This is a genomic window from Paenibacillus sp. Dod16 (genome assembly GCF_049893405.1).
Classification (GTDB): Bacteria; Bacillota; Bacilli; order Paenibacillales; family Paenibacillaceae; genus Paenibacillus_AQ.
The window spans coordinates 115,343-303,868 of record NZ_JBNDYG010000015.1 but is presented as its reverse complement, the minus strand read 5'-3'; the positions used below and the strand labels follow the sequence as shown (position 1 = coordinate 303,868).

The window sequence follows — 188,526 nt, the reverse complement described above, 5'->3', positions numbered from 1 at the left end:
CCGAAGGGATATTGAATGCTAATGATTTTGCTTTTTTAGTCTGTCTACTTGACAGGGAGCACTTCAATGAATCGGGTGGTCTATTCACTGTTATTTGAAGTTCTGTTTATTCATTAGGGGGCTTTTTGTTATTGCTTGACATGGCTGAGCCAAACGTAATGCCAATGGCGGCACCGATTGCTATGCCGATAGCGATATTATCCATGGCAACACCAATGGCTACCCCGACGCCGACCCCCATGCTTATCCCAAGGGCCATGTTGTTCTTTTTCTTTTCCATACGACCGTCACCTCAATCTGTATCTGTTGATCCCAACAAGCGTCCTTCCTACTCAAGCTGCTATTGTTTTTATTATAGAGGATATTGGACGTGGATGCCGGATATCCGTTGCTTCATGTTTTCTTCGCTTGCAAGTCCCAGTGTTGCAACCCATAATAGATATATCGATTTGAAATACATATGAATTCAACATCTTCGAGTGCGAGGAGGGGGTTGTCATGCAGTGGATCGCCATGCTGACGATGCTGATCGATCATGTAGGGCTTGTGTTTTTTCCGCATCAGGAGATTTGGAGAATCATCGGCCGCATTGCTTTCCCAATCTACGTCTATGCTCTCGTTCAGGGGCACCGCTACACTTCTTCGAGACCCAAGTATATCATTCGGCTGGCCGTTATTGCGGTGATCTCCCAAATTCCCTATCAGCTTGCGCTGGATCCTGAAGGGTTGAATGTGGTCATTACCCTGGTTGCTGGTGCTATCGTTTTATATGTGCTGGAACGTTCGGATTCCCAGCTGTTATCGTGGATGGTTGTTGTTGCCGCCTGTGCCCTAATGAGTGAATTTCCGTTTGATTACGGAGCTTACGGACTGCTGTTGATTTTGATTTTCCGATATGCTCAGGCCAGCTGGCTTGTTCCGCTTCATATGGTGCTGAACCTGTTATTCTGGTTCCTTAATAACTGGGAGCTGCAGATGTGGAGCGTCATCCCGACGGCTGTGATAGCTTATGGCCCGCATGTATGGAGGAAACTGGAGTCTATCCGGGTGAGTCGCTGGGTATGGCGTTCATTTTATCCTCTGCATTTACTGATTATTGCGTTATTACGGGTGATTGTATAGAGATGCACTCTTTAGGTTACCGCTAGATGGATTGATTATATACAAGGAGAGACATACATGTTGAATATCGCAATGGCTGCCTGCATCCTATTGTTCGCAGCGGCGGGTTACATCGCATTCATGAATTCCAAATTAATTGCGGATAAAAAAAAGGAAGCATACATTCCTTCGCCTGCTTCGGAATATACCGTTTATATGACGCCTCAGTTCACGGAGGAGGACAAAAGATCGATGAGTCCGATCGGCGTCATGGAATTTCGCGACCCGCAAGGGATGATGAAGGTATATCTTTGCCGGGTCAGGAATGCATCCGAGGATCTGAAGCTGGAGCAAGCCGGCAATGTGTTTCTTCATCATTTGACGAAGGCCAGGGACACTGGCACGCTGATGTTCTACCGCACGGTGGAGGAGGCGCTGCAAGGACCGGAAGAGAAGAGTTTGACCGACCGACTGTCTGCAGCTGCCAAAAAAAAAGCCGAGAACAGAATAGGCAAACAGGGTCAATCCACCCACTAGCGGGGTAATAAAGAAATAAAAGACCGAAAGGAGATTTTCCGAAATGAAAACATTTAAAATCGGAAGGACATCGGTCTCCGTCTTTATAGGCGATATTACGACATGGACGGGCGACATTATCGTCAATGCTGCAAATTCGGGACTGCTGGGTGGAAAAGGCGTGGACGGCGCAATTCATAGCGCCGGCGGGCCGGAGATCATGGAGCAGTGCATGGAAATTCGCAAGCAGCAAGGCGGCTGCCCGCCAGGCAATGCCGTGATTACCGGTGCAGGCTGGCTGCCTGCCCAGCATATCATTCATACGGTCGGCCCGATCTGGGAGGGCGGCGGACGGCGTGAGGAGCATACGCTGGCGGAATGCTACCGCAACAGTCTCCTGCTTGCAATCGAGGTGGGTGCCAGAAGCATCGCCTTTCCTAATATAAGCACGGGTATCTATGAGTATCCTAAGGCTCCGGCATGTGACGTTGCGTTAAAGGCGGTTACGGAGCTGCTTGAGGAGGATCTGCCGGATAACCGCCTGGATCGGATTGACTTCGTTTGTTTTTCTCCTGATAATGAAGAGCTTTATATCCATTGGCTTGAGCAGTACACACAGGAGAAGGAGGCGCAAGTATAAGAAAAACCTTATCGACGCACATTCTCAGAAGATAGACCGCGTTTATGGGAAGTTTTTCTTGCGATATCAGGAATGCCATGCTTCGAAGTTTAAACTTTCTGATATCTAAAGAAAAACCTTATCGACGCACATTCTCAGAAGATAGACCGCGTTTATGGGAAGTTTTTCTTGCGATATCAGGAATGCCATGCTTCGAAGTTTTAACTTTCTGATATCTAAAGAAAAACCTTATCGACGTACATTCTCAGAAGACAGACCGCGTTTATAGGAAGTTTTTCTTGCGATATCAGGAAGGCTCGTGCTACGAAGTTTTAACTTTCTGATATCTAAAGAAAAACCTTATCGACGCACATTCTCAGAAGACAGACCGCGATTCATTAATAAAAATCAGGGGCGCAGTTAGCGCCCCTGCCGTTTGTCAGCCGACTTTACATATGATAGGAACCGCTTGGCTCAAACAGTACCCATTCCAGCATCGTGATCATATCGTCGAGGCGGGTTTCCTGATTGAGAAGGGAGGCTCGCTCCGGACTGTTCTCCTCAAGAGCAGTCAAGCGAGTGTGCAGCTTTTTCTTCTGCATCGTAAGTTCATTGATCTTGGATTTGATTTGGTTCTCGGTTCGCATGAGTATAATCCTTTCGTTTGTATGAAATCCATCTGTTTACCCCATATTATAGCATTTGATTCAGCTTAAGACGAAGGAGCGGATTCACATGGAAAGTGAATATAATATGAAGAAAATGGCGGCGGAGCATGCCGCCAAGTATGTCCAGGATGGGATGAAGATTGGGCTGGGCACAGGCTCAACCGCTTATTACGCGATTCTCAAAATCGGCGAGATGGTCCGATCCGGACTCTCGATTCAGGCCGTGGCTACCTCTGAAGCTTCGGAGAAGCTGGCGATGGAACAAGGGATATCCTTGACGCCTATCCATCAGATCGATCGCTTGGATCTGACGATTGACGGGGCGGATGAGCTGGATGACCAGCTCCGTTTAATCAAGGGAGGGGGCGGAGCGCTTCTCCGCGAGAAGATCACGGCTTTTCACAGTGAACGACTCGTGATTGTAGCGGATGAAGCGAAAGCCGTAGCTCAACTCGGCGCTTTTCCACTGCCGGTTGAGATTGTCCCTTTTGCTTTTGAGTGGACGGTTCAGTCATTATCCCAGCTTGGTTGTTCTGTGGAGATCCGCCGTAAGCAAGATGAGGGGTTTTATGTTACGGATAACGGGAATTATATTGCTGATTGCCGGTTTCAGCATATTGCCCGTCCTGAGGAATTGAGCTCTCGGCTAGGTGCCATTCCTGGCGTGGTTGAACATGGGCTGTTTATCGGTATGGCCGACCAAGCGATCATCGGCTGCCAGGATGGAACGGTACGGATATTACATTCCGGGAGCATAGAAACAAAGAATACATTTGACAGTTGATCCGGCGTTCATTAACCTTAATTACATGATATCTTTCGGAGGGTGAAATATGTCGGATATTCAAGAACACGAGGATACCCCGTTACATTTGCTGGTTGTCCTTGCCAGAGCTTATAACGCAGTGATGACACATTCGCATCGCAGCATCAATAGTCACGGATTAAACTCCACCGAATTCGGTGTATTGGATGTGCTCTATCACAAAGGACCGCAGCCGCTGCAAAAAATTGGCGAAAAGGTGCTCATTTCCAGCGGTAACATTACATACGTGGTGGACAAGCTTCAAAAGAAAAACCTGCTGGTTCGCCGGGCTTCCGCTGAGGATCGCCGCGTCATTTATGCTGAGCTTACCGTAGAGGGAAAGGAATTCTTCGAAGCCATCTTTCCTCAGCATCAGGAATTGATGGTTAAGGTGCTTAGCGGCTTGTCGGAAGACGAGAGAGCCCAGGCGGCGATGCTGCTGCGTAAGCTTGGGATCAGTGCGGAGAAGATGTTATAGACCTATACAAGTTTTAGATTGGAGATATGTATGCTTAAAGATATAACGATGCAAGCGATGCAACCCGAAGTAAAGGAACTGATCAGCTACTCGGTATTTCCGGATCCGGAAGCCGTGGATCAGGCGGCTGCTGCTTATGAGACGGGCCCAAGCCGGTTGTTTGGATTTGAAGAGGACGGTCTTCTCTTAGGAGTCATCGGTTTCGATGTCGATCAGGACGAGCTTACCATTCGGCATCTTGCCGTTCTTCCGGAGAATCGGGGAAAGGGATATGGACGCGGATTGATTTTGGAGCTGCTCCTTGAGGTCCAGCCTAAGCCGGCCCGAGTTATTGCGGAAACGGACGAAGAAGCCGTAAACTTCTACCGCAGTATCGGCTTTGAGGTATACAGCCTGGGAGAAAAGTATCCGGGTGTTGAAAGATTCCGCTGCATTTACGAGGTGGAGGAATCCGAAGAATAGGCAATTCTTATCCAAAGCATGTTTGCCGTCTTCGAGTGGAATTAAAATTGCCATTCAAGACAATAGACCCGTTTCGCAATGGGGGCACTCCTCATATAATGTCGTAACGAGCGGGGCAGGGGGTGAACATGTTGGTGTACCATTATACCGCTGTCGGCGATTCCTTGACCTTCGGGTTAGGGGCGATGCCTGGCAGCGGTTTTGTTCCGTTATACCGTCGGATGGTGGAGGAGAAGCTTCGCCAGTTCGTGGCCCATGAGAATCTCGGGGTCAATGGATTAACCTCGGATGAGTTATACGATCGGGTCGTTCAGCTTCCTACGTATCGCTTTCACCTGCAGCAGGCTCAGATCATCACGATATCGATCGGAGGCAATGACTTGATACGTGCGGTAAAGTCCACGGGAGGCCGACCGAATCGGGAGGTGCTGGATGCTGCCTTGTATCGATGTCAGAATCATGTGGCTAATACCATTAGACATATCCGTAAAATAAAGACTCCGGTCAGCAAACCTTATTTTATTCGAGCTATCGGTCTGTATAATCCATACCCGGCCTGGACGGAGGCAACGGAATACGTGATTCGGTTCAATCGGCACTTGATGGGGCTAAGTGACGGCTATTTTCGAGTAGCTGATATTTACGCATCATTTTCAGGCCGAGAGAAAGAACTGATGTCGGTGGACGGTTTACACCCGAATGGCCGAGGGTACCGGGTGATCGCGGAACAATTAAACCGGCTTGGGTACAAGCCACTTGCATAACCAATCGAATGATTAAGAAAAAAAGGGTGTCCCCTGGTCTCTCGACCATGGGACGCCCTTTGGTTTATGTAATCCTTTTTAATTATAATAATTTCCTGAAAAAGCTTCGTACGGCCCATTTGCGTTCTTGCCGTTTTTTGTATTTCGGCAGTGACCGGTATACATCCATAGATTCCTGATAAGACTTCTTGGCATCCTCGGTCCTTCCCAGCGATTGATACATATATCCCAGCAAATAAAAGGCTTCGCTTGAAGAAGAGTGAATGGAATGGAACTGCTCCAAATAATGGAGCGCCTTCTCCCGATCCGAATCCCGAAATGCATCGGCAAGCCTAAGATAAGGCCGGCCGTATTTGACCCTCGGGTTGATCTCCAGGGCCCGGATAATATCCGACTCCCCTTGCGGGATGCTGCCGGTATGCAGGCGTGCGTTTCCGATATCGTCCCAGAACTCGGCGGAGTCCTCCAGGCTGGATTCAATGGATTCCAGGAGCTTCAAGGCTTCCCCATACTTACGTCGCTCCAGAAGCAATCTGGCAAGCTCGTGCCTTGATGAAACGTCGCTGGGGCTAACTGCAATCTGTCTGCGCAGTTTGGAAATATTACGTGCGCGCTTAATTGGCTTTGTCACGCTGGGAAATACCCCGACAAAGCGGCGGTCCAGCACATACACGATGAGAAGCAGCACCAGGATCGCCGTAATCGGATTACCGAAGATGTAGAACAGAAATCCAAAAATGATGAGTTTAAACAAAAGAGATCCCTCAATTTCTATGTGAAGTTATAACACAAATTATACCATAACATGGATTTATTTAGGTTGAAATACTATCGGTTCCATAGACCTTGAATACATGCGCATGTCGGAATAGGCCATAGGTATTGAAAGAAGGTCGATGATAGCCGATAAAGGTAGTAAAGAGGTGATAATCATGGCGAAAAAGGGACAAATATTCCATCATTACAGTTTCGAAACGAAGAAAAAGGCAGTCGCCATGCGGCTGGAGGGCATGACTAAGAAAGAAGTGGCATCGGCCTTACAAATATCTGATATCGGACGGCTGAAAGTGTGGATGCGCAAATACCGTGAGTTGGGCGAAGAAGGTTTGGTCGATCGCCGCAGGAGAATTGTATATTCAGATCCTGACACCGAGCGGGATGAAAAAGAACAACTTTCGCAGGTATAGACAATAAGTGATCGCATGGGGTGTGGTAAACGACCGTTACACCATGCCTCTTTCATATGGGAATCAAGGGTGATGCTCTATAGTCGTATCCGGGATTTTCGAATACATGGGCCAATTCATTAATCTTATCCCGAACAGGCGGCAGCCCAGTTCATTTGAGCGGAACCGACATAACATGTGGTATGTTCAAAAAAGGAGGGATTCATGTGAGCGGAGTAGGAGAAGGTTATGGCGGCTATGGATATGGCTCTTCTGTAGGTGCTATTTTGGTATTATTCATCTTGTTGGTGATCATTACTCGCGCATTTATCTAATCCATCTTTTGAGCGAACAAACCAATTGAATCAATAAGTAAATACCGATCACCTTGAGCAGTCACAACGACAGACCGTCCAAAAGAGGCATGGCCTTTTCTTAGGGCGGTCTTGTTCTTGATGAAGCGAGAGTCGGCGTGAATGATTTGTCATGAATCATCGTTTAACAGCATATGAGATAATCTCAAAAAAAACAGACCGCTCGAGAAGGAGTGGTCTGTTTTTGGGAGAACGAATATGGACCCGGGTCCATACTCTGTCCCGTGTGTTACTCATGCTACATCATAATCAATATAACCTTACCGTTTACGAAAGATACGATATCAAAATTCGAGTACCCCCAGGTTTCAATGGTTTTCCCGCCGCCGGTGGTAATGTCCTTGGCCGCCGGATTTCCCCATGACAGCTGCACCTGTTCTTTGGTCATCCCGAGGGAAACCTGGCCTGCTTTAATCTGTTTCCAGACCGATGCGGACCATTTGTATTTTTGGTAAGGGTCGTAATTTAATAGGGAAGATCGGTCCGCAAACAGCTGCATTACTTCCGAAGACCGCATAGGATAGCTTTTCACTGTTTTTCCAGAAGCCGTTTTGAAAATCACATTGAATTCGCCTTTGTCATCCGGCAAAATGTCGGTTACCGTCAATTTCGTGAAGCGTTCCAAGTCTTCGAAATCATTCACCCAATACGTTCGACCAATAAATTTAACCAAGCTGCCCTGCATCGCTTTTTTGATCAAGCCAGCCGTCTCATTGGAAACAACGGTCATGACTGCATCGCTCCCGAAGGAGATATTCGCTTGTTTCCACTTGGCTTCCCAGCCGATTTTCGCGCCCAGAACATCGGATAACACGGAAGCTGGAATTAGCAGTTCGCCTTTGTCGGTCATCGGAGCTGCCTTTAAGCGCAGCGGGCTGCCATTCAGCGTGGCCTGGTTGCTGCCTGCCGTGAGCAAGAGCACGGTCTCTCCAAACTTGGCCTCCACGGATCCGTTTTTGGCCGAATAGGTGCCGCCCAGTGCCTGGATGACGGATTTGGCCGGCACCATAATATTCCCGTTAACTTGTTTCGCATATTTCAAATTGTTGCGCAGGCTGGACGATACCGTTATCGATTTGGACAAACCGCCCGAGGTTACCGTAATCTGTGTCTTGCCAACGCCCGCAGACTTCAGTATTCCGTTCTTCTGTATGTTCATCAGATAAGGCTTCTCTATATCGATCAAGGCATCTTTAACCGGCACTTTGATCTTGGCCCCGTTCGTGTAAGTCTCCTGGATACTGACTTCAAGGGTATCCCCTACATAAGGCTTGGCATCGGATATCGAAACTGATAAGGCCTTAACGACAGGCACATCAACCGATTTGTTCTGCCCGTTCGTGTGATGTATCCAGCTTCCGTCAGAACGCTGAGCATAGAACCCCTCCGACAGATCCTCGGCATTTCCGTAAATTGAGGTTCTTACGATCCCGCTCAGTCCGGAGACCTGCTCCTTGAGCTTCCAGCGGTCTTTATACACTCCGGTTGTCCATACGGTTCCGTCTTGGAGCGTCACAATCAGAAGATCCGTCGGCTCATTGGATGCATAAACGATATGAGCTGCGTTCTGGGCGACGGTAACCGGGATGATGCGCCCGTTATCATCAAAGTTGGACGTTTCGTATACCACCACGTCACCGTTGTCACGCAATAGGGCAACACGCCCGCTGTGAACCGTCATGGATTTGACCCCGACCGGGTTTTCCACGATACCGAGCTTCTTGAATTGTCCCTTTTTGTAGTTATCCTCTAATAGCAGCTCCCCGTTTGAGGACAAGGCGGCAAATTCTTGATCCGCATTGGCGATAAGCAAAATGCCGCTGAGGTTTTTTGCTTTTTCCGAGCCGCCCCATACGGTGCCGTCCGACTTCAGCCAGTAGGAACCCGCTATCTGCTTCACTCCGCTTGTTCCCGGAACGACCTCGGGTCCCTTGCCGATATCCCATTCCACTAATCGCCCATCCTGCGTCATACCGATGCCTCCGTATTCATAACCGCTGATGGCTGCAACTTTACCCGGCGTCCGTATGGCATGTCGTCCGTCGATCAGGGACCACATGGAACCATCGCTCATCAGGTAGGTGTTCCTTCCCGCAATGTCGCTGATCTGGAGCCTGGACTCTTCGGCAGAAGCGATCCCGTGCGTCGCGCCTGCAAAACCAAGTCCCGCCAGCATGGTAAATAATACGAGAACATACAACGTTCTTCTCACTTACATGACCTCTCTTTACTATACAATTAGGAATATTTTTCAAACAGCTTAATTGATTCGACAAAATTTACGCTATTCCTGCAATTGTCGCGTGGTGCTATGGATAAAAAAGGGGACAAAAAAACGCCCTCCGATAGATATCTGGGGACGTTTTGTCGGTTAAGCTCGTGATTGTTTGTTGAATTGCCTTGACCTTAACGGTGTTTTAGTTGAGAGATTACGGTGGGGATCATTGGTGGCAGAAACTTGATTATGTAATATCAGTTCCTCTCAACAGCAATAAAGCCGCGTATAAATCATTCTTCACTGTTTCGATTATGGCGAATTTCCTGAACGTAAGAAAAGAGATTAAAGCGATCCAGGCATATTTCATTCTCGTTCGTTCTATTTCTGTATCTTCATGGCTAATGAAACGATTCATGAATCAGTTCCTCCCCTTGAAATGGGTGTCTTTGTCCCACTATTCGTGCGCCGGGTCGCGAGCAAATGTTCACAGTGTCAACCCTAGCGGAACAAATACACAATGCCGGCGACCGCAAGAAATACGAAACCGGCTAGTAAGAACCAGATGGATACTTTCTCCCTGGATGCGCGGTCTTCCTTGGAATCAGCATAGAAGTTGCCTCTTTGTTGGTATCCCGTAGTAAACATTCCGGATAGAAGCCCTGTGACCAAGAGGCAAGCCAATCCTGCATATAAAAACAAGTTCATCACTTGTTCCCCCCATCATGCCCTTTATTGTTAGAACGTTTGCTGAGAGGGAATGGTTATGCATTTTTACACAGGTAAGTGCATCGTCTGACTAGAAGCAGCAATTGATATGACAAAAAGCCGCTCATCTCGTTTAGCGGCTCAACATAAAAAAAAGAACTAAATCCCTGTAATAAACGTTGCCGTTACAGGGATTTAGTTCGGGAACCTCCGAAGAGATTCCCTCATGGGAGAGGAGAAACCGGACGAAGAGCTTATGGGGAAACGTAAGTCTTCTCCGCGGTTGTCTACGACATTCATTGATGTCGATATTTCAAGGATGCCCGGCTGTGGTAGAAATATACATGGCTTTGAAAAAAAATGGCGAGTCATTATGTTTCGTTTTTCATATATGGGATGATTGTGTTACGATAATCACTGTCAATGGCGTTGTCTTGGCAATTAATTTATAGATAATGAAACGGGTGAATGAAGCAGTGAGAGTAGTATCCGGAAGTGCAAAGGGCCGGCCGCTCAAAAGTGTGCCTGGTACAAGCACCCGTCCGACGACGGATAAAGTGAAAGAATCCATATTCAGTATGATCGGCCCTTACTTTGAGGGGGGCGCCCTGCTAGACCTGTTCGCAGGCACGGGAGGCCTTGGCATTGAGGCTTTAAGCCGGGGGATGGATCGTGCTGTTTTTATTGATGTTGAACCGAAGAGCATCAGTACGATCAGGGATAATTTGAAGGCGGCCAGACTTGAAGATAGCGCTGAGGTGTACCGCAACGATGCGGGACGAGCGCTTAAAGCGCTTGAAAAGCGCGGCTACAAGTTCGATCTGGTCTTTTTGGACCCGCCATACAGGTTTAAGAATGGTGACGAGCTGATGCTGGATATGGCAGAGCGAGGTTTGCTGCAGGATTCAGCTGTGGTGGTATTGGAATACGAATCAAGTTACAATTATCCTGAGAAGTTTGGTGATTTTTGTTGTTTCCGGACGGCGAAATACGGAGAAACCGCCATATCGATATATCGTTACGACACAGCGCAAGATCAAGCGTCAGAGCTTGATGAGGAGGAATTACAAGATGACAAATGAGAATACTAGTACATACCGAGTTGCCGTATATCCGGGAAGCTTTGATCCGGTCACCATGGGACATATGGATATCATTACACGCGCTTCCAAGCAGTTTGATCTGCTGATTGTGGCTGTGTTGAATAACTTAAGCAAGAACCCGCTGTTCACGATTGAAGAGCGCAAGGATCTCTTAAAACAGGAAACCGCACATCTTCCGAATGTGGAAATCGACAGCTTTCGTGATCTTTTGGCGAATTATATCCGTCAGAAAAATGCCCAGGTCATCGTACGGGGGATCCGCACGGTGACCGACTTTGAATATGAACTTCAGCTGGCATCCACCAATCACAAGCTGAATCCGGATGCCGAGACGATCTTCATGATGACGCACCCGAAATATTCGTTCCTTAGCTCAAGTCTTGTTAAGGAAATCGCTCATTTTAATGGAGACACCACGGATCTGGTTAGTCCCGAGGTCCATGCCGCGATGCGCCGTAAATTTAGCGGCGATAACGGTCAATAAGACGGGAACACAGCCAGAACGCCGCTATCAAAAGTAAGCAGATCGCGCCTTGAACCTGCAAGAATGAAGGCAATCCGCTCCAAAAGTTGAAGTGCTGATCCGTATTGGCGTGATCCAGCGGTTCCGTTCGGAAAGCCGGTACGATGCCTGCTGAAAGGGCGCTGACCGGCTTCCACATTGCCAGTGTAATCGCAAAGGCGAGCATGGAATGCAGGGCTCGCTTCATCATAAAGTAACGCCAAGAGAGACCGGTTTCCCGCATGAGCGACAGGCTTTGCAGCTGAGCGCTGATTCCGCTCCATGCAAGTGCGGCGGACAGTACAGCCAGCTGTAAAATTCCAGCTTGGAATGCCGAGGAGCTGATGGACTGGGCTGCCAGATGGGCCTCCAATATTCCGGATACAAGATAGGGTGGAAGCTGCGGCAGCAGGTGACCGGTCAATACTCTGGTCAGGACGGCGAAGAACAAGATAAAGCCGCCTGTCATCATTAAAGTTTGAACTGAACGGGTAACGGAATCGCCCAGTAATTTGCCAAAGCTCCGCCCATCCCGTTGATGGGCCTCCAGCGCCGCAGTCGCTGCCCTTTTAAGAAGGGGACGTTGGGCGTTTTCCCTTGCCCGTACTGTGTGTAGAGTTGAATTAAACCGTCGTGTGTCTTCTGAAGAAGTCGGTTTATGGAAGAGTCCGAATATCCAAGCGGCTAGCAGTCCAGAAATCCAATGAACGATCAGCAGCAGATACCCAGCCTCCGGTTTATGAAGGAGGCCGGTTCCGATGACAACGAGAATGGTCATTGGATTACAGAAATGGGATATAGCGGCGAGCCTTCCGGCATCCATGGCGCGAAGCTCGCCTTGTGTATACATTCGGGAGGCGGCCTGCGCTCCTGCCGGGAACCCGGCAGTCATTCCTGTTATAAGAACCCAGCCGCCAGCACCGGGAAGTTTGAATATTTTTTTCATCAAAGGGTCCAGCAGTACGCCAACTCCATGGGCCCAGCCATAGGCGATGAGTATTTCCACCAGTACGAGAAAAGGCAGCAAAGCGGGAAATACGATATTCCACCATAGCTTAAGTGCTTGCAGGGTGGCTTGGAAGGCAGGTTCGGGCGCGCTGACGACAGCCAGTACAAGCAGGAAAGCGGCGGCACCCAGCAGGATGGTGTTCCACAGCCCGTTTGATGACTTGACGGCGTTGTCTTTATTCATAAGGAATCTCCTTTCAGCGTAAACATGGCTAGTACAACTTTATGCAAAGGAGACAACCGTCAGACCAAACTTGGTGGAAGGCTGGATATATAAGGCGGAGGGAAGGGAACCACATGAAGAAGTCTGTAAAACCGAATGGCTTAAAAATTGCGCTGTATTTGTTAATGGTCGGGGTCATGCTGTACGTTGTCGTTTATATGCCGACCCCTTATCTCGTATACCAGCCGGGGAGTGCCGAGGAGGTTCGCCCCATGATCAATGTCGAGAAGGGCGATCCGGCGGAAGAGGGCACTTTTATGATGACAACCGTGTCGGCAAGCTACGCCAATATGGCGTTGTTGATGATGTCTGCGTTTAACCCGAATGCGGAGGTTGTGAAAAAAGCTGAGAAAATGGGCGATCAGAGCAAGGATGAGTATGCAGCCACACAAGTGTATTACATGAATTCTTCCCAGTCGTCTGCAATGGAAGCCGCCTATCAGGAAGCAGGAATTGACTACAGCATCGAGCCTGCTTATGTATTCGTGATGTCGATCTCCGAGAATTCTGTTAATGCCGAGCATTTCCGGCCTGGTGATAAATTGATCAAGATCGATGGGCAGCCGGCAGAAGATAATGAGAAAATTGCCAGCCTGTTAGGCGGGAAAAGCATTGGGGAAGTGGTATCCGTGGAGCTTGAACGCAAAGGGAAAACCGTAAAGGAACAGGTTCAGCTTGTGAGCATTAAGGATGAGAAGACAGGAGCGGAGCGTCCGGGATTAGGCGTCATGATTGCCACGATGCAAAGCGTGGAGCCGGCCGATCCCGATCACACCATTCATTTTGCGGATACCAATATCGGTGGGCCGTCAGCCGGACTGATCTTTACTCTTGAAATATATAACCAGCTCACCGATGGTGATTTAAGCAAAGGTTACCGGGTCGCCGGAACGGGTACCATTGATAAATCAGGCGCCGTTGGCCCCATTGGCGGCGTGAAGCACAAGATCGTGGCTGCTGATCGGAAGGAAGCCGATATCTTTTTTGTGCCGCAAAAAAATTATGATGAAGCCAAGAAGCGCGCGGACCGGATCAAAACGGACATGAAGCTGATCCCGGTCGAGGACCTGCAAGACGCAGTGGAGTATCTGGAGGAGCTGCCGCCTAAGGGGTGAGCGGCGGCAGCAGGTAATCGCCGTAGTAGTGGCGCATATCAGGCCTAGGTTGCCCGTTGGCATAAACGGCGGCTGCCATCAGGTCCCTCTCCAGCTGAGGATGCTCCAGCTTGGCCGGCTTGTGAATGACGGGGAGTGAGGCGCTGTGTTTCATTCGTTTCAGCAGAGAACGCCCAGTCTCGCTGAAGCCGAGGACCCGGATATATCCCGGACCTTTCGCCAGCTCTTCGCGATTCATCGATGCCTTGTCATGATTCAGCATGATGTGCAGCAGCATGCGCTGAAGCTTGGTTCGCGTATAGCGCTTGGTCTTCAACGCTTCCAGGAGGGCGTCAACCGTCGGCTGCTCCAGCTGAAATAGCGAGCGCTGAACACGGTGCTCCAAGCCTTCGGTCACTTCGAGAAGGCCTTCAAGCTGCGCGGGCGTATGCGTGAGCAGGGTTTGAAACAGCGGCTGGCGAAACTGCTCCCAATGGACGGGAGCTCGTCCGCTCTTGATTTCCCGCTCCATGATGCTGTGCGTGAATTCCGGCATATAGGGTCTGGCGGCTTCCAGTCCCTGTGAAAGTATGATGTTGCGGATGGCGGTTGCGCTGGCAATGGACGACGCTCCCGGCAAGGGATCATGGTACTGTGCGTTTTCCCTTGGTATGGTGTAGGGTGTAATGCGGCTTCCCAGGCGCTCTAGAGCGATTAGGTAGTGCAGGCCCAAGGAATTGTTCGGCTGCGTGAGCAGCTCTTGCAAATGGGCAATCGCCGGTTCGGACTCACCGAATAGGGCAGCAGCGGCAGCGCCGTAAGCGGATGGGAAGTTCATACCTTCCCGGAGGCGCTTTTCGATTTCGGATCGAAGCTCGCCGGATTCGTTGGCGAGCGAACGGGACAACGGCAGAATCTGCTCCAGCGTACCGCTTTCGGATCCGAAGGAAAGGCAATCCACTACGCCCGTAGCCTCCAGAATGGCAACCGCACCGTACGCGAACCATTCCGCAGGCTGCACGGCATAGGTTACCGGCAGCTCGAGACACAGGTCAACTCCCATGGCAAGGGCCATTTCCGCCCGTGCACGCTTGCTTGCGATGGCAGGCTCGCCGCGCTGGAGAAACGGACCGCTCATCACTGCAACGACGGCATCTGCCCCCGTGACTTCTTTGGATTTGCGATAATGCAATACATGACCGTTATGTAAGGGATTATATTCAACGACAATGCCAACCGTCTTCATTCGTTTCAACTCCTTGATTAGAATATAACATAATTACATGACGATCCTGCAACAATAAGCGCATCCCCCGGGAGAGTTGTAATTCTGGTAGTATGAAGAGAAATATCGGGTAACAATAAAGAGGTTGTTAGGGTTATCCTGTTGACAAAACTCTTTGGGAATCGGTATAATAATCTTTGTTTGTTTGGAGTGATGGATATGCTAATTCAATTTCGTAAATTGACAACCAGCGATCAACCGTTACAGTTCCATCAAACCGTGGATGTAAGCAATGCCGTTAAGGACCGCAAGGATATCATTGCTGTTCAGCCATTAGACGTGGATTTGACAGCAATCCCATCGGTTTCTGGTACGGTGGATGTTCGTGGACGATTGCAAGGCGAGCTGGAGATGAATTGCTCCCGCTGCCTGAAGCCGATCAGCGAACATGTGCTCATCCCTTTTCATGAAGTATTCCAGCCGGTGGAAGATCCTGAATCCATTCAGGATGAGAATGATGACACTACATACGTGCAAGGTGAGAGTGTGGATCTCACTCCCTATGTAGAAGAAGCATTTTTGCTCCACCTGCCGCTAGCTCCGGTATGTAAAGCCGACTGCAAGGGACTCTGCCCGAATTGCGGCAAGGACCTGAATGAAGGCACGTGCGACTGCGATACGGAAGTGATCGATCCTAGGCTAGCCGGTCTGAAGGACTTCTTTAAATGATGATGGATATGGCACCCGTTCAGCGGGTTGAACTGATAAGGAGGTGGGAACATGGCAGTACCTCAACGTAGAACGTCCAAAACACGTCGTGACAAGCGTCGTACTCATTTTAAGCTGGCTGTGCCAGGCATGGTGAAATGCGAGCAATGTGGAGAATTGAAGCTTGCTCATCGCGTATGTAAAGTATGCGGAACGTATAAGGCAAGAGAGATCATCAAACAATAGTTTTTAAATAAGTAGTACTTCATCTTTGGTGAGGTGCTATTTTTTTTGTCTGAAGCCCCCCTTTCTTTTTGACGTGACATGATTTATACTTAACATTAGTACCAGGTTCTAATATTTGCGACTAATTTACATATATATGTTTGAAGAATGGCGGCTTTCATAGCGGCAGAAGGAGTTGTTTCGTCATCGATCGTTTATCCAAGAAAGACCGTCACCAGCGGCTGATTCAGCTGATCGACGAGAATCCCTTTGTTACAGACCGCGAGTTGACTCGCCAGCTTAAAGTGAGCATTCAGACGATACGCCTTGACCGTATGGAACTTGGCATCCCGGAGCTTCGTGAGCGAATGAAGCAGATGGCGGAGCATTCCTATGACCAGGTTCGTTCCTTGTCGCTCGAAGAGGTAATCGGGGATGTCGTTGACTTGCAGTTGGACAAGAGCGGGATATCGATATTTGAAATCCGTGAGGAACATGTATTCAGCAAAACGCGGATTGCCCGTGGGCATTATGTGTTCGCTCAAGCCAATTCACTTGCCATCGCCGTAATCAATGAAGAAATCGCATTGACGTCTTCAGCGGATATACGGTTTTTGAGACAGGTTCGTCTCGGCGAGAAATGCATTGCCAAAGCCTACGTTAGGTCCATTGCCGGCCAGAAGGGGAAGGCCAAGGTGGAAGTGTTTACTTATGTCGCTGATGAAATGGTGTTTCAGGGGAATTTCGTAATCTACCGATCTGCAGGAGAATGACATAAGTAAAGGAGGAAGTTTGGCATGAGAATTGCGATTGATGCAATGGGCGGCGACAATGCCCCCCAGAGTAACGTCGAGGGCGCTCTCATTGCGGCACGGGAATGGAGCGATACCGAGATCATTCTCGTTGGGGATGAAGCGCAGATTGGAGCGCTGCTGAAGGACAAGCCGTCCAATCTGAAGGTGGTTCATGCAAGTGAAGTCATTGAAGCGGAGGATGAGCCGGTTAAGGCGGTCCGCCGGAAGAAGGATGCTTCGATGGTTGTGGCGGGACGGATGATTCGCGAAGGTGAAGCCGATGCCATGATCTCGGCTGGCAATACAGGAGCCCTCATGACGACCGGGTTGCTGGTCGTTGGCAGGATGAAGGGGATTGAGCGTCCTGCGCTTGCGCCTATGATTCCTACGCTCGACGGCAAGGGGATGCTCGCCCTGGATCTCGGAGCGAACATGGATTCGAAGCCTGAGCATCTGCAGCAGTACGCACTAATGGGCAGCCTGTATCGCGAGAAGGTGCACGGAATCACCAAACCGCGGGTCGGGCTGTTAAATGTCGGTACCGAGCCGGGCAAGGGAAATGAATTGACGAAGCATGCTTATCCGTTACTGGAGCAGCTGCCTATCCATTTTGTTGGCAACGTCGAGTCCCGCGATGTCATGAACGGGGTTTGTGATGTGCTCGTATGTGACGGGTTCTCGGGCAATATTTTGTTGAAATCGATTGAAGGAACGGCTGGTGCGCTCTTTTCGCTGTTGAAGGAGCAGTTCAGCAAGTCGCTTAAGACCAAGATGGCCGCCGCCTTGATGATGCCGGAGCTTCGCAGCCTGAAATCAACACTTGATTATAAGGAGCATGGCGGAGCACCTTTGCTTGGTCTGAGCGGTCTGGTCGTTAAGAGCCATGGTTCGTCGGATGCGAACGCCATCAAGAATGGGGTTCGCCAAGCGCGGACGGCGCTGCAGAACCGATTGGTAGAAAGTATTTCGAATGAAATCAGCGGGAAGTGAGTGAGGAAATGAACAATTTGCGTCCGGTCGGTATTATTGGCACAGGGAAATACGTACCTGAGAAAATATTGTCAAATCATGATTTAGAGAAAATGGTAGATACAAGCGATGAATGGATTGTCTCGATGACGGGAATCCGGGAACGACATATTGCCGCTCCGAATGAAGCGACGTCGGATTTAGCTTATCATGCTGCTGTGAACGCGTTGAAATCCGCCGGAATGAACGCCGAGGATCTGGAATTGATTATTGTGGCGACTATTACGCCGGATATGTTCTTTCCCTCCACCGCATGTTTGCTCCAGGATCGGCTTGGTGCCAAAAAAGCGGCGGCATTTGACCTGTCGGCTGCTTGCTCGGGATTTGTATACGGCCTGGCAACAGCTACAAATTTCGTGAAGACGGGCATGTACAACAACGCATTGGTGATCGGGGTAGACTGCCTGTCCCGCATTACGGACTACACCGACCGCAATACCTGCGTCCTGTTCGGTGACGGTGCCGGCGCGGCGATTGTCGGTGAAGTGCCGGAAGGCCGCGGGTTCCAGGCCTTTGATCTGGGTGCTGAAGGTGCGGGCGGAGCACATCTGTACGTTGAGGCAGGCGGTTCGAGATTGCCGGCTTCCGCCGAAACGATTAATACGAATAAACACTTTATTTATATGAACGGCCGCGAAGTGTTCAAATTTGCGGTACGGGTGATGGGATCTGCCACGGAAGCCGTATTGTCCAAAGCAGGCATCGACAAAAAGGATATCGACTTATTCATTCCTCATCAAGCCAACATCCGGATCATTAAGTCTGCCATGGAACGCTTGGAGCTTCCGGAAGAGAAGGTCGTAATCAATGTTGATAAATACGCCAACACCTCAGCCGCTTCCGTGCCGCTGGCTCTTGTCGAAGCACAGGAATCCGGTCGCCTGAAAGAAGGAGACAAGGTGTTGATGGTTGGTTTTGGCGGAGGATTAACATGGGGATCCTCCGTGCTCATCTGGTAACAGAATAGTATTTAGACCTAGTGAAATAAAAGAAGGGAGCTAACGATTTTGGGTAAAACAGCATTTATATTTCCAGGTCAGGGCGCTCAGTCCGTCGGAATGGGAAAGGATGCCTACGATGCGGTTCCTGCCGCAAGGGATCTGTTTCTTACCGCGGATGAACAGCTTGGATTTCCGCTCAGCTCCATTATTTTTAATGGTCCTGATGAAGATTTGAAACAAACGGTAAATACGCAGCCAGCTCTCCTCGCAACCAGCATGGCTTATCTGGAAGCCATTCGCGGCAAGGGGATCGAACCGGATTACGTTGCGGGACATTCCCTTGGCGAATACAGCGCACTTGTATGTGCAGGTGTGCTTACGTTCGAAGAAGCTGTATCGATCGTTAGAGCCCGCGGAGAATACATGGAGGCAGCCGTACCGGGAGGTCAAGGCGCCATGGCAGCCGTGCTTGGTGCAGACCGTGAGGCTTTGTCCGAGCTGTGCAAGAGCATTACGGCAGAGGGACATGTTGTAGAACTTGCGAACATGAACTGTCCGGGACAAATCGTCATCTCGGGTTCCGCACAGGGCGTCGCAGCTGCTGCAGAAAGAGTCAAGGAAGCAGGCGGCAAGCGGGCTATCCCTCTGGAGGTAAGCGGACCCTTCCATTCGACCTTGATGAAGGAGGCGGCTAACCGACTGGCTGATAAACTGGAGCAGGCTGCGTTTAATACCCTATCCGTTCCGGTAGTTGCCAATGTGACGGCGCGTCCGGTGGAAGATGCCGCTGCCATCCGCGGTTTGTTGGTGGAACAGGTTTACTCCCCCGTGCTATGGCATGACAGCGTGGAATGGATGATCGCTCAAGGAGTGGACACTTTCGTCGAGATTGGTCCGGGCAGTGTTCTTAGCGGTTTGATCAAGAAGATTGACAAATCCGTCAAAGTCATTAATGTAAATAGTCTGGACAGCGTCAGCAGTTTGGAGACGGTCGTATAAATAACGATGGATAAAAACCAGATCACTTTCGGAAAGGAGGAATAGGTATGAGTGAAGCTCTAAAAGGACAGACTGCGCTTGTTACGGGTGCTTCCCGCGGCATTGGCCGGAGCATTGCTCTCGGACTTGCTGATCTGGGCGCTAACGTTGCTGTCAATTATGCAGGCAGCGAAGCGGCTGCAGCCGAGGTTGTGGAAGCGATTCGCGCAAAAGGCGTATCGGCCATCGCGGTTAAATCCAACGTTGGACGGACCGAAGAAGCCGATGCCATGGTAAAGCAGGTGTTGGAGACTTTTGGTCGAATTGATATCCTGGTGAATAATGCAGGGATCACTAGAGACAATCTAATCATGCGGATGAAGGAAGAGGAGTTCGATCAGGTAATCGAAACGAATCTGAAAGGGGTATTCAATTGCCTTAAGGCGGTGACGCGTCCTATGATGAAACAACGTTATGGGCGCATTATCAATATATCCTCCGTTGTCGGAGCGCTTGGCAATCCGGGGCAGGCCAACTATGTTGCGGCCAAAGCCGGAGTCATCGGTCTGACCAAATCAGCCGCTCGGGAGCTCGCTTCCCGTGGAATTACGGTGAACGCCGTGGCACCTGGTTTTATCGATACCGATATGACCCGGGAACTTCCTGAGGACATGCGGGAAGGCCTGCTTGGCGGAATTCCGCTCGCCCGTCTGGGGCAGCCGGAGGAGATTGCCGGCGTGGTTGCTTTTCTAGCATCTTCCAGTGCATCCTATATGACTGGACAAGTGCTGCATGTGGATGGCGGTATGTATATGTAGGTGCCGCCAATGTTCCGGCGCTGGCCGCTGGGCATTAAATCGTTTTCAAATGCCTTCTATGGCAATTTGAAGTCATATCTCGTATAATTACCAAGAGGAGGTGAGCCGGATGTCCGATGTATTGGAACGCGTGAAACGCATCGTTATCGACCGCCTGGGTGTTGACGAAGCCGACGTAACATTAGAAGCATCTTTCAAAGACGACCTTGGAGCTGATTCTCTCGATGTAGTTGAATTGGTGATGGAGTTGGAAGATGAGTTTGATATGGAGATCTCTGATGAAGATGCGGAGAAAATTACGACCGTAGGTGAAGTTGTAAACTACATACAATCTCATACCTAAGTCATTACAGTTAAGTCCCGTTCTTTAGCAAGACGGGACTTCTCCACATTCAATCGAAGCTTTTTTAGCACAAACAAGTGATAGATTATTACTGCCTTCGTTCTCATGAGTCTGCATATACGGCTTCATAGATGGACGGGCAGTCCATATAGAGGTGAAACTGTTTGAAACATAGAGTCGTTGTAACAGGAATGGGTGTCATGACCTCGATTGGTCAAGACCTGGATACATTCTGGAACAGTTTGATGGAAGGCAAGTCTGGCGTATCCCGCATCGAAGCGTTTGATGTGAGTGATTACACAACACAGATCGCAGCATCCATGAAGGATTTTAATCCGGAGGATTACATGGATCGCAAAGAAGCCCGCAGGATGGACCGTTTTGTACAGCTTGCGGTTGCAGCCGGTTCGAAGGCGCTGGAGGACAGTGGCCTTGAAATTGGCGTGAATGCCGATGCCGAAAAAGGCCCGAAACGTGTAAGCCCCTTCTTTATTCCAATGATGATCGCTAACATGGCTTCAGGCCAGATGTCGATCAATCTGGGAGCCAAGGGTCCGAACACCACACAGGTTACGGCTTGTGCTACCGGAACGCATTCGATCGGCGATTCATACCGTCTGATACAGCGCGGTGATGCCGATGTCATGATCTGCGGCGGGGCGGAGGCAACCATTCGTCCAACAGGGATGGCTGGTTTCTGCGCTATGCGTGCAATGTCAACCCGCAATGACGAACCGGAAAAAGCCAGTCGGCCATTCGATACCGGCCGCGACGGTTTTGTTATGGGTGAAGGCGCGGGCGTGCTCGTGATCGAATCCCTGGAGCATGCGTTGAAACGTGGTGCCAAAATTTATGCCGAGGTGGTTGGCTATGGCCTTAGTGCCGATGCCCATCATATTACCGAGCCGGATCCGGATGGAGCAGCTCGCTGCATGAAGATGGCGATCCGTGACGCAGGCATTGCGCCGGAGGATGTGGATTACATTAATGCTCACGGGACTTCAACGCCAGTGGGAGACCGCTCGGAAACCAAGGCCGTTAAGATGGCTCTCGGTGACCATGCCTATAAAGTAGCCGTTAGTTCAACCAAGTCGATGACGGGGCATTTGCTTGGGGCTGCCGGCGGCGTTGAAGCGGTTATCTGCGGACTGAGCTTGAAGAACCAAACCATTGCACCAACGATTAACCTGGAGGATCAAGATCCGGAATGCGATCTTGACTACGTACCGAATCACCCGCGTAAAGCCGATTTGGATATCGTCATGTCCAATTCGTTCGGATTTGGCGGGCATAATGCCACGATTATCCTGAAAAAATACGCCGAGTAAGGGGACAGTGTGTTGAGTGGAGATCTGAAGCAGTTACAGCATAAACTTCAAATCCAGTTTCGCAATGCAATGCTGCTGAAGCAGGCCTTTACCCACGCATCTTATGTAAACGAACATCGCTTCAGTCAGAGCCAGGACAACGAGCGTCTTGAATTTCTAGGGGATGCTGTTCTGGAGCTGACGGTGAGCGAATTCTTATACAACCTTTTTCCGGACCGTCCGGAAGGCGAGTTAACCAAGCTGCGGGCCGCTATCGTATGTGAGCCCTCCCTGGTGCAATTCGCTGTAGGTCTGGACTTTGGTCGTTACGTTCTGCTAGGCAAAGGAGAGGAAATGACGGGCGGTCGAACCCGCCCGGCTCTTCTGGCAGACGTATTTGAGTCATTTGTGGGGGCGCTTTATCTGGATCAGGGATTGGAAGCGGTTCGCCGGTTTTTAAGCGACCATGTCTTTCCCACGGTGACCGTCAACGGTCGTCCGCAGATGAGCGATTATAAGACTGAGCTTCAGGAACTGACCCAGCATCACGGCATGGGCGCACTGGAATATCGTATCGTAGAAGAGCGAGGACCGGCACATGAGCGGGAGTTTGTCTCGGAGGTATACATGGGAAGCGAATGTCTTGGACGCGGAAGCGGCAGATCCAAGAAAGAAGCCGAGCAGCAGGCAGCGGCAGTAGCCTTAAAGCAGCTGAAACGTGCGGATGCCTAAAGCTTCGCTGATGTGATGACAAACAAAGAGCAAAGAGCAGTCAAGCGGATAACCGGACCCGGATAGGATGACTGTTTTTTGCTCTTTTCGTTGTCTGTCTTTTGATCAAGGGACAGCTGCTTATAACGTTGATGGACCTCGTCCAAAGACGGCGGTGAAGCCGATTCTACTTATGGTACAATAGCAGGAGAGGTGATAGTTCGAATATGTTTTTGAAACGGATCGAGTTAGCAGGATTTAAATCGTTTGCCGACAAGACGGAGATGGAATTTGTCCGGGGAATTACAGCCGTTGTAGGTCCGAATGGCAGCGGCAAGAGCAACATTTCCGATGGGATCCGCTGGGTGCTTGGCGAGCAGAGCGCCAAATCGCTTCGCGGCGGCAAGATGGAGGACATTATCTTTGCCGGAAGCGATGCGCGTAAAGCGGTTAATTATGGAGAGGTCTCCCTTACTCTGGATAATGAGGATCATGTACTACCGCTGGATTTTAATGAGGTAACCGTAACTAGGAGGGTGCACCGCAGCGGGGACAGCGAGTATTTCATTAATAGACAATCATGCCGACTCAAGGATATTACGGAGCTGTTCATGGACACCGGAATTGGTAAAGAAGCCTATTCCATCATTGGACAAGGTCGTATCGAGGAAATATTGAGCACACGTTCAGAAGATCGCCGGGGGATTTTTGAGGAAGCATCCGGGATCGTTAAATATAAATCCCGTAAAAAAGAGTCTGTGCGCAAGCTGGATGAAACAGAACAAAACCTGCTTCGTATCCACGACTTGGTCACGGAGCTTGAGGATCAGATCGGACCACTCAAAGAGCAGTCCGAGAAGGCCATTCGCTACAAGGAGCTTCGGGAGAAGCTGAAGCACAAGGAAATCTCGCTGTATGTGTATCAGATCGAACAGATACATACCTCATGGAGCGAGGCCAATGCCAAGCTTGAACAGCTGAAGGAAGAGCAGCTCGCGCTGTCCACCGTTGTATCCGCGCATGATGCCAAGCTGGAGAGTGACAGATCAGCGCTGCGCCAGCTGGAGCAGGAAGTTGAGGATCTGCAGAGCCAGCTGCTTCAATTCAGTGAACTGTTCGAGAAGAGCGAAGGCTATGGCGAGGTGCTCAAGGAACGCCGCCGCAACTTGGAACGTACGCGCGAGCAACTGGAAGAAAGTTTGCAGTCAGGCGATCAACGTCTAGGAGCGCGCGTAGGCGAGCTTGCGAGCATGAAGAGCAAGCTGCAGGAGCTACAGCAGGAATTAACCCAAGTGCGGGACCAGCTGTCAGCGGAAGAAGCGAAGCTGGTGGGCGTAACCGGCGGAATCAGCCAACAGCAGGAAGAGAGCTTGAAGGGGAATTTGCTGGAGCTTATGAACCAAATGGCTCAAGCCCGGAATGAAATCCGTTACGCCGACCAGCAGCAGGAAGCGCTGGATCGGCGGATGAATCGGGCGCAAGAGGAGTCGGGTAAATGGGAAGCCCTGAAAGAGGATCTGCTCCGCCGCAAAGATAGCATCGATCGAAGTATTGAACGCTTCGGTAAAGAGATTGCAGACCTCCGAAGCGGTTATATCAGCGAGAGTGAGCGATATCAATCCCTGCAGAAATTGCAGGAAGAGACGCAGGGAGCGCTTCGGAAATGGGAGCAGAAGCGGGAGGCGCAAATTTCCCGCCGTGATACCATGAAAGAGCTTCAGGACGATTTTGACGGATTTATGCTGGGGGTTAAGGAAGTACTGAAGGCTTCCCGCAAATCCGTGCTCCACGGGGTCCATGGTGCGGTGGCCGAGCTGATTCGTGTACCGGAAAAGCTGGAGCTTGCGATGGAGACAGCCCTTGGCGCATCGGTTCAGCATATCGTCATGGAGAACGAATCCGTATCCAGGCAGGCGATTGCCTTCCTGAAGCAGCGCCAGTTAGGACGGGCAACCTTCCTGCCTTTGGACGTCATTCGTCCACGGAATGTATCCGCTTCGGATCGGCACTTGGCAGAAGGGGAAGCCGGGTTTGTAGGCTTTGGCTCCGAGCTGGTGAAGTATGATTCAAGATACAGCAACATCGTCGGCAGCCTTCTGGGCAATGTCGTGATTGCCGAGACCTTGGAGCAAGCAAACAAGATTGCTGCAAGATTCTCCTATCGCTTCCGTGTCGTCACACTCGAGGGCGACGTGGTCAATGCAGGCGGATCCATGACAGGCGGCAGTCAGCACAAGAAAACGAACAGCCTGCTGGGACGCAAGCGTCAGCTGGAGCAGCTGGATCAGGAAATCACGGAGACCGAGAAGCAGCTGGAGAAGCTGCAGCAGGGCATTGAAGGCGTCCGGAATCAAATGATCGAATCTCAGGATAAGCTGGACGAGCTTCGTAAAGCCGGAGACGACAAGCGAATCGAGGAACAGCAGGCTGCAGGGGACCGCAAGCAGCTTGAGCATGAGCTGCGCCACGTCCTCGAACAAGCCGAGCTGGCAGGCGAGGAGAAGAGCAGTCAAGAGAAGGAAGCCAAAGAGATTCAGGCAAGCCGTGAACGCGCGCAGAAGCTGTTGTCCGAGCTGGAGGAGGAAGAGAAATCAACCCACCTGGCGATCCAAGCTGCAGAATTTGCCCGTAAAGCTAATGAGTCGGCGAAGGAAGAGCTTCAGAGTCAGCTGACAAACCTCAAGGTTCGCGAAGGAAAGCTGGATCAGGAAACCTTCTCGCTGGAGGAGCAGCTCAAGCGCCTTCAGTCGGATGTCGACAACCACGAGAAGGAGCAGAAACAAAACCGCACGATGCTGGCCTCCGTTCAAGCCGACCTGAATCAGAACGAAAGCGAAAGCGTAAAGCAGATCGAGGATCTGAACCAGTACAAGCTGAAGAAGGAAGAGGCTACGCAGCAGCTGGAATTCAAGCGGGCTGCACGCACTGCGCTTAGCCGGAAGCTGGAGCTGGAAGAGAGCGAAACCAAGGAACAGCGCACGCAGCTGCGGGCCGTGGATGATCAGCTTCGCCAGACCGAGATTGGGGTAAACCGGCTCGATGTTGAGCTTGAGAATATATTGAAGAAATTAAGCGAGGACTACGAGCTGAGTTATGAGCTTGCCAAGCAGCGGTATCCGATTCCGGAAGACATCACTGCCGCTCAGAACGAAGTGCGTGACTTGAAGAGGTCGATAACTTCCCTGGGAGATGTCAATCTTGGGGCCATCGAAGAGTATCAGCGCGTTAATGAGAGATACCTGTTCTTAAGTGAGCAAAAGGCGGATCTGGTTGAAGCGAAGACAACCCTGTACCAGGTCATTAAGGAAATGGACGATGAAATGTCCAAGCGTTTCAAGCTGACGTTTGATGCGATCCGGCGCGAGTTCGGCACGGTATTTACGAAGTTGTTCGGAGGTGGACGTGCCGACCTGGTCCTGATCGATCCGGACCGATTGCTTGAGACGGGGATCGATATCGTTGCGCAGCCTCCTGGCAAGAAGCTGCAAAATCTGCAGCTTCTCTCCGGTGGTGAGCGTGCATTAACCGCTATGGCGCTGTTGTTTGCCATTTTGCAGGTGAAGCCGGTTCCGTTCTGCGTACTGGATGAGGTCGAAGCTGCGCTTGATGAAGCGAATGTGGTGCGGTTTGCCCAGTATCTGCGGGAGTTCTCTGAGCAAACGCAGTTTATCGTGGTCACCCACCGCAAAGGAACGATGGAAGAGGCTGACGTGCTGTACGGCGTCACGATGGAAGAAGGCGGCGTGTCGAAGCTGGTGTCCGTCAAGCTTGAGAATGAGGAAGCGGAGATTGCCTAATTTAACATAACGACATGGAGGGTACGTATGAGCTTTTTTAAGAAGTTAAAAGAGAGCATTTCCAGCAAAACGGAAAACGTAACAAAACAGTTCCGGGACGGACTCGAGAAAACTCGGAAGGGATTTATCGAGAAAGTGTCGGACCTGGTCATTCGCCGGAAAAAGATCGATGAAGAATTTTACGAGGAGTTGGAAGAGATTCTGATTGGCGCTGACGTCGGCGTCAATACGGTGATGGATCTGATGGACGATCTTCGTGCCGAAGTGAAGAAACGGCGGATCGAGGACGCTGCCGATCTGCAGCCGGTCTTGTCCGAGAAGCTGATGGGACTCCTTCGTGATGACAGCAGCAATGAGCTGAGGGAGAATCCGGATGGAATTACGGTCATTCTGTTTGTAGGCGTTAACGGAGTCGGCAAAACCACCACGATTGGTAAGCTGGCACATCGTTACAAGCAGGAGGGCAAGAAGGTTTTGCTCGCCGCTGGCGACACATTCCGTGCAGGTGCGATTGAACAGCTGGAGGTATGGGGAGAACGGGTTGGCGTTGAAGTCATTAAACAGCAGCCCGGCTCAGACCCGGCAGCTGTTATGTTCGATGCGGTTCAAGCAGCCAAGCAGCGGCAAGCGGATGTTCTGCTCTGCGACACGGCGGGACGTCTTCAGAACAAAACGAATCTGATGGAAGAGTTGAATAAAATCTTCCGCGTTATTCAACGCGAAATCCCGAGCGCTCCGCATGAGGTGCTGATGGTCCTTGATGCGACGACAGGACAGAATGCGCTAAGCCAGGCGAAGCTGTTCGGAGAGAAGAGTGGTGTGACCGGCCTCGTATTAACCAAGCTGGATGGTACGGCTAAGGGTGGCATCGTTATCGCGATTCGGCAGGAGTTGAATCTTCCGGTGAAGCTGGTAGGCTTGGGAGAGAAAATGGGCGATCTCCAGACCTTTGACTCGGAGCAGTTCGTTCATGCCCTCTTTGCGGGTTTGATTAAAGAAGAAGAGAATGCCGCAGAACAACAAGGCTAGGCACTTGTCTAGTCGCTATGTATACAAAAGGACCGAAAGTATAACTTTCGGTCCTTTTCCATGTTCGGTTCAATCTACGGGCACATGCATTTTTATGAAGAGACGATTCGAACGAACTCAATCGAACGAAGCGGGATGATGGCAGTATCTGTAGGAGGACCATAGATGATGGGTGGTACTTTTAAGGTGATGGTTCCCTCGCCCACTTCGGTCAGCGTGCCGATGATCACATCTCCCGACACCGTTACTTCGGTTTCCGAGCCGATAAATCCTTGCAGCCAATCCACGTAGCGCATATCGGTTAACCTCCTTGCCGTAATGAAAGTTTGAAGCTGACATTCCGTATCATCTGAAGGTATTACTGAACGGAAGTAATATTGGCAAATGGAATCAGCACAAGGTCACCCGATGCTTCACGGAGCTGAACACCATCTTCAGCAGTAGCCAGAACGACTCCTTCCAGCGTAACAAACGTTGTGCTGACCCGTACTTGTTGGCCGGTACGGACTTCGAAAAATTGAATCAGCTCCGGATTAATCGTTAAACCCGTGAGAACCTGACTCTCCAGTGACTCTACCCGTTCGGTTAGTTGACTGGTTTCCTGGCTTAGAAGTTCGACCTGCCGTGTTAACATTTTGACTCTGCCGGCAAGTCTTCTGCAGAACAGGAAGCAACACATAGTCATTCTCCTTTCTGTATTACCAACGGTTGTGCTCCTCGATATGGTTCTTTAAATCCAGAAGTGAAGCGGTGCTTTCTTCCTCCGCTGCGCGGATCATGGGCATAACTCGCTGCACATGACCAGGGCCGTATTTAAGGAAGGTTTCGGTTTTATCGACCAGCACATCAAGCGGCTGACGATAATCCGTAAAGTACTGACCGAGACGAAAAGAGCTCAGCAGGCTATGCACTTTGCTCATGGTGCTAAGCGCCAGCACAGGCTTGCCGCCGCGTAAAGCGGCTAGCGTCGGGTGAAGCTTGAATGATATCAGATAGTCCACGGATTGTATGAAGCTGTAGGTGAGCTCGATATCCATGAGAAACGGCAGTGTTTCAATGGAAGCGCCGGGGGTTAGCTCCCTTACCTTCTGCTGCAATTGCAGACATGTGTTGTAATCGGAGTACGCGTTGCCCGGATGATGAATAACAGGAATAAGGACGGTATGATAACCTTTGGCGATAAGATGCCCCAGCAGTTTGGTCATGTTCTCCATCGGGAACGATTCATAGGAAAACACAACAACGCCAACGGTGGGGCGCTTAGAGAATCGTTTCACCGGGATATCGGGTTGACGGTAGCCGAATACCATATCAGGGGCGGTTTCAACATTTCGGTGGAAGCCTGCCCGCCTGGCGATGGCCGACGATCGCTCATCCCGGAACACTGCGCGGTTTGCCTTGGAGATCATCTCCCGGTAGGCGGATACCTGCTCCTCAGGCCAGGTGTGTTCCGGGTAGGCGTCCACGATGCCGACACCGTAGACCCAGGTAGGCTGTCCTTTGAGCTGCGGAGGGAAGTAATACGAATTGAATGAGTAGGGTGTAATTAAATCGCCACCACCGATGATGAAGGCATCCGTCTGGCGGGGATCCAATCGGGAATTCCATGGATAGACGTGATGATCGTGGAATACCTGGCGAAGGGTGTGAAGAAATAAATCATCACCGAAGTTTCCCATTCCATAGTACCCGGAAGCGGCAATATGCATTTACGTATCACCTCCTTTTCAAGCGTTGTCTAGCTCTTGCCTGTTTGCTGACACCAGGCTTCGAAGAGACTGCGGTTACGTTGGCTGGTGCTGCTGCCATAAAGGACGCGATGATACAAGACGGCATCGACCTGAACCGGTGAGCTGTGCTTAAGAAGCCTGGCGGTGACATCGATATCTTCGAAGATACGCCCGAGACGATCCTCCCGATTCCACCAGCCCCCAATGGCGATTAGGGATGACTTGCGATACATTCGAGGGACAAGCGGGTGCCCATGTTGAGTCGTTCGATTTACGGAAGCAGACCAAGACGAATAAAGATGGCCCGAATCAACATTTTTTCTCCATAGAGGACCGAACTGCCGGGTTCGTTCCCAGCATCCATACCGCCCCGTGGCCATTCTGCCGTCCGGATTCTGGTCAAGCGCGTCGGACAGGAGTTCGATCGCATCCGGTGCCAGCCAGTCATCCCCATCCAATTCCAGAATATATCGCCCCTTTGCTTCAAAGAGCAGCCGATTCATCATGATCGCCTTTCCGCGGTTACGCGATTGGGACAGGACCCGAATTCTGCTGTCAAGATAAGCACAGGCTTCCTCGAGACTGTCGTCCTCCGAGCCGTCATCGCCTATTAGCAGCTCCCAATTATCGCTTGATTGAGCCAATACGGAACGGATGCTCCAGCCTAAAGAGTCCTTCATATTATGAATGCTCATCAGAATGGAGACGACAGGTTGCGAAGGAATTTCAGGGGATAAAGCCCCTTTCGAGCCGGCGGTATTCTCTCGTATCCTTGTTGCCGACAGAATAGGGAGAATATACTCCAGATCCTTTTGATACGGAGGATTTTGCGTCGGGTCCAGATGCATCGTAAGGCTTGGATCGGCGGGCAGCAGATCGTAAGGCAGAAATTTAGCAGCCGGAAGCCTGTTATCCCAGCGGGTGAGAGCAGCAAGCAGCCAGGTTTTTCTCCAATATAGAGGGGCACCGTTCATGCATATACAGACAACACGATCTGGAATATGGGGTGGTATCGGAATGGAATGCTGTGCACTTTTATGGGAAAAAGACAAGGTACCGCTCCATAGAATCCACTCATGATCTATTTGTGAGACTTCCTGAATGATTTGTTCACGATAGGCTGTCGTATCGATGGCCCTGTAGCCGAATGGCTGGGTACGGATTCTGGCATAAGGTTTCAATGGGGGTTCATGCCTTTGTCCAGGATGGCCTGGCGGATCACTTGATCGGCTTTCAATCCGCGTTCAACCCAGCGATTCTCTCTGGCGTAGGCAATGCGGCCCAGTTTATGCTCTTCCGTGTCCGGGTGATGGAGCATGGAGGACAGCTTGCCCAAGAAATCATCATGGGTGGTCGCTGTAGTAACATGCGGCTCCATGGCGATGCATTCCGGCAGAGCCGTCGACAATACCCTGACACCGGATGCCAGATACTCGTATGCTTTGACTGGATTGGTTGCCAGCGTAATCGGATGATATTGGAAGGGGATCAATGCAACGTCTATATGAGTCAGATAACGCTTGAGCTCCTGGTGCGGCTTTTCACCGAGTATATGCACATTGGGGAGCTTCGAATAATCGCCGGAGCTGCCGTAAGGAGCTCCAATGGAAACGAATTGGACGCTTGGAAAACGGAGGGCCGCCTTAGCGAACAGCTCATGATCTACCCAATAAGCCCAGGCGCCGATATAAGCGACAACAGGACCCGGAGGGAGATCGGTGGGTCTTTCACTGAATGGAATATGGAAAAATGAAGAGTCTGCGCCATTCGGGATCAGGGTAAGTGGTTTATCCGGATATGCCAGGGACAACCGGGTGTGAATCACCTCTGCGGTACATACGACATGGTCCGCTTCATCAATCATTTTGGGTTCATATTTTGCCCAATGCGGAAATTCATCACAGCAGTCGTAGATGGTGACGTCGGGTTTGAAGAGTGTGGAAATGCGCGTACGGAGCTTAGACCAGGTCGTCCAGACGACAATCGGATGTTCTTTGCGAAGGGCAGGCAGCTTTTTGTGCAAAAAGGTTTTGGTATCTGTGAACAGGAACACATTCGGTTCAATTTCTTTGAATTCCTTATCCAGCGGTGCCAGGTTTTCGAAGAAAACCTGATGACCAAGCGCGCCCAATTGAGCCATAAGCTGCTGCGGTCTCTGTTTCATATACGACCAGTTCATCGTTCTCGGATAAATGATAACAGCCAAGAGGTTTCCTCCTTTCTTTGTACTCGGGATAATATATGCGTTGCTAGCTTCATAGAATTGGACGAATAAGCCGAATCGCAGAAAAATGGTTGATTTCTACAAGCTTGCTCATGACCGGAACGAATCTATCAACGTTCCATATAATGCTTAAGATATGAGGTTTAAGATCTATCTTTTCATATAAAACGAGGGGGAGTGAAGGTTCGTGAAACATAAAAATGTTCTGGTTATATTCGGAACGCGTCCGGAAGCGATTAAAATGGCACCTTTGGTCAAGGAATTGGAGTCAGCCCCGGGATTAACTCCAATCGTATGCGTAACCGCCCAGCACCGGGAGATGCTGGACCAGGTGCTTCGTTTTTTTGAAATCCAGACGCAAACGGATCTGAATATCATGAAGGAAGGGCAATCCTTATACAATTTGAGCGCTGACCTGCTAAAAGGGATGGAGAAGGTATTCCAAGCTAGAAAATATGATCTAGTGCTGGTCCATGGAGATACCACAACGGCATTCATTGGTGCTTTGGCAGCTTATTACGCGAAGGTTCCGGTGGGACATGTGGAAGCAGGGCTGCGGACGTATGACAAATACGCGCCGTTTCCAGAGGAGATGAATCGCGAGTGGATCGGCAGGGTGGCGGATATGCATTTTGCTCCGACGGCGCTGTCGGCAGCAAATCTCAAAGCCGAGAATCGATCGGCTCACGTGTATGTAACGGGAAACACGGGAATCGATGCAATGAAGTGGACGCTAAAGGCTCCCTTTAAACATCCGATACAGCACAAATTACGGCAAGATAGCCGCTTAATACTGATGACCATGCATCGGCGGGAGAATTGGGGAGAACCGATGAAAGGGGTATTTGAGGCTGTGAAGCGGGTGATCCAGAAGCACCCTGACATTGAAGTGATATATCCGGTCCATCCGAACCCCGTACTGCAGGAGGCGGTCGCGCAAGAGCTTGAGGGGCACGAGCGAATCCACTTGACCGAACCGCTCGATGTCGTTGATCTCCATCATATCATGCAGCGTTCCTATCTGGTCTTGACGGACTCCGGCGGCATACAGGAGGAAGCGCCGTCACTGGGGAAGCCGGTTCTGGTGCTGAGGGATAAAACCGAACGCCCCGAAGGGGTTACAGCAGGCACTCTAAAATGCGTTGGTACGGAGTGTGAAGCGGTTCAGGCAGAAATAGAGCGACTGCTGACGGATAAGGAAGCGTACCACAGCATGGCCAGAGCCCATAATCCGTTTGGCGACGGCACCGCGTCCCGCCAAATCGTCAGCGCCATCCAGCGATTCTTCCAATCGCAGAGGGGTTGATACAGGGGACGGCTTTGATTTTGCATGCCCGAAGGGCGTATAATGAAGTATAAGTCGGGTTCAAAAAGTCAGTTTTTTGAATAACCTCTATAAGATTTCAAGCGAAAGGATACCTGTTATGGCCAATACTTACACTTATCCACGCAGAGAAGAGATAGCGAATGCAATAACACATGGCATAGGAGCGGCACTGAGCGTTGCTGCGCTGGTGCTGCTGATCGTATTTTCAAGTTTGAAAGGCAATGCCTGGCATGTGGTGAGCTTCACAATCTACGGATCAACGATGCTCCTGCTGTATTTGAGCTCCACGCTCGTACACGGTTTGAGAGACGGGAAAGCCAAGGATTTCTTTGAGTTTATGGATCACTCTTCCATTTACTTGTTCATCGCAGGGACGTATACGCCATTCCTGCTGGTTGCCATCCGGGGATCGCTGGGCTGGAGTCTCTTTGGGATCGTATGGGGCATTGCGCTGTTCGGTGTCGTGTTCAAAGCATTTTTCGTCAAGAAGTTTCTGTTCCTCTCCACGATATTCTATATTGCGATGGGCTGGCTGATTGTCATTGCCTGGAATCCGTTAACGGCGGTTGTAGCGTCGCAAGGCATGAATTTGCTTGCCCTTGGGGGCGTACTGTACACGCTGGGTACCATATTCTATGTATGGCGGGGGTTTCCTTACCATCATGCCATCTGGCATTTGTTTGTTCTGGCGGGTTCGATTCTTCACTTTTTTGCGATACTGATATACCTTCTTCCTATCGGCTGAACGGGTAGGAAGAAGGCTTTCTGCACATGAAGAAGGATGACAAGGGAAATGGCTTGACATCCTTCTTTGTTTTTTGTATGATAAGGTTCGTTAAGCGAACTGTAAAGTGTTTTTCCTTGACGAGGGGGTGCCCTTAAATGAGTCAGGAGAATCGGCTCGAGAAGACGAACCGGATCAATTTGCTGTTCGATTTCTATGAGCAGCTGCTGACAGAGAAACAGCAGACCTTTTTGAAATATTATTTCCATGATGATTTTTCCCTTGGAGAAATCGCTGGTGAATTTGAGATTAGTCGTCAGGCCGTCTATGAGCATATTAAGCGCGCAGAACAGGTGCTCGAGTCCTATGAAGAGAAGTTGGGCCTCTTGAGCAAGCATGAAACGCGCATCCGGGAGCTGGATAAGTTTCGGGTAATGGTGGAGCGTAGCGACCTGGGTGAACATGATAAGAATGTAATGACCGATATGGTCGAACGATTAAAAGTATGGGATTAAGTATGAACGGAGGTGGCGGATATGGCGTTTGAAGGATTGACCAGCAGACTACAGAATGTGTTTAGCAAGCTTCGTGGTAAAGGCAAGGTGTCCGAGGAAGATGTAACAGCCGCCATGCGTGAAGTCAGACTCGCGCTTCTCGAAGCCGACGTTAACTTCAAAGTGGTTAAGGATTTCGTATCCAAAGTAAAAGAGAAGGCCATCGGCAAGGAAGTGATGGACAGCTTTACGCCCGGCATGGTGATCATTGACATCGTTAATAAAGAACTGACGGAGTTGATGGGAGGAAGCCAAGCCAAACTGGCGAAGAGCAACAAGCCGCCAACAGTTATTATGATGGCCGGTTTGCAAGGTGCCGGTAAGACAACGACTTCGGGTAAGCTGGCCAAGCTGCTTCAGAAGCAGAACAGCCGACCGCTGCTCGTTGCCGGCGATATTTATCGTCCAGCGGCGATCAAACAGCTCGAAGTACTCGGCAGTCAGATCAACGTACCGGTGTTCTCGCTAGGAGACAAGACAAGCCCGGTTGAAATCGCAAAACAGGGCCTCCAGCATGCCAAAGATAACGGTCACGATTATGTCATTATCGATACCGCCGGCCGTCTTCATGTCGATGAAGAGCTGATGGAAGAGTTGAAGCAGATTCACAGCGTAGTGAATCCTGATGAAGTCCTGCTTGTCGTTGACGCGATGACGGGTCAGGATGCGGTGAATGTCGCGGAAAGCTTCAATCAGCAATTGACGCTCACGGGCGTCGTACTGACGAAGCTGGACGGCGATACCCGAGGCGGTGCCGCCCTCTCGGTTAAGGCCGTTACCGGATGTCCGATCAAATTCGCCGCACTTGGCGAGAAGATTGATGCGCTCGAACCGTTCCATCCGGAACGGATGGCATCGCGGATCCTCGGCATGGGCGATATGCTGTCTCTTATCGAGAAAGCACAATCGAACATTGATGCAGACAAGGCCAAGGAAATGGAACGTAAAATGCGCAATGCCGAATTTACGTTCGAGGATTTCCTGGAGCAGATGGATCAGGTCAAGAAGCTCGGTCCTCTGGATCAGCTGATGGATATGATTCCCGGCATGGGCAAGATGAAGCAAGCCAAGGATCTCAAGGTGGACGAGAAGCAGATGGGACGCATTGAGGCTATTGTTCACTCCATGACGACAGCGGAGAAGCAGCAGCCTGACATTATCAATCATAACCGTCGTAAACGGATTGCGGCGGGAAGTGGAACCTCGCTGGCTGAAGTGAACCGGCTTATCAAGCAGTTTGACGAAATGCGCCGCGTGATGAAACAGTTCTCGGATATGATGGGTCCTAAAGGCGGCAAGAACAAGGCCATGAAACAACTGAAAGGCTTGACTGGCGGAAAAGGCATGAAATTCCCGTTCCGTTAAGTTACGGTGATATCGAATGGACATTTTTTGAAGGAGGTGAATTTTCAAATGGCAGTACGTATTCGTCTGAAACGCATGGGTGCTCACAAGGCTCCTTTCTACCGCGTGGTGGTTTCTGATTCCCGTTCCCCGCGTGATGGCCGTTTTATCGAGGAAATCGGTTATTACAATCCGGTTGCTCAACCGGCTGAAGTTAAGATCGATGAAGAGAAAGCACTGAACTGGCTTCAAAATGGTGCGCAAGCATCTGACACGGTTCGCAACTTGCTTAGCAAAGCGGGCGTAATGAAGAAGTTTCATGAGCTGAAGCATCAGAAATAAGACTGATCGCGAGGGTTATCTATGGAAGAATTAGTTCGCGTTATTGCTAAGGCTTTAGTGGATCATCCAGAAGATGTGACTGTGAAGACCGTTGAGAAGGAGCACTTGATTGTATATGAGCTGTACGTGCATCCTGACGATGTCGGGAAGGTCATAGGCAAACAAGGGCGTATCGCCAAATCATTGCGTACAGTCGTAACATCGGCGGCGGTTAAAATGGATAAACGGGTGACCGTTGATATCATTTCTTAAAATATACGAAAGGGGGTTAGGATGCATGTCCTAGCCCTTTTTCGTACATGCTGAAGAAATCAGCCGGTCATACTAGCGTGAACGTTCATTAAGTGATGCAGGAGGAAGACCATGTCTGAAAAGTTGTTTACTGTAGGGAAAATCGTGAATACGCACGGCATCCGTGGGGAAGTTAAAGTCATGCCGCATACGGATTTTGCCGACCAGCGATTTGCTCCAAAGAGCCAGCTGTACATTGTCCCCGAGAAGGGGAGCAAGATTGAAGCAACGGTGGATACATCCCGTTTTCATAAAAACATGTACATCCTTAAATTCAAGGAGCTGCATGGCATCAATGATGCCGAGAAATATAAAGGCTCGCTGCTGAAGATATCAGCGGATCTTCAAGAGGAACTTCCGGAGAACGAGTACTACTTCCATGAGATTATTGGCTGCAAGGTGATGACCGATGAAGACCCTGCTGAGGAGCTCGGCACGATCTCCGAAATTCTGACGCCGGGCGCTAACGATGTGTGGGTTGTCAAAACGCCTCAGGGAAAAGAAATTCTTCTTCCGGCCATACCGGATGTCGTACTTGATGTAGACAAGGAAGCGAAGCTTGTCCGCGTGCATCTCATGGAAGGGTTGTTATAGTCCATGCGGATTGATGTGCTGACGCTGTTCCCCGAGATGTTCGATGGCGTATTTCAATCGAGTATTTTGGGTAAAGCGGCCGAGAAACAAATTGTGAGCTTGAATGCAATCAACTTCCGCCAGTATGCCGGGAACAAGCATGGTCAGGTCGATGACACTCCATATGGCGGAGGCGGAGGGATGGTGTTAAAGCCGGACCCGATTTTTGCTGCGGTGGAGGATATTCTTGCTTCCAATGGGAATGAGATTGCAAACCATGGCGGCGATGGGGCTAATCCTGCCGAGGAGATTCCAGCGGAAGTCTCCGGAACAGTCAAGCCTCCGCGAGTCATTCTGATGTGTCCGCAAGGAGAGACTTTTACGCAGAAGAAGGCGGAAGAATTATCACAGGAAGACCATCTGGTGTTTATATGCGGGCATTACGAAGGTTACGATGAACGAATTCGTGAGTTTCTTGTTACCGATGAGTTGTCCATCGGAGATTATGTGCTCACCGGTGGAGAGCTGCCGGCGATGGTTGCCATCGATTCTGTAGTCCGATTACTTCCGGGTGTACTTGGCAATGAAAACTCAGCGGTGACGGATTCATTCAGTACAGGGCTGCTCGAATATCCGCACTATACACGTCCTGCTGAGTTTCGCGGCTGGAAAGTGCCGGATATCCTGCTAAGCGGTCATCATGCGAATATCGACGTGTGGCGTCGGGAACAAGCGCTTAAGCGGACATGGGAGCGTCGCCCGGAATTGTTAGACAAGCTGGAATTGTCGAAACAGGATCGAGCGTATATAGACAAGCTACAGCGAGAAGCGGGATCCTCATAAGCTTTTTTGCTCAATCGAAGAACAGATCTGTGAGCACAGGTCTGTTCTTTTTTTTATTCCTTAAACGAACCGGTTTCAAGCTGGCACCCCAGAACAAAATTCGTATGAAATGAATAGTGTGATAAATAGGCGTTTGCGGATGTATGAGATCGTAAGGGGTGAAATCGATTGAGGCAAGAAAGAAGGAAGCGTAGGGACAGCAAGGCTGTCATTCAAGGACTTACATCTGGACGAATCCGTGTAGGAAGGAACCAAGCCACTCGATTCGTTACATTGATCTGTCAATTAACGTCACTGTTACGCGCATTTGTGGAACAGCCGGTTAACGAGAATTTCACGCTTATCAAAATACAATTGCAGAGCCTTAACGACCTGGTCTCGGGAATGAGGTTTTCGCTGCGAGAACGGCGGGGGCTTAGCCAGGCCGTGCAGCAAATTGCAAGGATTTCCAATGCGGACAATCTGGAAGGGATCCTAACAAGATTGAACGAAGTCATGACGTTGTTTCAATCATATGGAGAACGACTCGGAGTCGGGGGCGAGATCGGAACGGATATCGAGGCTTCACAACAAGGTATTCAATCTAGGCTGGAGTATGCGTTTCCGAGTGCGGATGCTGTGCCGTTGGTCAATTTAATGAACAATCTGCCTTTATATATTATGAATGCAACGACGAATCCAGGGGCATCGTCGCGCCATCAGCTTGCAGAAGTACTCCAAGGAATTAACCGGCAGGCTGCGAGATTAGGGAGTTCCGGACCACAGTTAAGTAGGCTGCAAGCAGCAGCGGATGGAATTCAAGTTTCGCTTTTGAATGGAGCTTCGCCTGAATTTTTGAATGAACAGTTGACTAATTATACGAATGCTCTTTCAGGAGCGGTAGCGACGTTAAACATTCCAGTGACTGTCCAACAAGCTGCCGTTCAATCTCTGGCAGTTGTAGCAAGGACGAGCGCTGTGAGCGTTCAGGGTCTAACAATCCAGGAAACCCTAGGAAGCGTACCGAGTAACGCTCGGCCGGGCGTGACTGGAGCAACGGGGGCAACAGGAGCAGCAGGAGCAACAGGAGCAGCAGGAGTGACAGGGGCAACCGGGGTCACAGGAGGAACAGGAGCAACGGGGGCAATAGGCCCGGCAAGCGCCACGCGAGCTACCGGAGAAACTGGCGCTACGGGAGCAACTGGGGTAGCCGGAGCAACAGGGTCAGTAGGGGCTACAGGAGCTGCAGGCGTGACGGGAGCCACGGGGACAGCAGGTCTCGCTGGTGCAACCGGTGTGACAGGACCGACGGGAGCTACCGGAGCTACCGGAGATGCGGGTGTTACAGGGCTAACGGGAGCAACTGGTGCAACGGTGGCAACTGGTGCAGTAGGGGCTACAGGAGAGACTGGAGCTACAGGGGCAACTGGGGTGACGGGAGCAACTGGTGAAACTGGTGTCACGGGAGCGACTGGAGAAACTGGAGCAAGTGGAGCAACAGGGTCAACGGGTGCAACAGGGTCAACGGGAGCAGCAGGAGCAACTGGAGCAACCGGAGTCACGGTGGCGACAGGCCTGACAGGAGCAACTGGTAAAACTGGTGTCACGGGAGCGATAGGAGTAACAGAAATACCCGGAGCAACTGGAGAGACCGGAGCAGCAGGAGTTACGGGAGCGACAGGAGCAACTGGGGCAACAGGAGCAGCAGGGACCACGGGTGCAATCGGAGCAACTGGGGTAACTGGAGCAACGGGTGCAATCGGAGTAACGGGATCGACGGGTGTAACGGGAGCAACAGGCGCAACCGGAACAGCAGGAATCACGGGTGCAACTGGGGTAACAGGAGCCACGGGAGTGACCGGTGCAACAGGCCCGGTAGGCCCGACCGGTCCAAATGGCTCCGCTACCCTTGTGGGAGGTAGTGTCATCTATGCCAGCAACGGTGCCACTCAAAATGTGGCTACCAATTCACCTGTTACTTTCTCTACAAGCACACTTCAAGGTGTAACTTTTAATGGTACAACAACGCTGACCATCGTGACAGCTGGTTTCTATTACTTTGACTGGCAGATTTCGCTCCAAACTGGTTCGACGGCGCCCAACACGTTTGGGATCGTTGTGAATGGAAATACCACGAGTACGGCGAACATGAACTCCATTTCGACCAACGCCGAAGTCTCAGGATCTGCCGTCATCAATTTAAGCGCAGGTAACACTGTAGGGCTCTATAATTTATCGCCAGTGGCCAAGTCGATTACAGCTCCTCAAACCGGTGCCAGAATTACTATCTTTAGAATTGGCTCATAACCCAGCATTGTATACTTCAGGGGCATTTTTTTAATAATGACTGATACAGCCCCTTCATTGGTGGGTAATATGTATCTGGAGAAACACTTGAGAGACGGGGAGGCATCTAGTCATGACAGAACATCGACAACAACAGGAAGCGAAAATAGAAGATACAAACAATACAGAAGTCCAATTTCAAACGGTAGACGACATTCTTGAATACTATGGCAAGCGCCACAAAGGACTGCACGACTCGAAAGAAAGCGTAAATTAAGTTCAGCCTAACCGCTTCCTCGCATGATTTTTCATGCTGGAAGTGGTTTTTTTATGAACGAAAGCTCGGTGAAAAACTGGCCTAACCATGAGGGTGTAAAGATAAAACACTTGATTCGGACTGCGAAATATGTTATTATTTCTTTTGTTGTGAATACGGTGGTCCGCTGCGGATAATGAAGGAAATACATAGAGTTTCCGGAAGATGCAAGAACACCTGTGTGAGAGGAGGGAGTCATAGATGAATATCGTTCAAGCGATTACTCAAGAACAACTTCGTAAAGATATTCCGAGCTTTCGTCCTGGTGATACTTTAAAAGTACACGTTAAGGTTATCGAGGGAACTCGTGAGCGTATCCAGTTGTTTGAAGGTGTAGTAATTAAACGTCGCGGTGGCGGAATCAGTGAGACTTTTACCGTTCGTAAAATTTCTTACGGTGTTGGTGTGGAAAGAACTTTCCCAATCAACTCGCCTAAAATCGATAAAATCGAAGTGGCTCGCCGTGGTAAAGTGCGTCGTGCGAAGCTTTATTATCTTCGTGAACTGCGCGGTAAAGCAGCGAGAATTAAAGAAATTCGTCGTTAATTACAAGGCGGTAGAAAGGGGCTTGTGCGTATATACAAGCCCCTTTTGTATATCCAAAAATCGTTATCATGCGAAAGCGATCTATAGGGAAGGACGGTGGGTTATGGAGAAAGATCAACACCAGGAGGCCATTGAAACCAACGTGGGGAAACCGGCCAAAAAGGCTAAGAACGAGCTTGTAGAATGGCTGAAGGCTCTTCTCATTGCTCTGGTTCTCGTCGTTCTCATTCGCTGGCTTCTCTTTAAACCGTTTATTGTGCAGGGTCCATCCATGGAACCTAACTTTGTATCCAATCAGAAGCTGATCGTCAATGAGATTTTATATGATATCCGCAAACCCGAGCGTGGAGAAGTTATCGTGTTCCATGTTCCTGATGAGGGCAGGGATTTCATTAAACGCGTAATTGCAGTTGCTGGTGATACGGTTAAAGTTGAAGGCGATAAAGTGCTTGTCAACGGGGAGCCTGTGAATGAAACCTACATACAGGAAGCAATTGATCAAGCTCATGCTGAAAACAGATTATACAATAACACGGACTTTCCGAACTCGTTCGTTCAGGACGGCGTTGTGCCAGAAGGCCATGTGTTTGTGATGGGGGATAACCGCTCCAACAGCACGGACAGCCGTATGATAGGATATGTTCCTTTGGGGGATATTATCGGGCGAGCAGACTTGATCTTCTGGCCGATTAAAGACATAGGGCTCATCAACCATTAGCCATGGCGCTATAGAAACGATGAAAGTTTGCAGAGCAAAGTAGAGGTGACGACGTTGACAATACAATGGTTTCCCGGACATATGACCAAAGCGCGCCGCCAAATTCAGGAGAAGCTGAAGCTGATCGATGCTGTAATTGAACTGATCGATGCGAGGCTTCCGCTCTCAAGCCGAAATCCCATGATTGACGAGATTTTGCAGGGCAAGCCGAGGCTCATTATTATGAACAAAGCCGATTTGGCAGATCCTGAGGTAACAAGGCAATGGCAAGCCTATTTCAAAGAAAACGGCTTAACCGCCTTCCCTGTAGATGCATCCACGGGGACAGGTGTTAAGGATATTCCGAATCAGATCAAGCTGCTGCTGAAAGAGAAGATTGACAAACAAATCGCCAAGGGCATGAACCCGCGAGCTATGCGGGTGTTGATCGTGGGGATTCCGAATGTAGGCAAATCCACGCTGATTAACCGGCTTGCCGGCCGGAACATCGCCGAGACGGGAGACCGTCCGGGTGTCACCAAAGGGCAGCAGTGGATTAAGGTTGCCGGCGGTGAGATGGAATTACTGGATACACCCGGTATCCTGTGGCCAAAGTTCGAGGATCAGAATGTAGGGTACCGCCTGGCGGTCACCGGCGCCATTAAAGAGGAAATATTGAATGTAGAGGATATTGCCTTTTTTGCGATCAAATATTTCTCCAACTATTATTGGGAATCGATGAGCGAGCGCTTTGATCTTAAGGAGCGCCCCACGGATCTGGATAACCCGGATGAAATTGTCGCTGTCATGGAAGCGATCGGAAAAAAACGCGGCTGTATCGTAAGCGGCGGAAGAGTCGATCTGGAAAAAGCCTCAAGCATTTTCCTGCGTGAGCTTCGCGCAGGTAAACTAGGGCGATATTCCATGGAATCGCCTTATTGAATCGTTAACGGAGAATGGGAGGATGAACTGCCTCTCACTCCAGCTCAACCCGAAAGAACCGTTCTGCCCGAATACCGGGAGAACGGTTCTTTTTTTTTTTTTTCAATAAAGGGATAAACATCAGAGGCATGCCCACACACACTATCGTAAGAAAAACTTTCTTTCCTCGTGTTCCGACCTTCTGTCCAAGTATGTCGATCAGCGTCTTTCTTGTGGATCAACTGGAGGTCCATGGTGGAGTCTCAGCTCCTTCTGCAATCCCCTAGTCTATTTTTTCAGTCGATGCCCTGAAGAGCGGTTTTGTTTGGATATGCGTGACTTGATAGGGTAACGCCGGTTCTTTCACCCGGGACAACAGCATGTTGGCCGCTGCAATTCCCATTTCATCGCTATAGATATGTACCGTTGATAAATGGGGTTCAACGATGCGCGATTCAGGCGCATTATCGAAGCCGCATACGGCAATGTCGCCCGGGATGGCGATATGGTTATTCTTCAAGGCTTTCATCACATTGACCGCAATAAAATCATTGGCGCATACAAAAGCGGACGGCATCTGTTTCATCTGTTTCAGCCGCTTCTCCATCCAGTCGGACTCGGAGAAAAACTCACGGTCCGGGTTTAGAACACATTGTTCCAGATCCAGCCGGATCCCCATTTCGGTCAAGGCCCGATTAAATCCCACCCAGCGTTCATTAAAGCTCTTGCAATGATGGATGTCCCCAATAAATCCCAAAGACATGTTGCCCTGCTCTATGAGCCGCCTGGTCATGTGGAAGGTGCTGTGTTCATTCTCCATCAGTAGTAAATCCGCTTGCAAGTCCGGGTAGAACATGTCAGCGGCACAATCGATAAATACGGTAGGAAGGCCGAGGCTTGTGAGCTCCTTGCTGTATTCCATATCAAATAACTCAATACAGATGATTCCATCCACTTTGGAGGATTCAAAATTGTTAGGCAGCGTCCGAGAATTTCGATCGATGTCCCGGACGATATGAATGGACAGGTTATAGCCTTCCGCGCTGATTCGTTTCTCAAGCCCGCTGATTAAGCGCGAGCCAAAATGGGAGGTGCTCGGAAGATTCGCCGTGAGAAGAGCGATGTTTCCCGGGGTTTTGGTCAGCAGGTTGTCCGTCTCCATGAAGGCAAATTGTTTGTATTTCAATTCGATTGCTTTTTTGATGACCCTGCTGCGCGTCTCGTCCGGAATACTTTCGCTGCCGTTCAAAGCTTTGGATGCCGTATTTCTGGAGATCCCCAGTGCATCCGCAATATCTTGAATTGTGACTTTTTCTTTCGTCATGTATCTGATTTCACCTCAAATGATCAACTTTATACCAGTCTCGTTGTTTCTCCCAGGCGCTATTGACCTGAATATCTTAAATCAAATGTATAATAGATTAGCTAAAATAGCAACCTCAACTTTACAAATGCACAGTCAATTTAACATTTAAACAACAGGGATTTAGTTGGAATTGACTTCGTTATTCCATTACATTTGTTAAAACATCATCTAACAAGGATGGAAAGGGTGGAAATCCGTAATTCTACGTAATAAACGACATGAATTACCCGTGTTTATGACAAATGGATGAAGTAAACGAACGATGTATATTGTCAATTGCACAAATAAATTTTTACAAAAACGATTGACTGAAGTTACATCATTTGATAAATTGTAAAAGCGACATTCAACAAAAGTGAAAAATGAAAGCCTTTTCTGTAAGCAATATGTAAACTTCTCTAGAAAGAACGGGGGAACAGGTTTGGAAAATTCAATGGAACCAGCCAACCAGGGGGCAGGGATAATCAGAGAACGGAGTTCTGCGGGGTGAATGCTCGCTTTCATCAAGAAAAACTATTTTCTGTACATACTGCTAGCTCCGGCGCTTATATTGACCCTTATTTTCAAATACGTCCCGATGTACGGTGCCGTAATCGCATTTAAGGATTTCAGTCCCATTAAAGGGATTCTGGGCAGCGAGTGGGTTGGGCTCAAGCATTTTGAAAAGTTTATCGCCTCGCCGAATTTTGACGTCATTTTTATGAATACGCTTAAATTGAGTTTTTTTGGTCTGATCTTTAGCTTTCCGGTGCCGATCCTGCTTGCGCTCATGTTAAACCAGGTTCGCAGAGCGGCAGTCAAGAAGAATATTCAGTTGTTCCTGTACGCACCCAATTTCATCTCGGTGGTCGTCATTGTCGGAATGCTGTTTATCTTCTTGTCGCCAACGGGGCCGATTAATCAATTGGTCATTTGGATGACGGGTAATCCGCTTATGTTTATGTCGCAGCCGGAATATTTCAGGTGGATTTATATCCTATCGGATATATGGCAGAGTGCCGGATGGGCCTCCATCATCTATGTGGCTGCTCTTGCGAATGTGGACCCGGAGCTGCATAACGCGGCCAGCCTGGACGGAGCTAACCTGCTCCAGCGCATTCGAAATATCGATCTGCCCACGATTAGGCCGATTATGGCGATCGTCTTCATACTTGCGGCAGGGGGCATTATGTCTATTGGCTTTGAAAAGGCTTATCTGATGCAGACCTCCATGAATCTTCCCACTTCTGAAATTATCGCTACCTATGTATACAAGGTCGGCTTACAGTCAGGCGATTACGCGTACTCGGCAGCGGTTGGTTTATTCAATTCCGTCATCAATGTCATTTTGCTCGTGACGGTGAACTTTATTGTCCGAAAACTCAATGAAGGCGAAGGCCTCTACTAGGAAAGGAGACATATTCATGGCCGTTAAACATTCACGCTTCGACCGCTTTCTGTTGTCATTAAATGCAATCTTTTTAACGCTTGCCGTACTGGTCGTGGTCGTTCCATTGGTTTACATTGTCGTTGCTTCGTTCATGGATCCCACCGTGCTGCTGAATCAAGGACTATCTTTTAAAATTTCCGATTGGAGCCTGGAAGGATATCAGATGATCCTGTCCAATCCTGCGATGCTTCGCGGATTTGGCAATGCGGTGTTCTATTCAACAGCATTTGCGCTTCTCACGGTAACGGTTTCGGTCTGTGCGGGATACGCCCTTTCGGAGAACCGGCTGGCCGGACGACACTTTTTCATGACGCTGTTCATTATCACCATATTTTTCGGAGGCGGACTGATTCCTACGTACTTGCTCGTGAGGGAGCTTGGCATGCTCAATACGGTATGGGCCGTGATCATCCCGGGTGCGGTCAATGTGTGGAATATCATTTTGTCCAGAACCTTCTTCAAAGGGGTACCGAATGAATTGAAGGAGGCTGCTAATGTGGACGGGGCTTCCGATATGAAAATCTTTGTCCGGATCGTCCTGCCGCTATCCAAGCCCATTATCTTTGTGCTCGCGCTGTATGCTTTCGTGGGCCAGTGGAACGCATTCTTCGATGCCATGATCTATCTGGACGATCCCAAGCTGCACCCGCTGCAGCTCGTTCTTAGATCGATTCTGATACAAAACCAAGCTGCGCCGGGCATGATCAGCGACCAGCTTGCGATGGCGGAGTTGAAACGGCTCTCGGAAATGATTAAATATTCGGCGATCGTGATATCCAGCCTTCCGCTGCTGATTATGTATCCGTTCTTCCAAAAGTACTTTGAAAAAGGTGTTATGGTAGGCTCGCTCAAATAGTGGCCCGCCCTCAACATAGTAATCCAAATATATGATTCGGGAGGTCATTGATATGAATAAGAAGGGATTCAAGAAACATAACCGTAAAAAAACGGTAACGCTGACAGCTCTGGCAGCCGTGCTGCTCTTGGCCGGATGCGGCAGTGGCGGTGAGGCACAAAGCGAGTCGCCGGACGGTAAGGTCACCCTGAACGTCCTGACGCAAAGCTCTCCGCTGGCTCCTGCCGACCCTAACGAGAAGCTGATCAACAAGCGGTTGGAGGAGAAAACCGGCATTCACATCAAGTGGAAGAACTACACCAGCGATGTATTTGCGGAAAAACGCAATCTGGCCGTGGCGAGCGGCGATTTGCCGGATGCCATTTTCGATGCCGGATACGGAGACTATGATCTACTGAAATTGGCGAAGGACGGGGTTATCATTCCCGTGGAGGATTTGATCGAACAGCATATGCCCAATCTCAAAAAGGTACTTGAGGAAGCACCGGAATACGTCAACATGATTACGGCGCCGGATGGGCATATTTATTCCTTCCCATGGATCGAGGAGTTGGGTTCAGGGAAAGAGCGGATTCAATCGGTGGATAACTTCCCCTGGATTAACGTGGAGTGGCTCGACGCCTTGGGGCTTGAGATGCCAACCACCACGGAAGAGCTAAAAACGGTATTGAAAGCGTTCAAAACCCAAGATCCGAACGGCAACGGACAGGCGGACGAAATACCGCTTTCCTTCATTAATAAGCCGGGCGGCGAGGATCTGACATTCCTGTTTGCTTCATTCGGCTTGGGCGAGAACTGGGATCATACCGTTGTTACGGATGATGGCAAGGTGGTGTTCACCGCAGCAGAGGAGGGGTATAAGGAAGCCATAGCATTCATTCACGAATTATATGAAGAGGGATTAATCGACATTGAAGCCTTCCAGCAGGATTGGAATACCTACCTGGCTAAGGGAAAGGACCACCGGTACGGCATGTATTTTACGTGGGATAAAGCCAACATCACGGGCATGAATGATACGTATGACCTGATGCCGCCGCTTGCAGGACCGTCCGGTGAGATCAATGTGACGAGAACGAACGGGATCGGTCTTGACCGGGGAAGATTGGTCATTACCAGCAGCAACAAGAAGCTGGAAGAAACGGCCAAATGGATCGATGCGATGTATGAACCGCTCCAATCGGTTCAGAACAACTGGGGAACCTACGGTGATGATACCCAGCAGAATATTTTTGAGCTGGACGAAGCCAAAGGGATGCTGAAGCATCTTCCGCTTGAAGGCACGGCTCCGGTAGAGCTAAGACAAAAAACAAGCATCGCGGGGCCGCTTGCGATCCTGGACGAGTATTATGGCAAATACACCACGATGCCGGATGATGCTGCGTGGAGGCTCAAACTCATGAAAGACGTCATGGTACCGCATATGAAAGCGGAGAATACGTATCCGAAAGTGTTCTTCTCCATCGACGAGTTGGATCGCTTATCCACGATTGAAGCGGACTTGTTCCCTTACCTGGAAAGAATGCGCACCGAATGGTACCAGAATGGAAAAGTAGATCAGGAATGGGACGCTTATCTGAAGGAATTGGATCGACTTGGACTTCAGGAGTGGATGACGATTAAACAAACGGGATACGACAGGAACATGAAGTAACCGTGTGGAATGCGGCCGCCGTTGATGCATATGGTTGAAGTACTGTCGTAAACCCATGATAACGATAATGAAGGAGATCACCGAATGTCTAAGACAAAACAACAAAACTATCGAAATGCCTATCATTTTTCACCACAGAAGAACTGGATGAATGATCCCAATGGCATGGTTTATTTTAAAGGGGAATACCATTTGTTTTATCAGCATCATCCCTTTGGCACCACATGGGGACCCATGCACTGGGGGCATGCGGTCAGCAAGGATCTGGTTTCCTGGGAAGAGCTTCCCATTGCATTAGCGCCGGATGAACGTGGCACGATTTTTTCGGGCAGTGCCGTTGTAGATTGGAACAATTCCAGCGGATTTTTCGACGAAGCGCCCGGGCTTGTGGCGATTTTCACTCACCATCATGATGCGCCGAGCGCGCAGCAAGTGATTCAGTATCAAAGTCTGGCGTACAGTAAGGACGAAGGAAGAACCTGGAGAAAGTATGAAGGAAATCCGGTCCTTCGCCATGACAGCTATGTTGATTTTCGGGATCCCAAAGTGTTCTGGCATGAGCCGTCATCGCAGTGGGTGATGATTGTGGCGTGCGGACAGACGGTATGTCTTTATCGATCTTCCAATTTAAAGGAATGGGTATTTGCCAGCGAGTTTGGAGAGGGCATCGGATCTCATGACGGAGTATGGGAATGCCCCGATCTGTTCCCACTTACTACGGAGAACAATGGAATACGATGGGTCATGCTTGTCAGCATTGGCGATGATCCGGCCTATGTCGAGGGCTCCAGAACGCAATATTTTATTGGAGATTTTGACGGAACAGCGTTTATTCCGGATGAGCGCTCCAAGTGTGATGTGCGGTGGCTGGATTACGGCAGGGACAATTATGCCGGAGTCAGCTGGTCCGACATTCCTGCACCGGATGGCAGAAGGCTGTTCATTGGCTGGATGAGCAATTGGAAATACGCAAACCTGACACCGACGGATGGTTGGAGGGGGGCCATGACCTTGGTGCGGGAACTCAAGCTGGAGACGCTGCAAGGTGAAGTCATGGTAACGCAGCAGCCGATTCGTGAAATCGAAGCGTATCGTCATGAGGTGCTTTCCTTGCGTGATATAGCCGTGGATGAAGCTGCTGTCCGATTAGCGGCTGTACGGCTGGAGAACTTCGAGATCCTTGTCCGCTTTGATCCAGCATCTTCGCTTGGTTTGAAGGTAAGGGCAGGATTAGGACAAGAAACGTTGGTCGGTTGGGATGCAAGGTTAGCCGAAGTATACGTGGATCGCAGCCGTTCAGGGCAGGCGGATTTCCACAAAGATTTCCCCGGCAAGCATGCGGCACCGTTACAGACACCGGCCTCTATGCTGGAACTGCGGATCTTCGTGGACCATTCGTCCGTGGAGCTGTTCGCGGATCGCGGGCAGGCGGTGATCACGGATTTGATTTATCCTGATCCCGCATCAACGGGAATAACCGTATTTGCTGATGATAACCGGAAGATCATAGAATCCCTCCATATCTATGAGGTTTCTTCATCTGGTGGCCAGTTAAAGTAATATGAATCGATAAGACATAAGGAGATCCGGCAGTATGCATATTGGAGCAATGGAAGCGGGCGGCACCAAATTTGTCTGCGGTATTGGAAGTGAAGACGGAATCGTCAAGGACAGCATCAGCTTTCCGACAGGACAGCCGGAAGGGACATTATCCAGAGCCATTTCCTATTTCAAGGATCATGAGGTAGAAGCCATTGGCATCGGGTCATTTGGCCCCATCGATCTGAAACAGGAGAGCCCGACATACGGATATGTAACGTCAACACCGAAACCTGGATGGTCTCATACAGATGTCCTTGGTAAGATGAAGTCGCATATGAACATTCCCTATGGCTGGGATACGGATGTCAATGCAGCTGCTTATGGAGAAGCGACTTGGGGAGCAGCGAGAGGGCTGAGCAGCTGCGCTTATTATACGGTGGGTACAGGTCTTAGGATCGGCCTTTATGCCGAAGGACGACTGGTTCATGGATTGGTTCATCCGGAAGGAGGCCATGTTCCCGTTAAACGCCATCCGGAAGATGGCTTTGGAGGAACCTGTCCTTACCATGGCGATTGCTTGGAAGGATTGGCAGCAGGGCCGGCGCTTGAAGCCCGATGGGGGTTGAAAGGACATCTGCTGCCGGCCGACCATCCCGCTTGGGAAATCGAAGCCTATTATATAGCGCAATCCATAACCGGACTGATCCTGACGAATTCCCCGGAGAAGATCATACTGGGCGGCGGGGTTATGCAGCAAGCTCAGCTGTATTCCCTCATTCGTGCAGAGGTGAAGCGCAATTTGAACGGATATGTGCTTGCCGACGAAATTGTACACGATATCGAGAATTATATAGTTCCTCCGGTATTAGGCACCCAGTCCGGTTTATGCGGCGCATTGGCTCTGGGAATCCGGGCATGGCAAGATTCGCAATGATAAACAATTGGGAGATCAGCCCGAGTGTTCGGGCTGTTCCTTCCTATATTAACGTGTGGTAAAGAATCGAAACGAGGTGGTTATATGAAATTACCGCAGGATGTACATACCATGTTGCTGCGCACGATGTCTGCCATCACGATGACCTTATTGCTGGCGACAAGCGTCATTCCGGATTCGGCATGGGCTGCGTCAGCGATCCAAGAAGCGAATGCAGCTTTGGAAGGGAAAGGAGAAAACGACATTTTTGAAAGCGTATCCAATGTAAAGACCAACCTCGAAGGGTGGCAGTTGAAGGGCAGTGGCAATATGGAACAAACGGCAGAAGGTTTACGGCTTAGTTCCGATTCAAGTGAGAATGCAGCGGCGATCTCAGCAACCAGAGCGGATGATTTTGTCTATGAAGCCGATGTGATGATTACGGATATGCAAGCAGATGCTTCGCTGGTCTTTCGTTCAAGCGTTGACGGCTGGTCATCGTATATGCTGCAAATCGTACCCAGTGCAGGCTTGGTTCGCCTCAAGGATGCCCGCGAAGGGAACGGAAGATTGAAGGTTGAAAAAGCGCTCTCGTTGAGTCAAGGGGAAATCGTTCACCTTAAGGTCAAGGTGGTAGACAGCAATATCAAGGTGTTTTGGGGAAACCAATATGAACCGATAATGGAAGTCGATGATACGGCTTATTCCACAGGACAGCTGGGTCTACATGTGTGGGATGGTTCCGCCCTGTTTCAAAATATCAAGGTGAGCGAGTGGAAAGGCAACTTGTTCGGACCGGTAAATACGAGCGGGGACTGGCAGCCTGACATCAAAGGGCTTAAGGGATCGGCATCGGAAGGGCTCGAAGCCTACAGAATCTATAAGGATGCGGCTGCGGATTATGTGCTGGAAGGAAATATCACCTTAGGAGGACAGGCTGAAGCCGGGTTCTATTGGAGAGGGAACGATCAAGGAACGGAGGGATACGAAGCCATATTCAGGAGAGAGGATGATCAGGTTCGGGTAACGCTGGAAACCTCGGATGGAAAGGTGATTGGCGCATCGAGCCGTACATACCCAAGCCTGCCCACAAGTGTGCATCATGTAGAGATCCACGTCTCCGGAGACAGAACTCAAGTCACTGTAGATGGTTACGAACCCGCTGCGATCCGCATTTCCGACGGAAGTTACGCGGACGGATCGATCGGGATGAAGGTAAAGTCCGGAACGGCTTACTTTCAGGACGTGTACGTAACTCCGATGGAAGATTATTATACGGAGGAATACCGCCCGCAGTATCACTATAGCCCAATCCGAGGCTCGGTAAGCGATCCGAACGGATTGGTCTATTTCGAAGGGGAGTATCATCTTTTCCATCAGGACGCAGGCCAGTGGGCGCATGCGGTCAGCCGGGATCTGCTGCATTGGAACCGGCTGCCGATCGCACTGCCTTGGAACGATCTCGGACATGTCTGGTCGGGTTCCGCCGTAGCCGATACAACGAACGCTTCAGGTCTGTTCGGGGATTCTGGAGGCAAAGGACTCATTGCCTACTATACATCCTTTAATCCTGATCGGCCGGGCGGGAATCAGAAGATCGGACTTGCTTACAGCACCGATCACGGACGACCTGGACGTATTCGAAAGAACGGCCGATCCTCATCGAGAACCCGGGCAAACAGGGCGAGGATCCCGGAGGATGGGATTTTCGCGATCCCAAAGTGGTTCGGGATGAAGCCAACAACCGCTGGATCATGGTGGTATCAGGGGGAGATCATATCCGCTTCTATACCTCCGACAATCTGGTCGATTGGTCCTTAACGGACCGTTTCGGGTATGGGGAATATATCCGTGGAGGCGTGTGGGAATGTCCGGATCTGTTTCAGCTTGCCGTGGACGGCTCGGGTCAGCGCAAATGGGTGTTGATGATCAGCAGCGGCGCTAATCCGAACACCCAAGGCTCCGATGCGGAATATTTTATCGGCGATGTGACGCCAGACGGCAAATTTATGAATGATCATACGGCGGGGACCGTGCTGAGAACGGATTGGGGCAAGGAATTCTATGCCTCCATGTCCTTCTCCGACCTGCCGGACAATCGTAGGATCATGCTGGCATGGATGACGAACTGGGATTATCCCTTCAGTTTTCCGACTTCGGGCTGGAAGGGCCAGCTGACCATACCTAGAGAGCTGTCGCTCAGAACGACGAGTGAGGGGATACGTCTGCACCAGTCTCCAATCTCTGAGCTTGAGACCCTCCGGAATACGGTCATCCATGTGAACAACAGGGAAGTGACGGAGACCTCGCAGAATGTGTTAAAGGGAATTCAGGCCGGCGCGTTTGAAATCGAGGCGGAAGTCGAGATTCCGACAGACAGCAGCGAGCTGGAATTCGGCTTCCGGCTGCGGGAAGGCGGCGGACAACAGACGGTGGTCGGTTATAATAATGCCGCGCATCACATGTTCATTGACCGTTCGGCATCGGGAACCACGGATTTCTCCAGCCTGTTCTCGACCGAACACAAAGCTTTGCTGCACCCCATAGATGGAGTGGTCAAGCTGCGTATTTATGTCGATGAATCTTCCGTCGAGGTGTTCGGCAATGACGGAAACGTTGTGTTCTCGGACGTTATTTTTCCGGATCGGGCCAGACGGGGGATGAGCTTTTACACCCAAGGCGGCCAAGTAAAGCTGAAATCCCTTCAGGTGCATGAGCTGGATTCCGTGTGGAGGCATCTTGATCTATCAGAACCTGCTTCCCGAATCCTGTTGGATTCATACGAGCTGGACCTGTCCCAGGGAGAGACCGAATCGTTGTACGCAGCCGTGGATCGTGTCCAGGGCAACGGGAAGAAACCTTTGGTATGGACATCCAGTCATCCCGATACGGTCCGGATTGTTTCATCCGATGAGACCCATGCCGTATTGAAAGCTTTGAATGCGGGAGAAGCCGTGATTATGGCCTCAACGCCAAACGGAAAAATATCGGCGAGCACCCGCGTGTTGGTCACGAGCGGAACGTTCAAAACAAATCTGACGGGATGGAAACCGGACCTCAAGGCCTCGAAATGGGTTCTTACCGAGCATGGAATCCGGGGCAGCCATTCAAGCGATGCCAATTATATGGCGCAAGAGAAGGCAGGAGACTTCACGTTCGAAGGAGACATGCGGCTTGGGGAAGCAGGCGGTGCCGGGTCCATGCTGTTTCGGGCAAGCGGGGACGGACGCAGTGGATATTATCTGAATCTGGATCCTGGTATGAAGGCGATTCGGCTCTTCTACATGGTCGAAGGTCGATTCGAGGAACGTCAGGTCCTGGCCAGAGTCCCCGGTTTTATCCAAGGGGGAAGAACCTATCACCTGAGGATTGAAGCGAAAGGTCCGCATATTCAAGTCGACGTGGACGGGAAGACGGTAATCGATGTGATGGACGGGACATTTGCCGAAGGGCATTTTGGCGTCAATGTGTTCGGCGGGCAGGCTTCCTATCAAAATGTCTACGTCCGTCATTCGTCTGAAGCTCGTCTGAGGAAAACCAGCTTCATGAACGAAGCCATGAACCAGGTGATCTATACCGAGAAATCCGTAAACGGCGAACCCGTTATCGTGAAGGAATCAACGGGTACGGGGAACCCGTTATGGGTATTGGTACCAACAGGAGAGGACGATACGTATTCCATTCGTACACCGGAAGGCAAGGCTTTGGATGTGGATACCGGGCAGAACCGGATTCAGTTATACACATATCTCGGTTATAACAATCAGCGATGGCGAGTGGAACGTCAGGAAGATGATACGGTAACCATCCGATCCGTGCACGATGGCCGGGCGATTGCCGTAAGGGCTGACGGTTCGGGGCTTGAAATGAATGAGCCGGATGCCGGTTCGGATCGTCAGCGATGGCGGCTTGGCCCTGAAGCCAAGGGAGCGATAATCGAATAAGGGGAGAGCTGCCGTTGCCGGCGGCTCTTTTTTTTCGGGGTTTATAACCGATGGTTCGGCGATGGACGAACCAATTCCTGCCGGGATGCGGGGACGGATAAAAGGGTGACGCTCCGTGGCGAGTATGATACTCTAGAAGAGTTACTAGATTGATAGAACAGATGGGAAACACCGTGTGCACGTATAGGTAACAAACGGTAATTCGGAACCAAAGGGGTTAAACCTATGACAGATTTATTAATGTATGAGCGAGAGTATTGGAGCCGTTATATACATATTGCAGGCATCGACGAGGTCGGCCGAGGCTGTTTGTTCGGCGATGTGGTCGCAGCAGCAGTCATTTTGCCGGAGGGGTTAGTGTTTGAGGGGATCAACGATTCGAAGAAACTCAGTGCCAAGAAGCGGGAGACCCTCTATGACCTCATTATGGAACAGGCACTGGCGGTCGGCGTTGGTTTGGTGGACGCGGAAACGATTGACCGCATTAACATCAAACAAGCCGCAAGACTTGCCATGAAGATGGCGATCGAGCAATTGGCTGTTACTCCCCAGTTTCTGCTTGTTGATGCCGAGAAGGTGGAATGCGATATTCCCCAGCGTGCCATCATCAAAGGCGATGCTAACAGTCAGTCCATTGCCGCGGCCTCCATTATTGCCAAGGTGACTCGCGACAGATTGTGCGAAGGGGAATGGGAGACGCGTTATCCGGAATATGGAATTGCCGTACATAAAGGCTACGCTACCAAGTTTCACCGTGAACAGCTGCAGCTGCACGGACCTACCGCGATGCATAGAAGAAGTTTTCTGAAAAATATGGAGATTGAGCAATTGTCGCTATTCTAGATTTCGATGCAGCCCGCCCTCGTCAAAAGGCGGGCTGCTGCCGATATATAAGGTATACAGAAGGTGTGGGAGGAACTATCGTGAACATCGGATCGTTGATTCGCGGACTCCTGGGAGAGCAAAAGCCGGGAGACGCCAAGACGTTGGAATTAAAGCCGGGTCAGGTCGTTCGCGGTGTCGTTATGAACGTATCCGAGGACGGGCAGGAAGCTGTGGTGCAGATCCAGGGCGTTCAAGTGAAGGCGAAGCTGGAAACGCCGCTTCGAGCCGGGGAAACCGCTCTTCTGGAGGTTCAGCCGCCGGGAGAGGGAGGGACGGCCGTACTCAAGCCGCTTAGTCAAACGCCAGGACAGCCGCTGTCCCCGTCTTCGATGGCTGAGGTGCTGGATCTTGCCGGTCTTCCGGATACGAAGGAAAACCGTGAAATGATCAAGGGTATGCAGAATGCAGGAGTCCCGCTGACGAAGGATAATATCGCCATGTTCCGTGAGGCATTGGCCGTGAAGCCTCCGCAGATTCCCGCGGCGGAATGGGCGGAGTCGGCTGCAATCGCGTTTCACCGCGGCCTGCCGATTACCCCCGAAAGTGTAAAGGGACTGCATCAGGCTGTGTTTGGACCCCAGCTTCATCAACTGCTGCAATCGTTGGAGCAGCAGCTAGCGTCTGCTTTAAGCAACGGTAACGGAGGCGCTGCGGCTGCCGGAAAAAATGCAGCGTCCGCTGTGCCTTCGACAGCAGCTGGCGCAGAGGGGATCGCTGCCGCGCAGCAGCAAGCAGCAGCGGCGAACAATGCTGCTGGAGGTGCCGCACAGGCCGGCTCAGGTCAGCAGGCACTGCTGACCAAGCTGCAGGGCCTGCTGCAGCAGCTGCGCGGCGAGCTGGCGCAGCCATGGGCCAGCGGCGGCACGGCAGCGCCTGCCGCCGGCCAACCCGCCGCCGTGCCCACGGGGCCGGCGGCAGCTCTTGGCGAAGGGGCCGGAGGCCCTTCGCCAAAGCCGCCCACCCCTGGCGCGGAGCCGTGGGTGGGGCGGCTCTTGAAGCTGCTCGGTGCGGAGCACGAGCAGCAGGCCCTGCGCGGGGCCGGGACGGGCCCCGCGGGCGAAGCGGCGCGCAGTGGCGGCGCCGCAGCACCAGCCGGGCAGCCTGCGGCAGCCCAAGCATCCCTGCCCGCCACTCTTGCCCCTGGGGGCAGTGGCACAGCAGCGAGTATGCCAGGGACCCTCGCTACGCCGGGGAATGCGGCGAATACGGCGAATGCGAATCAGCAAGCTGTTCCGAATGCTCAGGCCGGTGCCGTGAATCAGCAGGGCTTGACGCAGCCGGTTGTGCCATCCGGCCAGCAGAATTCTGTCCAAGGCGTACAACAGGCTGTCATGGCTTCAACGCAAACGGGTGAATCGGCGCTTGCCCTGCAAGACACACTGAAGGGAGTATTGCTTCAGGTGTTATCCAGCCAAGAAACGCCGCCTGCGCTAAAGGAAGCGGCACAGCAACTCGTTCAGCATTTAACAGGCCAGCAGCTCTTGCTAAACACGGATCGCACGGCACCGTTTGCGCAGGTCACGATGTTCATCCCTCTGCATGGGGTCGATGGGGAACAGACGGCATCCGTACATATTCAATCCCGCAGAGGCCGCAAAGGCGAGCTGGATGCGACCAACTGCAGGCTTTTGTTTGACTTGGACATGAAATTTCTGGGCCCGACCTTGATCGATGTGCAGGTTGTTGACCGGATCGTCAGCCTCAGCTTTCGGAATGATCAAAGTTACGCCGCGGAGCTGTTTGAGGGAAAAAAAGAAGAGTTGGCTCAAGCTGTTTCGTCTATCGGCTACCAATTGCTCAGCGTAAAAACAGAACTGCTGCCCCTAGTTGCCCCGCCTAATTCAGACATGTCCGTACAGGGAACGGCAGCAGAATACACCCCGCAAACCTATAAAGGGGTGGACATGCGCATATGACCAAGCAAGAGAAAGAGCAAGGGCAAATAACAGCCATGAAAAAGGCAGTTGCCCTGAAATATACGCCTGGCGAGAGCGAAGCGCCGGTTGTGGTTGCCAAAGGGCAAGGGAAATTGGCGGAGTCTATATTAGACAAAGCTAAAGAGCATGGCGTCCCTGTCCAGGAAGATGCAGCTTTGGTGGAGATTCTCTCCAAGCTGGATCTGGATCAGCAGATTCCCGAGGAGCTGTACCAGCTTGTAGCGGAAGTGCTGACATATGTTTATCGTGTGGATCGTCAAGCGAAAGATGGAGGGATGATGCCATAATGAACTCGCCTTCCGGCAAAAAGGACAGCCGCAAGCAAAAAGGAGCCGCTGCCGAAGAGCTGGCGGCCGCTGCCCTAATTGAAAAAGGATACCGGGTTTTGGAACGGAATTGGCGCTGCCGCTTTGGAGAACTGGACATCGTTGCCGAAACAGGGGAGACCCTTGTGGTGATTGAGGTCAGAAGCCGAAGCGGAACAGTCAGCTTCGGCACGCCTTCCGAGTCCGTGAACGCCCGCAAAATGATGCAGGTCCGAAACACAGCCCAGCAGTACGTTCATCAAAAGCGTTATTATGAACGGCCGGTCCGGTTTGATGTTATCTCCATTATTCTTCGCCCAGATCTGACGCCCGTCTCGATGGATCATATCGAGAATGCATTTTAGATGGATACGATCCAAAGCATCTATAAGGATACCAAAAAGAAGGTGATAGGAGCCGAGCTCCATCACCTTCTTTGCGCAGTACAGATTATTTATTCAATAGGAGCGAACTTCCATACCGTTGTTATCCAAATCATATCACTCTCCAGCTCCATTTCACAAATGAGTGGTTTCATCGGCGGTGATATATTKGCGATCCAGCTGACGGTATTGAATCGCTTCTGCGACATGCCGGCTCTGTATCCTATCGGATGCTTCCAAATCGGCGATGGTTCTGGCCAGCTTCAGGATTCGGTCATAAGCGCGCATGCTCAGGCCCAGCGTATCGATTGTCGCTTGCAGAAGCTCAGCCGAGTCCTTGTCCAGCACCGCATGTTTCCTCAGGAAGCTGCCGAACAGTTCGCTGTTCCAGCTGAACGGTAACTTGCTGTAACGTTCCAATTGAATCCTTTGTGCCGCATAAACTTGATCCCGCATTTGCTTGGAGGATATAGGTGTTGCGCCTCCAGGCCATTCCTTCGGCCGAGGCACGTCCACCTGAAGGTCGATCCGATCCATCAAGGGCCCCGATATTCTAGCGCGATATTGAGCAATTCGTGTAACGCTGCACGTGCAGCGTTGATGAGGGTGATCACTGCCGTAATAACCGCACGGACAGGGATTCATCGAACAAGCGAGCATGAAATGCGCAGGGAAGGTAAATACCGCTCGTGCCCGGCTGATGGTTACTTCGCGATCCTCCAAGGGCTGTCGCAGCACCTCCAGCACATGCCTTGAGAACTCAGGGAGCTCATCCAGGAAGAGAATGCCTTTATGGGCCAGACTGACTTCTCCCGGCTTTGGAATGGTACCGCCTCCGATGAGCCCGCCGGCCGATATGGTATGGTGAGGGGACCGAAAAGGACGTCTGGTCATTAACCCATCGGATGGCTTTAGCTTTCCGGCAGCACTGAAGATTTTCGTTGTGGTCAACGCTTCTTGGTCCGCCAGCGGCGGCAGTATGGTGGGGAGGCGCTTCATGAGCATCGTTTTACCCGTACCCGGGGGCCCAATGAGCAGAATATTGTGCATGCCTGCGGCAGCAATGGTCAGAGCGCGTTTGATATGCTGCTGGCCAATTACATCTCTATAGTCTTCCAGCTGCTTGTCCTGGAGGCCGTCCGCTTGTATTCTGCTTGGATGCGTGGCCCGATCATATCTGAGCTTTGCCAGCGAAACGGAAGCGATGGTTGCTCCTCCAGTTTCACGGTTATCGATAACTCCATCTGATCCATCCTGGACGAGCTCATTCAAGTGCCTGAGCCCATAAACTTCGATCCCCCCGATCAATGCAGCTTCCGGGGCATTTTCGCTCGGAAGAAGTACTCCGGCATATCCTTCCTTTTTCGCTTGCTCCACCATCGGTAACACCCCGGTGATGGGTCTTAGCGTACCATCCAGTGCAAGTTCGCCAAGGATCAATATTTGCCCGGCATTCGAAAAGGTCCATTGCTCGCTTGTTAGCAATATGCCAACGGCGATTGCCAGATCGAAGGAAGAGCCTTCTTTGCGCAGATCTGCCGGTGCGAGATTGACGGTTACCCGTTTTAAGGGATAGATAAAACCGCAGTTTTTAATCGCTGCCCGAACCCGCTCAATGGATTCGCGAATGGAGGAATCGGGCAGACCGATGATGGAGGTTTGGGGCAGTCCGTTCGCCAGGTCTACCTCGACCTGGATGACAACGCCGTCAATGCCGTGCAAGCAAGCGCTATGAAGTTTTCCGTACATAAATGAAAGCACCTCATTTCTGATATCAGTGGATTGAATCGCAAAAGAACATCCAAGATTCGAAATGGGTGCTTCCTCATTTTCGCTGGGTGACTCTAGTCCGTATTGTAAAAGTTTACCTCTTGGCTGTCAATTCGCACTCCTCTTCAAGATACTCCATCCAAGAGACAAGGACCCAACCGCGGTGCGGGATCTGAGTCGTGAATGTACCATAATTCAGAAAGTTGTCACTTCTTCAGAATCGTAGCTACAGTCAATAACGGGAAGGAATGTGAATAGTCAATCCATGGTTCCGGCAAGTAGAATCAAAATCATAAACGACATGCTGCTGTAAACAGTAGCTGGCGTTACATCATCATACATAAGGGAGAGGGTTGCGTGAACATTTGGAACCGAAAGCTCGGGTTGGTGGCATTGGCCGCCGTTATAACCGGCACATTATTGAGCGGATGCACAAAAGAAAACGTGGCAAAAGAGGAGAATCCTGAAAACGCCGCCTTAGGCAAAGAAGTCACACTAGAAATGATGACCTTCTCTCATACGAATTGGCCCTATAAGGAAAACTGGCCGATTTACCAGTACTTAAAAGAAGAAACCGGCATCTCCTTCAAGGTACAACCCGTGATGAGCGATTACACCACAACGATGAACCTGGCGATATCCTCGGGCGAAATACCGGATCTTATGATGGTCAACAGCTTGAACGCCGCCAATACGCACGGGGAGAGCGGAGCGTTTGTCGACTATTTCGAGCATTTGGAACAGATGCCGAACTATAAGAAGTTTCTCGAGGACCATCCCGAAGTGAAGGCAGCTATTTTGTCTCCAGAGGGAAGGAACTATTTTATGCCGTTGTATGGACTTGAGCAGCAGTCCAGGCGGTCATGGCTATACAGAGACGATATATTCAAAAAACACAATCTGACGCCGCCGACGACATACGACGAACTGTACACCGTCGCGAAAAAATTAAAGGAATTGTACCCTGACAGCTTCCCGATTGCCGTTTTCAACGGTTTGAGTCCGCTGGTCAATATGGCACCTGCGTTTAATACAAACAGCAGCTACTATTACGATTTCGAGAAGAATGAATGGCGCTATGGTCCGACAGAGGCCAACTACAAGAAAATGGTTGAGTATATGAATAAATTTTACACGGAAGGCTTGGTTGCGCCTGACTTCATGGCTCATAAACGCAAGCAATTTAACGATCTGCTGCTTCAGAACAAATCGTTTATCGCCAGCGATTATATCGGCATCATGGATGAACTTCCGTTAATGCTTGGGGATAAAGCAGCCGAGTTTAGTCTCGATTATATGGTTCCTCCTGTTGGAACGCCGGATGGCAAGTCCCACAATGTATTTGCCGGATTGCAGTCCGACGGGTTTGCGGTAGCGGCAAATTCCAAGGAGCGGGATCGGCTGCTGAAGTACCTTGATTTCTTGTTCTCCCCCGAAGGTATTGAGCTGGCAACCTGGGGTAGGGAAGGCGAGACGTTCACAACCGAGAACGGGGCTCGCAAATTCAACCCGGATTACAAAGAGTTCGGCGACTTGAGAACCAAGACGGGCATCGCAACAATCGGAGCGCATACGGTATTGGATATGACGGCATACGAGTCCATGTATTCCCCAAAAATGCGGGAAGCGATGAAAATCGCGCCAGACCATGAAACGAGACCCCAGCCAAGGCTTGCGTATACGAATGAAGAAAATGAAGTGCTCAGCATGGTCGGCGAAACGGTGAAAAAATTCCATGAGGAGCAGATCGCCAAGTTCATTCTAGGACAGAAACCGATGGATGATTGGGATGCTTACGTGAATGAAGTGAACAAGCTTGGCGTGCAGCAGGTGCTGGATGTGCATAAAAGTGCTTATGAGCGGACGCAAAAGTTCTTAAACGAAGCCAAGTAATGGATATCTGCGCGGCATACGGCAAGATGAGCGCACTGCTTTCTTTTCCCGGACCGGCTCTCGGCTAAGTAATGGCTGGTCCCGGTCCTTATGGGGGAAGCGGCCTGATGGATGAGTTTTGAACTAACGGGTAAAGGAGGATGCGTTTTTTTGCAACCACAGAAGAATCCGGGTTTCTTGACGAAAGTGAAGCGGGACAAATACCTGCTGCTGCTGCTTCTGCCCTGTGCTCTGTATTACATCATCTTTAAGTACGTTCCCATATTCGGCATTTCGATCGCCTTTATGGACTACAACCTATTTAAGGGGATCACGGAGAGTGACTGGGTGGGTTTCAAATATTTCAGCATGTTTTTTAATACGCCTGATTTCTGGCCTGTTCTCAGAAATACATTCCTGCTGGGGTTATACAAGCTGATCTTCGGCTTTCCGGCACCTATCATCCTTGCTTTACTCATTAATGAAGTGAGCAAGTCGTTTTTGAAACGGTTTGTCCAAACGGTCAGTTATCTCCCGCACTTCATATCCAATGTCGTTGTAGCGGGGATCGCGGTTATGTTCCTGTCCCCGACAGGCGGGGTAGTCAACCAGCTGCTGAGTGCCGTCGGACTCGAACGAATCAACTTTTTGGTTGAGGCCTCCTGGTTCAGGTCGATCTATGTAACGACCGACGTATGGCAGCATATCGGATGGGGGACCATCATCTATTTGGCTGCTTTGACGGCAATCGATCCGCAGTTATATGAAGCGGCACGGATGGATGGGGCTAACCGGTGGAAGCAGGCGCTGAACATTACGCTTCCCGGCATCGCGCCTGCAATCGTGATTATCCTGATACTTGATATCGGAAAAATACTGGAAATTGGCTTTGAGAAAGTATACCTGCTCGCAACTCCCGCCACTTATGAGACAGCTGATATTATATCCACCTACGTGTACAGGGTCGGCTTAACGCAAGGCAACTACAGTTATGCCACGGCGATTGATCTGTTTACCGGCATCATCAGCTTCATCTTCATTATCGCGGCGAATTCGTTCAGCCGGCGGGTTAGCGGAAGCAGCATCTGGTAAAGGAGGAACGTGATGAAACCGAAATTGAATTGGTTTGACGCGCTCAATGCCTTGATCCTTTCCGGGATCGTGCTCGCGTGTCTATATCCGTTTGTTTATATGCTGGCCGTGTCCCTGAGCGATTCCGCATCGATCGCCTCAGGGGAAGTGTGGCTATGGCCGAAGGGCTTCAATCTGGATATGTATCAGTATGTGTTCGAGGACGGTCGGGTGCTGAAAGGATATAAGAACACGCTGATTTACGTGATTTCAGGGACCGCCATTTCTTTGATTGTAACGGCACTAGGGGCTTATGCACTGTCCAAGACCAAGATGGTCATGGGCAAACCGATCCTGATGCTGATCGTCTTTACGATGTTTTTTAACGGCGGGATGATTCCGACGTTTCTGGTCGTGAAGGAGCTGGGCTTGTCAACACGATATGGGGCATGGTACTGCCCGGAGCGGTAGGTACCTGGAATCTGCTCATCATGCGGACTTTCTTCATGGGCATGCCTCAAGAGCTCGAGGAATCCGGAAAAATAGATGGACTGTCCGAAATCGGGATTTTCTTCCGGATTGTGCTCCCGCTATCCAAGCCGGTGCTGGCCACCATCGGCTTGTATTATGCCGTCGGGATGTGGAATAACTTTATGGGGCCGCTGCTGTATCTGCGGGATGCCGATATGCAGCCCCTCCAGGTCATTTTAAGAAACATCGTGCTGTCGGGGCAATTGACGGGGACGGATGGTCCGGTTGTGGGCGATATCGTGGTGGTGGAGGATGGCTTGAAATTCGCTACCATTATGGTGTCTACCTTGCCGATCCTGCTTGTCTATCCGTTTATACAGAAGTATTTTGTAAAAGGGGCTTTGATAGGCTCGGTTAAGGGTTAGCGTTAAAGGTAAAGCGGTCGGCCGCTCACCTGTGTGTTATCGGATCCAGTTGGTTTTCCGGTAATCACCCGGTGTTTGGCCGGTTATTTTTTTGAACATGCGGATAAAGGAAGTGACATTACGGTAGCCGATCCGGTTGCCAACTTCCTGAATCGGCATATTTGTCGTCTGCAGTAGTTCTTTCGCTTTTGTTATTCGAATCGCATTCAATTGGTCGCTAAAGTTGCTCCCCGTCTTCTCTTTAATATACCCGGATAGATAAGTTGGCGACATGTTGAGTTTAAAGGCAAGCTGCTCGAGTGATATATCTTCAGCGTAATGGGACTCCAAATAATGAATGACATATTGAATGATATCGTAATGTTCCTCACGTTTCAGACGGATCGCATGGGCTGCATGGGCAAGCTCGTCGAGCAGGATTTCCCGGTATTGCTCGGGGGTTACGCTATAAGCAAGCTTTTGTGCGTAATCCGGAAGGGCGTCGATATTGATTTTCAGCAGTTCTACTGTCCTTCTCATGCGGACCGAGACCGATTTGGCAAAGTGGCTTAGTTGATCGGCCGTGGCCTCTTGCCGCTGCAATCGATCCAGGGCGCGCTCAATGAGCGATTGGCAGCTGCTCTCGTTGCCAGCCTGTAAGTTCACGTAAAATTCGTGTTCCTGCTCGGCAGTGAATCCTGTTACATCTTCTCGGCGTTCCTTCTCCCAGATGATCTGGGTTTCCTCAATCGGCATGGCTTGTTGCAGGAGCGACATGGCTTCTGCATAAGCCCGGTCAAAATCAGAGGTTTGCTGGAACACGGACGAAACCGCAATATTCACGAGATAGGTGCTTTGATCTTGATCAAAAATCTGTTTGAGCTGATTGAGACACTGCTGCAGCATGTCGGATTTTTCTTGTGTATACACAATGGTTAAAATCTGCTTGCCCTCCATCTGAAGGGTATGGGATATGGGAAACGATTCTTGGATCTGCAGCGTGATCATGTCTTTGATCTTGCCGGTTGCCCTTGTCATTAAGGCATCAAGCTGACGCGAAGGGACGTGCCGGTATCTCAACTGATAAAGGATAACCATAAATTCACCCTCGCCGACCCAAAGTTCGTTGGAAGCGTTGGTATCAAGGGCAATGTTTTTGAACTGGGCCAAATAATGGTAGCTTGTCAGCAGCGGTTTGGTATGGTCCATCCATTCCTTGATGATCTTACGTTCATGCTGCAAACCCTTCAGATGGTTGGAAATGGCGCTGAATTCGGAGATACTCCCTTGATATAGCTCCATCTCCGCTTGGCCCAGGCCCGTAACCATTCTCTTGAGCGGCAGGTTGATTTTTCGGGAGAAAACCCATGATGCCAGAATACCAATAAGCAGGGTAGCTGCAAATAAGAGTACAGCCATCCAGTTCATGCGGCTGATGCTTTGATTGAGTTCCTTATGGGGAATAATAGAAACGTAGGTAAGACCGGAGCGGGCGCCTTTTTCGAAAAAGTAATAGGTTCCCTTCTCCATCATCCATTCCGATTGGCCGTCCCATTCCGGCAGTGGCAGGGATTTAGCATCCGGGGCGGATTCATACAGGGTTGTTCCCTCCGAGTCCACCAGCAGAAAACGGGAATCGGCCATTCCATTATATGATTCATACCAGCTTTTCATATTTACGAAAGCGATGATCTTCCAGGGGCTGCCTTGTACGTTCGTAATTAAAGGCATCAGCTGCAATTCACTCTTCTCGGTTCCGATGGTGAACGTGCGGCTGGGAAGCATGTGCAGAAAACCGTTTGCGTGATCTCTACGCTTCCAGAATTCGTATGAATAGGAGTCGCTTTTGTAGTAATGCTTAAACATGCGGTCATCATCGACGATGCCATCCCGCTCAAGCAGGAAGGAATGATTTTGGTAGTAAATCATGACATTATTTAAGTGGTAGTAGGGCTGGCTTACCAGGGTCCGAATCTGATCCATGACCGTATCCACCTGCAGATAATTGATGCCTTTCTTTCCCCCGGAATCGGCCTGCCTGCTGATATTGCCGACAAATTCATCGTGCTGAAGGTTGAGGAGGAGATTTTTCCATGTGGAGTACTGCTTCTCAAAATGATCGACGGTGTTTCGAATCAGGGTCAGATTATATTTGACAATTTCATTGTTAACATTGCGGGAGTAGAATGTCATCGACCATAGATTATAGGAGGAGAGCAGGAAAATCACGACGAGAAAATACACGAGCATTTTGACAAATAATGAATGCAGCGGAAAAAATGACTTCAACCAACTCATGCTGAATCTCCTTATAATTGCGTTCACTAATCTTTCAATCATTCTACCGGATAGCAGAAAAAGGATAAAGAGTTTTATTTTGCGTCACAGTTTAACGCGAACAAAAAGGGATTTAATGGTATAATAGTAATCAATACACTAATTATTACGGGGAGGTGAGAGGGATTCGGTATGACAATTTTATGGGAAAATATCATCCTTACACTAGTTGCAGGATTGTTAGGCATTGCCGTTGTCGTATTGGGGATTGTCGGATTGATAAGCTTTGCACGAAAAAATAAATGAATTTTACATATTTCTCCAATTTATATCTGGAAGGAATCATACCCATGCCAAATCGAGTGGATAAACTGTGAACTTTTTAAGGTAAGCGTTTTAAAAACATGTTACAATAGCTTGGGTTTAATATATAAAGGTTGACAGGGTAATCTTTCATAGATTAGTTCCGTGTTAGCCAGCCTTGTTCCAGTCATGTTGATAGGAGGATTCGAGAATGAATATCCATGAATATCAAGGAAAACAAGTACTGAAGCAATATGGAGTAGCTGTTCCGAACGGCAAGGTAGCGTTTACGGTAGAAGAGGCAGTTGAAGCTGCACAATCTTTGGGAAGTCCCGTAACCGTTGTCAAAGCACAGATCCACGCAGGCGGTCGGGGTAAAGCCGGCGGCGTTAAAGTGGCGAAGAACCTGGACGAGGTTCGTGCTTATGCTGAAAAAATTCTGGGCAAGGTGTTGGTGACTCACCAAACGGGTCCGGAAGGCAAGGAAGTCAAGCGTCTCCTCATTGAAGAGGGCTGCGATATTCGCAAAGAGTATTATATCGGTGTGGTCGTTGACCGTGCTACCGGCCGTGTCGTTTTGATGGCGTCCGAAGAAGGCGGTACCGAGATCGAAGAGGTTGCCGCAGCAACTCCCGAGAAGATTTTCAAAGAGGTCGTAGATCCAGCGATCGGACTTCAAACATTCCAAGCACGGAAATTAGCGTATTCCATTAATATTCCGAATGAACTGGTAGGAAAAGCCGTTCAGTTCATGCTGGCCTTGTATAAGGCATTTGTAGAGAAGGATTGCTCTATCGCTGAAATCAATCCGCTTGTCGTAACCGGGGACGGAAACGTCATGGCTCTAGATGCCAAACTCAACTTTGACTCCAATGCGTTGTTCCGTCATAAAGACATCCTTGAGCTGCGCGACCTGGACGAAGAAGACGAGAAGGAAATTGAAGCATCCAAATACGACTTGAGTTACATAGCTCTGGATGGCAACATCGGCTGTATGGTTAATGGCGCCGGTCTTGCCATGGCTACGATGGACATCATTAAGTACTATGGCGGGGACCCTGCAAACTTCCTTGATGTTGGGGGCGGTGCAACAACGGAGAAGGTAACGGAAGCCTTCAAGATCATTTTATCCGATCCTCAAGTAAAAGGAATCTTTGTCAACATTTTCGGTGGTATTATGCGCTGCGACGTTATCGCTACCGGTGTTGTCGAAGCTGCTAAACAGCTGGGCTTAACTCGTCCGCTGGTTGTACGCTTGGAAGGAACGAACGTAGACCTCGGCAAGCAAATTTTGGCTGAGTCCGGTCTTAACATCGTACCTGCTGATTCCATGGCCGACGGAGCACAGAAGATCGTCTCCCTCGTTCAGTAATATTTCATTCCTGAAGGGGCATGGCACGATGGGCTTCGAAAGCCCTGCCGTGCGGTTGCTTTCATTTTCAAATAACAATAGGGGATGTGAATCAATCGTGAGTATTTTGATCGATAAAAATACAAAAGTTATCACGCAAGGGATTACAGGTAAAACAGCCCTTTTCCATGCAAAAGGCGCCCTGGATTACGGTACACAGATGGTCGGGGGAACTTCACCCGGCAAAGGTGGAACCGAAGTCGAAATTACGCTTGAGAACGGTGAAACCGTCAAATTGCCGGTTTACAACACCGTTGAGGAAGCCAAAGCCAAAACAGGCGCAACCGCTAGCGTAATTTATGTGCCCCCGGCTTTTGCAGCCGATTCCATTCTGGAAGCTGTTGATGCCGAGATGGATCTGGTTATCTGTATTACAGAAGGCATTCCGGTGCTGGATATGGTCAAAGTATCCCGCTATATGGAAGGCAAGAAGACTCGTTTGATCGGACCTAACTGTCCGGGTGTTATTACGCCGGGTGAATGCAAAATCGGCATCATGCCTGGTTACATCCACACGCCAGGACATGTCGGAGTTGTATCGCGCAGCGGTACCCTGACATATGAAGCCGTTCATCAGCTGACTGCTCGCGGCATCGGACAATCCTCCGCCGTAGGGATTGGCGGCGACCCGGTTAAAGGGACGGAGTTTATCGATGTATTGAGACTCTTTAATGAAGATCCTAACACCAAAGCGGTTATTATGATCGGTGAGATCGGCGGTACAGCGGAGGAAGAAGCGGCTGAATGGATCAAAGCGAACATGACTAAACCAGTGGTAGGCTTCATTGGCGGCGCAACGGCGCCTCCAGGAAAACGCATGGGCCACGCAGGCGCGATTATTTCTGGCGGTAAAGGGACAGCCAAGGAGAAAATCTCTGTACTTGAAGCGTGCGGTATCAAGGTAGCTCCTACACCTGCTGAAATGGGCTCAACCCTGGTTAGCGTGCTTGAGGAGAAGGGTCTCCTGGAGTCTTGCACGACTCACTAGATCTAGATTTTTATGCAATTCTAGCTAAGGCGTAACTTAAGGTAAGCAACCTTTTATTTCCTAAACAGGAAATGAAGGGTTGCTTTTTTGTTTTTGATTTTATATTTTAAGGAGGTCCCATTATGAAGGTAGACAGCTTACTGCTGATCGCATTGCATGAAAGCGAAGGTGTCGGATGGAAGACCATTAACCGAATCATATCGAACGGTGAGCTGCATGAGGGGTTGCTGTCTTATGATGCGAATGATTGGAGGGCCTGTGGTTTGTCTGTCGAAAAAGCGAATAAACTGGCCAAGGACTTCCCTTCCGCTGTCGAAAGAAAGCAGATCGATCTGTCGAATGCGAATGATGCCGGGTATCGGCAACATGAAGCCGGGGTATGGAATTTGACAAACCGTTCAAAAATACGTATTATAACAGCCCTCGATGATATCTATCCGGACACGTTACGATCTTCGCCACAGGCTCCTTGGGTGTTGTATTGCATCGGCGATCTACATCTGCTGTCGAGGCCTGGGATTGCGATGGTAGGTACAAGAATGCCTACGGCATATGGGCGCAAAATTGCAACGATGCTATCCGAGGAGTTGGTACGATCAAGGTTCATGGTTGTCAGCGGCATGGCCAGAGGCATTGATAGCGTAGTCCACGATGCGGCTTTGCGAAGCGGGGGACCGACAGTGGCGGTTCTCGGAGCCGGCGTTGACGTTATATATCCACCGGAGAACCGATCGCTGTATGAAGAGATTGCGGCTAAGGGGCTTATCATTTCCGAATACCCGCCAGGCACCAAGGCGCTACCGGGGTTCTTCCCTCAGCGTAACCGGATTATCGCGGGACTCACGTTAGGTACCGTGGTGGTGGAGGCGGATGCCCGCAGCGGATCGTTGATTACGGCGGATTTAGCCCTGGAGGCGGGAAGGGACGTGTTCTCCGTTCCGGGACCTGTTACTTCACCCAAGAGCAGAGGGACTTTGGATTTGATCAAGCAAGGAGCCAAGATGGTCACGGAAGCAAGGGATATAATAGAAGAATATGATTCCTTGTTGCCAAAAGTGGCCTCCGGTACATACAATAAGGAGCGGCGGGCCCCTCGTCAGGAGCAGCCCGATGAACTAGCCGGGTTGACAAATGACGAACGACAAATATACCATATGCTCGAACAGGGTCCCGGGTCGCTGGATGAAATGATCGAGTTAACCCGGTGGGATTTTGGACATTTGCATTCAGTTCTGTTATCTTTAATCATAAAAAAGCAGATTACCCAATTACCCGGTGCTATATATAAGATCATTTAATGGGAAAGTTTGAATGTTGGAGAGGAGGATGAACCTGTGGCGGATTCACTCGTCATCGTAGAGTCGCCTGCTAAGGCGAAAACGATTGGCAAATATCTCGGCAGCAAGTATATCGTGAAGGCTTCGATGGGTCATGTTCGCGATTTGCCGAAGAGCCAGATCGGGGTTGAAGTAGAAAACGACTTCAATCCGAAATACATTACGATCCGCGGAAAAGGTTCTGTCTTAAAGGAACTTAAGGATGCTAGCAAAAAGGTGAAAAAAGTGTACCTCGCAGCTGACCCCGATCGCGAAGGGGAGGCCATTGCATGGCATCTTGCGCATGCATTGGAGCTGGATGATACTCAAAGCCTGCGGGTTGTATTTAATGAAATAACAAAAACAGCCGTGAAGGATGCTTTCAAGACGCCGCGCAAAATTAACATGGATCTGGTCAACGCGCAGCAGGCAAGACGTATCCTGGATCGATTGGTTGGTTATAAGATCAGCCCTATTCTATGGAAGAAAGTGAAAAAGGGACTCTCTGCCGGCCGTGTTCAATCGGTAGCTGTCAAAATCATTCTCGACCGCGAGAATGAGATAAGCGCTTTCGTGCCGGAAGAATATTGGACCATTACGGCCAAACTGGCCATTAAAGGTTCTGCATTCGAAGCCAAATTCACGCAGCTTAATGGCGCAAAGAAAGAGCTCACCAATGAACAGGAAGTAAATGAAATTCTTCAAGCGATTCGGGATGCTTCCTTCCAAGTCAGCGAAGTAAAAGAGCGAGAGCGTCAGCGCCATCCGTCTCCACCGTTTACAACGAGTTCCTTGCAGCAGGAAGCTGCACGTAAACTTGGTTTCCGGGCGGCTAAGACCATGTCCGTTGCCCAGCAGCTGTACGAGGGCGTCGAGCTTGGCAAGGAAGGCACCGTCGGTTTGATTACCTACATGCGTACGGACTCCACGCGCATCTCAGGGACGGCTCAAGAAGAAGCAAAAGAATACATCACCGAGAAGTATGGTGATCCGTTCGTTCCGGAGAGCCCGAGACAATACTCGAAAAAAGCAGCCAACGCTCAGGATGCGCATGAAGCGATTCGTCCTACATCGGTGCTGCGGGATCCTGAATCCATGAAGCCGTTTATGAGCCGTGATCAGCTCCGCTTGTACAAACTGGTCTGGGAGCGTTTTGTGGCAAGTCAGATGTCTTCTGCAGTGCTGGATACGCTTTCTGTTGATATTGCCGCGGGCAAGGCCGTCTTCCGCGCAACAGGTTCGAAGGTTCGTTTCCCTGGATTCATGAAGGTTTACGTCGAAGGCAACGACGACGGGACGACAGAAGAAGATAAATACCTGCCGGAGCTTCATAGTGGCGACATTCTGGAGAAGCAGGACATTGAGCCGAAGCAGCACTTCACGCAGCCACCTCCGCGTTATACGGAAGCACGTCTTGTCCGGACGCTGGAAGAGCTCGGCATAGGGCGACCTAGTACGTATGCACCGACACTGGAGACGATCCAGAAGAGAGGCTACGTTGCCATCGAAGAGAAGAAATTCATGCCAACCGAGCTCGGTGAACTTGTCATCGAGCAGATGGAGCAGTTCTTCCCGGAAATTCTCAATGTGGAGTTTACGGCTAACATGGAAGAGGACCTCGACCATGTGGAGGAGGGCTCCGAAGATTGGGTCAAAGTATTGGCAGAGTTCTATGAATCCTTCGAAAAGCGCCTTGAAGTAGCAGAGGAAGAAATGAAGGAAATCGAAATCGAAGATGAGGTTTCCGACGAGATCTGCGAAAAGTGCGGAAAGCCGTTGGTCTATAAGCTGGGCAGGTTTGGCAAGTTTCTTGCATGCTCAGGCTTCCCGGATTGCCGGAATACCAAGCCGATCGTGAAAGATATCGGCGTGGCGTGCCCGAAATGCAAGGAAGGCCATGTCGTGGAACGACGAAGCAAGAAGGGGCGCGTCTTCTTTGGATGTGATCGTTATCCCGAATGTGATTTCGTATCATGGGATAAACCGTCAACGAAGCGGTGTACGAATTGCAGCAGCTTAATGGTAGAGAAGAAAAGCAAGCAAGGCATCAAGCTTCAATGTACTTCTTGTGATTATTCCGAAATGGTCGAGGAACAAGACGACGCAGCAGATTTGTAAGGCATACAGGGGGGAATGACGTTGACAGATTCACAGAGGGTTACGGTTATCGGTGCAGGGCTTGCCGGCAGTGAAGCTGCCTGGCAGATCGCTAGCCGGGGCATACCCGTTACATTATATGAGATGCGGCCGGTCGTTAAGACGCCGGCTCATCATACGGACAAGTTCGCTGAGCTTGTATGCAGTAATTCGCTTCGGGCGAACGGTTTAACCAACGCAGTAGGGGTATTGAAGGAAGAAATGCGGATGCTGAACTCGCTTGTCATCGGTTCGGCAGACCGCAATTCCGTCCCGGCTGGCGGCGCATTGGCCGTTGACCGTGACGGTTTTTCGGGAGAAATTACGGAAACTCTGCATCAGCATCCTTTAATTGAGGTTGTAAATGAAGAAATTCAGCATATACCTGAAGAAGGCATCGTTGTTATTGCAACTGGGCCGCTGACCTCGCCCGTGTTGTCATCACAGATTCGTGAGCTGATGGGTGAGGACTATTTCTATTTTTACGATGCGGCTGCTCCGATCGTGGAAAAAGATTCAATTGATATGAGCAAGGTTTATCTGGCATCCCGTTATGATAAAGGCGAAGCGGCTTATCTGAATTGTCCCATGACAGAAGAAGAGTTCGACGCTTTCTATGACGCTCTTATCAATGCCGAAGTCGCTCAATTGAAAGAGTTTGAGAAGGAGATTTATTTCGAGGGCTGCATGCCGATCGAGGTCATGATGAAGCGTGGTAAACAAACCGCCTTGTTTGGCCCGATGAAGCCTGTTGGATTGGTGAACCCGCATACAGGCAAGCTGCCGCACGCTGTGGTGCAGCTCCGTCAGGATAATGCCGCAGGTACCCTCTACAATCTTGTCGGTTTCCAGACTCATCTGAAGTGGGGTGAACAGAAGCGGATCATTTCCATGATTCCGGGACTTGAGAACGCCGAAATTGTGCGTTACGGTGTCATGCACCGCAATACGTTTGTCAATTCGCCTAGACTGCTGGAACAAACCTATCAGGTGAAAACACGGCCAAATCTGTATCTGGCGGGACAAATGACGGGCGTAGAAGGATATGTTGAATCGGCGGCATCCGGATTGATTGCCGGGATCAATGCAGCAAGAGCCGCTCAGGGGCAGGAGGGGATCGTATTCCCTCAGGAATCAACTATCGGGAGCATGGCCTATTACATAACCCATGCAGATCCAGATAACTTCCAGCCGATGAATGCGAACTTCGGCCTTCTTCCGAGTCTCGAGAAGCGCATTCGCAACAAAAAGGAAAAAAACGAAGCGCTTGCAAGCAGAGCTCTTGACGGAGTACGCGTATTTATTAATGCTAACGAACTAAATACAATCTAATCTTATTTTCTTAGGGAGGTCTTGCCATCATGGAAATGACTTTTCACGCCACTACAATTTGTGCAGTACGGCATAATGGCACAGCAGCTATTGCCGGCGATGGCCAAGTTACATTTGGTGAAAGTGTAGTCATGAAGCAGACCGCCAAGAAAGTGCGCCGTCTTTACCGGGGACAAGTTGTCGCCGGTTTTGCCGGTTCTGTGGCGGATGCTATCACGTTATTTGAGAAATTCGAAGGCAAGCTGGAAGAGCACCATGGAAATCTGCAGCGCGCCGCTGTTGAACTCGCGAAGGATTGGCGTCAAGACCGTGTGCTTCGCAAGCTTGAAGCTTTGATGATTGTTATGGATAAAACCGGGATGCTGCTGATTTCAGGTGGCGGCGAAATCATCGAGCCTGATGATGATGTGCTGGCCATTGGGTCAGGCGGCAATTTTGCCTTGTCGGCAGGACGGGCGCTTAAGCGTCATGCCGGACATATGGAAGCGAAGGATATAGCCAGAGAAGCGCTTCAGATCGCTTCTGAGGTGTGTGTCTATACCAACAGCAATATTATTGTCGAAGAGCTGTAAGGATGCCATACAGCAACATATAGCCATATCAGGGGTGGAGGTATTCGCGATGAGTAAAGAATCGATGACGCCAAGACAGATTGTATCCGAGCTGGATAAATACATTGTAGGCCAAAAGGAAGCTAAAAAATCGGTCGCTGTAGCACTTCGGAACCGCTATCGCCGGAGCTTGCTTACGGATGACGAGCGGGATGAAATCGTACCGAAGAACATACTGATGATCGGTCCCACCGGCGTCGGCAAAACGGAGATTGCAAGAAGGCTTGCCAAGCTGGTTCATGCACCGTTCGTTAAGGTCGAGGCGACAAAGTTTACCGAGGTTGGATATGTCGGCCGTGATGTGGAATCCATGGTACGGGATCTTGTGGAAACCGCGATCCGGATGGTGAAGCTGGAACGCACCGAGAAGGTTAAGGACAAAGCCGAGGAAATGGCGAACGAGCGGATCGTTCAGCTGTTGGCGCCTTCAACCAAAGGGCAGAAGAGTCAGCGAAATCCCTTTGAGATGCTGTTTGGCGGTGCGAATAACGATACCCAGACCGAAGATGAGGATGCGGACGATAAGGACGTTAGTCTCAAAGAGAAGCGGAGACAGGTGCGCTTTAACCTGCTGTCCGGTAAGCTTGAAGACGAAACGATTGAGATTGATGTCGAGGATGCTGCTCCAAACATGTTCGATATGTTTGCGGGGCAGGGCAATGATCAGATGGGCATGAACATGCAGGAAATGTTCGGCAATCTGATGCCAAAGCGCACAAAGCGCCGCAAGCTGTCAGTGAAAGAAGCCAGGAAAGTACTGACGCAAGAAGAAGCAGGCAAGCTCATTGATATGGATGATGTCATCCAGGAATCCATTCGTCGGGCAGAGCAATCCGGCATTATATTTATCGATGAGATCGACAAGGTTGCCAGCCAGGGCCGCCAATCGGGTCCGGATGTGTCCAGAGAAGGTGTGCAGCGCGACATTCTGCCTATCGTGGAAGGCTCGACGATTATGACGAAATACGGACCGATAAAAACGGACTTTGTCCTCTTCATCGCGGCAGGTGCTTTTCATATTGCGAAGCCATCGGATTTGATTCCCGAGCTTCAGGGGCGTTTTCCGATTCGGGTGGAGCTCAGCAGCTTGTCACTCGACGATTTTGTATCCATTTTGACCGAGCCGAAAAATGCACTAACCAAGCAATACGTAAATCTGCTGCGTACTGAGGATCTTGAGGTTGAGTTTTCTCCAGAAGCGATACGGGAAATCGCCCAAATTGCGGCTTCGGTTAACCAGAACACGGAGAATATAGGCGCGCGGAGACTTCATACGATATTGGAGAAGCTCCTTGAAGACCTGTCATTTGAAGCGCCTGAGTTGACGCTGGACCGCATGGTGATCACGCCGCAGTATGTCCGGGAGAAACTTGCCGGCATTGCCCAGGACCGGGACCTGAGCCAGTATATTCTGTAGTTGCATGCATATAGGTCTATTTGCCGGGTATGCGAAAGTAAATAATTGTCGATATTCATCCCTTCCCTTGCAGCAAGTTGTCGAAGCGCTTTCGCATGTTGGAAGGGATCGGGACGGATTTCGTAATTTTTTGTGAATTTTATGGTCCCCATCAGGACCTACCCTTCGGGAAAAATCGCTTAAATTTTACAGATTTAGTGATACGATTTGCAATAATATAGAAAAAAACCGGATAAAAATGAACACAAAGCCCTTCTTTTTGGTAAAAGATAGGGCTTTTTTCTTATTGTAAAAAGTCCCAAACTTTAAGAAACTTAGTTTATGTGACATCATGTTGTCTTTTTCTACTTAAGACCTAGGTTAGTTCATACGGATTATATGATTTGTCGAAAAAAGAGGATTTAGCTAGGAAGAGTGGAATACCTTTCTGCAAAGTCCAGTCAGGAGGAATGAGCTAGTGAATCTGTTGAATAATAGTTCTTTTCAACGGCTTCAAAGCGGTTTGGATGCAGCTAATCTCAGAAACAATGTGATTGCAAACAACATCGCCAACGTGGATACTCCTCATTTTAAGAGATCCGAGGTATCCTTTGAGAGTCTTCTGAAAAAAGAAATGGATGGGGCCCAATTGTCATTACAGGGCAGAAGAACAGATCCCAGACATTTTGTCATTGGTTCAACCGGGGGGATTCCTGAGGCTTCGGTCATGAAGGATGGCAGCAGCTCCATGAATAACAACCAGAATAATGTCGATGCAGACAGAGAAATGTCGCTGCTTGCAGAGAATCAGCTCCGTTATAATTCATACATACAAGCTGTAAATGAGCAGATTCGAATGATGCGTACAGCTATTGAAGGGAGATAGGGTTCATGAATATTAGCAATAGCTTCGGTATTAATGCATCAGCTCTAACAGCACAACGGCTTCGAATGGATGTCATCTCCTCCAACATAGCCAATGCGGAAACCACTCGCGCGCGAATCGAGAACGGCCAAGCCGTTCCGTATCGTCGAAAAACGGTTGTTTTACAACCGCAGCAGGAATCATTTGAAGGACTTCTTAGAGCTCAGATGAATGGTCAGAATGCGGGACAAGGGGTAAAGGTTGCGCAGGTACGGGAAGATCAAACCCCGCTGAAACAGGTATATAACCCTACACATCCTGATGCGAATGCGGAAGGCTATGTCTTTATGCCTAACGTGGACATTACGAAGGAAATGGTGGATATGATAGCAGCTACCCGTTCGTACGAAGCTAATGTTACGGCGATCAATGCTTCGAAAGCGATGATTATGAAGGCGCTGGAGATCGGTAGATAACAAGTGAAAAATACATAAGCCCATATTGTAGGAGGAGAGAGAGAAATGATTCAAAATGCAATGTTCAGTGTTCAGGGCGTGCAGCCGCTTCAACTGCAGGAGCAAGTGAAAAATGGAGCGACTCCATCCGAATCGATTCGCGATTTTGGCTCTTACCTGAATGAAGCACTGAACTCTGTGGCATCACAGGAACAAAATGCACATGTTATGAGCGATAAATTAATGATTGGACAAGTAAACGTAGATCAGGCGATGATATCCGCCCAACAGGCTCTGTTGAGCATTCAGCTCACAACACAGGTCCGAAACAAAGTGGTAGAAGCCTATCAAGAGATCATGCGCACGCAAATCTAAATGTTTCTAGCAAAGTTTCGGATGGGGTGACAATGTGAACGAGAGAATTACCCAGTATCGGGAGAGAATGACCCAGTATTGGAACCAATTCAGCAACAAACAAAAAATAATGTTAATCGCTACAATAGCATTTGTTTTGATTGCTCTAATCGTACTAACGATGCAGTTCTCCAAGACGAAGTACGAAGTAGCATTCCGGGATTTAAATTCCAGCGACGCTGCAGGAATCATCAGCCACCTGGAGACCCAAGGGATTTCCTACAAGCTGAGCGAGGATGGCAGAAGCATCCTGGTTCCGAGTACGAGCGCAGCTAAAGTCCAGATTGATGTAGGGTCGCAAGGACTTGTACAGAATGGTACGATCGGATTCGAAACCTTCGAGAAGAACGCATCAGCCATCGGGATGACAGATAACGAATTCGAAGTGAAATATGTAAATGCACTGAATGGCGAAGTGGAACGACTGCTTGAGAAGATGCAGGGCGTCCAGGATGCAACGGTATTGTTGAATTTGCCAAAAGAAAGTGTATTTGCAAAAAACGGAAACGAAGATCAAGCCAGCGCCTCCGTAGTTGTGCAATTCAAACCAGGCTATCGGCCTAATCAAGAAGTCATTGACGGGTATTATAACCTCGTGAAGACGGCCATTCCGAACTTACCGGTTGAGAACATTACAATCACCAATGACGAAGTCGAGCTGCTCGCAACAGCTAAAGGCGGTCAAGGTGGATTGATGGGTAAGGTGGAAGAAAACTTCGCGCTTCAGAAAAAATTCGAAAGCGACGTTAGGCAAAATGTTCAGCAGTTTCTCTCGCAGTACATGGGATCGAATAAAGTCAATGTTCTGGTCGCTTCCAAACTGAACTTTGATCAGGTGCAGAGCAAGGAAAACATCGTAACCCCTGTTGATGAAGAAGAAATGAAGGGGATTGAGCTCAGTGTTCAGGAGATCCAGAAGAACTATTCGGGAACCAGTAGTCCAACCGGCGGAGTAGCCGGCGTAGGCGAAGAAGCTGTTCCGGGATATCCAAGTGATTCTGGAAGCGGGGAAACGAACTCGGAAGAGCTCTCCAAAACCGTTAACTATGAAGTTAACCGGATTACGAAGGATATCATAGCAAGTCCATATACTGTTAAAGATTTAACCATTAATGTCTCGGTTGAACCACCTGCCGGTCAACAAACTTTGGATGACGCGACAAGAACGGCAATACAGAACATTCTGGTTAATATCGTGCGTGCATCGCTCTCGGATACAGGCTCTACTTATACAGACGCTGATTTGTCCAAAAAAGTTTCGGTTATTTCACAGGTATTTAATGTAAATGCGGATGAAAATCCGAAAACCGTTCTTTCACAGCCTGTATTATGGGGGATTGGTATCGCTGCGTTGGCGTTAATTGCTGGAGGAACCTATTTCATAATCCGCAGACGCAGAAAGCAGCAGGAAGAATTTGAAGATGATATTCAGCTTCCGCCAGTTACGGAATTCCCATCGATTAATCTCGAAAGTATAACCAATGAAAGCCAGGTTCGTAAACAGCTCGAAACCTTGGCGAAGAAGAAGCCAGATGAATTCGTGAATTTACTTCGCACATGGCTAGCTGAGGAATAGAGGTGGAAGCATTGGCTAAGGGAAATAACCAAATGTTAAGCGGACGTCAAAAAGCGGCTATACTGCTCATTACACTTGGCCCGGAAGTGTCTGCTCAAATATTTAAGCATCTTCGAGATGAAGAAATTGAACAATTGACGCTGGAGATTGCGAATGTTCGTAAAGTCGACAGTGATGAAAAAGATAGCATTATTCAGGAATTCCATCAAATTTGCCTGGCCCAGGAATACATCTCGCAAGGCGGTATTAATTACGCTAAAGAGATTTTGGAGAAGGCGCTTGGACAGCAAAAAGCGATGGAAGTGATCAACAGACTGACAGCAACGCTTCAAGTAAGACCGTTTGACTTTGCCCGCAAAGCGGACCCAAGCCAAATTCTGAACTTTATCCAGAACGAAAATGCACAGACCATTGCACTCGTCTTGTCGTATCTTCAATACGAGCAGGCATCCGCAATCCTATCATCGCTTCCGCAAGAGAAGCAGGCCGAAGTAGCGCGTAGGGTTGCAGTCATGGACAGTACTTCACCAGAAGTCATCGCCCAGGTGGAACGCGTGCTGGAACAGAAGCTGTCGGCGACGGTTACTCAGGATTACACGAGTGCGGGTGGCATTGAATCCATCGTTCAAATTCTGAACGGTGTGGATCGCGGTACGGAACGAACGATCCTCGATTCCCTGGAAATCCAGGATCCCGAGCTCGCCGAAGAAATCAAGAAGCGGATGTTCGTATTCGAGGATATCGTCAACGTGGACAACCGTTCGATCCAGCGTATTATCCGCGATGTCGAGAACGCCGATCTTCAGCTTGCACTCAAGGTGGCAAGCGAAGAAGTACGGGACGTCATTTTCCGCAACATGTCCAAGCGTATGGCCGAAACCTTCCGCGAAGAGATGGAATACATGGGACCGGTGCGGCTGCGTGATGTGGAGGAAGCTCAGACTCGGATTGTAAGCACGATCCGAAGACTCGAAGAAGCGGGCGAGGTCATTATTGCCCGTGGCGGAGGAGATGACATCATTGTCTAACTTGATCAAATCGTCCCACTATAAACCGATGGATGTGTTGAAAGAGTTGGATCTTGCTCGTCGTTACGCTTCGCCAACCGAGGAAACGGTAGAGGAATATACTCCGCCGACTGCCGAGCCGGCTGTCGTACAAACACTGGCTGAAGCCGAACGTTTAAAGCATGAGATGCTGAAGGATGCTCAGGAGTTTGCCGAACGACAAATCCGCGAAGCTTCGGAAGAGGCGGAACGGCTGTTGGCCGAAGCGCAGCAGCAGATTGAAGCGTGGTGGACCGACAGAAGGCTTCAGGACGAGGATTTATCCGAAACGCTGAAGATGGAAGGCTTTAATCAAGGATATGCCGAAGGTTCAGCCAAGGCAGAGCTTGAGATGAAGGAATTGATGGAGCAAGCGACATTACAGGCGAGCGAATTGCTTCAGCTTGCCCATCAAGCCAAGGATGATCTAATTCAGGAAGCGGAGCCTTTTTTGGTGGAGCTCAGCTGCAGCATCGCGGAGAAAGTACTGGATCGTCAGCTGACGATCGAACCTGATTTCACGCTGGAGCTGATTCGAAAGAATCTGGCACGCAAGCGGGAAAAAGGAGTCATCTCCCTCTGCGTAGCTCCTGAACAATTCGAATTTGTATACGCGGCACGGGAAGAGCTCGGATTATCGATCGACTCTCAGGCAGAACTTCAAATTTTGCCGGATTCCACGGTTAAGGATCGCGGCTGCGTGATCAGGTCTTCTTTCGGAAGCGTGGATGCCCGGATCGATACACAGCTATCCGAGATCAAAAAAGAGCTCGTGCGGTTCGCTCTTGATGACGAGGAACGGAGAAATCAAGATGAAGAAGCTGAATAGCGCGCGGTACATGGATCATCTGAAGCATCTGGACCCCGTTCGCATCAATGGTAAAGTTACACAGGTAATCGGACTGATGGTGGAGTCCGAAGGGCCGGATGCAAGCATCGGCGATGTTTGTTATATCTATCCCACGAAGCAAACCAAGCCGCTCAAGGCGGAGGTCGTGGGTTTCAGAGACAATAAGGTGTTGCTGATGCCTCTCGGCGAGCTTCACTCCATTGGTCCTGGCTGTGATGTAGTCGGTACCGGCAAACCACTGAGCGTGCAAGTGGGTTCGGAACTGCTTGGCAAAGTGCTCGACGGATTGGGACAACCGCTGGACGGATCTATCATTCCGGCGCGCATGCCGCACTATTCAACCCATAACGTTCCACAGAACCCGCTTAATAGGCCGAGGGTTCAGGAGCCGATCAGCATCGGCGTCCGCGCGATTGACGGATTGCTCTCCATCGGCAAAGGCCAGCGGGTCGGTATATTCGCCGGATCCGGCGTCGGGAAGAGTACCCTGATGGGAATGATCGCGAGAAACACTTCTGCCGATGTCAATGTCATAGCTTTGATCGGGGAACGTGGACGCGAAGTGCTGGATTTCATAGAACGGGATTTGGGTCCCGAAGGGTTAAAACGGTCCGTCGTAATTGTTGCGACCTCGGATCAACCGGCACTCATCCGCATTAAAGGGGCCTTGATCGCTACAACGATCGCCGAGTATTTCAGGGATCGCGGCCTGAATGTGATGCTGATGATGGATTCCGTTACCCGCTATGCGATGGCGCAGCGAGAAGTAGGACTAGCCGTAGGAGAGCCGCCGGCCATGCGCGGTTATACTCCGTCTGTATTTGCCAGTCTGCCGAAGCTTCTGGAACGAGCAGGCACAGGGCCAACGGGCTCGATTACAGCCTTTTATACGGTGTTGGTAGATGGTGATGATATGAACGAACCGATCGCGGATGCGGTCAGAGGCATACTTGATGGTCACATCGTTCTAAACCGGAATATCGCAAATAAAGGGCATTTTCCGGCCATCGATGTGCTGGCTAGCATTAGCCGGGTGATGAAAGATATATCTCCAGAAGAACAAATCGATGCTTCCGAGAACGTAAAGCGACTGATGGCGATATATAAGGACTCGGAGGATTTGATCAATATCGGGGCGTATCAACAGGGCTCGAATGCCGATATCGATGAATCGATCGAATATATCGGGCGAATATGGGATTTCACGAAGCAAAAAGTGAATGAGAAGACAACATTGAATGAGGTTCAGGAACGTTTGATTTCCGAGTTTTCAAGGAGATGACTTTGAAGAATGAAGTTTCATTATGCATTCCAGAAAATCGTAGACCTGAAAAGCAACGAGAAAACGCAAGCCGAATGGATGCTGTCAAGCGCCATCGGGAAGCTGCAGGCGGAAGAGAAAAGTCTGAATGAGCTGTATGAGATGCGGGATCAAATGTATCACGCTCAGCAGGAGGCTGCATCACGGTGCGTGCCGGTCGCTGAGATCCGAAACATTCAGGTATACGCAGAGCACTTGGAAGAATGCATTGAGCGTAAGCGGGATGACATACGGATCGCTCATGTCAATGTAACCAAGAAACAAAAGGTATTGTCCGACAAAATGCTAGACGAAAAAGTGTGGCTGAAAGCAAGAGATAAATCCGAAGAAAAGTTCCGGCATGAAAGTCTCCTTCGGGAACAAAACGAGCTGGACGAAATGGCGACGGTACGTTTTGCGATCAAAGCCCGATAAGGTTTGCAAACACCGAAGGGTTATGACCGCGAAGGAGGAATGAGAGTGGCACGAAAAGACATGCCGCTTGATAAGGAAGAATCAGGCGGAGGATTTGAACGGATACTGTTGATTTTGGTACCTGCTATATTCACGATTGTACTGCTCGGGGCGCTTGCCGTATTTTTTAGAGCCGATGTGCGGGATGGACTAATCGATGTAGCCAATAAAATTCCGGTCGTCAAGAACTGGGTCCCGGATCCGGTGCTGACCCCGGAAGAACAGAAACTCAAAGAAGCGAAGCAGCAGGAAGAAAGCGCGGAAGCAACGATTGTTGAACTTAAGAAGCAGCTTGCCGAACGCGAAGAAACATTAAATGAAGTAACGGAGCAAAAAACAGCGCAGGAAAACAAGGTGAAAGAGCTGGAAACCCAAATTGATTCGATGCAGAGTACATCGACAAGCGGTGAGACCGAAGAGGAAGACGCGTATACCAAGCAAATTCGCGAACTGTCCAAGCTCTACGCCGACATGAGTCCAAGCAAAGCGGCACCGATCATGCAAAACCTTACGCTGGAAGAAATGGTGCTTATGCTTAGTCAGATGAAGAGCAGCAATCGGGTTGCCATTCTGCAAAAAATGGATCCCAAAACGGCCGCGGATGCAACCATGATGCTTAAAGATGCCGAGACTTCTGAAGATATGGCCATCGCGGCACTGCAATCCAGGCTCAAGAAGAATGATACAGAGGCGGCCCAGAAGAAGACATCCGACAATCTGGATAAAAACCAGTTGAATCAGACCTTTGCCGGAATGACACCCGCCAACGCTGCCGAACTGCTGATGCAAACGTATAAGATCAGCCCTGCTAAGACTATGACCATTCTAAATACAGTGGATGATGCAACGCGTTCACGGATTTTAAATGCGATGTCCTCGAAAGATGCGGAGCTGGCAGCAAAGATATTGAATCGCCTGATGGGCTCTAAATAAGCTCTGAAATGAATCTCCATCCCCAGGAAGGGAGGTGAAATAAGACGATGACAATAACGGTACAAAATATGTCTTCATCCGTAAGCAGTCCCTCGGGAAGCGGAAAGGCAAGCGCGGCGGGTCAGTCGACAGCGGGTGTTTCCTTTGATGCGACACTGGCTTACCAGATGAATAGCAGCGGGAACAGCGCTTCAACAACATCGACGGAAGTCGCTGCCAAGCTGGAATCCTTGCTAACGCAGTATTCTTCGGAAACCGATGCATCGCTTGAAGGCTTGATGGAATTGCTTCAAGGTTTGCTGCAGGAGCTGGACACCATGGACCAGGCATTGATGGAGGATCCATCCCTATTGCAAGAGCTGCAGAACTGGCTCACGCAAGCGAATGTTATGCTGAGCGGAGCTGCTTCCCAGGCACAAGAGAACGCGGGTGGGAATGAGATGTCTCCATTGGCTTCCAGACCGGAGACCATTCGATTCGCGGTACAGGATACGATCAGCCAGCTGGCATCGATGCTTTCCAAATCTGGTCAGGTGGATCTAAATACCGAAGCTGCTGTAAAACAGCTTGTCCAATCATTCCATGGTTTGCTTGGTCAAGGAACTGGGACTGGCGAGACTAAAGCAAGCGGCAGCTTTGATCATATCCTTGCTCAAAAACAGCCGGATGCCGCTCAGCCTACTGTATCCACGAATACTTCAGGACAGTCGGCTTCATCTCAAACAACGGGACAGGCGAATGCCAAGTGGTCATCGCTGACGACGAGCACTCAAGTAGAGGGTACAGCATCTGAGTTCATGATGAATGAAGGAGTTTCGCTGTTGGAGCAAGGAACGGTCACGGCCGGACAACTAGCCCTGCGTTCAGGAACGCAAGTTGCAGTAAAACCTGCAGCTCCGCCGGTACCTGTTGAGAATTTCTCAAGCGAAATGACTTCTTTCATTATTAATAAGCTTGAAATCGTGAAACAAACCGGTTTTACGGAAGCGAGAATCTCCTTGAATCCGGAACATCTGGGTCAAGTAGATATCAAACTTACGATGCAGAATGGCCAATTAATCGCCCAGTTCATGACGCGGTCGACAGATGCTAAAGAGCTGATTGACCAGCAAATGGCACAGCTTCGCAGCGCATTGATTGCACAAGGACTGCAGATCGAGAAGATTGAAGTTACACAGAGCAGCCAGCCTTCCAATGCGAATCTTTATCAAGACGGCCGTCAGCCTGGATCAGGCCAGCAGCAGTCACAGCATCGCTCGAAGGAGAAGGACAGACCATCCGATGATGCCGTGCTGGCAGCAAATCTGACAGAAGAACTAAACGATTGGATTGCCGAGCACCAAGCCGACGATGAACGGGTACAAGCAGGAACATTTACCGCTAAAGCCTAACAGTGAGGAGGTGAGCTTGGATGGCAACAAATCCGGTGTCTACGAATAATATGTGGCCCAATTATGCCAAAGGGAATGTCAGCAGTAAAAGCGGGAATGGCCAGGAGCTTGGAAAGGATCAGTTCTTGAGCATCCTGATTACGCAATTAAGGCATCAGGATCCGCTTCAGCCAATGCAGGACCGGGAATTTATTGCCCAAATGGCCCAGTTTACTTCCCTGGAGCAACTGATGAATATCAATACTCAATTAACGGCAATGAGTCAGTCTTTAGGTGCTGCTTCAAGTTTGATCGGTAAACAGATCAGCTGGATGTTCAAGCCCGAGGATGGTTCGGATTCCGTCATGAAGAGCGGTATCGTAGATTCCATCATTGTTCGTGAAGGCGTACATTATGCCAAAGTCGGCGACAGTGAAGTATCGCTTGACCAGATCGTGAAAATCGAGAACGCCGTAACCGAGAATGATCCAGAAGCGTTGATTTCTGGTCCTGCAGTACCTGATACAAATAATCGAGGTCCGATTGATCCTGACACAACGAATCCGGGTCCTTCCGTACCTGACGCAAGCAGTCCAGGTCCGACAGAACCTGAAATAACAAATCCCGATCCTTCCGTACCCGAAACAGGCAATCCCGAGCCGTCAGCTCCTGAGGCCGTAGATCCTGGACAAGGGGGAGAAGAGCCTGGGGGAGTAGCGCCATGAGTGACCGCATGATGATAGGGCATTTATACCCTGGAAAAATACATCCCGCGGCACTTCATAATGAGCGTAAAACGCAAGCTCAAGCTAACCCGCCAGCCGGGACGTTTCAGGAACTTTTAAATGAGAATCTGCTTAAAATCAGCAATCATGCGGCAAAGAGACTTCAGCAGCGCGGCATTGAATTAAAGGGTGATCAGCTTGCGCAGATCCAGAGCGCGGTGGATAAAGCTGCCGCGAAGGGGAGCAAGGAGTCACTCATTCTGATGAAGGATATGGCTCTCATCGTGAATATTCCGAATCGGACCGTAGTCACTGCAATGGATGGCAACGCGATGAAGGATAACGTATTTACGCAAATTGATAGTGCAGTAATTATTTCATAAATCTGGCTGGCCCGCGAGGAAGCCAGGCGGCCGCTGATCGACAGAAGCGGTCCATAACAGAAGGGGGAAAATCGATGTTAAGATCCATGTATTCCGGTATTTCCGGAATGAGAGGTTTCCAAACCAAGCTTGATGTCATTGGTAATAACATTGCCAACGTAAACACAGTTGGGTTTAAAGCCGGACGTGTGATGTTTAAAGACGTACTAAGTCAAACAATGTCCGGTGTTACCCCGGGAACCGACGATCCATCCGGTGGTGTAAACGCGAAGCAGGTCGGTCTTGGTGTATCGATCGGTTCCATCGATACGCTGCATACGCCAGGCAGTGCAATGATAACTAACTATCCGACGGATCTGAGAATAGATGGGGACGGATTCTTTATGGTGAAGCTTAGCGAGGATCAAGATGTGCCTTTCTTGACCCGAGCTGGAGACTTCCATATAGACGTAGCGCGTAACCTGGTAACTTCAGATGGGATGCTCGTTCTTGATGCAACTGGTGAACCTATCCAGCTGGAGGAAGATGTAACGGCATTTACGATTGCACAGAATGGCGCCATCATTCAGAAGATGAGTGACGGATCAACGGAAGAGGGAGCCATCATCGGCGTTGCGAAAATTCCGAATCCGGAAGGTCTGGAGAAAATCGGCGGCAATATGTATCGTGTGACTCTTAATGCGGTTCCTGATGGCGATCTGGATGCTGTCATGTTCGAAGCTAATAACGCCGAAGAAGGAACTGGCGCTATCATTTCAGGACAGCTCGAAATGTCCAACGTTGACTTGACAGGTGAATTTTCGGAAATGATCGTTGCTCAGCGCGGCTTCCAAGCCAACTCCCGGATCATCACGACTTCGGACGAAGTGCTTCAAGAAGTTGTCAATCTGAAACGATAAGGATGGATAGGGAGGGGCAATCCCCTCCCTGATTAAACAAGGAGGCTGTCCATGATATCGGTAACGAGGTTAAATGGTTCGCAGTTGTGGCTTAACGCGCTGTTGATAGAAATGGTTGAGGAGACTCCTGACACCTACATTACTTTGATCAATGGAAAACGCATGATTGTGCTTGAAAGTGCAAATGAAATCATCGCTTCCGTTAAGGCGTATCATCACGAGGTAGGCATTCATCAAGCTACCATTAAAGTGCAGCAATTGGAGGAACCTTCATGAAAAAGATGCTCCCCTGGTTAATTACGATCCTGTTATCCATTACGCTGATTGTTCTGGCGATCTTCCTATTGTCGGATAAATTGCTTGGCGATAACGGTAAAAGTCAGGCTTCAGCCAATGCAGCGGCTTTACCTAAGTTTTCTGCCGATGAGATCGTGGCGATGACATCGGAAATCGCCGGGATCAAGACGAATTTAGCCGAACCAAACTATATCGCCCAGATGTCCTTTGCTTTTCAGCTGAATGACAAAAAAGCAAAGGAAGAATTCGAAAAAATCAAGAATATCAAGATTAAACCGATTATTATCAAGACGTTGGCCGATACGAAGCCCGAATTACTGAATGATTCGAAGGGGCGCGAACAATTTAACGCTAAGCTGGTGAATCTGGTTAATAAGTCGTTAACGTCTGGACGTTTAATTCAAATTGAAATGACAGATGTTATCGTCACTGAAATCTAGACTGTTCGTCGGACGACCTGTAAGGGGGTGAGTAGATGGTTGATGTTTTATCGCAGAATGAGATCGACGCCTTATTGGCCGCTCTCTCTTCAGGGGAAATGGATGCTGAAGAACTGAAAAAAGAGGAAACGCAAAAGAAAATTCGTTCTTATGATTTTAAGAGGGCACTCCGGTTTTCCAAGGATCATATTCGGAGCTTAACCCGCATTCACGAGAACTTTGCACGATATTTGACCACATATTTCTCAGCGCAATTACGCACTTTTGTGCAAATTAACGTGGTGCAGGTTGAACAGCTTCCATATGATGAATTTATTCGCTCCATACCCAAAATGACAGTTCTCAATATATTCGAGGCGGAACCGCTTGTCGGGCGCATGGTGCTCGAGGTCCATCCAAACATTGCTTACGCGATGCTGGACCGTTTGCTGGGAGGAACAGGCATTGCTCCTACTTCCATCAGCTCGATGACCGAAATCGAGACGATCATCATGGAACGCATTTTCAGCCGGGCATTCGACAGTCTGCAGGAAGCATGGAAAACGGTGCTGGACATCTCACCGCGGCTTGAAGCATTGGAAACGAATCCGCAATTTATGCAGATTGTTTCTCCAAACGAAACCATTGCGCTAATTTCCCTTAGCACCAAAATCGGCGATACCACGGGGATGATTAATCTGTGTATCCCGCACGTGGTGCTGGAACCGATCATGTCCAAGCTATCGGCGCATCAATGGTTTATCTCGGAGAAAAAAGCGAGTGTTCCAGAGGAAGTAGATGCTCTTAAGCAGCGTGTAAGTAAGGCCAAGCTTCCGATTGTTGCCGAGCTGGGCGTTTCACAGCTCACCGTGTCCGAATTTTTAGGACTGAGCGTCGGCGACGTCATCTCATTAAACAAGCCGATGCATGATGGACTTTCCATTAAGGTTGGGGACAGATTAAAGTTTATTGGCAGTCCCGGAACGATAAAAGACCGGGTTGCTGTACAAATCGATGAAATTGTCATCGAAGGAGCTGAAGAATTTGACGAGTAAAGACTATTTATCCCAGGAAGAAATCGACGCTTTGTTAAAACAGTCGGAAATGGCATCACCAGCATCAATTCCTTCGGCGGCGACTGTCGATGATGTATTAACACCTTTAGAGCAGGACGCGCTCGGCGAGATTGGTAACATTACCTTTGGCAGTGCTGCAACCGCCCTGTCTACCTTGCTGGGCAAAAAAGTGGATATCACAACACCCAAAGTGTCGATCATTAAGCGAAGCGAGTTTGAGGAAGAATTTCCGAAGCCGCATGTAGCGGTACATGTTACTTATGTAGATGGTTTTGAAGGAATTAACTCTCTAGTCATTAAAACACGCGATGCTCAGGTCATTGCTGATCTGATGTTAGGCGGGGAAGGCAACCCCGTGGAAGAGGAACTGAACGAGATTCATATCAGTGCCGTTCAGGAAGCGATGAACCAGATGATGGGCTCTTCCGCAACGAGCATGTCGACGATTTTTAACCGGTTTGTCAATATATCGCCGCCAGGCATTGACATTCTGAACATGGCAAAAGGTGAAGGGGTTAACAACCTTCCGCCGGATGAAACACTGATTAAGATTTCATTCCGATTAATTATCGGTGACCTTATTGATTCAACCATTATGCAGCTGCTTCCCGTTCATTTTTCCAAGGATATGGTTCACATGCTTATCAACGGAACGGAAGAGCCTCAGCCTGCGAAGCAGGAAGCCGCGCCGGCGGTGGAAGCACCTGTCAGTACCCAGGAACCGGCTCAAGCACCGGCTAACCCTGTGAATGGCAATGATATGGGCCAAGGATACGACTACGGACAAGGCTACGGCCAGCCAATGCAGGGACAGGGAGGGCCGATCCCGCAATCCATGCCATATGGACAGCCGCAGATGCCTTACCAAGCGCAGCCGCAGCAATATGGCGGCATGCCGAATCGCAATGTGAATGTACAGCCCGTACAGTTTGCTAATCTGCAATCTGCGCCGTACACCCAGGTGGATGAAAACAATCTGAACTTACTGATGGACATTCCCCTTAAAGTCACCGTAGAATTAGGGAGGACTCAAAAGCAAATTAAGGATATCCTGGAAATGTCGCAAGGTTCGATCATCGAGCTGGACAAGCTTGCCGGTGAGCCTGTAGACATCCTTGTCAATCATAAGCTGATTGCCAAGGGCGAGGTCGTTGTCATCGATGAGAACTTTGGTGTACGCGTGACGGATATCGTGAGCCAATGGGACCGGATTCAAAAATTACAATAGCACAAACATTTTAGGGAGGATTTTTATCAATGGCTAACCGAATTCTGATTGTGGACGATGCTGCATTTATGAGAATGATGATCCGTGACATATTGGTCAAAAACGGATTCGAGGTTGTGGGAGAAGCACAGGACGGTGCGCAAGCAATCGAGAAATTTAAAGAACTTCGTCCAGATCTGATTACGATGGATATTACGATGCCGGAAATGGATGGTATCGCAGCGCTGAAAGAGATTAAAAAAGTCGATGCGAATGCAAAAGTGATTATGTGCTCTGCCATGGGCCAACAGGCGATGGTTATTGATGCGATCCAAGCTGGAGCCAAGGACTTTATCGTTAAACCGTTCCAATCGGACAGAGTCATTGAAGCCATCAATAAGACGCTTGGCGTATAAGGGTTCTTCTTATGATGATGGCAGCTTCTGATGGATTAGGCTCAAGTAGTACTACCGGGTATTATTTACAGTTATTTTATGTCTTTATCGTACTTGCCATCATCGTTGCGTTGATCGTGTTCCTGATTCGCTTTCTCAGCAGAAAGAATCAGAGCTGGATGCAGGGCCGCTCCATTCGTACTTTGGGTGCGGTTGGGATGGGCCCTAACAAATCCCTTCAGCTCGTCGAAATTGGGGGCAGCATCTATGTGATCGGAGTTGGCGAAGACGTCCGGTTGGTGGACAAAATTTCTGATCCAGCTGAAGTTGCGCTTATCCAAGCTGCATTTGAACAGGATTCTGGAATACATAATGGGGCACTGCCGCCTTTTATAACGAAACTGGCGGCAAAACTCCGTAAAGACAAACCACCGGAAGAAATGGAATTGGACGATACATCTTCTTTCCATGAAGTGTTCGAGTCCAAGCTGCGCAGCGTACCGAACCGGAAAGAAAAGGTCGAAGAATTGCTGCGGGAGGATCATAAAGATTCATGAATAAAAAGATCTCGTACGCTATCGCGATTTTCATATTGTTTGGATTTCTGTTTTCCCATACGGCATTTGCGGATCCGATTCCAAACATCGATATTCAAATCGGCAACGAGGGAGATACACCGGGGACAAGCTCCTTGTCCTTGATACTCCTGATCACCATTCTTAGCATTGCACCGGCGATACTGGTGCTGATGACTAGTTTTACAAGGATTGTTATCGTGCTTGGCTTTGTCCGTACTTCGCTCGGCACACAGCAAACACCGCCAAACCAAGTGTTGATCGGCCTGGCTCTGTTTCTTACCTTATTCGTAATGGCTCCGACGTTGTCTTCAATGAATGATGTAGCGCTGCAGCCCTATCTGAAAGGTGAGATCACCCAAGCAGAAGCGCTGGATAAGGCTCAAGATCCTATGAAAAAGTTCATGTTCGCGCACACACGGGAAAAGGATCTATTGTTGTTCATGAATTACACAGGCGCAGAGAAACCCGAATCTTATGAGGATATTCCATTAACGGTTTTGGTACCGGCATTTGCCATTAGTGAGCTGAAGACGGGCTTTCAAATGGGCTTTATGATTTTCATTCCGTTTCTGGTCATCGATATCGTGGTTGCCAGTGTGCTGATGGCGATGGGTATGATGATGCTGCCGCCGGTCATGATCTCGCTGCCATTCAAGATTTTGCTCTTTGTTCTGGTAGACGGCTGGTATTTGGTAGTGAAATCCATGCTGATGAGCTTTAACACGTAGCAATAAGCGGCAAGTAATTCGAATACAGGGGGACTTAGCCGTGAGCGCTGAATTTATTATCGGTCTGGCAGGACAAGCGGTTTATATTGTGCTCCAGGTGAGCGCACCGATGCTGGTTCTCGCACTGGTTGTCGGACTTATCATCAGTATTTTTCAAGCGACAACACAAATCCAGGAACAGACGCTGGCTTTCGTACCAAAAATTATTATCGTACTTATATCATTATTGCTGTTTGGTCCTTGGATATTAACGACGTTAGTGGATTTTACCCACGGAATTTTGGACAATCTCTACAAATATATCGGATAGGCTGAGTGTCCATGGAATGGTTGCAGCAAAGTTTACCTGTTTTTATGCTTATATTTTGTCGAATAACAGCTTTTTTTGTAATATCGCCAGTGTTTACTTCACGCGGTATACCCCCTTCTTACAAAATAGGCCTTTCGGCCATCATCGCCCTGATCGTATATTTTTCGTTCGGGCTCGGAGAAGTGGTTCCGCAAGATCTGTCTTACGTCATACTAATTGTCCAGGAAGTATTGGTTGGACTGCTGCTTGGTTTCACTGCTTATCTTATTATGACCGTCGTTCAAACGGCAGGCGCATTAATTGACATTCAGATCGGGTTCAGCATGGCAAATGTCATCGATCCTTTTACGGGGACTTCCAGCCCATTAATCGGTAACTTCAAGTATTATCTTGCCCTACTGGTATTTCTGAGCATGAATGGCCATCACTACCTGTTTGATGCGATTATGTACAGCTATGATTGGATTCCGATTACGGGGGATGTGTTTGGGAAGATTCATGAAGGTAATGTGACGGATTTTCTCGTACGGACATTCTCGCACTCTTTTGTATTGGCACTTCAAATGGCCGCTCCGCTGGTAGCCGCTTTGTTCCTGACCGATGTCGGGCTTGGCTTTCTGGCAAGGACGGCGCCGCAGTTCAATGTATTTGTTATCGGTATAATCGTCAAAATCATCGTTGGACTCGTGCTGCTGATGCTGCTCATGCCAATGCTGGTGTCACTATTTGATCATCTGTATGCCAAAATGTTTGAAGCACTCCGGCAGCTACTCGGCGTTCTTGGCGACGGGCCGACTTAAGGAGGATGGAGGTGAAGCGGATGTCATACCGGTATCCGGTCGACTTACAGCTGTTCGCTGGCGAAAAGACGGAGAAAGCCACACCGAAGAAACGCCAGGATACACGTAAGAAAGGCCAAGTTGCCAAAAGTATGGAGGTATCGGGTGCATCGGTTTTGCTGGCCGCATTTTTTTGCTTGTTAATTTTCGGCGGGTATATGAGAGACCGCACCGTTCGACTGTTTACTGACATTTATATTAATCGGCTCTCCATGGACGTAACGAAAGACAATGTGATGCAGTTATTCGGGGAGTACGGTGTTCAAATATTGCTTCTGCTGGCTCCGTTGTTTATCTCGGTGTTCGTTGTTGCGCTGATCGCCAATTACTTGCAGGTCGGGTTTATGCTGACGGGCGAGACTTTGAAAATGAAGTTCAGTAAAATCGATCCCATCAAAGGGTTCAAGAACATATTCTCGATGCGTTCCTTGGTCGAGTTTTTGAAATCGGTCATCAAACTGACCATCATCGGCTACCTCGTGTACACCACCTTGTGGGCTGCCAGGGAAGGATTATCGTCCTTGTCGACAATGGGACCCGACACCATTTTTCATTTCGTGGCGGATATCACCATGTCACTTGGTTTTAAGATTGCCATCGGGCTGATCATTCTGGCCGTTTTGGATTACATGTATCAGAAATATGATTATGAAAAAAACATTCGAATGTCCAAACAGGACATCAAAGACGAGTACAAGAAGATGGAGGGCGATCCGCTGATCAAAGGGAAGATCAGGGAACGCCAGCGTCGGATGGCACTGCAGAGGATGATGCAGGAAGTCCCGAATGCCGACGTTATCATCACGAACCCGACCCACTTTGCAGTGGCGATCAAGTATGACGGGTCCATGATGGAAGCTCCGCAGATCATTGCGAAGGGTCAGGATTTCATGGCTTTGCGGATTAAAGAAATAGCGAAGGAACACGGAATTATAACGATGGAAAATAAGCCGCTGGCACGCGCTTTGTACCAACGGTCGGAAATCGGGGATTCGATTCCGGGAGACCTGTTCCAGGCCGTAGCGGAAGTGCTGGCCTATGTATATAAACTAAAAGGTAAAGTGAAATAATTAGGGACCGGAGGCGTCATTGCAGTGAAAATAAAAGATCTATCTGTCCTTGCGGGTGTCATTGGCATCGTACTCATGATGATTCTTCCGATCCCGGCATGGCTGCTCGATGTACTCCTGATTATCAATGTCTCGCTGGCGCTTATTATTTTGCTGGTGGCCATGAATACGAAGGAAGCCTTGGACTTCTCCATCTTCCCATCCTTATTGCTCATCACGACACTGTTTCGTGTAGCGCTTAACATTTCGACAACGAAGCTGATCCTGTCGGAAGCTAGTGCGGGCGAGGTTGTAGCCACGTTTGGTAAGTGGATTGCGAATGGCGAAATTGCGGTTGGATTCATCGTCTTTTTGATCCTCGTTGTCGTACAGTTCATCGTCATTACCAAAGGCTCGGAGCGGGTAGCAGAGGTTGCGGCAAGATTTACGCTCGATGCGATGCCTGGCAAACAGATGAGTATTGATGCGGATCTGAACGCAGGTTTGATCAATGAGCAGCAAGCCAGGGAGCGGAGAAGAAAAATCGAGCGGGAAGCCGACTTTTACGGGGCTATGGATGGTGCAAGTAAATTCGTTAAGGGTGACGCCATCGCTACGATTGTCATCATGCTGATCAACCTGATCGGCGGATTTATCATCGGGATCTCGATTCACGGAATGTCATTCGGAGACGCGATGAGCACATACTCCATCCTGACGATCGGGGACGGATTGGTCAGTCAGATTCCGGCGCTTTTGATTTCCACTGCAGCGGGGCTGATTGTTACAAGAGCTTCTTCGGAAGGGAACCTGGCGGAGGATCTGACAGGGCAGCTCTTCTCATACCCTCATCTATTGTACATTGTTTCAGGTACCGTTCTGTTGCTAGGGATTTTCACACCCATTCACCTGATTACGACCGCACCGATTGCACTCATCTTACTTATTGCGGCACGGAGGATGCAGAACAATCTGGATCGCAAGCAGGTCGAGGTGGAGCAGATGGAGGAGGAACAGCAAATCGAAGAGGTTCGAAGTCCGGAAAGTGTGATCAACCTGCTTCAGGTTGACCCGATCGAATTCGAATTCGGGTATGGGTTGATTCCGCTCGCAGATGCGCAGCAGGGCGGAGATTTATTGGACCGGATCATTATGATTCGGAGACAATGCGCACTTGAGCTGGGACTTGTCGTACCGGTTATCCGAATTCGCGACAATATTCAACTAAAACCGAATGAATATGTCATAAAAATAAAAGGGAATGCTGTCGGCGGCGGTGAATTATTATTAAATCACTACCTCGCCATGAGCCCTGGGTACGAGGATGATTCCGTAACGGGCATCGAAACGACCGAACCGGCCTTCGGGCTCCCTGCGCTTTGGATAGATGAAGCCATGAAAGAGCGGGCGGATCTTGCCGGATATACCGTAGTCGATCCACCGTCCGTTGTGGCTACCCATTTGACCGAGTTGATTAAGAGACATGCCCATGAGCTGATTGGACGCCAGGAGACCAAGGCATTGGTTGATAACATCAGAGAAAGCTATCCGGTCCTTGTGGACGAGCTCATTCCTTCCGTGCTGACCATTGGAGAGGTGCAGAAGGTATTAGCTAAGCTTCTCCGCGAAAAAATCTCGATCCGGGACATGGTCACGATTCTCGAGACCCTTGCGGATTATGGACATTACTCGAAAGATCCCGATGTCCTTACCGAATATGTAAGACAAGCTCTCTCGCGGCAGATTACCCAGCAATATGCTCAAGAGGGAGAGGCTATGCGGGTCATCACGGTTGGACCGCAGCTTGAGAAGAAGATCGCCGAAAGCGTCCAGCAGAGCGACCAAGGAAGCTATCTTGCCATGGACCCGGCATCGACACAGAGCGTGTTTCAGAAGCTCAGTGAACAGGTTAACCGGATCATTCAGATGGGGCAGCAGCCTGTTCTGCTTACCTCACCAGCCATAAGAATGTATTTAAGGCAGGTCATTGAACGAAGCATGCAGGATATTCCGGTGTTGTCTTATAGTGAGCTGGAGCCGAACGTCGAAATTCAAAGTGTCGGAGTGGTGAACTTATGAGAGTGAAGAGGTATATCGTCGACACGATGCCTGAGGCGATGCAGCACATTCGTACGGATTTAGGTGCGGATGCCGTCATACTGAGTACGAAGGAAACCAAGGTGGGCGGATTCCTGGGTATGTTTACCCGCAAGAAGATCGAGGTAATCGCGGCAGTAGAGCAAGCGGAGAAATCCAAAGGCTCTGCTCCGATGAAGTCCAAAGTTACGCCTGCAGTACCTTCTGGTGCCGTACCCAAGGCCTATCAACGAACGGCTGAAATTTCGAAGCCCGGTTCACAAGCCTCCATGAATTCCGTGAATAACACGGATTCAGCCTCCGGCGTACAGCAGGAGGATGACTATAGTCGTTTTGCAGAGATTCTTAGCCAGGTTGCTGCTTCCGAGGAGGCCGTTAACAGGGACAAGGATGAAGTGGGTCATGGGCAACAGCCTGCAGCACCTGAACAAGCCGCGATGCGAAGCGATCAAGCGGAAACGGCTGCATCCGTTGGATCTGTGAAGTCTGATAAGTCATCTCGTGGAGGACAGGAGGAGCCATTAAGTTCCCGTTTGGGAATTAGTGAATCCGAACAAAGAGTCCTTGAAGAGCTTAAGGAAATGAAGGAATGGATCGCGCGATTGTCCAGGCAAAATCTCGAAGCGCAGCAGCTACCCGAGCCGCTGCATTTCATTCGGGATCAGCTGCTTAAGCAGGATCTTTCGGCCAAGCTGACGGAAGAGTGGCTCACTGCCGCAGAAGAAGCCTGGCAAGCCAGTCAAATGCAGATGAGCGAGGCCGAACTGCAGAACGTGATTTACAAGCAAGCCGAGGCGTTTCTTGAGGGGCGTATTGGCGGCGGTGTTCAGCCCGAGACCCGGATTGTATATATTGCCGGACCGACAGGGGTCGGCAAGACAACCACGATTGCGAAGATCGCAGCGGAGCAGCTGTTCCGTAACCAACGCAAGGTAGGTTTTATCACTTCCGATACGTATCGGATATCTGCCGTTGAACAGCTGCGCACCTATGCCTCCATTCTCAATGTGCCGATGGAAGTCGTGCAATCGCCCGGTGATATGCAGCGAGCCCTTCAGAAGCTGCAGGATTGTGATTTGGTGTTGATGGATACTGCAGGTCGGAACTATCGGAATGAGCTGCTCGTTTCCGAGCTTCAAAGCCTGTTCTCCCATTCCGATCAAAGCGAAACCTATCTTGTGCTCAGCCTGACCTCCAAGAGCAGCGATATGATCGAAATCGCGGATCATTTCAGCAAATACGAACTCGATAAGGTCATCTTCACGAAGATGGATGAGACCGGCAGCTACGGCTCCTTGTTTAATCTGATTGATGCCCATAACCTTCGCTTGTCCTATATGACCAATGGTCAAAATGTGCCGGATGATCTGCTGATGGCCGATAGCGAGCGGTTATGCCATCTGCTGCTGGGAGAGATTCGCACATGACGGATCAAGCTCAATCGCTCCGCCAGCTGGTTTCTTCTCAGCAATCAGGGAACAGCGTTAAACCAACATCCCCAAGAACCGCCAAGATTATTACGGTCAGCAGCGGTAAAGGCGGGGTTGGGAAATCCAATTTCACACTGAATTTTGCGCTGACTTTACAGTCGATGGGCAAAAAGGTATTGGTGTTTGATGCCGACATCGGGATGGCAAACATTGACGTTCTTATGGGCGTGAGCTCCCGGTACAGCTTGTATCATCTCATTCGCCGGGAGAAGAGCATTGAAGAAGTAATTCAATACGGACCAGACAAGCTTCCTTACATTGCCGGAGGTTCCGGTTTGGCTGACATGATGTCCCTGTCTGAAGAGGAAATGAATTATTTTATTTCACAGATCGAAATTATTTCCTCGGAAATGGACTATATCATTTTTGACACGGGAGCTGGCTTGTCCAAGGAAAACATGAGGTTTATTACTTCCGCTGATGAATGCCTAGTCGTCACGACGCCCGAACCGACGTCCATCACAGATGCCTATGCGTTAATCAAGGTGGTGCACGGCACGGAATGTCAGGTTCCGTTCAGCCTGATTGTCAATCGTGCGGGAGATGAAGAGGAGGCACGTGAAGCAGCGGGCAAAATTATTTTGACGGCCCAGCGTTTCCTGGATATCGATATCAAGCTGCTGGGTTCGATTGCCGATGATACGCATGTTGTCCAGGCGGTTAAGCGGCAGGTCCCATTTACAGCAGCTTATCCGCGATGTAACGCCTCTAGTGATATCAGACGGATCGCGCTTCGCTACATGACCGTCCCTGCTGCCACAGAGCCTGAAGCTCCGAAGGGAATCAAAGGATTTATGCATCGGTGGCTCAAACGTACGAAATGATTCTTTGTTTGGATTAATGGAAACTGAGGTGGACATCTATGAAGCCTTTTCGTGTGCTTGTCGTTGACGATTCAGCATTTATGAGGAAAATCTTTTCCGATTTCATCGAGCGTGACCCATCTTTTCAAGTTGTCGGAACAGCTGATAACGGTCTTGATGCCGTTCGGAAAGTAAAGGAATTGAATCCGGATGTCATTACATTGGATGTAGAAATGCCGGAAATGAACGGCCTTGATGCTCTGAAGCTGATTATGGAATCGGGTCCCCGTCCGGTCATTATGTTGTCCGGCATTAATGAGCAAGGCATGAAAGAGACCATTCTTGCCCTTGAGGCAGGAGCATTTGATTTTATACGAAAGCCTTCCATTTCGAATGCGCTTGATATTGAGCAGGTGCGTTCAGAACTAATGAAGCAACTGAATGCGGCGATGCAGGCTAAACAGCGGAGGGCATTGTGGGAAGAAGAAGAGCAGAGACGACGGAGTGCGGACATAACGGTTCCTCTTTCGCCAAAGCCTTCTGACAAAACGCTGATCAAGAAGCCGCAGGTGATTGAGAAAAGAACAACGGTCCGCCAGACAGACCAACGGAGCAATCTAAAGGAATCGCCCCGTATCCCGCCATCTCGAACTGAGGAAAAGAAAGTGTCTACTGCTGCGGAAGGAGCAGAGCACGCTGGACCAAAGCGAAAACAAGCAGATCGTAAGCCGGTTACAGACTTTGTTCCAGTCGCGCTTCCAGAGAACGAGAGTCGTCAGCTCCGTGAAGCAAAAATACCGCAATCAACGGAATTGACGGATTTGGTTGCGGTGGGCTGTTCGACCGGCGGGCCAAGAGCATTGAAAGCTCTTCTCGAGCCCATCCCCGGTGACTTCCGTGCCCCGATTGTCATCGTTCAACATATGCCGCCGAGTTTTACCAAATCGCTTGCACAGCGCCTGAATTCATTCAGTCAGCTGGAGGTCATGGAAGCTGAACAAGGGATGGTATTGGAACCGGGCAAAGCCTACATTGCTCCGGGAGGCAGCCATATGAGGGTTTGCCGCTCGGACAGCGGCGCTTACCAAATCAGGATCAGTGAGGATGAGGCCCGCAACGGTCACCGTCCATCTGTAGATGTGCTGTTCGAATCCTTACTGCCATTGACCATGATTAAGCGCCATGCGGTACTGATGACCGGCATGGGAAGCGATGGAGCGAGAATGATGAAGAAGCTTTATGATACAGGAGTGACATCCACCTACGCGGAGAGCGAGCAAACCTGCGTCGTATACGGGATGCCGAGATCAGCTGTTGAGCTCGGATGTGTAAGCCACGTTCTGCCACTACATGATATCGCACCTAGAATGGTTCAAGCTGTAAATAACGGAAAGTGAACTTGAAGAGGAGGTGTCTCTCAATGGACATGAATCAATATTTGACAATGTTTATTGATGAGTCAAATGATCATCTGCAATCATTAAATGAAAACATGCTTCAATTAGAAAGCAACCCGGACGATATCGGGATCGTACAGATTATTTTCCGATCGGCTCATACATTGAAGGGTATGGCAGCAACGATGGGATACGAAGATCTGGCTTCGCTTACCCACCAGATGGAAAACGTGCTGGATCTTGTCCGGAACGAAAAGTTAAAGATGCAGGATTTTATCTTTGACACGCTCTTCAAAAGCTTGGACGCTCTTGAATCGATGGTGCAGGATATCACCAACGGCGGAGACGGGAAAGCGGATGTTTCCTCCATCGTGGCATCCTTGCAGGCGATTGTGCATGGAGAAGGGGCAACACCTGCTGGGGAAGCTGCCGAAGGGGATAGCTCCGTTGCGGCCGTTCAGGGAATTGAATTGGATGAGTTTCAATTCTCCGTGCTTGATCAATCGATTTCGGAAGGACATAAGGTTTTATATATACAAGTGACATTGCGAGAGGATTGCCAACTCAAGGCGGTTCGTGCCTACATGGTATTCGAAACGCTGGAAAGATCCGGGGAAATCGTCAAGACATATCCGGACGTTCAAGAGATTGAACAAGGTGAATTCGATCGCGTATTTTCGTTGTATTACATAACGCAAAGAGAAACGCAAGATATTGAAAGCCAGATTCTGGGCGTTTCGGAGATCGAGACAACCACGGTTGTGGCGCTTGATCATGAAACTTTGCAGCAAATGGTACAGGAGAGCGCGGCTACAGCAGAAGCTGTCAAACCGCAAGTTTCAGAAGCATCCCAAGCAGCTGCAGCTTCACCGGAAGCCAAAGGAACTTCAGCGCCTGTCAAAGAATCCAAGGCACCCGCCCGAAATGCTGGGGGAGGTAATCCTTCAAGAACGATCCGGGTTGATATTGAACGGCTCGATGTTCTAATGAATCTGTTCAGCGAGCTTCTGATTGACCGGGTACGCCTTGAGCAGCTGGCCAGCGAGTCCAAGAACCAGGAGCTGACAGACACGGTTGAGCACATGAGCCGCGTAAGCAGCGATTTGCAGAATATCGTCTTGAAACTGCGCATGGTGCCTGTGGACACAGTGTTCAACCGTTTTCCTAGGATGGTGCGGGACCTTGCCAAAACCTTGGACAAAAAAATTGATTTGATTATTACCGGAGCTGAAACGGAGCTGGATCGTACGGTTATTGATGAGATCGGTGACCCGCTTGTCCATTTGCTGCGAAACTCGGCAGACCATGGCGTCGAACCTGTTGCCGACCGTATCGCTGCCGGTAAACCGGAGACCGGTACCGTTCATCTGCGTGCGTTCCACAGCGGCAACAATGTCTTCATTGAGATTGAGGATGATGGACGCGGTATCTACCGTGACAAAATTCTGAAGAACGCGCTGGCAAAAGGCGTTGTGACGGAGACCGAAGCAGCGACTATGACCGATGACGAGGTCAATCAACTGCTATTCGCACCGGGATTCAGCACCGCTGAGAAAATTTCAGACGTATCCGGCCGAGGCGTTGGGCTCGACGTTGTTAAATCCAAAATCGTTGCGCTGGGCGGTAACGTCACCATCTACTCGACGCCGGGAAAAGGCACGAACTTCTCCGTTCAGCTTCCATTAACGCTGTCTATCATAGCAGCTATGCTGATTCGGATGGGATCCGAAAAATACGCGATTCCGCTTTCCTCCATTGTTGAAACGGGCATCATCAAGCGCGGGCAAATCAAACATGTTCACGGCAGCCGCATGATCCAGTTCCGTGAATCGCTGATACCGGTCATCTCGCTTAGCCGTTTGTTTGAAGTTCCAGATTTTGATGAAGAGCTGGAAGAAGAAACGGAGATCGTTGTGATCCGCAAGGGGGATCGTTTGGCGGCACTCACCATCGATGATTTTATCGGTCAGAGTGAAATCGTCATTAAAAATCTCGGTAAATATCTGCCTGCCATTCAGGGAGTATCCGGAGCAACCATCCTGGGGGATGGACAAGTCGCTCTTATCATCGACGCAAATGCATTTATCAAATAAATCGTTGCTATGAAGCACGGCAGGCCACACATTTTGAAGGAGGACTTATTCATGGGAGAAGAAATCAAGGTTATTGTCTTTAAACTTGGCGAGGAAGAATACGGCATCGAGGTAGACAAGGTTCAAACCATTGAGCGAATGATGCCCATTACGCGTGTTCCGAAGACTTATGCTTTCGTAAAAGGTGTTATTAATCTTCGAGGCGTCGTCATTCCTGTAATCAATCTGCGCGGCCGTTTTGGATTGGACGAGGTGGAAGCAACCGATCAAACACGGGTTATCATCGTAGCTGTCAATGACATGCAGGTAGGCTTTATCGTGGATTCCGCAAGTGATGTCATCGATCTGAATACGGACAGCATTGACTCTCCGCCTGAGGTGGTCGGCGGAATTAAAGCGAAATATCTTCGTGGGGTCGCGAAGATAGGAGAGGAGCGCCTTCTCGTCATGCTGAATCTGTCCGAAGTGCTGAACAAGAGTGAGATTATTCAGCTGGAAGGCCTTGAGGAGTAGACAGTGGAGCTGTTTAAGCATGGCAAGGAAATCAAAATGGATGTTTTGAAGGAAGTAGGAAACATCGGAGCGGGCAATGCGGCAACCGCCCTCTCCCGCTTGCTTAACAAACCTATTGATATGGCTGTACCCAAAGTTCAACTCCTGCCTTTTGAGCAGATTGCCGAAAGTGTAGGAGGAAGCGAACAGCTCGTTCTTGCCGTATTTTTACGGGTGGAAGGCAGTGCGCCGGGCAATCTCTTCTTTATTATGAGTCCGGAAGCCGGGAAGAATTTGCTGCATAATTTAGCGGGCTTTGAAGTGTCGGATGAGGAGCAATTCTCCGAGATGGAGCAGTCCGCATTATGCGAGATCGGAAACATATTGTCAGGCTCGTACCTATCGTCGCTTGCTGATCTGACCAATCTGTCCATGACACCTACGGTGCCGGCACTCGCGATGGATATGGCAGGGGCCATCTTAAGTTATGGATTGCTCCAGTTCGGAGAAATGGGAGACGATGCCCTCTTAATCAACACGACGTTCCTAGAAGGGCAAAACGAGGTGGAAGGCCAGTTCTTCCTGATACCTGATCCACAATCATTTGCTCAGATTTTTGAAGCTTTAGGAGTGCCTTTAGAGCATGATTGAAGAACAAAGCATAGTGAAAGTAGCCATGGCGGATCTGAACGTCGCAGGTCCAAACGGTATTTTGCGTACAACGGGGCTCGGCTCGTGCGTCGGACTGACGTTGTATGATCCGGTGACGAAGATTGGTGGAATGGCGCATGTAATGCTTCCATCTTCAGCGATTGCCAGAGAAGGGCAGCTAAACCTGGCCAAATACGCCGATACGGCTCTTCCGATCCTGTTGAATCAGATGAGGAATTTGGGTGCGGCTCCGGCACGTATGGTAGCCAAAATGGCCGGGGGAGCCCAAATGTTTGCTTTTGCCGGCTCGGGTGACACCATGCGCATTGGTCCTCGTAATGTAGAGTCTTGCAAGGCTGGGCTCGAGCAGATGGGGATAACGCTAATTGCCGAGGATACCGGGGGAAATTATGGAAGAACCGTTGAGTTGGACTGTGCAACGGGTAAGTTTACAATACGAAGCGTACAAAAGGGCATAAAGGAATTGTAGCTAATGGGAAAACTCCGTTTTTATCTGATGACTGGAATTGCCGGTTTTGTGTTCACGTTTATATTCTCCATACGTAACAATCTGTGGATGACTAGCATGTATCGGGCTCTCCTTGCATGTGCGATTTGGTTTCTTCTGGCGTTCCTGCTGAATTGGATGTTTGCTGCCATTACGGGTCCGCGAGCCGCTGTTCAAGGGGACGTCGATACGCAGCGGGAGCAAGACCGAGGGACTGTTCTTGATTTATCCACGCCTGATGAGGATCGGGAATTGATGGATTTAATCCATTCCGAATCCAGCAGCAAAGAGAATGGAGACTTTGTACCGCTAAATCCTCCTAAGCTGGTTTCAACGAAAGAACCCGAAGAACTGGCCAAGGCCGTTCGTCACCTTACGGAAAAATAAGGAGGGTGAAGGCAATTGGACGAACGTAAAGCTTCTGTGCTAAACCATGCGGATTTGTGGAGCGCATGGAAGGAAGATGGAGACCATGAAGCGAAGAAGAAACTAATCGAATATCATTTGCACATCGTTGACTATGTTTCAAGCCGCTTGGCTATCGGTCTTCCGAAGAACGTTTCTAAGGGAGATTTGGCCAGCAATGGGGTAATGGGTCTGATTGATGCCATCGAAAAGTTTGATTACAAACGAGGGCTGCAGTTCGAAACCTATGCTTCTTGGCGCGTGCGTGGGGCTATTCTGGACTCGCTGCGCCAAGGAGACTGGGTGCCGCGTTCCGTCCGCGAGAAAGCGAAGAAGATTGAAACTGCATATCAGCAGTTGGAACAGAAGTATTTACGCAGCGTCAGTGATTCCGAGATGAGTGATTACCTTGACGTGACTGAGAAGGAGTTCCGGCACATGCTGCAGGAAGTAGCGGTCATGACATTGACATCTCTGGAGGATCCGATCCGCGAGGAGGAGTCTGAGACCCGAATGTCGCTCCTGGTTGATGAGAAAGCGAAAAATCCGGATCACAAGGTCCATGAATTTTATCTGCGAGAAGCCCTGATGAAGGGTATCGGTAAATTAACCCCGAAAGAGCGGACCGTAGTTTCCTTATTATATTATGAGGATTTATCACTCAGCGAAATTGCTGAGGTGATGTCGCTATCACCTTCACGAATATCTCAGCTTCATTCCAAAGCGATATTGAGACTTCGGGGCGCGCTCGATAAAGATCGGGATTTGCTGATGCAAAACGATTGACGCTTGCCATTTATGAAGGGGGTTCCTGGATTGTCTGTAGATTATGCATTGGATCAGTACTTTAGCGTTACGCTATCGGATGACAAGGTCGTCGCCTATATACAGTTCACCAAGTGGGAGAAGGATTTCTCTTGCTCTGTAGAAGCTCTTGAACAATTTCTGAGAAGTCACCAGGTACGATATGGACTTCAACATGATACGTTGCGACGAATCGCAGATCATGCGGAGGAATATCAATATAGTAGAACGCCGATTGCCATGGGAACGGAACCTATGCACGGACAGAACGGCAGAATCGAATTTACCGTTAATTTTGGGAATGAGACGAACCTGAAGCCGCTGGAGATCGAAGATGGCAAAGTGGATTATAAAGAAGTGATTCGTTTAAATAATGTAAAGAAAGGCCAGCTGCTGGCAACCCGAATCCCGCCAACAACAGGAGTCCCCGGAACTGCGGTGACCGGAGAGGAGATTCCGAGCAAACCGGGTAAGGAAGCTCATTTCAAGGTGGGGAAGAACGTCGTTGTTAACGCCGAGAAAACTGCAATGTACGCTGCCCTTGACGGACTCCTCACCAAAACCGAAAAAGGAAAAATCAATGTGTTTCCGGTATATGAGATTAACGGGGATGTTGATTACAGCATTGGCAATATCGATTTTGTCGGTACGGTGGTCATTCGCGGCAATGTGCTAACCGGATTCAGAATCAAGGCAGCAGGGGATATTCGAGTTACCGGCTTTGTGGAAGGAGCCGAGCTGGAGGCTGAAGGTTCGATCGATATATCCGGCGGAATCATCGGTTACAACAAGGGCTATGTAAAGGCGGGCCAGGATGTCAAAAGCTCGTTCATCCAGGATGGAAACGTCATTGCCGGCGCTAGCGTATTCGTCTCGCAGAGCATCATGCATTCCAATATCCGCGCGGTTCAGAATATCGAATGCAACGGGATGAAAGGGCTCGTGGTGGGCGGTATTCTGCAGGCCGGGGAAAAGGTTGTTGCGCGAACGATCGGAAACAGCATGTCGACGGCTACCGTAGTTGAAGTAGGCGTGCTGCCTGAGCTGCGGAATGAACTGGCGGATCTCAGAGCCCAATTGAAGCAATCTATAGAAAGTATGGATAAAACCGATAAAGCGCTTTATCTTCTGAATCAGTTAGCTTCCTCGGGTCAATTGTCGCCAGACAAGCTAGCGCTGCGGATTAAGCTGAATGCGACCAAGAAATCCAACATGGCAGAACAATCCGATATCAAGGACCGTATGCTGGAAATCGAGAAGATGCTGGAGGATACCGGCAAAGCAAGAGTGAATGTGGTAAAGACGATCTACGGCGGAGCCAAAATTGTCATAGGGCGGTATACCCGCTTTGTTAAGGATCCCACGCAGCGGGTTTCTTTTTACTATCATGAAGGGGATATCACCATGGTGCCGCTCTTGTAGGTCAAAACATACGTTTTAAATGCTTGTGGACATGATCCTATACCATGAGGTGATTCCATTGAGTTTGAAATCGGTTGAGATGCAAATTGCGGTCCCCAGAACCAATGAAGCGGGCAAGATGCATAATGAAACCCAGCAGCGCCCGATGAATGATCAGACGCTGCTTGCGGGTGAATTAACGAAGAACAGCCGTGCGGAAGCCCAGCGAAGCACGGAAGTGAGTGAGACGGCGGAGACAGCCGTGCGCGATGACGGTAGCCGTCAATCCTCTGGGCAGCAACAAGGCCGGGGAGCGGCAGAATCAAGCGAGACGGTGGAGCTGCCGGCAGAGCATCCTTATAAAGGCAAAAATTTCGATGTTTCGCTCTAGATAATTTATAGGCATAAAGGAGTTAATGGATTTGAAACCATGGATATATATCGTGCTGCTTGGCATTGCCGCCGTGCTGTACGCTTTTATGCTGCCGAAACGCCGTGAAGAGACCGTGTCCAGCGAGCGGGTTGTAAAAGAAGTGGAGAACACGCTTGAAGGATACATGGCGGAAATCCAAAATGAGAACGAACAGCTGGTGGAACTGGTTCGTCAGATGAAAAAAGAACTGGATGCCAAGCAGCAAGCGCATCAAGAGCAGGTCAGTGATTTGCGGCACCGCATGCTGGCCATGGAGGAGAAGATGACCGATTCGCAAACGCGTCTTCGACTGGCGGAAGAAAAGCTGGCGCAAGCCGCTGCGGCCGTTTCTTTGTCTGCAGGAGCAGCTGCAGCGACGTCCGAAGCTGAACCTGCACCTGCTGTCCATTCCATCAAATCCAGATACGCGGAGCTGTTTGATCTATATGAACAAGGAAAGTCCATCGATATGATTGCCAAGACCACGGGTCTTCAGCGAGGCGAAGTTCAACTTATTATTCAGTTGGCCAAACAGGAGGAATCCGTGTGATCAAGAACCGTACATTTATGATGGGCCTGGGGAGCGGTCTCGTAATCGGTGCAGTGCTGCTTCAGCTGATGTGGATTGGTCAAGGCACAACTGCATCACAGACGCAGGAATTAACGAAGGAGCAGCTTGTGGCTGCAGCGGAAGCTTTGGATATGCAGGTCGTCGAAGGTTCAGACGAGCTGTTGACGGCGGAGCAGTGGGAAGAGAAGAAGCTTGGCGAGGGCGGCGAGTCCGAAGGAGCCGATCCTGCACAGAAGACGGGAACGGAAAAGCCGGAAGCACCGGAGCAGCCGAAGAAGCCTGAGCCGGGCGAGGAGAAGAAACAGGAATCCCCTCGGGTAACGAATCCAGCGAAGCCGAAAACACCGGCCAAAGCGGAAGCGCAGATTAAAGTAAACATTCCATCCGGAAACAATCTCAGCGATGTAGCAAACAGCCTTATGAATGCCGGCGTCATTGACAATAAACAGGCATTCATCACTCAAGCTACCGAGAATAAAATCAACACCAAGATCCTGAGCGGTACATACTCGTTTACGGCAGGCGAGAGCTACAATTCGATCTTCACGAAAATCACGACAAAACCCTCCAACTAGCACTCCGGTTGAGAGAGGTTTTTTTCTTTATAGGAGCTCTTCAAGCTCCTGATTGGCCGGACCTGATGAAGTACACAAAAGACATTGCAACCTGCCCATGGTTATGTTATAGTAATTGACGGTGTTAAAACACACGCCAGAGTGATTTCGTTGAGGGTGCTTCCAGGATTGGGAGTCTTAATGAAAAATGATCTCGGCGGAGGGACACACAAAAACCAAACTTAGGAGGTGCGTGAAGATGGCAGTAATTTCCATGAAACAGCTTTTGGAAGCTGGCGTTCACTTCGGTCACCAGACTCGTCGCTGGAACCCGAAAATGGATAAATTTATCTTCACTGAAAGAAACGGTATCTACATTATCGACCTGCAAAAAACGGTCAAGAAAGTTGAAGAAGCATTCAACTTCGTAAAAAGCGTAGCTGGAGAGAACGGTACAATCCTGTTCGTCGGCACGAAAAAACAAGCTCAAGATTCCGTGAAGGAAGAAGCAGAGCGTTGCGGTATGTACTACATCAACCAACGTTGGCTCGGCGGAACTTTGACTAACTTCGAAACGATCCAAAAGCGTATCAACCGCTTGAAGCAGCTCGAAACTTGGGAAGAGGACGGCACGTTCCAAGTATTGCCTAAGAAAGAGGTTATCCTTCTCCGCAAAGAGAAAGATCGTCTTGAAAAATTCTTGGGCGGTATCAAGAACATGAAGGGTCTTCCAAGCGCATTGTTCGTTATCGATCCTCGCAAAGAGCGCATCGCAGTAGCGGAAGCTCGCAAATTGGGTATCCCAATCGTTGGTATCGTTGATACGAACTGTGATCCGGATGAAATCGACTATGTAATTCCAGGTAACGATGACGCGATCCGCGCTGTCAAATTGTTGACTGGTAAAATGGCCGATGCCGTTGTTGAAGCTCACCAAGGTGAAGAAACAACTGCTTAATCGGGATTAAACGTATAAACTATGAATTAAATGAAAAGGGTGGTTGGTAGGTGTATAACCTCTCACTGCCCTTTTTTTAAGATGTTAGAACGGATGACGTGCGAATAACGTGTGAAATCCGGAGCCTGGCATCCCAGGGGAAGAACAACTACTTAATGCGATCTGGAATCTTGGAGAGAACAAAAGAATGATCGTTTTCTTGAGGTCCAAACGCAAAACTTCATCATACCAATTTGGAGGGAATTCTAATGGCAGTAACAGCTAGTGCGGTAAAAGAACTTCGCGAAAGAACAGGCGCGGGCATGCTGGATTGCAAAAAAGCGCTGGATGAAACAAATGGTGATATCGACAAAGCGATCGCAGTGCTTCGCGAAAAAGGTTTGTCTGCAGCAGCTAACAAAGCTGGGCGTATTGCAACTGAAGGCGTTGTAGAGTCTTATATTCACGGTGGCGGACGGATCGGCGTTCTCGTTGAAATCAACTGTGAAACCGACTTCGTAGGTAAAACAGATCAATTTAAAGAGTTTGCTCGCGATATCGCTATGCATATTGCGGCTGCTAACCCTAAATATGTTCGTCGTGAAGAAGTGCCGACTGAAGATCTTGAGAAAGAAAAAGAGATTTTGAAAAACCAAGCCCTGAACGAAGGCAAGCCTGAAAAAATCGTTGAGAAAATGGTTGAAGGCCGCATCAACAAATACTATGAAGAATATTGCTTGCTTGAGCAATCCTTCATCAAAGATCCTGACAAAACGATCAACACGCTGCTTAACGAAAAAATCAGCACGATTGGTGAGAACATCTCCATCCGTCGTTTTGCCCGTTTTGAACTTGGCGAAGGCTTGGAGAAAAAACAAGACAACTTCGTTGAGGAAGTTATGTCCCAGGTGAATAAATAAGCCGAATGGGCTAATATAAGTTATAGAAAAGAGTGGAACACACCTGTGTTCCTTCTTTTTTAAGAGATATAAAGGCATAAGAGAGATAAGATTGTTATAAATTCGGAGTAAGGCACCCTTATCTCACAAGAAAGAATGGACTTTAGTCTTGATTAGACGACCAGAAGTTTCTACTTGAGACGGATGTTTTTACCCGATTTTTATAAACCGTCAAGCAGTGCCGGTGTGTCTGTCTGTCGTTTTTCAAACGGGCGTCGTATACTTAGGCGCCGTCTTAAAGTGGAGGGTTATCATTTGGAACAGCCAGTATATAAACGAGTGATATTGAAAGTCAGTGGGGAATCCCTTTCAGGGCAGAATGGATATGGTATTGATGCTGAGACGATCTCATCGATCGCTGAGCAGGTTCGCGAGGTGGTTGAGCTTGGTGTGGAGGTTGCCATCGTGTGCGGCGGCGGAAACATCTGGCGCGGTATCGCCGGCAGCGCGAACGGAATCGACCGTGCGACAGCAGATTATATGGGAATGCTGGCTACGGTGATGAACTCTTTGGCTCTTCAGGATGCTTTAGAGCAGATCGATGTGCCGACTCGGGTGCAAACCTCTATCTCAATGCAGCAAATTGCGGAGCCGTATATTCGCCGCAGAGCCATTCGGCATTTGGAAAAAGGTCGTGTCGTTATTTTTGCGGCAGGAACGGGTAACCCATACTTCTCCACCGATACGACTGCAGCGCTTCGCGCAGCGGAAATCGAAGCAGAAGTGATTCTCATGGCGAAGAACAAGGTGGACGGAGTGTACTCCGCTGATCCATTTAAGGATGAAACTGCCGAGAAGTACGAGCAGCTTACGTATCTAGACGTATTGAACAAAAACCTTGGGGTAATGGACTCTACAGCTTCATCGTTATGTATGGACAACAACATCCCGCTCATCGTCTTCGCTATTACGGAGCAAGGTAATATCAAGCGCGTCGTTCTGGGCGAGAAAATCGGAACGATCGTCAAAGGGAGTGTAGATTAATGCCGCAATCGGTGAAAAAGAATGCAGAAGAACGCATGGAAAAAGCGATCTTGTCTTTGAAGCGTGACCTGGCAACGCTGCGCGCAGGACGGGCAGCGCCAGCGCTGCTCGACCGGATCACGGTTGAATACTACGGAGCACCAACCCCGCTGAATCAGCTGGCTAACATCAGCACGCCGGATTCAAGAACGCTCATGATCCAGCCTTGGGACAAGTCGTCCTTGGCCGATATCGAGAAAGCGATCATGAAATCGGATATCGGATTGACGCCGGCGAATGATGGTAATCAAATTCGTCTCGTCGTACCTGCACTGACGGAAGAACGCAGAACCGAACTGGTGAAAATGACGAAGAAATTCGGCGAGGAAGCGAAAGTGGCCATCCGCAACATTCGCCGTGATGCCAACGACGACATCAAAAAATTGGAGAAAACAGATATTTCCGAGGACGAGTCCCGGAGACATCAGGAAGATATCCAAAAAGCGACGGATAAATTTATCGCAGAAGTCGACAAAGTCCTCGTTGCTAAAGAAAAAGAGATCATGGAAGTATAAGAGACTTGTGGCCCCTCCTGTCAATGGTGGGGTTTGTCTCTTTTTTTGCAGAAAGATGCCTGGAGGAAATGGAATGATCAAACGGGTTCGATCGTGGTTGAATCAGGAGGACAGTCAGCAGACGCATCAGCTCTCTCCGGACAACATCCCACATCATGTCGCCATCATCATGGATGGTAATGGACGCTGGGCAAAACGGCGCGGTATGCCGCGAATCGTTGGACATCAGAATGGCATGAAGGCTGTCAAAAGAGCGGCCATTGCCGCCGATGATTTGGGAATCAAAATATTGACGATGTACGCTTTTTCGACAGAAAATTGGACGCGTCCGAAGGATGAGGTCGATTTTCTGATGAAGCTTCCGCAAGAGTTCCTGGCTATTGAGCTGGAAGAGCTGATCGAAAAAAATGTCCAGGTCCGCATGATGGGACATCCGGAAGACCTTCCGTCCCATACCGTGTCTGCGATGGAAGAAGCAGTTGCGAAGACAGCCGGCAATGACGGACTTGTGCTTAACTTTGCGCTCAATTACGGTAGCCGGAAAGAGATCACCGAAAGTGTCAAGGCGCTCGGACGAGAAGTTCGCGACGGGATTCTTCGTCCTGAGGATATTACAGAGGAACTGATTGGCCAGCGGCTCCTCACAGGCGAATTGCCGGATCCGGATTTACTGATCCGCACAAGCGGCGAGCTGCGGCTAAGTAATTTTATGCTGTGGCAGCTCGCGTACAGTGAGCTATGGTTTACGGATGCCTATTGGCCGGAATTTACCAAAGACCATTTGGTGGAGGCCGTAGCCGATTATCAACAAAGAACAAGGCGCTACGGTGGACTTTCGTAGCCGATGGAGGATGGAACGTTTTGAAACAGCGATTGATTACCGGAATTATAGCGGGAGCGGTCTTTTTAGGATTATGTTTCATAGGCGGTCTGTGGTACCATCTTCTGATTCTGGCGATGGCGCTAATCGGTTATTATGAGTTTGTGCGCATGACCAATACGGCACCGTTCGGGGGAACGGCGTGGATTGGATATGCGGGGGTGCTGTTGCTTGTATTTCCATGGGGTCCGCTTGATTTGAATATTCAGATCCCGTGGGAACATGTACTTTGGCTCCTGCTGCTTTTATTTTTACTGGCGACCGTGACGACGAAGAATGTAATTGATATCAAACGGGTTTCCTTATTGTTTATGGCATCAGCGTATATCGGAATCGGATTTTCCTTTATTGCCGAATCACGACATGCTCCTGACGGCCATGGCGTATTCTGGACTTTTCTGCTTCTGGCCTCGATCTGGGCAAGTGATGCGGGAGCGTATTTTGTCGGACGCGCCATGGGGCGCCATAAACTGTGGCCTTCCATAAGTCCGAACAAAACGGTTGAGGGTGCGCTCGGCGGTGTGGTCATCGCCGTGTTCACATCTCTGCTCTTTTCATTCTTCTCAGATGGATTCCTGACGGCTGGACAAGCGATTCTGATCGGACTTTCATGCGCTGTTATCGGTCAACTCGGGGATTTGGTGCAATCCGCCTATAAACGGGTGTATGACATCAAGGATTCGGGCAAACTGCTGCCGGGTCATGGAGGGATACTGGATCGATGTGACAGTTGGATCGTCGTATTTCCGTTTGTACATATATTGAGTCTCCTGCCTTACTGATGAAAGGAAAGATGTTGCATGAAGAAGATCAGCGTACTCGGCTCCACTGGCTCCATAGGTACCCAGACTTTGGATGTTGTAAGGAAACACCGGGAACATTTTCAGATTGAGGGCCTCGCTGCAGGGAGTAATAAGGACCTGCTGCTTCAGCAGGTCAAGGAGTTTTCTCCTCGCAAAGTGTCCGTTGCTACAAGAGAGCTTGCTGACAGCATAAGGCATGATCTTCCTGCCGGAACCGAAGTGTTCCATGGTCATGAAGGCTTGATCGAGATTGCGGCAGCGACAGATGCGGAAATGGTGGTTACAGCGGTCGTTGGAAGTTTGGGTCTGTCCTCTACACTTGCAGCGATTGATGGGGGGAAGACCATTGGGCTCGCCAATAAGGAGACGTTGGTAACGGCAGGTCATCTGGTTACGGCCCGGGCGGCTGCCAAAGGGGTAAAACTCTTGCCGATCGATAGCGAGCATTCCGCCATATTCCAATGCCTGAATGGAGAGCGGCATGAAGATATTGAACGGATCACGCTGACGGCTTCCGGAGGCTCATTCCGGGATTACACCCGGGAACAGCTGGTCAACGTTACGGTGGAGGATGCGCTTAAACATCCGAACTGGTCCATGGGTGCCAAGATCACGATTGATTCGGCCACCATGGTCAATAAAGGGCTTGAGGTGATCGAGGCCCATTGGTTGTATGGTATTCCTTACGACAACATTTCTGTACTGCTTCACCCGGAAAGCATCATTCACTCTTTTGTGGAATTCCGTGATTCGAGTATCATTGCCCAGCTCGGCAACCCGGATATGCGCGTTCCGATTCAATATGCGCTGACCTATCCGGAACGGTGGACTTCCCCTGCACCAAGGCTATCTTTGGCGGAAGCGGGCAAGCTGCATTTCCGGGAGATGGACCTTGAACGTTTTCCTTGTTTAAGGCTTGCTTATGAATGTGGTAAAATGGGTGGGACAGCGCCAACGGTATTCAACGCAGCTAATGAAATTGCGGTCGCCCGGTTTCTCCGCGGCGAAATCTCTTTTCTGCGAATTGAAGAGATCATTGAGAAAGTGCTGCAAAGCCATCATGTTGCGCCGGAACCGGCACTGGAAACGATTGAAGAGAGCGATCGGATCTCACGTGAATTAGCTTCCCGACTATAGGATTTGAAGTGTTTTTGAAATCTCCCTTGAAAAAAAGCGGACAGCTTGTGATTCTCTTGTGGACGACAGGAGAATAATGATAATCTATAGGGACATACTGCGTTCTCAGAGGAAAAGGGGGATGTAAAGAATTGGAAATGGTTCGGGTCGTTTTTTTAACGGTGCTCATGTTTTTTGTGATCGTTACCGTGCACGAATGGGGTCACTATTATTTTGCCCGGCGTGCCGGAATCTTGGTACGCGAGTTCGCGATTGGATTTGGTCCAAAGCTGTTCTCATATAAACGCCATGAAACGCAGTTTACGCTACGTCTTCTTCCATTCGGCGGATATGCCCGCATGGCCGGGGAAGATCCGGAACTTGTCGAGATTCAGCCCGGTCAGACGATTGCGGTTCGATTGAATGCAGAGAATCAAGTGAAAAAGATTTATCTGGATCAACTCGACAACCGTAAAAATGTCATTCGCGGCGAAGTCCAGTTTATGGATATGGTGGATCGTTTGTCGGTTAGGCTTGATGTGGATGGTGAGTTCCAGCAATTTGAAATCCATCCGCAAGCCTTGACGGTAGCCAAAGGTGTCGAGACGCAGATCGCACCGAGAGACCGTCAATTCGGCAGCAAAACCGTTGGCCAAAGAGCGCTTGCGATTTTTGCCGGTCCTGTCATGAACTTCATACTGGCCTTCGTGCTGTTTGCCCTTCACATTCAAATGGCCGGCATACCGGTTGAGAATCCAACCTATGTGCAGATTGGCGAGATTACTAAAGGCATGCCTGCAGATGAAGCCGATCTGAAAGAGGGAGACATCATCGAGAGCATTAACGGAACCGCCATTGGTGCCGATTATCAGAAGATGATCGAATTGATTGCGGCGTCCAAGGACAAGCCGATGGAATGGACTGTGCGCCGGGGTGAGGAATCATTTGATCTGACCTTAACTCCGCGGACGATGGAGGGACAGGAAGGCGGCAAGGTCGGGATTGTTCCTGAGCTTCCTACCCGATCCGCAGGGATTGGGGAGACAATTACCGGGTCCGGAACCGCAATGGTAGATACAACGAATATTATCTTCCAGGGCTTCAGACAGTTGATTCAGAAGTTCTCCATGGATGATCTTGGCGGTCCTGTACGGACGTTCGAAGTGACGGGGCAAATCGCCAAGCAGGGTATCGAACAGCTGACCTATTGGGCGGCCATTCTAAGCTTGTATCTGGGCATATTCAATCTGCTGCCGATTCCGGCACTCGATGGAAGCCGGCTTGTATTCTTAGGGATCGAAGCTTTAAGGGGCAAGCCAGTTGACCCGAACAGAGAAGGCATGGTTCATTTTGTCGGGTTTGCGATGCTGTTCCTGTTAATGATAGCCGTAACCTATAACGATATTTTGCGTTTGATCAACGGATAAAAACCTAGGGTACGGCTCGGTGCGCCAGCCGCAACGAAAAAGCCGTACCTTTTCTATTGTTAGCAGATGTTCATGTCTAACGATATCTAGCAAATGGAGTTGCTATAAATACAGGGCGGGCTATACAGCCGCAGCTCGTTCACACATATCGCCAATAGCGCCAGTCAAGCCGTTAAACAGGGTTTAGACCATGCGTTTTATTAATGGGAGGCACACGATTTATATGTCTAAGGAATCGAAGGATAAACAATTCGTGACGGAGATTACGCCGCAAGCGGAAGATTTCTCGCGCTGGTATATCGATGTCATCAAAAAAGCGGACCTGATGAATTATTCTCCAGTCAGAGGCTGCATCGTCTTCAAACCGGACGGTTATGAAATTTGGGAGCATATCCAGGAAGAGTTGGATCGACGCTTTAAGGCTACGGGCCATCGGAATGCGTATTTCCCGCTGTTCATTCCCGAGAGCTTTTTCCAAAAGGAGAAGGAGCATGTCGAAGGATTTAATCCCGAGCTGCCATGGGTCACGGAAGCAGCTGGAGAGAAGCTGGAGGAACGTCTGGCGATCCGTCCGACTTCCGAAACGATGTTCGGGCACATGTATTCCAAATGGATTCAATCCTATCGTGATCTCCCTGTGCTGATTAACCAGTGGGCTAACGTGGTCCGCTGGGAAAAACGCACGCTGCCGTTCCTTCGCACGAGTGAGTTTCTATGGCAAGAAGGCCATACCGCGCACGAAACGGAAGTTGAGGCTAGAGGGGAAACCATGCAAATGCTGGATATCTATCAGCAATTCGTAGAGGACTACCTCGCGATTCCGGTAATCAAAGGGCAGAAGACACCTTCGGAGAAATTCGCTGGCGCCGTGGATACGTTCTCGATCGAAGCGATGATGAAAGACGGACGAGCTGTACAGGCTGGTACTTCGCATTATATGGGGACCAACTTCTCGCAAGCTTTTGACATTCAATATTTGAATCGTGAAAATACGCTGGAATATGCTCACACGACATCCTGGGGCGTCAGCACACGTCTCATTGGTTCGTTGATTATGGTCCATGGGGATGACCGCGGATTGGTGCTTCCTCCTAAAGTCGCGCCAACGCAAGTGATCATGATTCCAATTGGTCCGCCGAAGACGAGAGACGCGGTTGTGGGCCGTACGGACGAACTGTTCCGTGAACTGAAATCCGCAGGCATCCGCGTACGCGTTGACGACAATCCGGATGTGCGTCCAGGCTGGAAATTCAATGAGTATGAAATGCGCGGAGTACCGGTGCGTCTGGAGATCGGACCGCGTGACATGGAGAATGGTGTGTGCGTGCTTGTCTCCCGTATTACAGGCGAGAAGAAAATCGTAGAGCAAGCGAATCTGACCCAGGAAGTACAGAATATGCTGGAGCAGGTGCACCAGGAAATGTTCGAGCGCGCGAAGCAGTTCCGTGAGGATCATTTCTATTCGGTGGAGACACTGGATGAAATGAAGGACAGCATGGAGGAAAAACGCGGGTTTACCTTGGCTGGATGGTGCGGTTCGGAAGCTTGCGAAGATACCGTCAAGCAAGAAACCGGTGCTACGAGCAGAAACATTCCGTTCGAACCGGCCGAGAAGAAAACCAAGTGTCTCGTATGCGGTGAAGATGCGAAACATACCGTGCTGTTCGCGAGAGCGTACTAGTAAATCGATAATATGAATGTCCGGCAAGTTTGGGTGAGGGAGGAGTCCTTCGTCAAGAACCGGGATTCATCATCTGGAGTAAGCTTCCGGATGGCAGTATGGCGGACGCTCTTACTTTTTGGGGCAGGACGAATGGGTGCTGCCGGCGGAAGCTTTATTCTATTTCTCACATCCGTTTTAACGCGGTTTGATTTCTATGGACGTACGTCGATAGAAGTTTTTCTTATAGCTTTATGTAATGCAGGGGGAGGGAACCATGGGCACAACAGAAGATAAAAGGAAGCGATTTGAACTGCTGATCAAGCAGGGAGAAGTTCCGGCCAATCTGGTGGAACCCTATTTTTTGGATGGTGTGATCGAGCAGGTAGAGACAAGCAAGGCCAGCAAGGACTGGAGAATAACCGTCCTGAAGGAGACCTTGGTTCCAGCTGAGGTCTATCGCACATTTTGTCTGAGAATTCAGGAGAAGATGGGGCATATCGCGAAGATCAAATTTGTGTTCCGATATGGAAGCAGCGTTCCCGAAGCAGATATCGTGCAAGAATACTGGGGTTTGTTTCTAGAATGGGCACATCGGGAGATCCCTTCGGTCAATGGATGGATGACAAGGGCTAAATACGAGGTGGAAGATGGGCAAGTCCTTCTCTCCATGTCGGATGGCATGTCGCTGGAGCTTGCCCGCAAGAAACAGATCGATTCCGCCATTACCCGCTTTTTCGGGCAATATTTCGATCTGACGCTGCGCGTGAAAATGCAGGTCGGCGATAATGGTCAGGCGGCTTACGAGGAGTTCGAGCAGAGGAAGCGGGAAGAAGAACGCGAGGTCATCGAGCAGATCATGAGCAGCATGGAAGCTGAGCTGGATGCCGAGGATGAGGAAGAGGGCGCGGTTCGGCTGCAGGTTGGGTATGATATCAAGGAACCGCCGGTTCCGCTTCAGGAGATCCAAGACGAAGAGAAGAAAATTACGATTCAGGGAACCATCTTCGGATTGGATCGTAAGGAACTTCGTAACGGAAGTACGTTATTCACATTCTATCTGACGGATTTCAGCGATTCTTTGCAAATGAAAATGTTTGGTAAGACCAAGGAGGACTTGAAGGTCCTGAGCCTGCTTGAGAACGGCAAATGGGTGAAGGCACGCGGGCGCGTGGAATATGACCGGTTTATGCAGGTGCCGGAGCTGGTGATGATTCCGTCCGATCTTAATGAAGTGCCGGCACCGCCATCTCGTAAGGATAATGCAGCCGAGAAACGGGTAGAATTCCATCTGCATACAACGATGAGCACGATGGACGCAGTCACGCCGATCGACCGATACATCAAGACCGCGGCTGCCTGGGGCCATAAAGCGATTGCCGTTAGTGATCATGGCGGGGTGCAATGTTACCCTGAAGCAGCCAAGAACGCAAAGAAACACGGGATTAAAATGTTGTACGGCGTCGAGGCCAACGTTGTGAATGATGCCGTCAATATCGTGGAACAGGCACAGCCGATTGAACTGAGCAGCGCGACTTACGTGGTGTTCGATATTGAAACCACAGGTTTGTCCATCACCGCGAACAAGATTATCGAGCTGGCCGCAGTTAAGATGAACGAGGGCAAGGAAATTGGCCGATACGCCACTTTTGTCAACCCGCATGAGCGTATTCCATACCATATTCAGCAATTGACCAATATCAATGATGACATGGTTAAGGATGCTCCTGAACTGGAGCCGGTATTGAAAGAGTTTGTTGAATTCGTCGGGGATGCCGTGCTTGTGGCTCACAACGCTCGATTTGACATGGGATTCATTCAGGCAGCGCTCAAAAATGCCGGGATGGATACGCTCGACAATCCCTACCTGGATACGCTGGAGCTGGCACGTCTGGTACATCCGGGACTTAAGAATCATCGTCTTAACACGTTGGCTGACAAGTATAAGGTACTGCTCGAAAGCCATCACCGAGCGATTGACGATACGATTGCGCTGGCAGGAATCCTGAACGGGCTCCTTAGCGATGTGGACAAAACCAAAGGCGTTAAGATGCTGGACCGCCTCAATGATTATGTCGGTACGGATCTGTCCAATACCCGTCCTTTCCACTGCGGTATTTATGCTTTGAATATGACGGGCAAGAAAAACCTGTACAAGCTGATCTCCATGTCGCATACCGAATATTTCAAGCGAGTGCCGTGTATTCCTAAATCCAAGCTTCAAGAGATGCGAGATGGGTTACTGGTGCTTTCCGGCTGCGAAAAAGGGGAGTTCTTCGAAACGGTGCTGAACAAAACGGAGGAGGAAGCCGAAGAGATTGCGGACTTCTACGATGTTTTGGAGATTCAGCCGTTGACGATGTATATGCATTTGGTGGACAAAGGCTTGGTAGGCAGTCCCGAAGAGATCAAAACCGCAATTTCCAAAGTCGTGCGTATCGGCGAAAAACTGAACAAGCCGGTCATCGCCACAGGAAACGTGCACTATCTTGAACCGCGGGATAAGCTGTTCCGGGATATTACCATCCATGGGATTACCGGTTTCAGCCCGCTCAAGGATATGCGCAAGCCTGACGCGCATTTTCGGACTACGGATGAGATGCTCGAAGAATTCGAGTTTTTGGGACAGAGCAAATGTTATGAAGTTGTTGTAACGAACACTAGCGAGCTGGCCGACCGCTTTGAAGAATTGGAATTGTTCCCGGACAAGCTGTTTACGCCGATTCTGGATGGCGCGGATGAAGAAATCCGCAACACCTGCTACGACACGGCCAAGTCCATTTATGGCGAGAACTTGCCGGAAGTCGTAGTGGCCCGGTTGGAGAAAGAGCTTGAGCCGATCATTAAATACGGTTTCTCAGCGAACTATTTGATTTCCGAGAAACTGGTTAAGAAATCGAACCGGGACGGCTATTTGGTTGGTTCACGGGGTTCCGTAGGTTCATCCGTCGTTGCCACATTCCTCGGCATATCCGAGGTTAACCCGCTTCCGGCCCATTACATTTGCTTGAACAGCGACTGCAAACACAGCGAATGGTTCCTGGACGGCAGCGTGCCGAGTGGATTTGACTTGCCGGACAAAGCTTGTCCGGAATGCGGAAACATGATGAAAGGCGAGGGACAGGATATACCATTCGAAACCTTCCTGGGTTTTAAAGGGGATAAGGTTCCCGATATTGACTTGAACTTCTCCGGTGAATATCAGCCGCATGCCCATAATTTCACCAAAGAGATGTTTGGCGAGGAGAACGTATTCCGTGCCGGTACCATCGGCACCGTGGCAGAGAAGACGGCGTTTGGCTTTGCCAAAAAATATGAGGAACACAACAACAAGCGCTGGCGGGGCGCGGAATTGAACCGGCTGGCATCAGGCTGTACCGGCGTCAAGCGGAGCACAGGCCAGCATCCCGGCGGTATTGTCGTTGTGCCGGATTACATCGAAGTGGAAGAGATTACGCCGGTGCAATTCCCCGCGGACGATGTCAATGCAGAGTGGAAAACGACGCATTTTGATTATCACGCCTTTGAAGCGAATCTGCTCAAGCTGGATATTCTCGGACATGATGATCCGACGATGATGAGGATGCTCCAGGATTTGACTGGCGTGGATCCAACGACCATACCGATGAACGATCCGAAAGTAATGAGCATGTTTAACTCGACGGAAGCGCTTGGCGTCAGGCCGGAGCAAATACGCTCGCCGGTGGCCACCTTCGGCGTGCCGGAGATGGGTACCAAATTCGTACGTCAGATGCTGGTGGAATCGCAGCCGTCGAGTTTTGCCGACTTGTTGCAAATCTCGGGTCTGTCACACGGAACCGGCGTTTGGCTCGGCAACGCGCAAGAGCTTATCAAGAATGGTACATGCAACATCAAAACCGTTATTGGTTGCCGCGATGATATCATGTTGTTCCTGATTTATAAGGCTGGAATGGACGCGAGCCTCGCGTTTAAAATTACGGAAAGCGTACGTAAAGGCCGGGGATTGTCACAGGAATGGATTGACGAGATGAAGAAATGCAAAGTGCCGCAGTGGTACATTGATTCCTGTCTCAAAATCCAGTACATGTTCCCGAAAGCCCACGCCGCCGCGTATGTTATCTCAGCGGTGCGGACGGCTTACTTCAAGCTTTATTATCCGATCGAATATTATGCAACGTATTTCTCGGTGCGTGCCGAGGATTTCGATATCGAACTATGCTGTCAGGGTTATGAGGCGATTTATCGCCGGATTGAAGAGATTGAGCAGCTCGGCTTCGGAGCAAGCCCGAAAGAAAAGGGTATGCTGCCGATTTTGGAGATGGCGCTGGAAATGACAGCGAGGGGCTTCACGTTCAAGAACATCGATCTGTATGAATCGGATGCGCTCCGATTTAAGGTGGATGGAAACTCGCTCATTCCACCGTTCTCTGCGCTTGCTGGAATCGGCGATAACGCCGCCCGCAACATTGCTGCCGCGCGTGAATTTGGAGAATTCCTCTCCATCGAGGATTTCCAGCAAAAATCGAAGGCAAGCAAAACCGCCGTGGAGCTGTTAACCCAAATGGGATGCTTCCGCGGTCTGCCGGAGAGCAACCAGTTGTCATTGTTCTGATTCTTGTCATTCTTTCATGGCCGTGACGCCTTGACAGTCAAGGAGTCATACTTGTCACTATTACCAGACTATGTTATAATTTTTTTGGTAATCATGGAGATAAAACCGTTGTGTAAAGAGTGGGGCAACCCACTCTTTACTCTTTGGTATATAGGAAATCAACTTGGAGGTTATGTTCTTTGAGCACATCAAAGATTAAAACGACTGTGGAAGAAATGGTGCAGCCGTATTTGGACGAACACGGCTTTGAACTGGTAGATGTGGAATACGTGAAGGAAGGAAGCAACTGGTTCTTGCGCGTGTTTGTTGATAAAGACGGCGGCATTGACATTGACGATTGCGGTTTAATCAGTGAATACCTGAGCCAGAAGCTGGACGAGAACGATCCGATCCCGACAGCTTATTTTCTTGAAGTCTCTTCTCCTGGCGCGGAACGTCCCCTGAAGAAAAAAGAGGATGTTGCGAAGTCAGTCGGCAAGGACGTGTTTGTAACGGTATACGAGCCGATTAACGGGTTGAAAGAGTTTGAAGGCAAGCTGGAATCCTTTGATAACGAGGAGCTAGTCATTCAAACCGTCAAGAAACAGTACGTGATTCCATATGCAAAAGTAGCCAGTGCCAGATTGGCCATCATTTTTTAAACGGAAGTTTTGAAAGGGGGAACCGATTTTCAATGAGTATGGATTTTATTGAAGCGATGAATGAGTTGGAAAGAGAAAAGGGCATCAGTAAGGATGTGCTGTTTGAAGCCATTGAAGCGGCACTGATCTCGAGTTACAAGCGCAATTTCAACACGGCGCAAAATGTACGGGTAGACATGAATCGCAATACGGGTGTTATCAAGGTGTTCGCGCGGAAGCTGATTGTGGAAGAGGTGCTGGATCCGCGGACTGAAATTTCGCTGCATGCAGCCCGGGAAATCAATCCGCATTTTCAGATTGAAGATATAGCGGAAATCGAGGTTACGCCACGTGATTTTGGACGGATTGCAGCTCAAACGGCAAAGCAAGTTGTTACCCAGCGCATTAGAGAAGCCGAACGCGGCCTGATCTACAGCGCTTTTATTGACAAGGAAGATGATATCGTAACAGGTACGCTGCAGCGTCAAGATTTACGTAACATCTATATCGACCTTGGCAAGATCGAAGCGGCTCTGCCGCTTACCGAGCTTATGCCTAACGAGAAGTTCAAGCATGGCGACCGGATCAAAGCGTACATTACCAAGGTTGAGAATACCACCAAAGGGCCGCAGATTATGCTGTCCCGTACGCATCCGGGCCTCTTGAAGCGCCTGTTCGAGCTTGAAGTGCCGGAAATCTTTGACGGCGTTGTTGAAATTCGCTCGGTTGCGCGCGAAGCTGGATTCCGCTCCAAAATTGCGGTATTTTCCCGTAACGATGAAGTCGATCCGGTTGGCTCTTGCGTAGGACCTAAAGGTATGCGCGTACAGACGATTGTCAATGAGCTTCGCGGCGAAAAGATTGACATCGTGCGTTATTCCGAACAGGTTGAAGAATACGTGGCCAATGCGCTGAGCCCATCCAAAGTACTTGAAGTTCAAGTGTTTGAAGATGAGAAGATGGCGCGTGTAATTGTTCCGGATTATCAACTCTCGCTTGCGATTGGGATCAAAGGCCAGAATGCTCGTCTCGCGGCGAAGCTGACAGGCTGGAAGATTGATATTAAGAGCGAAAGTCAGGCGGAGCAGGAATTTGGCAGACCGAAGTCCCAATCAGGTGAAATGCACCAGGATTCTGTCTCTGTCGATTAATTCCAAATGACAGGGGGTTGTCGTCTTGAAACAGAGAAAGATACCGCTGCGTAAATGTGTAGCGTGTCAGGAAATGATGCCGAAGAAAGAGCTTATCCGGATTGTTAGGACTCCCGAGGATGCTGTCCTGATCGATCTCACCGGCAAAAAGTCGGGACGGGGAGCGTATTTATGCGGCAAAGTTTCCTGCTTCAAGCTGGCGCACAAAAATAAAGCACTGGATCGCGCGTTGAAACAACATGTGAAGCCAGAGATCTATGAACAGTTGGCACAGGATTTCATCAAGGTGGAAGATGAATTCCTGGCTGCAAAAGAGAGTGCTGCCGATGATGAATAGGGCGCTTTCTCAGCTCGGCCTGGCCATGAGGGCAGGTAAGGTGGTTACCGGGGATGAGATCGTGCTCAAAGCCATCCGGTCTTCTGAAGCAAAATTGGTTATTCTGGCGGGTGACGCCTCAGTGAATACAACAAAGAAGATCCGCGATAAATGCGGTTCTTACAATATCCCTCTGGTAATCGGATTTGACCGGGAAAGTCTGGGCACAAGTGTAGGTAAACCCGAGCGGGTTGTGCTGGCAGTTACGGATCAAGGATTCGCAGAAATGATCTCCAAGAAACTGGAGACAATGTCGGAGGTGGAGTATATTGAGTAAACAGGAAAACAAAGACAATAAACTTCGAGTATACGAATATGCTAAATCGTTGAACATGAGCAGTAAAGAAATCATCACGATCCTTAAACGTTTGAACGTTCCGGTCAATAACCATATGAGCGTAATGGAAAACGATACGGTGTCCAAGGTCGAGCAGTTCTTTAAAGATATCAAATCGAATGCAGCAGCCAAGCGGGATAGTGGCGACGCTTCCCGAACCGAGAATCGTAAACCGGCGGTTTCCGGAGCCAATGCGGCTGCAACTGTATCCAATGCAAGAACAGAAGGCACTTCCGCTAGCGGAAGTGCAGAAGGCAACCGTAATGGGCAGGACGGTATGCGTAATTCAGGACAGAGAGCAACAGGACAACAAGGTCAAAGCCAGCCCAAAAAACAACAGGAAAAGCAGGTAGGTATGAATAGTAGAACGAATCAAAACACTCAGAATGCTTCAGGTTCCCAGCGTCCCCAAGGAGGACAGGATACCCGAAGAAATCAGTCTGGCTCCGCACAAGGAAGTCAGCAGAACAATCGTAGCCAAGCATCCAGACCAGGCGGCAGCACGCAGACCGGATCACGTCCTCAGGGCGGAGGTCAAGGCGGCGCACGTCCGCAAGGCAGTAATCAAGGTGGATCGCGTCCGCAGGGCAGCAACAACCAAGGCGGAGCACGTCCACAGAGCAAGCCGGGTGGAACCGGAGGCGGATTCACAAGCTCTAACAACAACAACAGTAACAGCCAGAACCGCGGTTCCAGAAACAACAATAACAATCGTTCAGACTCCAAGCGTTTTGATGACAACAACCGTCAAGGTGGATTCCGTGGCAACAATCGCGGTGGAAAGAACAACCGTGGCCGGAATCAACATAATCAGCAGCCGCCTCGTGAGAAAATCGACAACACGCCGAAGAAAATTATCGTCCGTGGCAACATGACCGTCGGTGAAACGGCGAAGCTGCTTCACAAGGACGCTTCCGAAGTCATCAAGAAGCTGATTTTCCTCGGCGTGATGGCCACCATCAACCAGGAGCTGGATATCGATACGATTCTATTGCTCGCTGGCGAATTCGGTGTAGAAGTCGAAGTGAAAATTCCGGTTGAGGAAGATCGTTTTGAGACCGTTGAAGAAAACGATGCTCCGGAAGAACTGAAAGAGCGTCCACCGGTCGTTACCATCATGGGTCACGTCGACCACGGTAAAACGACGCTGCTTGATGCGATCCGTTCCACGAATGTATCGAGTGGAGAGGCTGGCGGTATTACGCAGCATATCGGTGCTTATCAAGTCGAGATCAATAACAAGAAGATTACGTTCCTGGATACACCAGGCCACGAAGCGTTTACGGCTATGCGTGCCCGTGGTGCGCAAGTAACGGATATGACGATCATCGTGGTTGCGGCTGACGACGGCGTGATGCCACAGACGGTCGAAGCGATTAACCATGCGAAAGCTGCAGGCTTGCCGATCATCGTTGCCGTAAACAAAATCGATAAACCTGATGCTAACCCGGATAAAGTCAAACAAGAATTGACGGAATACGAGTTAGTGCCTGAAGAGTGGGGCGGAGACACCATCTTCGTTAACGTTTCGGCGAAACAGCGGATGGGTCTGGAAGACTTGCTTGAAATGATTCTTCTGGTAGCAGAAGTGAATGAATATAAAGCAAACCCTGACAAACGCGCACGCGGTACTGTTATTGAGGCTGAGCTCGATAAAGGCAGAGGTCCGGTAGCACGCATTCTCGTTCAGCATGGTACATTGAAAGTGGGCGACGCCTTCGTAGCGGGCAACTGCTTTGGTCGTATTCGTGCAATGGTGAACGATAAAGGACGTCGATTAAAAGAAGCGGGTCCTTCAACGCCGGTTGAAATTACTGGTTTGACTGAAGTTCCAGGCGCCGGCGATCCGTTTATGGTGTTTGAAGATGAGCGTAAAGCGCGTAATATCGCTGATAAGCGTGCGATTACCCATCGTCAATCCGAGTTGAACACAAATACCCGCGTGACGCTGGATGATCTGTTCCAACACATTAAAGACGGTGAGATCAAAGATCTTAACGTGATTATCAAAGGTGACGTACAAGGTTCTGTTGAGGCGCTGAAAGGTTCCTTGAACAAAATCGAGGTGGAAGGCGTTCGCGTCAAAATTATCCACAGCGGTGCCGGGGCAATCACGGAATCCGATATTATTTTGGCCGCTGCTTCCAACGCGATTGTTATCGGCTTTAACGTTCGTCCGGACGTTCAAGCGAAGCAAACCGCCGAGCAGGAAAAGGTTGATATTCGTCTGCACCGTGTAATATATAATGTAATCGAGGAAATTGAGCAAGCTATGAAGGGGATGCTCGATCCGGAGTACAAAGAAACCGTGATCGGTCATGCGGAAGTCCGCAACACCTTTAAAGTGAGCAAAGTGGGTACGATTGCAGGATGTATGGTGACATCCGGTAAAATTGCGCGTAACGCAGAAGTTCGCTTGATCCGTGACGGCATTGTCGTTCATGAAGGCAAGATCGATTCCCTCAAGCGCTTTAAAGATGACGCTAAAGAAGTGGCACAGGGTTATGAGTGCGGTATTACCTTGGCAAGCTATAGCGACGTCAAAGAAGGAGACGTAATCGAAGCCTTCATCATGGAGACGGTAGAGCGCTAACGAATGAGGTGATCAGACCATGGCAAAAATCAGAACTGGGCGCGTAGGCGAGCAGATTAAAAAAGAGCTCAGCCAACTGATCCAAACGGAGATGAAAGACCCAAGAATCGGTTTCATTACAGTGACCGGTGTTGATGTTACAAACGACCTGTCTCAAGCGAAGGTATACCTGAGCGTGCTCGGCGACGACGAGCAGAAGGCAGCTTCCTTAAAAGGGTTGGAGAAGGCAAGCGGCTTTCTCCGCTCCGAGCTGGGCAAGCGGATTCGACTCCGGCATGTGCCGGAGCTGATCTTCAAATTCGATGATTCCATTGCGTACGGCAGCCATATTGAGAAGCTGTTGACCGAAATCGTGGATCGCGAAGAGAAATAGAGTAGTTCGTTTTTATAAAGGAGAGGGCGAATGCAGACCTATGAACAAGAGCTGCAGCAGGTGAAGTCATTCCTGCTGGAGCACGATGATTATTTGGTTGTGTCGCATGTTCAGCCCGATGGAGATGCAGTCAGTTCCACCCTAGCGGTGGGCTGGCTTCTCTCATGTCTGGGCAAGAAATTCACGATGATCAATGAGGGGCCCATTCCAAAACGCATGAAAATGTTGTGGCATGCAGAAGACATTCTCAATCTGTCAGAACAGCATCCTGGAAGAACGTTCTCACACGTCATTTGTGTGGATTGTGCGGATTTTGCTAGAGTAGGCTATACGAAACAAGTATTTGCCGATCATGCAAGCATCGTTAATATTGACCATCATCCAACAAACGATCGTTATGGAGCCGTCAACCTGGTCGTGCCGGATGCGGCAGCAACCGCTGAAATCCTTTATGATTTGCTGAATTTGTTTGAAGTGAACTGGGATGCCGATATTGCAACAGCGATATATACGGGATTGTTAACCGATACCGGCGGTTTTCGCTATTCGAATACATCGCCCAAGGTCATGAGTATTGCTTCGGATCTGTTGTCCTATGGCGTCAACGGTCCCGAGATTGCGGAAACGTTACTGGAGGAAATGACGCTTCCACAGATGAAGGTGCTGGTTCAGGCGTTAAACACGTTAAGTCTGTCGGATGACGGCAAAATAGCCTGGGTATACGTAACGCCTGAGTTTATGGAATTATGCGGCGCCGTTAGCGAGGATCTGGAGGGAATTGTCAATTACCCCCGCAACATTCAGGGAGTTGAAGTCGGCATTCTGTTCAAATCGCTGAAGTCCGGAATGGTCAAGGCGAGTTTACGTTCAGCCGGAAAAGTGGATGTGGCGGCATTAGCCCAAATATTTGGCGGAGGCGGCCATGTGCGGGCAGCCGGTTGCAGCATTGAAGGCTCGCTTCATGACATTATTCCTAGAGTAATAGAGCAGGTGAGATTAAAGCTATGACACAATTAGAAGGCATCTTGGCCGTTCACAAGCCGGCAGGCTGGACATCCCACGATGTGGTCGCGAAAGTTCGGGGAATGGTTCGTTTGAAGCGAATCGGACATACGGGCACGCTGGACCCCGAAGTAACGGGTGTGCTTCCGTTATGCTTGGGGAGAGCCACACGAGTTGTGGAATACCTGCAGGAACTGCCTAAAGAATATCATGCGGTTCTCCGCCTCGGATATGCGACGGATACCGAAGATATTACCGGGAATGTAGTGGAGACGGCAGATGATGTCCATGTGACAAGGGAGGAAGCGCTTGAAGCGCTGCAATCTTTTACAGGCCAGATCTCGCAGATCCCGCCCATGTTTTCCGCTGTCAAAATCAATGGTAAACGATTATACGAGCTTGCCAGAGAAGGGAAGACGGTGGAACGCAAGAGCCGGACGGTAACGATTCATGAAATCGAAATGACGGATTTTGATGCTGAAGGGGATTATACGGAAATTTCTTTCCGCGTATTATGCTCCAAAGGTACATACATCCGCACGCTTTGCGTGGATATCGGGAAGAAGCTCGGCGTGCCATCTGTCATGGTTAAGCTGGTACGCACAGTATCAGCGGGAATCACGGAGGAGCAGTGCTTAACCCTGGAGCAAATTGAGCAGTTCATGAAGGATGATACGCTGCACACCCGGCTTATTCCCGTGGATCAAGCGATTGATTATCTGCCGAAGCATACGGTTTCTGAAGAGAAAACCGATGCTGCCCTGCAAGGACAGCGCTTGTCCTCAAGAGCGGTGGAGCCGCCGGTTGACAGCTCGGAGCCTATTCGTTTGTATGATATAAAGGAAAACTTTCTGGGAATCTATAAGCGGCAAGAGGAGACAGGGGCTATCGTTCCTGTGAAAGTATTTTCCTAAGCACGACTGGATTTAGTGAGTGGAGGTGAGTAAGCATGAGGGTTGTTTCTTTATCCTATCCTGTATCTTCTGATATTGTACGAGAAGCTGCCGAGCCGAAGGTAGCTGCAATCGGCCAGTTCGACGGTCTTCACCTGGGACATGCCAGCGTGCTTTCGACGGCTGTTAATATTGCGCGGGAGAATGGAGTGCCGGCTGCACTCATTACCTTTTATCCTCATCCGAAAGACGTCATTGGTAAAGGGAGCTATGAGGGATATCTGACACCTCAGCCTGACAAGCAGCAGCTGCTTGAGGCAATGGGGATCGATATTTTGTACGTTGTCGAGTTCAATAAGGAGTTCTCCCAGGTGAGTCCGGAAACGTTTGTTGAAGAAATGCTGTTTCCCTTGAATCTGCAAACGGCGGTTGTCGGATTTGATTTCCGATTCGGCCATAAGGGCGCCGGTGACGCGGTCAAGCTTCAGGAACTCGGCGAAGGCAGGATGTCTGTCGTTACGGTTCCGCCGTTCCTGGTCGATGGCGAGAAGGTGGGAAGTTCATCCATACGGATTGCCTTGAAAACAGGACAGCTGTCGGATGCAAACCGCTGGCTCGGACGGAATTACCATATCCGCGGCACGGTTATTCATGGGGAGAAGCGGGGAAGAAAGATCGGTTTTCCTACTGCCAACTTGGAATTAACCGATCCGTTCGTGGCACCTGCATTAGGCGTCTATGCCGTCCGTGCTCGCACGGATAAGCATCACGACTGGATTCCGGGCGTCATGAACATCGGCGTGAAGCCGACGTTCCACGAAGGGATTACAGAACCGATCTTCGAGGTCCATCTGTTCGATTTTGAAGGGGATCTGTATGACCAGATCATGACGGTGGATATTGTTCAATATATCCGCAAGGAGCATAAATTCGAATCGGTTCAGGAGCTTGTGGAATGGATTCAGCGAGATGCCGTCGAGGCCCGCAAAATATTGAAAGTCAGTGAATAAACGGTTTGGGACAAATTGTTCGCAAACGGATTTTCTTTTTCAGGTAAAGTATGCTATACTCTTAGAGGTCGCCTGAAGATAGGGCGATTTAACCTTGGCTTGGATGTTCGATCTCACCGTCGGTACCTGGGCCAATGGCGATTATAATGAGGGAGGTGAACAGGATGGCATTAACTCAAGAACGTAAACAACAACTGATTGACGAGCACAAAACTCATGAGTCCGATACAGGATCTCCAGAGGTGCAAATCGCTATCCTAACGGAAAACATTACGAACTTGACTGACCACTTGCGTACTCACAAGAAGGATCATCATTCCCGTCGTGGATTGTTGAAAATGGTCGGCCAACGCCGTAAGTTGCTTGCATACTTGAAAAACAAGGATGTTAAACGTTACAGTGCTTTGATCGAGAAGCTTGGATTGCGTCGCTAATCATCCATAAGATGTGCCGAAAACAGCCTGGTTGTCCACTGTCCTTCTTGGAACGACAGCGGCACAGCCGGGCTCTTTTCTAAGTATTGTACAATTTACCGTTTTCGAGCTTCCCCACAAAGTACTGCGTACGCTTCATAGCCTAAACTCCACTTTGTGGGGTTATCTTAATATAGATTCTTTATAGATTGTAGGCGTGGTCTGTTCGCTAAAATTCGCTTAATGGTATAACCAGGGGCAATCTATACGGAGAATGTTCTATACGGTTCGGGTTGTTCCTGTACATAGGTTTGCGATTTCGACCGTTTGGATGGCTCTGGTTAGGAAATGTGGACAGTGTTTTGCAAAAGACATGCTGATGGTAGAAGAAGATTTCAAAAAAAATTTATCCCCATGAGGAGGGATTACATGGAAACACGTGTTGAAATGCAGCTTGGCGGAAGACCCCTCGTGTTCGAAACAGGGCGCCTTGCGAAGCAGGCAAATGCGGCTGTGATGGTTCGTTACGGCGAAACGGCAGTCCTGTGTACAGTGACAGCTTCCAGTGAACCGAAGGATTTGGATTTCTTTCCATTGACGGTCAACTATGAGGAGCGTTTGTACGCCGTCGGTAAAATTCCGGGTGGATTCATCAAACGGGAAGGCAGACCAAGCGAGAAAGCGATTCTTGCCAGCCGTCTGACAGACCGTCCGATTCGTCCGTTGTTCCCTGAAGGCTTCCGTAATGATGTACAGGTTCTGAACCTCGTGATGAGCGTAGATCAGGATTGCGAGCCGGAAATCGCGGCAATGATCGGTACTTCCGCTGCCTTGAGCATCTCGGATGTGCCTTTTAACGGCCCGATCGGCGGCGTAGCGGTCGGTCGCGTCGACGGCAAATTCGTGGTGAACCCGAATATTGCCGAGCAGGAAGCGAGTGATATCTATCTGGTCGTTGCTGGCACCAAAGATGCGATCATGATGGTTGAAGCCGAAGCAAACGAAGTTCCTGAGGAAGTCATGCTGGAAGCAATCATGTTCGGGCATGAGGAAATCAAGAAAATCGTAGCCAAGATCGAAGAACTCGTAGCCGCTTGCGGTAAAGAGAAAATGGCGGTTAAACTTCATGCGGTAAATGAAACGGTGAATCGTGAAGTGCGCGATTTCGCCGAAGCTCGTCTTGTTGAAGCGGTTCGCATTGAGGAGAAACATGCTCGCCAGGATGCGATTGACGCTATCAATGATGAAGCGTACACCGTATTTGAAGAGAAGTATATCGAGACGCCTGAGTTGTTGAAGGATGTTAAAGAAGTGCTTCACGATATCGTGAAGGAAGAAGTTCGACGTTTGATCACGCATGACAAGGTTCGTCCGGATGGTCGTGGTCTGTCCGAGATCCGTCCTATCGATTGCGATACCAGCTTGCTGCCTAGAACGCATGGTTCCGGTCTGTTTACACGTGGACAAACCCAGGCTCTAAGCGTATGTACACTAGGTGCTCTAGGTGATGTACAGATTCTCGATGGAATCGATCTGGAAGAGACCAAGCGTTTCATGCACCATTACAACTTCCCGCCGTTCAGCGTAGGGGAAGCTCGTCCGCTTCGCGCTCCAGGCCGTCGTGAAATTGGTCACGGCGCACTCGGTGAACGTGCATTGTCGAAGGTCATTCCGAATGAAGTGGAATTCCCGTACACGATTCGCCTCGTGTCTGAAGTTATTGAATCGAATGGTTCGACTTCCCAAGCGAGTATTTGTGCGAGCACGCTTGCTATGATGGATGCAGGGGTACCGATCAAAGCACCTGTAGCCGGCGTGGCGATGGGCTTGATTAAAGACGGAGATCATGTTTCCATCTTGACCGATATTCAAGGGATGGAAGACCATCTCGGCGACATGGACTTCAAGGTTGCAGGGACACCTGACGGGGTTACCGCCATTCAGATGGATATCAAGATCGACGGTATCGACCGCGCGATTTTGCAGGAAGCACTGCAGCAGGCCAAAGAAGGACGGATGCATATCCTTGGAAAAATGGCAGAAGCCATTCAAAAGCCAAGAGAAACGTTATCCCAATATGCGCCTAAGATTATTACGATGCAGATCAATCCGGACAAAATCCGTGATGTAATCGGTGCCGGCGGCAAGATCATCAACAAAATCATCGAAGAAACCGGCGTGAAAATCGATATCGAGCAAGACGGCCGCGTGTTTATTGCATCTTCCAACGATGAGATGAACAAAAAAGCTCTTTCGATTATCGAAGGCATAGTGCGTGAGGTAGCTGTTGGCGAAATCTATACAGGTACTGTAAAACGGATTGAGAAATTCGGTGCATTCGTTGAAATCCTGCCTAACAAAGACGGGCTTGTTCATATCTCCCAGCTCTCGACCGAGCGCGTAGCGAAGGTAGAGGACGTGGTTGCAATCGGTGACGTCATTACCGTGAAGGTTACCGAAATCGACCAGCAGGGACGGATTAACCTGTCTCGCAAAGCGGTTTTGACTGCGGAAACAAACAAGAGCGGATCGTAATCCGCGCTTTGTTTGTTTAACAGCATATAGATAGAAGGAAAAGAGGCAGAACCTATTATTCTGGCTCTTTTTTTAATCATTCGGGCATCACTTTGCGGCACATATTTCCTCCTGAACCTACATAAAATGGGACAAAGCTTCTCAAGGGGAGGGTGGATATGCCCATGAATGGAAAAAAGATGGTCGTGCTGCTAACCGGTGCCGCAATGGTGTCGGCTGTTGCTGTGTTCAGCGGGGCCTGGGGATATGTTTCGGGACTGCAGAATAATAAACCGGAGGCACAGTTCGCAAGCGGTTCAGAGAGGGCGGTAGACCTGGATTTATTGAGTCAAATCGAAGCCGCTGCGGCGAAGTCACGAATTGAGCCGGTGGATGCCAGGGTGGACTCCGTGTGGAAAGCGATACCCGGTTATAATGGACTCGAAATCGATATAGAGGCTACATACCAAGCTGCATCGTCAAAAAAGCGAAAAGTCGGAGAAGCCATCCCTTACGTGTACCGGCAAATTCCGGCCAAAGTAACGCTGAATGATCTTGGAGATCAACCAATCTATCGGGGCAACCCCGACAAGCCGATGGTATCGCTGATGATTAACGTGGCTTGGGGGAATGAATTTCTGGTGCCAATGCTGGACACGCTGGATGCGGAGAAGGTGAAGACAACCTTTTTCCTGGATGGGAGCTGGTTGAAGAAGAACCCTGAGCTTGCCGGCGAAATTCTGAAACGAGGTCATGAGGTGGAGAATCATGCCTATACGCATCCGAACATGAGCCGTCTCAGCAGGGATCGGGCGGAGCTGGAAATTGCGAAGACGCAGGATCTGCTCAAAGAAAGTTTGGGCGTAGAGAACAAATGGTTTGCTCCGCCTTCCGGCGATTTTAATCAACAGACCGTATCCATTGCTAAAGCAAGGGGATTGAAGACGGTCCTATGGACGCTCGATACGGTTGATTGGAAGCATCCTGCGCCGGATGCAGTCGTTCAGAAGATATCCACGAAGGTGGAGCCGGGTTTCCTGATTTTGATGCACCCCACCGATTCCTCGTCCCAGGCGTTAAAGGGAATGATTGACGGAATACGTGCCAAAGGGCTGGAAATAGGAACCGTTAGCCAGACGCTTTCTCCTGAGCGAATCATGCCGAAAGGAAGTTGAGCCGCATGGTAAAGTTTGATAGAATGAATGGATGGCATGAGGCTGGTAATCAGCTTATGTAAGCCTGGATGGAACAGTTAGGGGGGCCCTCGTGAAAAAAATACAATTGTCTAACGGCCTAAGAGTGGTTATGGAGCAAATCCCGACAAGTCGTTCGGTTTCATTCGGTATTTGGGTGAAGACCGGATCCCGCAATGAATCGGAGGACATCAACGGGATTACGCATTTTATAGAGCACATGATGTTCAAAGGGACGGAGCGTTTTGACGCCCGTGCCATTGCTGAGGAATTTGATGCCATCGGCGGCAACGTCAATGCTTTTACGTCTAAGGAATATACGTGTTATTACGCCAAGGTGCTGGATGAGCATTTTCCGATTGCGGTTGACGTGCTGTCCGACATGTTTTTCAACTCGAAGCTGGATGCGGGCGAGTTAGCCAAGGAGAAGAACGTCATTCTGGAAGAGATCGCGATGTATGAGGATACGCCGGATGATCTGGTGCATGACCTGATGTCGTTATCGGCGTACGGCGATCACCCGCTGGCTTATCCGATTCTGGGTACGAAGGAACGGCTTGAATCAATGGATTCACAAGCGCTTAGAGCTTACATGGATAAACACTATACCATTGAGAATACGGTAATCGCTCTGGCAGGCAACATCAATGATGATGTGATTGAAATATTGGAACGTCATTTTGGCGGATTTAACAATCACGGCAGCTCCGAGCCGCTGGCCGTGCCCGCCTTTTTGGACGGCGTTCAGTTCCGCAAGAAGAAAACAGAGCAGAATCATATCTGCATGTCGTTTCCCGGCTGCTCCATCGGAGACGAGCTACAGTATGCAATGGTCCTGTTGAATAACGCCATTGGCGGCGGCATGAGTTCACGCTTGTTTCAGGAAATCCGGGAGAAGCGCGGACTGGCATACTCGGTATATTCATATCATAGTTCACACGCAGATAACGGGATGTTCACCATTTATGCTGGTACAGCGCCCAAGCAGACAAAGGAAGTCCTTCAGCTGACGACGGAAATGCTGCATGATCTGGCACAGAACGGGATGACGGAGGAAGAGCTGCGCAAAGGGAAGGAACAACTGAAGGGCAGTCTCATTCTAAGCTTGGAGAGCACGAGCAGCCGCATGAACCGCTTGGGCAAGAACGAATTGATGCTGGGCCGCCATTTCAGTCTGGATGAAATCATTAAGCGGATTGAACAGGTGGACATGAAGGATGTCGACGCGGTTCTTGACCGTATGTTTGGGACTCCATATGCACTAGCGATGGTAGGAACTTCAGATAAAGCACTGAATGTACTTAGGAGGAATGAATTTGTTGCACTACGTTCAAATCAATAGATTGCCAGGTAATGAAGATGTCAAACTTCCCGTGAAAATGTCCGAGCTGGCGGCAGGCTTTGACCTGCACGCAGCAGTTGCGGAGCCGGTGGTTTTGAATCCAGGCGAGCGCCAATTAATCCCGACCGGTTTTGCGATTGCCATGCCGGCTGAGCTTGAAGCTCAAATCCGCCCGCGCAGCGGACTGGCTTACAAGCATGGTATTACCTGCCTGAATTCTCCAGGTACGATTGATGCCGATTATCGCGGGGAAGTGAAGGTGCTGCTGGTGAATTTGGGACAAGAGCCATTTGCGATTGAGCGCAATGAACGTATTGCCCAGATGGTGTTCAAAACCGTTCCGGCAGTAGAATTCATGGAAGTTGACGAGTTGTCCGACACCGTACGGGGTGCAGGTGGATTCGGTCATACCGGCAAGTAAACCCATTCATGATCCGTTATCGGTATCCATCATCGTATTTTACAAAGCACACCGCTCCGGCCTAGCCGGGCGGTGTTTTCTTCGTCAGCGTTCACGCAAAATGGATCCAGATCCGGCTTCGCCCTTCATAGCGGTATTTATTGCGTTAAGGCGGTAGTTTAATTGAAATGCGCTCACCACCCTATAGGCGGCGGCATAAGATGGTTTATACGTTGGTTAGAAGAAAGGAGCGAGGCCTTCCATGCTGACTGGAGTCCGGACCGTCTTTGTTGGAGGAGACGCAAGGCAAATTGAGGTCATACGAAAATGCGCTGAGATGGATGCCTCCGTCATGATCGCCGGGTTTGAGAAATTGCAGGATTCTTTTCAGGGAGTGACTCGCGAGCCGCTCACGCCAGAGCTGTTATCGAATGCCGATGCTCTGATCCTGCCTGTCGTGGGATGTGATGACGAGGGACGTGTCAGCGCGCTGTTCTCAGAAGGGCCATTGCGATTGCAGGATGAACATATCGCAGCGATGCCCGGACATGGAGTGATCTATACAGGCATGGCGAAACCCTATTTACGCTCGCTATGTGACAAATATAAGATCAAGCTGGTAGAGATTTTGGAGAGGGACGATGTGGCCATCTATAATTCCATTCCGACAGCGGAAGGTGCGCTGATGATGGCGATCCAAAACACGGATTTTACGATTCATGGATCAACCAGCATGGTGCTTGGCATGGGACGGACGGGGTTCACCATGGCTCGCAGCCTGCAAGGGCTGGGTGCCAAAATCCGGATGGGCGTACGCAAATCGGAGCACTATGCCAGAGCGGAGGAAATGGGCTGGAAGCCCTTCCTGGTAAGGGATCTGGGTTCTTATGTGTCGGATATTGACTTGCTTTTTAACACGATTCCAACTATGATAGTCACAGCACAAATCATCTCGAAAATGCCTCGGGAGGCTGTCATCATCGACCTTGCCTCCGCACCTGGCGGATGCGATTTTCGCTATGCTGAAAAACGGGGTATCAAAGCCATGCTCGCACCCGGACTACCCGGAATCGTGGCTCCAAAAACAGCCGGCATTATTATGGCCAACACGCTGGTGGAGCTGATTTCTGAAGAAATCAAGATTCGGGGGGATGCGTAGATGAATTGGAATGGAATAACAGTGGGTTATGCCCTGACAGGATCGCACTGCACGCTTGAAGAAGTGATGCCGCAGATCCAGCGGTTCAAAGATGGTGGAGCAAATGTGGTGCCGATTGTGTCCAGCACCATCATGACAACCGATACCCGATTCGGCACATCGGAGAATTGGCAGAAACAGTTGAAAGATATAACCGGGAATGATATTATTTCTACAATTGTGGAGGCGGAACCGCTAGGTCCATCCAAGCTCCTTGACGTTCTGGTTATCGCCCCATGCACGGGAAACACGACCAGCAAGCTGGCCAATGCGATGACTGACAGCCCTGTTTTAATGGCAGCCAAGGCGCAGATGAGAAATTGCAGACCGCTGGTTCTGGCGATTTCTACGAATGATGGCCTTGGGCTGAATGCGGCGAATATCGCTAAGCTGCTTGTAACGAAAAACATTTATTTTGTTCCTTACGGACAGGATAATCCACAGCAGAAGCCTAATTCGCTTGTCGCCAAAATGGATTTGATTCCGGAAGCGTGTTATGCGGCTCTGGAAGGGAAACAGCTGCAGCCGATGATCGTAGAATATTCGCATTAACCGCGATTCAGCCTGTTGAACAACAAGGCATCATAGAAGAGCGACAGCCGCGGTTTCATTCATGAAGGGGAGTTTAGACAGATGACCGAGCATCTTTATAATGTGGCTGTTGTTGGAGCAACCGGCGCAGTCGGGCAACAGATTCTCAAGCTGTTGGAGTCGCGTCATTTTCCGATTGCTGAGTTAAAGCTGTTGTCCTCTGCAAGATCTGCCGGTAAAGCATTGAACTTCAAAGGCCAAGCGATCCTTGTGGAAGAAGCAACCCCCGACAGTTTTGCAGGAATCGATATCGCGCTGTTCAGTGCGGGCGGCGATGTGAGCAAGGCACTTGCGCCACATGCGGTACGCCATGGAGCGGTATGCATCGATAACACCAACGCATTCCGCATGGATCCGGATAAAGTGCTGGTCGTGCCTGAGGTTAACCCTGAGAAGATTGATGAACATAACGGTATTATTGCGAATCCGAATTGCTCAACGATTCAGATGGTAGCAGCGCTGAAGCCGCTTCATGACGCATACGGCATATCCCGCATTATCGTTTCAACCTATCAAGCCGTTTCTGGCGCAGGGCATCAAGCCATTGATGAAATGCTGCGCCAGAGCAAAGAGATTCTTGACGGCCAAAAGGTGCAGCCTGATATTTTACCTGTTGGATCGCTGCCTGTGAAGCATCAAATCGCCTTTAACGCGATTCCGCAGATCGATAAATTTACGGAGAATGGTTATACCTTGGAAGAAATGAAGATGGTCCGTGAGACCAAAAAAATTATGGGCGACGAATCCATCGAAGTGACGGCTACCTGTGTTCGTATTCCAGTCGTTAGCGGGCATTCGGAATCCGTGTACGTTGAATTCAAGAATGACTATGATCTGGAAGAAGTTCATCGACTTCTGTCGAATGCACCCGGTGTTACGCTGGTTGACGATCCAGCTGCACAATCGTATCCGCTTGCTACGGAAGCCGTGGGGAAACCGGATGTATTCGTAGGAAGGCTTCGCCGCGATCTGGGACATAAGCGTGGACTTAACATGTGGATCGTTTCAGATAATCTTCTGAAGGGTGCAGCATGGAATGCCGTGCAAATCGCAGAAATCATCGTCAACAAACGGAACGGCCAGGCTTAGTAGCCGGCCGTTTCAGTCGGTCGGCCCGAAATTCACGTCTCCTGGGCATATACAAACGGAGGAATATTTTATGCGCATCTTAGTTCAAAAATTCGGCGGCACCTCTTTATCCACACCGCAAGCAAGAACCCATGTTATTGGGCACATCCAGCGCGAACTGGCTAATCACTACCAATTGGTCGTAGTCGTATCGGCTATGGGACGACGTGGGGAGCCTTACGCAACAGATACTCTTCTGGACTGGATCGATCATAATGGAAACGCGCTTCCAGACAGAGAGCGGGATTTGCTGCTCTGCTGCGGTGAGATTATCTCAGCTACAACGCTGTGCAGTCTGCTTCAGCATGAAGGGATAACCGCGACGGTGCTGACGGGTGCCCAAGCCGGATTTCTTACAGACGATCACTTCGGAAATGCACGCATTAAGGACGTAAAACCTGAACGGGTTTTGAAAGAGCTGGAGTCTCATCAGGTCGTGATCGTGACCGGTTTCCAAGGACAGACCGATTCGGGTGACTTTACGACGCTGGGGAGGGGCGGAAGCGATACGTCGGCTACCGCGCTTGGAGCCGCGCTTCGCGCCGAAATGGTTGATATCTACACGGACGTCAACGGTATTCTTACGGCGGATCCCCGCATCGTGGAAGATGCGAAGCCGCTCAGCTATGTAAGTTATACGGAGATTTGCAATATGGCTCATCAAGGTGCCAAGGTGATTCACCCTAGAGCAGTTGAGATTGCCATGCAATCCCAAATTCCGGTCAGAGTGCGGTCGACCTTCTCGGATAATGAGGGAACACTGGTTACCCAGCCGGAAGGTTTCAGAGATATACAATCCGGAATCGTGGACCGCTTTGTGACGGGAGTTGCTTATGTAAGCAATATTACGCAAATCTCAGTGGAGTGCGATCGCATGGAAGGTCTTCAGCTGAAGGTTTTCAAATCGATGGCGGAACATTCCATCAGCGTGGACTTTATTAATGTTACCCCTACAGGAGTCCTTTATACGGTATTTGACAGCGATTCGGAGAAGGCGATTGAAGTGCTGCAGAGCCTGGATTTGAAACCAAAAAGCTTGTCCGGCTGTGCGAAGGTATCCGTCATTGGCGGGGGTATCAACGGAGTTCCGGGCATCATGGCCAAAATCGTGGAATCCTTGAGCGAGCACGATATTCCGATTCTGCAATCGGCAGATTCGAACACAACGATCTGGGTGCTTGTGAAGAAGGAAGATATGGCTCAAGCGCTGCGCGCGTTGCATCATAAATTCGAACTTCACCGATAAGGACCCGGGATGATCTGTTCGTTAAACGTTTGATAGGAAATACTATATATAAGATTACTTACGAAGGAAGCTTGCCCGCTGGGGACAGCTTTAAGGAGGAATCATTGTGGATTTCGGAAGATTGATTACGGCTATGGTAACCCCATTTGATCAGAATGGCGAGATCAATTGGGACGAGACTGCGAGATTGATTGAGCACCTGATTGTGGAACAGAAATCGGACTCCCTGGTCATTGCAGGGACGACGGGCGAATCGCCAACGCTTCGCGAAGACGAAAAGCTAGAATTGTTTAAGTTCGCAGTGAAGCAGGCGGATGGACGGAGCAAGATCATTGCAGGTACCGGCAGCAACGATACGGCACATTCTGCAGAATTGACGAAAAAAGCGGAAAGCTGCGGCGTCGACGGTATTTTGCTTGTCGCTCCGTATTATAATAAGCCGAACCAGGAAGGGCTCTACCAGCACTTTAAGGTGATCGCTGAGGCAACTTCCTTGCCTGTCATGCTGTACAACGTACCGGGGCGGACGGGCATCAGCCTAAGCACGGCCACCACCCTGCGTCTGGCTGAAATACCGAACATCGTTGCAACCAAGGAATGTGCTTCGATTGACCAGGTTACGGGCATTGCCGCAGGGGCTCCGGACGGGTTCATCGTATATTCCGGCGACGATTCCGCAGCACTGCCTGCTCTGGCCGTTGGTGCTTACGGAATCGTAAGCGTGGCCAGCCATATCGCTGGTGCCCGTATGAAGGATATGATCCAAGCTTATGTGGAAGGAAACGTGAAGGAAGCTGCCAAGCTGCATCAATCCTTGTTTCCGCTGTTCAAGGGCCTGTTTGAATGTCCTGACCCGCTTCCGAACCCGGCGGCGGTTAAATTCGCTCTGAATGAGCGGGGGTATCAGGTCGGCGGCGTTCGCCTGCCGCTCGTTTCTCCTAGCGAGAATGAGGCTGCATTTATCCGTAAGATGCTGTCATCCTTGTAACCTGCGCACCCGCCATACTCAAGCCACTGCCTTCCACGAAGGCCGTGGCTTTCTTCGTTTTAAACCCTTCTGTTTCTGGGTATCCTATGGCTCACGAAGGTGGTTGACTTGTGTTTTCACTTTTTCATCATGTATAATGAATTCAAGTGACTGGGTGCGGTATTTTTTTGAAATTTAATATAACAATGGTACGACGTCCAAAACTATAGGAGGGTTAGATACATTTGTCTAAGAAAATAAGCAACGATAAACTATCGATTTTTGCCTTGGGCGGCGTCGGTGAGATCGGGAAGAACATGTATGTCATTCAATATGCCAATGACATCGTTGTCGTGGATGCGGGATTGAAGTTCCCAGAAGAAGATATGCTTGGGATTGATATTGTTATTCCTGATATTAGCTATTTAACGGAGAATCGAGACAAAGTGAGAGGGATTTTGCTGACTCACGGTCACGAGGACCATATCGGCGGCCTCCCTTACGTATTGAAACACTTGAATGTTCCTGTATACGGAACGAAATTGACGCTCGGACTCGTGGAAAACAAGCTCAGAGAAGCGAATTTGCTTGGTGAGACGAAACGGATTCTGATCCATGCGGATTCGGAAGTACAACTCGGAAACACATTGAAAGCGACCTTCTTCAAGACCAATCACAGTATTCCGGATTCCGTCGGAATCTGTATCGAAACACCGGAAGGCAATGTAGTGCATACGGGAGACTTTAAGTTCGACCATACTCCGGTAAATGACCAATATGCGGATCTGCAGCGTATGGCTGAGATCGGAAGCAAGGGAGTATTGGCTCTTCTGTCAGACAGCACGAACGCAGAAAGACCAGGCTTCACACCTTCCGAGAAAAACGTGGGCATCGTGCTGGAAGATATTTTCCGCAAGGCCGAGCAGCGGGTGGTTGTTGCAACGTTTGCATCCAATGTGCACCGCATCCAACAGGTTGTCAACGCAGCCGAATCCACGGGCCGTAAAATTACGGTTATCGGAAGAAGCATGGTCAATGTGGTGTCCATTGCGGCTGAGCTTGGATACTTGTATATTCCGGACGGCATGCTGATCGAACCTGAAGAGGTTAACAAAATGGCGGCCGACCGCGTTGTCGTATTGTGTACAGGCAGTCAAGGAGAGCCGATGTCAGCGCTCACACGCATGGCACGCTCCACTCACCGCAAGGTGGATATTCTGCCAGGGGATACGGTTATCATTGCAGCAACACCGGTTCCAGGTAATGAAAAATATGTCGGCCGTACGATTGATGAGTTGTTCCGTCTTGGAGCAGACGTGATTTATAGTGGATCCAATTCGGGTGTCCACGTATCGGGTCACGGCAGCCAGGAAGAACTTAAGCTGATGCTGAATCTGATGAAACCGCAATTTTTCATCCCTGTCCATGGCGAATACCGGATGCAGCGCCGTCACGCTCTGCTAGCAGAGTCCGTTGGTGTTGATCCCGATAACATCTTTATTACCGATATCGGTGAAATTGTGGAAATTCAGGGCGGCTCGGCCCGCAAAGCCGGCAAAGTAACCGCTGGCAATGTTCTGATTGACGGACTTGGCGTTGGTGACGTAGGAAACATCGTACTGCGCGACCGCAAGCTTCTGTCCCAGGACGGAATTCTGGTCGTTGTCGTTACCTTGAGCAAGCAAAACGGTTCCATCGTATCCGGTCCTGATATTATTTCGCGTGGATTCGTATACGTACGGGAATCCGAAGGGCTTCTGGATGAAGCCAATCGTATCGTTTCCAGCACGCTTCAGAAGCTGATGAGTGAAAACGTGAATGAATGGGCGTCACTGAAGACCAGCGTAAAAGACGCTTTGGGACGCTTCTTGTATGAACAAACACGTCGCAGACCGATGATCTTGCCGATCATTATGGAAGTCTGATACAAGATAACAACATAAATCAGGCACACAGTCGCCCCTTTTTCGCAGGTAATAATTGGACGGTTCCCGCGAAAGAGGGGCTTTTTATAGGTTAATCCTAAAACTTCTCCGAGTCATTTCGGCAGAAGTTTTTTTGTGGTTTCTGCAATGACGACCTCATGCTGAAAACATCGGATAAGCATAAAATAGTCCCGTCATTTGCCATACTAAGGTTTAGCTATGTGTTGGTTGCAGCAGCTAGACATTAAGATAAAGGCAGGGATGCGCAGTGGACAACGATCAATGGATGACCGGCAGTAGAAAAGGAGAATGGACTGGTGAGACGGAGGCTCCTCAGGTCGTCCCCACCGAGGAAGCCAAGAAAGCGGCCGTGACGGAAACCATACAGCAGCTGGGACAGACGGGGCTTCCGACCGGCGGGGAGTCGAACGTGTTTTGCATGACGATAATTGGACAAATCGAGGGCCATATCGTGCTGCCGCCGCAAAATAAAACGACCAAATACGAGCATATGATTCCACAGCTCGTGGCAGCTGAACAAAACCCGCGGATCGAAGGTCTCTTGATCATTCTCAATACCGTTGGCGGTGACGTGGAAGCCGGACTTGCCATTGCTGAGATGATTGCATCGCTCAGCAAACCGACCGTAACGGTAGTCATTGGAGGCGGGCATAGTATCGGCGTCCCGATCGCTGTAGCGGCAGACCACTCGATCATCGCGGAGAGCGCGACGATGACCATTCACCCGATACGCATGAGCGGGTTAGTCATTGGCGTGCCGCAAACCTTTGAATACATGGAGAAGAGAGCGCGACGATGACCATTCACCCGATACGCATGAGCGGGTTAGTCATTGGCGTGAATACATGGAGAAAATGCAGGAGCGTGTCGTTCGTTTTGTGACGAGCCATTCGAGGATAACAGAGGAACAGTTTAAAGATCTGATGTTTAAAACCGGTGAATTGAACAGGGATATCGGTACCGCGGTTTCGGGTACAGACGCCGTTAAATATGGCCTCATGAACGAAGTGGGGGGAATCGGGCAGGCATTAAGCCGGTTGAACAGTATGATTGCAGAACGTAAAACGATAAGCCCTGGGGGGATCACGCAATGATATGGTACAGCGTCATCCCTTTGGATTCGGCCGGGCTGCTGCAAGGAGAGCAGGCAGCCGTTACGTCCAGGGAAATTCGGGTTGAAGGAATACTGATGGAAGTTGAACCGATGTCAGAGGACCAGGCGAAAATTGTCCGTTTACTCGACTGCGGGCTTCAAGATTACTTGAATCCACGCTATTCTCCGGGGGCAATGATTCGCTATATTCCGACGGTAGAAAATGAGGCTAAAGGCTGAAAACAGAACATAGGTACGCCACCGAATATTATGCTATAATATGGATTCGGGGGTGACACTTTTGGCAAAACGGAAAAGAAAGAAGAAGGCAGCCTTTGCAGCCGTTTTGAAGTATGAAATTTATGGGATTGTATTGATGACACTTTCGGTCATTGCATTATCCGGAGAAGCACCGGTGGGGCGTTCCCTGTCCAAGATGTCGGGATATCTGCTGGGCAAGTATTATTTTATCATCCCCCTAATCGGCATTTATTACGGGTTAATGGTGATGATTCACCGGAAATGGCCCAAACGCTGGAACAGCAGACGCACCGGTGTCCTTCTCTTGGTGTTATCGCTAACTTTAATGAGCAGTATTGCAGGTTTGGAGTCGAAGCTGGCCCCGATTGGACAATTGAATGCGTCAAATGCGATGAGCCAGATACATAGTGATTTGCAAGGCGAGCTCCTTCATGCCGGGGCAGATGATGGACATCATCCCGTCATGGGCAGAGACATCAGCGGCGGTTACATTGGAGCGTTGCAGTTTGCCTTTCTGTTAATGCTGTTTGGCAGCATAGGGGCCAAGTTGATTGTGATTGTCATGCTGGTTATCAGCTTCATGCTGATCACCAACCTGTCCTATGTTGATTTAATGCGGATGTTCCGCGTGAGGGTTGTAAAGGCCGGAGAACGGATTCAGAAAAAAGTGAACAGCCAGCAGACCAAATCAAGAGCGGCAGCAAAATCAAGCGCGAAGGAACAACGTATGCAGCTGCCGGAGGATCTGGATGAGGACGATGATCTGGATGATATGGAGGGCATGAGGCTGCCGCGCCGCAAAGCGCCGCAATTCTTCCAGCTGTTCGGTTCCAGAGGGGGCAAACGGGACGAAGCAGTAGAAGAGGCCCGGGATGCTGCGGATGAAGCGTCTCCGGTATTTACGGTTGGTAGCGGACATGGTGCTAAGGAGAAAGAGGAGGTCGTCCTCTTCAACAGTCCGGTCCAACCGGAGGAAGAAGCGGACGTGATTTCTCCTGCAGTGGAATCCGTGCCTTCATCGCCGATTATTCGCGATTTCTTTGAGCAAGTGAAACAAGAAGGACGTCTGGATGACGAGTACGATGATCACGAAGCGGTGATACCTCCTGTGCAAGGGGAATCTCCGGGGGATACCGCAGCGAGTCCTGAGGCCATCGTTGGCAGCCTTGAAGCTTCAAATGGCGAGTTGAGTGGAGCTACACCAGCTACTACGCATAACGGAGGGCAGGAGGGAACAGCAGCGGCAGCGCCGCCGGCTCCCCCACCCAAGCCGTACAAGCTGCCTCCGTTCCGGCTGCTGTCCAAACCCAATAACGGCGGTAAGGGTGGAGACCAGAACGATTATATGCAGACAGCGCGCAAGCTGGAAGCGACACTGGAAAGTTTCGGCGTTCGAGCCAAGGTGCTGGAGGTTGTTCGTGGGCCATCGGTAACCCGCTACGAAATTCAGCCGGACATCGGGGTTAAAGTCAGTCGGATCGTCAATCTGACCGATGATATTGCACTTGCACTTGCGGCCAAGGATATTCGGATGGAAGCGCCGATTCCCGGCAAATCAGCCATCGGGATCGAAGTGCCGAACAACGAAGTTTCACTAGTTACGATGAGAGAGGTTATGGAGACGCCGACGTTCCAGGACGCGGAATCGAAGCTTTCGATTGCATTTGGCCGTGATATTTCCGGCCAGACCATTGTCGGGAACTTGGCACGGATGCCCCATCTTCTTGTTGCAGGTGCAACGGGTTCGGGTAAATCCGTATGTATCAACGGCATTATTACCAGCATTCTGTATAAAGCGAAGCCGGATGAGGTTAAATTCCTGATGGTCGATCCGAAGATGGTCGAGCTCAATGTCTACAACGGGATTCCGCATTTGATGGCACCGGTGGTAACCGATCCGAAGCGGGCATCCTTGGCACTTAAGAAAATCGTGGTAGAGATGGAGAAGCGGTATGAGCTGTTCTCCAAATCCGGGACGCGAAATATTGAGGGCTACAACAATCTGATGAAGGATAATTTGCCGGCAGTGTTGCCGTATATCGTCGTTATCGTAGACGAGCTGGCCGATTTGATGATGGTTGCAGCCAACGATGTGGAAGATGCGATCACGCGACTGGCCCAAATGGCCCGTGCTGCGGGGATCCACTTGATCATCGCGACGCAGCGTCCATCAGTGGACGTTATTACCGGAGTCATTAAAGCGAACATTCCGTCGCGCATTGCCTTTGGTGTGTCATCGCAGGTCGATTCCCGAACGATTCTGGACATGGCGGGGGCGGAGAAGCTGCTCGGCCGCGGGGATATGCTGTTTATGCCGATGGGCTCCTCCAAGCCGATTCGCGTCCAGGGTGCTTTCATGAGTGATCATGAAGTCGAGAATATTGTGGATTTTGTTCGGGACCAAGGACAGGCGGAGTATGACGAGTCGCTGGTGCCTGAGATAGAGGAATCCGCCGGCGCGGACGAAGAAGAATTGGATGAGTTGTATGAGCAGGCGGTGACTATCGTATTGGAAGCTAAGCAAGCGTCCGTATCACTGCTGCAGCGGAGAATGCGCGTAGGTTATACCCGTGCAGCGCGTCTCATCGATTCGATGGAGGCACGCGGGGTTATCGGACCTTATGAGGGAAGCAAACCGCGGGAAGTGCTGATGTCCATGGAGCAATATCAGCAACAGCATAATCGAATCAGTTAAGGGAGCCGATCCCGCAACTTTTAAACAAAAGGAAGCGAACAACCAGACTGTTGGGTTGATCGCTTCCTTTTTTGTTGCTCACGGGGTGCTATTCATTTTGCGGTATTTGCTTGCCGTCATTTTCATAATTTTCTTAAAGGTTCGGTCAAAATGCGTCAGGCTTTCAAAGCCGATGGATTCGGCGATGTCCACGATTTTCAGGTCCGTATCCGTTAGAAGGCGCTGCGCTTCGCGAATACGGGTAAGGTTCAAATAATTAATGATCGTAAAGCCTGTAATTTCTTTGAATATCCGGGACAGGTAGAAAGGGCTGATGTAGAAGGTTTCGGCTAATTGCTGCAACGTGATTTTGTCTGCGTAATGGACGTGAATATACTTAACGACGTCCGTGATTTTCTGATGGAGCGGATTCATGGACGTGTGAGCAGGCAGCGAGGCGGAATGGGTTAACCGAGAGGTTTTAATGAGTAACTCCGTAAGCAGCACCTGCAGCATATACTCGTACGAAGCGGAGCTTTCTCGGATTTCATCGGCCATTTTATTCAAAATTTGCATGATGATTGCTTGCTCTGGAACGGTTAAACGCAGCAGTGGTCTATCCTGATTAAACATGCCCAGCAATCCGGATGCCAGCAAGGGATGGCCTTTTCCCAGAAAAGAATCGCTAAAATTAATGACGATACGTTCATGCTCCGGATCGCCTTGTCCCGAGGTTTTATGAACGTCGAATTTATTGATGAGAATGAGGTCTCCCGCCTGGATGGTGTACAATTTTTCTTTTATAAAATAATGACGCTCGCCTGCAACCAAATAGTAGATTTCATAGGTTCCGTGATAATGGTTATTTCGTTCAAAGGGCTTGGTGCGATGAATGCGATGGTAGTAAAATTCCCCTTCTTCTTCCCCGTAGGTTACGGTATGGGTATCGCTGGATATCATAATTCTGCCCCCGCTTCGTTTCAATTCATTCATGATCAGGTTTATTCTAATACTTCAGTTATATTGTACCAACTTCCATTAAGCAAAACAAAGCAAGATATGTTGAATGAGCCTTCAATTTCGCAATAAAAGTGAAGAAATCCAACTGATGATGCTGTAGCATAGTAGGTAAATCTACAGAAATGGACGGTGTTATCATGAGACCTTTTATGGATGAACATTTTTTGCTCAATAACGAGACTGCACGCACCTTATACCATGATTATGCAAAAGACATGCCAATCATCGACTACCACTGTCATCTGAGTCCGCAGATGATCTTTGACAATCACAGGTTTGAGAACTTGACCGAAGCGTGGATAAACGGCGATCACTACAAATGGCGGGCAATGCGAGCCGCTGGAGTAGAAGAGGCATACATCACGGGCGGCCCGGGTGTGAGTGATTATGATCGCTTCTTGGCTTGGACGCGCACTGTTCCGATGACGATTGGCAATCCGTTATTTCACTGGTCTCATCTGGAGCTGCAAAGACTATTTGGCATTCAGGATATCATTCATGAACAGAATGCTCCGCAGATATGGGAAGCAGCAAACAAGCGACTGCAGGATAATGATTTGACCACACGGGGATTGATCGTATCAAGCCGCGTGAAAGTGGTCTGCACGACCGATGATCCGACGGATAGCTTGGAATATCATATCAAGCTGGCGGAGGAAGGCGATGCCGGTTTTCAGATGCTTCCGTCATTCCGTCCGGACAAGGGACTGGAGATTAACCGGGAGACGTTCCTTCCGTGGGTGAAATTGTTGGCGGACCGAAGCCGGATGGAGATTACGGAGTATTCGGCATTCCTGAAGGCACTCGAGCAGCGGGCAGAGTTTTTCCATTCGGTTGGCGGTCGGGTATCCGATCATGCGCTGGATTACGTGCCATATCAAGAGGTTACCGAGACTCAAGCAGCTGACATCTTTCTGAAAGCGCTTAATGGGGAGCGGGTTTCCCGTCAGGAAGAGGAACAATTCAAAACGTATACGCTGCTTTATCTGGGCCAAATCTACGCAAGACTCGGCTGGGTCATGCAATTTCATATTAACGCCCAGCGCAACAATAACACCCGGATGTTCCGACAATTGGGTCCGGATACAGGTTATGATTCCATTCACGATAGTCCAATCGCCGTACCGCTCGTAAAGCTGATGGATCGGCTTGATCAAGAGCGGTCACTTCCAAGAACGATTCTGTATTCGCTTAACCCAAGCGATAACGATATTCTCGCAGCACTTATCGGCAGTTTTCAAGGCGACGGTATTCCGGGCAAAATCCAGTTCGGTTCCGCGTGGTGGTTCAACGATACCAAAGACGGTATGGTCGACCAGATGAGCAAACTCGGCAATATGGGATTGTTAAGCCGATTTGTCGGCATGCTGACCGACTCCAGAAGTTTCTTGTCTTATACCCGTCATGAGTATTTCCGGCGGATTCTTTGCAATCTCCTCGGAGAGTGGGTTACACGGGGAGAAGCACCGGATGATCTTCCATGGCTCGGGGGAATCGTCCAGGATATTTGTTACAACAACGCCGAGAGCTATTTTCGATTTGGCCGGACGGAAGGGAGATAAGACATGGATGCGAAAACAGATCGTGGCCGGGTATTGAGGTTGGTAGGACGCGATTCTTTACAAATACAACAGCGACAAGACCAGGATATGTTGAACCTTCCCGTTAAAGTGCTGCAAATAGGCGAGGGCAATTTTCTAAGAGGGTTCTTCGATTGGATGATATATGAATGCAACCGGCAGGGTCTGTTCCAGGGAAGCGTGGCCGTCAGTCAGCCAAGACCTGGGGGAGCACGCAAGCTGGAAGATCGAGGAGGAGTTATGGATCCCGGTGTTCTCGGAGATGATTGACCCCTATGCGGAATGGGGGCATTTCTTGAGTGTGGCCGAGCTGGATTCCCTGGAGATCATAGTCTCCAATACAACGGAAGCGGGTCTCGTATATCAGTTTAGTGACTGGAATCCGTCGGAAGCGCCGATGTCATTCCCCGCTAAGCTGACCATGCTTTTATATCGGCGTTATGAGCGTTATGAAGGCTCGCCGGACAAGGGCCTGTTGATTCTCCCATGCGAGCTGCTGGAACGAAACGGGGATATCTTGCGATCGATTGTGCTGCGGCATGCGGAGGATTGGGGACTTTCGCCGGCTTTTCGGAGCTGGGTTGAGGAATGCAACCTGTTTCTTAACTCGCTAGTGGATCGGATCGTAACCGGATATCCGGAAGAGGCCGAGCGCTATTTTGACAAATGGGGTTATGAAGACCGATTGTTGAACACGGCGGAGCCCTATTATTTCTGGGCTATTGAGGGCGACCCCTCATTGGAGTCCAGGCTTCCCCTCCAGTCAGCGGGTCTACAGGTAAGGTGGGTGCCCGATCTGACTCCGTACCAGGTAAGAAAGGTTAGAATCTTGAATGGAACGCATACGCTGATGGCTTCCATCGGCTTGCTTCACGGTTTCACTGAAGTGAAAGAAATCGCAGAGAGCATGGAATGGGGAGAAGATATTCGCAGCGCAATGCTGCAAGAAATCGTCCCCTTGGTGCCTCTCCCGCCGGAAGAGGTTACGGCTTATGCAGAAACGGTGTGGGAGCGATTCCGCAATCCTTTTCTTCGGCATAAGCTCCAGGATATTGCCATGAACAGCATCTCCAAGTTCAAGGTGAGGCTTTTGCCAAGCTTAAAGGAATATGTCAGTGCGCACAATACGCCCCCAAGCCTCATGACTCGGGGATTGGCCTCTTTGATCCGTCTGTATTATGCCAAACAAGTAGAAGGGCAGTGGTACGGAACGCGTCTTGATGGTGAACGGATGCTGTTAAGAGATGATCCGGACAGTCTGTTGACATTCTATCAAGCGTGGCAAAAGGTAGAAGACGGCGAATGGAGCATACGTCAGCTTGTGACATCCATTCTTGGCGATCAGGCTTTATGGGGTGAGGATTTGAACCGGATATCCAATCTTCATGAAGCGGTAAGCCGTTATATCGAAGAAATGGAGCTGATCGAGACATGAGCGACATCGTCATACTTCATCACAAGGATGACGTCGGTATCGCGCTTCGTCCTTTGTCGGCAGGAGAACATGCCATCGGGCTTCTGAACGGGAAGGAGCATGCGATCGAGGTAACCGAGAATGTGCCAAAAGGTCACAAGGTAGCTCTTCGATTAATAGAGCCGGGCAGCCATGTTTTGAAATTCGGCTATTCGATCGGATTGGCGAAGGAAGTCATTTTGCCGGGGAGATGGATCCATACCCACAATTTGAAAACCGGACTATCCGGTGAAGTGGAGTATCAGTATAAGCCTGGCGCAGAAGCAGCGGCTCAGGAATCACCGACGGTTATGGAGTCCCCAACGTTCCAGGGGTATATCAGACCCAGCGGTCAGGTTGGGATCCGCAACGAAATTTGGATCATCAACACCGTCGGCTGCATTAACAAAACCTGCGAGCTGTTAGCGCGCATGGCTGGCCAGCAGTTCCAGGGGAGAGGTATTGATGGGGTTTATCACTTCCCGCATCCCTACGGCTGTTCGCAGCTTGGAGATGATCTAAGCTATACCCAGCGTCTGCTCTCGTCCCTGGCCCAGCATGGCAATGCGGCAGGCGTGCTTATTATCGGGCTCGGCTGCGAGAACAACCAGATCGATCAAATGCAGGCCATGATTGGCGAGCAGGACGGAAAACGAATCCAATATATGCGCGCTCAGGACATGGAGGATGAATTGGAGGAGGGGTTGTCCCTCATCTCGGAGCTTGTGGAATATGCCGAGACTTTCAAACGGTCTGCGGTTCCTCTGTCCAAGCTGAAGATCGGACTGAAATGCGGCGGGTCGGACGGTCTGTCGGGCATTACAGCCAATCCGCTAGCGGGCCGTATTGCGGATACCATCACCGCTCACGGTGGTACTGCTCTTCTGACAGAGGTGCCGGAGATGTTCGGAGCCGAAACGATCCTGATGGACCGGGCCGCCGACGAGCAGGTGTTCCAGGATATTACGTTGCTCATTAACAATTTCAAGCAATATTTCGTATCGCACGGACAGGAAATCTATGAAAATCCTTCTCCCGGTAATAAAGACGGCGGCATCACAACCCTGGAGGAGAAATCGCTGGGGTGTACTCAAAAAGGGGGAAACGCCACCGTATCCGATGTACTCCGTTACGGCGTAAGATCAACGAAGCCGGGGTTAAACCTGATCGAAGCGCCAGGCAACGATCTTGTATCGGTCACGGCCCTGGCTGCAGCGGGGGCCCATCTCGTGCTGTTCACGACGGGGAGAGGGACGCCGTTTGGCGGTCCGGTTCCCACCGTCAAAATCGCCACCAATTCCGAACTGGCCGCTCGTAAAAAGCATTGGATTGATTTTAATGCAGGTGCTTTGCTGGAAGGTAAAAGCATGGATGAGCTTCATGAGGAACTCATGCATCGTATTGTCCGATTAGCCTCCGGCGTTGAACAGACGAGAAATGAACGCAATGGCTTCCGGGAAATATCCATTTTTAAGGATGGCGTCATTTTATAACGTGAGCTGTTGGAACATGATTTAAAAAAAGAGGAGGAGCCTATATGTCCAATCCCATTCAGCAGCAAGAACAGATGACCTTGTCACCCCTAGAACTCGGCACCAAGGCTTGCCAATCGATCATGGAAATGTATTCGCCGGAGCAGCTGCCGCCCGCAGGACGGTGGCATTACCACCAGGGTGTATTTCTGGTTGGAATGTCTCAACTATGGAAATTTAGCGGTGAATCAAAGTTTTTGGATTACGTTAAGGGTTATGTCGATCATCTGGTGGATTCCAACGGGAATCTGCTGCTGGAGCGGGGGGAGCTGGATTCCGTTCAAGCGGGCCTGCTCCTGATGGAGCTGGATGCTGTATGTCCCGAACATCGGTACAAGGCTGCCGCGGATAAACTGCTCCGTCTGTTATCTACTTTGAATCGGACCACGGATGGAGGATACTGGCATAAGGATCGCTACCCTTACCAGATGTGGTTGGACGGCTTGTATATGGGTGGCGTGTTCACGATGAAATATGCCCAGCAGTATAATAAACCGCATTTATTTGATGAAGTGCTGTTCCAGGAGAGGTTGATGCGCTCTCATACCAAGGATCAGGCAACCGGGTTATTTTATCATGCTTGGGACGAGAGCAGGACGATGCCTTGGGCTGATCCGGTTAGCGGGCAATCTCCGGAATTTTGGGGACGCGCCTTAGGCTGGTATGCGCTGTCGATCGTGGAGTTCCTTGATTTACTGCCTGAGGATCATCCGGCGAGGGAAGAGCTGGCTGTTGTGCTCCGTGAATTAAGTGAGGCGCTGGTGCGTTATCAGGATCCGCTTACAGGGCTGTGGTATCAAGTTCTAGATAAAGGGGACCGGGAGGACAATTGGCTGGAAACCTCTTGCTCCAGCCTCTTCATATATACCTTGGCCAAAGGGATTCGACTCGGTTATCTGGATTCATCCTTGATCTCCCATGCAAGACATGGATATAACGGCCTGGCTCAATCCGTATATGTGGATGGTCAGGGGCATCTGGTCATGCCCAAGATCTGTATCGGTACAGGTGTCGGCGATTATAAGCATTATGTGGAAAGGCAGCAATGCGAGAATGACCTCCATGGTGTTGGGGCGTTAGTCATGGCGTGCGTAGAGCTTGGCAGGATATATGGATAAATCCGTGGATGAGCGTTAAATCTATTCTGAACATTAAAGAGCTGTTCCTCTGAGGAACAGCTCTCTTTGTGCTGCGATGATGTGCTGTCTTCGTTCAGTCCTCTCGCCGAACAGGTGCATAGGAAACTGGCAGGCTTGTCATAATAACGGTAGCGAGGCTTGTTAAACCACAAGAGAAAGGTAGAGCGCAGCATGAAAAACTCAAGAATCTGGATTCTAATAAGCATTGCGATTCTGTTGTCTGCCGTTGTCTTCGCTCAGGGAGGCCTGGAAACAGATCATTCGAATCTTCAGGAAGCTTTGCCAACCTTTAGCCAGCAGACCATCAAATTTGGTTCTACCGGCGAAGATGTGTATGAGCTGCAAGGCCGTCTGAAACACCTGGGCTTTTATCATGGGAAAATTGACAGCGTATTTGGCTCCAAAACCCAAGGAGCCGTTAAATGGTTCCAATCGGAGTTTGGCATGAAGGTAGACGGTATCGTAGGACCGAAGGTCAAGCTTAAACTGTATAATGCAACCAAGGATTTCCGTCCGACCGCTCCTAAGGCTCATGAAGGTGGAGGCGGTGCAGCGGCCGGTGGTGGCGGAGGTTCAGCCAACAAAGAAAGCGGCAATAACAACTTAGCCTCATCTGATTCAATGGGCCTTTCAGAGAACGATTTGAGAATCATGGCAAATGCCGTATATGGCGAAGCGCGAGGAGAGCCGTTCGAAGGCCAGGTCGCCGTAGCGGCGGTTATTCTCAACCGGGTAAAATCACCAAGCTTCCCGAATACGCCGCATGGGGTTATATTTGAGCCGAGAGCCTTTACCGCGGTAGCCGACGGTCAAATATGGCTTGAGCCGAACGAGCAGGCGAAGAAAGCAGTACAGCAGGCGCTGAGCGGCTGGGATCCGACAGGAGGCTGCCTGTACTATTTCAATCCGAAAACGGCCACCTCGCCATGGATTTGGACCCGCCCTCAAGTCAAAACCATCGGTCAACATATCTTCTGTATGTAAGCCGTAAACAACAGCAACCGGGGCCTGTCTTCGGTTGCTTCTTCACTTTGCAATGGGTTAGAATGAAAGTTATCTATGAAGTAAATTTTGGCAACGACAATCCATGATGTAAGGGGATATGGACCTTGACGAAAACGGAATTTGAACACGGTACAGTCGGAGGAATTCGGATTCACGTATTACCGACCAACCGATTCAAGACATTTGCGATATCGCTTTACGCCGGAAGTCCGTTAGCAGAAGAAACCGTGACCTCGACCGCGCTTACACCTTTTGTGCTGCGCAGAGGGACCGTTTCCTATCCGGAAACGCGAGCTTTCCGAGAACAGCTGGAGCAGCTGTACGGCGCTGGATTTGGATTTGATGTGTATAAGCGTGGCGATTATCAGATCGTGCACTTTCGCATGGATACGATCAATGACTCTTTTGTTAAGAGTCCGGAGAGCCTGCTGCGCTCTTCATTTGCTTTTTTGGGCGAAGCTTTCACCCAGCCCGTGTTAGAGAATGGAGCATTCCGCAAATCTTATGTACAGACCGAGAGAGACACGGTTCGCAAGAAGCTGGAGTCCATCGTCAATGATAAGATTCGTTACGCTGCGGAGCGCTGCATCGAGGTTATGTGCAAGAACGAACCGTATCGGCTGCATCCGTTAGGAGAACGGAAGGATCTTGACGGTATCACGCCGGAAGGCTTGTATGAGTCCTATCAGAACTGGCTTAATGAATCCGTTCTGGATCTGTATGTGGTTGGCGATACGAGTTTGGATGAGGTGAAGAAGCTCGTAGAGGAGCATTTTAAACTGAACAGAACAGCAAGCAAGGATTATGTTCCTTCCTCCACGCGAACGGCAGCAAGCGGGACGCAGACGGTCGTGGAGAAGCTGGACATTAATCAAGGCAAACTCAACATGGGTCTGAGAAGCACCATTACTTACGGAGATGATGAGTATGCCGCCGCGCTATTGTATAACGGGATTTTAGGCGGTTACCCGCATTCAAAGCTGTTCGTTAACGTGAGGGAGAAGGAAAGCTTGGCGTATTACGCGTCGTCCCGATATGACGGTCATAAAGGAATTGCAACCATCCAGTCCGGCATCGAGGTTCAAAATTTCGAGAAGGCTGTCCAAATTATTCAACAGCAGCTCGATGACATGGCCAACGGTGCCATTACGGATATCGAAATGACCCAAACGAAAGCCATGATCCGCAACGTCATTAAGGAAATGCAGGATTCGGCCTTTGAGATGATTGCGTATGATTTCAACCGCACGCTGTCGGGGCGGGAACGTACGCCGGATGAGCTGCTGCAGCAGGTGGAAGGCATTACAGTGGATGATGTGAAGCAAGCAGCTTCGGCATTTTCGCTGGATACGATCTATTTCCTGAAAGGTCAAAAGGAGGAATAGCCGGTGGAGAGCATTCATTATGACAACCTGCAGGAAACGCTGTATTACGAAGTGATGGATAACGGTCTGCACGTGTATGTGCTGCCTAAACCCGGCTTCCAGAAAACCTATGCGACCTTTGCAACCAAATATGGTTCGGTGGATAACCATTTTAAGGTTGAAGGCGAATCTGAAACTCGCGTTCCTGATGGCATTGCGCATTTTGCGAATGCCTTTACTAGTTTTGACCAAACGGTGTATCTCTTTTCTGCGACGGAGAACATCCATGAAAATTTGGAGACGCTGATTAATTTCGTGCAGAACCCTTACTTTACCGATCAGAACGTAGAGAAGGAAAAAGGGATTATCGGGCAGGAAATCAACATGTACCAGGACAATCCGGACTGGCGCGTATACTTCGGTCTGATCGAAGCGATGTACAAGGTGCATCCGGTGCACATCGATATCGCCGGTACGGTGGAATCCATCGGAACAATTACAAAGGAAGATCTGTATACGTGCTACAATGCCTTTTATCATCCGAGCAACATGCTGCTGTTCGTGGTGGGCGGCGTAGATCCAGTTGAAACGATGAACCTGATCCGTTCGAATCAAGCCGGAAAATCGTATGAGAAGCAAGGCTCCATCGAGCGCATATTCGATCCGGAACCGCAGGGAGTTGAAGAGAAGCGGCGAGAGAGCCGGTTGGCCGTATCCCTGCCGAAATGCCTGTTCGGCTTCAAGGAGAAGCAGGTCGGTTTAACGGCTGAGGAGCAGCTGCGCCGAGATTTGACAACGAAGCTGATGATGGACCTCCTGTTTGGATCCAGTACGGAATTGTATCAGCAGCTGTATGACGAGGATTTGATATCCGACAGCTTCGGCCATGAATATAACAGTTCACCCCAATATGCGTTCTCTGCGGTGGGCGGAGATACAAAGGATCCGGACCAACTTCTGGAGCGTATCCGCACCGAGGTGGATAAGCTAAAGGCAACCGGATTTCAGGCATCCGACTTTGAACGTGCCCGCAAGAAGAAAATGGGCGGATACTTGCGCATGCTCAATTCCCCTGAAAATATTGCTCATGAATTCACTCGCTATCAGTTCCGCGGGGCGGATTTCTTTAAGGTTCTACCGGTTTATGAATCCATTACCCTAGATGATGTAAACCGCCGTCTGCAGGAGCATATCGATTGGGATCAATTGGCCGTATCGATCGTTGTGAGTCCGTAATGAAGCAAGACATGGGAAGAGAATTGAAACCGATCGGGGAAATGACGGTACTGATCACGGGTGCCAGCAGAGGTATTGGAGCGGCTGTTGCCGAGCGTTTTGCTTCGGTACGCATGAATGTCGTTATCCATTACATGAATTCGCATGAAGCGGCCAATGAAGTTGCCCGCCGCTGTATGGCCTATGGTGCTAAGGTATTAACCGTGTCCGCGGATCTTCGCGACAAAGAGCAAATATTGCGCATGCAAGAGAAGCTTCAGAGTCATGATATGGAGCCGGATATCCTGGTCAACAACGCCGGGGTATCCCATTACGGGCTTCTGTCTGACGTGACCGAAGAGGAGTGGGACACTTTGATGTCCATTAACCTGAGAGGGATGTTTCTGTGTTCCCAGGCGTTTATGGGGCGTATGATCTCCCAGCGATTTGGCAGGATTATCAATGTGTCCTCGATCTGGGGATTGTCGGGTGCCTCCTGCGAGGTATTGTATTCAACAAGCAAGGGCGGCGTTAACGCTTTTACGAAGGCCCTTGCGAAGGAGCTTGCCCCATCAGGCGTGACGGTCAACGCCGTTGCCCCCGGCGCGGTGGATACGTCCATGCTGGGGCATTTGGAATCGGATGAGATCCGCATGCTGGAGGATGAAATTCCGGTCGGCAGATTGGCGCAGCCGGATGAGATCTCATCACTGGTGTATTTTCTGGCGCTGCCCGAGTCGGGCTACATTACCGGGCAAGTGATCAGCCCGAATGGCGGTTGGGTGACCTGATCGTCATACGTGGTGCAATTCACCACTCATAAGGGATTGGTTACGGGGACATATTACTATTGTTACTTTAAATCTGAATTGCCACCACGCAAAAGGAGGATTTAATTCATGTCATCCGTAATCAAAAACTTTGATTCCTGGAAGAAATTTCTGGGCGAGCGCGTCGTTCAAGCCGAGAAAGCGGGTATGAGTGAAGACACCATTTCTCAGCTGGCTTATGAAATCGGTGATTTCCTCGATGAGAAGGTTGACCCGCAAAACTCATCTAACCGGGCACTGAAAGAATTGTGGGATGTAGGTAACGAGGAAGAACGCCACGTTATCGCGCGTCTGATGGTGAAACTGGCCAAGAACAACGCATAACCCTCTTGCAAAAAGCCCCCCGCCAACGGGGGCTTTTTGTCAAGAAAAAAGAATGTAATTTTCATGTCATCGTTAATACTTGCCTTTCATTTTTATTTTATATATCATTAACGTGACCCATTTTTCATTTGACCTGTTTTTGCGTGCAATTTTCGCTGGAATTTGTCGAATATTGATGGAAAAGAAGTGCAAAGAGGTGTCTTTGTGGAATCGAATCAATGGTACATGGAATACAAGATACATAAGAACCGGCCTGGTTTGCTCGGCGATATTGCTTCCGTATTAGGTATGCTCGAAGTAAACATCCTGACCATTAACGGGGTTGAAGGCCAAACTCGCGGAATGCTGCTGGAAACGGATGATGAAGAAAAAATTATCCTGATGGGCAAAATGTTAAACAAAATGAAAAATATTACGGTAACAGCCTTGAGACCCCCGAAACTGGTCGATATTTTGGCTGTCCGACATGGACGATATATTGACCGGGACTCGGATGATCGTAAAACGTTCCGTTTTACGCGTGATGAGCTCGGTTTACTTGTTGATTTTTTGGGTGAATTGTTCAAAAGGGAAGGTAATCAGGTTATCGGTCTTCGCGGAATGCCACGCGTCGGCAAAACCGAGTCCATTATCGCCGGCAGCGTCTGCGCGATGAAGCGCTGGACCTTTGTTTCCTCTACGCTGCTCCGTCAAACCATTCGCAGTCAACTCTCTGAGGACGAGATGAATTCGAACAATGTTTTCATCATTGACGGCATTGTGAGCACGATCCGATCCAACGAACGTCATTATCAGCTCCTGCAGGATATTATGGGGATGGAGAGCACGAAGGTGATCGAGCATCCGGATATTTTTGTTCGCGAATCCGAATATTCCTATGAGGATTTCGATATTATAATCGAATTGCGAAACAATCCGGAAGAGGAAATCGTTTATGATACGTTCACGGGCTCTTATAGTGACGATTTATAATATTGTTTTTGACTTTGACCACGAATTTCTAAAGTAGGAGGTGATGGCATGTCCGAACTGGGACAGCAATTAAGGGAGGCGCGTCTACAAAAAGGGATGAGCCTTGATGATGTGCAGGAAATGACAAAAATACGCAAGCGATACTTGGAAGCCATCGAGGCAGGGGATTACAAAGTACTTCCCGGCAGTTTTTACGTGCGGGCATTCATCAAAACCTATGCGGAAGCGGTGGGGATTGACCCGGACGAACTGCTTGAAGGCCATAAACAGGATGTGCCTAAATCCGAACCGGAAGCGACGATGGAACCGGTTATTCAAAAACGTGCCGCCAGACCTTCAGCCGAACGGAACATGAAATGGCTGCCTACACTGCTGATGTGGACATTCCCGATTCTGATCGTTGTTGTCATTTATTTGGTGGCCATCAATTCGAATGAGCCTAAGGATGAACCTCCGGTAACCAATAATGATCAGACGCAGACGGATCAAGCGCAAAAGCCGGAAGACCAAGGCAATACGGATCCCGCCACGCCAGGTGACGGAGCTCAGGGCGGCGACAACACCACGGACGATACCGGTAGTGGTAACGAAGGTACAGACGGTGAAGGAACAGACGCAACGGACGGAACAGATGGCACGGACATCGATGAACCGGGAAATACAACGCCTGGAGAAACGACGGTGACGCAGGACCGGACGGAAGGCAAGAACACCGTATTTAAGGTAACAGGCTCGTCTGTGAAGGTTGAGATTGTGGCAACGAGCGACGGTAAGAGCTGGGTAGAAGTGTATCGTGGCTACAATACCTCCGGAGAGAAGCTGGCTTTCCAAATGCTTGAGAATGGTGATTCTCTCAGCTTTGACCTGGATAGCCAGGGACTTTACGTGAAATCAGGGAACTCCGCTGCAACCACCATTACGGTTGGCGGCCAGCCCGTAACGGATGGAAAATCAACGTCGCGTATCTTGCTGGAGCCGGCGGATGGTTCCGCAGGCACGATGGACAACACGGGAACTACGGATGCCACAGGTACTACCACAGATACTACAGGTACTACAGGTACATCGGATACCACAGATATCGAATAATTGCCTGTCCTCCAGGCCATCATAACAGCATGCAGCTGCATGCTGTTATTGCACTTCCTGGAAGAGGTGATGCTCTCGTGACGGTCAACTGGATTATATTCGGATTAGGCGTTATCGTCAGCCTCTTGGGCTACTATTTGATTCCAAGTGACTGGGGATATGGCATATTAGGCTTTGGACTGGCACATATTTTGCTCGGTATACTGAGCATGTTTCGCCGTCCGGTGCATGATGAGAAAGCTAGCAGTTGACGGAGCAGGCTTCGTTTTCGCCGGAATGGTGGCGATAAGCGGAGTCTTTTTCGTTCACATTTATCCCGGCTGATCTCATGGAGGATTAGACTTGGCTCACGGTTTTACCTATAATAGAAGCATTATCGCCAAATGAAAGGAAGGATTCACCATGGCTTCAGAAAACTCATTTGATATCGTATCCAAAATGGATATGCAGGAACTTAGCAATGCGGTTAATCAGGCGGAGCGGGAGATCGAGAACCGTTTTGACTTCAAGGGCAGCAAGAGCAGCTTGAAGCTGGACAAGGACGCACTGGTCATTTCATCCGATGACGAGTATAAACTCAACGCCGTTATTGATATTTTGCAAACCAAGATGGTGAAACGGGGCTTGTCGCTGAAAAATGTGGAGTACGGCAAGATCGAGCCGGCTTCCATGGGTACCGTTCGCCAGCGTCTGACCTTAAAACAAGGAATCGATCAGGAAAATTCGAAAAAGATCAACATATTGATCCGTGATTCCAAGCTGAAGGTCAAGAGTCAGATTCAAGGTGACCAAATTCGGGTAACCGGAAAAAGCAAGGATGATCTTCAGCAGATCATGCAGCTGCTTCGCAAAGCGGATCTTTCTCTGGACCTGCAATTCACGAATTTTAAATAAACGCCGCCACAGGCTCATATAGGATTGGATGGACAGGTTTGTTTCTTTTGACAGGGCGTGAGCGGAAATATTATACTAAAAAACGATATATAAGGATTAACGTATACATAGATTATTGGGGGATGAATATGACAGACAGCGCTTCACGCTTCGAACCCTTTAGGCTCTTGGGAAGAGCGACCCTATTGAAGTACAGATGGATAACAGTCGCGGGGTCTGCGAAAATTTCAAGACAACCCGTTGCAAGGGAGGTTGCCCCATGAATTTACCCAATCGTATCACGTTGGCCCGCATTTGCTTGATCCCTGTCATGATGATTTTCCTGCTGGTGGATTTTGATTTTTATCCGGCTCCTATTGTGTGGAATGATTTTGTCCTTCCCTACAACCAATTGATTGCAGCATTGATATTCATACTTGCAGCAAGTACGGATGGGATTGACGGGTATTTGGCCCGGAAAAACAATATGGTGACGAACCTGGGTAAACTTCTGGATCCGCTTGCGGACAAACTGCTGGTGGCAGCCATCCTCATATCGCTTGTGGAGATGGGCAAATGCGAATCCTGGATTGCTGTAGTTATCATCAGCAGAGAATTCGCGGTTACTGGCTTGAGACAAATTGCACTCCTGGAAGGTTCAGTCGTTGCAGCAGGTCAATCGGGGAAAATCAAGACGGTGATTCAGATTGTGGCGATTGTCGCGCTTCTGATCAATAATTTCCCGTTTGTATTCTTGGGAATTCCGTTTGATATCATTGCAATCTGGGCTGCCGCGATGATTACGATATATTCGGGAATCGAATATTTTGTCCAGAACAGGCACCTTCTCAAAGGTACCGGGGCGTAACGGCAATAGGAGCTATCCTATTGCTTTTTTCTTCCGCAGGGTAAGAACATTGTGAAAGCGAGTATTTTGTGAAGAGATAGCAGACACAGGAGGATGGACGAATCATGAAAGCAGAAATCATTGCAGTTGGAACTGAACTTCTTCTTGGACAGATTGTGAATACCAATGCACAGTATTTGTCCAGACAGCTTGCTTCAATGGGAATCGATGTATACTATCAAACCGTTGTCGGGGATAACATGGAGAGGCTCAAGGAGGCCTTGCGGCTGTCCAGCAGCAGAGCCGATATCGTTCTTCTGTCCGGTGGTCTGGGCCCCACACAGGATGACCTGACAAAGGATGCGCTCGCGTCTTTTCTAAATCGTTCATTGCATATTGATCGGATGGCCATGGATCGGATTGAACGCTTTTTCCATGAACGGGGATCCGTAATGACCGAGAACAATCGGCGCCAGGCCCTGACCATCGAGGGCGGGACTCCGCTTCCGAACGAAACAGGCCTCGCCGTCGGGAATGCGGTATCCTATGAAGGGACTCATTACATTGTGTTGCCGGGACCGCCGAAAGAGCTGATGCCGATGTTTGAGCAGGAGGCCAAGCCTTGGCTTCTGCAGCATGTGCTTACGGGAGAGCTTCCCATCTATTCGAAGATGCTCAAATTCGCAGGCATCGGGGAGTCCGCGCTTGATAAGCGCCTGGAGGACCTGATTACGGCCCAGAGCGATCCGACGATTGCGTTGTATGCCAAGGAGGGGGAGGTAACCGTCCGAATCTCCACGAAGGCAGCCAGCGAGGCTGAGGCCATGGTGCGGCTGAATGAACTGGAAGCCCGGATCCAGGAGAGAGGCCCGGAATTTATGTATGCTAACGAGGATGTGCCCATTGAGAAGGTCATCGTCGATATGATGGCGGATCATAGCTGGACACTGAGCGCTGCGGAGAGCTGCACGGGAGGCCTTGTAGCGGAGACGCTGACCTCTATCCCTGGGAGCGCGTCCATGTTCCTTGGCGGGATCATCTGTTATACCAACCAGATCAAGGAGAAGCTTGTGCATATCCCGCATGCGCTGCTTGAGGGGGATGATGCGCCGGGAGCCGTCAGTGCAGAGGTTGCTGAAGCGCTTGCGGATCATGTCCGGATGGTAACCGACAGCGACTTTGGTTTATCGGTAACGGGCGTGGCAGGTCCAGGGTATGCTGAACGCAAGCCTATAGGTCTTGTTTACATTGGATTGTCTCAACGGGGAAAAGAAACGGAAGTGCACGAGCTGCACCTTCAGGGTAACCGTGAAACGATCCGGCTCCGAGCTACGAAGGCGCTGCTCTACCGGCTTTGGCAGCGTCTTGTTGCCTCCAAACAGGTTTAGGGTTGCAGAATAGGGATATCCGTTATTCGAAAAAAGTAAATAATTTACACCTTGCTTGGCAGCTCTTCTTGTATTAACGAACAGTTCCAAGTATAATGGGAAATACGGAAGAACCGTGGCATATCGTATGATGTTGCCACGGTTCTTGTTGTTTATACATAAGGCATGGAACATATACGGGAAGGGGTGCTGAATAAAAAAAACGAATGTATGTTCGAAAAAAAGCTTGGCAAACGTGTCAAAACAAGGTATGATATGACTATCAACAGTGAAGGGTTGTGGAACAATTGTCAGATCGTCGTGCTGCGCTGGAAATGGCGCTTCGTCAGATAGAGAAACAGTTCGGAAAAGGTTCCATCATGAAACTGGGTGAATCCACCCACATGCAAGTAGAGATTGTGCCGAGCGGATCGTTGGCATTGGATATAGCTTTAGGAACCGGCGGCTTGCCTAGAGGCCGGATTATTGAAGTGTATGGACCGGAATCCTCCGGTAAAACAACAGTAGCCCTCCATGCGATTGCGGAAGTTCAGAAGGCTGGTGGACAGGCTGCATTTATCGATGCCGAGCATGCTCTGGATCCATCGTATGCAAGCAAACTGGGCGTTAATATTGATGAATTGCTGCTCTCCCAACCGGACACGGGTGAGCAGGCGCTGGAAATTGCGGAAGCTCTGGTACGCAGTGGTGCAGTTGATATCATCGTTATTGACTCGGTTGCTGCACTGGTACCAAAAGCTGAAATTGAAGGCGACATGGGTGACTCCCACGTAGGTCTGCAAGCTCGTCTGATGTCCCAGGCTCTTCGTAAATTGTCGGGTGCTATTAATAAATCGAAAACAATTGCCATCTTTATCAACCAGCTTCGTGAGAAGGTTGGTGTTATGTTTGGTAACCCTGAGACGACTCCGGGTGGACGTGCTCTGAAGTTCTACTCGACGGTTCGTTTGGACGTGCGTCGAATTGAGAGCATCAAGATGGGGAACGATGTGGTGGGTAACCGCACACGGATTAAGGTTGTTAAGAACAAGGTAGCGCCACCTTTCAAACAGGCTGAGCTTGATATTATGTACGGTGAAGGCATCTCTAGAGAGGGAAGCCTGATCGATATCGGAACCGAACTCGATATCGTGGATAAGAGCGGCGCATGGTATTCTTATTCAGGTGACCGTCTTGGCCAAGGACGTGAGAATGCGAAGCAATTCTTGAAAGAGAATCCGGAGATCGCTAGTGTTATCGAGAACAAAATTCGTGAAGCGAGCAATCTGACCACGGCTGTTCCTGAGCCTTCCGAGAAGGATAAGGAACAAGAGGAATTAGAAGAGCAAGAGTTGTTTAAAGTAGAGTAGTACATTGCTGGTTATCGATTACAGTGTTGAGGACCGTCCGGTGTTTGTAACGCCAGACGGTCTTCTTTGCATTTATTCAGACTTCCAGATGCAGTCTTGGTTATTTTACTCAGAAATGGTGCGGTAGTGAGAGGAGCGACATATGGAAGAAGAGAATAAGGAAATGTCGGAGCAGGCAGAAGCATCAGGTATAGGGCATTTTCCGGACCATGAGGATTTGGTTGTAACGTCAGTTGAAATGCTGAAAAAGCCCAAGCACCGATACCAAATCGCGTTTGGTCCGTACCTCATGACCGTTCATGAAGATGTGATGCTGAAATACCGGATGTTCAAGGGGAATGTTTTTCGCAAGGAAGAGCTTGAAGAAATTATCGTGGCCGATGAACGACAGAGGGCTTACGTAGAGGCGCTGAATCATCTGTCCAGGAAACCCAGAACAGCCAAGGAGATCACCCAGCGACTGCAGCAAAAAGGTTTCGAGCCGAGTTGCATAGAGACGACGCTGGAGCGATTGGAGAAGGACAAGCTGATTGATGATGCGTTATACGCCAAGATGTGGACAGAGCAGCGAATGACAAGCCATAAGAAGGGGCGGCTGTGGGTCAAGCAGGAGTTGAGACAGAAGGGAATCGGCACGGAGCTGATCTCCGAGGCTTTGGGCGAGATCAGTGCAGATGCCGAATTGGAGAGCGCGCTTGCCGTGGGACGGAAAAAATGGCAGCAAACCCATGGAGAGATGCTGGATCGCAAACGTAAAACAGGAGCATATTTAATGCGTAGAGGCTTTGGCGGGGATCAGGTGCGTCAGGTGCTCAAGCGTCTGGTTGACGAGGATCAGGAAAAGGGTGAGTGGGACGACGAGCTGGAAGATTTCGAATAAAGGGCAGTTTGGGTACTTTTCCGTGAAAGAAATGGTTTCATTGGATGAAACTGACGTTTACCCATTGCTTTCCCTTGACAATATCTTTTTATAAATACTAAAATAAATATGAATCTTTTTATCATAAATTAGAATCCTTTTTCCTTCCAAAAAAGTGACTACTTTGTGAAAGATTCTTTAATCGCCAATTCATAGTGAAATGTATTCCGCTGGCTAAGGCGGGATTTGCGTACGTGATAAGGCGTGCGCAGTATGGACGGCAGCTTCCACTGCCGGAAAATTTTATGTATGAATGAGTAACCTGACAATTGCACATTTCCCAAGGAATGCCTTGGAGGAAACAACGAGGAGGTGAAACAGATGCTGGATACATGGATCTGGATCATAATCGTTCTCGCTGTAGCCGCTATATTCTTTGGGTTCGGTTATTTTATTCGCAAATCCCTTGCAGAAGCTAAAATTTCCAGTGCCGAGCATGCCGCTTTGCAGATCGTAGAAAGTGCGAAGAAGGAAGCAGAAGCATTGAAGAAAGAAACGGTTCTTGAAGCTAAAGACGAAGTTCATAAAATTAGAGCCGAAGCTGAAAAAGACACTCGTGAGCGCCGGAATGAAATTCAACGGCAGGAGCGCAGATTGTTGCAAAAGGAAGAGTCGCTGGATAAAAAAATAGAATCTTTGGAACGTAAAGAAGAACAAGTGGCGAACAAAGAGAAACGAATAGAGGAAACCCAGCAGCAAATCGATGCCATTTACAAGAAACAAACGACGGAACTGGAGCGCATCTCCAACCTGACGATGGAGGATGCCCGCAGCATTATTCTCAGTAATGTTGAGCAGGAAGTTCGTCATGAAACCGCTCAGATGATTAAAGAAATCGAGCAGCAGGCGAAGGAAGAGGCAGATAAGAAATCACGCGAGATCATTACGCTGGCTATTCAGCGCTGTGCGGCTGATCACGTCGCGGAGACCACGGTATCTGTTGTCACTTTGCCGAATGAAGAAATGAAGGGCCGGATTATCGGACGTGAAGGCCGGAATATTCGTGCGCTTGAGACCCTTACAGGGATTGACCTTATTATCGATGATACTCCGGAAGCTGTTATTCTCTCCGGATTTGATCCGATTCGCCGTGAAATTGCCCGTACAGCTTTGGAAAAGCTCGTGGCGGACGGACGGATCCATCCGGCTCGTATCGAAGAAATGGTGGAGAAATCCCGCAAGGAAGTGGACGAACGTATTCGCGAATACGGAGAACAAGCCACTTTCGAGGTTGGCGTTCACGGTTTGCACCCAGATTTGATCAAAATTTTGGGCCGACTGAAATTCCGTACAAGCTATGGACAAAATGTGTTGAAACACTCCATGGAAGTGGCCTATTTGACTGGCCTGATGGCCGGCGAACTGGGCGAAGACATCGTGCTTGCGAAACGGGCAGGACTGTTGCATGACATCGGGAAAGCGCTGGATCATGAAGTGGAAGGATCGCACGTTGAAATCGGCGTGGAGCTGGCGAAGAAGTATAAGGAACATCCGGTGGTTATCAACAGCATTGCCTCTCATCACGGTGATTGTGAAGCAACTTCGGTTATTGCCATGCTGGTTGGCGCAGCTGACGCATTGTCTGCTGCAAGACCGGGAGCACGCAGAGAGACGCTTGAGACGTATATCCGTCGTCTTGAGAAGCTCGAAGAAATTTCCGAATCCTTTGAAGGCGTTGAGAAATCCTATGCCATTCAAGCGGGACGTGAAGTTCGCGTCATGGTACAGCCTGAGAAAATCGACGATGCCGAAGCATTCCGCTTGGCGCGTGACATTACCAAAACCATTGAGAATGAGCTGGATTATCCGGGTCATATCAAAGTCACCGTCATCCGGGAAACCCGAGCGGTGGATTACGCGAAATAGAGTTTGGACCTTAAAAAGTGGCCGCAATTCGGCCACTTTTTATCTTTCAAGTACCGAAAATACAGTTTCGGACATTTATGAATCGGGAACGGTCCTGCCGGGAATCAGGACAAGCATCCCTGAAGGAGTGATTGACATCAAAGTATTATTCATCGGAGACATTGTCGGCAGTACAGGGCGTAAAGCTTTGAAGGCTTCTCTTCCGGAGCTGAAGTCCAAATATAATCCGCACATCATTATTGCCAATGGGGAGAATGCTGCTTCAGGACGCGGCATTACCTCGGCCATCGCCAATGAATTTTTCAATTGGGGCATTCATGGCATCACCTTGGGTAATCACACCTGGGATAACAAGGACATTTTTGAGTTTATTGATGATGAGCCGCGCATGATTCGTCCGGCAAATTTTCCGCCCGGCACCCCGGGCCGTGGATACACAATCATCAAAGCGAACGGCAAACAGCTGGCGATCGTGAATCTACAAGGACGAACCTTCCTGCCAGCCATCGATTGCCCGTTTCGCGCAGCCGATGACATTGTGGATGAGCTTCTCCAGAAGACGAAGTGCATTCTGGTGGACTTCCACGCTGAGGCGACGTCGGAGAAGATTGCTATGGGATGGCATCTGGAAGGCCGCGCCTCGATGGTGGTCGGAACGCACACCCACGTACAAAGCAATGACGATACCATACTGCCGGGAGGAACAGCTTATATTACGGATACCGGCATGGTGGGCTCCAAGGAAGGCATCCTCGGCATGCAGCGTGATGCGGTGATGTATAAGTTCAAGACCCAGCTTCCTGCCCGTTTCCAGGTCGATGAAGGTAAATGGCAGTTCCATGCCGTATGCGTGGATATGGATGAGGACACGGGAAGAGCCCGGAAGATACAGAAAATCCGCATGTACGAAGACGAATGGCGGATGGATTAAAAAAGGCGGAATCCGTTTAATTAAATTAGGAACGGATGGTAAAAAGCAGGAATTTTTTCCCCTCTCACGAATAACATCTAGTAAGCGGAAGCAAACCATCACTCAACATTCCCAGGGGAGGTACTTACCATGGAAGTATTAAAAGTTTCAGCAAAATCCAATCCTAATTCAGTTGCAGGGGCGCTCGCTGGAGTTCTTAGGGAGCGGGGCGGAGCGGAACTGCAAGCGATTGGGGCGGGAGCACTGAACCAGGCCATTAAAGCGGTAGCGATTGCCCGGGGATTTGTAGCACCGAGCGGGGTGGATTTGATTTGCATCCCTGCTTTTACGGATATTGTGATTGATGGCGAAGACCGGACGGCAATTAAATTGATCGTAGAACCTAGATAAATTTCGAATGTTGAGGTATTAGCCTGTTTACTCTACTTGGTGTAAACAGGCTTTTTGCTGTGACAAGTTTAGAAGGGAGATGAGCGGCGCGATGAGGACGGTTGATTTTCACTGTGATGTTTTGAGCAAAATGTGGGAAGCTCCCCAAGCCTCCTTTGCGGACGACCCGCATTTGGATGTAACGCTGCAGCGCATGGAGGAGGGCGACCTGGCCCTTCAGGTGTTCGCTGTTTTTTTATCTGAGAAATGGGGGAGACCATCCTTTGAACGGGTGCTGGCACAACTCGATACATATCGCAGCCGCATCGTTAAACCGGGACATCTTAAGCCCCTGCTTTGGCGGGAGCAACTCCAAGAGATCAGACAAGGGCAGCATGGACGGTTCGGCGTTCTGTCCTTGGAAGGCGTTGACGGGCTGGAGGGGAATTTGTATTACGTCCAGCTCTTGTTTGAGATGGGCGTGCGTTTGATGGGGGTTACCTGGAATTATGCGAACTGGGCTGCGGATGGAGTACTGGAGCAGCGAAATGGGGGATTCACGGAACGGGGACGGCAGCTGGTAGAGCTATGCCATTCGACGGGCATCATTCTGGATGTGTCTCACCTGTCCCAAGCTGGCTTCTGGGAGCTCGCGGAGCTGACCAAAGGGCCCATCATCGCCTCGCATTCCAATGCGTACTCCGTCTGCCAGCATCCCCGGAATTTGAATGATGAGCAGATAAGGGCACTAATCGCGCTAAACGGAATGATTGGAATCACGTTTGTGCCCTGGTTTATCCGCAGCGGAGTAGACCGTGTGAAGCCGGAGGACATATTGCCGCATATCGAGAAGATTTGTGAGCTGGGCGGTGAAAAGCACATCATGTTTGGTTCGGACTTCGACGGGATTGATCAATGGGTTGCCGGACTTGAGCATCCGGGCCGGTATCCTGAATTTCAGGAGCTGCTGCTTAAACATTACCCGGAATCGATGGTAAAGGGCTGGATGTCGGAGTATGCCCTCCATTTTCTTGAGCAGAATTTACCTTCATTGTCAGCCCAAGCATAGTAACCTTTCGCATAACGACCATGATTCGAGGATAACTTTGACAATCCTGTAGCAGATTGCTCGTGAATCGGAAGAAGGCGGCCTGAATCACCCGGGTTGCCTTTTTATTTTTGGGTAATAGAGAGTATAATAGGTGATGGCATGTACAGCATATAGAGAAAAACAAGGAGTGAGACAGATGAGTAAAACTGTACCTGTGGGTGTATCCGCCCGCCATATTCATTTAACCCAAGAGCATATTGAGGCATTGTTCGGCCCTGGATATCAGCTGACAGAGTTCAAACCATTGTCCCAGCCAGGACAATTCGCAGCCAACGAAACGGTAGCGGTCATTGGAACGAAGGGACAATTCGATAAAGTAAGAATTTTGGGACCTGCACGTCCTGCAACCCAGCTGGAGATTTCTCGCACGGATTCCTTCGCCATCGGTGTGAAAGCACCTGTACGCGAATCCGGGAACATCGCTGGAACCCCGGGGATCACGATTAAAGGTCCGGCTGGTGAAGTAACGGTGGATGAAGGTGTCATCGTAGCCGCTCGTCACATTCACTTCCATACATCCGATGCGGATCAATGGGGTATTAAAGACAAGGATCTGCTGAAGGTACGCTTAGGCGGCGAACGCGGTCTTGTTCTGGAAAACGTCATTGCCCGCGTATCCGACAATTTTGCGCTCGACATGCATATCGATACCGATGAAGCTAACGCTGCCGGCGCCAAAAACGGAGACACTGCTGAAATTATTGATTAATCTATAGCTTCAGTAAACTTCATGAACATACTGTATGTGTCACGCATGTGCTGCTGTTACGCGTTTTTAGCGTTCACAGCTGGAAGAGCCTGAGTCGATTCATTTCGATTTCAGGCTCTTTTTTGAAATTTTCTACGGGTTCCATGTTTCGGAGGACCTATTTTGAAGGAGAGAGCGTCTGTTAAGGTTTGGACTCATTAATGCCCAAGGTGGTAGCTTAGGCAATAAGATCATGATATAATTTAAAACAGTGCCTATTTAAGCAATATTGTCATGTAAACCAGAGATTTTGCGGATCTAAGGAGTGACCTAGCATGTCCAAAGAAAGTAAGGACTACTCCAAGTATTTTGATTTTTCAGGAGCCAAAGTTCTCTCCGAAGATGAACACGGGAAGAGAATTCGCATCAATGGCCGGGAAATCAACATCCTTTCGGAGCCTAATCATAGACAGGAAAAACAGCGCGGCAAGCAGAGTGTCGAAGTTTTGTACGATACCGAGCTGCCGGAAGCGTTTCGAACCCTCGGGGCTGGCAAGCATTATATCGTGTATACGTACGGATGTCAGATGAATGAGCATGATTCCGAAACGATTAAAGGATTGCTGGAGCAGATGGGCTACCGGGCAACCGAGGATCGGAAGCAAGCGGACATCATCTTGCTCAATACATGTGCCATTCGTGAAAACGCGGAGGATAAAGTGTTTGGCGAACTCGGCCATCTGAAGCATTTGAAGACGGAAAAGCCGGATATGCTCCTTGGCGTTTGCGGCTGCATGTCGCAGGAAGAGTCGGTTGTTAATCGAATTCTCCAAAAGCATGGCTTTGTGGATTTGATTTTTGGTACGCATAACGTACATCGTCTGCCTCATCTTATTCAGGAAGCGCTCTTCAGCAAGGAAATGGTGGTTGAAGTGTGGTCCAAAGAGGGCGACATTGTTGAGAATCTACCGAAAAAGAGAGAAGGTCTCCGCGGCTGGGTCAACATTATGTACGGCTGTGATAAATTCTGTACATACTGCATCGTCCCATATACCCGCGGCAAAGAGCGCAGCCGGCGTCCGGAGGATGTCATTGCTGAGGTTCGTGAATTAGCCCGGCAAGGGTATAAGGAAATTACGCTGCTCGGTCAGAACGTGAACGCATATGGCAAAGACTTTGAAGATATCGAATACCGTTTCGGCGATCTGATGGATGATATTCACAAGATCGATATCCCGCGTGTTCGCTTCACCACATCCCATCCAAGGGATTTCGATGATCACCTGATTGAGGTGCTGGCGAAGGGTGGTAACCTGGTCGAGCATATTCACTTGCCGGTACAGTCGGGAAGCACGCAAGTGCTCAAAAAAATGAGCCGCAAATATACGCGTGAGACGTACTTGGAGCTGGCCCATAAAATTAAGAAGGCGATTCCCAATGTAGCATTCACCACCGACATCATTGTCGGATTCCCTGGTGAGACCGATGAGCAGTTTGAGGAGACGCTGTCCTTGGTTCGGGAGGTCGGCTACGACTCCGCTTACACGTTCATTTATTCTCCTCGTGAAGGAACGCCAGCGGCGGTGATGGAGGATAATGTACCGATGGAGGTCAAGAGCGAGCGTCTTCAGCGATTGAATGCCGCCATCAATGAGTACAGCCGCAAGAGCAACGACAGGCTGCTAGGCTCTACGGTGGAGGTGCTGGTAGAAGGAGTCAGCAAGAACAATGATTCCATGCTGTCGGGACGCACGCGCACGAACAAGCTGGTGCATTTCGAAGGATCGACTGACCTCATAGGCAGCTTCGTAAATGTCCGGATTACGGACACGAAGACCTGGTATATCAAAGGGGATAGAATCCCGGACACGATTCCTGCCTCGGATGCGGTATAATAGAGGAGCAGGCAGTATTCAAATGCAGCATAGGGCCGCGAACAAAAACCGGCCGGTGCTGCATATTCCCATATAGATGATGAAGAATTGGAGCGATGAACCTTGGCACATGATCATGTTCGTACGAACACATACGGTATGTCAACATACAACACGCGTGAATTGATTATACGTGACGATATTTTGGCAAAAGCCGGCGAGCTGGCGGAATTAATATCCACCAGTGAAGAAGTTCAGATGTTTAAGCAGGCCGAAGAGAAGATCCAGAACCACGAACGGGTTCAAAACCTGATAAAAACCATTAAGAAAAAGCAAAAGGAAATCGTGGCTTTTGAAACGTTCCAGAACAAGGATATGGTCGCCAAAATCGAACGGGAGATCGAAGAACTGCAAGAGGAGATTGACGGTATTCCGCTCGTGATGGAGTTCCAGCAAAGTCAAAGCGACATTAATTATCTTCTTCAGCTGGTCGTATCCGTGATTCATGATACGGTTTCGGAAAAAGTGAATGTGGAGACAGGAAAAGATACGCCGCCAAGCAGCTGCGGATAGATGAAACGAGGTGCGGAATGGTTCCGCACCTTTTCTATTCTTGTTATTTCATGTACAAAATGAGAATGAATAGGGCATAGTAAACTTATTATAAAGGATGGGGTCAGGAAATCCTTGACATCATTTTTAAATATGTCATAATGAAATTATCAAAATAATAGTTATGGTGATGGAAATGACGGATCGCGAACAGGCTCCAAAGAGCAGTGCCAAGAAATACAGAACACCGGATGGTGTGCCCGCTGATATCGTGATGTTTACCTTAACGAAGCGGGAACGGAAAACCTTCACCAAGACATTGCCGATACGCGAGCTTAAGGTGATGCTGATCAGGCGCAGGTCATGGCCATGTGCGGGTATGTGGGCACTCCCCGGCGGATTTTGCCGTGAGAGTGAGTCTATTTACGATGCGGCCAAACGGGAGCTGAAAGAAGAGACCGGGGTGGATGGCGGCCATTTGGAGTACTTGGGCGTGTACAGCGCACCGGGACGGGATCCAAGGGGCTGGATTATCAGCCATGCATTCTACGCGCTCGTAGAAGAATGGATGCTGGAGCATCGCCAGGCTGCCGATGATGCGGAAGAGGTAGGTCTGTTTACGGTCGCGGAAGCTTTGGAAGAGCTGGAGCTGGCTTTTGATCACAGAGATATCATAATGGATGCGTACCGCAAGATTCAGCAGCAAATGCTGCAGACGACGATTGCGCGGCAGTTTTTACCGGAGCATTTTACACTGAGCGAGTTATATCAGGTCATCCAGACGGTTGTGCCCGAGTTCAACGAGCCCAATTTTATCCGTAAAATCACGTCGACCCGCAGCAGACAGGGGATACTGGAAGAAGCACGGGATGAGAACGGCAAGCCGCTAAACTCCAATCAATATTCCCAGCGGCCGGCCCAATTGTATCGGTTTACGGATCATGCACCATTGCTATCAATTTATACGTAGGATGGGATTCACAAGCTGTTATTTTATCGATCACATTAATCATGTCGTAGAGGAGTGTGTCAGATGAAAGCCTTGATCGTGATAGATTTCACGAATGATTTCGTGGATGGCAATCTGCCGGTAGGGAAGCCCGCCATTGACATTCAGAACACCATCGCGGAGCTGACCAAGTTGTACAGCGATCGTGGTGATTTTGTTGTAATGGCCGTGGACCTGCATGAGAGCAATGACGCTTATCATCCCGAAACCAAGCTGTTCCCTCCGCATAACATTCGGGGAACCCGGGGGCGGGTATTATACGGTGAACTTCAGCGGGTGTATGAGGAACGAAAAGACGCCATCTATTGGATGGACAAAACGAGATACAGCGCATTTTGCGGTACGGATCTGAACCAGAAGCTGCGGGAACGCGGGATTACCGAAGTCGATCTCATCGGAGTTTGCACCGACATCTGCGTGCTGCATACCGCAGTGGATGCTTATAATTACGGATATCGGATTACCGTTTATGAAGATGCGGTCGCAAGCTTTAATCCGGAAGGACACAAGTGGGCTTTAAGTCACTTTCAAGGCAGTCTCGGGGCATCGGTAGTGCGAAGTAAGGAACTTCTTAATCAATAGACAGCTTGAACCACCCGGAAGCCTAGATGAACCGGGTAACAGTGGAGGATGATCGTGATGCTGACAGCAGGATTAGCACTACACACGGACAAATACCAGATTAACATGATGTACGCTCACTGGATTAATGGCTCTCATCGTACGCGTGCGGTGTTTGAGGCGTATTTCCGTAAGCTGCCATTCGGTAACGGATATGCCGTTTTTGCCGGTCTTGAGCGGATTGTACATTATATTGAGTCCTTGCGTTTCTCGGATGAGGATATCGCGTATTTGGCCAAACAGGAAGAGAAGTATAAACCTGAATTTCTGGAAGAGCTTCGCCGATTCCGTTTTCAAGGGAATATTCACTCCATGAAGGAGGGGGCGCTGGTATTCCCGAATGAGCCGCTCATTCGAGTGGAAGGCACCATTTTCGAGACACAGCTGGTCGAAACGGCACTCTTGAACTTTATGAACTTTCAAACCTTGATCGCTACCAAAGCGTCACGTATCCGGCAGGTTGCCAGCGGCGATACTTTGCTGGAGTTTGGTACAAGACGTGCACAGGAAGCGGATGCGGCGGTTTGGGGGGCGCGTGCTGCGTATCTGGCCGGTTTCCATGCCACGTCGAATATGCTGGCTGGCGAGAAATTCGGAATCCCGACAAAAGGCACGCATGCGCATTCCTGGGTGCAGACCTTCCGGAGCGAGCAGGAGGCCTTTGATATATTTGCCGAGGTTATGCCGGATCAAGTGACGCTGCTGGTGGATACCTTCGATACGTTAAAGAGCGGGATTCCCCATGCCATCGTAACGGCGAAGAAGCTGGAGGCCCAAGGGAAACGGATGAATGCCATTCGTTTAGATAGCGGGGATTTGGCTTACCTGTCGATTCAGGCACGGAAGATGCTGGATGAGGCTGGTCTTCATTACGTCGGCATCGTGGCATCGAACGATCTGGATGAAGGCACCATTCTGGATCTCAAGGCACAGGGGGCCAAAGTGGATACTTGGGGCGTCGGTACCCAATTGATTACGGCAGCCGACCAGCCTGCGCTTGGGGGTGTTTATAAGCTGGTGGAGCGGGAGGTTGACGGCAAGATGGTGCCGACCATCAAAATCTCGGGCAACCCCGAAAAAGTATCTACTCCAGGCAAAAAAGAGGTATACCGCATCATATCCAAGGGCAGCGGCAAAGCGATCGCCGATTACATCTGCTTCCCGGAAGAAGAGATGCCGCCGGAGAACGGGAAATTAAAGCTGTTTAATCCGCTGCATCCTTACATGCGCAAAAATGTAAAGAACTTTGAAGCGGTGTCCATGCTTGAAGCGGTGTTTGTGAATGGCGAACTGGTGTATGAGCTGCCGAAGCTCGAAGAGATTCGCAGCTATCATGATGCTCAGCTGGATCAGTTCTGGCCGGAGTATCTGCGGAAGCTGAATCCGGAAATTTACCGTGTGAATCTGAGTGAAGAGGTCTGGGAAGTGAAACAGCGGATGATGGCCGAGTTCATGGAACAGCATGAAGATTAGGTTATAAAATACAGCAATGAAAAAGACGCTTTCCCAATCTTGCCGCTTGGCAGGAGAAGGGGCGTCTTTTTGTACTCGGCTATAACTCAAGTCGATCCACTATACTTCCGTTGACGTCTCGTGCGGTGATATGAACCTTGTCCTTGTTCTCTATCATGTCGGGCTGGCGTTCGTAAGACCAGATGTACAAATCTTCACTGACGTCTGGCCTCAGTTGTTGGTAAGGTATGGTGTGTGCCGGCTGACCATTTACATGAATCTGAATGGGTTCTGTGCTTCTATACAGGCCGAATACGAGTGATGAATCCATGCTTGTCTCCGAGAATACGGACGGAGAAGCGGGATTCTCGGCAGAAGGGTATAATGTAGATAAGGCGGACCTATACCATCCGAACCATCCTTTGGTATAGGTGGATAATTCCAGTCCTAGTCCAGGTGTCACCACGAAAGCATAAGTCTTCTCAGAGGTTGATTCGGATTGTATGATTTCAGCATGATCAATGCTGAAAGGTGCTTCAAGAAAAGCATGTTTCTCGTTGAATACCGCCGCTTCGATCGAGTGGTGTGTGCTTGTGTATTCGTAGATCCCTGTCATCAAAATGAAGAGGAGGCCGATTAGTACGTACACTTTGAGACCAGGCCGGGTAATTAAAGGGAAAACCCAGAAGACTAGTCTAAACAGCGTAAGAATGAGACCCAAACTCAAATAGAAAACGAGAAACGAGCCGGCAATGCCCCCTGATTGTGTATGTATACCAAGGAATCCAAAAACCTGGCTGATCGGTTTATGGATGACCGGTAACAGAAGTAGTGTTACCAGCGTGAGAAAGTACGAGAAGCGGAAGGATCTACGTTTAGATCCATGATCAAAATGAGTCATAACGTGGATTTCAACTCCTGCTGATCATTTTTTTGTGAAAGTATTCTTTTTCCATAATAACATAATTCTGATTATAAATGACGATACTGGATCATTTCTCGGGAAAGCGCATAAGTCGCCATATTCCGAGAGCATGTATTAAGCTTCGACATATTCATAGTGCAGATCCAGATTGCTTTACAGCACCTAAACTAACCCAAGGAGTGATATGTGTGGACAACGTAACCGAATTTCAGGCCTACGTGCTGCGTCAAGATGAGCAAGGGGTTCGCGGCAGCGTGGAGAACATGAGTTTGAAGCAGCTGCCCGAAGGTGACGTTATTGTGCGGGTATTATACAGCGGGGTCAACTATAAAGACGGTCTAGCCAGCATACCGGAGGGGAAAATTGTCCGCCGGTATCCGTTCATTCCGGGTATTGATCTGGCAGGAACGGTTGTGCATTCGGCTCATGCTGATTACAAGGGAGGCGATTCCGTTCTTTGTACCGGTTATGAATTAGGCGTATCTCATGAAGGCGGGTTCAGCCAGTACGCACGGGTTAAGGGAGAATGGCTTGTCCCGTTGCCGCAGGGCTTGTCCCCGCGTGATGCGATGGCTATCGGAACCGCAGGTTTTACGGCTGCATTATCGATAGAGGCCTTGATACGAAATGGACTGCGACAGGAACAGGGGGCCGTTCTAGTTACCGGGGCAACAGGGGGAGTGGGCAGCTTCGCAGTGTCCATCCTGAGTCAATTAGGCTATCGCGTGACGGCATCTACAGGGAAATCCAGTCAGAGGGATTGGCTATTACAGCTGGGAGCTCATGAAGTGATATCAAGGGAGGAAGCCGCGGCGGCCTCCAAAGGGGCGATCTCTGCCGAGCGCTGGGCAGCGGTAGTAGATCCGGTCGGAGGAAACCAACTGGGTTCACTTCTGAAAAGCGTAAAATATGGCGGAAGCGTCGCTGTTTCCGGTATGACGGGTGGCGGTGCTTTTGATTCGACGGTGTTTCCGTTTATCCTTAGAGGCATCAATCTCCTCGGAATCGATTCGGTATACTGCCCTATGGCCTACCGCCGATCGGTATGGTCGAAACTGGCGGATGAATGGAAGCCGGCATCCGTGCTACAAGAAGGAATTACAGAATACGGTCTACACGATCTGCCTGAAGTGCTGAACACCATTCTGCAGGGTGGAGCGGTTGGAAGAAGCGTCATCGCTCTATAATATTACCTTGATTTCTCATACGCATAATGTTCCTCATCCTCAGGCATTCTAAGGGAAGGCAACCTCTGACACCTAAGGAAGGGTGAGTGAACATGAATTATCGCAGAATCGTTACCGTTTTATTGCTTTGTTCCATTCTTGCCATATCGGTCGGTTGTTCCAGGCAGATAGCCAGGGACGAGATGCGCCTATATAACATGAGGGCTTACGAGGAAGGTTCCAGGGAGGCCCGGATATCGGGACGGGGTTTGAACGGAAAATTCCTTGAGGATCTCCAAGCCTCGTTTAACCAGGTGGGCATGCCGTTGACCAATGAAACCTATGCGGAGGACAACGTCGGCAATATTACGTATCAATACCGGATCAATTATGATGCAAGCCAGTTTATCACCGTATATGTCTATCAGGATCAAGCGGCCAGGGAAAAAGGGATCAAGGAGATATACGGCGTTACAGAAGGGGATGCCAATGCGGCCGGCGGGCATAACCTGATCGTGAGCGACAAAGAAACGTCCATCGTATATACGTCAACGGGCGACAAAACGGATAACTATTATGACCAGGTCAAAAAAATAGCGCCCTCCCTGCTTGCCAAACATCAACGACGTGCCAGCAGTTAAGATACAGCTAAGGCCGGATGCCCATATGCATCCGGCCTTTTCGTCGGCGTTGGTTATGATCTGTGTTTATCCAGCTCATATTTGATGTGCCGCAGCTCAGGCAGCAGAATTCGGTTCATCGCAAGCTTGACGGCTCCGCTAGAACCCGGCATGGAGAAGACGGCCGTGTGGCTTAGCGTGCCGCCGATCGCGCGGCTCAATATGGCCGCAGACCCAATATCCTCCGTAAAGCTTAGGAAGCGGAAGATTTCGCCGAATCCAGGGAGTTCCTTATCAAGCAATGAGGATACGGCTTCGTAGGTGGTATCCCGGCTCGATATGCCTGTTCCGCCTGATAGTAGGACGACATCAATGTCCGGATTGCTGACCGCAGTATAGATCGTTTCGCGGATCGTTTCATAATCGTCCTGAACAATGCTGTAAGATACAACGGCATGCCCGGCTTCTTCAAGCAAGCTCATCATCAGTTTGCCGCTCTTGTCCGTGTCCTTGGTCCGCGTATCCGAGACCGTAATCACCTTGCAGTTCACGGAAGCGGGGGATTGCTGTTTATGCTCTTGCGATGAATTCATAGAAATGACATCTCCTGTTATAGTTAGTGGCGGCGCGCTTGCAGTAGACGGATGAAATGTAGTACACTCGCTAGCATAATCATGATGCACGCAAAGGAGTATGGAACGTGGAGCACGTAACACCCATTTATATTTTATCAGGTTTTCTTGGCAGTGGAAAAACGACATTGCTTAGCCGTCTCATTACCTCCTTCAAGCAGCAGGGATTGCGGCCGGCCATTGTCATGAATGAGATCGGCGAGGTCAACATCGAAGGGCTTGTCGCCGGTGAAGAAGTACCGACGGCAGAGATGCTAAGCGGCTGTATTTGTTGTACCATTCGATCCGATTTATCATCTGAAATCGCGATGCTAATCCAGCGGGAGCAGCCGGATGTCATCGTCATTGAAGCGACGGGGATCGCCAATCCGATGGAAATCCTGGACGCGGCGGCAGAAGCTTCTTTATACATGAGAATCGATGTGAAAAAACTGATCACCGTCGTGGATGCCGCGCATCTGCTGCATTTGAATATAGAGCAGAAGGGGAAAACCTATCGTTTGATGCAGGAGCAGATTCGTGCAGCCTCGGCGCTTGTTCTCAATAAAATGGACCAAGTGACGGATCAGGACAAGGAGACGGTCCAGCAGCTGGTCGAGCGCTGGAATCCGTATGCTCCGATCATGCCTGCGGTGCGCTGCGACATAAAGCTTGAAGATCTGCTGCAGAGCGATCCCCAGGACCGGGATGAGCATTCGATTGTACATAATCGAGAGGGCAGGGATGATGCCCATGAGGATACAGACAAGAACAAGCAAGCCAACAGCCATGAGCATGACCACAGCCATGAGCATCATACCCACAACCACGGCCAAACACATGATCATGGCTCTCATGATCATGTAATGTCCTACACCTACTATTTCAGCCATGCAGTAAACAGTGTGGAATTTGAGCGATTGATAGCCGGGCTGCCAAGGGATGTGTACCGGGCGAAGGGCATTCTCACCTTCAGCGATACGAACAGCCGTTTTTTGTTCCAGTACGCGTTTCGCGAATCCGATTTTATGAAGATTACGCCCCAGGGTCAAGTGCCGGATGTGGTGGTATTTATCGGGGAGCACTTTCAGAAATCACTGCTAAGAGAGCAGCTTGAAAAGCTCGAGGGGAAGACAAGCCGGGCATAAGTCAACCATTTGCCTGGTTAACTTGGGCAATTGTACCCTGGGTCTTCTGGCCGGCGTTTGATTCAGAGGGCAGTCGAACGTTTAATACAAAGGCATAGCGTAATAACTACAAGGAGGATCTATCCAATGTTAAATGAACTCAAATATAAAGAATGCATCGAAGCATGTCTCCAATGTATGAACGCTTGCAATGTATGTTATGTATCCTGCCTGAAAGAATACGAACTGGCCATGCTTCGCGATTGTATTACACTCGACAGAGAGTGTGCGGATATTTGCGCGTTTGCGGCTCAAGCCATGTCACGCAAAAGCCCTTACGTGAAGGAGATTTGCGAGCTGTGCATCAAGGCATGCCTGGCTTGCGCGGAAGAGTGTGGGAAGCATGACCACGAGCATTGCAAACAATGCGCCGAGGCGTGCCGGAAGTGTGCCGAAGCATGCCGTGAAATGCTGAGCCACGTTTAAGTTAACAAACGCAATTGTGTGATATCATTAGGCCTGATTTCCCATGAGGAGATCAGGCTTTTCATTTGCAGACTGAGGAAGGGGTTTTACTAACTCCGAATTTTCCCCTATGATAGATGTGTTAGAGGGCAAGTACAATTATTGGTAAAAGAATGAGGTTGTAACATGAATAATTCCGTTGGAAAGAACAATCGGCATGTCCGAAACCTGAATCGTATCGGCATTATTGCGCTGCTCCGCGACTATGGCAGTTTAACCAAAGCGGAAATCGCAGCCAAGATGAATTTGACGTTTACCGCCGTTAACAATTTGGTGGAAGAGCTGATGAAGGATCGATTGATTGCTGAAGCCGGGTTCTATGACGAGTCCAGCCGGGGCAGGAAGCCCAAACTCCTCTCCTTGAATTCCGGTGATATTTACGCGGTCGGCGTTCATATCAGCGCCTCCTCCGTAAGAGCGGCAGTCATTAATTTGCAGGGGAAAGCGATGATGGAGAAACGCTCCACCTTCGAAGATAACGCGAATCGCGGCAGCGTGGTGAATGTCATTATTTCCACGATCCAAGCCGTATTGGACGAGTCGGGCCTGAAGTCCCAAATCATCGGCATAGGCGTGGGAGCTCCCGGACCGCTGGATCCGGTCCAAGGCAAGATCCTGTCTCCGCCGAACCTTCCCGGGCTGCATCAGGTACGATTAAAGGGACTGATCGAGGAGAATACGGAGCTTCCGACCCAAATCGAGAAGGACGCTAACGTGATGGCACTCGGTGAGTTATGGTATGGAAACGGCAGGCATTTCAACAATTTGGTATACGTGGATGCCGATATCGGGATTGGGAGCGGATTGATCTTCAACCAGAAAATATATCAGGGGTATCCTTTTGGAGCCGGTGAGATCGGGCACTGCACGATCGATATTGACGGTCCGCGCTGCAATTGCGGCAATTATGGCTGCCTGGAAGCGATCGCCTCCGGCATCGCCATCGTCCGCAGGGTCGGAGAAGAGCTGCGGCGCGGAGCTGCCAGTTCTCTTAAATCCTCGTTTGATGGCAATGATCACGGATTGGACGTCACCGATGTGATTACGGCCGGTCTGCAAGGAGATCAATTGGCTGCCAACATGCTGAACGAATCGGCTCGTTATGTCGGCATATCTCTGGCGAATGTCATTAATCTGCTTACCCCGGAGACCATTATCATCGGTGGAGTCCTTGCGAACCGGTACCCGGATTTCTTCCAATATGTCAAAGAGACATCCTATAACAGAAGCCTGTCCAGCTTCCACAATAAAATCGTGCTACAGCCATCCGAGCTGGGAGAGTTTGCAGGGATCATCGGTGCCGGAACGATCGTGCTCGAAAAATTTCTGAACGAAATGAGCGAGTAGAGGGGAAATGATTACCCTCACCCTCTTTTATTATTGAAGATAGTTTAATAAATTAGGTTAAATCATTAAAAAAATGTAGACATTTTATAATGTAAGCGTTTATAATGCCGATATGACTCCTTAATTATTGAATAAGGTTTAATAATTTAATGATCGAATGTTCAAATGTTCACTACTAACTCATACAGGGGGCCACGATGATGAAGAAGATAAGGCTTGGCACTATGCTTTTAACCTTTGCACTCTTAATGTCAACTGCTTTGGTAGGCTGCGCAAAGACGGACACGAATACATCGGCGAATCCGGCCGATGCCGGCAAAATCACGCTGGAGTTATGGGATTGGTGGGGTGACGGTACGCATAAGGCTGTCATCGAGCAAATTGTAAGTGATTACAATGCTTCCCAGGATAAAATCGTTGTCAAGCATGTCCATTATCCTTGGGGTGATGTGTGGACAAAGGCGTTAGCGGCAACCGCGGCAGGCAATCCTCCAGATATTGTCATTCAGGATATTAACAGCGTTCCAACCCGGGCGGACGCCAAGCAATCGATGGATTTGCAGCCTTATATCGATAAGGAGCCGGGCTTTAAAGATAAATTCTATCCGCAGCTCTGGGATGCAACCGTTCATGAGGGCCATTCCTACGGCATTCCGTTTACCACGGATACAAGGCTCCTGTTCTACGATAAAGATATGTTCAAAGAAGCGGGCCTGGATCCGGAAGCCCCTCCGTCAACATGGGACGAACTGATCGAGACCGCCAGAAAGCTCGATAAGGTGAGCGACGACGGAAATATCGAGCGCCTGGGATTCTATCCGTTAACCCATGTCGATTGGGATTTCTGGGCATTGAATGCGTCCGGGGGACAGTCTTTCCTCCAACATGACGGAACTGTAACCGTGAATACGCCTGAGAAGCTGGCAGCCGTGAAATGGGTGAAGGAGAACTATTTTGATTATTACACCAAAAGAAAACTGGATGCGTTTACAGCCGAGTTCGGCAACGGAATGACCAATCCGTTCGTATCCGGCAAGGTAGCGATGATTGCGCAAACGGCTACCGAGTTCACCAAGGTTCGCGATTTTGCGCCGGATAAAAATTACGGCATGGCCTTCATTCCCGAGTTCAAAGAAGGCTCCGGGTACTGGTCCTGGGGCGGCGGCTTTACGGCCGAAATTCCGGTCGGGGCCAAACATCCGGATGCCTCGTGGGAATTCGTCAAGTATTTGACGGATACGAAGGCTCAAACATATTGGGCGACGCAAGTATACGACAGCGTAGCCAACATCGAAGCCGCGGAGAGCAAGGAGGCGCTCTCTCATCCAGTATTCCAAAAAGCGACTGAGAACATGGAGTGGACCGCGCTGACGCCGTTCCCCGTATTCGCGCCAAGCCACATGGACCTCGTGAAACCGAAGGTGGAGGAAGTATGGATCGGCAAAAAGACGCCGGAAGAAGCCATGGCCGAAGCCCAGAAAGCGGTCGAGGATCTCGTGCAGCGAAATAAGAAGTAAGCATCATAACCGTATGATCCGCAAAAGGGCGCGACTCGGTGTTGCACGCTTTTGCGGATATACCACTAACTAGAAGCGGGAAGTGATGAAAATGCGGAACAAGGCAAGAATCGGCTTAAGAAGCAATTTGGAGGGTTACTTGTTTATTTCGCCGTGGTTGTTGGGGTTCTTCGCTCTAACCGGCGGACCGTTGCTGTTTTCCCTTTATGTCTCTTTTACCAACTACAATATTACTTCCAGGCGGGACTGGATCGGCCTCAGCAATTATTCCGAAATGTTCTTTCAGGATACTCTCTTCTGGAAATCGATCTCCAACACGCTGTGGTACGTAGCGGTCGGGGTTCCGTTCTCGGCCATCGCGGCCATCGCCGTATCCGCGCTGCTGAGCCAGAAGGTATGGGGCGGCGGATTTTTCCGGATGCTGTTCTATTTGCCGACCGTACTGGCGGGCGTTGCGATGTATATGCTGTGGATGCAAATGCTTGGTCCCCAGACCGGCCTGATCAATACGGTTCTCCGTTTCTTCGGGATCGAAGGCCCTTCGTGGTTGACGGATCCGGCATGGACGAAGCCTTCGCTCGTGCTGATGAGACTGTGGGGAATCGGGACCAGCATGCTGCTTTACCTATCTGCCATCCATTCCGTTCCGAAGCAGCTGTATGAAGCCGCAGAGATCGACGGGGCGGGAAGAATCCGCCGCTTTTTCAAAATTACGATTCCGATGATTACGCCCATCATATTCTTTGACGTCGTCACGACGATGATCGGCGCGTTCCAGGTGTTCCAGGAAGCTTACGTCATGTCAGAGAACGGGGCAGGCGGCCCGGCCTCCTCCCTGCTGTTCTACAATTTGCATTTGTTCAACGAGGCGTTCGTGGACTATAGGATGGGATACGCTTCGGCTATGGCATGGTTCCTGTTCGTCATTGTCATGATCATCACGGTCATCAACATGACCGCTTCGAAATATTGGGTTCATTACGAAGGCGGTGACCATCGATGAGCACTCCCCATTATTCCGTACCTGCACCAGAAGCAGCCCCCAAGTTGAAACGGCTGTCGAGCGTGAAAAAGACCAACCGCATGCTGAAGGCGGTCAACTTTATTCTGCTGTCGTTATTCTCGTTAACCGTACTGCTGCCTATGTGGTTCATGTTCATTACAGCGGTAAAGACATCTCAGGAGGTATTCGCATATCCCCCGACATGGTGGCCTACGGAATTTGTATGGAGCAATTTCGGTGAAGCCTGGCAGGCGGCGCCGTTTAGCGGCTACCTCGGCAATTCAGTCATCGTCGCCGCCTTTGCGGTGGTCGGATCGGTCTTGTCCAACTCGCTCGTTGCATATGGGTTTGCAAAAATGAGGTTTGTCGGTCGAAATTTCTGGTTTGCGGTCATCCTTGCCACAATGATGATCCCGGGGTTCGTAACGATGATCCCGCAGTATATTCTTTATGCGAATATTGGGTGGGTGGGTACGTTTCTGCCACTGATCGTGCCGCCGTTTCTGGGCTCCGCGTTCTTCATCTTCATGCTGCGGCAGTTCTATATGACGATACCTACGGAACTGATCGAATCGGCTTACATTGACGGGGCCAACAATTTTTATATCTGGCGAAAACTGATTGTGCCCATGTCCGCACCGGCCTTGACCACCGTCGGAGTACTGGCATTCAACGGCAGCTGGAACGATTTTCTCGGCCCCTTGCTGTACTTAACGGACCCGGCAACCTTTACGCTGCCCATCGGTCTGAAGGTATTCATTGGACAGTTGAACACGCAGTGGAACTTTCTGCTGGCCGCATCCTGCATGGTGCTGCTTCCGATTATTATCGTGTTCCTGCTGTTCCAGCGCTATTTCCTAGAAGGCATGAATCTGAACGGCGCCCTGAAGGGTTGATCCATCTAGATGACGGTTTACGCAGCCGTAACCCCCATGTCCATGTCCATGGGCATGGGGCATCCAGATGTTCCATCCGCTCTTTTCCATGCGAACGGGAACGTTCCCAAAAATAAATATGAAATGACAACTAAGGCATCGACAAGGAGGCACGAACGTGAACAAATTAGCCATTATCCATACGACGGCGGTCACGATCCCACTGTTGAAAGAGCTGGCTTCCGAAATACTGCCCGGCTGCACACTCCTTCATTGGCTGGATGATTCGATCCTGCCGCAGTTGAGGGAGGGGGATGAAGCAGCCGTCCAGACTGTGGCAAACAAATGGTCCACCTATGCCCGGTATGCGGAAGAAGCGGGGGCCGAATGTATACTGTCTGCCTGTTCCTCCGTTGGCGACATCGCCGAGCGGGCCGCTGGAACGGTCAGCGTGCCTGTGGTTCGCATTGATGATGCCATGGCAGATCTGGCCGTATCGAGGGGGCGGAGGATCGGGGTCGCCGCAACGCTGGAGACGACCATGAGGCCCACCCTGAATCTGCTTCACAGAAAGGCTGCCGATCAGCAGGACTCCATTCAGCTCATTCCGCTGGTAGTCTCCGAGGCTTACGCCAAATTGATGGGCGGGGACCAGAGGGGGCATGATGAGCTTCTTGCGGAGCAGATCCAGCAGCTGGCGCAGCAATGCGATGTCGTGGTGTTGGCGCAGGCATCGATGTCCAGGGTCATTTCGGCCTTGCCGGAGGAAATCGAATCGCGTTTGTTAACCAGCCCAAGGTTAGGAATGGAGCGGCTAAAGCAGCTTTATTTCACATAGACAAAAAAAGGATAGGGAGAGATGAAATCATGACTCGTACAACCAAGCCGGACAACGTACTTACGCTGAAAAAAGCATTGGAGATTGCCGAGGTCAACCGGTTTGCCATCGGTTCCTTCTCGCCGCGCTATACGCCCATGATCGCGGCCGTATTACAAGGAGCCCAGATGAGCGGCTCACCGGCAATCGTGCAAATTTCACATAAAGAATTGATCCGTTACGGCATAACGCCGGCCGAATTCGCGGATGAATTTTACGAGCGGCTGAACACGGACCACATCACCGTTCCGGTCGTGCTGCATTTGGATCATACCAAGGAACCGGGACCGATTCAGGAAGCGATAGAGGCAGGCTTCACCTCCGTCATGATTGATGCATCGGAGAAAAGCCTGGAGGATAACATCGCCATTTCCCGGGAGGTGGCGGAGTATGCACATGCCAAGGGCGTCTCGGTCGAAGCCGAGCTCGGCATGATCGGAACGACGGATTTCGTGGAGACGGACAAGGACGAGGAGCTGTATACGGATCCCGAGGAAGCGGCTTATTTTGTCCGGCAGACCGGTGTGGATGCACTTGCGGTTTCGTGCGGTACAGCTCACGGAGTCTACATGGTAAAGCAGCCCAAAGTGGACTATGAAAGGCTCCGGGCGATTCGTGCCCTGACACCCGTGCATCTGGTCCTGCATGGGGGGTCCGGCGTGCCGGCCGATATGGTCCAGAAGGCGGTTAAGCTGCCGGATGGCGGTGTCAGCAAGGTGAATATCGCCACCGATCTGGAGCTGGCGCTGCTGGACGCTTTGAACCGGAAGGAACGGATGACAAACAAGGAATGCCTTCGGTTAAGTCCAGCCCAGCTAGCTTTGGGGCGGCAGGCCGTTGCGGAGACGGTGGTAGAGAAAATTCGACATGTTCTGAACAGCGAGGGTCAAGGACATCATTTTTAGTAGGCTCATTTGCTGAAATCCGGATGCGTTTGAATTACTGATACACATTCAAATCTTTGAACTTACAGGAGGTTCACACATATGAAGCAAAAGCAGAAGCTCCACATGATTGGCAATGCCCATCTGGATCCCGTGTGGCTGTGGCAGTGGCAGGAAGGTTTCCAGGAGACAAAGGCGACTTTCCGTTCGGTGCTGGACCGGATGAACGAGTATGACGATTTCGTCTATACGTCAAGCTCGGCCGCCATGTACGAATGGGTGGAGAACAACGATCCGGCCATGTTTGAAGAGATTCGGCAGCGCATCTCGCAAGGCCGCTGGGAGATCGTGGGCGGCTGGTGGATCCAGCCGGACTGCAACATTCCGAACGGGGAATCCTTTGTCCGCCAAGGTCTGTATGGTCAGCGATATTTTCTGGAGAAATTCGGCGTGACGGCCAAGGTCGGCTACAACGTGGACAGCTTCGGCCATAACGGCATGCTGCCGCAAATTTTGAAGAAAAGCGGGATGGATTCCTATATTTTCATGCGTCCGATGCCAAGCGAGAAGGGATTGCCCGGCCGGTTGTTCCTATGGGAGTCCAGCGATGGGAGCCGGGTTACCTCCTACCGCATTCCGTTCGAATATTTGTCCTGGGGCAAGGATTTGGAGCGGCACGTCAGCCGCTGCATGACAGAGCTTAAGGATCCCCATAACGAGATCATGGTGTTTTACGGCGTGGGCAATCACGGGGGTGGGCCGACGAAGGAAAACATCGAGAGCATCCAGAGGCTGAATGACGACGAGTCTTTCCCGGAGCTGGTATTCTCTACGCCGAATCAATATTTTGCGGAGATGGAGAAGCTGGGGGTTCCCCTGCCTGTCGTTCATGACGATCTCCAGCACCATGCCAGCGGCTGTTACGCGGCCCATTCCGGCATCAAGCAATGGAACCGGCAAGCCGAGAACAAGCTGAGCGCTGCAGAGAAATGGTCCGCACTCGCGGAACGTCTGTTGGGTCAGCCTTATCCGCACGATTACGGAACCGCCTGGAAGAACGTATTGTTCAACCAGTTCCATGATATTCTGGCTGGCACAAGCCTGGAATCCGCTTATGAGGATGCCCGGAACATGCATGGGGAAGCCATGTCAATCGCCGAGCGCAATCTGAATTATGCGATACAGAAGTTCTCATGGAACATCGGCATCGAGCATGAGGAGGGAATGAAGCCGTTCGTGGTTTTCAACCCGCATGCCTGGGCAAGCAGCGTCAATGTCGAGGTGGAGATCGGCGGCTTGAAGGAAGGGGCCGTTCTGGTGGATGAAACGGGAAAAACGATCCCTTATCAGACGGTGCAGCCCTATGCCACGTCCAATGGACGCTACCGTTTGAGCTTCGTGGCCGAACTGCCGTCCTTGGGATACCGCGTGTATAAGCTGCTTCAGCTTGCCGGCAGCACCGACGTCAAACCGGAAGGCTTGAAAGCCAGCGACTTCGCGATGGAGAACAAGCGCTTCCGGCTGGAATTTGATCCGGCAACCGGATGTATCAGCAGCCTCTACGACAAGAAGGTCGGCTTTGAGCTGTTTAAGGGT

The 188,526-nt window shown here is 49.9% G+C and carries 182 protein-coding genes and 3 pseudogenes (1 of these 185 running past the window's edge); 166 read left to right on the top strand and 19 right to left on the bottom strand.

Going from position 1 to position 188,526, the window contains the following annotated elements:
- Positions 1-106: 106 nt before the first annotated feature.
- Positions 107-280: a hypothetical protein gene (locus ACPV3A_RS14325; protein ID WP_194543616.1), complete on the bottom strand. Its 174-nt coding sequence runs from the start codon at positions 278-280 to the stop codon at positions 107-109.
- A 218-nt stretch (positions 281-498) separates the two neighbouring features.
- Here ACPV3A_RS14325 and ACPV3A_RS14320 point away from each other — a divergent pair, with 218 nt between their 5' ends.
- From ACPV3A_RS14320 to ACPV3A_RS14310, 3 genes are read left to right on the top strand one after another with little or no spacing between them, the layout of a single operon-like run.
- Positions 499-1,122 (top strand): TraX family protein, encoded by a 624-nt coding sequence (locus tag ACPV3A_RS14320; RefSeq protein ID WP_071220020.1) that lies wholly within the window; start codon positions 499-501, stop codon positions 1,120-1,122.
- A gap of 57 nt (positions 1,123-1,179) precedes the next feature.
- Positions 1,180-1,638: a hypothetical protein gene (locus tag ACPV3A_RS14315; RefSeq protein ID WP_426200005.1), complete on the top strand. Its 459-nt coding sequence runs from the start codon at positions 1,180-1,182 to the stop codon at positions 1,636-1,638.
- Between the two features lie 43 nt (positions 1,639-1,681).
- Positions 1,682-2,257, top strand: a complete 576-nt coding sequence (locus ACPV3A_RS14310) for a macro domain-containing protein (protein ID WP_426200004.1) — start codon at positions 1,682-1,684, stop codon at positions 2,255-2,257.
- A 428-nt stretch (positions 2,258-2,685) separates the two neighbouring features.
- On the opposite strand, the gene ACPV3A_RS14305 is transcribed toward ACPV3A_RS14310, so the two are convergent.
- Positions 2,686-2,883, bottom strand: coding sequence for a hypothetical protein (locus tag ACPV3A_RS14305; RefSeq protein ID WP_220684566.1), 198 nt, complete (start codon positions 2,881-2,883; stop codon positions 2,686-2,688).
- Positions 2,884-2,971: 88 nt separating this feature from the next.
- On the opposite strand from ACPV3A_RS14305, the gene rpiA reads away from it, so the two are divergent.
- The 4 genes from rpiA (at position 2,972) to ACPV3A_RS14285 (ending at position 5,413) form a co-directional block, all read left to right on the top strand.
- On the top strand, positions 2,972-3,688 hold the full coding sequence (gene rpiA / locus ACPV3A_RS14300; protein ID WP_426200003.1) for a ribose-5-phosphate isomerase RpiA: 717 nt from the start codon (positions 2,972-2,974) through the stop codon (positions 3,686-3,688).
- A gap of 49 nt (positions 3,689-3,737) precedes the next feature.
- A complete protein-coding gene (locus ACPV3A_RS14295) occupies positions 3,738-4,187 on the top strand; it encodes a MarR family winged helix-turn-helix transcriptional regulator (protein ID WP_216531821.1) in 450 nt (149 codons plus the stop codon).
- Positions 4,188-4,217: 30 nt separating this feature from the next.
- Entirely contained in the window at positions 4,218-4,649 is a 432-nt protein-coding gene (locus tag ACPV3A_RS14290) for a GNAT family N-acetyltransferase (RefSeq protein WP_426200002.1), read from the top strand.
- A gap of 128 nt (positions 4,650-4,777) precedes the next feature.
- Positions 4,778-5,413, top strand: a complete 636-nt coding sequence (locus ACPV3A_RS14285; protein WP_426200001.1) for a GDSL-type esterase/lipase family protein — start codon at positions 4,778-4,780, stop codon at positions 5,411-5,413.
- Between the two features lie 82 nt (positions 5,414-5,495).
- Here ACPV3A_RS14285 and ACPV3A_RS14280 read toward each other — a convergent pair whose 3' ends face one another.
- Positions 5,496-6,167 (bottom strand): tetratricopeptide repeat protein, encoded by a 672-nt coding sequence (locus tag ACPV3A_RS14280; protein WP_071220028.1) that lies wholly within the window; start codon positions 6,165-6,167, stop codon positions 5,496-5,498.
- Positions 6,168-6,345: 178 nt separating this feature from the next.
- On the opposite strand from ACPV3A_RS14280, the gene ACPV3A_RS14275 reads away from it, so the two are divergent.
- Both ACPV3A_RS14275 and ACPV3A_RS14270 read left to right on the top strand, forming a co-directional pair.
- Positions 6,346-6,600, top strand: a complete 255-nt coding sequence (locus tag ACPV3A_RS14275) for a helix-turn-helix domain-containing protein (RefSeq protein WP_071220029.1) — start codon at positions 6,346-6,348, stop codon at positions 6,598-6,600.
- A gap of 206 nt (positions 6,601-6,806) precedes the next feature.
- Positions 6,807-6,914, top strand: coding sequence for a YjcZ family sporulation protein (locus ACPV3A_RS14270; protein ID WP_233355008.1), 108 nt, complete (start codon positions 6,807-6,809; stop codon positions 6,912-6,914).
- 277 nt (positions 6,915-7,191) lie between these two features.
- Here the strand turns inward: ACPV3A_RS14270 and ACPV3A_RS14265 are convergent, their stop codons facing one another.
- The 3 genes from ACPV3A_RS14265 to ACPV3A_RS14255 form a co-directional block, all read right to left on the bottom strand.
- Positions 7,192-9,165, bottom strand: coding sequence for a stalk domain-containing protein (locus ACPV3A_RS14265; RefSeq protein ID WP_426200000.1), 1,974 nt, complete (start codon positions 9,163-9,165; stop codon positions 7,192-7,194).
- Between the two features lie 250 nt (positions 9,166-9,415).
- Positions 9,416-9,586: a hypothetical protein gene (locus ACPV3A_RS14260; protein ID WP_194543610.1), complete on the bottom strand. Its 171-nt coding sequence runs from the start codon at positions 9,584-9,586 to the stop codon at positions 9,416-9,418.
- 83 nt (positions 9,587-9,669) lie between these two features.
- On the bottom strand, positions 9,670-9,876 hold the full coding sequence (locus ACPV3A_RS14255; protein WP_426199999.1) for a DUF5316 family protein: 207 nt from the start codon (positions 9,874-9,876) through the stop codon (positions 9,670-9,672).
- Positions 9,877-10,352: 476 nt separating this feature from the next.
- Here ACPV3A_RS14255 and rsmD point away from each other — a divergent pair, with 476 nt between their 5' ends.
- Both rsmD and coaD read left to right on the top strand, forming a co-directional pair.
- Entirely contained in the window at positions 10,353-10,958 is a 606-nt protein-coding gene (rsmD, locus tag ACPV3A_RS14250; RefSeq protein ID WP_426199998.1) for a 16S rRNA (guanine(966)-N(2))-methyltransferase RsmD, read from the top strand.
- The gene (gene coaD / locus ACPV3A_RS14245) at positions 10,948-11,463 is read left to right on the top strand and encodes a pantetheine-phosphate adenylyltransferase (protein ID WP_071220034.1); all 516 of its coding nucleotides are present in this window, start codon (positions 10,948-10,950) and stop codon (positions 11,461-11,463) included. The genes rsmD and coaD overlap by 11 nt, the downstream gene beginning before the upstream one ends.
- On the opposite strand, the gene ACPV3A_RS14240 is transcribed toward coaD, so the two are convergent.
- Positions 11,441-12,673, bottom strand: a complete 1,233-nt coding sequence (locus ACPV3A_RS14240; RefSeq protein ID WP_426199997.1) for a nucleoside recognition domain-containing protein — start codon at positions 12,671-12,673, stop codon at positions 11,441-11,443. The two genes, coaD and ACPV3A_RS14240, sit on opposite strands and share 23 nt — an antisense overlap.
- A gap of 113 nt (positions 12,674-12,786) precedes the next feature.
- On the opposite strand from ACPV3A_RS14240, the gene ACPV3A_RS14235 reads away from it, so the two are divergent.
- Positions 12,787-13,827 carry a SepM family pheromone-processing serine protease gene (locus ACPV3A_RS14235; protein WP_194543607.1) on the top strand — a complete coding sequence of 347 codons (1,041 nt, stop codon included), beginning with the start codon at positions 12,787-12,789 and terminating at the stop codon, positions 13,825-13,827.
- Here the strand turns inward: ACPV3A_RS14235 and ACPV3A_RS14230 are convergent.
- Entirely contained in the window at positions 13,817-15,052 is a 1,236-nt protein-coding gene (locus ACPV3A_RS14230; protein ID WP_426199996.1) for a nucleotidyltransferase, read from the bottom strand. The genes ACPV3A_RS14235 and ACPV3A_RS14230 overlap by 11 nt on opposite strands.
- A 198-nt stretch (positions 15,053-15,250) precedes the next feature.
- Here ACPV3A_RS14230 and ACPV3A_RS14225 point away from each other — a divergent pair, with 198 nt between their 5' ends.
- From ACPV3A_RS14225 to ftsY, 12 genes are all read left to right on the top strand, one after another.
- Positions 15,251-15,760: a YceD family protein gene (locus ACPV3A_RS14225; RefSeq protein ID WP_194543605.1), complete on the top strand. Its 510-nt coding sequence runs from the start codon at positions 15,251-15,253 to the stop codon at positions 15,758-15,760.
- Between the two features lie 51 nt (positions 15,761-15,811).
- The gene (gene rpmF / locus ACPV3A_RS14220) at positions 15,812-15,985 is read left to right on the top strand and encodes a 50S ribosomal protein L32 (protein ID WP_006211382.1); all 174 of its coding nucleotides are present in this window, start codon (positions 15,812-15,814) and stop codon (positions 15,983-15,985) included.
- Between the two features lie 140 nt (positions 15,986-16,125).
- Positions 16,126-16,737, top strand: coding sequence for a transcription factor FapR (fapR, locus tag ACPV3A_RS14215; RefSeq protein ID WP_179090709.1), 612 nt, complete (start codon positions 16,126-16,128; stop codon positions 16,735-16,737).
- Positions 16,738-16,761: 24 nt separating this feature from the next.
- Positions 16,762-17,748: a phosphate acyltransferase PlsX gene (plsX, locus tag ACPV3A_RS14210; protein ID WP_426199995.1), complete on the top strand. Its 987-nt coding sequence runs from the start codon at positions 16,762-16,764 to the stop codon at positions 17,746-17,748.
- An 8-nt stretch (positions 17,749-17,756) separates the two neighbouring features.
- Positions 17,757-18,746: a beta-ketoacyl-ACP synthase III gene (locus ACPV3A_RS14205; RefSeq protein WP_426199994.1), complete on the top strand. Its 990-nt coding sequence runs from the start codon at positions 17,757-17,759 to the stop codon at positions 18,744-18,746.
- A 48-nt stretch (positions 18,747-18,794) separates the two neighbouring features.
- The gene (gene fabD / locus ACPV3A_RS14200) at positions 18,795-19,727 is read left to right on the top strand and encodes an ACP S-malonyltransferase (protein WP_426199993.1); all 933 of its coding nucleotides are present in this window, start codon (positions 18,795-18,797) and stop codon (positions 19,725-19,727) included.
- A 47-nt stretch (positions 19,728-19,774) separates the two neighbouring features.
- Positions 19,775-20,524, top strand: coding sequence for a 3-oxoacyl-[acyl-carrier-protein] reductase (gene fabG / locus ACPV3A_RS14195; protein ID WP_071220042.1), 750 nt, complete (start codon positions 19,775-19,777; stop codon positions 20,522-20,524).
- Positions 20,525-20,633: 109 nt separating this feature from the next.
- Positions 20,634-20,867, top strand: coding sequence for an acyl carrier protein (acpP, locus tag ACPV3A_RS14190; protein WP_006211375.1), 234 nt, complete (start codon positions 20,634-20,636; stop codon positions 20,865-20,867).
- Positions 20,868-21,031: 164 nt separating this feature from the next.
- The gene (fabF, locus tag ACPV3A_RS14185; RefSeq protein ID WP_426199992.1) at positions 21,032-22,195 is read left to right on the top strand and encodes a beta-ketoacyl-ACP synthase II; all 1,164 of its coding nucleotides are present in this window, start codon (positions 21,032-21,034) and stop codon (positions 22,193-22,195) included.
- Between the two features lie 12 nt (positions 22,196-22,207).
- Positions 22,208-22,906 (top strand): ribonuclease III, encoded by a 699-nt coding sequence (gene rnc, locus ACPV3A_RS14180; protein ID WP_071220044.1) that lies wholly within the window; start codon positions 22,208-22,210, stop codon positions 22,904-22,906.
- A gap of 206 nt (positions 22,907-23,112) precedes the next feature.
- Positions 23,113-26,682: a chromosome segregation protein SMC gene (gene smc, locus ACPV3A_RS14175; protein ID WP_220684575.1), complete on the top strand. Its 3,570-nt coding sequence runs from the start codon at positions 23,113-23,115 to the stop codon at positions 26,680-26,682.
- A gap of 27 nt (positions 26,683-26,709) precedes the next feature.
- The gene (gene ftsY / locus ACPV3A_RS14170) at positions 26,710-27,711 is read left to right on the top strand and encodes a signal recognition particle-docking protein FtsY (RefSeq protein ID WP_071220046.1); all 1,002 of its coding nucleotides are present in this window, start codon (positions 26,710-26,712) and stop codon (positions 27,709-27,711) included.
- Between the two features lie 92 nt (positions 27,712-27,803).
- On the opposite strand, the gene ACPV3A_RS14165 is transcribed toward ftsY, so the two are convergent.
- The 5 genes from ACPV3A_RS14165 to ACPV3A_RS14145 all read right to left on the bottom strand — a co-directional run bounded on the left by ACPV3A_RS14165 (position 27,804) and on the right by ACPV3A_RS14145 (position 31,647).
- A complete protein-coding gene (locus ACPV3A_RS14165; RefSeq protein ID WP_071220047.1) occupies positions 27,804-28,007 on the bottom strand; it encodes a hypothetical protein in 204 nt (67 codons plus the stop codon).
- 62 nt (positions 28,008-28,069) lie between these two features.
- On the bottom strand, positions 28,070-28,390 hold the full coding sequence (locus ACPV3A_RS14160) for a hypothetical protein (RefSeq protein WP_071220048.1): 321 nt from the start codon (positions 28,388-28,390) through the stop codon (positions 28,070-28,072).
- Between the two features lie 19 nt (positions 28,391-28,409).
- Positions 28,410-29,420: a polysaccharide pyruvyl transferase family protein gene (locus tag ACPV3A_RS14155; protein WP_220684576.1), complete on the bottom strand. Its 1,011-nt coding sequence runs from the start codon at positions 29,418-29,420 to the stop codon at positions 28,410-28,412.
- 29 nt (positions 29,421-29,449) lie between these two features.
- Complete coding sequence (locus tag ACPV3A_RS14150; protein WP_426199991.1) at positions 29,450-30,622, bottom strand: glycosyltransferase family 2 protein; 1,173 nt, start codon at positions 30,620-30,622, stop codon at positions 29,450-29,452.
- Positions 30,619-31,647, bottom strand: coding sequence for a glycosyl transferase family 1 (locus ACPV3A_RS14145; protein ID WP_426199990.1), 1,029 nt, complete (start codon positions 31,645-31,647; stop codon positions 30,619-30,621). The genes ACPV3A_RS14150 and ACPV3A_RS14145 overlap by 4 nt, the downstream gene beginning before the upstream one ends.
- A 205-nt stretch (positions 31,648-31,852) precedes the next feature.
- On the opposite strand from ACPV3A_RS14145, the gene wecB reads away from it, so the two are divergent.
- The 13 genes from wecB to ylqF all read left to right on the top strand — a co-directional run bounded on the left by wecB (position 31,853) and on the right by ylqF (position 42,429).
- Positions 31,853-32,971: a non-hydrolyzing UDP-N-acetylglucosamine 2-epimerase gene (wecB, locus tag ACPV3A_RS14140; protein WP_199341204.1), complete on the top strand. Its 1,119-nt coding sequence runs from the start codon at positions 31,853-31,855 to the stop codon at positions 32,969-32,971.
- Positions 32,972-33,089: 118 nt separating this feature from the next.
- Positions 33,090-33,737 (top strand): PAQR family membrane homeostasis protein TrhA, encoded by a 648-nt coding sequence (gene trhA, locus ACPV3A_RS14135; RefSeq protein ID WP_194543598.1) that lies wholly within the window; start codon positions 33,090-33,092, stop codon positions 33,735-33,737.
- A gap of 137 nt (positions 33,738-33,874) precedes the next feature.
- Complete coding sequence (locus ACPV3A_RS14130) at positions 33,875-34,231, top strand: putative DNA-binding protein (RefSeq protein WP_071220053.1); 357 nt, start codon at positions 33,875-33,877, stop codon at positions 34,229-34,231.
- Between the two features lie 21 nt (positions 34,232-34,252).
- Positions 34,253-35,635 carry a signal recognition particle protein gene (gene ffh, locus ACPV3A_RS14125; RefSeq protein ID WP_071220054.1) on the top strand — a complete coding sequence of 461 codons (1,383 nt, stop codon included), beginning with the start codon at positions 34,253-34,255 and terminating at the stop codon, positions 35,633-35,635.
- Positions 35,636-35,683: 48 nt separating this feature from the next.
- Positions 35,684-35,956 carry a 30S ribosomal protein S16 gene (rpsP, locus tag ACPV3A_RS14120; RefSeq protein WP_006211361.1) on the top strand — a complete coding sequence of 91 codons (273 nt, stop codon included), beginning with the start codon at positions 35,684-35,686 and terminating at the stop codon, positions 35,954-35,956.
- 21 nt (positions 35,957-35,977) lie between these two features.
- A complete protein-coding gene (locus tag ACPV3A_RS14115; RefSeq protein WP_006211360.1) occupies positions 35,978-36,208 on the top strand; it encodes a KH domain-containing protein in 231 nt (76 codons plus the stop codon).
- Between the two features lie 111 nt (positions 36,209-36,319).
- Entirely contained in the window at positions 36,320-36,841 is a 522-nt protein-coding gene (rimM, locus tag ACPV3A_RS14110; protein WP_194543597.1) for a ribosome maturation factor RimM, read from the top strand.
- Positions 36,842-36,844: 3 nt separating this feature from the next.
- The gene (gene trmD / locus ACPV3A_RS14105) at positions 36,845-37,663 is read left to right on the top strand and encodes a tRNA (guanosine(37)-N1)-methyltransferase TrmD (protein ID WP_339218378.1); all 819 of its coding nucleotides are present in this window, start codon (positions 36,845-36,847) and stop codon (positions 37,661-37,663) included.
- Between the two features lie 168 nt (positions 37,664-37,831).
- Positions 37,832-39,949 (top strand): collagen-like repeat preface domain-containing protein, encoded by a 2,118-nt coding sequence (locus tag ACPV3A_RS14100; protein ID WP_426199989.1) that lies wholly within the window; start codon positions 37,832-37,834, stop codon positions 39,947-39,949.
- A gap of 112 nt (positions 39,950-40,061) precedes the next feature.
- Positions 40,062-40,205, top strand: a complete 144-nt coding sequence (locus ACPV3A_RS14095; protein ID WP_181469736.1) for a hypothetical protein — start codon at positions 40,062-40,064, stop codon at positions 40,203-40,205.
- 240 nt (positions 40,206-40,445) lie between these two features.
- Positions 40,446-40,790, top strand: coding sequence for a 50S ribosomal protein L19 (gene rplS / locus ACPV3A_RS14090; protein ID WP_015736355.1), 345 nt, complete (start codon positions 40,446-40,448; stop codon positions 40,788-40,790).
- A gap of 103 nt (positions 40,791-40,893) precedes the next feature.
- Positions 40,894-41,508, top strand: a complete 615-nt coding sequence (lepB, locus tag ACPV3A_RS14085; RefSeq protein ID WP_036663956.1) for a signal peptidase I — start codon at positions 40,894-40,896, stop codon at positions 41,506-41,508.
- A 54-nt stretch (positions 41,509-41,562) separates the two neighbouring features.
- Entirely contained in the window at positions 41,563-42,429 is an 867-nt protein-coding gene (gene ylqF / locus ACPV3A_RS14080) for a ribosome biogenesis GTPase YlqF (protein WP_426199988.1), read from the top strand.
- Between the two features lie 262 nt (positions 42,430-42,691).
- On the opposite strand, the gene ACPV3A_RS14075 is transcribed toward ylqF, so the two are convergent.
- A complete protein-coding gene (locus ACPV3A_RS14075) occupies positions 42,692-43,732 on the bottom strand; it encodes a LacI family DNA-binding transcriptional regulator (protein ID WP_194543594.1) in 1,041 nt (346 codons plus the stop codon).
- A gap of 532 nt (positions 43,733-44,264) precedes the next feature.
- Between ACPV3A_RS14075 and ACPV3A_RS14070 the strand changes: the two genes are divergently transcribed.
- The 10 genes and pseudogenes from ACPV3A_RS14070 to ACPV3A_RS14025 all read left to right on the top strand — a co-directional run bounded on the left by ACPV3A_RS14070 (position 44,265) and on the right by ACPV3A_RS14025 (position 57,604).
- Positions 44,265-45,161 (top strand): ABC transporter permease, encoded by an 897-nt coding sequence (locus ACPV3A_RS14070; RefSeq protein ID WP_339296703.1) that lies wholly within the window; start codon positions 44,265-44,267, stop codon positions 45,159-45,161.
- A gap of 16 nt (positions 45,162-45,177) precedes the next feature.
- Positions 45,178-46,059 (top strand): carbohydrate ABC transporter permease, encoded by an 882-nt coding sequence (locus ACPV3A_RS14065; protein ID WP_194543592.1) that lies wholly within the window; start codon positions 45,178-45,180, stop codon positions 46,057-46,059.
- Between the two features lie 52 nt (positions 46,060-46,111).
- The gene (locus ACPV3A_RS14060) at positions 46,112-47,713 is read left to right on the top strand and encodes an ABC transporter substrate-binding protein (protein ID WP_426199987.1); all 1,602 of its coding nucleotides are present in this window, start codon (positions 46,112-46,114) and stop codon (positions 47,711-47,713) included.
- Positions 47,714-47,797: 84 nt separating this feature from the next.
- Positions 47,798-49,273 (top strand): glycoside hydrolase family 32 protein, encoded by a 1,476-nt coding sequence (locus tag ACPV3A_RS14055; RefSeq protein ID WP_426199986.1) that lies wholly within the window; start codon positions 47,798-47,800, stop codon positions 49,271-49,273.
- Between the two features lie 34 nt (positions 49,274-49,307).
- Positions 49,308-50,189 (top strand): ROK family protein, encoded by an 882-nt coding sequence (locus ACPV3A_RS14050; RefSeq protein ID WP_426199985.1) that lies wholly within the window; start codon positions 49,308-49,310, stop codon positions 50,187-50,189.
- Positions 50,190-50,273: 84 nt separating this feature from the next.
- Positions 50,274-54,112: pseudogene (locus ACPV3A_RS14045) on the top strand (GH32 C-terminal domain-containing protein).
- 225 nt (positions 54,113-54,337) lie between these two features.
- Positions 54,338-54,955, top strand: a complete 618-nt coding sequence (locus ACPV3A_RS14040) for a ribonuclease HII (RefSeq protein ID WP_426199984.1) — start codon at positions 54,338-54,340, stop codon at positions 54,953-54,955.
- Between the two features lie 80 nt (positions 54,956-55,035).
- Positions 55,036-56,913, top strand: a complete 1,878-nt coding sequence (locus ACPV3A_RS14035) for a hypothetical protein (RefSeq protein ID WP_426199983.1) — start codon at positions 55,036-55,038, stop codon at positions 56,911-56,913.
- Positions 56,910-57,221 carry an EscU/YscU/HrcU family type III secretion system export apparatus switch protein gene (locus ACPV3A_RS14030; protein ID WP_426199982.1) on the top strand — a complete coding sequence of 104 codons (312 nt, stop codon included), beginning with the start codon at positions 56,910-56,912 and terminating at the stop codon, positions 57,219-57,221. Before ACPV3A_RS14035 ends, ACPV3A_RS14030 begins: the two co-directional genes overlap by 4 nt.
- Positions 57,221-57,604, top strand: a complete 384-nt coding sequence (locus tag ACPV3A_RS14025) for a YraN family protein (protein WP_194543584.1) — start codon at positions 57,221-57,223, stop codon at positions 57,602-57,604. The genes ACPV3A_RS14030 and ACPV3A_RS14025 overlap by 1 nt, the downstream gene beginning before the upstream one ends.
- Before the next feature lie 153 nt (positions 57,605-57,757).
- Here the strand turns inward: ACPV3A_RS14025 and ACPV3A_RS14020 are convergent, their stop codons facing one another.
- Positions 57,758-59,371 carry a YifB family Mg chelatase-like AAA ATPase gene (locus ACPV3A_RS14020; protein WP_426199981.1) on the bottom strand — a complete coding sequence of 538 codons (1,614 nt, stop codon included), beginning with the start codon at positions 59,369-59,371 and terminating at the stop codon, positions 57,758-57,760.
- Between the two features lie 378 nt (positions 59,372-59,749).
- Between ACPV3A_RS14020 and ACPV3A_RS14015 the strand changes: the two genes are divergently transcribed.
- The 3 genes and pseudogenes from ACPV3A_RS14015 to ACPV3A_RS14005 all read left to right on the top strand — a co-directional run bounded on the left by ACPV3A_RS14015 (position 59,750) and on the right by ACPV3A_RS14005 (position 63,231).
- Positions 59,750-61,285 (top strand): extracellular solute-binding protein, encoded by a 1,536-nt coding sequence (locus tag ACPV3A_RS14015; protein ID WP_233355004.1) that lies wholly within the window; start codon positions 59,750-59,752, stop codon positions 61,283-61,285.
- Between the two features lie 111 nt (positions 61,286-61,396).
- Complete coding sequence (locus tag ACPV3A_RS14010; RefSeq protein WP_374198190.1) at positions 61,397-62,356, top strand: ABC transporter permease; 960 nt, start codon at positions 61,397-61,399, stop codon at positions 62,354-62,356.
- 12 nt (positions 62,357-62,368) lie between these two features.
- A pseudogene (locus ACPV3A_RS14005) lies at positions 62,369-63,231 on the top strand (carbohydrate ABC transporter permease).
- Between the two features lie 36 nt (positions 63,232-63,267).
- On the opposite strand, the gene ACPV3A_RS14000 reads toward ACPV3A_RS14005, so the two are convergent.
- Positions 63,268-65,508 carry a helix-turn-helix domain-containing protein gene (locus tag ACPV3A_RS14000; RefSeq protein ID WP_426199980.1) on the bottom strand — a complete coding sequence of 747 codons (2,241 nt, stop codon included), beginning with the start codon at positions 65,506-65,508 and terminating at the stop codon, positions 63,268-63,270.
- Between the two features lie 493 nt (positions 65,509-66,001).
- On the opposite strand from ACPV3A_RS14000, the gene sucC reads away from it, so the two are divergent.
- The 77 genes and pseudogenes from sucC to ACPV3A_RS13615 all read left to right on the top strand — a co-directional run bounded on the left by sucC (position 66,002) and on the right by ACPV3A_RS13615 (position 146,102).
- Positions 66,002-67,162: an ADP-forming succinate--CoA ligase subunit beta gene (gene sucC, locus ACPV3A_RS13995; RefSeq protein WP_426199979.1), complete on the top strand. Its 1,161-nt coding sequence runs from the start codon at positions 66,002-66,004 to the stop codon at positions 67,160-67,162.
- Positions 67,163-67,259: 97 nt separating this feature from the next.
- Positions 67,260-68,189: a succinate--CoA ligase subunit alpha gene (sucD, locus tag ACPV3A_RS13990; RefSeq protein ID WP_071220478.1), complete on the top strand. Its 930-nt coding sequence runs from the start codon at positions 67,260-67,262 to the stop codon at positions 68,187-68,189.
- Positions 68,190-68,311: 122 nt separating this feature from the next.
- Positions 68,312-69,487, top strand: a complete 1,176-nt coding sequence (dprA, locus tag ACPV3A_RS13985) for a DNA-processing protein DprA (protein ID WP_426199978.1) — start codon at positions 68,312-68,314, stop codon at positions 69,485-69,487.
- A gap of 36 nt (positions 69,488-69,523) precedes the next feature.
- Entirely contained in the window at positions 69,524-71,623 is a 2,100-nt protein-coding gene (topA, locus tag ACPV3A_RS13980) for a type I DNA topoisomerase (RefSeq protein ID WP_426199977.1), read from the top strand.
- Between the two features lie 15 nt (positions 71,624-71,638).
- Positions 71,639-72,973, top strand: a complete 1,335-nt coding sequence (gene trmFO, locus ACPV3A_RS13975) for an FADH(2)-oxidizing methylenetetrahydrofolate--tRNA-(uracil(54)-C(5))-methyltransferase TrmFO (protein WP_426199976.1) — start codon at positions 71,639-71,641, stop codon at positions 72,971-72,973.
- Between the two features lie 29 nt (positions 72,974-73,002).
- A complete protein-coding gene (gene hslV, locus ACPV3A_RS13970) occupies positions 73,003-73,545 on the top strand; it encodes an ATP-dependent protease subunit HslV (protein WP_006211334.1) in 543 nt (180 codons plus the stop codon).
- 49 nt (positions 73,546-73,594) lie between these two features.
- Complete coding sequence (gene hslU / locus ACPV3A_RS13965; protein WP_426199975.1) at positions 73,595-75,001, top strand: ATP-dependent protease ATPase subunit HslU; 1,407 nt, start codon at positions 73,595-73,597, stop codon at positions 74,999-75,001.
- A gap of 457 nt (positions 75,002-75,458) precedes the next feature.
- Complete coding sequence (gene flgB / locus ACPV3A_RS13960; RefSeq protein WP_071220075.1) at positions 75,459-75,866, top strand: flagellar basal body rod protein FlgB; 408 nt, start codon at positions 75,459-75,461, stop codon at positions 75,864-75,866.
- Positions 75,867-75,871: 5 nt separating this feature from the next.
- Complete coding sequence (flgC, locus tag ACPV3A_RS13955; RefSeq protein WP_194543577.1) at positions 75,872-76,321, top strand: flagellar basal body rod protein FlgC; 450 nt, start codon at positions 75,872-75,874, stop codon at positions 76,319-76,321.
- 45 nt (positions 76,322-76,366) lie between these two features.
- A complete protein-coding gene (gene fliE / locus ACPV3A_RS13950) occupies positions 76,367-76,675 on the top strand; it encodes a flagellar hook-basal body complex protein FliE (protein ID WP_071220077.1) in 309 nt (102 codons plus the stop codon).
- Positions 76,676-76,709: 34 nt separating this feature from the next.
- Positions 76,710-78,290, top strand: coding sequence for a flagellar basal-body MS-ring/collar protein FliF (gene fliF / locus ACPV3A_RS13945; protein WP_194543576.1), 1,581 nt, complete (start codon positions 76,710-76,712; stop codon positions 78,288-78,290).
- Between the two features lie 11 nt (positions 78,291-78,301).
- Positions 78,302-79,318 carry a flagellar motor switch protein FliG gene (gene fliG, locus ACPV3A_RS13940; RefSeq protein WP_071220479.1) on the top strand — a complete coding sequence of 339 codons (1,017 nt, stop codon included), beginning with the start codon at positions 78,302-78,304 and terminating at the stop codon, positions 79,316-79,318.
- On the top strand, positions 79,311-80,165 hold the full coding sequence (locus tag ACPV3A_RS13935; protein WP_339218341.1) for a FliH/SctL family protein: 855 nt from the start codon (positions 79,311-79,313) through the stop codon (positions 80,163-80,165). The genes fliG and ACPV3A_RS13935 overlap by 8 nt, the downstream gene beginning before the upstream one ends.
- Entirely contained in the window at positions 80,149-81,468 is a 1,320-nt protein-coding gene (fliI, locus tag ACPV3A_RS13930) for a flagellar protein export ATPase FliI (RefSeq protein ID WP_194543574.1), read from the top strand. The genes ACPV3A_RS13935 and fliI overlap by 17 nt, the downstream gene beginning before the upstream one ends.
- A gap of 9 nt (positions 81,469-81,477) precedes the next feature.
- Positions 81,478-81,921 carry a flagellar export protein FliJ gene (fliJ, locus tag ACPV3A_RS13925; RefSeq protein WP_426199974.1) on the top strand — a complete coding sequence of 148 codons (444 nt, stop codon included), beginning with the start codon at positions 81,478-81,480 and terminating at the stop codon, positions 81,919-81,921.
- Between the two features lie 39 nt (positions 81,922-81,960).
- Entirely contained in the window at positions 81,961-82,893 is a 933-nt protein-coding gene (locus ACPV3A_RS13920; protein ID WP_194543573.1) for a kinesin, read from the top strand.
- Positions 82,894-82,940: 47 nt separating this feature from the next.
- The gene (locus ACPV3A_RS13915; RefSeq protein ID WP_426199973.1) at positions 82,941-84,284 is read left to right on the top strand and encodes a flagellar hook-length control protein FliK; all 1,344 of its coding nucleotides are present in this window, start codon (positions 82,941-82,943) and stop codon (positions 84,282-84,284) included.
- A 20-nt stretch (positions 84,285-84,304) separates the two neighbouring features.
- On the top strand, positions 84,305-84,988 hold the full coding sequence (locus tag ACPV3A_RS13910) for a flagellar hook capping FlgD N-terminal domain-containing protein (RefSeq protein WP_194543571.1): 684 nt from the start codon (positions 84,305-84,307) through the stop codon (positions 84,986-84,988).
- Positions 84,985-85,371 carry a TIGR02530 family flagellar biosynthesis protein gene (locus tag ACPV3A_RS13905; RefSeq protein WP_339218332.1) on the top strand — a complete coding sequence of 129 codons (387 nt, stop codon included), beginning with the start codon at positions 84,985-84,987 and terminating at the stop codon, positions 85,369-85,371. Before ACPV3A_RS13910 ends, ACPV3A_RS13905 begins: the two co-directional genes overlap by 4 nt.
- A gap of 74 nt (positions 85,372-85,445) precedes the next feature.
- A complete protein-coding gene (locus ACPV3A_RS13900) occupies positions 85,446-86,270 on the top strand; it encodes a flagellar hook-basal body complex protein (RefSeq protein WP_071220086.1) in 825 nt (274 codons plus the stop codon).
- A 51-nt stretch (positions 86,271-86,321) separates the two neighbouring features.
- Complete coding sequence (locus ACPV3A_RS13895) at positions 86,322-86,546, top strand: flagellar FlbD family protein (protein WP_009594749.1); 225 nt, start codon at positions 86,322-86,324, stop codon at positions 86,544-86,546.
- Positions 86,543-87,007, top strand: coding sequence for a flagellar basal body-associated FliL family protein (locus tag ACPV3A_RS13890; RefSeq protein WP_194543569.1), 465 nt, complete (start codon positions 86,543-86,545; stop codon positions 87,005-87,007). The genes ACPV3A_RS13895 and ACPV3A_RS13890 overlap by 4 nt, the downstream gene beginning before the upstream one ends.
- 35 nt (positions 87,008-87,042) lie before the next feature.
- Positions 87,043-88,041: a flagellar motor switch protein FliM gene (gene fliM / locus ACPV3A_RS13885; RefSeq protein ID WP_071220088.1), complete on the top strand. Its 999-nt coding sequence runs from the start codon at positions 87,043-87,045 to the stop codon at positions 88,039-88,041.
- Positions 88,031-89,290, top strand: coding sequence for a flagellar motor switch phosphatase FliY (gene fliY, locus ACPV3A_RS13880; RefSeq protein WP_194543568.1), 1,260 nt, complete (start codon positions 88,031-88,033; stop codon positions 89,288-89,290). The genes fliM and fliY overlap by 11 nt, the downstream gene beginning before the upstream one ends.
- Before the next feature lie 29 nt (positions 89,291-89,319).
- Positions 89,320-89,685 carry a response regulator gene (locus ACPV3A_RS13875; protein ID WP_006211317.1) on the top strand — a complete coding sequence of 122 codons (366 nt, stop codon included), beginning with the start codon at positions 89,320-89,322 and terminating at the stop codon, positions 89,683-89,685.
- 11 nt (positions 89,686-89,696) lie between these two features.
- Entirely contained in the window at positions 89,697-90,221 is a 525-nt protein-coding gene (locus ACPV3A_RS13870) for a FliO/MopB family protein (protein ID WP_071220090.1), read from the top strand.
- Positions 90,218-90,970 (top strand): flagellar type III secretion system pore protein FliP, encoded by a 753-nt coding sequence (gene fliP, locus ACPV3A_RS13865; RefSeq protein WP_076324981.1) that lies wholly within the window; start codon positions 90,218-90,220, stop codon positions 90,968-90,970. Before ACPV3A_RS13870 ends, fliP begins: the two co-directional genes overlap by 4 nt.
- Before the next feature lie 40 nt (positions 90,971-91,010).
- Entirely contained in the window at positions 91,011-91,280 is a 270-nt protein-coding gene (gene fliQ / locus ACPV3A_RS13860; protein ID WP_071220092.1) for a flagellar biosynthesis protein FliQ, read from the top strand.
- An 11-nt stretch (positions 91,281-91,291) separates the two neighbouring features.
- Positions 91,292-92,080: a flagellar biosynthetic protein FliR gene (fliR, locus tag ACPV3A_RS13855; protein WP_426199972.1), complete on the top strand. Its 789-nt coding sequence runs from the start codon at positions 91,292-91,294 to the stop codon at positions 92,078-92,080.
- A 20-nt stretch (positions 92,081-92,100) separates the two neighbouring features.
- Complete coding sequence (flhB, locus tag ACPV3A_RS13850; protein WP_194544873.1) at positions 92,101-93,189, top strand: flagellar biosynthesis protein FlhB; 1,089 nt, start codon at positions 92,101-92,103, stop codon at positions 93,187-93,189.
- Between the two features lie 24 nt (positions 93,190-93,213).
- Positions 93,214-95,247 (top strand): flagellar biosynthesis protein FlhA, encoded by a 2,034-nt coding sequence (gene flhA / locus ACPV3A_RS13845; RefSeq protein ID WP_194543566.1) that lies wholly within the window; start codon positions 93,214-93,216, stop codon positions 95,245-95,247.
- On the top strand, positions 95,244-96,692 hold the full coding sequence (gene flhF / locus ACPV3A_RS13840; protein WP_194543565.1) for a flagellar biosynthesis protein FlhF: 1,449 nt from the start codon (positions 95,244-95,246) through the stop codon (positions 96,690-96,692). Before flhA ends, flhF begins: the two co-directional genes overlap by 4 nt.
- On the top strand, positions 96,689-97,579 hold the full coding sequence (locus ACPV3A_RS13835) for a MinD/ParA family protein (protein WP_071220096.1): 891 nt from the start codon (positions 96,689-96,691) through the stop codon (positions 97,577-97,579). Before flhF ends, ACPV3A_RS13835 begins: the two co-directional genes overlap by 4 nt.
- Positions 97,580-97,617: 38 nt before the next feature.
- On the top strand, positions 97,618-98,955 hold the full coding sequence (locus tag ACPV3A_RS13830; protein ID WP_426199971.1) for a protein-glutamate methylesterase/protein-glutamine glutaminase: 1,338 nt from the start codon (positions 97,618-97,620) through the stop codon (positions 98,953-98,955).
- Between the two features lie 23 nt (positions 98,956-98,978).
- Complete coding sequence (locus ACPV3A_RS13825; protein ID WP_426199970.1) at positions 98,979-101,048, top strand: chemotaxis protein CheW; 2,070 nt, start codon at positions 98,979-98,981, stop codon at positions 101,046-101,048.
- A 51-nt stretch (positions 101,049-101,099) separates the two neighbouring features.
- Positions 101,100-101,561 (top strand): chemotaxis protein CheW, encoded by a 462-nt coding sequence (locus ACPV3A_RS13820; RefSeq protein ID WP_194543561.1) that lies wholly within the window; start codon positions 101,100-101,102, stop codon positions 101,559-101,561.
- A 36-nt stretch (positions 101,562-101,597) separates the two neighbouring features.
- The gene (locus tag ACPV3A_RS13815; protein ID WP_253300548.1) at positions 101,598-102,191 is read left to right on the top strand and encodes a chemotaxis protein CheC; all 594 of its coding nucleotides are present in this window, start codon (positions 101,598-101,600) and stop codon (positions 102,189-102,191) included.
- Positions 102,184-102,681 (top strand): chemotaxis protein CheD, encoded by a 498-nt coding sequence (locus ACPV3A_RS13810; RefSeq protein ID WP_194543560.1) that lies wholly within the window; start codon positions 102,184-102,186, stop codon positions 102,679-102,681. The genes ACPV3A_RS13815 and ACPV3A_RS13810 overlap by 8 nt, the downstream gene beginning before the upstream one ends.
- Positions 102,682-102,684: 3 nt before the next feature.
- Positions 102,685-103,086, top strand: coding sequence for a hypothetical protein (locus tag ACPV3A_RS13805; protein ID WP_194543559.1), 402 nt, complete (start codon positions 102,685-102,687; stop codon positions 103,084-103,086).
- A 15-nt stretch (positions 103,087-103,101) separates the two neighbouring features.
- Positions 103,102-103,890, top strand: a complete 789-nt coding sequence (locus tag ACPV3A_RS13800; RefSeq protein WP_071220103.1) for a FliA/WhiG family RNA polymerase sigma factor — start codon at positions 103,102-103,104, stop codon at positions 103,888-103,890.
- 30 nt (positions 103,891-103,920) lie between these two features.
- Positions 103,921-105,330 carry a DUF342 domain-containing protein gene (locus tag ACPV3A_RS13795; RefSeq protein WP_194543558.1) on the top strand — a complete coding sequence of 470 codons (1,410 nt, stop codon included), beginning with the start codon at positions 103,921-103,923 and terminating at the stop codon, positions 105,328-105,330.
- A 58-nt stretch (positions 105,331-105,388) separates the two neighbouring features.
- Positions 105,389-105,700 carry a hypothetical protein gene (locus ACPV3A_RS13790; RefSeq protein WP_194543557.1) on the top strand — a complete coding sequence of 104 codons (312 nt, stop codon included), beginning with the start codon at positions 105,389-105,391 and terminating at the stop codon, positions 105,698-105,700.
- Between the two features lie 31 nt (positions 105,701-105,731).
- Positions 105,732-106,271: a DUF6115 domain-containing protein gene (locus ACPV3A_RS13785; RefSeq protein WP_374198192.1), complete on the top strand. Its 540-nt coding sequence runs from the start codon at positions 105,732-105,734 to the stop codon at positions 106,269-106,271.
- On the top strand, positions 106,268-106,867 hold the full coding sequence (locus ACPV3A_RS13780; RefSeq protein WP_426199969.1) for an endolytic transglycosylase MltG: 600 nt from the start codon (positions 106,268-106,270) through the stop codon (positions 106,865-106,867). Before ACPV3A_RS13785 ends, ACPV3A_RS13780 begins: the two co-directional genes overlap by 4 nt.
- 238 nt (positions 106,868-107,105) lie before the next feature.
- Positions 107,106-107,804 carry a 30S ribosomal protein S2 gene (gene rpsB / locus ACPV3A_RS13775; protein ID WP_071220108.1) on the top strand — a complete coding sequence of 233 codons (699 nt, stop codon included), beginning with the start codon at positions 107,106-107,108 and terminating at the stop codon, positions 107,802-107,804.
- A gap of 248 nt (positions 107,805-108,052) precedes the next feature.
- On the top strand, positions 108,053-108,703 hold the full coding sequence (gene tsf, locus ACPV3A_RS13770; RefSeq protein WP_127592501.1) for a translation elongation factor Ts: 651 nt from the start codon (positions 108,053-108,055) through the stop codon (positions 108,701-108,703).
- Between the two features lie 294 nt (positions 108,704-108,997).
- Positions 108,998-109,726, top strand: coding sequence for a UMP kinase (pyrH, locus tag ACPV3A_RS13765; RefSeq protein WP_006211297.1), 729 nt, complete (start codon positions 108,998-109,000; stop codon positions 109,724-109,726).
- Entirely contained in the window at positions 109,726-110,280 is a 555-nt protein-coding gene (gene frr, locus ACPV3A_RS13760) for a ribosome recycling factor (protein WP_006211296.1), read from the top strand. Before pyrH ends, frr begins: the two co-directional genes overlap by 1 nt.
- A 73-nt stretch (positions 110,281-110,353) precedes the next feature.
- The gene (locus ACPV3A_RS13755) at positions 110,354-111,121 is read left to right on the top strand and encodes an isoprenyl transferase (protein WP_071220111.1); all 768 of its coding nucleotides are present in this window, start codon (positions 110,354-110,356) and stop codon (positions 111,119-111,121) included.
- A gap of 20 nt (positions 111,122-111,141) precedes the next feature.
- The gene (locus tag ACPV3A_RS13750) at positions 111,142-111,942 is read left to right on the top strand and encodes a phosphatidate cytidylyltransferase (protein ID WP_071220112.1); all 801 of its coding nucleotides are present in this window, start codon (positions 111,142-111,144) and stop codon (positions 111,940-111,942) included.
- Between the two features lie 18 nt (positions 111,943-111,960).
- Positions 111,961-113,100 (top strand): 1-deoxy-D-xylulose-5-phosphate reductoisomerase, encoded by a 1,140-nt coding sequence (locus ACPV3A_RS13745; protein ID WP_426199968.1) that lies wholly within the window; start codon positions 111,961-111,963, stop codon positions 113,098-113,100.
- Between the two features lie 137 nt (positions 113,101-113,237).
- Positions 113,238-114,506 carry an RIP metalloprotease RseP gene (gene rseP / locus ACPV3A_RS13740; RefSeq protein ID WP_426200010.1) on the top strand — a complete coding sequence of 423 codons (1,269 nt, stop codon included), beginning with the start codon at positions 113,238-113,240 and terminating at the stop codon, positions 114,504-114,506.
- Positions 114,507-114,729: 223 nt separating this feature from the next.
- Positions 114,730-116,187, top strand: a complete 1,458-nt coding sequence (gene proS / locus ACPV3A_RS13735) for a proline--tRNA ligase (RefSeq protein ID WP_426199967.1) — start codon at positions 114,730-114,732, stop codon at positions 116,185-116,187.
- A 256-nt stretch (positions 116,188-116,443) separates the two neighbouring features.
- The gene (locus ACPV3A_RS13730) at positions 116,444-120,760 is read left to right on the top strand and encodes a PolC-type DNA polymerase III (protein WP_194543552.1); all 4,317 of its coding nucleotides are present in this window, start codon (positions 116,444-116,446) and stop codon (positions 120,758-120,760) included.
- Positions 120,761-120,939: 179 nt separating this feature from the next.
- Positions 120,940-121,401, top strand: coding sequence for a ribosome maturation factor RimP (rimP, locus tag ACPV3A_RS13725; protein ID WP_194543551.1), 462 nt, complete (start codon positions 120,940-120,942; stop codon positions 121,399-121,401).
- A gap of 32 nt (positions 121,402-121,433) precedes the next feature.
- On the top strand, positions 121,434-122,531 hold the full coding sequence (gene nusA, locus ACPV3A_RS13720) for a transcription termination factor NusA (protein ID WP_194543550.1): 1,098 nt from the start codon (positions 121,434-121,436) through the stop codon (positions 122,529-122,531).
- A gap of 25 nt (positions 122,532-122,556) precedes the next feature.
- Positions 122,557-122,868, top strand: coding sequence for an RNase P modulator RnpM (rnpM, locus tag ACPV3A_RS13715; protein ID WP_053492673.1), 312 nt, complete (start codon positions 122,557-122,559; stop codon positions 122,866-122,868).
- On the top strand, positions 122,861-123,184 hold the full coding sequence (locus ACPV3A_RS13710; protein ID WP_181469797.1) for a YlxQ family RNA-binding protein: 324 nt from the start codon (positions 122,861-122,863) through the stop codon (positions 123,182-123,184). The genes rnpM and ACPV3A_RS13710 overlap by 8 nt, the downstream gene beginning before the upstream one ends.
- Positions 123,177-125,837: a translation initiation factor IF-2 gene (infB, locus tag ACPV3A_RS13705; RefSeq protein WP_194543549.1), complete on the top strand. Its 2,661-nt coding sequence runs from the start codon at positions 123,177-123,179 to the stop codon at positions 125,835-125,837. Before ACPV3A_RS13710 ends, infB begins: the two co-directional genes overlap by 8 nt.
- A 19-nt stretch (positions 125,838-125,856) precedes the next feature.
- Complete coding sequence (rbfA, locus tag ACPV3A_RS13700; protein WP_071220121.1) at positions 125,857-126,210, top strand: 30S ribosome-binding factor RbfA; 354 nt, start codon at positions 125,857-125,859, stop codon at positions 126,208-126,210.
- A gap of 30 nt (positions 126,211-126,240) precedes the next feature.
- Positions 126,241-127,218 (top strand): DHH family phosphoesterase, encoded by a 978-nt coding sequence (locus ACPV3A_RS13695; RefSeq protein WP_194543548.1) that lies wholly within the window; start codon positions 126,241-126,243, stop codon positions 127,216-127,218.
- Complete coding sequence (truB, locus tag ACPV3A_RS13690) at positions 127,215-128,126, top strand: tRNA pseudouridine(55) synthase TruB (protein ID WP_426199966.1); 912 nt, start codon at positions 127,215-127,217, stop codon at positions 128,124-128,126. The genes ACPV3A_RS13695 and truB overlap by 4 nt, the downstream gene beginning before the upstream one ends.
- A 35-nt stretch (positions 128,127-128,161) precedes the next feature.
- Positions 128,162-129,115 (top strand): bifunctional riboflavin kinase/FAD synthetase, encoded by a 954-nt coding sequence (locus ACPV3A_RS13685; RefSeq protein WP_071220124.1) that lies wholly within the window; start codon positions 128,162-128,164, stop codon positions 129,113-129,115.
- Between the two features lie 164 nt (positions 129,116-129,279).
- Complete coding sequence (rpsO, locus tag ACPV3A_RS13680; RefSeq protein WP_006211281.1) at positions 129,280-129,549, top strand: 30S ribosomal protein S15; 270 nt, start codon at positions 129,280-129,282, stop codon at positions 129,547-129,549.
- A 408-nt stretch (positions 129,550-129,957) separates the two neighbouring features.
- Positions 129,958-132,063 carry a polyribonucleotide nucleotidyltransferase gene (gene pnp / locus ACPV3A_RS13675; protein WP_113058664.1) on the top strand — a complete coding sequence of 702 codons (2,106 nt, stop codon included), beginning with the start codon at positions 129,958-129,960 and terminating at the stop codon, positions 132,061-132,063.
- Between the two features lie 158 nt (positions 132,064-132,221).
- Positions 132,222-133,217, top strand: coding sequence for a polysaccharide deacetylase family protein (locus tag ACPV3A_RS13670; protein WP_426199965.1), 996 nt, complete (start codon positions 132,222-132,224; stop codon positions 133,215-133,217).
- Between the two features lie 91 nt (positions 133,218-133,308).
- Positions 133,309-134,577, top strand: coding sequence for a pitrilysin family protein (locus ACPV3A_RS13665; protein WP_339218308.1), 1,269 nt, complete (start codon positions 133,309-133,311; stop codon positions 134,575-134,577).
- Positions 134,552-134,998, top strand: coding sequence for a dUTP diphosphatase (dut, locus tag ACPV3A_RS13660; protein WP_181469793.1), 447 nt, complete (start codon positions 134,552-134,554; stop codon positions 134,996-134,998). The genes ACPV3A_RS13665 and dut overlap by 26 nt, the downstream gene beginning before the upstream one ends.
- A 241-nt stretch (positions 134,999-135,239) precedes the next feature.
- Positions 135,240-136,136: a dipicolinate synthase subunit DpsA gene (dpsA, locus tag ACPV3A_RS13655; RefSeq protein ID WP_194543543.1), complete on the top strand. Its 897-nt coding sequence runs from the start codon at positions 135,240-135,242 to the stop codon at positions 136,134-136,136.
- Positions 136,137-136,727, top strand: a complete 591-nt coding sequence (locus ACPV3A_RS13650) for a dipicolinate synthase subunit B (protein ID WP_071220129.1) — start codon at positions 136,137-136,139, stop codon at positions 136,725-136,727. It begins immediately after the preceding gene.
- Between the two features lie 81 nt (positions 136,728-136,808).
- Positions 136,809-137,855, top strand: a complete 1,047-nt coding sequence (locus ACPV3A_RS13645) for an aspartate-semialdehyde dehydrogenase (protein WP_260065172.1) — start codon at positions 136,809-136,811, stop codon at positions 137,853-137,855.
- 70 nt (positions 137,856-137,925) lie between these two features.
- Positions 137,926-139,140 (top strand): aspartate kinase, encoded by a 1,215-nt coding sequence (gene dapG / locus ACPV3A_RS13640; protein WP_194543540.1) that lies wholly within the window; start codon positions 137,926-137,928, stop codon positions 139,138-139,140.
- Positions 139,141-139,246: 106 nt separating this feature from the next.
- A complete protein-coding gene (gene dapA, locus ACPV3A_RS13635; RefSeq protein WP_194543539.1) occupies positions 139,247-140,128 on the top strand; it encodes a 4-hydroxy-tetrahydrodipicolinate synthase in 882 nt (293 codons plus the stop codon).
- A gap of 224 nt (positions 140,129-140,352) precedes the next feature.
- Entirely contained in the window at positions 140,353-142,032 is a 1,680-nt protein-coding gene (locus ACPV3A_RS13630; protein ID WP_071220133.1) for a ribonuclease J, read from the top strand.
- 286 nt (positions 142,033-142,318) lie between these two features.
- Positions 142,319-143,147, top strand: a pseudogene (locus ACPV3A_RS13625) (ClpP family protease).
- Positions 143,144-143,386, top strand: a complete 243-nt coding sequence (locus ACPV3A_RS13620) for a YlzJ-like family protein (protein WP_194543537.1) — start codon at positions 143,144-143,146, stop codon at positions 143,384-143,386. Before ACPV3A_RS13625 ends, ACPV3A_RS13620 begins: the two are co-directional and overlap by 4 nt.
- A gap of 40 nt (positions 143,387-143,426) precedes the next feature.
- Positions 143,427-146,102 (top strand): DNA translocase FtsK 4TM domain-containing protein, encoded by a 2,676-nt coding sequence (locus tag ACPV3A_RS13615; protein WP_426199964.1) that lies wholly within the window; start codon positions 143,427-143,429, stop codon positions 146,100-146,102.
- A gap of 78 nt (positions 146,103-146,180) precedes the next feature.
- Here the strand turns inward: ACPV3A_RS13615 and ACPV3A_RS13610 are convergent, their stop codons facing one another.
- A complete protein-coding gene (locus ACPV3A_RS13610) occupies positions 146,181-147,041 on the bottom strand; it encodes an AraC family transcriptional regulator (RefSeq protein ID WP_426199963.1) in 861 nt (286 codons plus the stop codon).
- Positions 147,042-147,238: 197 nt separating this feature from the next.
- Here ACPV3A_RS13610 and uxaC point away from each other — a divergent pair, with 197 nt between their 5' ends.
- From uxaC to ACPV3A_RS13470, 28 genes are all read left to right on the top strand, one after another.
- Entirely contained in the window at positions 147,239-148,663 is a 1,425-nt protein-coding gene (gene uxaC, locus ACPV3A_RS13605; protein ID WP_426199962.1) for a glucuronate isomerase, read from the top strand.
- Positions 148,664-148,666: 3 nt separating this feature from the next.
- On the top strand, positions 148,667-148,951 hold the full coding sequence (locus ACPV3A_RS13600) for a hypothetical protein (RefSeq protein ID WP_426199961.1): 285 nt from the start codon (positions 148,667-148,669) through the stop codon (positions 148,949-148,951).
- Entirely contained in the window at positions 148,932-150,116 is a 1,185-nt protein-coding gene (locus tag ACPV3A_RS13595) for a tagaturonate reductase (RefSeq protein WP_426199960.1), read from the top strand. The genes ACPV3A_RS13600 and ACPV3A_RS13595 overlap by 20 nt, the downstream gene beginning before the upstream one ends.
- Positions 150,113-151,627, top strand: a complete 1,515-nt coding sequence (locus ACPV3A_RS13590; protein ID WP_426199959.1) for a UxaA family hydrolase — start codon at positions 150,113-150,115, stop codon at positions 151,625-151,627. Before ACPV3A_RS13595 ends, ACPV3A_RS13590 begins: the two co-directional genes overlap by 4 nt.
- 44 nt (positions 151,628-151,671) lie before the next feature.
- Positions 151,672-152,784: a glycoside hydrolase family 88/105 protein gene (locus ACPV3A_RS13585; protein ID WP_426199958.1), complete on the top strand. Its 1,113-nt coding sequence runs from the start codon at positions 151,672-151,674 to the stop codon at positions 152,782-152,784.
- 192 nt (positions 152,785-152,976) lie between these two features.
- Positions 152,977-153,789: a spore cortex-lytic enzyme gene (sleB, locus tag ACPV3A_RS13580; RefSeq protein WP_194543530.1), complete on the top strand. Its 813-nt coding sequence runs from the start codon at positions 152,977-152,979 to the stop codon at positions 153,787-153,789.
- Positions 153,790-153,914: 125 nt separating this feature from the next.
- Complete coding sequence (gene yfmF, locus ACPV3A_RS13575; RefSeq protein ID WP_194543529.1) at positions 153,915-155,195, top strand: EF-P 5-aminopentanol modification-associated protein YfmF; 1,281 nt, start codon at positions 153,915-153,917, stop codon at positions 155,193-155,195.
- Positions 155,196-155,198: 3 nt separating this feature from the next.
- Complete coding sequence (yfmH, locus tag ACPV3A_RS13570; protein WP_426199957.1) at positions 155,199-156,410, top strand: EF-P 5-aminopentanol modification-associated protein YfmH; 1,212 nt, start codon at positions 155,199-155,201, stop codon at positions 156,408-156,410.
- On the top strand, positions 156,410-157,180 hold the full coding sequence (ymfI, locus tag ACPV3A_RS13565) for an elongation factor P 5-aminopentanone reductase (RefSeq protein WP_194543527.1): 771 nt from the start codon (positions 156,410-156,412) through the stop codon (positions 157,178-157,180). Before yfmH ends, ymfI begins: the two co-directional genes overlap by 1 nt.
- A gap of 108 nt (positions 157,181-157,288) precedes the next feature.
- On the top strand, positions 157,289-157,543 hold the full coding sequence (locus tag ACPV3A_RS13560; RefSeq protein WP_009589302.1) for a DUF3243 domain-containing protein: 255 nt from the start codon (positions 157,289-157,291) through the stop codon (positions 157,541-157,543).
- A gap of 204 nt (positions 157,544-157,747) precedes the next feature.
- On the top strand, positions 157,748-158,515 hold the full coding sequence (locus ACPV3A_RS13555) for a DUF3388 domain-containing protein (RefSeq protein WP_113058682.1): 768 nt from the start codon (positions 157,748-157,750) through the stop codon (positions 158,513-158,515).
- A 48-nt stretch (positions 158,516-158,563) separates the two neighbouring features.
- A complete protein-coding gene (locus ACPV3A_RS13550) occupies positions 158,564-159,604 on the top strand; it encodes a RodZ domain-containing protein (protein ID WP_426199956.1) in 1,041 nt (346 codons plus the stop codon).
- 77 nt (positions 159,605-159,681) lie between these two features.
- Entirely contained in the window at positions 159,682-159,855 is a 174-nt protein-coding gene (locus ACPV3A_RS13545) for a DUF4175 domain-containing protein (protein ID WP_146746999.1), read from the top strand.
- Positions 159,856-160,006: 151 nt separating this feature from the next.
- A complete protein-coding gene (locus ACPV3A_RS13540; protein WP_426199955.1) occupies positions 160,007-160,498 on the top strand; it encodes a YajQ family cyclic di-GMP-binding protein in 492 nt (163 codons plus the stop codon).
- A gap of 259 nt (positions 160,499-160,757) precedes the next feature.
- Positions 160,758-161,345, top strand: a complete 588-nt coding sequence (gene pgsA, locus ACPV3A_RS13535) for a CDP-diacylglycerol--glycerol-3-phosphate 3-phosphatidyltransferase (protein ID WP_426199954.1) — start codon at positions 160,758-160,760, stop codon at positions 161,343-161,345.
- A gap of 104 nt (positions 161,346-161,449) precedes the next feature.
- Positions 161,450-162,712 (top strand): competence/damage-inducible protein A, encoded by a 1,263-nt coding sequence (locus ACPV3A_RS13530; protein ID WP_426199953.1) that lies wholly within the window; start codon positions 161,450-161,452, stop codon positions 162,710-162,712.
- Between the two features lie 287 nt (positions 162,713-162,999).
- Positions 163,000-164,061: a recombinase RecA gene (gene recA, locus ACPV3A_RS13525; RefSeq protein ID WP_194544872.1), complete on the top strand. Its 1,062-nt coding sequence runs from the start codon at positions 163,000-163,002 to the stop codon at positions 164,059-164,061.
- A gap of 142 nt (positions 164,062-164,203) precedes the next feature.
- Positions 164,204-164,941, top strand: coding sequence for a regulatory protein RecX (locus ACPV3A_RS13520; protein ID WP_426199952.1), 738 nt, complete (start codon positions 164,204-164,206; stop codon positions 164,939-164,941).
- Positions 164,942-165,304: 363 nt separating this feature from the next.
- The gene (gene rny, locus ACPV3A_RS13515; protein WP_036642458.1) at positions 165,305-166,846 is read left to right on the top strand and encodes a ribonuclease Y; all 1,542 of its coding nucleotides are present in this window, start codon (positions 165,305-165,307) and stop codon (positions 166,844-166,846) included.
- Positions 166,847-166,973: 127 nt separating this feature from the next.
- A complete protein-coding gene (locus ACPV3A_RS13510; protein ID WP_426199951.1) occupies positions 166,974-167,777 on the top strand; it encodes a TIGR00282 family metallophosphoesterase in 804 nt (267 codons plus the stop codon).
- A 129-nt stretch (positions 167,778-167,906) separates the two neighbouring features.
- On the top strand, positions 167,907-168,167 hold the full coding sequence (locus ACPV3A_RS13505) for a stage V sporulation protein S (protein ID WP_006211249.1): 261 nt from the start codon (positions 167,907-167,909) through the stop codon (positions 168,165-168,167).
- A 91-nt stretch (positions 168,168-168,258) separates the two neighbouring features.
- Complete coding sequence (locus tag ACPV3A_RS13500) at positions 168,259-169,215, top strand: dipeptidase (RefSeq protein WP_426199950.1); 957 nt, start codon at positions 168,259-168,261, stop codon at positions 169,213-169,215.
- Positions 169,216-169,393: 178 nt separating this feature from the next.
- Positions 169,394-169,966: a phosphate propanoyltransferase gene (pduL, locus tag ACPV3A_RS13495; protein ID WP_071220154.1), complete on the top strand. Its 573-nt coding sequence runs from the start codon at positions 169,394-169,396 to the stop codon at positions 169,964-169,966.
- Between the two features lie 314 nt (positions 169,967-170,280).
- Positions 170,281-171,840, top strand: a complete 1,560-nt coding sequence (miaB, locus tag ACPV3A_RS13490; RefSeq protein ID WP_216531908.1) for a tRNA (N6-isopentenyl adenosine(37)-C2)-methylthiotransferase MiaB — start codon at positions 170,281-170,283, stop codon at positions 171,838-171,840.
- 102 nt (positions 171,841-171,942) lie between these two features.
- Positions 171,943-172,392, top strand: coding sequence for a RicAFT regulatory complex protein RicA family protein (locus tag ACPV3A_RS13485; protein WP_071220156.1), 450 nt, complete (start codon positions 171,943-171,945; stop codon positions 172,390-172,392).
- A gap of 163 nt (positions 172,393-172,555) precedes the next feature.
- Positions 172,556-173,341: an NUDIX hydrolase gene (locus ACPV3A_RS13480; protein ID WP_071220157.1), complete on the top strand. Its 786-nt coding sequence runs from the start codon at positions 172,556-172,558 to the stop codon at positions 173,339-173,341.
- 63 nt (positions 173,342-173,404) lie between these two features.
- Complete coding sequence (locus ACPV3A_RS13475; RefSeq protein WP_426199949.1) at positions 173,405-173,962, top strand: cysteine hydrolase family protein; 558 nt, start codon at positions 173,405-173,407, stop codon at positions 173,960-173,962.
- Positions 173,963-174,019: 57 nt separating this feature from the next.
- Complete coding sequence (locus ACPV3A_RS13470) at positions 174,020-175,474, top strand: nicotinate phosphoribosyltransferase (RefSeq protein WP_426200009.1); 1,455 nt, start codon at positions 174,020-174,022, stop codon at positions 175,472-175,474.
- Positions 175,475-175,553: 79 nt separating this feature from the next.
- Here ACPV3A_RS13470 and ACPV3A_RS13465 read toward each other — a convergent pair whose 3' ends face one another.
- Positions 175,554-176,354, bottom strand: a complete 801-nt coding sequence (locus tag ACPV3A_RS13465) for a hypothetical protein (protein ID WP_426199948.1) — start codon at positions 176,352-176,354, stop codon at positions 175,554-175,556.
- A gap of 212 nt (positions 176,355-176,566) precedes the next feature.
- Between ACPV3A_RS13465 and ACPV3A_RS13460 the strand changes: the two genes are divergently transcribed.
- A complete protein-coding gene (locus ACPV3A_RS13460) occupies positions 176,567-177,565 on the top strand; it encodes an NADPH:quinone oxidoreductase family protein (RefSeq protein ID WP_426199947.1) in 999 nt (332 codons plus the stop codon).
- A gap of 92 nt (positions 177,566-177,657) precedes the next feature.
- On the top strand, positions 177,658-178,185 hold the full coding sequence (locus ACPV3A_RS13455; RefSeq protein WP_194543515.1) for a hypothetical protein: 528 nt from the start codon (positions 177,658-177,660) through the stop codon (positions 178,183-178,185).
- A gap of 53 nt (positions 178,186-178,238) precedes the next feature.
- Here ACPV3A_RS13455 and ACPV3A_RS13450 read toward each other — a convergent pair whose 3' ends face one another.
- Positions 178,239-178,757, bottom strand: a complete 519-nt coding sequence (locus ACPV3A_RS13450) for a MogA/MoaB family molybdenum cofactor biosynthesis protein (RefSeq protein ID WP_216531913.1) — start codon at positions 178,755-178,757, stop codon at positions 178,239-178,241.
- A 107-nt stretch (positions 178,758-178,864) separates the two neighbouring features.
- On the opposite strand from ACPV3A_RS13450, the gene ACPV3A_RS13445 reads away from it, so the two are divergent.
- The 9 genes from ACPV3A_RS13445 to ACPV3A_RS13405 all read left to right on the top strand — a co-directional run.
- Positions 178,865-179,923 carry a CobW family GTP-binding protein gene (locus tag ACPV3A_RS13445; RefSeq protein WP_426199946.1) on the top strand — a complete coding sequence of 353 codons (1,059 nt, stop codon included), beginning with the start codon at positions 178,865-178,867 and terminating at the stop codon, positions 179,921-179,923.
- A gap of 126 nt (positions 179,924-180,049) precedes the next feature.
- Positions 180,050-180,388 (top strand): four-helix bundle copper-binding protein, encoded by a 339-nt coding sequence (locus ACPV3A_RS13440; protein WP_426199945.1) that lies wholly within the window; start codon positions 180,050-180,052, stop codon positions 180,386-180,388.
- Positions 180,389-180,553: 165 nt separating this feature from the next.
- On the top strand, positions 180,554-181,774 hold the full coding sequence (locus ACPV3A_RS13435) for an ROK family protein (RefSeq protein WP_426199944.1): 1,221 nt from the start codon (positions 180,554-180,556) through the stop codon (positions 181,772-181,774).
- Positions 181,775-181,971: 197 nt separating this feature from the next.
- Positions 181,972-183,291, top strand: coding sequence for an ABC transporter substrate-binding protein (locus ACPV3A_RS13430; protein WP_426199943.1), 1,320 nt, complete (start codon positions 181,972-181,974; stop codon positions 183,289-183,291).
- A gap of 85 nt (positions 183,292-183,376) precedes the next feature.
- Entirely contained in the window at positions 183,377-184,294 is a 918-nt protein-coding gene (locus tag ACPV3A_RS13425; protein ID WP_083397595.1) for a carbohydrate ABC transporter permease, read from the top strand.
- The gene (locus ACPV3A_RS13420; RefSeq protein WP_426199942.1) at positions 184,291-185,190 is read left to right on the top strand and encodes a carbohydrate ABC transporter permease; all 900 of its coding nucleotides are present in this window, start codon (positions 184,291-184,293) and stop codon (positions 185,188-185,190) included. The genes ACPV3A_RS13425 and ACPV3A_RS13420 overlap by 4 nt, the downstream gene beginning before the upstream one ends.
- Positions 185,191-185,347: 157 nt before the next feature.
- On the top strand, positions 185,348-186,007 hold the full coding sequence (locus ACPV3A_RS13415; protein WP_426199941.1) for an aspartate/glutamate racemase family protein: 660 nt from the start codon (positions 185,348-185,350) through the stop codon (positions 186,005-186,007).
- A gap of 29 nt (positions 186,008-186,036) precedes the next feature.
- Entirely contained in the window at positions 186,037-186,951 is a 915-nt protein-coding gene (locus tag ACPV3A_RS13410; RefSeq protein ID WP_426199940.1) for a class II fructose-bisphosphate aldolase, read from the top strand.
- An 81-nt stretch (positions 186,952-187,032) separates the two neighbouring features.
- Positions 187,033-188,526 carry the 5' portion of an alpha-mannosidase gene (locus tag ACPV3A_RS13405; protein ID WP_426199939.1) on the top strand. The gene runs 960 nt beyond the window's last position, so the window shows 1,494 of its 2,454 coding nt (coding positions 1-1,494); it begins with the start codon at positions 187,033-187,035; its stop codon lies off the right edge, out of view.

Bases quoted from the DNA above. Each gene is read 5' to 3' on its own strand.
- ACPV3A_RS13550 (WP_426199956.1), top strand. From the start codon at position 158,564: ATGTCCGAACTGGGACAGCAATTAAGGGAGGCGCGTCTACAAAAAGGG.
- ACPV3A_RS13585 (WP_426199958.1), top strand. From the start codon at position 151,672: ATGTCCAATCCCATTCAGCAGCAAGAACAGATGACCTTGTCACCCCTA.
- pduL (WP_071220154.1), top strand. From the start codon at position 169,394: ATGAGTAAAACTGTACCTGTGGGTGTATCCGCCCGCCATATTCATTTA.
- plsX (WP_426199995.1), top strand. From the start codon at position 16,762: ATGAGAATTGCGATTGATGCAATGGGCGGCGACAATGCCCCCCAGAGT.
- pgsA (WP_426199954.1), top strand. From the start codon at position 160,758: ATGAATTTACCCAATCGTATCACGTTGGCCCGCATTTGCTTGATCCCT.
- ACPV3A_RS13410 (WP_426199940.1), top strand. From the start codon at position 186,037: ATGACTCGTACAACCAAGCCGGACAACGTACTTACGCTGAAAAAAGCA.
- tsf (WP_127592501.1), top strand. From the start codon at position 108,053: ATGGCAGTAACAGCTAGTGCGGTAAAAGAACTTCGCGAAAGAACAGGC.
- rseP (WP_426200010.1), top strand. From the start codon at position 113,238: ATGGTTCGGGTCGTTTTTTTAACGGTGCTCATGTTTTTTGTGATCGTT.
- ACPV3A_RS13600 (WP_426199961.1), top strand. From the start codon at position 148,667: ATGGATGCGAAAACAGATCGTGGCCGGGTATTGAGGTTGGTAGGACGC.
- ACPV3A_RS14030 (WP_426199982.1), top strand. From the start codon at position 56,910: ATGACCAAGCAAGAGAAAGAGCAAGGGCAAATAACAGCCATGAAAAAG.
- ACPV3A_RS13830 (WP_426199971.1), top strand. From the start codon at position 97,618: ATGAAGCCTTTTCGTGTGCTTGTCGTTGACGATTCAGCATTTATGAGG.
- sleB (WP_194543530.1), top strand. From the start codon at position 152,977: ATGAAAAACTCAAGAATCTGGATTCTAATAAGCATTGCGATTCTGTTG.
- dapG (WP_194543540.1), top strand. From the start codon at position 137,926: ATGCGCATCTTAGTTCAAAAATTCGGCGGCACCTCTTTATCCACACCG.
- ACPV3A_RS14230 (WP_426199996.1), bottom strand. From the start codon at position 15,052: ATGAAGACGGTTGGCATTGTCGTTGAATATAATCCCTTACATAACGGT.
- ACPV3A_RS13480 (WP_071220157.1), top strand. From the start codon at position 172,556: ATGGTGATGGAAATGACGGATCGCGAACAGGCTCCAAAGAGCAGTGCC.
- ACPV3A_RS13900 (WP_071220086.1), top strand. From the start codon at position 85,446: ATGTTAAGATCCATGTATTCCGGTATTTCCGGAATGAGAGGTTTCCAA.
- frr (WP_006211296.1), top strand. From the start codon at position 109,726: ATGCCGCAATCGGTGAAAAAGAATGCAGAAGAACGCATGGAAAAAGCG.
- ACPV3A_RS13650 (WP_071220129.1), top strand. From the start codon at position 136,137: ATGAATTGGAATGGAATAACAGTGGGTTATGCCCTGACAGGATCGCAC.
- ACPV3A_RS14315 (WP_426200005.1), top strand. From the start codon at position 1,180: ATGTTGAATATCGCAATGGCTGCCTGCATCCTATTGTTCGCAGCGGCG.
- dpsA (WP_194543543.1), top strand. From the start codon at position 135,240: ATGCTGACTGGAGTCCGGACCGTCTTTGTTGGAGGAGACGCAAGGCAA.
- ACPV3A_RS14165 (WP_071220047.1), bottom strand. From the start codon at position 28,007: ATGCGCTACGTGGATTGGCTGCAAGGATTTATCGGCTCGGAAACCGAA.
- ACPV3A_RS14155 (WP_220684576.1), bottom strand. From the start codon at position 29,420: ATGCATATTGCCGCTTCCGGGTACTATGGAATGGGAAACTTCGGTGAT.
- rpsO (WP_006211281.1), top strand. From the start codon at position 129,280: ATGGCATTAACTCAAGAACGTAAACAACAACTGATTGACGAGCACAAA.
- ACPV3A_RS14225 (WP_194543605.1), top strand. From the start codon at position 15,251: ATGCTAATTCAATTTCGTAAATTGACAACCAGCGATCAACCGTTACAG.
- ACPV3A_RS13590 (WP_426199959.1), top strand. From the start codon at position 150,113: ATGAGCGACATCGTCATACTTCATCACAAGGATGACGTCGGTATCGCG.
- ACPV3A_RS13815 (WP_253300548.1), top strand. From the start codon at position 101,598: ATGGATGTTTTGAAGGAAGTAGGAAACATCGGAGCGGGCAATGCGGCA.
- ACPV3A_RS14040 (WP_426199984.1), top strand. From the start codon at position 54,338: ATGACAGATTTATTAATGTATGAGCGAGAGTATTGGAGCCGTTATATA.
- ACPV3A_RS13670 (WP_426199965.1), top strand. From the start codon at position 132,222: ATGCCCATGAATGGAAAAAAGATGGTCGTGCTGCTAACCGGTGCCGCA.
- pnp (WP_113058664.1), top strand. From the start codon at position 129,958: ATGGAAACACGTGTTGAAATGCAGCTTGGCGGAAGACCCCTCGTGTTC.
- ACPV3A_RS13610 (WP_426199963.1), bottom strand. From the start codon at position 147,041: ATGATATCCAGCGATACCCATACCGTAACCTACGGGGAAGAAGAAGGG.
- ACPV3A_RS14310 (WP_426200004.1), top strand. From the start codon at position 1,682: ATGAAAACATTTAAAATCGGAAGGACATCGGTCTCCGTCTTTATAGGC.
- ACPV3A_RS14010 (WP_374198190.1), top strand. From the start codon at position 61,397: ATGAGTTTTGAACTAACGGGTAAAGGAGGATGCGTTTTTTTGCAACCA.
- flhF (WP_194543565.1), top strand. From the start codon at position 95,244: ATGAGAGTGAAGAGGTATATCGTCGACACGATGCCTGAGGCGATGCAG.
- fliE (WP_071220077.1), top strand. From the start codon at position 76,367: ATGATTCAAAATGCAATGTTCAGTGTTCAGGGCGTGCAGCCGCTTCAA.
- ACPV3A_RS13420 (WP_426199942.1), top strand. From the start codon at position 184,291: ATGAGCACTCCCCATTATTCCGTACCTGCACCAGAAGCAGCCCCCAAG.
- ACPV3A_RS14070 (WP_339296703.1), top strand. From the start codon at position 44,265: ATGCTCGCTTTCATCAAGAAAAACTATTTTCTGTACATACTGCTAGCT.
- rpsP (WP_006211361.1), top strand. From the start codon at position 35,684: ATGGCAGTACGTATTCGTCTGAAACGCATGGGTGCTCACAAGGCTCCT.
- truB (WP_426199966.1), top strand. From the start codon at position 127,215: ATGACACAATTAGAAGGCATCTTGGCCGTTCACAAGCCGGCAGGCTGG.
- ACPV3A_RS14305 (WP_220684566.1), bottom strand. From the start codon at position 2,883: ATGCGAACCGAGAACCAAATCAAATCCAAGATCAATGAACTTACGATG.
- nusA (WP_194543550.1), top strand. From the start codon at position 121,434: ATGAGTATGGATTTTATTGAAGCGATGAATGAGTTGGAAAGAGAAAAG.
- acpP (WP_006211375.1), top strand. From the start codon at position 20,634: ATGTCCGATGTATTGGAACGCGTGAAACGCATCGTTATCGACCGCCTG.
- coaD (WP_071220034.1), top strand. From the start codon at position 10,948: ATGACAAATGAGAATACTAGTACATACCGAGTTGCCGTATATCCGGGA.
- ACPV3A_RS14130 (WP_071220053.1), top strand. From the start codon at position 33,875: ATGAGTCAGGAGAATCGGCTCGAGAAGACGAACCGGATCAATTTGCTG.
- ACPV3A_RS14060 (WP_426199987.1), top strand. From the start codon at position 46,112: ATGAATAAGAAGGGATTCAAGAAACATAACCGTAAAAAAACGGTAACG.
- ACPV3A_RS13520 (WP_426199952.1), top strand. From the start codon at position 164,204: ATGGAAGAAGAGAATAAGGAAATGTCGGAGCAGGCAGAAGCATCAGGT.
- ACPV3A_RS13465 (WP_426199948.1), bottom strand. From the start codon at position 176,354: ATGACTCATTTTGATCATGGATCTAAACGTAGATCCTTCCGCTTCTCG.
- trhA (WP_194543598.1), top strand. From the start codon at position 33,090: ATGGCCAATACTTACACTTATCCACGCAGAGAAGAGATAGCGAATGCA.
- ACPV3A_RS14325 (WP_194543616.1), bottom strand. From the start codon at position 280: ATGGAAAAGAAAAAGAACAACATGGCCCTTGGGATAAGCATGGGGGTC.
- proS (WP_426199967.1), top strand. From the start codon at position 114,730: ATGTCTAAGGAATCGAAGGATAAACAATTCGTGACGGAGATTACGCCG.
- ftsY (WP_071220046.1), top strand. From the start codon at position 26,710: ATGAGCTTTTTTAAGAAGTTAAAAGAGAGCATTTCCAGCAAAACGGAA.
- ACPV3A_RS13470 (WP_426200009.1), top strand. From the start codon at position 174,020: ATGCTGACAGCAGGATTAGCACTACACACGGACAAATACCAGATTAAC.
- fliP (WP_076324981.1), top strand. From the start codon at position 90,218: ATGAATAAAAAGATCTCGTACGCTATCGCGATTTTCATATTGTTTGGA.
- ACPV3A_RS13540 (WP_426199955.1), top strand. From the start codon at position 160,007: ATGGCTTCAGAAAACTCATTTGATATCGTATCCAAAATGGATATGCAG.
- rplS (WP_015736355.1), top strand. From the start codon at position 40,446: ATGAATATCGTTCAAGCGATTACTCAAGAACAACTTCGTAAAGATATT.
- ACPV3A_RS13430 (WP_426199943.1), top strand. From the start codon at position 181,972: ATGATGAAGAAGATAAGGCTTGGCACTATGCTTTTAACCTTTGCACTC.
- flgC (WP_194543577.1), top strand. From the start codon at position 75,872: ATGAATATTAGCAATAGCTTCGGTATTAATGCATCAGCTCTAACAGCA.
- ACPV3A_RS13805 (WP_194543559.1), top strand. From the start codon at position 102,685: ATGGGAAAACTCCGTTTTTATCTGATGACTGGAATTGCCGGTTTTGTG.
- ACPV3A_RS14290 (WP_426200002.1), top strand. From the start codon at position 4,218: ATGCTTAAAGATATAACGATGCAAGCGATGCAACCCGAAGTAAAGGAA.
- ACPV3A_RS14065 (WP_194543592.1), top strand. From the start codon at position 45,178: ATGGCCGTTAAACATTCACGCTTCGACCGCTTTCTGTTGTCATTAAAT.
- sucC (WP_426199979.1), top strand. From the start codon at position 66,002: ATGAATATCCATGAATATCAAGGAAAACAAGTACTGAAGCAATATGGA.
- ACPV3A_RS13755 (WP_071220111.1), top strand. From the start codon at position 110,354: ATGATCAAACGGGTTCGATCGTGGTTGAATCAGGAGGACAGTCAGCAG.
- hslV (WP_006211334.1), top strand. From the start codon at position 73,003: ATGGAAATGACTTTTCACGCCACTACAATTTGTGCAGTACGGCATAAT.
- ACPV3A_RS14240 (WP_426199997.1), bottom strand. From the start codon at position 12,673: ATGAATAAAGACAACGCCGTCAAGTCATCAAACGGGCTGTGGAACACC.
- ACPV3A_RS13685 (WP_071220124.1), top strand. From the start codon at position 128,162: ATGAGGGTTGTTTCTTTATCCTATCCTGTATCTTCTGATATTGTACGA.
- fliJ (WP_426199974.1), top strand. From the start codon at position 81,478: ATGAAGTTTCATTATGCATTCCAGAAAATCGTAGACCTGAAAAGCAAC.
- fliR (WP_426199972.1), top strand. From the start codon at position 91,292: ATGGAATGGTTGCAGCAAAGTTTACCTGTTTTTATGCTTATATTTTGT.
- lepB (WP_036663956.1), top strand. From the start codon at position 40,894: ATGGAGAAAGATCAACACCAGGAGGCCATTGAAACCAACGTGGGGAAA.
- ACPV3A_RS14000 (WP_426199980.1), bottom strand. From the start codon at position 65,508: ATGAGTTGGTTGAAGTCATTTTTTCCGCTGCATTCATTATTTGTCAAA.
- ACPV3A_RS13835 (WP_071220096.1), top strand. From the start codon at position 96,689: ATGACGGATCAAGCTCAATCGCTCCGCCAGCTGGTTTCTTCTCAGCAA.
- ACPV3A_RS13825 (WP_426199970.1), top strand. From the start codon at position 98,979: ATGGACATGAATCAATATTTGACAATGTTTATTGATGAGTCAAATGAT.
- ACPV3A_RS13905 (WP_339218332.1), top strand. From the start codon at position 84,985: ATGAGTGACCGCATGATGATAGGGCATTTATACCCTGGAAAAATACAT.
- rpsB (WP_071220108.1), top strand. From the start codon at position 107,106: ATGGCAGTAATTTCCATGAAACAGCTTTTGGAAGCTGGCGTTCACTTC.
- ACPV3A_RS14295 (WP_216531821.1), top strand. From the start codon at position 3,738: ATGTCGGATATTCAAGAACACGAGGATACCCCGTTACATTTGCTGGTT.
- ACPV3A_RS13450 (WP_216531913.1), bottom strand. From the start codon at position 178,757: ATGAATTCATCGCAAGAGCATAAACAGCAATCCCCCGCTTCCGTGAAC.
- ACPV3A_RS13915 (WP_426199973.1), top strand. From the start codon at position 82,941: ATGACAATAACGGTACAAAATATGTCTTCATCCGTAAGCAGTCCCTCG.
- ACPV3A_RS14075 (WP_194543594.1), bottom strand. From the start codon at position 43,732: ATGACGAAAGAAAAAGTCACAATTCAAGATATTGCGGATGCACTGGGG.
- ACPV3A_RS13695 (WP_194543548.1), top strand. From the start codon at position 126,241: ATGCAGACCTATGAACAAGAGCTGCAGCAGGTGAAGTCATTCCTGCTG.
- ACPV3A_RS13620 (WP_194543537.1), top strand. From the start codon at position 143,144: ATGATATGGTACAGCGTCATCCCTTTGGATTCGGCCGGGCTGCTGCAA.
- ACPV3A_RS13710 (WP_181469797.1), top strand. From the start codon at position 122,861: ATGAATAGGGCGCTTTCTCAGCTCGGCCTGGCCATGAGGGCAGGTAAG.
- ACPV3A_RS13615 (WP_426199964.1), top strand. From the start codon at position 143,427: ATGGATTCGGGGGTGACACTTTTGGCAAAACGGAAAAGAAAGAAGAAG.
- fliI (WP_194543574.1), top strand. From the start codon at position 80,149: ATGAAGAAGCTGAATAGCGCGCGGTACATGGATCATCTGAAGCATCTG.
- ACPV3A_RS14050 (WP_426199985.1), top strand. From the start codon at position 49,308: ATGCATATTGGAGCAATGGAAGCGGGCGGCACCAAATTTGTCTGCGGT.
- ACPV3A_RS14115 (WP_006211360.1), top strand. From the start codon at position 35,978: ATGGAAGAATTAGTTCGCGTTATTGCTAAGGCTTTAGTGGATCATCCA.
- ACPV3A_RS14055 (WP_426199986.1), top strand. From the start codon at position 47,798: ATGTCTAAGACAAAACAACAAAACTATCGAAATGCCTATCATTTTTCA.
- ACPV3A_RS13810 (WP_194543560.1), top strand. From the start codon at position 102,184: ATGATTGAAGAACAAAGCATAGTGAAAGTAGCCATGGCGGATCTGAAC.
- ACPV3A_RS14285 (WP_426200001.1), top strand. From the start codon at position 4,778: ATGTTGGTGTACCATTATACCGCTGTCGGCGATTCCTTGACCTTCGGG.
- ACPV3A_RS14320 (WP_071220020.1), top strand. From the start codon at position 499: ATGCAGTGGATCGCCATGCTGACGATGCTGATCGATCATGTAGGGCTT.
- ACPV3A_RS13425 (WP_083397595.1), top strand. From the start codon at position 183,377: ATGAAAATGCGGAACAAGGCAAGAATCGGCTTAAGAAGCAATTTGGAG.
- ymfI (WP_194543527.1), top strand. From the start codon at position 156,410: ATGAAGCAAGACATGGGAAGAGAATTGAAACCGATCGGGGAAATGACG.
- ACPV3A_RS13870 (WP_071220090.1), top strand. From the start codon at position 89,697: ATGATGATGGCAGCTTCTGATGGATTAGGCTCAAGTAGTACTACCGGG.
- ACPV3A_RS13910 (WP_194543571.1), top strand. From the start codon at position 84,305: ATGGCAACAAATCCGGTGTCTACGAATAATATGTGGCCCAATTATGCC.
- ACPV3A_RS13745 (WP_426199968.1), top strand. From the start codon at position 111,961: ATGAAGAAGATCAGCGTACTCGGCTCCACTGGCTCCATAGGTACCCAG.
- ACPV3A_RS13505 (WP_006211249.1), top strand. From the start codon at position 167,907: ATGGAAGTATTAAAAGTTTCAGCAAAATCCAATCCTAATTCAGTTGCA.
- rpiA (WP_426200003.1), top strand. From the start codon at position 2,972: ATGGAAAGTGAATATAATATGAAGAAAATGGCGGCGGAGCATGCCGCC.
- hslU (WP_426199975.1), top strand. From the start codon at position 73,595: ATGAGTAAAGAATCGATGACGCCAAGACAGATTGTATCCGAGCTGGAT.
- ACPV3A_RS13890 (WP_194543569.1), top strand. From the start codon at position 86,543: ATGAAAAAGATGCTCCCCTGGTTAATTACGATCCTGTTATCCATTACG.
- ffh (WP_071220054.1), top strand. From the start codon at position 34,253: ATGGCGTTTGAAGGATTGACCAGCAGACTACAGAATGTGTTTAGCAAG.
- ACPV3A_RS13455 (WP_194543515.1), top strand. From the start codon at position 177,658: ATGAATTATCGCAGAATCGTTACCGTTTTATTGCTTTGTTCCATTCTT.
- flhB (WP_194544873.1), top strand. From the start codon at position 92,101: ATGTCATACCGGTATCCGGTCGACTTACAGCTGTTCGCTGGCGAAAAG.
- rpmF (WP_006211382.1), top strand. From the start codon at position 15,812: ATGGCAGTACCTCAACGTAGAACGTCCAAAACACGTCGTGACAAGCGT.
- ACPV3A_RS13820 (WP_194543561.1), top strand. From the start codon at position 101,100: ATGGGAGAAGAAATCAAGGTTATTGTCTTTAAACTTGGCGAGGAAGAA.
- dprA (WP_426199978.1), top strand. From the start codon at position 68,312: ATGAAGGTAGACAGCTTACTGCTGATCGCATTGCATGAAAGCGAAGGT.
- ACPV3A_RS14205 (WP_426199994.1), top strand. From the start codon at position 17,757: ATGAACAATTTGCGTCCGGTCGGTATTATTGGCACAGGGAAATACGTA.
- ACPV3A_RS13440 (WP_426199945.1), top strand. From the start codon at position 180,050: ATGTTAAATGAACTCAAATATAAAGAATGCATCGAAGCATGTCTCCAA.
- fliM (WP_071220088.1), top strand. From the start codon at position 87,043: ATGGTTGATGTTTTATCGCAGAATGAGATCGACGCCTTATTGGCCGCT.
- smc (WP_220684575.1), top strand. From the start codon at position 23,113: ATGTTTTTGAAACGGATCGAGTTAGCAGGATTTAAATCGTTTGCCGAC.
- ACPV3A_RS13435 (WP_426199944.1), top strand. From the start codon at position 180,554: ATGAATAATTCCGTTGGAAAGAACAATCGGCATGTCCGAAACCTGAAT.
- ACPV3A_RS13645 (WP_260065172.1), top strand. From the start codon at position 136,809: ATGACCGAGCATCTTTATAATGTGGCTGTTGTTGGAGCAACCGGCGCA.
- ACPV3A_RS14025 (WP_194543584.1), top strand. From the start codon at position 57,221: ATGAACTCGCCTTCCGGCAAAAAGGACAGCCGCAAGCAAAAAGGAGCC.
- ACPV3A_RS13875 (WP_006211317.1), top strand. From the start codon at position 89,320: ATGGCTAACCGAATTCTGATTGTGGACGATGCTGCATTTATGAGAATG.
- fabG (WP_071220042.1), top strand. From the start codon at position 19,775: ATGAGTGAAGCTCTAAAAGGACAGACTGCGCTTGTTACGGGTGCTTCC.
- ACPV3A_RS13730 (WP_194543552.1), top strand. From the start codon at position 116,444: ATGGGCACAACAGAAGATAAAAGGAAGCGATTTGAACTGCTGATCAAG.
- rbfA (WP_071220121.1), top strand. From the start codon at position 125,857: ATGGCAAAAATCAGAACTGGGCGCGTAGGCGAGCAGATTAAAAAAGAG.
- ACPV3A_RS13530 (WP_426199953.1), top strand. From the start codon at position 161,450: ATGAAAGCAGAAATCATTGCAGTTGGAACTGAACTTCTTCTTGGACAG.
- ACPV3A_RS14255 (WP_426199999.1), bottom strand. From the start codon at position 9,876: ATGAACTTGTTTTTATATGCAGGATTGGCTTGCCTCTTGGTCACAGGG.
- uxaC (WP_426199962.1), top strand. From the start codon at position 147,239: ATGAGACCTTTTATGGATGAACATTTTTTGCTCAATAACGAGACTGCA.
- rimM (WP_194543597.1), top strand. From the start codon at position 36,320: ATGTCTGAAAAGTTGTTTACTGTAGGGAAAATCGTGAATACGCACGGC.
- ACPV3A_RS14160 (WP_071220048.1), bottom strand. From the start codon at position 28,390: ATGTGTTGCTTCCTGTTCTGCAGAAGACTTGCCGGCAGAGTCAAAATG.
- ACPV3A_RS13920 (WP_194543573.1), top strand. From the start codon at position 81,961: ATGAGAGTGGCACGAAAAGACATGCCGCTTGATAAGGAAGAATCAGGC.
- ACPV3A_RS13895 (WP_009594749.1), top strand. From the start codon at position 86,322: ATGATATCGGTAACGAGGTTAAATGGTTCGCAGTTGTGGCTTAACGCG.
- ACPV3A_RS14235 (WP_194543607.1), top strand. From the start codon at position 12,787: ATGAAGAAGTCTGTAAAACCGAATGGCTTAAAAATTGCGCTGTATTTG.
- ACPV3A_RS13560 (WP_009589302.1), top strand. From the start codon at position 157,289: ATGTCATCCGTAATCAAAAACTTTGATTCCTGGAAGAAATTTCTGGGC.
- ACPV3A_RS14275 (WP_071220029.1), top strand. From the start codon at position 6,346: ATGGCGAAAAAGGGACAAATATTCCATCATTACAGTTTCGAAACGAAG.
- ACPV3A_RS14095 (WP_181469736.1), top strand. From the start codon at position 40,062: ATGACAGAACATCGACAACAACAGGAAGCGAAAATAGAAGATACAAAC.
- ACPV3A_RS13475 (WP_426199949.1), top strand. From the start codon at position 173,405: ATGAAAGCCTTGATCGTGATAGATTTCACGAATGATTTCGTGGATGGC.
- trmD (WP_339218378.1), top strand. From the start codon at position 36,845: ATGCGGATTGATGTGCTGACGCTGTTCCCCGAGATGTTCGATGGCGTA.
- ACPV3A_RS14260 (WP_194543610.1), bottom strand. From the start codon at position 9,586: ATGAATCGTTTCATTAGCCATGAAGATACAGAAATAGAACGAACGAGA.
- ACPV3A_RS13500 (WP_426199950.1), top strand. From the start codon at position 168,259: ATGAGGACGGTTGATTTTCACTGTGATGTTTTGAGCAAAATGTGGGAA.
- miaB (WP_216531908.1), top strand. From the start codon at position 170,281: ATGTCCAAAGAAAGTAAGGACTACTCCAAGTATTTTGATTTTTCAGGA.
- trmFO (WP_426199976.1), top strand. From the start codon at position 71,639: ATGACGTTGACAGATTCACAGAGGGTTACGGTTATCGGTGCAGGGCTT.